The organism is Saccharopolyspora sp. CA-218241, from assembly GCF_050954615.1.
Lineage (GTDB): Bacteria > Actinomycetota > Actinomycetes > Mycobacteriales > Pseudonocardiaceae > Saccharopolyspora > Saccharopolyspora cebuensis.
Genome location: NZ_CP191860.1, coordinates 3,109,051 through 3,334,924, shown reverse-complemented (window position 1 = coordinate 3,334,924; position 225,874 = coordinate 3,109,051). Strand labels below are relative to the sequence as shown.

At 73.5% G+C, this 225,874-nt stretch carries 206 protein-coding genes, 1 tRNA gene and 2 pseudogenes (2 of these 209 running past the window's edge); 117 read left to right on the top strand and 92 right to left on the bottom strand.

All coding sequences use genetic code 11. From position 1 onward, the window contains the following. The 9 genes from ACQP0T_RS15865 to ACQP0T_RS15825 all read left to right on the top strand — a co-directional run. Window positions 1-528, top strand: the 3' portion of a protein-coding gene (locus tag ACQP0T_RS15865) for a CoA transferase subunit A (RefSeq protein ID WP_345365557.1). 237 nt of this gene lie to the left of the window's left edge; 528 of the gene's 765 nt are visible here — the last part of the coding sequence; its start codon lies off the left edge, out of view; it ends in the stop codon at window positions 526-528. Then, a complete protein-coding gene (locus ACQP0T_RS15860) occupies window positions 525-1,169 on the top strand; it encodes a CoA transferase subunit B (protein WP_345365559.1) in 645 nt (214 codons plus the stop codon). Before ACQP0T_RS15865 ends, ACQP0T_RS15860 begins: the two co-directional genes overlap by 4 nt. Window positions 1,170-1,424: 255 nt before the next feature. Then, a complete protein-coding gene (locus ACQP0T_RS15855; protein ID WP_345365561.1) occupies window positions 1,425-1,550 on the top strand; it encodes a hypothetical protein in 126 nt (41 codons plus the stop codon). Between the two features lie 68 nt (window positions 1,551-1,618). Continuing rightward, the gene (gene folP / locus ACQP0T_RS15850) at window positions 1,619-2,431 is read left to right on the top strand and encodes a dihydropteroate synthase (RefSeq protein WP_345366833.1); all 813 of its coding nucleotides are present in this window, start codon (window positions 1,619-1,621) and stop codon (window positions 2,429-2,431) included. A 68-nt stretch (window positions 2,432-2,499) separates the two neighbouring features. Further along, window positions 2,500-2,853, top strand: a complete 354-nt coding sequence (locus tag ACQP0T_RS15845) for a DUF488 domain-containing protein (RefSeq protein ID WP_433868763.1) — start codon at window positions 2,500-2,502, stop codon at window positions 2,851-2,853. 106 nt (window positions 2,854-2,959) lie between these two features. Then, window positions 2,960-3,469: a DUF5709 domain-containing protein gene (locus ACQP0T_RS15840; RefSeq protein WP_433868762.1), complete on the top strand. Its 510-nt coding sequence runs from the start codon at window positions 2,960-2,962 to the stop codon at window positions 3,467-3,469. A 270-nt stretch (window positions 3,470-3,739) separates the two neighbouring features. Next, window positions 3,740-4,156, top strand: a complete 417-nt coding sequence (locus tag ACQP0T_RS15835; RefSeq protein WP_345365567.1) for an FHA domain-containing protein — start codon at window positions 3,740-3,742, stop codon at window positions 4,154-4,156. Window positions 4,157-4,269: 113 nt separating this feature from the next. After that, on the top strand, window positions 4,270-4,404 hold the full coding sequence (locus ACQP0T_RS15830; RefSeq protein WP_433868761.1) for an anti-sigma factor domain-containing protein: 135 nt from the start codon (window positions 4,270-4,272) through the stop codon (window positions 4,402-4,404). Window positions 4,405-4,435: 31 nt separating this feature from the next. Further along, window positions 4,436-4,942 carry a TspO/MBR family protein gene (locus ACQP0T_RS15825; protein WP_433868760.1) on the top strand — a complete coding sequence of 169 codons (507 nt, stop codon included), beginning with the start codon at window positions 4,436-4,438 and terminating at the stop codon, window positions 4,940-4,942. Window positions 4,943-4,999: 57 nt separating this feature from the next. On the opposite strand, the gene ACQP0T_RS15820 is transcribed toward ACQP0T_RS15825, so the two are convergent. Both ACQP0T_RS15820 and ACQP0T_RS15815 read right to left on the bottom strand, forming a co-directional pair. Further along, window positions 5,000-5,335, bottom strand: coding sequence for a hypothetical protein (locus tag ACQP0T_RS15820; protein WP_433868759.1), 336 nt, complete (start codon window positions 5,333-5,335; stop codon window positions 5,000-5,002). A gap of 82 nt (window positions 5,336-5,417) precedes the next feature. Continuing rightward, window positions 5,418-6,635, bottom strand: a complete 1,218-nt coding sequence (locus tag ACQP0T_RS15815; RefSeq protein WP_433868758.1) for a DUF1015 family protein — start codon at window positions 6,633-6,635, stop codon at window positions 5,418-5,420. Between the two features lie 247 nt (window positions 6,636-6,882). Here ACQP0T_RS15815 and ACQP0T_RS15810 point away from each other — a divergent pair, with 247 nt between their 5' ends. Next, window positions 6,883-7,770 carry an SDR family NAD(P)-dependent oxidoreductase gene (locus ACQP0T_RS15810; protein ID WP_433868757.1) on the top strand — a complete coding sequence of 296 codons (888 nt, stop codon included), beginning with the start codon at window positions 6,883-6,885 and terminating at the stop codon, window positions 7,768-7,770. 4 nt (window positions 7,771-7,774) lie between these two features. Here ACQP0T_RS15810 and ACQP0T_RS15805 read toward each other — a convergent pair whose 3' ends face one another. Further along, the gene (locus ACQP0T_RS15805; protein ID WP_433868756.1) at window positions 7,775-8,806 is read right to left on the bottom strand and encodes an Lrp/AsnC family transcriptional regulator; all 1,032 of its coding nucleotides are present in this window, start codon (window positions 8,804-8,806) and stop codon (window positions 7,775-7,777) included. Between the two features lie 189 nt (window positions 8,807-8,995). Here ACQP0T_RS15805 and ACQP0T_RS15800 point away from each other — a divergent pair, with 189 nt between their 5' ends. Both ACQP0T_RS15800 and ACQP0T_RS15795 read left to right on the top strand, forming a co-directional pair. Then, the gene (locus ACQP0T_RS15800) at window positions 8,996-10,504 is read left to right on the top strand and encodes an AbgT family transporter (protein WP_433873742.1); all 1,509 of its coding nucleotides are present in this window, start codon (window positions 8,996-8,998) and stop codon (window positions 10,502-10,504) included. A gap of 32 nt (window positions 10,505-10,536) precedes the next feature. Beyond that, on the top strand, window positions 10,537-11,685 hold the full coding sequence (locus tag ACQP0T_RS15795) for a M20 family metallopeptidase (RefSeq protein WP_433868755.1): 1,149 nt from the start codon (window positions 10,537-10,539) through the stop codon (window positions 11,683-11,685). 18 nt (window positions 11,686-11,703) lie between these two features. Here the strand turns inward: ACQP0T_RS15795 and ACQP0T_RS15790 are convergent, their stop codons facing one another. The 3 genes from ACQP0T_RS15790 to ACQP0T_RS15780 form a co-directional block, all read right to left on the bottom strand. Beyond that, complete coding sequence (locus ACQP0T_RS15790) at window positions 11,704-11,982, bottom strand: DUF6343 family protein (RefSeq protein ID WP_433868754.1); 279 nt, start codon at window positions 11,980-11,982, stop codon at window positions 11,704-11,706. A 71-nt stretch (window positions 11,983-12,053) separates the two neighbouring features. Next, on the bottom strand, window positions 12,054-12,572 hold the full coding sequence (locus ACQP0T_RS15785; RefSeq protein WP_433868753.1) for a lytic polysaccharide monooxygenase auxiliary activity family 9 protein: 519 nt from the start codon (window positions 12,570-12,572) through the stop codon (window positions 12,054-12,056). Window positions 12,573-12,870: 298 nt separating this feature from the next. Next, on the bottom strand, window positions 12,871-14,106 hold the full coding sequence (locus ACQP0T_RS15780; protein WP_433868752.1) for an SLC13 family permease: 1,236 nt from the start codon (window positions 14,104-14,106) through the stop codon (window positions 12,871-12,873). A gap of 168 nt (window positions 14,107-14,274) precedes the next feature. Here ACQP0T_RS15780 and ACQP0T_RS15775 point away from each other — a divergent pair, with 168 nt between their 5' ends. Continuing rightward, entirely contained in the window at window positions 14,275-15,273 is a 999-nt protein-coding gene (locus ACQP0T_RS15775; protein WP_433868751.1) for an alcohol dehydrogenase catalytic domain-containing protein, read from the top strand. Window positions 15,274-15,311: 38 nt separating this feature from the next. Here ACQP0T_RS15775 and ACQP0T_RS15770 read toward each other — a convergent pair whose 3' ends face one another. Next, window positions 15,312-16,499, bottom strand: coding sequence for a CaiB/BaiF CoA transferase family protein (locus ACQP0T_RS15770; RefSeq protein ID WP_433868750.1), 1,188 nt, complete (start codon window positions 16,497-16,499; stop codon window positions 15,312-15,314). Between the two features lie 15 nt (window positions 16,500-16,514). Beyond that, window positions 16,515-17,681 (bottom strand): acyl-CoA dehydrogenase family protein, encoded by a 1,167-nt coding sequence (locus ACQP0T_RS15765; RefSeq protein WP_433868749.1) that lies wholly within the window; start codon window positions 17,679-17,681, stop codon window positions 16,515-16,517. Window positions 17,682-17,856: 175 nt separating this feature from the next. On the opposite strand from ACQP0T_RS15765, the gene ACQP0T_RS15760 reads away from it, so the two are divergent. After that, complete coding sequence (locus ACQP0T_RS15760; protein WP_433868748.1) at window positions 17,857-19,197, top strand: MFS transporter; 1,341 nt, start codon at window positions 17,857-17,859, stop codon at window positions 19,195-19,197. Window positions 19,198-19,203: 6 nt separating this feature from the next. Here the strand turns inward: ACQP0T_RS15760 and ACQP0T_RS15755 are convergent, their stop codons facing one another. Continuing rightward, window positions 19,204-19,617 (bottom strand): VOC family protein, encoded by a 414-nt coding sequence (locus ACQP0T_RS15755; protein ID WP_345365625.1) that lies wholly within the window; start codon window positions 19,615-19,617, stop codon window positions 19,204-19,206. Window positions 19,618-19,863: 246 nt separating this feature from the next. On the opposite strand from ACQP0T_RS15755, the gene ACQP0T_RS15750 reads away from it, so the two are divergent. Then, on the top strand, window positions 19,864-22,245 hold the full coding sequence (locus ACQP0T_RS15750) for an ATP-binding cassette domain-containing protein (protein WP_433868747.1): 2,382 nt from the start codon (window positions 19,864-19,866) through the stop codon (window positions 22,243-22,245). Here ACQP0T_RS15750 and ACQP0T_RS15745 read toward each other — a convergent pair. Then, window positions 22,242-22,994: an enoyl-CoA hydratase-related protein gene (locus ACQP0T_RS15745; RefSeq protein WP_433868746.1), complete on the bottom strand. Its 753-nt coding sequence runs from the start codon at window positions 22,992-22,994 to the stop codon at window positions 22,242-22,244. The two genes, ACQP0T_RS15750 and ACQP0T_RS15745, sit on opposite strands and share 4 nt — an antisense overlap. Window positions 22,995-23,010: 16 nt before the next feature. Further along, a complete protein-coding gene (locus ACQP0T_RS15740) occupies window positions 23,011-23,832 on the bottom strand; it encodes an acyl-CoA thioesterase (protein ID WP_433868745.1) in 822 nt (273 codons plus the stop codon). A 266-nt stretch (window positions 23,833-24,098) separates the two neighbouring features. Between ACQP0T_RS15740 and ACQP0T_RS15735 the strand changes: the two genes are divergently transcribed. Next, window positions 24,099-24,890, top strand: coding sequence for an SGNH/GDSL hydrolase family protein (locus ACQP0T_RS15735; RefSeq protein WP_433868744.1), 792 nt, complete (start codon window positions 24,099-24,101; stop codon window positions 24,888-24,890). 67 nt (window positions 24,891-24,957) lie between these two features. Here ACQP0T_RS15735 and ACQP0T_RS15730 read toward each other — a convergent pair whose 3' ends face one another. Further along, window positions 24,958-25,680, bottom strand: a complete 723-nt coding sequence (locus tag ACQP0T_RS15730; RefSeq protein ID WP_433868743.1) for a Mut7-C RNAse domain-containing protein — start codon at window positions 25,678-25,680, stop codon at window positions 24,958-24,960. A gap of 29 nt (window positions 25,681-25,709) precedes the next feature. Next, window positions 25,710-26,789 carry an LLM class flavin-dependent oxidoreductase gene (locus tag ACQP0T_RS15725; RefSeq protein WP_345365638.1) on the bottom strand — a complete coding sequence of 360 codons (1,080 nt, stop codon included), beginning with the start codon at window positions 26,787-26,789 and terminating at the stop codon, window positions 25,710-25,712. 482 nt (window positions 26,790-27,271) lie between these two features. Here ACQP0T_RS15725 and ACQP0T_RS15720 point away from each other — a divergent pair, with 482 nt between their 5' ends. From ACQP0T_RS15720 to ACQP0T_RS15710, 3 genes are all read left to right on the top strand, one after another. Then, on the top strand, window positions 27,272-28,378 hold the full coding sequence (locus ACQP0T_RS15720; protein WP_433868742.1) for a J domain-containing protein: 1,107 nt from the start codon (window positions 27,272-27,274) through the stop codon (window positions 28,376-28,378). A gap of 597 nt (window positions 28,379-28,975) precedes the next feature. Next, window positions 28,976-30,013, top strand: a complete 1,038-nt coding sequence (locus tag ACQP0T_RS15715) for a tryptophan dimethylallyltransferase family protein (protein WP_433868741.1) — start codon at window positions 28,976-28,978, stop codon at window positions 30,011-30,013. Window positions 30,014-30,102: 89 nt separating this feature from the next. Next, complete coding sequence (locus ACQP0T_RS15710) at window positions 30,103-31,482, top strand: tryptophanase (RefSeq protein WP_433868740.1); 1,380 nt, start codon at window positions 30,103-30,105, stop codon at window positions 31,480-31,482. Window positions 31,483-31,546: 64 nt separating this feature from the next. Here ACQP0T_RS15710 and ACQP0T_RS15705 read toward each other — a convergent pair whose 3' ends face one another. From ACQP0T_RS15705 to ACQP0T_RS15655, 11 genes are all read right to left on the bottom strand, one after another. After that, complete coding sequence (locus ACQP0T_RS15705) at window positions 31,547-32,149, bottom strand: GTP-binding protein (RefSeq protein ID WP_345365646.1); 603 nt, start codon at window positions 32,147-32,149, stop codon at window positions 31,547-31,549. Then, the gene (locus tag ACQP0T_RS15700; RefSeq protein WP_345365648.1) at window positions 32,130-32,489 is read right to left on the bottom strand and encodes a DUF742 domain-containing protein; all 360 of its coding nucleotides are present in this window, start codon (window positions 32,487-32,489) and stop codon (window positions 32,130-32,132) included. Before ACQP0T_RS15700 ends, ACQP0T_RS15705 begins: the two co-directional genes overlap by 20 nt. Window positions 32,490-32,491: 2 nt before the next feature. Next, window positions 32,492-32,902, bottom strand: coding sequence for a roadblock/LC7 domain-containing protein (locus tag ACQP0T_RS15695; RefSeq protein WP_345365650.1), 411 nt, complete (start codon window positions 32,900-32,902; stop codon window positions 32,492-32,494). Window positions 32,903-32,920: 18 nt separating this feature from the next. Further along, window positions 32,921-35,143: a sensor histidine kinase gene (locus ACQP0T_RS15690; protein WP_433868739.1), complete on the bottom strand. Its 2,223-nt coding sequence runs from the start codon at window positions 35,141-35,143 to the stop codon at window positions 32,921-32,923. 767 nt (window positions 35,144-35,910) lie between these two features. Then, complete coding sequence (locus ACQP0T_RS15685) at window positions 35,911-36,693, bottom strand: SAM-dependent methyltransferase (protein ID WP_433868738.1); 783 nt, start codon at window positions 36,691-36,693, stop codon at window positions 35,911-35,913. Between the two features lie 206 nt (window positions 36,694-36,899). Continuing rightward, window positions 36,900-37,631, bottom strand: coding sequence for a 3-oxoacyl-ACP reductase FabG (fabG, locus tag ACQP0T_RS15680; RefSeq protein ID WP_345365656.1), 732 nt, complete (start codon window positions 37,629-37,631; stop codon window positions 36,900-36,902). A 42-nt stretch (window positions 37,632-37,673) separates the two neighbouring features. Then, entirely contained in the window at window positions 37,674-38,822 is a 1,149-nt protein-coding gene (locus tag ACQP0T_RS15675; protein WP_433868737.1) for a thiolase, read from the bottom strand. Beyond that, entirely contained in the window at window positions 38,819-39,196 is a 378-nt protein-coding gene (locus ACQP0T_RS15670; RefSeq protein ID WP_433868736.1) for a Zn-ribbon domain-containing OB-fold protein, read from the bottom strand. The genes ACQP0T_RS15675 and ACQP0T_RS15670 overlap by 4 nt, the downstream gene beginning before the upstream one ends. Beyond that, window positions 39,193-41,310, bottom strand: coding sequence for an acetate--CoA ligase family protein (locus ACQP0T_RS15665; RefSeq protein ID WP_433868735.1), 2,118 nt, complete (start codon window positions 41,308-41,310; stop codon window positions 39,193-39,195). Before ACQP0T_RS15665 ends, ACQP0T_RS15670 begins: the two co-directional genes overlap by 4 nt. 88 nt (window positions 41,311-41,398) lie before the next feature. Continuing rightward, window positions 41,399-42,541, bottom strand: coding sequence for an acyl-CoA dehydrogenase family protein (locus tag ACQP0T_RS15660; protein WP_433868734.1), 1,143 nt, complete (start codon window positions 42,539-42,541; stop codon window positions 41,399-41,401). An 8-nt stretch (window positions 42,542-42,549) separates the two neighbouring features. Continuing rightward, window positions 42,550-43,869, bottom strand: coding sequence for an MFS transporter (locus tag ACQP0T_RS15655; RefSeq protein WP_433868733.1), 1,320 nt, complete (start codon window positions 43,867-43,869; stop codon window positions 42,550-42,552). A 218-nt stretch (window positions 43,870-44,087) separates the two neighbouring features. Here ACQP0T_RS15655 and ACQP0T_RS15650 point away from each other — a divergent pair, with 218 nt between their 5' ends. From ACQP0T_RS15650 to ACQP0T_RS15630, 5 genes are all read left to right on the top strand, one after another. Further along, a complete protein-coding gene (locus ACQP0T_RS15650; RefSeq protein WP_433868732.1) occupies window positions 44,088-44,975 on the top strand; it encodes a LysR substrate-binding domain-containing protein in 888 nt (295 codons plus the stop codon). Between the two features lie 459 nt (window positions 44,976-45,434). Further along, on the top strand, window positions 45,435-46,760 hold the full coding sequence (locus ACQP0T_RS15645; protein ID WP_433868731.1) for an MFS transporter: 1,326 nt from the start codon (window positions 45,435-45,437) through the stop codon (window positions 46,758-46,760). A 243-nt stretch (window positions 46,761-47,003) separates the two neighbouring features. Next, entirely contained in the window at window positions 47,004-48,326 is a 1,323-nt protein-coding gene (locus ACQP0T_RS15640; RefSeq protein ID WP_433868730.1) for an MFS transporter, read from the top strand. Further along, on the top strand, window positions 48,323-49,276 hold the full coding sequence (locus ACQP0T_RS15635) for a ribonucleotide-diphosphate reductase subunit beta (protein ID WP_433868729.1): 954 nt from the start codon (window positions 48,323-48,325) through the stop codon (window positions 49,274-49,276). Before ACQP0T_RS15640 ends, ACQP0T_RS15635 begins: the two co-directional genes overlap by 4 nt. A 2-nt stretch (window positions 49,277-49,278) precedes the next feature. After that, window positions 49,279-49,743 carry a hypothetical protein gene (locus ACQP0T_RS15630; RefSeq protein WP_433868728.1) on the top strand — a complete coding sequence of 155 codons (465 nt, stop codon included), beginning with the start codon at window positions 49,279-49,281 and terminating at the stop codon, window positions 49,741-49,743. 94 nt (window positions 49,744-49,837) lie between these two features. Here ACQP0T_RS15630 and ACQP0T_RS15625 read toward each other — a convergent pair whose 3' ends face one another. After that, window positions 49,838-50,329, bottom strand: a complete 492-nt coding sequence (locus ACQP0T_RS15625) for a hypothetical protein (RefSeq protein WP_433868727.1) — start codon at window positions 50,327-50,329, stop codon at window positions 49,838-49,840. Window positions 50,330-50,392: 63 nt separating this feature from the next. Next, a complete protein-coding gene (locus ACQP0T_RS15620) occupies window positions 50,393-50,578 on the bottom strand; it encodes a hypothetical protein (protein ID WP_345365690.1) in 186 nt (61 codons plus the stop codon). Between the two features lie 260 nt (window positions 50,579-50,838). Here ACQP0T_RS15620 and ACQP0T_RS15615 point away from each other — a divergent pair, with 260 nt between their 5' ends. The 4 genes from ACQP0T_RS15615 (at window position 50,839) to ACQP0T_RS15600 (ending at window position 52,793) form a co-directional block, all read left to right on the top strand. Then, window positions 50,839-51,645 (top strand): helix-turn-helix domain-containing protein, encoded by an 807-nt coding sequence (locus tag ACQP0T_RS15615; protein ID WP_433868726.1) that lies wholly within the window; start codon window positions 50,839-50,841, stop codon window positions 51,643-51,645. 27 nt (window positions 51,646-51,672) lie between these two features. After that, on the top strand, window positions 51,673-51,879 hold the full coding sequence (locus ACQP0T_RS15610; protein WP_433868725.1) for a DUF397 domain-containing protein: 207 nt from the start codon (window positions 51,673-51,675) through the stop codon (window positions 51,877-51,879). 261 nt (window positions 51,880-52,140) lie between these two features. Beyond that, window positions 52,141-52,518, top strand: coding sequence for a peptidoglycan-binding domain-containing protein (locus ACQP0T_RS15605; RefSeq protein WP_433868724.1), 378 nt, complete (start codon window positions 52,141-52,143; stop codon window positions 52,516-52,518). A 158-nt stretch (window positions 52,519-52,676) separates the two neighbouring features. Continuing rightward, entirely contained in the window at window positions 52,677-52,793 is a 117-nt protein-coding gene (locus ACQP0T_RS15600; protein WP_433868723.1) for a lasso RiPP family leader peptide-containing protein, read from the top strand. A 37-nt stretch (window positions 52,794-52,830) separates the two neighbouring features. Here ACQP0T_RS15600 and ACQP0T_RS15595 read toward each other — a convergent pair whose 3' ends face one another. Beyond that, complete coding sequence (locus tag ACQP0T_RS15595) at window positions 52,831-53,631, bottom strand: acyl-CoA thioesterase domain-containing protein (protein ID WP_433868722.1); 801 nt, start codon at window positions 53,629-53,631, stop codon at window positions 52,831-52,833. A 64-nt stretch (window positions 53,632-53,695) separates the two neighbouring features. Then, complete coding sequence (locus ACQP0T_RS15590; protein ID WP_433868721.1) at window positions 53,696-54,184, bottom strand: SixA phosphatase family protein; 489 nt, start codon at window positions 54,182-54,184, stop codon at window positions 53,696-53,698. Between the two features lie 183 nt (window positions 54,185-54,367). Here ACQP0T_RS15590 and ACQP0T_RS15585 point away from each other — a divergent pair, with 183 nt between their 5' ends. Continuing rightward, window positions 54,368-56,029, top strand: a complete 1,662-nt coding sequence (locus ACQP0T_RS15585) for an acyl-CoA dehydrogenase family protein (protein ID WP_433868720.1) — start codon at window positions 54,368-54,370, stop codon at window positions 56,027-56,029. Window positions 56,030-56,263: 234 nt separating this feature from the next. Here ACQP0T_RS15585 and ACQP0T_RS15580 read toward each other — a convergent pair whose 3' ends face one another. From ACQP0T_RS15580 to ACQP0T_RS15570, 3 genes are all read right to left on the bottom strand, one after another. Continuing rightward, a complete protein-coding gene (locus ACQP0T_RS15580; protein WP_433868719.1) occupies window positions 56,264-57,145 on the bottom strand; it encodes an oxygenase MpaB family protein in 882 nt (293 codons plus the stop codon). Between the two features lie 24 nt (window positions 57,146-57,169). After that, window positions 57,170-57,979 (bottom strand): oxygenase MpaB family protein, encoded by an 810-nt coding sequence (locus ACQP0T_RS15575; protein ID WP_433868718.1) that lies wholly within the window; start codon window positions 57,977-57,979, stop codon window positions 57,170-57,172. Window positions 57,980-58,116: 137 nt separating this feature from the next. Then, on the bottom strand, window positions 58,117-59,307 hold the full coding sequence (locus ACQP0T_RS15570) for a TetR/AcrR family transcriptional regulator (protein WP_433868717.1): 1,191 nt from the start codon (window positions 59,305-59,307) through the stop codon (window positions 58,117-58,119). A gap of 129 nt (window positions 59,308-59,436) precedes the next feature. On the opposite strand from ACQP0T_RS15570, the gene ACQP0T_RS15565 reads away from it, so the two are divergent. Then, window positions 59,437-60,330, top strand: a complete 894-nt coding sequence (locus ACQP0T_RS15565) for an oxygenase MpaB family protein (protein ID WP_433868716.1) — start codon at window positions 59,437-59,439, stop codon at window positions 60,328-60,330. On the opposite strand, the gene ACQP0T_RS15560 is transcribed toward ACQP0T_RS15565, so the two are convergent. Beyond that, entirely contained in the window at window positions 60,294-60,785 is a 492-nt protein-coding gene (locus ACQP0T_RS15560) for a GNAT family N-acetyltransferase (RefSeq protein ID WP_433868715.1), read from the bottom strand. The genes ACQP0T_RS15565 and ACQP0T_RS15560 overlap by 37 nt on opposite strands. A 145-nt stretch (window positions 60,786-60,930) precedes the next feature. On the opposite strand from ACQP0T_RS15560, the gene ACQP0T_RS15555 reads away from it, so the two are divergent. Further along, window positions 60,931-61,695 carry an SDR family NAD(P)-dependent oxidoreductase gene (locus ACQP0T_RS15555; protein WP_433868714.1) on the top strand — a complete coding sequence of 255 codons (765 nt, stop codon included), beginning with the start codon at window positions 60,931-60,933 and terminating at the stop codon, window positions 61,693-61,695. A gap of 47 nt (window positions 61,696-61,742) precedes the next feature. Here the strand turns inward: ACQP0T_RS15555 and ACQP0T_RS15550 are convergent, their stop codons facing one another. After that, complete coding sequence (locus ACQP0T_RS15550) at window positions 61,743-63,143, bottom strand: Nramp family divalent metal transporter (RefSeq protein ID WP_345365739.1); 1,401 nt, start codon at window positions 63,141-63,143, stop codon at window positions 61,743-61,745. Window positions 63,144-63,455: 312 nt separating this feature from the next. On the opposite strand from ACQP0T_RS15550, the gene ACQP0T_RS15545 reads away from it, so the two are divergent. Continuing rightward, complete coding sequence (locus ACQP0T_RS15545) at window positions 63,456-65,828, top strand: xanthine dehydrogenase family protein molybdopterin-binding subunit (protein ID WP_433868713.1); 2,373 nt, start codon at window positions 63,456-63,458, stop codon at window positions 65,826-65,828. A gap of 194 nt (window positions 65,829-66,022) precedes the next feature. Here ACQP0T_RS15545 and ACQP0T_RS15540 read toward each other — a convergent pair whose 3' ends face one another. After that, on the bottom strand, window positions 66,023-66,550 hold the full coding sequence (locus ACQP0T_RS15540; RefSeq protein WP_433868712.1) for a CGNR zinc finger domain-containing protein: 528 nt from the start codon (window positions 66,548-66,550) through the stop codon (window positions 66,023-66,025). 86 nt (window positions 66,551-66,636) lie between these two features. Here ACQP0T_RS15540 and ACQP0T_RS15535 point away from each other — a divergent pair, with 86 nt between their 5' ends. Both ACQP0T_RS15535 and ACQP0T_RS15530 read left to right on the top strand, forming a co-directional pair. After that, a complete protein-coding gene (locus ACQP0T_RS15535) occupies window positions 66,637-67,455 on the top strand; it encodes an alpha/beta fold hydrolase (protein ID WP_433868711.1) in 819 nt (272 codons plus the stop codon). A gap of 92 nt (window positions 67,456-67,547) precedes the next feature. Next, on the top strand, window positions 67,548-68,876 hold the full coding sequence (locus ACQP0T_RS15530) for an MFS transporter (protein WP_433868710.1): 1,329 nt from the start codon (window positions 67,548-67,550) through the stop codon (window positions 68,874-68,876). A 308-nt stretch (window positions 68,877-69,184) separates the two neighbouring features. Here the strand turns inward: ACQP0T_RS15530 and ACQP0T_RS15525 are convergent, their stop codons facing one another. Beyond that, complete coding sequence (locus ACQP0T_RS15525) at window positions 69,185-69,667, bottom strand: NUDIX domain-containing protein (protein WP_433868709.1); 483 nt, start codon at window positions 69,665-69,667, stop codon at window positions 69,185-69,187. A 79-nt stretch (window positions 69,668-69,746) separates the two neighbouring features. On the opposite strand from ACQP0T_RS15525, the gene ACQP0T_RS15520 reads away from it, so the two are divergent. Continuing rightward, window positions 69,747-70,769, top strand: a complete 1,023-nt coding sequence (locus ACQP0T_RS15520) for a DNA polymerase IV (protein WP_433873740.1) — start codon at window positions 69,747-69,749, stop codon at window positions 70,767-70,769. Here ACQP0T_RS15520 and ACQP0T_RS15515 read toward each other — a convergent pair. Beyond that, the gene (locus ACQP0T_RS15515; protein WP_433868708.1) at window positions 70,696-71,229 is read right to left on the bottom strand and encodes an Lrp/AsnC family transcriptional regulator; all 534 of its coding nucleotides are present in this window, start codon (window positions 71,227-71,229) and stop codon (window positions 70,696-70,698) included. The two genes, ACQP0T_RS15520 and ACQP0T_RS15515, sit on opposite strands and share 74 nt — an antisense overlap. Window positions 71,230-71,358: 129 nt before the next feature. Here ACQP0T_RS15515 and ACQP0T_RS15510 point away from each other — a divergent pair, with 129 nt between their 5' ends. After that, window positions 71,359-73,656, top strand: a complete 2,298-nt coding sequence (locus ACQP0T_RS15510; RefSeq protein WP_433868707.1) for a transketolase-like TK C-terminal-containing protein — start codon at window positions 71,359-71,361, stop codon at window positions 73,654-73,656. A 225-nt stretch (window positions 73,657-73,881) separates the two neighbouring features. Here the strand turns inward: ACQP0T_RS15510 and ACQP0T_RS15505 are convergent, their stop codons facing one another. Continuing rightward, complete coding sequence (locus tag ACQP0T_RS15505) at window positions 73,882-74,655, bottom strand: SDR family NAD(P)-dependent oxidoreductase (protein ID WP_433868706.1); 774 nt, start codon at window positions 74,653-74,655, stop codon at window positions 73,882-73,884. A 102-nt stretch (window positions 74,656-74,757) separates the two neighbouring features. Further along, window positions 74,758-75,411, bottom strand: a complete 654-nt coding sequence (locus tag ACQP0T_RS15500) for an HAD family hydrolase (RefSeq protein WP_433873738.1) — start codon at window positions 75,409-75,411, stop codon at window positions 74,758-74,760. 130 nt (window positions 75,412-75,541) lie between these two features. On the opposite strand from ACQP0T_RS15500, the gene ACQP0T_RS15495 reads away from it, so the two are divergent. The 7 genes from ACQP0T_RS15495 to ACQP0T_RS15465 all read left to right on the top strand — a co-directional run bounded on the left by ACQP0T_RS15495 (window position 75,542) and on the right by ACQP0T_RS15465 (window position 84,341). Beyond that, window positions 75,542-76,552 carry a LacI family DNA-binding transcriptional regulator gene (locus tag ACQP0T_RS15495; RefSeq protein ID WP_345365759.1) on the top strand — a complete coding sequence of 337 codons (1,011 nt, stop codon included), beginning with the start codon at window positions 75,542-75,544 and terminating at the stop codon, window positions 76,550-76,552. 134 nt (window positions 76,553-76,686) lie between these two features. Further along, entirely contained in the window at window positions 76,687-78,003 is a 1,317-nt protein-coding gene (locus ACQP0T_RS15490; RefSeq protein WP_433868705.1) for an ABC transporter substrate-binding protein, read from the top strand. Then, on the top strand, window positions 78,000-78,965 hold the full coding sequence (locus ACQP0T_RS15485; protein WP_433868704.1) for a carbohydrate ABC transporter permease: 966 nt from the start codon (window positions 78,000-78,002) through the stop codon (window positions 78,963-78,965). The genes ACQP0T_RS15490 and ACQP0T_RS15485 overlap by 4 nt, the downstream gene beginning before the upstream one ends. After that, window positions 78,958-79,797 (top strand): carbohydrate ABC transporter permease, encoded by an 840-nt coding sequence (locus ACQP0T_RS15480; RefSeq protein ID WP_345365765.1) that lies wholly within the window; start codon window positions 78,958-78,960, stop codon window positions 79,795-79,797. Before ACQP0T_RS15485 ends, ACQP0T_RS15480 begins: the two co-directional genes overlap by 8 nt. Window positions 79,798-79,856: 59 nt before the next feature. Beyond that, window positions 79,857-81,803, top strand: a complete 1,947-nt coding sequence (locus ACQP0T_RS15475) for a cellulase family glycosylhydrolase (RefSeq protein ID WP_433868703.1) — start codon at window positions 79,857-79,859, stop codon at window positions 81,801-81,803. Between the two features lies 1 nt (window position 81,804). Further along, window positions 81,805-83,193 (top strand): GH1 family beta-glucosidase, encoded by a 1,389-nt coding sequence (locus tag ACQP0T_RS15470; RefSeq protein ID WP_433868702.1) that lies wholly within the window; start codon window positions 81,805-81,807, stop codon window positions 83,191-83,193. A gap of 224 nt (window positions 83,194-83,417) precedes the next feature. Then, window positions 83,418-84,341 (top strand): AEC family transporter, encoded by a 924-nt coding sequence (locus ACQP0T_RS15465; protein ID WP_345365771.1) that lies wholly within the window; start codon window positions 83,418-83,420, stop codon window positions 84,339-84,341. A gap of 32 nt (window positions 84,342-84,373) precedes the next feature. On the opposite strand, the gene ACQP0T_RS15460 is transcribed toward ACQP0T_RS15465, so the two are convergent. Next, entirely contained in the window at window positions 84,374-85,978 is a 1,605-nt protein-coding gene (locus ACQP0T_RS15460) for a flavin-containing monooxygenase (RefSeq protein WP_433868701.1), read from the bottom strand. A 177-nt stretch (window positions 85,979-86,155) separates the two neighbouring features. Continuing rightward, on the bottom strand, window positions 86,156-87,079 hold the full coding sequence (locus tag ACQP0T_RS15455) for a U32 family peptidase (RefSeq protein WP_433873736.1): 924 nt from the start codon (window positions 87,077-87,079) through the stop codon (window positions 86,156-86,158). A gap of 172 nt (window positions 87,080-87,251) precedes the next feature. Between ACQP0T_RS15455 and ACQP0T_RS15450 the strand changes: the two genes are divergently transcribed. The 3 genes from ACQP0T_RS15450 (at window position 87,252) to ACQP0T_RS15440 (ending at window position 89,964) form a co-directional block, all read left to right on the top strand. Further along, window positions 87,252-88,424: a CaiB/BaiF CoA transferase family protein gene (locus ACQP0T_RS15450; RefSeq protein WP_433868700.1), complete on the top strand. Its 1,173-nt coding sequence runs from the start codon at window positions 87,252-87,254 to the stop codon at window positions 88,422-88,424. Window positions 88,425-88,493: 69 nt separating this feature from the next. Further along, entirely contained in the window at window positions 88,494-88,967 is a 474-nt protein-coding gene (locus tag ACQP0T_RS15445; RefSeq protein ID WP_433868699.1) for a DUF1772 domain-containing protein, read from the top strand. Between the two features lie 70 nt (window positions 88,968-89,037). After that, on the top strand, window positions 89,038-89,964 hold the full coding sequence (locus ACQP0T_RS15440; protein WP_433868698.1) for an NADP-dependent oxidoreductase: 927 nt from the start codon (window positions 89,038-89,040) through the stop codon (window positions 89,962-89,964). Window positions 89,965-90,678: 714 nt separating this feature from the next. Here the strand turns inward: ACQP0T_RS15440 and ACQP0T_RS15435 are convergent. Further along, the gene (locus ACQP0T_RS15435; protein WP_433873734.1) at window positions 90,679-91,650 is read right to left on the bottom strand and encodes a TIGR03557 family F420-dependent LLM class oxidoreductase; all 972 of its coding nucleotides are present in this window, start codon (window positions 91,648-91,650) and stop codon (window positions 90,679-90,681) included. A 120-nt stretch (window positions 91,651-91,770) separates the two neighbouring features. Between ACQP0T_RS15435 and ACQP0T_RS15430 the strand changes: the two genes are divergently transcribed. Continuing rightward, the gene (locus tag ACQP0T_RS15430) at window positions 91,771-92,115 is read left to right on the top strand and encodes a hypothetical protein (protein WP_433868697.1); all 345 of its coding nucleotides are present in this window, start codon (window positions 91,771-91,773) and stop codon (window positions 92,113-92,115) included. A gap of 167 nt (window positions 92,116-92,282) precedes the next feature. On the opposite strand, the gene ACQP0T_RS15425 is transcribed toward ACQP0T_RS15430, so the two are convergent. Next, window positions 92,283-93,785, bottom strand: a complete 1,503-nt coding sequence (locus ACQP0T_RS15425) for an SLC13 family permease (protein ID WP_433868696.1) — start codon at window positions 93,783-93,785, stop codon at window positions 92,283-92,285. Window positions 93,786-94,053: 268 nt separating this feature from the next. On the opposite strand from ACQP0T_RS15425, the gene ACQP0T_RS15420 reads away from it, so the two are divergent. The 3 genes from ACQP0T_RS15420 (at window position 94,054) to ACQP0T_RS15410 (ending at window position 96,178) form a co-directional block, all read left to right on the top strand. Continuing rightward, window positions 94,054-94,464: a carboxymuconolactone decarboxylase family protein gene (locus ACQP0T_RS15420; RefSeq protein WP_433868695.1), complete on the top strand. Its 411-nt coding sequence runs from the start codon at window positions 94,054-94,056 to the stop codon at window positions 94,462-94,464. Between the two features lie 54 nt (window positions 94,465-94,518). Further along, window positions 94,519-95,430 (top strand): NAD(P)-dependent oxidoreductase, encoded by a 912-nt coding sequence (locus tag ACQP0T_RS15415; RefSeq protein ID WP_433868694.1) that lies wholly within the window; start codon window positions 94,519-94,521, stop codon window positions 95,428-95,430. Between the two features lie 64 nt (window positions 95,431-95,494). Next, window positions 95,495-96,178: a GntR family transcriptional regulator gene (locus tag ACQP0T_RS15410; RefSeq protein WP_345365790.1), complete on the top strand. Its 684-nt coding sequence runs from the start codon at window positions 95,495-95,497 to the stop codon at window positions 96,176-96,178. Between the two features lie 12 nt (window positions 96,179-96,190). Here the strand turns inward: ACQP0T_RS15410 and selD are convergent, their stop codons facing one another. The 3 genes from selD to ACQP0T_RS15395 all read right to left on the bottom strand — a co-directional run bounded on the left by selD (window position 96,191) and on the right by ACQP0T_RS15395 (window position 98,555). Next, complete coding sequence (selD, locus tag ACQP0T_RS15405) at window positions 96,191-97,186, bottom strand: selenide, water dikinase SelD (RefSeq protein ID WP_433868693.1); 996 nt, start codon at window positions 97,184-97,186, stop codon at window positions 96,191-96,193. Window positions 97,187-97,242: 56 nt separating this feature from the next. Continuing rightward, window positions 97,243-97,337, bottom strand: a tRNA-Sec gene (locus ACQP0T_RS15400). A 78-nt stretch (window positions 97,338-97,415) separates the two neighbouring features. Next, window positions 97,416-98,555, bottom strand: coding sequence for a M20/M25/M40 family metallo-hydrolase (locus ACQP0T_RS15395; protein ID WP_433868692.1), 1,140 nt, complete (start codon window positions 98,553-98,555; stop codon window positions 97,416-97,418). A gap of 125 nt (window positions 98,556-98,680) precedes the next feature. Between ACQP0T_RS15395 and ACQP0T_RS15390 the strand changes: the two genes are divergently transcribed. The 7 genes from ACQP0T_RS15390 (at window position 98,681) to ACQP0T_RS15360 (ending at window position 105,759) form a co-directional block, all read left to right on the top strand. Next, window positions 98,681-99,439: a hypothetical protein gene (locus tag ACQP0T_RS15390; RefSeq protein ID WP_433868691.1), complete on the top strand. Its 759-nt coding sequence runs from the start codon at window positions 98,681-98,683 to the stop codon at window positions 99,437-99,439. Next, window positions 99,436-100,104 (top strand): MurR/RpiR family transcriptional regulator, encoded by a 669-nt coding sequence (locus tag ACQP0T_RS15385; protein ID WP_433868690.1) that lies wholly within the window; start codon window positions 99,436-99,438, stop codon window positions 100,102-100,104. The genes ACQP0T_RS15390 and ACQP0T_RS15385 overlap by 4 nt, the downstream gene beginning before the upstream one ends. Continuing rightward, entirely contained in the window at window positions 100,101-101,219 is a 1,119-nt protein-coding gene (gene menC, locus ACQP0T_RS15380; RefSeq protein WP_433868689.1) for an o-succinylbenzoate synthase, read from the top strand. The genes ACQP0T_RS15385 and menC overlap by 4 nt, the downstream gene beginning before the upstream one ends. A 54-nt stretch (window positions 101,220-101,273) precedes the next feature. Further along, window positions 101,274-102,845 carry an N-acyl-D-amino-acid deacylase family protein gene (locus ACQP0T_RS15375; RefSeq protein WP_433868688.1) on the top strand — a complete coding sequence of 524 codons (1,572 nt, stop codon included), beginning with the start codon at window positions 101,274-101,276 and terminating at the stop codon, window positions 102,843-102,845. Window positions 102,846-102,945: 100 nt separating this feature from the next. Continuing rightward, window positions 102,946-104,058, top strand: coding sequence for an NAD(P)-dependent alcohol dehydrogenase (locus ACQP0T_RS15370; protein ID WP_433868687.1), 1,113 nt, complete (start codon window positions 102,946-102,948; stop codon window positions 104,056-104,058). Window positions 104,059-104,220: 162 nt separating this feature from the next. Beyond that, a complete protein-coding gene (locus ACQP0T_RS15365) occupies window positions 104,221-105,168 on the top strand; it encodes a sporulation protein (protein WP_433868686.1) in 948 nt (315 codons plus the stop codon). 120 nt (window positions 105,169-105,288) lie between these two features. Continuing rightward, window positions 105,289-105,759, top strand: coding sequence for a hypothetical protein (locus ACQP0T_RS15360; protein ID WP_433868685.1), 471 nt, complete (start codon window positions 105,289-105,291; stop codon window positions 105,757-105,759). Between the two features lie 93 nt (window positions 105,760-105,852). Here ACQP0T_RS15360 and ACQP0T_RS15355 read toward each other — a convergent pair whose 3' ends face one another. Both ACQP0T_RS15355 and ACQP0T_RS15350 read right to left on the bottom strand, forming a co-directional pair. Continuing rightward, on the bottom strand, window positions 105,853-107,190 hold the full coding sequence (locus ACQP0T_RS15355) for an MFS transporter (RefSeq protein ID WP_433868684.1): 1,338 nt from the start codon (window positions 107,188-107,190) through the stop codon (window positions 105,853-105,855). 141 nt (window positions 107,191-107,331) lie between these two features. After that, window positions 107,332-107,982, bottom strand: coding sequence for a TetR/AcrR family transcriptional regulator (locus ACQP0T_RS15350; RefSeq protein WP_433868683.1), 651 nt, complete (start codon window positions 107,980-107,982; stop codon window positions 107,332-107,334). A 118-nt stretch (window positions 107,983-108,100) separates the two neighbouring features. On the opposite strand from ACQP0T_RS15350, the gene ACQP0T_RS15345 reads away from it, so the two are divergent. Further along, complete coding sequence (locus ACQP0T_RS15345) at window positions 108,101-108,985, top strand: shikimate dehydrogenase (RefSeq protein WP_433868682.1); 885 nt, start codon at window positions 108,101-108,103, stop codon at window positions 108,983-108,985. Further along, complete coding sequence (locus ACQP0T_RS15340) at window positions 108,972-110,771, top strand: TIM barrel protein (protein ID WP_433868681.1); 1,800 nt, start codon at window positions 108,972-108,974, stop codon at window positions 110,769-110,771. The genes ACQP0T_RS15345 and ACQP0T_RS15340 overlap by 14 nt, the downstream gene beginning before the upstream one ends. Window positions 110,772-110,877: 106 nt before the next feature. On the opposite strand, the gene ACQP0T_RS15335 is transcribed toward ACQP0T_RS15340, so the two are convergent. Both ACQP0T_RS15335 and ACQP0T_RS15330 read right to left on the bottom strand, forming a co-directional pair. Continuing rightward, on the bottom strand, window positions 110,878-111,243 hold the full coding sequence (locus ACQP0T_RS15335) for a VOC family protein (RefSeq protein ID WP_433868680.1): 366 nt from the start codon (window positions 111,241-111,243) through the stop codon (window positions 110,878-110,880). An 85-nt stretch (window positions 111,244-111,328) separates the two neighbouring features. Then, window positions 111,329-112,225 (bottom strand): LysR family transcriptional regulator, encoded by an 897-nt coding sequence (locus tag ACQP0T_RS15330; RefSeq protein ID WP_433868679.1) that lies wholly within the window; start codon window positions 112,223-112,225, stop codon window positions 111,329-111,331. Between the two features lie 117 nt (window positions 112,226-112,342). On the opposite strand from ACQP0T_RS15330, the gene mdlC reads away from it, so the two are divergent. From mdlC to ACQP0T_RS15275, 11 genes are all read left to right on the top strand, one after another. Then, entirely contained in the window at window positions 112,343-113,935 is a 1,593-nt protein-coding gene (gene mdlC / locus ACQP0T_RS15325) for a benzoylformate decarboxylase (protein ID WP_433868678.1), read from the top strand. 24 nt (window positions 113,936-113,959) lie between these two features. Beyond that, on the top strand, window positions 113,960-115,294 hold the full coding sequence (locus ACQP0T_RS15320; RefSeq protein WP_433868677.1) for an MFS transporter: 1,335 nt from the start codon (window positions 113,960-113,962) through the stop codon (window positions 115,292-115,294). 83 nt (window positions 115,295-115,377) lie between these two features. Further along, entirely contained in the window at window positions 115,378-116,838 is a 1,461-nt protein-coding gene (locus ACQP0T_RS15315; RefSeq protein ID WP_433868676.1) for a benzaldehyde dehydrogenase, read from the top strand. Window positions 116,839-117,456: 618 nt separating this feature from the next. Next, window positions 117,457-118,161 (top strand): response regulator, encoded by a 705-nt coding sequence (locus tag ACQP0T_RS15310; protein WP_433868675.1) that lies wholly within the window; start codon window positions 117,457-117,459, stop codon window positions 118,159-118,161. Window positions 118,162-118,241: 80 nt separating this feature from the next. Further along, on the top strand, window positions 118,242-120,293 hold the full coding sequence (locus tag ACQP0T_RS15305) for a sensor histidine kinase (protein ID WP_433868674.1): 2,052 nt from the start codon (window positions 118,242-118,244) through the stop codon (window positions 120,291-120,293). Window positions 120,294-120,363: 70 nt separating this feature from the next. Continuing rightward, complete coding sequence (locus ACQP0T_RS15300) at window positions 120,364-120,531, top strand: hypothetical protein (RefSeq protein ID WP_345365834.1); 168 nt, start codon at window positions 120,364-120,366, stop codon at window positions 120,529-120,531. 125 nt (window positions 120,532-120,656) lie between these two features. Continuing rightward, window positions 120,657-120,824, top strand: a complete 168-nt coding sequence (locus ACQP0T_RS15295; RefSeq protein ID WP_345365836.1) for a hypothetical protein — start codon at window positions 120,657-120,659, stop codon at window positions 120,822-120,824. Between the two features lie 87 nt (window positions 120,825-120,911). Then, window positions 120,912-121,841, top strand: coding sequence for an LLM class flavin-dependent oxidoreductase (locus ACQP0T_RS15290; protein ID WP_433868673.1), 930 nt, complete (start codon window positions 120,912-120,914; stop codon window positions 121,839-121,841). Further along, window positions 121,838-124,798 (top strand): thiopeptide-type bacteriocin biosynthesis protein, encoded by a 2,961-nt coding sequence (locus ACQP0T_RS15285; protein ID WP_433868672.1) that lies wholly within the window; start codon window positions 121,838-121,840, stop codon window positions 124,796-124,798. The genes ACQP0T_RS15290 and ACQP0T_RS15285 overlap by 4 nt, the downstream gene beginning before the upstream one ends. Continuing rightward, window positions 124,795-125,955, top strand: coding sequence for a lanthionine synthetase LanC family protein (locus ACQP0T_RS15280; protein ID WP_433868671.1), 1,161 nt, complete (start codon window positions 124,795-124,797; stop codon window positions 125,953-125,955). The genes ACQP0T_RS15285 and ACQP0T_RS15280 overlap by 4 nt, the downstream gene beginning before the upstream one ends. A gap of 473 nt (window positions 125,956-126,428) precedes the next feature. After that, window positions 126,429-126,803, top strand: a complete 375-nt coding sequence (locus tag ACQP0T_RS15275) for a hypothetical protein (RefSeq protein WP_433868670.1) — start codon at window positions 126,429-126,431, stop codon at window positions 126,801-126,803. On the opposite strand, the gene ACQP0T_RS15270 is transcribed toward ACQP0T_RS15275, so the two are convergent. Continuing rightward, the gene (locus ACQP0T_RS15270; protein WP_433868669.1) at window positions 126,736-127,914 is read right to left on the bottom strand and encodes a cytochrome P450; all 1,179 of its coding nucleotides are present in this window, start codon (window positions 127,912-127,914) and stop codon (window positions 126,736-126,738) included. The genes ACQP0T_RS15275 and ACQP0T_RS15270 overlap by 68 nt on opposite strands. Continuing rightward, on the bottom strand, window positions 127,911-128,855 hold the full coding sequence (locus ACQP0T_RS15265) for a DUF6895 family protein (protein WP_433868668.1): 945 nt from the start codon (window positions 128,853-128,855) through the stop codon (window positions 127,911-127,913). Before ACQP0T_RS15265 ends, ACQP0T_RS15270 begins: the two co-directional genes overlap by 4 nt. Before the next feature lie 197 nt (window positions 128,856-129,052). Here ACQP0T_RS15265 and ACQP0T_RS15260 point away from each other — a divergent pair, with 197 nt between their 5' ends. The 3 genes from ACQP0T_RS15260 (at window position 129,053) to ACQP0T_RS15250 (ending at window position 132,860) form a co-directional block, all read left to right on the top strand. After that, entirely contained in the window at window positions 129,053-129,844 is a 792-nt protein-coding gene (locus ACQP0T_RS15260) for an N-acyl homoserine lactonase family protein (protein ID WP_345365850.1), read from the top strand. Between the two features lie 63 nt (window positions 129,845-129,907). Next, window positions 129,908-131,350, top strand: coding sequence for a family 1 glycosylhydrolase (locus ACQP0T_RS15255; RefSeq protein WP_433868667.1), 1,443 nt, complete (start codon window positions 129,908-129,910; stop codon window positions 131,348-131,350). Continuing rightward, window positions 131,274-132,860 carry an FAD-binding protein gene (locus tag ACQP0T_RS15250; RefSeq protein WP_433873732.1) on the top strand — a complete coding sequence of 529 codons (1,587 nt, stop codon included), beginning with the start codon at window positions 131,274-131,276 and terminating at the stop codon, window positions 132,858-132,860. Before ACQP0T_RS15255 ends, ACQP0T_RS15250 begins: the two co-directional genes overlap by 77 nt. Window positions 132,861-132,870: 10 nt before the next feature. On the opposite strand, the gene ACQP0T_RS15245 is transcribed toward ACQP0T_RS15250, so the two are convergent. From ACQP0T_RS15245 to ACQP0T_RS15225, 5 genes and pseudogenes are all read right to left on the bottom strand, one after another. Continuing rightward, on the bottom strand, window positions 132,871-133,353 hold the full coding sequence (locus ACQP0T_RS15245; protein ID WP_433868666.1) for a DUF1992 domain-containing protein: 483 nt from the start codon (window positions 133,351-133,353) through the stop codon (window positions 132,871-132,873). A 51-nt stretch (window positions 133,354-133,404) separates the two neighbouring features. Continuing rightward, window positions 133,405-134,321: pseudogene (locus ACQP0T_RS15240) on the bottom strand (ribonuclease Z). 41 nt (window positions 134,322-134,362) lie between these two features. Further along, window positions 134,363-134,863, bottom strand: a complete 501-nt coding sequence (locus ACQP0T_RS15235; RefSeq protein ID WP_433868665.1) for a mycothiol transferase — start codon at window positions 134,861-134,863, stop codon at window positions 134,363-134,365. A 60-nt stretch (window positions 134,864-134,923) separates the two neighbouring features. After that, window positions 134,924-135,205, bottom strand: coding sequence for a metal-sensitive transcriptional regulator (locus ACQP0T_RS15230; RefSeq protein WP_345365863.1), 282 nt, complete (start codon window positions 135,203-135,205; stop codon window positions 134,924-134,926). A 99-nt stretch (window positions 135,206-135,304) separates the two neighbouring features. Next, the gene (locus ACQP0T_RS15225; protein ID WP_433868664.1) at window positions 135,305-135,550 is read right to left on the bottom strand and encodes a DUF2630 family protein; all 246 of its coding nucleotides are present in this window, start codon (window positions 135,548-135,550) and stop codon (window positions 135,305-135,307) included. Window positions 135,551-135,722: 172 nt separating this feature from the next. Between ACQP0T_RS15225 and ACQP0T_RS15220 the strand changes: the two genes are divergently transcribed. Genes ACQP0T_RS15220 through ACQP0T_RS15210 form a run of 3 tightly spaced genes read left to right on the top strand, consistent with a single transcriptional unit; the run spans window position 135,723 to window position 138,780 of the window. Beyond that, complete coding sequence (locus ACQP0T_RS15220; RefSeq protein WP_433868663.1) at window positions 135,723-137,090, top strand: ABC transporter substrate-binding protein; 1,368 nt, start codon at window positions 135,723-135,725, stop codon at window positions 137,088-137,090. Next, the gene (locus ACQP0T_RS15215) at window positions 137,087-137,956 is read left to right on the top strand and encodes a carbohydrate ABC transporter permease (protein ID WP_345365869.1); all 870 of its coding nucleotides are present in this window, start codon (window positions 137,087-137,089) and stop codon (window positions 137,954-137,956) included. Before ACQP0T_RS15220 ends, ACQP0T_RS15215 begins: the two co-directional genes overlap by 4 nt. After that, window positions 137,953-138,780 carry a carbohydrate ABC transporter permease gene (locus ACQP0T_RS15210; RefSeq protein WP_433868662.1) on the top strand — a complete coding sequence of 276 codons (828 nt, stop codon included), beginning with the start codon at window positions 137,953-137,955 and terminating at the stop codon, window positions 138,778-138,780. The genes ACQP0T_RS15215 and ACQP0T_RS15210 overlap by 4 nt, the downstream gene beginning before the upstream one ends. A gap of 3 nt (window positions 138,781-138,783) precedes the next feature. Here the strand turns inward: ACQP0T_RS15210 and ACQP0T_RS15205 are convergent, their stop codons facing one another. Beyond that, on the bottom strand, window positions 138,784-138,981 hold the full coding sequence (locus ACQP0T_RS15205) for a hypothetical protein (protein WP_433868661.1): 198 nt from the start codon (window positions 138,979-138,981) through the stop codon (window positions 138,784-138,786). 89 nt (window positions 138,982-139,070) lie between these two features. Here ACQP0T_RS15205 and ACQP0T_RS15200 point away from each other — a divergent pair, with 89 nt between their 5' ends. From ACQP0T_RS15200 to ACQP0T_RS15155, 10 genes are all read left to right on the top strand, one after another. Beyond that, the gene (locus ACQP0T_RS15200) at window positions 139,071-140,267 is read left to right on the top strand and encodes a dipeptidase (RefSeq protein WP_433868660.1); all 1,197 of its coding nucleotides are present in this window, start codon (window positions 139,071-139,073) and stop codon (window positions 140,265-140,267) included. Between the two features lie 77 nt (window positions 140,268-140,344). After that, on the top strand, window positions 140,345-141,262 hold the full coding sequence (locus ACQP0T_RS15195; RefSeq protein ID WP_433868659.1) for an oxygenase MpaB family protein: 918 nt from the start codon (window positions 140,345-140,347) through the stop codon (window positions 141,260-141,262). A 139-nt stretch (window positions 141,263-141,401) separates the two neighbouring features. After that, the gene (hpnC, locus tag ACQP0T_RS15190) at window positions 141,402-142,301 is read left to right on the top strand and encodes a squalene synthase HpnC (protein WP_433868658.1); all 900 of its coding nucleotides are present in this window, start codon (window positions 141,402-141,404) and stop codon (window positions 142,299-142,301) included. Then, window positions 142,298-143,161 (top strand): presqualene diphosphate synthase HpnD, encoded by an 864-nt coding sequence (hpnD, locus tag ACQP0T_RS15185; protein WP_433868657.1) that lies wholly within the window; start codon window positions 142,298-142,300, stop codon window positions 143,159-143,161. Before hpnC ends, hpnD begins: the two co-directional genes overlap by 4 nt. Next, window positions 143,158-144,519: a hydroxysqualene dehydroxylase HpnE gene (gene hpnE, locus ACQP0T_RS15180; protein WP_433868656.1), complete on the top strand. Its 1,362-nt coding sequence runs from the start codon at window positions 143,158-143,160 to the stop codon at window positions 144,517-144,519. The genes hpnD and hpnE overlap by 4 nt, the downstream gene beginning before the upstream one ends. Beyond that, entirely contained in the window at window positions 144,516-145,523 is a 1,008-nt protein-coding gene (locus ACQP0T_RS15175) for a polyprenyl synthetase family protein (protein ID WP_433868655.1), read from the top strand. Before hpnE ends, ACQP0T_RS15175 begins: the two co-directional genes overlap by 4 nt. Further along, the gene (shc, locus tag ACQP0T_RS15170) at window positions 145,520-147,433 is read left to right on the top strand and encodes a squalene--hopene cyclase (RefSeq protein ID WP_433868654.1); all 1,914 of its coding nucleotides are present in this window, start codon (window positions 145,520-145,522) and stop codon (window positions 147,431-147,433) included. Before ACQP0T_RS15175 ends, shc begins: the two co-directional genes overlap by 4 nt. Next, window positions 147,430-148,029, top strand: a complete 600-nt coding sequence (locus tag ACQP0T_RS15165; protein ID WP_433868653.1) for a hypothetical protein — start codon at window positions 147,430-147,432, stop codon at window positions 148,027-148,029. The genes shc and ACQP0T_RS15165 overlap by 4 nt, the downstream gene beginning before the upstream one ends. Further along, window positions 148,029-149,030, top strand: a complete 1,002-nt coding sequence (gene hpnH, locus ACQP0T_RS15160) for an adenosyl-hopene transferase HpnH (protein ID WP_345365891.1) — start codon at window positions 148,029-148,031, stop codon at window positions 149,028-149,030. The genes ACQP0T_RS15165 and hpnH overlap by 1 nt, the downstream gene beginning before the upstream one ends. A 67-nt stretch (window positions 149,031-149,097) precedes the next feature. Beyond that, window positions 149,098-149,760 (top strand): VC0807 family protein, encoded by a 663-nt coding sequence (locus ACQP0T_RS15155; RefSeq protein ID WP_433868652.1) that lies wholly within the window; start codon window positions 149,098-149,100, stop codon window positions 149,758-149,760. Window positions 149,761-149,814: 54 nt separating this feature from the next. On the opposite strand, the gene ACQP0T_RS15150 is transcribed toward ACQP0T_RS15155, so the two are convergent. The 3 genes from ACQP0T_RS15150 to ACQP0T_RS15140 are packed head-to-tail and all read right to left on the bottom strand — an operon-like array spanning window position 149,815 to window position 153,838. Beyond that, a complete protein-coding gene (locus ACQP0T_RS15150; protein ID WP_433868651.1) occupies window positions 149,815-150,543 on the bottom strand; it encodes an SDR family NAD(P)-dependent oxidoreductase in 729 nt (242 codons plus the stop codon). Beyond that, window positions 150,534-151,448, bottom strand: coding sequence for a DMT family transporter (locus ACQP0T_RS15145; RefSeq protein WP_433868650.1), 915 nt, complete (start codon window positions 151,446-151,448; stop codon window positions 150,534-150,536). The genes ACQP0T_RS15150 and ACQP0T_RS15145 overlap by 10 nt, the downstream gene beginning before the upstream one ends. Further along, window positions 151,445-153,838: an MGDG synthase family glycosyltransferase gene (locus tag ACQP0T_RS15140; RefSeq protein ID WP_433868649.1), complete on the bottom strand. Its 2,394-nt coding sequence runs from the start codon at window positions 153,836-153,838 to the stop codon at window positions 151,445-151,447. Before ACQP0T_RS15140 ends, ACQP0T_RS15145 begins: the two co-directional genes overlap by 4 nt. 236 nt (window positions 153,839-154,074) lie before the next feature. Here ACQP0T_RS15140 and ACQP0T_RS15135 point away from each other — a divergent pair, with 236 nt between their 5' ends. After that, complete coding sequence (locus ACQP0T_RS15135) at window positions 154,075-154,812, top strand: GntR family transcriptional regulator (protein WP_433868648.1); 738 nt, start codon at window positions 154,075-154,077, stop codon at window positions 154,810-154,812. Between the two features lie 191 nt (window positions 154,813-155,003). Here the strand turns inward: ACQP0T_RS15135 and ACQP0T_RS15130 are convergent, their stop codons facing one another. Together ACQP0T_RS15130 and ACQP0T_RS15125 are read right to left on the bottom strand one after the other, a co-directional pair. Further along, the gene (locus tag ACQP0T_RS15130) at window positions 155,004-156,503 is read right to left on the bottom strand and encodes an LCP family protein (protein WP_433868647.1); all 1,500 of its coding nucleotides are present in this window, start codon (window positions 156,501-156,503) and stop codon (window positions 155,004-155,006) included. Between the two features lie 273 nt (window positions 156,504-156,776). Then, the gene (locus ACQP0T_RS15125) at window positions 156,777-157,340 is read right to left on the bottom strand and encodes a GNAT family N-acetyltransferase (protein WP_433868646.1); all 564 of its coding nucleotides are present in this window, start codon (window positions 157,338-157,340) and stop codon (window positions 156,777-156,779) included. A 152-nt stretch (window positions 157,341-157,492) separates the two neighbouring features. Here ACQP0T_RS15125 and ACQP0T_RS15120 point away from each other — a divergent pair, with 152 nt between their 5' ends. After that, window positions 157,493-158,248, top strand: a complete 756-nt coding sequence (locus ACQP0T_RS15120) for an SDR family NAD(P)-dependent oxidoreductase (RefSeq protein WP_433868645.1) — start codon at window positions 157,493-157,495, stop codon at window positions 158,246-158,248. A gap of 61 nt (window positions 158,249-158,309) precedes the next feature. Here the strand turns inward: ACQP0T_RS15120 and ACQP0T_RS15115 are convergent, their stop codons facing one another. After that, entirely contained in the window at window positions 158,310-159,593 is a 1,284-nt protein-coding gene (locus tag ACQP0T_RS15115; RefSeq protein ID WP_433868644.1) for a lactate racemase domain-containing protein, read from the bottom strand. A 137-nt stretch (window positions 159,594-159,730) separates the two neighbouring features. On the opposite strand from ACQP0T_RS15115, the gene ACQP0T_RS15110 reads away from it, so the two are divergent. From ACQP0T_RS15110 to ACQP0T_RS15080, 7 genes and pseudogenes are all read left to right on the top strand, one after another. Next, window positions 159,731-160,339, top strand: coding sequence for a TetR/AcrR family transcriptional regulator (locus tag ACQP0T_RS15110; RefSeq protein WP_433868643.1), 609 nt, complete (start codon window positions 159,731-159,733; stop codon window positions 160,337-160,339). A gap of 127 nt (window positions 160,340-160,466) precedes the next feature. Beyond that, a pseudogene (locus ACQP0T_RS15105) lies at window positions 160,467-161,027 on the top strand (carboxylesterase family protein); the annotation flags it as partial. Between the two features lie 89 nt (window positions 161,028-161,116). Beyond that, entirely contained in the window at window positions 161,117-161,953 is an 837-nt protein-coding gene (locus ACQP0T_RS15100; RefSeq protein WP_433868642.1) for a carboxylesterase family protein, read from the top strand. Window positions 161,954-162,102: 149 nt separating this feature from the next. Beyond that, window positions 162,103-163,158, top strand: a complete 1,056-nt coding sequence (locus ACQP0T_RS15095) for a LacI family DNA-binding transcriptional regulator (RefSeq protein WP_433868641.1) — start codon at window positions 162,103-162,105, stop codon at window positions 163,156-163,158. A gap of 40 nt (window positions 163,159-163,198) precedes the next feature. Then, window positions 163,199-164,512 (top strand): MFS transporter, encoded by a 1,314-nt coding sequence (locus tag ACQP0T_RS15090; RefSeq protein ID WP_433868640.1) that lies wholly within the window; start codon window positions 163,199-163,201, stop codon window positions 164,510-164,512. A 2-nt stretch (window positions 164,513-164,514) separates the two neighbouring features. Further along, window positions 164,515-165,279 carry an SDR family oxidoreductase gene (locus tag ACQP0T_RS15085; RefSeq protein WP_433868639.1) on the top strand — a complete coding sequence of 255 codons (765 nt, stop codon included), beginning with the start codon at window positions 164,515-164,517 and terminating at the stop codon, window positions 165,277-165,279. A 9-nt stretch (window positions 165,280-165,288) separates the two neighbouring features. Further along, window positions 165,289-166,221, top strand: a complete 933-nt coding sequence (locus tag ACQP0T_RS15080) for a 3-keto-5-aminohexanoate cleavage protein (protein WP_433868638.1) — start codon at window positions 165,289-165,291, stop codon at window positions 166,219-166,221. Window positions 166,222-166,243: 22 nt separating this feature from the next. On the opposite strand, the gene ACQP0T_RS15075 is transcribed toward ACQP0T_RS15080, so the two are convergent. Together ACQP0T_RS15075 and ACQP0T_RS15070 are read right to left on the bottom strand one after the other, a co-directional pair. Beyond that, the gene (locus ACQP0T_RS15075) at window positions 166,244-167,236 is read right to left on the bottom strand and encodes a sigma-70 family RNA polymerase sigma factor (RefSeq protein WP_433868637.1); all 993 of its coding nucleotides are present in this window, start codon (window positions 167,234-167,236) and stop codon (window positions 166,244-166,246) included. Window positions 167,237-167,340: 104 nt separating this feature from the next. Then, window positions 167,341-168,270 (bottom strand): siderophore-interacting protein, encoded by a 930-nt coding sequence (locus ACQP0T_RS15070; protein ID WP_433868636.1) that lies wholly within the window; start codon window positions 168,268-168,270, stop codon window positions 167,341-167,343. A gap of 64 nt (window positions 168,271-168,334) precedes the next feature. Between ACQP0T_RS15070 and ACQP0T_RS15065 the strand changes: the two genes are divergently transcribed. Beyond that, on the top strand, window positions 168,335-169,339 hold the full coding sequence (locus ACQP0T_RS15065) for an ABC transporter substrate-binding protein (RefSeq protein ID WP_433868635.1): 1,005 nt from the start codon (window positions 168,335-168,337) through the stop codon (window positions 169,337-169,339). Window positions 169,340-169,366: 27 nt separating this feature from the next. Here ACQP0T_RS15065 and ACQP0T_RS15060 read toward each other — a convergent pair whose 3' ends face one another. Genes ACQP0T_RS15060 through ACQP0T_RS15050 form a run of 3 tightly spaced genes read right to left on the bottom strand, consistent with a single transcriptional unit; the run spans window position 169,367 to window position 172,191 of the window. Further along, complete coding sequence (locus ACQP0T_RS15060; RefSeq protein WP_433868634.1) at window positions 169,367-170,020, bottom strand: IclR family transcriptional regulator; 654 nt, start codon at window positions 170,018-170,020, stop codon at window positions 169,367-169,369. Window positions 170,021-170,066: 46 nt separating this feature from the next. Beyond that, window positions 170,067-170,978 (bottom strand): hydroxymethylglutaryl-CoA lyase, encoded by a 912-nt coding sequence (locus ACQP0T_RS15055; RefSeq protein ID WP_433868633.1) that lies wholly within the window; start codon window positions 170,976-170,978, stop codon window positions 170,067-170,069. A gap of 1 nt (window position 170,979) precedes the next feature. Beyond that, the gene (locus tag ACQP0T_RS15050) at window positions 170,980-172,191 is read right to left on the bottom strand and encodes a CaiB/BaiF CoA transferase family protein (RefSeq protein WP_433868632.1); all 1,212 of its coding nucleotides are present in this window, start codon (window positions 172,189-172,191) and stop codon (window positions 170,980-170,982) included. 411 nt (window positions 172,192-172,602) lie between these two features. Here ACQP0T_RS15050 and ACQP0T_RS15045 point away from each other — a divergent pair, with 411 nt between their 5' ends. Continuing rightward, a complete protein-coding gene (locus ACQP0T_RS15045; protein WP_345365934.1) occupies window positions 172,603-173,946 on the top strand; it encodes a GntP family permease in 1,344 nt (447 codons plus the stop codon). Between the two features lie 105 nt (window positions 173,947-174,051). Further along, entirely contained in the window at window positions 174,052-174,516 is a 465-nt protein-coding gene (locus ACQP0T_RS15040) for a PPOX class F420-dependent oxidoreductase (protein ID WP_433868631.1), read from the top strand. Between the two features lie 11 nt (window positions 174,517-174,527). Here the strand turns inward: ACQP0T_RS15040 and ACQP0T_RS15035 are convergent, their stop codons facing one another. From ACQP0T_RS15035 to benA, 11 genes are all read right to left on the bottom strand, one after another. Further along, complete coding sequence (locus tag ACQP0T_RS15035; RefSeq protein WP_345365947.1) at window positions 174,528-175,577, bottom strand: ABC transporter ATP-binding protein; 1,050 nt, start codon at window positions 175,575-175,577, stop codon at window positions 174,528-174,530. Continuing rightward, window positions 175,574-176,560 (bottom strand): ABC transporter ATP-binding protein, encoded by a 987-nt coding sequence (locus ACQP0T_RS15030; protein WP_433868630.1) that lies wholly within the window; start codon window positions 176,558-176,560, stop codon window positions 175,574-175,576. The genes ACQP0T_RS15035 and ACQP0T_RS15030 overlap by 4 nt, the downstream gene beginning before the upstream one ends. Then, window positions 176,557-177,486: an ABC transporter permease gene (locus ACQP0T_RS15025; RefSeq protein WP_369774444.1), complete on the bottom strand. Its 930-nt coding sequence runs from the start codon at window positions 177,484-177,486 to the stop codon at window positions 176,557-176,559. Before ACQP0T_RS15025 ends, ACQP0T_RS15030 begins: the two co-directional genes overlap by 4 nt. 22 nt (window positions 177,487-177,508) lie before the next feature. After that, entirely contained in the window at window positions 177,509-178,453 is a 945-nt protein-coding gene (locus ACQP0T_RS15020) for an ABC transporter permease (protein ID WP_433868629.1), read from the bottom strand. A gap of 4 nt (window positions 178,454-178,457) precedes the next feature. Then, window positions 178,458-179,948, bottom strand: a complete 1,491-nt coding sequence (locus tag ACQP0T_RS15015) for an ABC transporter substrate-binding protein (RefSeq protein ID WP_433868628.1) — start codon at window positions 179,946-179,948, stop codon at window positions 178,458-178,460. 472 nt (window positions 179,949-180,420) lie between these two features. Then, on the bottom strand, window positions 180,421-180,810 hold the full coding sequence (locus ACQP0T_RS15010) for a VOC family protein (protein WP_433868627.1): 390 nt from the start codon (window positions 180,808-180,810) through the stop codon (window positions 180,421-180,423). 73 nt (window positions 180,811-180,883) lie between these two features. After that, the gene (locus ACQP0T_RS15005; protein WP_433868626.1) at window positions 180,884-183,607 is read right to left on the bottom strand and encodes a LuxR C-terminal-related transcriptional regulator; all 2,724 of its coding nucleotides are present in this window, start codon (window positions 183,605-183,607) and stop codon (window positions 180,884-180,886) included. Between the two features lie 30 nt (window positions 183,608-183,637). Further along, a complete protein-coding gene (locus ACQP0T_RS15000) occupies window positions 183,638-184,417 on the bottom strand; it encodes a 1,6-dihydroxycyclohexa-2,4-diene-1-carboxylate dehydrogenase (protein ID WP_433868625.1) in 780 nt (259 codons plus the stop codon). Continuing rightward, a complete protein-coding gene (gene benC, locus ACQP0T_RS14995; RefSeq protein WP_433868624.1) occupies window positions 184,414-185,439 on the bottom strand; it encodes a benzoate 1,2-dioxygenase electron transfer component BenC in 1,026 nt (341 codons plus the stop codon). Before benC ends, ACQP0T_RS15000 begins: the two co-directional genes overlap by 4 nt. Before the next feature lie 17 nt (window positions 185,440-185,456). Beyond that, window positions 185,457-185,966: a benzoate 1,2-dioxygenase small subunit gene (benB, locus tag ACQP0T_RS14990; RefSeq protein ID WP_433868623.1), complete on the bottom strand. Its 510-nt coding sequence runs from the start codon at window positions 185,964-185,966 to the stop codon at window positions 185,457-185,459. Window positions 185,967-185,977: 11 nt separating this feature from the next. Next, on the bottom strand, window positions 185,978-187,333 hold the full coding sequence (gene benA / locus ACQP0T_RS14985; protein WP_433868622.1) for a benzoate 1,2-dioxygenase large subunit: 1,356 nt from the start codon (window positions 187,331-187,333) through the stop codon (window positions 185,978-185,980). A gap of 237 nt (window positions 187,334-187,570) precedes the next feature. On the opposite strand from benA, the gene ACQP0T_RS14980 reads away from it, so the two are divergent. Genes ACQP0T_RS14980 through catC form a run of 4 tightly spaced genes read left to right on the top strand, consistent with a single transcriptional unit; the run spans window position 187,571 to window position 190,821 of the window. After that, complete coding sequence (locus ACQP0T_RS14980; RefSeq protein WP_433868621.1) at window positions 187,571-188,497, top strand: LysR substrate-binding domain-containing protein; 927 nt, start codon at window positions 187,571-187,573, stop codon at window positions 188,495-188,497. Beyond that, the gene (locus tag ACQP0T_RS14975; RefSeq protein ID WP_433868620.1) at window positions 188,478-189,581 is read left to right on the top strand and encodes a mandelate racemase/muconate lactonizing enzyme family protein; all 1,104 of its coding nucleotides are present in this window, start codon (window positions 188,478-188,480) and stop codon (window positions 189,579-189,581) included. Before ACQP0T_RS14980 ends, ACQP0T_RS14975 begins: the two co-directional genes overlap by 20 nt. A 39-nt stretch (window positions 189,582-189,620) precedes the next feature. Continuing rightward, entirely contained in the window at window positions 189,621-190,478 is an 858-nt protein-coding gene (gene catA / locus ACQP0T_RS14970; RefSeq protein ID WP_433868619.1) for a catechol 1,2-dioxygenase, read from the top strand. Window positions 190,479-190,533: 55 nt separating this feature from the next. Next, window positions 190,534-190,821, top strand: a complete 288-nt coding sequence (gene catC, locus ACQP0T_RS14965; protein ID WP_433873730.1) for a muconolactone Delta-isomerase — start codon at window positions 190,534-190,536, stop codon at window positions 190,819-190,821. Window positions 190,822-190,845: 24 nt separating this feature from the next. Here the strand turns inward: catC and ACQP0T_RS14960 are convergent, their stop codons facing one another. Beyond that, a complete protein-coding gene (locus tag ACQP0T_RS14960; protein ID WP_433868618.1) occupies window positions 190,846-191,061 on the bottom strand; it encodes a DUF2277 domain-containing protein in 216 nt (71 codons plus the stop codon). 49 nt (window positions 191,062-191,110) lie between these two features. Next, window positions 191,111-192,700 (bottom strand): PucR family transcriptional regulator, encoded by a 1,590-nt coding sequence (locus tag ACQP0T_RS14955; protein WP_433873728.1) that lies wholly within the window; start codon window positions 192,698-192,700, stop codon window positions 191,111-191,113. A gap of 157 nt (window positions 192,701-192,857) precedes the next feature. Between ACQP0T_RS14955 and ACQP0T_RS14950 the strand changes: the two genes are divergently transcribed. The 6 genes from ACQP0T_RS14950 to ACQP0T_RS14925 are packed head-to-tail and all read left to right on the top strand — an operon-like array spanning window position 192,858 to window position 200,938. Further along, a complete protein-coding gene (locus ACQP0T_RS14950; RefSeq protein ID WP_433868617.1) occupies window positions 192,858-194,162 on the top strand; it encodes an aspartate aminotransferase family protein in 1,305 nt (434 codons plus the stop codon). Next, window positions 194,159-195,646: a CoA-acylating methylmalonate-semialdehyde dehydrogenase gene (locus tag ACQP0T_RS14945; protein WP_433868616.1), complete on the top strand. Its 1,488-nt coding sequence runs from the start codon at window positions 194,159-194,161 to the stop codon at window positions 195,644-195,646. The genes ACQP0T_RS14950 and ACQP0T_RS14945 overlap by 4 nt, the downstream gene beginning before the upstream one ends. A gap of 44 nt (window positions 195,647-195,690) precedes the next feature. Then, on the top strand, window positions 195,691-196,455 hold the full coding sequence (locus tag ACQP0T_RS14940; protein WP_433868615.1) for a sulfite exporter TauE/SafE family protein: 765 nt from the start codon (window positions 195,691-195,693) through the stop codon (window positions 196,453-196,455). Between the two features lie 46 nt (window positions 196,456-196,501). Next, a complete protein-coding gene (locus ACQP0T_RS14935) occupies window positions 196,502-196,738 on the top strand; it encodes a hypothetical protein (RefSeq protein WP_345365983.1) in 237 nt (78 codons plus the stop codon). A gap of 49 nt (window positions 196,739-196,787) precedes the next feature. Next, the gene (locus tag ACQP0T_RS14930; protein WP_345365985.1) at window positions 196,788-197,441 is read left to right on the top strand and encodes a response regulator transcription factor; all 654 of its coding nucleotides are present in this window, start codon (window positions 196,788-196,790) and stop codon (window positions 197,439-197,441) included. Window positions 197,442-197,476: 35 nt separating this feature from the next. Then, on the top strand, window positions 197,477-200,938 hold the full coding sequence (locus ACQP0T_RS14925; protein ID WP_433868614.1) for a HAMP domain-containing protein: 3,462 nt from the start codon (window positions 197,477-197,479) through the stop codon (window positions 200,936-200,938). A gap of 13 nt (window positions 200,939-200,951) precedes the next feature. Here ACQP0T_RS14925 and ACQP0T_RS14920 read toward each other — a convergent pair whose 3' ends face one another. Continuing rightward, window positions 200,952-202,505: a BCCT family transporter gene (locus ACQP0T_RS14920; RefSeq protein WP_433868613.1), complete on the bottom strand. Its 1,554-nt coding sequence runs from the start codon at window positions 202,503-202,505 to the stop codon at window positions 200,952-200,954. 405 nt (window positions 202,506-202,910) lie between these two features. Between ACQP0T_RS14920 and ACQP0T_RS14915 the strand changes: the two genes are divergently transcribed. Then, window positions 202,911-204,089 (top strand): four-carbon acid sugar kinase family protein, encoded by a 1,179-nt coding sequence (locus tag ACQP0T_RS14915; protein WP_433868612.1) that lies wholly within the window; start codon window positions 202,911-202,913, stop codon window positions 204,087-204,089. 106 nt (window positions 204,090-204,195) lie between these two features. On the opposite strand, the gene ACQP0T_RS14910 is transcribed toward ACQP0T_RS14915, so the two are convergent. After that, window positions 204,196-205,572, bottom strand: a complete 1,377-nt coding sequence (locus ACQP0T_RS14910; RefSeq protein ID WP_433868611.1) for an MFS transporter — start codon at window positions 205,570-205,572, stop codon at window positions 204,196-204,198. Window positions 205,573-205,668: 96 nt separating this feature from the next. On the opposite strand from ACQP0T_RS14910, the gene ACQP0T_RS14905 reads away from it, so the two are divergent. Beyond that, a complete protein-coding gene (locus ACQP0T_RS14905; RefSeq protein ID WP_345365996.1) occupies window positions 205,669-205,836 on the top strand; it encodes a hypothetical protein in 168 nt (55 codons plus the stop codon). 10 nt (window positions 205,837-205,846) lie between these two features. On the opposite strand, the gene ACQP0T_RS14900 is transcribed toward ACQP0T_RS14905, so the two are convergent. The 5 genes from ACQP0T_RS14900 to ACQP0T_RS14880 form a co-directional block, all read right to left on the bottom strand. After that, entirely contained in the window at window positions 205,847-206,287 is a 441-nt protein-coding gene (locus ACQP0T_RS14900) for a hypothetical protein (protein WP_345365998.1), read from the bottom strand. Between the two features lies 1 nt (window position 206,288). Further along, complete coding sequence (locus ACQP0T_RS14895; RefSeq protein ID WP_433868610.1) at window positions 206,289-207,695, bottom strand: Nramp family divalent metal transporter; 1,407 nt, start codon at window positions 207,693-207,695, stop codon at window positions 206,289-206,291. A 255-nt stretch (window positions 207,696-207,950) separates the two neighbouring features. Then, complete coding sequence (locus ACQP0T_RS14890; protein WP_433868609.1) at window positions 207,951-210,080, bottom strand: acetate--CoA ligase family protein; 2,130 nt, start codon at window positions 210,078-210,080, stop codon at window positions 207,951-207,953. Beyond that, window positions 210,081-211,307, bottom strand: coding sequence for a formyl-CoA transferase (frc, locus tag ACQP0T_RS14885; RefSeq protein ID WP_433868608.1), 1,227 nt, complete (start codon window positions 211,305-211,307; stop codon window positions 210,081-210,083). A 49-nt stretch (window positions 211,308-211,356) separates the two neighbouring features. Beyond that, window positions 211,357-213,000, bottom strand: a complete 1,644-nt coding sequence (locus ACQP0T_RS14880) for a thiamine pyrophosphate-binding protein (RefSeq protein ID WP_433873726.1) — start codon at window positions 212,998-213,000, stop codon at window positions 211,357-211,359. 460 nt (window positions 213,001-213,460) lie between these two features. Between ACQP0T_RS14880 and ACQP0T_RS14875 the strand changes: the two genes are divergently transcribed. From ACQP0T_RS14875 to ACQP0T_RS14860, 4 genes are all read left to right on the top strand, one after another. After that, complete coding sequence (locus ACQP0T_RS14875) at window positions 213,461-215,371, top strand: molybdopterin oxidoreductase family protein (protein WP_433868607.1); 1,911 nt, start codon at window positions 213,461-213,463, stop codon at window positions 215,369-215,371. Between the two features lie 79 nt (window positions 215,372-215,450). Continuing rightward, window positions 215,451-217,274, top strand: a complete 1,824-nt coding sequence (locus ACQP0T_RS14870; RefSeq protein WP_433868606.1) for an NAD(P)H-dependent oxidoreductase subunit E — start codon at window positions 215,451-215,453, stop codon at window positions 217,272-217,274. Beyond that, complete coding sequence (locus ACQP0T_RS14865) at window positions 217,271-218,206, top strand: 2Fe-2S iron-sulfur cluster-binding protein (protein WP_433868605.1); 936 nt, start codon at window positions 217,271-217,273, stop codon at window positions 218,204-218,206. Before ACQP0T_RS14870 ends, ACQP0T_RS14865 begins: the two co-directional genes overlap by 4 nt. Continuing rightward, window positions 218,203-219,336, top strand: a complete 1,134-nt coding sequence (locus ACQP0T_RS14860; RefSeq protein ID WP_433868604.1) for an acyl-CoA dehydrogenase family protein — start codon at window positions 218,203-218,205, stop codon at window positions 219,334-219,336. Before ACQP0T_RS14865 ends, ACQP0T_RS14860 begins: the two co-directional genes overlap by 4 nt. 51 nt (window positions 219,337-219,387) lie before the next feature. Here the strand turns inward: ACQP0T_RS14860 and ACQP0T_RS14855 are convergent, their stop codons facing one another. Beyond that, on the bottom strand, window positions 219,388-220,071 hold the full coding sequence (locus ACQP0T_RS14855) for a GntR family transcriptional regulator (RefSeq protein ID WP_433868603.1): 684 nt from the start codon (window positions 220,069-220,071) through the stop codon (window positions 219,388-219,390). A gap of 266 nt (window positions 220,072-220,337) precedes the next feature. On the opposite strand from ACQP0T_RS14855, the gene ACQP0T_RS14850 reads away from it, so the two are divergent. Then, window positions 220,338-221,174: a hypothetical protein gene (locus tag ACQP0T_RS14850; RefSeq protein WP_433868602.1), complete on the top strand. Its 837-nt coding sequence runs from the start codon at window positions 220,338-220,340 to the stop codon at window positions 221,172-221,174. A gap of 198 nt (window positions 221,175-221,372) precedes the next feature. Here ACQP0T_RS14850 and ACQP0T_RS14845 read toward each other — a convergent pair whose 3' ends face one another. Next, complete coding sequence (locus ACQP0T_RS14845; protein ID WP_433868601.1) at window positions 221,373-221,486, bottom strand: lasso RiPP family leader peptide-containing protein; 114 nt, start codon at window positions 221,484-221,486, stop codon at window positions 221,373-221,375. Window positions 221,487-221,637: 151 nt separating this feature from the next. Then, a complete protein-coding gene (locus tag ACQP0T_RS14840; RefSeq protein ID WP_433868600.1) occupies window positions 221,638-222,714 on the bottom strand; it encodes a tartrate dehydrogenase in 1,077 nt (358 codons plus the stop codon). A gap of 95 nt (window positions 222,715-222,809) precedes the next feature. Here ACQP0T_RS14840 and ACQP0T_RS14835 point away from each other — a divergent pair, with 95 nt between their 5' ends. Together ACQP0T_RS14835 and ACQP0T_RS14830 are read left to right on the top strand one after the other, a co-directional pair. After that, complete coding sequence (locus ACQP0T_RS14835) at window positions 222,810-223,808, top strand: PHP domain-containing protein (RefSeq protein ID WP_433868599.1); 999 nt, start codon at window positions 222,810-222,812, stop codon at window positions 223,806-223,808. Window positions 223,809-223,985: 177 nt separating this feature from the next. After that, window positions 223,986-224,471, top strand: a complete 486-nt coding sequence (locus tag ACQP0T_RS14830) for a MarR family winged helix-turn-helix transcriptional regulator (protein WP_433868598.1) — start codon at window positions 223,986-223,988, stop codon at window positions 224,469-224,471. A 12-nt stretch (window positions 224,472-224,483) separates the two neighbouring features. Here the strand turns inward: ACQP0T_RS14830 and ACQP0T_RS14825 are convergent, their stop codons facing one another. Continuing rightward, window positions 224,484-225,874, bottom strand: the 3' portion of a protein-coding gene (locus ACQP0T_RS14825; protein ID WP_345366025.1) for an ABC transporter ATP-binding protein. Its footprint extends 487 nt past the window's final position; only the last 1,391 of its 1,878 coding nucleotides appear in the window; the start codon falls outside the window, past its right edge; its stop codon occupies window positions 224,484-224,486.

Sequence of the window (225,874 nt, the reverse complement as noted above, 5' to 3'; positions counted from 1 at the left end):
GAGAACAAGGAGTTCGCGCGGCAGTACCTCTCCGGTGAGCTGGAGGTGGAGCTGGCCCCGCAGGGCACGTTGTCCGAGCGGCTGCGCGCGGGCGGCGTCGGCATCCCGGCGTTCTACACCCCGGCCGGGGTGGGCACCCCGATCGGGGACGGCGGGCTCCCGTGGCGCTACCGCGCCGACGGCTCGGTGGAGGTCAGCTCCCCGCCCAAGGAGGTCCGCGTCTTCGACGGCCGCCGCTACCTGATGGAGCGGGCGATCAACGCCGACTTCTCGCTGGTGCACGCCGAGATCGGTGACACCGACGGCAACCTGGTGTTCAACAAGACCGCGATGAACTTCAACCCGCTCGCCGCGATGGCGGGCCGGATCGCGATCGCCGAGGTGGAGCGCCTGGTGGAGCCCGGGGAGATCGATCCGGCGCAGGTGCACCTGCCCGGCGTGTTCGTGCAGCGCGTGGTGCACACCGGTGAGCAGGACAAGGTGATCGAGAAGCGCACCGTGCGCGCAGCTGAGGAGGGTCGGGCATGAGCGAGAACGCGGGCTGGTCCCGGACCGGCATGGCGGCGCGGGCCGCGCAGGAGCTGCGGGCCGGGGAGTACGTCAACCTGGGCATCGGGCTGCCGACGCTGATCCCGGGCCACCTGCCGGAGGGCGTCGACGTCATCCTGCACAGCGAGAACGGCATCCTGGGCACCGGGCCGTACCCGCTGGAGGAGGAGATCGACCCGGACCTGATCAACGCGGGCAAGGAGACGGTCACCGTCCGGGCCGGGGCGTCGTTCTTCGACTCGGCGCTGTCGTTCGGGATGATCCGCGGCGGGCACATCGACACCGCCGTGCTCGGCGGGATGCAGGTCGGCGCCAACGGCGACCTGGCCAACTGGATGGTCCCGGGCAAGATGGTCAAGGGCATGGGCGGCGCCATGGACCTGGTCCACGGCGCGCGCCGGGTGATCGTGCTGATGGAGCACACCACCCGAGACGGCGGCCCCAAGCTGCTGGAGCGGTGCACGCTGCCGCTGACCGGTGCGGGCGTGGTCAACCGGGTCATCACCGACCTGGCCGTGATCGACGTGGTGGGCGGCGCCCTGGTGCTGCGCGAGACCGCCCCCGGGGTCTCCGAGGACGAGGTCCGCGCGGCCACCGGCACCGACCTCCGGGTGGCCTGACTCCACAACCCGCTCAGGTGACCTTTTCCAGGTGAGGGGCACCTTCATCCGACTATGCCGGATGAAGGTGCCCCTCACTCACGGCGCGAACGGGTGAACGGGGTCCGGCGGGGTGCGTCGGGCTGGCCCTGGGGGTCGGGCGTCGGTGCTGGTCGGGGCTGTGCTGTCCTGGTCTGGTCGCTGCGGCTATGCTCGGCGGCATCCGATCATGACCAGGACGCGGCCGGACGCGCCGCGAGGACCGGAGGCGCGTGCGTGCTCCGCGGGCACCGGTGCGCCGCGCCCGGTCGGCGGGCCAGGGAGCTGACCATGAACACCACGCCCACCGGGGAGTTCCCGGACGTCGACGCGACCGCGCGGCGCGGTGCGGGCCGGTGGTGAGCGCGGAGGTCCCCGGTCCGGTGCCGCGCTTCCGGGGCAGGCGGGTGCGCCAGGACCGCCCGCTGATCATGGCGATCCTCAACCGCACCCCCGATTCGTTCTACGACCGGGGCCGCACCTACGCCTTCGACGCGGCGGTGGCCGCGGTGGACCGGAAGGTCGCCGACGGGGCCGACATCATCGACATCGGTGGGGTGAAGGCCGCCCCGGGCGCCGAGGTCGACGTCGCGGAGGAGATCGAGCGCACCGCGCCCTTCGTCGCCGCCGTCCGCGCCGCGCACCCCGACCTGGTGATCAGCGTGGACACCTGGCGCCACGAGGTCGGCCGGGCGGTGTGCCAGGAGGGCGCCGACCTGCTCAACGACACCTGGGCGGGCGCCGACCCGGCGCTGGTCGAGGTGGCCGCCGAGTTCGGCACCGGGTACGTCTGCTCGCACACGGGTGGCGCGGTGCCGCGCACCCGCTCGTTCCGGGTGCACTACCCCGACGTGGTGGCCTCGGTGGTCGAGGAGACGACCGCGCGGGCCGAGCGGGCGGTCGCCGCCGGGGTCCCGCGCGAGGGGGTCCTGATCGACCCGACGCACGACTTCGGCAAGAACACCTGGCACGGCCTCGAACTGCTGCGCCGCACCGGGACCCTGGTGGCGACCGGGTGGCCGGTGCTCATGGCGCTGTCCAACAAGGATTTCGTCGGGGAGACCCTCGGTGCCGACGTGCCCGACCGGCTCCCGGGCACGCTGGCCGCCACCGCGCTGGCCGCGCACGCCGGCGCCGCGGTGTTCCGGGCGCACGACGTGCCGGAGACGCGGCAGGTGCTGGAGATGGTCGCGACCGTGGACGGCCGGCGCCCCCCGACCTCCTGCGTGCGCGGCCTGGCCTGACCCGGCGCTCGGGTGCCGCGCGTGCGGTCCGCCGCCACACTGGTCGGTGCCCCACGAGAGGAGGTCCGATGGGACAGGTCCGGGTGCGCCGCGTGCAGGAGGAGGCCGACGCCGCCGACGGCAGCCGGGTGCTGGTCGACCGGGTGTGGCCGCGCGGGATCAGCAAGTCCGCCGCCCGGCTGGACCGGTGGTGCAAGGAGGTGGCGCCGTCCACCGAGCTGCGGCACTGGTACGGCCACGACGCCGAGCGCTTCGACGAGTTCCGCCGCCGCTACCGCGCCGAACTGGACGATCCGGAGCGCTCGGCGGCGTTGGAGGAGCTGCGCGGCTACGCCGCGGACGGCGACCTCACGCTGCTCACCGCCACCAAGGAACCCGGGATCAGCCACGCCAGGGTGCTCGCCGACCTGCTCGGCGGCTGAGCGCCGTCGGGCACCCGGCGGCGCGCCGGGGGATAGTGGCACTCGCGTCGCGGGGCGGTGCGGCCGCAGCCGCGCGAGGACGCCGACCGCGCGAGGGAGGTGCCGCATGACGGGACCGGACGAAGGCCCCCGGGAGACGATCGGGGAGGACGACGGGGTGCTCGACCCCGCCGACTCGCTGGAGACCGACGACCTCGATGCCGACCCGCTGGACACCGGCATCGAAGCGGCCGACCGCTGGTCCTCCTTCGAGACCAAGGGCACCACGGCCGACGAGACGCGGCGCGGCGAGTCGCTCGACGAACTGCTGTCCGAGGAGGAAGCGGACGCCGCGGACGAGTCGGTGGACGACCGCTGGGCGGGTGGTCCGGGACCCCGCTCCGGGCGGCTGGTGGCCGACGACGAGCGGGCCGACGCCGACGAGCTGCTGGCCTCGGACACCGGTGTGGACAGCGGCGCGTCCGGGGCCGAGGAGGCCGCCGTGCACGTCACCGACCAGGACGCCGACCGCCGCGCGGTGCGCGCCGATCCGGACAAGGAATCCCTCGACGAGGCCATCGCCAACATGGAGGCCGACGACCTCGGCGACGTCGAGCGCCGCGACCGCCGCCGCTGATTCACCCGAACGGGGGTAGTCGGCGGTGCCGATCGCCGCCCGGGTTGCACCCGGAACGGGGACTGCCGAACCTGGGCGTGGGACGACGTTTTCCCGAGCGCGGCAGCCGCCCCGGCCCGCGCGGTGGCGCCGCGCCCGCGCGGCGCGCGGGCGGCAACCCGGGACGTAGGTCCTGTGCGCGATCGCGTCACCGTGTGCATGCTGGGAGTAATCGCGGAACCGCGAGGTCCACCGCGATGGCGTGACCCCTGCTGGTGAGGGAGAACGATCATGACACAGCCCGGACCCGGCGCGGTCGCCCCCCGCGGCGCCGCGCGCACCGAGGAGCTGTCCGGACCCCGGCAGGAGACCCGGTCAGCGGCCGCCGTCCCCGCCCCCCGCGCCCCCGCCGAGACCACGACGGCCGCCCTGGTGATCAGCCGGGGCGATGCCGCGGGCACCGAGTTCGCGCTCACCCGCGACCGCACCGTCGTCGGCCGCAACCGCGAGTGCGATGTCGTCGTGGACGATCCGACCGTGTCCCGCGCGCACGCCGCGGTGGTGCGGGAGGACGGGAACTTCGTGCTCGTCGACGGTGGTTCCCTCAACGGCACCTACCTGAACCGGCGCCCGGTGGACAGCGCCGTGCTGGTGGACGGCGACGAGATCTGGATCGGCAAGATCAGGTTCACCTACCGCGCGCCCTGACCGGTCGCCGTGCAGAACACCGAGTGCCACCCGGTCGCACCGTCCGGCACGGTCGGCGCGCGCCGGGGGGTCTGCACGTCACCGGTCCGGTCGGTGGCGCGGCACTCCAGCCGGTGACCGCCCGGCGGCAGGTCCAGTTCGATCCTGCGCCGCTGCCACCGGGTGCCCAGGCGTTGGCGGTCACCGTCGAACCCGCGGGCGGTTCGGCGCAGCCGATCGCGGACCCGGTGCTGACGTTGTCGCTGTGATCGCCGAGCGCGGCGGAGGAGGGGAGGTGGGATGCCGACCGCGACCACCCGGAACCGACCACCGGTGCGCTCCGCCGTCGCCGCGGCGGTGCTGTTCGCCGCGGCCGTCGCGCTGGTGGCCGCCGTCGGTTCGTGGGCGGCGGCCACCTCGGCCGAGCAGTACGCGGCGCTGCGGTTGCCCGGGTGGGCACCGCCCGCCGCGCTGTTCGGTCCGGTGTGGACGGTGCTGTACGTGCTGCTGGCCTTCGCCGGGTGGCGGCTCTGGTACCGCGCGGCCGACGGACGCGAGCTGCGCCGATCGCTGACCTGGTACGGCGTCGGGCTGGTGCTCAACGCGCTGTGGACGCCGCTGTTCTTCGCCGCGCAGGCGCGGGCTTGGGCGCTGCTGGACATCGCGCTGCTGGACGTCGCGGTCGTCGGCCTGCTGGTGCTGGCCGCGCGCCGCGACCGGCTCGCCGCCGCGGCCCTCGTGCCGTACCTGCTCTGGGTGCTCTACGCCACCGCACTCACCACCGCGATCCTCACCCTGAACGGGTGAGCCACACCAGGTGAGGGGCACCTTCATCCGACTATGCCGGATGAAGGTGCCCTTCACTCAATGCCCTTCCGGGTGGTCCCGGCGTGTTCGGCGCTGGGGTGGGATCTCGGCGGGGCGCCGGGCGCGGTGGTGGCGCACCCGCGGTGCGGCGGCCAGCACCCGGTCCGGGTCGAGCCGGTCGCGGAGCTGGTGCCGGACGAGCTCGGCATCGGCGACCGTCCAGGTCACCACGACCTCCTCGCCCTGCACCCGCCCCCGCTGCTCCAGCCACCGGGCCGCGTGCCGGACGACCAGCGCGGGCCGGTCCCGTTCGGCGGCCAGCCGGGCGGCGACCGAGCAGAGGTCCTGCCACCGGTCGTGCTCGTCCACCCGGTTCCTGCTCCGCGTGGTCATCGGCCACCTCCGCGGTCGGCGTCGGCCTCCAGTGAACCGCGGCGCCGGACCGCGGCGGTACCGGCGAACGGGGCGCGGTGGGTCAGCCGTCGACCGCGCGCAGCACCAGACCGGGGTGCGGCACCGGGCGGAACGCCGTGGACTTGCAGGGCAGCCGCAGCCCCGCCGAGAACGCGCTGCGCAGCTCGGCTTGGCGGGGCGGGGTGACCAGCACCGCGATCCCGCCGTCGCGCTGCACCCGGCGCACCGCGCGGCCGGGGCTGGATTCGTAGCCGATCGCGCCCGGCGCGGCCGGGACCCGCCACAACCAGTCGATCAGCGCCGCGTGCAGCACCGCCAGCTGCATCCGGTGCAGCGGGGCGGGAACCGAGGCGAGCGCCTCGGCCAGCAGCGGCTCCACCGGGTCGGTCAGCAGGAACGTCCCGTGCCCGGTGACCACGGCGAAGGCGGTGGTGTGCTCGGCGGTGTGCCGCAGCACCCGCAGCCATTCCCCCAGATCTCCGCGCAGCCGCGTCATCCGGAAGGCCCCGGCCGCGCTGTCCAGCGCCGTCCACGGGTCCGCGGCGGGCAGCACCCGGTGCACCGGGGCCACCAGCAGGGGGCTGCGCCGGGTGTCCACCAGCAGCGCCGAGGCGTAGTCCCACGGCCCGGTGCCGCTGCCCCTGGCGTGCCGGAGGCGCCGGAGCTGCCGGGCGGCGATCCAGCGGTGGTGGCCGTCGGCGAGCAGCGCGGGGGAGCGGGCCAGCTCGGCGGCGATCTCCTCGTGCACGGCGGGCTGGGTGATGCGCCAGAGCTGGTGGCGCTGGCCGTCCGGGCCGAGCACCTCCGCGGTCGGCGGGCGCTGGCCGAGCGCGTCCAGGTGCCCGGCGGTGGTCCCGGTCCCGGAGTAGCCCAGCAGCAGCGGCCCGAGGTCGAGCCCGCCGGTCGCCATCATCCGGGACAGCGCCTCGGCGCGTTCGGGCAGCACGTCCTGGTGCGGCAGCAACCTGCTGTCCAGGTGCACCGCGCCGAGCACGCCGCGCTGGTCGCCGTGCGGCCCGGACTGCCGGTAGGCGTAGAGGGCGTCGCGCGGCTCCCGCAGCACGGTGCCGCTGCGCTGCCACGAGCGCAGCACCGCCGCCGCCTCCTGCGCCGCGCCGTCGGAGAGGTCGGTGAGCTGGCCCCACGGGGTCGCGTACCGCCCGGCCAGCTCGCGCATCCGTTCCGGGGCGATCCGCCACCCGCGGAACGGTTCGACCACGACGCCGCGCTCGGTCCCGGCGCGCCGCGACGCGACCCGGTGCGGACTGGACTCGGGCACCTGAGGACTCCCGGCGTTGATCGAACTCGCCGCGCCACGGTATCGGGTCCACCGGTGGCGGCCCGCCGGGGAGGTGGTCTGCCGCTGCCGGGCGGTTGGTACATCGGCACTAGTCAGCGGCCCGGCGTTCGGCGCAGCGTGCGCACCGCTCGGCGCGGCACCGGGGGCGCGGTGCAGGCGGCTCCGAGATGCTGACCGCGCGGTGCGACGGCGCGGTGTGCGCGCGACCCGGTGCGAGAGGACGGCGATGCAGGAGCTGCTGGCGGACAAGGCGGTGGTGGTGACCGGCGCGGGGCGCGGGCTGGGCGAGGCGTTCGCCCTGCACGCCGCGCACGCGGGCGCCTCGGTCGTGGTCAACGACGTGGACGGCCCGCTGGCCGAAGCGACCGCGGCCACCATCCGCGCGCACGGCGGCCGGGCCGTGCCCAGCGCGGGGTCGGTGGCCGACGCCGAGCAGGCGAACGGGATCGTCGAGACCTGCGTGCGGGAGTTCGGCCGGATCGACGGCCTGGTCAACAACGCGGGCCTGAACTACGAGGCGCTGCCGTGGCAGGACGACGCGGCGCGGGCCCGGGAGCTGATCGAGGTCAACGTGCTCGGCGTGCTGCACACCGGGCTCGCCGCGCTGCGCGAGATGCACCGGACCGGTGCCGGCGGGGCGATCGTGAACATCTCCTCGGGTGCTTCGCTGGGCCAGCGCGCGCTCGGCACGTACGCGGCGAGCAAGGGCGCGGTGGCCTCGCTGACCTACTCGTGGGCGCTGGACGCCGAGCAGATCGGGGTGCGGGTGAACGCGGTGTGCCCGCTGGCGCACACCCGGATGGTGTGGAACTCCGAGCGCTCGCTGCGCAACTGCCCGCCGGAGCGGACGCCGTCCCGGATCGCCCCGCTGGTGCTCTACCTGCTCAGCGACGCGGCGGCGGGGATCACCGGGCAGCTCGTCCGGTGCAACGGACCGCAGCTGCACCTGATCGGCCAGCCCCACCTCAAGGAACCGATCCTGGAGCGCGAGGTGTGGGACACCGAGGCGGTGCGCGAGGCGTTCGACGAGGTCTTCGGCGCGCACCTCGAACCCTACGGGCTGGAGAAGCGGGTGCCGCCCCGGCTGCGGAAGTGGACCGCCCGCAGCGCGTGACCGCTCAGCCGGGGGCGGTGCCGCGCAGCGGGATCCGGGCCTCGCCCAGCCGGACGCCGTCCCGGTCGATCCAGTACCGGCGCAGCACGTCGAGCACCACCGAGACCTCCGTCGACCGGATGCCCGGCAGACCGGCGAGATCGTCGGAGAGGAAGTCGGCGAGCGCGTCCTCGTCGCCGAACACGCCCTGGTGGATGACGGTCGCACTGCCCGCCACCACCGAGACGTAGCGGGCCGACGGGTGGTTCCCGAGCGCCCGGCCGACCTCGGCGGTGGTGCCGGGCTCGGTGGCCAGCGCGACCACCGCTTCGACCTGGAAGCCGAGCACGGCAGGCTCCACCTCCACGCGGGGGCGCACGACGCGGCGCTCCAGCAGGCCGCCGAGCAGCCGGTGCGCGCTGGACTGGCTCACGCCGAGCTCGCGCGCCAGGTCGCTGGAGGTCAGCCGGGCGTTGCCGTGCAGCAGCGCGGCGGCGCGCCGTTCCGGTTCCGACAGCGACTCGAAAGCGACGGCGGGGGACGGGGGATCGGCGCGCCGGTGCGCGGCCAGCGCGGCGCGCACCGGGTCGGGCACGGGGGCGCCGCACCAGGCGTCAGCCCGGCCGACGGCGCGCAGCACCAGGTCGGACCGGGTGTCCCGCACCCCGCCGACCGCCGGGATGCGCCGGGTGAGCAGGTCCCGGGCCGCGGCGCGGTTCCCGGGGTGCGCGGTGCAGTAGACGTCGGCGCGGCCGGAGGTCAGCGCGACGTACTGCACCTCGGGTAGCGCGGCCACCCGGCGAGCGACCTCGGGCGAGCGCCCCGGCGCGGTGGTGATCCAGACGTGCCGGGGCCGGGTCTCGGAGACCAGGTTCCAGTCGAGCTGGCCGATCACCCGCAGCAGCCGGTCGTCGTGCAGCCGCTGCCACCGCCGGCCGATGGTGCTCGCCGAGCTGCCGAGCGCGTCGGCCAGCGCGCGCAGCGGCGCGCGGGGCGCCTGCTGGAGGGCGCCGATCAGGGCCAGGTCCAGTTCGTCGACGAGCGCTGCGCCGGTCACGGGCGAATAGTATCCCCGCCGCGAGCCGGTTTACCGAATGGATACACCGCCGACTTCCCCGTTCTTGACAGGAACTGCCGCGCCGGATTTGAATCGCACGCCAGTGCCCGGCGCAGCGCCGAGCGCCCCCGATCGTCGAGCCGAGGAGTCGCGGTGGGTCCCAGAACGAGCGCAGACGGCTCCCGGTCGATGGGCGCGGTGCTGCGGTTGCTGCAGCTCGTCGAACGCGTCGGCAACCGGTTGCCGCACCCGTTCTGGCTGTTCACGATCATGGCCGGGCTGGTCGTCGTGCTCAGCGCGGTGCTCAGCGCCCTCGGCGTCTCCGCGGTGTCCCCGGTGGACGGCGAGACGATCCGGGTCCGGAGCCTGCTCTCCGCCGAGGGCGTCGGGGTGATCGTCGGCGACGCGGTGGACAACTTCGCCGCGTTCCCGCCGCTGGCGCTGATCATCGTGGTGATGCTGGGCGTGTCGGTGGCCGAGCGCAGCGGGCTGCTCGGCGCGCTGCTGCGCGGCAGCGTGAGCCGGGTACCGCCGAAGTACCTGACCTTCGCCCTGGCGCTGACCGGGATCAGCGGCAGCGTGGCCTCCGACGCGGCGTACGTGGTGCTCATCCCGTTGGGAGCCCTGGTCTTCAAGGCCGCCGGGCGCAGCCCCGTGCTGGGGCTCGTCGTGGCGTTCGGCTCGATCTCGGCGGGCTACAACGCCTCGCTGCTGCTCACCCCGACCGACGCGATCCTGGCCGGCCTGACCACCGGCGCCGCGCAGTTCATCGAACCCGGCCGGGTCGTCACCCCGCTGGCCAACTACTACTTCTCGATCGGCTCCGCGCTGTTCCTCGCCGTGGTGATCACCCTGGTGACCGAGTTCCTGCTGTCCCGGCGCACCCAGGGGATGCCCGCCGACGGCGAGGGCGCGGACGAGGATCTCGGCGCGATGCGGCTGGGCCCGGACGAGCGCCGGGGGCTGCGCAACGCGGGCCTGGTGCTGTTCGGCTTCCTGCTCGTGGTGGTGCTGGCGATGCTGCCCGCCGGTTCGCCGTTGCGGGGCGAGGACGGCGGCATCCTCGACTCGCCGGTGATCACCGGGGTGGCCTACGTGCTCGGACTGGTGTTCCTGCTGACCGGCGCGGTGTACGGGCGGACCACCGGCAGCATCCCGAAGGCGCGCGACATCCCGCCCGCGATGACCGGCGGGGTGGTGGACCTGGCGCCGGTGGTGGTGCTGTTCTTCGCCGCCTCGCAGTTCCTGGCGTACTTCAAGTGGACCGGGCTGGGGGAGGTCGTCGCGATCCGCGGTGCGGCGGTGCTCGGTTCGGCCGACGTGCACCCGCTGGTGCTGTTCGCCGGGCTGATCGGCGTGGTCACGGTGATCAACCTGCTGATCACCAGCGGTTCGGCGCAGTGGGCGCTGGTCGGCCCGGTCTTCGTGCCGATGCTGATGCTGCTGGACGTGGCGCCGGAGACGACCCAGGCGGTGTTCCGGATCGCCGACTCGGCCACGAACCTGATCAGCCCGATGAGCCCGTACTTCGCGATGGCCCTCGGGTTGCTGCAGCGCTACCGCAAGGACGCGGGCATCGGCACGCTGATGTCGCTGACGCTCCCGATCGCCTTCGCGGTGCTGGTGATGTGGTCGCTGCTGTTCGCGGCGTGGTGGGCGCTGGGCATCCCGCTCGGCCCCGGCGCGCCGGTGCGGTGACGCGTGGGATCGACGACGGGAAAGGCGGCGATGTGGTGAGCAGGGCACTGGCGGACGCGGCGCGGCGGCGGCAGGAGGATGTGCTGGGCGACCTGCGGCGGCTCGTGGAGAGCGAAACGCCGAGCGGCGACAAGGCCGCGCTGGACGCCGGATTGGCGGACCTGGAGGTGTGGCTGGGCGAGCGGCTCGGCGAACCCGCCGCGCGGGTCCGGTACGACGGCGGGGCGCGCGGCGACGTGCTGGACGTGACCTACCGGGGGACCGCGCCGGGCACGGTGCTGCTGCTGTGCCACTACGACACGGTGTGGCCGGTCGGCACCTTGGCCGAGATGCCCTTCGCGGTGGACGGCGACCGGATCACCGGACCGGGGTGCCTGGACATGAAGCTGGGCATCGTGCACGGCGTCTGGGCGCTGCGGTTGCTGCGCGAGCTCGGGATCGCGCACCCGTCGGTGCGGTTCGTGCTCACCGGCGACGAGGAGATCGGCAGCCGCGCCTCGCAGCACCACATCGAACGCGCTTGCGCGGAGGTCGCCGCCACGCTGGTGCTGGAACCCGGCCGCGACGGCATGGTGAAGGTCCGCCGCAAGGGGATGGGCCTGTTCGACGTGACCGCGCACGGCCTCGAAGCGCACGCCGGGCTGGACCCCTTCGCCGGGGCCAGCGCCGTGCACGCGCTGGCCGAGCTGGTCCCGCGGATCACCGGCCTGGCCGACCCGGAGCGCGGCACCACGATCAACGTGGGGTTGTTCAGCGGGGGCACCGGGCGCAACGTGATCGCCGGCCGGGCGTCCTGCGAGGTCGACGTCCGCATCCAGGACCCGGCCGAGATGCCGCGCATCGACGCCGGTCTCGCGGCGCTGGGGCATGCCGACGAGCGCATCCGGATCGAGGTCTCCGGCGGGTGGAACCGCCCGCCGATGAACCCGGGGCCGCCGTCGGAAGCGCTGTTCGCCAGTGCCCGGGAGGTGGCGCGGGAGCTGGGGATGGACCTGGCGGGCACTTCGGTCGGCGGGGTCAGCGACGCGAACTTCGTGTCCGCGCTGGGTTTCCCGGTGCTCGACGGGCTCGGCGCGGTCGGCGCCGGACCGCACTCCCGGGACGAGCACGTCGTGCCGAGCGCCTCGCCGGGGCAGATCGGCTTGGTCGGGGGACTGCTGCACCGGCTGGCCGGGAACTGAGCAGCGCCGCCGGCTCGGTCAGCCGGGTTCGCCGCGGAGCTTGCGGTAGAGCACCCAGCCGAAGTCGACCGCGGCGATGACGGCCAGCACGACGAGCACCCACGCCAGCCAGCTCAGCTCGGGCAGGTTCAGGAAGATCAGGACCGCGGCGACCGCGCAGAACACGAGGCCGAATCCGGCCAGCCACAACCGCAGGGTGAGCGCGCTGCGGGCGTACGGCGCGCCGGCCACCCCGGCCATCGGGTCGTGGTAGCCGGGCAGACCGCGTTCGTAGTCCTCTCGCTTGCGCTTGGGCATGTCCCGGGAGTACCCGGTGCGGCGGGCGGCCATGCCGGTGGCGGGCCCCGACCGGGCCCGCCACCGGTGCCTCAGCCGCCGATGTTGAGATCGATGCAGGCGTAGAAGGCGTTGGCGGTGTCGGCGACGTTCCACCGCGCCAGCACCGTCTGCTCCCCGCTGTAGCCGCTGAGGTCGACGGTGTGCGACAGCTGTCGCGGCGGCTGCTGACCGCCCTGGTCGAAGGTGGCGACCTTGTTGCCGCCGACGAAGTACTCCCAGGTCGAGGTGCGGTGCGGCGCCGTGAGGATCCAGTCGAAGTTGACCGTGGTGCCGACCGGGGTGTGCACCCAGCCCTTGCTCTCGTCGTCCAGCTCGGCGAACCGGGAGTTGCCGCCGCTGCAGCTCATCAGGCCCTTCGGGCCCTCCACGCTGTGCGGCTCCCACTTGATCGCGCCGCACTCGATGGTGCCCTCGGCGCACTGCGCCTGCCTGCTCGGCGGCGAGTTGACGTAGCCGTGCGCGCTCGCGGTGCCCGCGGGGATGCCTACCAGGAGAGGTGCGATCGCCGCGCCGACCGCGGCAGCCGTCACCTTGCGCTTCTTGCTCATCTCAGCTCCTTGTCGTGCGGACGCGCGGCGAGGGGTTCCCGCGCGGCCGGGGATCCACAACGGCGACGGGGGAGTGATTGCGGTGCCGGTGGGCGGAACCGCGAACGGCCGTTGTGTGGTCTGGACCATATTCGGGTATGTCAGCGCAGGTCAAGCGCCCGCAAATCCGTCACCGACTTGGCGTAAACCAGTTTGTCGGGTGGTCCGGACGGCAATTGATGATGTCAGAGGAATTGTTCCCGCGATAACAATTGCGGACTATCGCCGCCTTAACGGCGCTTCAGCTCGTGACATCGATTCAGAGCAGTCCCGGCACCACCAGGACCGCCCACGCCAGCGCCGGGCCGAGCAGCACCACGGCCCCGCTGTAGGCGAGCATCCGCCGGTACAACGCTTCCCGGGCGTCGTCGGCGGCGTTGGCCAGCACCAGCGCGCCGTTGGTGGAGAACGGGCTGACGTCCACCACGGTCGCCGCCACCGCCAGCGCCGCGACCATGCCGACCGCGCCGATCTCGCCCTGGGCCAGGAACGGCACCGACAGCGGGATCAGCACCCCCAGGATCGCCACCGAGGAGGCGAAGGCGCTGGCGATCCCGCCGATCAGGCACAGCAGCAGCGCCGCCACCAGCGGCATCCCCATCCCGGCGACCGCCCGGCTGACGTAGTCGACGGTCCCGGCCCGCTCCAGCACGCCGACGTAGGTCAGCACCCCGCCGATGAGCAGCACGGTCGACCAACTGATCCGCTCCACCGCCCCGGTGCGGGCGGCCGGGGAGACCAGCACGAGCACCACCGACAGGGTCAGCGCGAGGAACCCGACGTCGAGGTCGAACAGCACGGTGCCCAGGGCCAGCACCAGCACGGCGGCGCCGGTGAGCACCTGGTCGAGGCGCACCCGCTGCGCCCGCGGCCCCGCGTCGTCCTCGACCCGCAGCCGCACCAGCCGGCGTCCGCCGCGCAGCGCGAACACCACCGCGCCGGCCGCGATGTTGAACAGCAGCGGGGCCAGCGCCAGCACGACCGGATCGCCGGGCAGCCCCGCGCCGCCCACCACCCCGTTGACGAAGCTGCCGTACACGCTGGTCGGGGCGAACGCGCCGCCGAGCGCGCCGTGCACGACCAGCATCCCCATCAGCAGCGGGTCGATCCCGTACCGGCGGGCGCAGCCCAGCGCCAGCGGCGCCACGATCGCCACCGCGAACAGCGCGCCGATCGACATCAGCAGGGCGGCGACCGCGAAGAAGATCCACGGCACCAGGGCGGCCCGGCCGCGCACCGAGCGCACCGCCGCGCCCACGAGCAGGTCGACGGTGCCGTTGCGCTCGGCGATCCCGAACAGGTAGGTGACGCCGACCAGCGTGAGGAACAGGTCGCCCGGGAACCCGGCGATGATGTCCTCGGTGCTCATGCCGACCGCCAGGGTGCCGACGCCGAACGCGGCCACGAAGCCAAGCACGCCCAGGTTCACCGGCAGCGTCGTCCCCGCGGCGAAGATCAGGACCAGCACGACCAGCGACACGACCTGCGGTCCCATCCGCCACCTCCACGTCGAGCGCGGTCAGCCTCCACGGGCCCCGCGCGGGTCGTCAAGATCACCCGATCGGCTGGACAGTCCCGCGAACGGCCCCTAGCGTCGAGTCGGGCGTCGAATCGGGCGCCGGAAGGAATCGGGCGCCGGAGCGAACCGGGCGGGAGGGATGCGATGCGCGCGCTCACCACCCGGGGGTCGGTCGTCGACCTGCCCGAGCCGTCCCCGGCCGAGGGTGAACTGCTGGTCGAGGCGGTGGCGCTGGGCGTCTGCGGGACCGACCGCGAGATCCTGGCGGGCCGCATCGGCAGGCCGCCGCCGGACCGGAACTGGTTCGTGCTCGGTCACGAATCGCTGGGCAAGGTGGTGCGGGCCCCGGAGGGCTCCGGTTTCGCGCCCGGGGACCTGGTCACCGGCATCGTCCGCCGCCCCGATCCGCTGCCCTGCCCGCTGTGCGCCGTCGGCCGGTTCGACCTGTGCGAGAACGGGCGGTACGCCGAGCGCGGCATCCAGGGCCTCGACGGCTACGGCGCGCAGCGCTTCCCCCTGGAACCGGAGTACGCCGTCGGCGTCGCCGCCGCCCTCGGCGGGCTCGGCGTGCTCGTCGAACCCACCAGCGTGGTCGCCAAGGCCTGGCAGCGCATCGACCACGTCGTCCAGCGCCCGCTGCGGCGCGCGCTGGTGCTGGGCGCGGGACCGATCGGCCTGCTGGCCGCGCTGCTCGGCGTGCAGCGCGGGCTGGAGGTGCACGTGGTCGACCGGGTGGTGGGCGGCCCGAAGCAGCGGCAGGCCCGCGCGCTCGGCGCCGAGTACCACGCCTCGCCGGAGGGGCTGGGCCGCTTCGACGCGGTGCTGGAGTGCACCGGCGTGCTCGTGCCGGAAGCGGTCGAGCACACCGCCGCGGCAGGCGGTGCGGTGCTGATCGGCCACGGCGGCGGGAGCCGCACGCTCGACCTGGCGGCGTTCAACGACGACCTGCTGAGCGGGAACAAGGCGGTGCTCGGCTCGGTCAACTCGCGCCGCGAGCACTTCGCGGCGGCCCACGACGCCTTGTGCGCCGCCGACCCGGACTGGCTGGCGGGCCTGGTGACCTGCACGGTCCCGCTGGAGCAGTGGGGCGTCGCGTTCGAGACCGGCCCGGACGACATCAAGTCGATCATCACCTTCGGCTAGCGGGTCGCTCGTTGGTGAGACCCCGTCGAGGCCGCCCCTCAGCACGGCGGTTCGACGGCGGCGCCCGCGGCGACCAGCTCGTCGATCTCGGCGTTGGAGTAACCCAGCGAGGCCAGCACGCCGCGGGTGTCGGCGCCGTGCCCGCGCGGTGCGCTGCGCACCGCGCCCGGCGTCCGCTCCAGCGTGATCGGGATGCCGGTGGCGCGGTAGCCGCCGTCGGTCACCACCATCCCGCGGTGCAGGACGTGCGGGTCGGTGAGCGCCTCGCCGACGTCGTGCACCGGGGTGGCCGGGACGCCGCGCGCGAGCAGCGCGGTGGCCAGCTCCCGCCGCGGGTGCCGGGCGATCCGCTCGGCCAGCAGCGGGCGCAGCGCCGCCACGTTGCCGACCCGGTCGGCGTTGGTGCGGAACCTCGGGTCGTCGGCGAGTTCGGGAATTCCCAGCAGCTCGGTGAACCCGCCGAACTGGCGGTCGTTGCCGACGCCGATGAAGACCAGGCCGTCGGCGGCCTCGAAGGTGTCGTAGGGGGCGATCGACGGGTGCGCCGACCCGGTCCGGCGGGCCGGCTCGCCGTCGGCCAGCCAGGACGGGGAATGCGGGTGCAGCAACGAGATCGCGGTGTCGATCAGCGCGCAGTCCACCAGCTGACCCCGCCCGCTGCGCCGCCGCTCGTGCAGCGCGAGCAGGATGCCGGAGAACGCGTAGATCCCGGTGACCATGTCCACCACGGGCACGCCGACCCGCAGCGGCGGACCGGTGGGTTCGCCGTTGATGCTCATCAGCCCGCCGTAGGCCTGCGCCACCGCGTCGTAGCCGGGCATCCCGCCCATCGGCCCGTCGGTGCCGAAGCCGGTGATCCGGCACTGGACCAGCCGCGGGTAGCGCTCGCGCAGCACCTCGTCGGGCAGCCCCCACCCGGCCAGCGTCCCGGCCTTGAAGTTCTCCACCAGCACGTCGCTGGCGGCCAGCAGCTCGGCGAGCACCCGCTGCCCGGACTCGGTGCGCAGGTCCAGTCCGATGTTGGCCTTGTTGCGGTTGACCCCGGTGTAGTAGGCGCTCGTGGTCGCGTCCACGAACGGCGGTCCCCACGTCCGGGTCTCGTCCCCGGCCGGTGCTTCGACCTTGACGACCTCGGCGCCGTGGTCGGCGAGCATCTGGGTGCACAGCGGTCCGGCGAGCACCCGCGAGAGGTCCAGCACGCGCAGCCCGTCGAGGCTTCCGGTCATGGCATCTCCTGGCGTTCAGTACGACTTGGGCAGGCCGAGCACGTGCTGGGCGACGTAGTTGAGCACCATCTCCTGGCTGACCGGGGCCAGGCGCAGGATCCGGGACTCCCGGAAGTAGCGCTCGACGTGGTACTCCCGGGCGTAACCCATGCCGCCGTGGGTCTGCACGGCCTGGTCGGCGGCCTGGAAACCGGCCTCGGCGCACAGCCACTTGGCCATGTTCGCCTCCCGGCCGCAGGGCAGTCCCCGGTCGTAGCGCCAGGCGGCGTTGCGCGCCATGAGCTCGGCGGCGTCGAGGCGGGTCGCGGCTTCGGCCAGCGGGAAGGCGACGCCCTGGTTCTGCCCGATGGGGCGGTCGAACACCACCCGCTCCCCGGCGTAGCGCACCGCGCGCTCCAGCGCGGCCCGGCCGATGCCCAGCGCTTCGTGGGCGAGCAGGATGCGTTCGGGGTTCAGCCCGTCGAGCAGGTGGCGGAACCCCTCGCCCTCCTCGCCGACCCGGGCGGAGTCCGGCACGAACAGGTCGTCGAGGAGCACCTCGTAGGATGCCACCGCGTTGCGGCCGAGCTTGGGGATCGGGTTCAGGTGGACGTGCGCCGGGTCGAGGTCGACGAGGAACAGGCTCATCCCGTCGGTGGGGCGCGCGACTTCCTCGCGCCGGGTGGTGCGGGCGATGAGCACCATCTTCTGGGAGTCGCCCGCCTTGGTGATCCACACCTTGCGCCCGTTGACCCGGTAGCCGCCGGGCACGCGTTCGGCGAAGGTGGTGATCCGGGTGGTGTCGGTGCCGGCGTCGGGTTCGGTGACGCCGAAGCACACGTGCAGCGAGCCGTCGGCCGCGGCGGGCAGCACCTCCCGGCGCAGCCGCTCGCTGCCGTGCTTGACGATGGTGTTGAGCCCGAAGATGGTCAGGTGCATCGTGCTGCACCCGTTCATCCCGGCTCCGGCGGCGGCGACCTCCTCCAGCAGCAGCGCCGCTTCGCTGATCCCGAGCCCGCCGCCGCCGTACCGCTCGGGGATGGCGATGCCGAGCCAGCCGCCGGCGGCGAAGGCGTCGTAGAACTCCCACGGGAATTCGCCCGCGTGGTCGCGCTCGGCCCAGTACTCGTCGGAGAACGTCCGGGCGAGGGCGCGCGCCCCTTCCCGCAGCGCCTGCTGGTCCTCGGTCGGTGCGAAGTCCATCGAATCCTCTCGCGTTCCCAAATACGGACGCGGAGCGTAGGTCCGCGAACGTAGCGCAGTGTTGTCCGCGGTCTGCCCGGCTGTCAACGGCAGAGCCAATAAAGGAAAGGCGGACAGTTGACGTGATCGAGGCCGCTCCCTAGCATCGCCGCTCAACAGCCGTTCGGATATGCGGATGAGGGCGAGGACGATGACCGAGCAGCCGACTGCGCCGTCGAGGACGCCCCGGGCCGTGGGGCCCGCCGTGGTGATCGGCTCGGCCCTGGAGTGGTTCGACTTCTACCTCTACGCCTCGATGGCGGCGCTGGTGTTCGGACCGGTGTTCTTCCCGTCGGCGAGCCCGGCCGCGGGCACGCTGGCCTCCGTCGCGACCTTCGCGGTCGGCTTCCTGGCCCGGCCCTTCGGCGGCATCGTGTTCGGGATGCTCGGCGACCGGGTGGGGCGCAAAGCGGTGCTCACCCTGACCTTCCTGCTGATGGGGGTCTCCTCGGGCCTGATCGGGCTGCTGCCCACCTACGAGACGGCGGGCATCCTCGCCCCGGTGCTGCTGGTCGTGCTGCGGGTGTTCCAGGGCCTCGGGGCCGGTGCGGAACTGGGCAGCGCCATCGCCGTGTCCTACGAGCACGCCGCGCCCGGATCGCGCGGCCGGATCGCCTCGTTGCCCGCGCTCGGCGTGAACATCGGCCTGCTGGTGTCCTCGCTGACCGTCACCGTGCTGACCAGCGCCAGCGAGGAATTCCTGCACGGCTGGGGCTGGCGGCTGCCCTACCTGGCCAGCTTCGCCCTGGTCGGGCTGGGGATCTGGGTGCGCACCCGGCTGCCGGAGACCCCGGAGTTCGAGCGGGTCTCGCGCGCCGAGCGCTCCGGGCGGCGCCCGCTGCGGGACCTGCTGCGCTCGGACTGGCGCGGCCTGGCGGTGGTCATGGCGATCACCATCGGCTACAACGGTGTCAGCTACATCTTCAAGACGTTCTCGCTGTCCTACCTGACCCAGTTCCAGGGCGTGGCGGCCAATGTCGGGGCGTTCGGCGTCACCCTGGCCAGCGCGGTGGCCATCGCCACCGTGCCGATCGCCGGTCGGATCTGCGACGTGGTGGGCGCCCGGCGGCTCGTGCTCCTCGGCGCCGTCGGCACCGCGGCGCTGGCGTTCCCGTTCTTCTGGCTGCTCGACTCCGGGCACGACCTGGCGATCTGGGCGGCGCTGGTGCTGGCCACCGGCATCGTGGTGCCCATGATGCTCGCGGCGCAGGGCGCCTTCCTGGCCTCGCAGTTCCCGGCCGGGGTGCGGGCGTCGGGGCTCGGCACCGGGCGGGAGGTCGGCGGCGCGTTCTCCGGTGGCCTGGCGCCGTTGGCGGCGCTGGCGCTGGTGACCGCCTCCCCGACGCACGCGACGTGGGGCGTCTCGATGCTGTTCCTGGCGGGCGCGCTGTTCATCGGCGTCGGAGCGCTGTGCGACCAGAGCCGCCGCGTGGCGACCGCCGAAGCCGCCGAGGCCGAGCGCGCGGTGCGCGGGTGAGCCGGGTCAGCCGGTGGCGGGCGGATCGGCGTAGCGGCCCTCCAGGATCCCGGTCGCCTGGCCGATCTCGATCAGGTAGCCGTCGGGGTCGCGGAGGTAGCAGCGGATCTCGGCGGTGCGGTCCAGCGGTTCGGTGACGAACTCGGCACCTTTGGCGCGGGCGTCGGCGTAGAAGGCCGCGATGTCGGCCACCCGCACGTTGAGGAACGCGGAGGCGGTGTCGGTGCGCTCCGGTGGTGCCAGGGTGATGCCCGGCTTGTCCGGGGTTGGGCCGCCGCCCGGGTTCATGATGAGCCAGGAGTTGGCGATCCTGATCGTGCACGGGTTCTCCGGCAGCACCACCTCGCCGTCGAAGACGTCGGTGTAGAAGGCGCGGGAGCGGGCGACGTCGGACACGGTGAGGAAGTGCGTGACGAGCATCCCCCGCTCCGGCGCGGGAAAGCGGTGCGGGTCCATGGTGCCTGCCCCCTCCGTGACGGGGCCGGGAGCGCGGCGTCCCGGCGCAGCTACCGATGGTGGGCCACCCCGTCCCGGCCCGCCACCGCCGCGGCCGGGCGCACGGCCCCTGTCCGCCACCGGCGGTAGCCTGTCGCGGCCCGCGCTCGCCGGTGGCGGGGCCTGCATCCCGAGCGAGCCGAGGGCCGCCGTCCAGCAGAGGGGGACACGATGAGCACGGACGCGCATCCGCCTGCCGCCGACAGCCACGACCTGATCCGCGTGCACGGCGCGCGCGAGAACAACCTCGCCGACGTCAGCATCGAGCTGCCGAAGCGCAGGCTGACGGTGTTCACCGGCGTCTCCGGCTCGGGCAAGAGCTCGCTGGTGTTCGGCACGATCGCCGCGGAGTCGCAGCGGCTGATCAACGAGACCTACACCGCGTTCGTGCAGGGCTTCATGCCGACCCTGGCCCGGCCCGAGGTCGACGTGCTCGACGGCCTGACCACCGCGATCATCGTCGACCAGCAGCGGATGGGCGCCGATCCGCGCTCCACGGTCGGCACCGCCACCGATGCCAACGCGATGCTGCGCATCCTCTTCAGCCGGCTCGGGCAGCCGCACCTCGGCCCGCCCACCGCCTTCGCCTTCAACCTCCCCACGGTCCGGGCCAGCGGTGCGATCACCGCCGAACGCGGCGACCGCAAGACGGTCAAGCAGACCTTCACCCGGGCCGGTGGCATGTGCCCGCACTGCGACGGCCGGGGCGCGGTCACCGACATCGACCTCGCCCAGCTCTACGACGACACCAAGTCGCTGTCCGAAGGGGCCTTCACCATCCCGGGCTGGAAGTCGGACAGCTTCTGGACGGTGCGGCTCTACGCGGAGTCGGGTTTCCTCGACCCGCACAAGCCGATCCGCGAGTTCACCGAGCAGGAGATGCGGGACTTCCTGCACCGGGAGCCGACCAAGGTGAAGGTCGACGGCGTGAACCTCACCTACGAAGGGCTGCTGCCCAAGATCCGCAAGTCGTTCCTGGCCAAGGACCGGGAGGCGATGCAGCCGCACATCCGGGAGTTCGTGGACCGGGCGGTCACCTTCACCGCGTGCCCCGAGTGCGGCGGGACCCGGCTCAGCGAGGCGGCCCGGTCGTCGAAGATCGGCGGGACCAGCATCGCCGACGCCTGCGCGATGCAGATCAGCGACCTGGCCGAGTGGGTGCGCGGCCTCGACGAGCCCTCGGTGGCACCGCTGCTCACCGCGCTGCGGCGGACCCTCGACTCGTTCGTGGAGATCGGCCTCGGCTACCTCTCGCTGGACCGGCCGTCGGGTTCGTTGTCGGGCGGCGAGGCCCAGCGCACCAAGATGATCCGCCACCTCGGTTCCTCGCTCACCGACGTCACCTACGTCTTCGACGAGCCCACCGCCGGCCTGCACCCGCACGACGTCCGGCGGATGAACGACCTGCTCCTGCTGCTGCGGGACAAGGGCAACACGGTGCTGGTCGTGGAGCACGAGCCGGAGGTGATCGAGATCGCCGACCACGTGGTCGACCTCGGTCCCGGCGCCGGTGCGGCGGGCGGCACCGTCTGCTTCGAGGGCACCGTCGACGGGCTGCGCGCCAGCGGTACCCGCACCGGCCGCCACCTCGACGACCGCGCCACCCTCAAGGAGCAGGTGCGCACGCCCACCGGCGCGCTGGAGATCCGCGGTGCCTCGACGCACAACCTGCGCGACGTCGACGTCGACATCCCGCTCGGGGTGCTCGTCGTCGTCACCGGCGTCGCCGGGTCCGGCAAGAGCTCGCTGGTGCACGGGTCGATCCCGGCGGGCGCGGGCGTGGTGTCGATCGACCAGGACCCGATCCGCGGTTCGCGGCGCAGCAACCCGGCGACCTACACCGGCGCGCTCGACCCGATCCGCAAGGCGTTCGCGAAGGCCAACGGCGTGAAGCCCGCGCTGTTCAGCTCGAACTCGGAGGGCGCCTGCCCGCAGTGCGGCGGCGCGGGCGTCCTGCACACCGACCTGGCGATGATGGCCGAGGTCGCCGTCACCTGCGAGGAGTGCGAGGGCAAGCGGTTCCAGCCGTCGGTGCTGCGGTACCGGCTCGGCGGCAAGGACATCAGCGAGGTGCTCGCGCTGTCGGTGGGCGAGGCGGCGGAGTTCTTCCGCGCCGGGGAGGCGCGCACCCCGGCCGCGCACGCCGTCCTGCGCCGGCTCGTCGACGTCGGGCTCGGCTACCTCACTCTCGGCCAGCCGCTCACGACGCTGTCCGGCGGCGAGCGGCAGCGGCTCAAGCTGGCCTCCCGGATGGCCGAGGAGGGCGGCGTCTACGTCCTCGACGAGCCGACCACCGGCCTGCACCTCGCCGACGTCGAGCACCTGCTCGGCCTGCTCGACCGGCTCGTCGACGGGGGCACCTCGGTGATCGTCGTCGAACACCACCAGGCGGTGATGGCGCACGCCGACTGGATCGTCGACCTCGGGCCCGGCGCCGGGCACGACGGTGGCCGGATCGTCTTCGAAGGCACCCCCGCCGATCTCGTCGCCGCCCGCTCCACCCTCACCGGCGACCACCTCGCGGCCGCCGTCGGGCGAGGCGCCTCGTCCTAGCGGCCGCTCCAGCGCGGCGGGCGCTTCTCCAGGAACGCCTGGACGCCCTCCCGCTGGTCCGCGGTGTCGTGCACGGCGGCGATGGCCTCCTCGGTGGCCCGCCAGCCCTCCGCCTCCGAGGCCGCGGCCCAGCGCCGCATCGCCGCCAGGCTGGCCCGGACCGCGGTGGGGGAGTTGCGGCAGATGCGCTCGGCCAGCGCCAGGGCGGCGGGCTCCGCCGCGCCGTCCTCGGTCACCTCGTTGACGAGTCCGGCGGCGTGGGCCCGCGCGGCGTCGAAGGGATCGCCGGTGAGTGCGAGCTCGTGGGCCAGGTTCAGCGGCAGCGCGCGCGGACCGCGGAACAGCCCGGCGCAGGTCGGCACCACGCCGCGGGCGACCTCGGGCAGCCCGAACCGGGCCGACCGCCCGGCCACCACCAGATCGCAGGCGAGCACCATTTCGAGGCCGCCGCCCAGCGCCGGGCCTTCCACGGCGGCGATCAGCGGGGTGCGCCGGTCGCGGCGGATCAGCCCGTACTCACCGCCCCGCTCGGTGGAGTAGTCGCCGAGGGCCGTCAGGTCGCTGCCCGCCGAGAAGACCGCCGGTGTCCCGGTGAGCACCCCGGCCCGCAGGCCGGGGTCGTCGTCGAGGAGGTTGAACGCCTCGTCCAGCGCGTCGGCCAGCGCCCGGTCGACCGCGTTGCGCTTGTGCTCCCGGTTCATCCGGATCAGCAGGACGTGGTCGCGGCGTTCGATGATCGTCAGGGTCATGCGGGCCTCCCGGTGGTCATCGCCGCTTGTTCCGGAACAGCGTCTCCTGGGCCAGGCTCGCGAGCAGGAGCCCGTCGGCGCCGAACAGCGACCCGGTGTACCAGCCGCGACCGGCCGCGGCCGCGTGCGGGAGCAGGTCGGTGAGCACCCAGTCGTCCATCCGGGCCGGGTGGTGGAACCAGACGGCGTGGTCGAGGCTCGACCCGGGCTTGGCGTCGTCGGTGCGCAGCGGTCCCAGCCCGGTGGAGATGTCCGACAGGTAGGTCAGCACCGAGGCGTGCAGCAGCGGATCCGCCGGCAGCTCGCTGGTGCAGCGCGCCCAGAACCGCGTCGGGTAGCCCGGGTCCTCGTGCGGCTGCGGTACCGCGCGGCCCTCCATCGAGAACAGCCGGGGGATCGGGTAGGGCTCCGACCCGGCCGGGTCGGGCACCTCGGGCATCGTCGAGAGCTGCGCCTCCACGCCTTCCTGGCGCAGGTGGAACGAGGACGACATGTTGAAGATGACCTCGCCGCGTTGGGTGGCCACCACCCGCCGCGCCGAGAAGGACCGGCCGTCCCGGTCCCGGTACACCCGGAACACGGTGGGCAGGGTGGCGTCGCCGGCGCGCAGGAAGTAGCCGTGCAGGGAGTGCGGCAGCCGGTCGGCTTCGACCGTGCGCCCGGCCGCCAGCAGCGCCTGGGCGGCGACCTGGCCGCCGTAGAGCGCGTAGGGCTCGGCGAAGACCATGCCCGCGCGGAAGATGTCGCTCTCGATCCGTTCCAGGTCGAGCATGGTCAGCAGCGGATCGTGGCCGGGCGCGGCCGGCCCGCCGGGCGCGGTGTCGAGCGTCGGTTCCATGCCGACATGATGGCAGCCCGGCGCCGGGTCCGGATGTGACGCACGGCTCGCCCGGCCGGGACCGCGTCGCGCCGTGTTTCGTCCACTATGGACCGACGCCGCCGAACGGCGCAGCGGAATTGGCGCATCTGGCGGTTTTTCCGTTTCGTGCGGTCCGTGCCTAGTCTTCCGCTACTGGCGGGTATACGACAATTCTGACGGTATATCGGGAATCCGACCTTGAATGAACGTCGTCCGCACTCCGCTCCCCGTTACCGGAGGAAGCAATGCGCCACGTTCCTCGGGTCGCCGCCCTCGGTGCGCTCGCCTTGGCGGGTACGCTGCTGGCCGCTCCCGCCCACGCCCGGTCCGCCGCCGAGAACTACGTCGCCTTGGGCGATTCCTACTCCTCCGGGGTGGGCACCCGCGAGTACTTCGAGGACAGCGGCGACTGCCGGCGCAGTCCGCACGCCTACCCGCAGCTGTGGGCCGACGCCAACGGCGTGGCCAGCTTCGCCTTCGACGCCTGCGGCGGGGCCACCACCGACGACGTCAACGCCGAACAGCTCGGCTCGCTCGGCGCGGACACCACCCTGGTCACCGTCTCGGTCGGCGGCAACGACGTCGGGTTCGCCGACGTCGTGCAGTCCTGCCTGCTGGGCACCGACTCCAGCTGCGACGACGCGGTGACCGAGGCCGTGCAGGAGGCCACCTCGGTGCTGCCCGGCAAGCTCGACACGACCTACGCCAACATCAGCGAGGCCGCGCCCAACGCCGAGGTCGTGGTGCTCGGCTACCCGCGCCTCAACGATCTCGGGGACTGCGGCATCCCCGGCTTCACCGTGGCCAAGCGGGAGCGGCTCAACGCGGGCGCCGACGAGCTGGCCGCGGTGATCTCCGAGCGCGCGCAGGCGGCCGGGTTCACCTTCGCCGATCCGCGCGAGCGGTTCGACGGCCACGGCGTGTGCAGCGACGCGGAGTGGATCAACGGACCCAGCCTGCCGCTGGTGGAGTCGTTCCACCCGAACGTCATCGGCCAGGCCGAGGGCTACCTGCCCACCCTCGAAGCGGCGCTGTGACGCCTGACCCCCGCGCCCCGGGCGGCGGTGCCACCCGCACCGCCGCCCGGGGCCGTCGAGGTGGGTCTCACGCGCCCGGAGCCGCACCGCCGCCCCCGGCCCGGCGGATCATCTCCTCGATGCGGCGGGAGTGCGCACCCCGCCAGTAGACCTGGCCGCAGTCCCGGCAGCGGGCGAACTCGTCGTGCTCGCGCAGGGTTCCGGGTTGGAGCCGGTGGGCGACCTCCTGCTTGGCCACCGGCTCCAGCAGCCCACCGCAGGCCGCGCAGCGGGTCCACGGGGCCAGCGGTGGGCGGAACCGGTCCAGGACGTCGGCGAGCTGCTCGTCGGTGGTCCGGCCCCGGACGTAGGCGCCGGTGGCGACCGCGCGCCGGCGCAGCAGCCCCCGGTCCTGGGTGAGCAGCACCCGATCTTCCCGGTGCGCCTGCTCGGCGAGCTCGTCGTCGGTGGCGTCGTTGCGGTAGGACGCGTCCAGCCCGAGCAGCCGCATCCGGCGGGCCAGCGCGCCGAAGTGGACGTCCAGCAGGAAGCGGGCCGGGGCCGGCTGCGGGCGTCGCACCGGCCGGACCTCGACGGTCGACCCGGCGGCGGCCCGCGCGCCGGGCGCGGTCGCGGTGCCGTCCAGCAGCAGCGCCCCGACCTCGGGCAGCGGGACGCCGAGCGATTCGACGACGTGGCCGATCGTGGCGGTCGGGTCGTGGCGCACCGCGGCCTGCCCGCCCCGGTACCGCCGGGGCAGGAAGAACCGCAGTTCGGGGGCGATCAGCACCCGCACCGCTCGATCGGCCATGCGCGGTCCTCAGCCCGGGAGCCCGCCGCTCATCGCGCGGCCTCCCGCGCCGCGCGCAGCGAGGCGTGGGTGGGCGCGTCGGGCACGTGGGCGGGCCGGTCCTTGGCGAACTCCGCGCGCAGCACCGCGACCACCTCGCCGAGGTGGTCGAGCTGCTCCAGGACGGTCTTGAGCGGCAGCCCGGCGTGGTCGACGAGGAACAGCTGGCGCTGGTAGTCCCCGACGTAGTCGCGGAAGCCGAGGGTCCGGTCGATGACCTGCTGCGGACTGCCCACGGTCAGCGGGGTCTGGGTGGAGAAGTCCTCCAACGACGGTCCGCCGCCGTAGACCGGGGCGTGGTCGAAGTAGGGGCGGAACTCCCGGACCGCGTCCTGCGAGTTCGGCCGGATGAACACCTGGCCGCCCAGCCCGACGATGGCCTGGTCGGCGCGTCCGTGCCCGTGGTGCTCGAACCGCCTGCGGTACACCTCGATCATGCGGCGGGTGTGCTCGGCGGGCCAGAAGATGTGGTTGTGGAAGAAGCCGTCGCCGTAGTAGGCGGCCTGCTCGGCGATCTCCGGGCTGCGGATCGAGCCGTGCCAGACGAAGGGCGGCACGCCGTCGAGCGGACGCGGCGTCGAGGTGAAGCCCTGCAGCGGGGTGCGGAACCGGCCTTCCCAGTCCACCACGTCCTCCCGCCACAGCCGGTGCAGCAGCGCGTAGTTCTCGATCGCCAGCGGGATGCCCTGCCGGATGTCCTGGCCGAACCACGGGTACACCGGCGGGGTGTTGCCCCGGCCCAGCATCAGGTCGGCGCGGCCGTCGGCGAGGTGCTGCAGCATCGCGAAGTCCTCGGCGATCTTCACCGGGTCGTTGGTGGTGATCAGCGTCGTGGACGTCGACAGCACGAGCCGCTCGGTGCTCGCGGCGAGGTAGCCGAGCATCGTGGTGGGGGAGGAGGGCACGAACGGCGGGTTGTGGTGCTCGCCGGTGGCGAACACGTCGAGGCCGACCTCCTCGGCCTTCTGCGCGATCCGCACCATCGCCTTGATCCGCTCGGCCTCCGTCGGCGTCCGACCCGTCGTCGGGTCGGTGGTGACATCACCGACGGTGAAGACCCCGAACTGCATGGCGCATCCTCCCGGAAAGTTCAACGTTCAACTAAACGGCCCAACGGCGCCCTTCCGGGAGATATTCCCCGGTCGCGCGGTGTGACGCACGGCACGGGTCAACCGCGCTTCGGGGGTGAATCGGCGCTGAACGGTCGGAAACGATCGCCCGAGGGGCTGACCCGGGGTGCGGGCAGCGGCTAGGATCGGCGACCAGCGGCGCGCGGGATCCGCCCGCCGCGCCCGGGAACCACCTCGTACCCGGGTCGTGCGGTCGTCGGCGCCAACCACGGCAGGCACGGCCGGTGGAGGCGACCAGAAGGGAGGAGCGGCGCTGCCGCTCCGGTCGCCGTGTGGAGAGCCCGCTGGCCGAACGGTCAGCGGGTTTTTCGCGTCCGGATCCCGTTCCGCCGTCGCGCCCCGGCGCCGGTGGTCGTGCCGCCGATGTCCGGTCGGTGGATTTCGCCGGAGTCGATGATCTTGTGCCGGATCCACGTCCTATCATGGCCGCGCAGTCCTGGGAGGTGGGCGGAGTCGTGCGCGAGGTCGACTACTACGAGTTGCTCGGTATCGGCCGCGATGCCGGTGCGGCGGAGATCAAGTCCGCCTACCGCACGCTCGCCCGCAGCATGCATCCCGACGTCGGCGGGACGCCGGGCACCTTCCGGCTGCTGCAGCAGGCCTACGAGACGCTGAGCGATCCCGCGCGGCGCGCCGAGTACGACCGGCCCGTGCCCGATCCGCCGGCCCGGCCCGCCGCCCGCAAGCGGCCCCGGGGCTTCGGCGACGATCCGCACTTCGAGCCGAGGCTGCCGAAGCTGGGCCCGCACGACGTGCCGTGGTGGTACGGCGTCGACCCGGACGCGCGGATCCGCTACCTGCCGCAGACCGGTCCGGACCGGGCGCCCGCGCTGGCCATGCTCGGCGGCTGGAGCCTGCTGCTGGTGTCCGGGCTCGCGGTGCCGCTGCCGCCGCTGCTGCTCATGGTGTGGCTGGGCGTGCTGGTGGGCAGCGGCGCGGTGCTGGTGCTGCTGCTGCGCAAGCACCTCCGGGCCCGCCGCACCGACCGCGAGTTCACCGCCGAGTTCGGCGGTCGCAAGGTCTTCGGGTTGCCCGACGGGCAGGACGAGCGGGCGCGGTTGCTCACCGCGGAGCTCTGCGCCAAGTACCTCACCCGGTTGCCGGGAGTGCGCATCTTCCACGGGCTGGCGTGGCCGGATTCGGTCTTCGAGGACGTCGACCACGCGGTGCTGTGCGGGCGTCGCCTGGTGCTGGTGGAGTCGAAGTCGTGGCTGCCCGGGCACTACGCCGCCGACGAGGGCGGTGAGCTGTGGCGCAACGGCCACGTCTTCCGGGGCGGCAGCACCCGGCTGGACCGCAGCGTGGCCGCGTTCGAGGAGCTGCTGCCCGGCGTCGAGGTGTGCGCCGCGGTGCTCATCTACCCGAGCCGGGCCGGTGAAGTGACCACAGTGGACCAGCCCGAGGTCCCGGTCGCCCCGATGACCCCCGCCCAGTTCGTCCGCGACATCGGCCGCTGGCTGGCCGAGGACCCGGTGGGCGTGGACCGCGACGCCTTCGTCACCGTGCTCGACCAGGTCGTCTCGGCCTGACGCGCGCCCTTTCCTCCCAATTTCCTCCGGTGCGCCGTGGTGGTGGAAAGCGGTGCGCACCTGCGTTCCCGGCCGCCCGCTCGGATTTCGCGAGGGCAGCGGGGGATTTCCGTTCCCACCGCCTCGCCCGGCTTCGGTGCGGCGGATTAGCGGCGCATTATCCGGCGCGCCGTGCAGGGAAAACAATGCCGGACGTCCTGCCCTGCAGGGCCGCCGCAGGCGCCGCCTCGGCGGGGAGGCGGGAATCCGTTCCCGGGAGGCGTTTCCACGCCCGTGGCGGAGATTCAGGCGCCGCGGCCGCGCCCGGAGGTGGCCACCGGGAGTCGCCGGACCGGCATTCGGTGCGGGAATTAACCGGAACTTAAACCCATTCCCCGCACGGGGCGGATCCGGTTCGCCGGTCGGCACCGCGCGGAATGGGCCTGCCGGGGGTTCCGCCGCGTCTTCAAGATCACTCCGGATGGATCTGGCGGGCATTGTACTCGGCCGCTAAGGTGACCGCTCGTTACTCGGCCTCGCACCACGGGATGAGGCCGAAAGGCAATCCACCAGATCGGGGGTCACATGCGCCTCACCGATGTCACGTTAGGTAGACACGTGACAGGTCAAATGCGCAACCTGTGCACGCTCCTCGGAATCGAGGAAGAGGTGCCGTCGCGGCTGCTGGCGGACCTGCTCGGCGTGCATGCCGAACGACCGCTGACGGACCCGCCTCCGTTCCCGTCCGACGTGGCCGACGACGGCACGCCGGTCGAGTTCTCGATCCAGTTCGACGCCGACGGGCGCCGCCACCTGCGGACGCTCTGCGAAGCCCTCGCCCCGGAACCCACCGCGGCGAAAAACCTGACCGCCGCCCAGGACCTGCTGTCGGTGCTCGCCGAGCGCCACCACCTCGACCTCGGCAAGCTGGACGCGGTCCGCGACCTGCTGACACCGGAACACCCCCAGGGCGACTTCTCCTGGTGGTGGTCGTTCATCTTCCCCCAGGGCGCCGCCGCGCCGAAGATCAAGGTCTACGTCAACCCCGCGATGCACGGCGAGGAGGAGGCACCCAAGCTGGTCGAGGAGGCGTTCCAGCGGCTCGGTCTGCACGGCGCCTTCGCCACCGCGACCAAGTTCGGGATGCAGCGGCACGGCCAGGACAGGTTCGCCTTCTTCGCCCTGGACCTCGACGATTCGCCCACCGCCCGGGTCAAGCTCTACCTCGCCCACCGCGACGCCGACGTCGCGGTCGCCGAGCGGGCCGCGGCCGCGGTGCCGGGCATCGAGGCCGGGCGGATCCGCGAGTTCTGCGACGTGCTGGCCCCCGGCACCGCGGAATTCACCCGGCGGCCGTTGATCTCCAGCTACTCCTTCGTCGAAGGCGACGACTCCACCCCGAGCAACTACAGCCTCTACCTCCCGCTGCGGGACTACGTCGAGCACGACGGGATCGCCCTGGAGCGGGTCCAGGAGCTGTTCCGCGGCCAGGACCTCGCCCCCGAGTCGATCACCGAGGTGCTGCGCGCGGTCACCGACCGACCGCTGGCGGACAACACCGGGCTGATCGCGCACGTGTCACTGCGGCTGAGCCCCGGTACGAGCGGCAACTCCGTCTACGTCTCCTCGGAGGCCTACGGCGGTACCCGCCGCTGACCGGCGGCGTTCCCCTCGGGCGCGGAGCCGCATCCCGGGCACCGGCCCCGCTCCCTCACCCCACCCCACGCGAGGACACCGAACACCCCATGCCGCATCTGCGACCCTTCGTCTCCGCCGTCGTGCGCCCCATCCCGGTCACCACGCGCGAGCAGCGCATCCAGGAACTCGACCGGGCGGGCCACAACCCGTTCAACCTGCCCTCCGACAAGGTCAGCATCGACCTGCTCTCCGACTCCGGGACCGGCGCCCTGTCCACCGACCAACAGGCGTGGGCGCAGCGCGCCGACGAGCGCTACGCCGGCGCGGATTCCTTCTTCCGCTTCCAGGAGGCGGTGCGCGACGTCGTGCCCTACCGGCACATCCTGCCGGTGCACCAGGGCCGCGCCGCCGAACGCGTGCTGTTCACCGCCCTGCTCGGTCCCGGGCGGATCAGCGTGAGCAACACCCACTTCGACACCACGCGGGCCAACGTCGAACTCCTCGGCGCCCACGCGATCGACCTGCCCTGCCCGCAGGCGCAGGACCTCGACAGCGAGGAACCGTTCAAGGGCGACATCGACCTCGACGCGCTCAAGGACGTGCTCACCGGCCCGGACGGTCCCCGCGTCGGGCAGATCCTGATCACCATCACCAACAACGGCGGCGGCGGCCAGCCGGTGTCGATGGGCAACCTGGAGGCGGCGAGCGCGCTGGCCCGCGAGCACGGCGTGCCGCTGATCCTCGACGCCGCCCGGTTCGCCGAGAACGCCTGGCTGGTGACCCGGCGCGACCCTGCCTACGCCGGGTGGAGCCCGCGCGACGTGGCGCGCCGCGCCTTCGAGCTCGCCGACGGCTGCGTGGCCAGCCTGAAGAAGGACGGGCTGTCGCACGAGGGCGGGCTGATCGCGCTGCACGACGGCAAGGTCGCCGACGAGTGCGAGGTCAACGTCATCGCCACCGAGGGGTTCCGCACCTACGGCGGCCTGACCGGGCACACCCTGGAGACCTTGGCCCAGGGGCTCCGCGAGGTGCTGGACCCGAACTACCTGGCCGACCGGGAGCGGGAGGCGGCGTTCCTGGCCGACCGGGCGCACGCCGCCGGGGTCGCCACCGTGCGGCCCTCCGGGCTGCACGGCGTGTACCTCAACGCCGGGCGCCTGCTGCCGCACCTGCAGCCGTGGCAGTTCCCGGGGCACGCGCTGGCCTGCGCGCTGTACCGCGAGGGCGGTATCCGCTGCTCCGAGCTGGGTTCGCTGTACCTGGGCGAGCTGGACGAGAACCACGCGCTGGTCACCCCGGCACCGTTCGAGCTGGTCCGGCTTGCGCTGCCGCGCCGGGTCTACGACCACGGGCACCTAGAGTACGTCGCCGAGGTGCTGGCCGACATCGCCAAGCACCCCGAGCAGGTCCCGGGCTACCGGTTCGTGTCGGCGCCCCCGCTGCTGCGGCACTTCCGGTGCGTCACCGCACCGATCACCGCGAGCTGATCCACCGCGGACGCGAACGGGCCGGGTGGGCGCTCGCCACCCGGCCCGTTGCCGTCCGCTTCCGTCAGGCGGTCTCGACCGGCTTGGCAACCCGGTCCAGCGCGTGCCGCGCCAGCGTGATCAGGGTCTGCTTGCACGACTCGCGGTCGCGCGCGTCGCAGTAGACCACCGGCACCTCGGGCGGGATCACGCACGCCTCCCGCAGCTCCTCGGCCTCGTAGTCGTAGGCGTCGGTGAACTTGTTCACCGCCACCACGAAGGGGATCCGGCGCTTCTCGAAGAAGTCGACCGCGGCGAATCCCTCCTGGAGCTTGCGGGTGTCCAGCAGCACGACGGCACCGATGGCGCCGAAGGCCAGATCCGGCCACAACCGCACGAAGCGGTTCTGCCCGGGGGCGCCGAACAGGTAGAGCACGATCTCCTCGTCGAAGGTGATCCGCCCGAAGTCCAGCGCGACCGTGGTGGTGCGCTTGCGCTCCACGCCGGAGAGGTCGTCCTTGCCCTCGCTGGCAACGGTCATCTCCTCCTCGGTGCTCAGCGGAGGGATCTCGCTGACCGCGCCGACGAAGGTCGTCTTCCCCACGCCGAAGCCGCCGGCGACGACGATCTTGACCGGCATCGGCGCTGCCACGCGGTCTTCCTTCGGGCTAGAGCCTGCAGAGACCATCAAGCACCTTCTTCAAGACATCGTGACTGACTGTTGCGGTTGGGGAGTGGACGTGCACCACTCCGTGGTCGAGCAGATCGCTGCACAACACCCGGACCACGCCCAGCGGCTGCGCCAGCCGGGCGCCGAGTTCGGCCACCGATGCCGGACGGCGGCACACATCGAGGATGGTGCGGTGCTCCGGGGTCAGTTCCAGACGCGGCGCCGGCGGGCGCGGTTGCACGGTCACGACCTGGGTGGCGCGGTCGAGCCTGCTGTGCTTGCTGGGGATCCGCCCGCCTGTGATCGTGTACGGGCGGACGAGAGTGCCTGCATCGTCGTCGTACCACGCCTCGTCCATGCTCAGGTCCTCTCGCCGGCCAGGTCGGGACGGGGGGCCGCGGTCAGGAAGCTGCCGACCCGGGTGACCAGGCGGCCCATCTCGTAGGCCACCGAGGGGATGTCCGCGTCGGCACCGGTGAGCACGGCGAGGCAGGCCCCGCTGCCCGCGGCGCAGACGAAGAGGAAGCCCCGCTCCATCTCGACGTGGGTCTGGGCGACCGAGCCGCGGTCGAAGTCCCGGCTGACGGTGTGGGCGATGCTGCGCAGGCTCGACGAGGCGGCGGCCAGGATGTCGGCCTTGTCCCGGTCGAGGCTCTCCGAGTGGGCCAGCGCGAGTCCGTCGTTGGAGATCACCAACGCGTGCTCGGCGCCGACGACGCCGTTGACGAAGTCGTCCAGCAACCAACTCAGCTTCGAAGCGTTTTCGATCATCTCATGCCTCACTTGCGGTTATTTCGAGCGGTCGTCGGGGTTGTCGGAGAACGCACCGCGGAAGGCCTGGTGGAAACCGGCCAACCTGCCCGGGTCGGCGACGACGTTCTGCGTCGGTGTCTCCTCCTGGAGGTCTTCCAGGTGGGTGCCTGGGTCGCGGCGGGGCAGCGGGGGGCGTTCCCGCTTGTCCGCCGAGGACTGCCGCCGCTCGGGGATCGAGGTGGTGGCGGTGGCGGGCAACTGGCCGCTGAGCTCGTGGTCGGGCCACGCGGGCTGCTCGCCGGTGGTTTCCACAGTGGACAGCAGCGCGGTGGCCTCGTCCTGGATGGCCCCGTCCCAACCGGTGGTCGAGTCGGTCAGCGCGGGAGCGCTCGTCGGCTCGTCGAGGTTGTTCAGGATGCGGTCCGGCAGCAGCACGGTGGCGCGGGTGCCGCCGTAGGCGCTGGTGCCAAACTCGACGCCGATGTCCCGGCGCTGGGCCAGCCGCGCCGCGGTGAACAGCCCGAGCTGCTCGGCCTTGCTGCTCTCCAGCACCAGGCGGTCGAACTCGGGCGGATCGGACATCATCACGTTGGCCCGCACCCGGATGTTCTCGTCCATCCCGAGGCCCTGGTCGTCGATGGTGATGGCGACCCCGCGGGCGACCGCGACGGCGGTGATGTGCACCTGGGTGTTCGGCGGCGAGAACGCGGTGGCGTTGTCGATCAGCTCCGAGGCCAGGTGGATGGTGTCGCCGACGGCCAGGCCGGAGACGGCCACGTTGGGCACGTGGCCGAGCATGACGCGCTTGTACTGGCCGATCTCCGAGGTCGCCGAGCGGAGCACGTCGTAGAGCGGGACGGGCTTGCTCCACCGCCGGCCCGGGGTCTGGTCACCGAGCACGAGCAGGTTCTCCACCTTCCGCCGCGCGCGGGTGAGCAGGTTGTCCAGGTTCCACAGCCGGGCGAGCTGCTGGGAGTTCTCCTCGTTGCGCTCGAGCTGGTCGATCTCGTTGTAGGCGCTGCGCAGCAGCTGCTGGAGCCGGTGCGCCATGCCGACGAACACCGCGCGGGCGCCCTGCCGCGCCCGGGTCTCGCCGACCGCCGCGTCCATGGCCTCGCGCTGGAAGAGCTGGATCGCGTTGGCGACCTGCCCCACCTCGTCGTTGCCGTAGCGGCGCAGCGCGGACATGCTGTCGTCGACGTCGACCGACTCGCCCTCGCGCAGCTTCTCCACCACCTCGGGAAGGTGCTGGGCCAGGTGCAGCGATTCGGTGCGCAGGTTCTGCAGCCGGGTCAGCAGCGCGTGGTCGACCACGTGCGTGTAGACCCGCCGGGTGCCGATGAAGAACGCCGCCGCGACGACCAGCACCGCCAGGGCGGACCACAGCACGGTGGTCATCGCGCTGGTGCCGTCGGCGACCGCCTGCTGGGACACCAGGTCGGCCTGCTTGGCGACCAGGCCGGAGACCTGGCCGAGCACCTGCTCGGAAACCCGGCGCCAGTCGGCCGCCGAGACCGGCGGCGTTTCGCCGCTGTCCCACGGGCCGTTGACGATCAGCGCGTTCTCCAGCGCCACGAGCTGCTGCCACTCGGGCGTGGTGGTCAGCGCCTCGTAGTCGGCCTGCACCGAGGGGCGCAGGAACTCGAGGTTGTTGTCCAGGCTGGCGTGCAGCCCGCCGTTGAGCCGGGCGAACTCCTGGTGCTGCTCGGGCTGGAGCTCGCCGGTGGCCAGCGCGGTCGAGACCAGGGAGCTCTGCCGCGCCAGCATGTCCGAGGCGCGGAACAGCTCGGCCGCCGCCGTACCGCCTTGCAGCGTGTCGGCCGAGGGCACGATCCGGGCCTGGGTCTCGAACAGCTCGGTCGCGGTCTCGAACGTGCCGTTGAAGTAGGCGTTGAGCTCGTTGATCGAGATCGTTCCGGAGGTGATCCGGGAGCGGATCTCGGGCAGCCGGTCGAACTGCCCGGTGAGCTCGGTCATCGGCTCCTTGAGCTCGTCCGGGGCGGAGGCCATCATCGGTTCGGCGGCCGAGGACATCTCGCGCAGCATCTGGTCGGTCTCGGCCTGCTGCGCGAGCAGCTCCGGCGGGGACGACGCCCCCCGGCTGACCGCGTCCAGGCTGACCTGTCGTTCCCGCTGGAGCGATTCGAGCGCCTTCACCGCGGGCAGCGACATCTCGCGGACGCCCTGACCGACCTGCTGGGTGTAGACCGCTTCCGAGACGAACACAGCGCTGCCGCCGACGAACACGACCAGCAACACGATCCAGGGAATGGTGACGAGCCAGGTCAACCGCGTCTTGATCGACCGCTCGCCCCGCTGGTCCGATCGGTCTCCCGATGGAGCAGCGAGTTGCTCACTTTCGTTTGCCACGTCCATGCACTTTCTCTCGCGTCTGCTCGCCCGGTACCGGCGAGCTGATCCTTGTGTGCGGACACATGCCGAGGTGCACCGGCGTGCCGAAATCGGGCGCGCGTCATCGAGAACTGGCGGTCAACCGGTGCGCGCACACGACGTCGAGTGGTCGGTGCAGCCGCGCCGTTCCGCGCAGCGACGACGTTCCGCAGCCTGGCAAGGCACGCTCATCGTCCGAGTACTTCTGGAAAGAGCCGCTCCCTTCCGCTATGACCGCTGTTGGTGCTCTCCCCTGAACTCGCACCTCTCGGTGCCCCCGTGACGCGACGCACTGTAGCTGATCATGTCGCCCGGACGGGACTTGAGTCCGCTTTTGATGAGGCGATCCGGTGGGCGGCGACCGAGCTCGGCGGCAGCGCGCGCGGTCGCCGCTTTCCGCGCGCGGCGGCGGAATCGGCGTGCCGCGGCGGACGCGCGGGACGTGCGGTCCCGCGGTGGGCGGCGCGCGGAGCGCCGGCGGGGGAGGCGTTACGCCCCGGGCCGGTGATCAAGATCAAAAATGGGTGCCACCCGATGGGGGCCGTCCCGGGGCGGTTCCGGGCGCGTCGCGGGCCGGTCGGAGGTCGTTCCGCGACGCGATGCGGCCACCTTGGCCCGCACGGGCTCGCGGGTGCTCAGGCGCGGCGGCCCACGCCCGCCCAGCTCCGGCTCAGCTCGGGCGGGACGGTGGCGGGGCGGCCGGGCGCCGGTCGCCACTGCGCCGGTCGCACCACGCCCGGCGGGACCAGCGCGAAGCCGTCGAACAGCGCGCGCACCTCGGCGCGGGAGCGCGGTCCCGCGGCGTCGTCCCAGGGCGCCGGTCCGGTCGGGGGCACCTCGTCGTCGGTGCGGTGCGTCAGCGCCAGCAGGCTGCCCGGCGCCAACGCCTCGCGGTACCCGGCCACCACCGAGGGCGCCGGGACGTCGATGTGGTGCAGCACCGCGACCGCGAACACGGCCACCGGGCGGTCGAGGTCGAGCAGCTCCGCCGCGGCGCCGAGCACCGCGACGGGATCGCGCAGGTCGGCGGCCAGCGCGTCGGCACCCGCGGTGCCGGACAGCAGCGCGCGGGCCGCCTCGGCGGTGTCCGGGTCGTGGTCGACGCAGAGCACCCGCGCCCGCGGGTCGGCGGCCTGCGCGGTCGGCACGACCCCGCCCGCGGTGGGGAGGCCGGAGCCGAGGTCGAGGAACTGGTCCACGCCCTCGTCGAGGCAGAACCGCACGGCGCGGCGCAGGAACTCCCGGTCGGCCACCGCGCCGAGCGCGGCGTCCGGGTCGGCGCGCAGCGCCCGGTCCACCGCGTCCCGGTCCGCGTCCCGGTGCCGCGTCCCGCCGAGCACGTAGTCGTACATCCGGGCGGGGTCGGCGACCGCGCCGGTCGAGGCGGCGGTGCCGGGGAGCTTCGCGGGCGTGGTCATGTCGCACCCCTCTCTGCGCGGACGGCCGGGTCGAGCGTAAGTCGACCGCCGGGGCCGGGACATCGCCGCGCGGGGTGAATTTCGGCGGTTTTTCACGTCCCGGACGATCGCTCGCGGCTTGCCCCGCCGGAAAATCCGCCTTCTTCACGCACGCCGAACTCGCCCGGTGGTGCGGTCGCGCCCGACCGCACCACCCGCGCCGCCGGTCAGATGTGCCTGCCGCCGGTGATCTCCAGGACGCAGCCCGTCATGTAGGACGACAGGTCCGAGGCCAGGAACAGCACGACGTTGCCGACCTCCTCGGGTTCGCCGGCGCGCTGCATCGGGATCTCGGCGAGCTTGGCGGTCCAGACGTCCTCGCGCAGCGCCGCGGTCATGTCGGTGCGGATCAGCCCGGGCTGCACCGCGTTGACCCGCACGCCCTTGTGCGCGACCTCCTTGGCGGCGGCCTTGGTGAGACCCACGATGCCCGCCTTGGCGGCGCTGTAGTTGGTCTGGCCGATCATGCCGACCTTGCCCGAGATGGACGAGACGTTGATGATCGAGCCGCTGCCCTGCTCGCGCATCACCGCACTGGCCGCCTGGGTGCCCAGCCACGCGCCCTTGAGGTGCACGTCGAGCACGGCCTCGAAATCGGCGACGCCCATCCGGCGCATCGTCGCGTCCCGGGTGATCCCGGCGTTGTTCACCATGACGTCCAGCGAACCGAACCGGTCGACCGCCGCGCGGGTCGCGGCGGCCACCGCGTCGGGATCGGTGACGTCGCAGGTGACGCCGAGCGCGGTGTCCTCGCCGAGCTTCTCGGCCGAGGCCCGCGCGCTGTCCCCGTCGACGTCGGCCAGCACCACGCGGGCGCCCCGGTCGTGGAAGGTCCGCGCGATGGCGAACCCGATCCCCTTCGCGCCGCCGGTGATGACGGCGACCTTGTCCTCCAGCATTCGAGCACTCCGTTCCCGCGTGTTCTCGTCAGGGCTCTGCGGTCAGCGCACGTCCTCGGTTCCGAACAGCGCGGTGACCTGGCTGGACAGCACGCCGCCGTTGCCGTGCGCGAGGGCGGTCCGGGCGCCGGCGACCTGCCGGGCGCCGCACTCGCCGCGCAGCTGCCGGACCGCCTCGATGATGGTGAAGATGCCGTACATGCCGGGGTGGCAGTACGACAGCCCCCCGCCGTTGGTGTTCACCGGCAGCGTCCCGCCGGGCGCCAGCGCGCCGTCGGCGACGAACGCCCCGCCCTCGCCCTTCGCGCAGAACCCGAGGTCCTCCAGGAACAGGACCGGGTTGATGGTGAAGGCGTCGTAGAGCTCCACCACGTCGACGTCCGAGGGTCGCAGCCCGGCCATCGCGAAGGCCCGGCGGCCGGAGTCGGTGGCGGCGGTGGTGGTCAGGTCGGGCATCGCCGAGATGGCGCGGTGCCAGGTCGCCTCGCCCGCACCGAGCAGGTACGCCGGGGTGACGTCGAGCTGCCGGGCGCGGTCGGCGCCGGTGAGCACCACGGCCCCGCCGCCGTCGGTGACCAGGCAGCAGTCCAGCTTCGTCAGCGGATCGCTGACCATCCGGGAGGACAGCACGTCCTCGCGGGTCAGCGGGTCGCGGGCGAAGGCGGCCGGGTTCAGCCGGGCCCATTCCCGGGCGGCGACCGCCACGTCGGCGAGCTGTTCCCGGGTGGTGCCGTACTCGTGCATGTGCCGCGCGGCGGCCAGCGCGTACATGCTGATCGGGTGGCGGGCCCGGTACGGCGCCTCGTAGGGGTTGGCCTTGGACGGCGAGAGCAGCCGCCCGCCGTCGGAGCGCTGGGTGCTGCCGTAGACGATCAGCGCGGTCCCGATCACCCCGGCGTGGATCGCCGAGGCCGCGTGCAGCAGGTGCGACACGAAGGAGCTGCCGCCGATGGTGGAGCCGTCGACGTAGCTCGGCCGGATGCCCAGGTACTCGGCGGTGTCCATGCCCGACATCGGGAAGTACGAGGAGGCGGTGAACAGCCCGTCCACCTCCGACTTGGCCAGCCCCGCGTCGGCCAGCGCCCGCGCGGTGGCCTGGCCGACCAGGTCCAGCGGGGTCAGCCCGGGTGCCACCTCGCCCAGGTCGGACTCGGCGACGCCGACGACCGCGGTGGTCGCGCGCAACGTCATGACCGCACCTCCCGGAACACCGCGACCGGCTCACCGGCCTCCTCGACGACGGCGAAGTCCAGCCGACCGCCGATGGTCACCGCGTCCGGCTCGACGCCGTCGACCCGCGACATCATCCGGAAGCCCTCGTCCAGGTCGACCAGCACGACGTTGTGCGCCCCGGCGCGGGAGCGCACCGCGGTGGTGGAGTAGGTGGTGCCGCGCCCGGCGCTGCGGTGCCAGGCCAGCTCCTCGCCACCGCAGCCCGGGCACAGCACTCGCGGCGGGAACACCGCGGTGGTGCAGCCCCGGCAGCGCTGGTAGCGCAGCTCCCCGGCGGACAGACCTTCCCGGTACACCACCTCCGGTGCACCGCTGGTGGGCAGTTCGGTCATGCTCGGCTCCCTTCCTCGGTCAGCAGGGCCAGGCAGTCCACCGCGACGGCGCCCGCGCCCTCGGCGCCGAGCAGCAGCGGGTTCACGTCCAGCTCGGCCACGTCGTCGGCCAGGTCGGCGGCCAGCCAGGACAGCCGCACCACGACGTCGGCCGCGGCGGCAAGGTCGCGGGCCGGTTCCCCGCGCAGGCCGTCGAACACCCGGCTGCCGCGCAACGACCGCAGCAGCCGCTCGGCCGCGGCGTGGTCCAGCGGGGCGATCGCCGCGCGGCTGTCGGCCAGCACCTCCACCAGCACCCCGCCGAGCCCGACGACCACCACCGGGCCGAACGCGGGGTCGCGCTTGATCCCGGCGATCAGCTCGGTTCCGCCCCCGGCCATCCGCTGCACCAGCACTCGGGCGTCCCCGGCGATCCGCAGCAGGTCCTCGGCCGCCGCCCGGACCTCGGACTCCTCGGTGAGCCCGAGCCGCACGCCGCCGACGTCGCTCTTGTGCGCGATCCGGTGCGACAGCAGCTTCACCGCGACCGGGCCGCCGAGCTCGCGGGCCGCCGCGACCGCGGCGTCCGGGTCGGCGGCCGGGAAGGCGCCCGCGCAGCGCACCCCGTAGGCGGCGATCAACCGGGTCGACTCGTGCTCGTCGAGCTGGGTGCGGCCCTGCTCGCGGACCTCGGTGAGCACCGCCCGGACCACCCGGTCGTCGATGTCGGCCGGGCGCACCGGGGCGCTCAGCGGTGGGCGGAGGCTGTGGTCGGCCAGCGCGCCCATCGCCGCCGCCGCGCGGCCCGGATCGGTGTAGCAGGGGATGCCGAGCTCCTGGAGCCGCTGCCGGGGACGTCCGCTGCCGCCGGTCCACACCACGACCACCGGCCGGTCGGACGCCCGGTGCGCCTGCTCGATGGCGTCGATGAGCTGCTCCGAGCCCTTGTCGGCGTTGCCCAGCAGCACGGCGATCATGTCGGTGCCGGGGTGCTCGGTGGCCACCGCGAGCGCCCGCCGCAGCAGGTCCGGCTCGCTGATCAGGGTGGCGGTCAGGTCCACCGGGTTGCGCGGCGAGCCGAACGCCGGGATCACCTCGGCCATCCGCCGCTGCCACTCGGCGTCCCACGGCTCCACCCGCAGCCCGTGCTCGGCGGCCACGTCGGCCATCAGCACCCCGGCGCCGCCGGACAGCGACAGCGTGGTGATCCGCCGGCCCCGGGTCCGGCGCCCACCGGCGAACAGCTGCGCGGCGTCCAGCAGCGGTTCGAGCCCGTCGAGCCGGATGATGCCGTGCTGGGCCGCGACGCCGTCGAAGACCGCGTCGGCACCGGCCAGCGAGGCGGTGTGCGAGGCCGCCGCACGCGCGCCCGCCTCGGACCGGCCGACCTTGACCGCCAGGATCGGCTTGTCCAGCTCGTGCGCCCGCCGGGCCACCTCGACCAGCCGGTCGCCGCCGCTGACGCCTTCCAGGTAGGCCATCAGCACCGACACGTCCTCGGTCTCCACCAGCCCGCCGAGGATCTCGGCCACCGACAGGTCGGCTTCGTTGCCGGTGTTGAGGAAGTGCGAGATGCCGAGCCCCGCGCGCTGGGCCGCGCTGAAGATGAAGGTGCCGAAGGCGCCGCTCTGGCTGACGAACGCCACCGGCCCCTCGTGCAGGTCGACGTCCTCGTCCATCGCCGAGGTGAAGGTCGGCATCGCCCGGTCCCGCAGGCTGATCATGCCCAGGCAGTTCGGCCCGAGCACCCGGATGCCGGTCTCGGCGATGGCGCCTTCGAGCCGCCGTTGCAGCTCCGCGCCGCGCTCGCCGGTCTCGGCGAACCCGGCGGCGGCCACGATCGCGGCCGGGATGCCCCGGCGGGCGCAGTCCCGGAGGCCCTCGACGGCCTGCTCGGCGGGCAGCATCACCATCGCCAGGTCGATGTCGCCGTCGATGTCGTCCAGGCTCCGGTAGGCGGGCAGGCCCTGGACCTCGGAGCGGCGCTCGTTGACCGGCAGCACGCGGCCGGTGTAGCCGAACCGCTTGAGCAGGTCGACGGGGCGCCCGGAGAGCTTGATCGGGTTGTCCGAGGCGCCGAGGACGGCGATGGAGCGGGGGTGCAGGAGCTTCTGGATCGCCTCGTCGGCGGCCACGGGCCCTCCTTCGTCGCGGTGGGTGCGCTCAGCGCCGGTCGGTGGACTCGCCCTGCGCGGCGGTGGGCCGGTCGACGGCCCCGCCGCGTCAGACCCGGCGCAGGAGCTGCTTGGCGATGATCAGCTTCTGGATCTCGCTGGTGCCCTCGTAGATCCGGAACACGCGCGCGTCGCGGTAGAACCGCTCCACGGCGACCCCGCGCATGTAGCCCGCCCCGCCGTGCACCTGCACCGCCCGGTCGGCGACCCGGGAGACCATCTCGCTGCAGAACAGCTTCGCGCTGGACGGGGCCAGCCGGGTGTCGGCGCCGGAGTCGTACTCGCGGGCGGCTTCGAGCACCATCGCCCGGCCCGCGTAGAGCTCGGCCTGCGATTCGGCCAGCATGGCCTGCACGAGCTGGAACCGGCCGATCGGCGCGCCGCCCTGCTCGGCCTCGGCGGCGAAGCGCACCGACTCCTCGACGATGCGGGTCGCCAGCCCGACGCAGATCGCCGCGATGTGCAAACGCCCCCGGGTGAGCGAGGACATCGCCGCGCCGAAGCCGGTGCCCTCCTGCCCGCCGACCAGCGCGCTCGCCGGCACCCGGGCGTCCTGGAAGTGCACCTCGGCGGTGTGCGCCCCGGCCTGGCCCATCTTGGCGTCGGGCGGACCGATCACCACGCCGGGCGTGCCGGTCTCCACCAGGAACACCGAGATGCCCCGGTGCGGTTCGGCGTCCGGGTCGGTGCGGGCGAACACGACGAGCACGTCGGCGTGCGGGGCGTTGGTGATGAACCGCTTGCTGCCGGAGAGCACGAAGTGATCGCCGTCGCGCACCGCGGTGGTGCGCACGCTGCTCGGGTCCGATCCGGCGCCGTCCTCGGTCAGCGCGAAGGACGCGATCGCGTCCCCGGCGGCCAGCCGGGGCAGCCAGGTGCGCTGCTGCTCCTCGGTGCCGGACTTGACGATCACCTGCCCGGCGATGCCGTTGTTGGTGCCGAACAGGGACCGGAAGGACGGCACGGTGTAGCCCAGCTCCATCGCCAGCCGGACGTCCTCGCTCGTGGTCAGCCCCAGCCCGCCGTGCTCCTCGGGCAGCGCGAAGCCGAACAGCCCCATCTCCGCGGCGGTGTCGCGCAGCCGCCGCGGGATGGCGTCGGTGCGCTCGATCTCGTCCTCGGCCGGGACGACCTCGCCGCGGACGAAGTCGCGGACGGTGCGCAGCACGTCCTCGAATTCGGTGGGTTCCATGGTGGTCCTCATTTCTGCTCCGGAACGGGTTCGGGCGCGGGCTGCTCGACCTCGCGCCGAGCGGTGTAGGCCAGCAGGGCGCGGGTGCCGAACAGCGAGATCAGCACGGTGAGCAGCGCGTAGCCGACGACCGGCACGATCGAGCCGCTGGCGGTCAGCAACGCCTGGCCGACCATCGGCGCGGTGCCGCCGAGCACCGTGCCGCACAGCGCGTAGGACAGCGAGATGCCGGTGTAGCGGACCCGGGCGGGGAAGGAGGCGGCGAGGATGCCGGCGAGCGTGGAGTAGAACATCACATGCGGGACCGTGGCCAGCACCATGCCCAGCACCGAAAGCCCCCAGCTCCCGGTGCTGATCAGCACGAACATCAGCGGCATCACCGGCAGCTCGGCGATCAGCAGCACGGTCACCACCCGCCGCACGCCGTAGCGGTTGGCCAGCAGCGCGCCGAAGGGCTGCACCAGGAACTGCGAGATCGCGGCGATGAGCACCACGGTGAGGAAGTCCTCGCGTTCGAAGCCGAGCTCGGCGGTGGCCCAGGAGACCGCGAAGGTCGTCTTGAAGTAGGTCGCGGAGAAGGCGATCGTGCACGCCAGCATGCCGAGGACCACCAGCGCGGTGTGGTTGCGGAACACCTCCACCACGGGGAAGCGGGCGGTCGCGCCGCGCTCCCGCAGCCGGGCGACCTCGGGGGATTCCTCGATCCGCAGCCGGATCACCAGGCCGACCACCACCAGCAGCGCGGAGACCAGGAACGGCACCCGCCAACCCCAGGAGAAGAACTGCTCGTCGGGCAGCCCGGAGGCCAGGGCGAACGACAGGGTCGCCAGGATCTTCCCGGCGGGGGAGCCCTGCTGGGCGAAGGCGCCGAACAGGATGCCCCGGCTCTTGTGCGCGTGCTCGGTGGCGATGAGCACCGCGCCGCCCCACTCGCCGCCGACCGCCAACCCCTGCACCACCCGGAACAGCACCAGCAGCACCGGCGCGGCCATCCCGATGGCGGAGTAGGTCGGCAGCAGGCCGATGCCCACGGTGGTGACGCCCATCAGCAGCAGCGTGGTGATCAGGGCGTTCTTCCGGCCCACCCGGTCGCCGAGGTGGCCGAAGATGACGCCGCCCACCGGCCGGGCCACGAACCCGACCCAGAACGTCGCGAACGAGACGAGCACGCCCATCGCGGGGCTGACGGCGGGGAAGAACAGCGGTCCGAACACCAGCGCGGACGCCGTGCCGTAGATGTAGAAGTCGTACCACTCGACGGTGGTGCCGACGAACGATGCCATGCCCGCCTTGCGGCCCATGCGTTCGTCCGGTCGAAGACGGCTCATCCAGGAGAACCTTTCCGGTGGCGGGCGGCGGTGCCCACGTGCGGATCTGCCGGTCGGGGCGGGATTCCCGTCCGGCGCAACGCGTTTCGCGGCTGGGTCGACGCTAGGTCAGGCAGTGTGTTCCGTCTAACACCAAATTCGTGTACGTTTGATTCGGCCGCGCGACAGAATCCGCGCTGAGCAGGGCGAAGGTGCTCTCGGGCCGGGAGGTGGGGCGCGTGGAACTGCGCCATCTGCGGGCTTTCATCGCCGTCGCGGAGGAGTTGAACTTCCGCCGTGCGGCGGTCCGGCTGCACATGTCCCAACCGCCGCTGTCCCAGCAGATCAAGCGCCTGGAGCACGAGGTCGGCGTGGCGCTGCTGCACCGCACCACGCGGCAGGTGGCGCTCACCGCGGCGGGAGAGGCGTTCCTGGTCGAAGCGCGCAAGACGCTCAAGGCGGCGCAGGCCGCGCCGCGGGTGGCCCGGCAGGCGGCGGCGGGGGAGATCGGCTCGATCCGGCTCGGGTTCAGCGGGCCGACGTCGTACCAGGTGCTGCTGCTCATCGTGCGCAAGTTCCGGGAGCGCTTCCCGCAGGTGCGCTTCGACATCGTCAGCCCGCTGCTCGGCGGAGAACTCGTCGGGCTGCTCAACCGGCAGGACGTGGACGCGGGACTGCTCCGGCTGCCGATCTCGGCCAGCGGGCTGCGGGTGCGCGAGTTGCAGCGCCATCCGCTCGCGGCGGCGCTGCCCGCCGGGCACCCGCTGGCCGGCGACGCCGAGGTGGTGCTGCCCGACCTGCGCGAGGAGGGCTTCATCAGCTATCCCGCCGACCGCGGTTCGGTCGTCAACCAGGTCGTCCAGGCCGCCTGCCTGCAGCACGGATTCCGGCCCGAGTTCGTGCAGGAGGCCCCGGACACGCACACCATCCTGTCGCTGGTCGGCGCCGGTGCCGGTGTCGGCCTGGTGCCGCTGTCGGCCGGACACCTGGAGGTGCCCGGCGTCGTGCTGCTGCCGGTGCGCGACGCCCCGGTGGTGCCGCTGGCGCTGGCCTGGCGGGAGGACGACCCGAATCCCGCGCTGCGTGGGCTCGTCGGGCTGCTCGACGAGGTCGTCGCCGAACTCTGAGGGTGCGTCGGCGTGCTCGCCCTGCGCGGCGGTGCCGGTGGCGGAACCTCAGCGGCCTTCTCGCTGCGGGAGCCGTTCCTGATGTGCCCACTAGTACACGGCGTCGCGGCTGTCCTCGCGAGAAGGCCGCTGAGAACCCGCGGCGGTGCCGGTTGCGTGCTCGGTGGGAAGCGGCTTCGCCGCTTCGCCCTGCGCGGCGGTGCCGCGGGGTGTCCACTGGGGACGATGTGGCGGAATGCACGTCGTGGCGGGGTAACCGCGCGCCCGCGTCCGGCGACGTAGTGGGTGGAGCCGGACGCGCGATCCGGGCTCCGCCGACGCGGACCGCGCCGGAGAACGGGTTCGCGCGAACCCCGGGCCGTGTCGCGCTGTGAGGCCGGGGTCCGCGCGCGGGACACCGGAGCTCCCGCGATCGCCGCCCGCGCGGTGCGGTCCCACAGCTGAACAAGGAGGATTCTGGTGGCTGCCGACCGACCGGGGAGTCGGGCTTGGTGGATCTGGGGCGCGGCGGTGGTCGCCTACCTCGCCGCGGTGTTTCACAGGGGCAGCTTGGGGGTCGCGGGCCCGACGGCGCTGGAGCGCTTCGACGTCGGGCCCGCCGCGCTGAGCGCGTTCACGGTGCTGCAGGTGGGGATCTACGCGGCGATGCAGATCCCCACCGGTCTGCTGGTGGACCGCTTCGGCTCCCGCAAGGTGATCACGGCGGCGGTGCTGCTGCTGGGCACCGGTCAGGTGCTCTTCGCCGTCGCGGCGACCTACCCGATGGGGTTGCTGGCGCGCGCGGTGCTGGGCACCGGCGACGCGCTGATGTGGGTGAGCATCCTGCGGCTGGTCGCGACGCACTTCTCACCCCGCCGGTACGCGCTGGTCGCCACGATCTCCAGCGGACTGGGGGCGCTGGGCGGCGTGGCGGCGACGTTCCCGCTGGCGGCGGCGTTGCGCAGCATGGGGTGGACCGCCACCTTCCTGCTGGTCGGGGCGCTGACCCTCGGCTACGCCGCGATCACCGGTGCGGTGGTGCGCGACCGCGCGATGAGCGTGCCGGTCGGGGACCGGGGCGCGGCGGCGCTGCTGGGCCAGGTGACCGCGGCGTGGTCGGTGCCGGGCACCCGGCTGGCGTTCTGGGTGCACTTCGCGACCCTGTTCGCCTCGGGCGCGCTGACCCTGCTGTGGGGGTTCCCGTACCTCGTGGCGGGGCTGGGGGTGCCCGCCGCGACGGCGAGCGTGCTGCTCAGCGTGCTCATCGTCGGTCAGGTGGTGGGCGGCCCGGTGGTCGGCGCGCTGATCGGCAGCCGCCCGCAGTGCCGGATGTGGATCGTGGTCGGCTACCTCGCGACGAACGCGCTGAGCTGGTCGGTGCTGCTGGCCTGGCCGGGCGGGCGCCCGCCGCTGGGCGTGATCGGGGTGGCCTTCCTGGTCTTCGCGCTCGGCGGTCCGGTGTCGGCGGTGGCTTTCGCGCTGGTGCGCGACTTCAACCCGGTGCAGCAGGTCGGCACCGCGACCGGGGTGGCCAACGCGGGCGGGCACACCGCCACCGCGCTGGGCGTGCTGTCGGTCGGCGTGGTGCTGGAACTGGCCTCCGGGCTGCCCGCGGGGCAGGCGTACCGGGTGGCGATGCTGGTGCTGGTGGCGATGCTGCTGTTCGCCGCGCACCGCACGCTGGTGTGGTGGCGGCGGGCCCGCGCGGTCGTCTTCGACGCCGCGGCCCGCGGTGACGAGGTGCCGGTGGTGCTGCGCAGGCACCGGTGGGATCTCACCCCGGCCCGCGAACCCGCCCGGGTCTGAGGGGCTGCGCCACTCAACCTGCGGGGCGGAACGGGCGGCCTGAGGCCGTCGCGGTTCCGCCCCGTTCGCCGCGCTTCCGATGGCCACAGTGGACACTGCGGCGCCCGCGTTCGGGTGCATCGCAGGGCCGGGGCTTGACAGCCGGTCGATGCGGTGGTGACTCTGGCTGGAGATCGTCGGTCCCAGGAGGAGGTCCGCAGGCGACGACCCGGCGCTACCGAGGATTCGCGGAAGGCGGGAGCGATGGTGCTTCCCCACCGGCGTGAACTCGCCGAATACCCCACCGGCTCGCGACGGCTGCGCATCCTCGCGATGGCCGTGCTGGCGAGCCTGATCGGCTCCTACGAGGGCCAGATCGCCCCCGTCGTGCCGCTGCTGCTCGACGACCTCGACATGAGCCTGGTGACCTACGGTTCGGTGTCGGCGATCGCCCTGATCGCCGGGGCGGTCGCCGCGATGGCCGGGGGGAGGCTCACCGACATCGTGGGCCGGGTGCGGCTGCTGGTGCCGCTGCTGCTGGTCACCGCCCTGATGTGCTACGGCATGACGCTGGTGACCACCCCGGGGCAGCTGCTGTTCGCGCGGGCCGCGCTGTCGGTGGTCGACGGCATGGTGATGGCCGCGTCCGCCCCGCTGGTCCGGGACTTCTCGCCCCGCCTCGGCCGCGCCCAGGCGTTCGCGTTCTGGACCTGGGGGCCGGTGGGGGCGAACTTCCTCGCGGCGGCCATCGCGGGTGCCACGCTGCCGCTGTTCGACGGGCAGTGGCGCTCGCAGTTCATCATCATGGGCACCGTCTCGCTGATCGTCTCGCTGGTCATCGCCGGCAACATCGTCGACCTGTCCCCGCAGCTCCGGGCGCGGATCCAGCAGACCGAGCAGCGCGCGGTGGGCCAGGTCCGCACCGACCGGGCGCCGCGGTCGCGGGACCTGTTCGGGCATCCGGTGATGTGGGCGCACGTCGTCGGCATCTCGGTGTGGCTGGTGCTGTACCTGACCCTGTCGCTGTTCGGCCAGACCATGCTGGCCGAGACCTTCGGGCTCAGCGCCGCCGCGGCGTCGTCGGTGATGAGCGGCTTCTGGGTGCTCAACCTGGGCACCCTGATCGCGGTGGGCCGGTTCTCCGACCGGTTGCAGCTGCGCAAACCGTTCATCGCGATCGGCACGGTGATCGCGGTGCTGATGACGGCCTACTTCGGCGTCCTGATGGCGCGGGACGACGTCGGCGTGGTGCACCTGCTGGTGGCCGGTGCGCTGCTCGGCGCCGGGATGGGCACCGCCTACGCGCCGTGGATGGCGAACTTCTCCGAGAACACCGAGGACCTCGATCCGCGCTTGCAGGGCACCGCGTGGGGCGTGTTCTCGCTGCTGACCCGCGTGGTGGCGGTGCTGGTGCTGTTCGCGCTGCCGCGCGTGGTGGCGGCGACCGACTGGTCGACCTGGATGCTGGTGGCGCTGCTGTGCCTGGTGGCGTTCCTGCCGATCACGCTGCTGTTCCGCGGGCCGTGGCGCCGGACGACGCCGCCCGACGCCGTCGCGGTCCCGGAACGGGAAGGGGAACCGAGATGACGACCTCGCCGGACGCGCTGGTGGAGGGCACCGACCTGGCAGGCATCGGTGCCGTCGACATCGACGACGTCCTCGACTACGTGCACCGCGACCTCAAGCGGCTGCCCGGCTACCTGGACCTCTACCGCCGCTACCTGCGCCAGCGCTGGGACGTCTACGAGCTGGACTTCACCCGCGACCGCGAGGACTGGACCGAGCGGATGACCGAGCAGGAGCGGCAGGCGTTCGTGTCGATCTCCTCGGGCTTCCACCACGGCGAGCGGCAGGTGGAGGTCGAGCTGCCGGTGTTCATGCTCGGCGGCAGCGAGGAATCCCGGATCTACATGTCCAGCCAGATCGAGGACGAGGCGCGGCACACGCTGTTCTTCGACCGGTTCTACCGGGAGGTCGTGGGACTGCCCGGCGAGTCGATCCAGGAGGTGCTGGACGCCTCGTTCCACCACGTCGCGGAGACCTTCGTGGGACCGTTCGGGCTGCTGGCCTACCAGGCCGACGAGCTGCGCGCCGATCCGGAGAACCCGGTGCTGCGGGTCCGCTACGGCACCACCTACTTCCTCTGGATCGAGGGGGTGCTGGCGCTGTCGGTCATGAAGATCACCCTGTCCTACTGCCGCGACCGGGGTTTGCTGCCCGCCTACTACGCGGGTTTCACCGCGACCTGCCGGGACGAGGCCCGGCACGTGCAGGGCGGGATGCGGTTCCTGCGCGACGCGGTGGACGAGGACCCGGCGCTGCTGCTGGAGATCCACGAGACGCTGCGGACCATCCTGGCGATCAACGGGGCCACCAGCAGGCGGGTGGCGCTGGAGGCGCTGGGCTGGACGCCGGAGGAAGTGCGGGGGCTGATGATCCGGCAGCTCCGGATGAAGCTCAACGACGTGGGCATCGACCTGGCCCCGGACGTGGAGAAGATGGTCGCGCGGATCGAACCCGAACTCGCGGGAGGGTGAACGTGGTTGCTCGGCTGTTCAGCCCCGAGTGGGCGCGGCGGGCCAGGGAGGTCGCCGACGCCGGTGCCGACGAGTCGCTGCGGGCCACCAAGCTCGCCTCCTACTGGGAGTGGATCGACCGGGTGCGCGCCGAGCACACGGCGTCCTGGGCGCTGGGCTGGGACGAACCCGGTGCGTCCCGCTACCTCGTGCTGTGCTGGGAGGAAGGTCGTTGCGTCGCGGAGTCGGTGCGCGGCCCGGAGCGGCCCGAGGCCGACTACGTGCTCACCGCCGGACCGCAGGTGTGGGCGGACCTGCTCGCGGGAGAGGACACCGGTCGGCTCGTGATGTACCGCAGGCTGCGGCTGGTGCGCGGCGACGTGCTGCACTTCTTCCGCGCCGTGTACTTCGTGGTGGAGACCGTCGCCGCCATCGGCCGCATCCCGGCCAGCCTCCCGACCGACCCCACCCCGACCACCCCCGGCTGAGCGCGGGCCGTGGTACCCGTCGGCGTTGGTCGTCTTGTCCCTGACACCGACAGGTTCTCCGGGCCGTGGTGACCGGGGCGCGGACGGGTGCCGGTCACGTCCGCGCCCCGGTGATCGGGACGCACCCGTCGCACAGCGGCCATCCCGGGGGAGGGGCCATCGGGCCCCAGCCGAGTTCGCCGCAGCGCGCGAGCACGACCGGGCGGCCGTAGAGGGTGGATCGCGGAGCGCCCGGTTCGACGGCGTGCGTCGCGCGGATCGACCAGGACGCCGCCCACTCCGCGCCGGGGGCGGGATCGGGTGCCGCGACCGGTTCGGGCGCTGCGGCCGGTTCGGGGACCGCGCGGGCGAACTCGTCCCGGCCGACCGGGGCCGCGTCGCTGCCGAGGGCGACGAGCAGCCAGCACCGGTCGCACGGCGCACCGGCGAAGCGCGGCACGAGCTCGGCGTTCTCCGGCGTGATCTTGGCGCCGCACGGCGCCCACCACGCCGCCGTGGAGGTGTCGTCGTCGGGGCGCCAGTAGGCGTGGACCTCCGGAGGACCACCGCGTTCCGCACCGCGGCGGCGCGCCAGCACTACCCGCATACCGGCCGCCCCTGACCAGCGGTGGGACGGGACGTAGCGCCGAGCACCCTCGCGAGCAGCGCGCTACCCACGGCGACCACCCCGCAGGAGGCGGCGGAGCTGAGCCCGCTTCCCGGCGGCGATGCCCCGGAGCAGCACCCACCAATCCGGGTCGCGGGGGATCGACAGGGTGGCGGTCAGGCTCAGCGCGAGCGCGACGACGAGCACCGTCGCGCACCACACCATGACGCCGGTAGCCGGGTCGGTCATGGGACCACATCCCTCGTGCGGTAGTCGGCGGGTAGCCGATGGGATACCAACCGTCGACAACATCAGGCAGCGAGATTCACACAGGACATGTCTTGCAAACAAGGCGCGAAAGAGTGGACCAGTGCTTGTGCACCCGTTCGATGGAACGATCACGGCCATGTCGCGTACATGGGAGACTGGCGAGCGCCCTTGATCACCCGGTGGAGGTTCGCGTGAGTAAACGACCTGGTCCGAGCGTGCGGCGACGTCAGCTCGGCGCGATGCTGCGCCAGTTACGGCACCAGTCCGGGAAGACGCTTCGGGACGCGGCTGAGTGGCTCAACGTGGGTGATCCCGGCGTCTCCAAGATGGAGCTCGGGAAGTCGGCCATCAAAGTGCAGACGGTCCGCGCACTCGGCCAGCTCTACGATGTGGACGCCGCGCGCCTCGACTACCTGCTCCGCCTCGCCGGTGAAGCGAACCAACGCGGATGGTGGACGGCGTACCGCGACACCGTGCCCGACTGGTTCCGGCAGTTCGTCGGGCTTGAAGCCGACGCACTCGACCTCTGGAATTACGAAGCTGAGTACGTTCCCGGGCTGCTTCAGACTCCTGATTACGTCCGCGCACTTCTGCGGGCCACGCGGCCGGACATGACGGATGACGATATCGAGAGCAGCGTGCAGCTACGGCGCGAGCGTCAAGAACGGATCGACGGTGACCACCCGCCCCGCCTTCACTTTTACATCAATGAAGCGGTGATCAGGCGACCGGTAGGAACCCCGGCTGTGGTGGGTGGGCAACTGGAAAAGCTCATTGAATCGTCGAAGCTCGACCATGTCGCCCTGCGGATCCTCCCGTTTTCGGCTGGACCTCATCCAGCGATGTTCGGTTCGTTCGTGATGATGCAATTTCCCGACGAGGGAGCACCTGCATTCGTCTACGTCGAGCACGAACGCGGCGCCATCTACCAGGAAGATCCCGGAGATGTTGACCGGTTTACGGTCATCGTGGACACACTCGATCAACTTTCGTTGAGCCCGGAGGACTCGCGCGGGATGATGGTCGAGGCGTCCAACGCCCAGTGAAGCGAGCAGACAGGAAAGGGGCACACGATGCCCGAACAGCACTACAGTCGTTGGCGCAAGTCCAGCCGGTCGGGCAACAACAACGGCAACTGCGTCGAAGTCGGGTTCGCCACGACGGGCGCGGCCATCCGTGACACGAAGGAAGCGGCCGACCTGAACCGCCCCATGCTTGAGTTCAGCGGTGCCGCGTTCGCGGCGTTCCTGGGTCGGGTGAAGTCGGGCGAGCTCGGCTGAGCATACCGCGATCCAGCGCCCCCGCTTCCGTCGTGGAGGTGGGGGCGCTCGTGCGTCTGCTCCCGGCCGCGCGGTGACGTCGCGGGCGCGCGATCCCGGCGGCTGGGCCGTTCCGGTGAAGCGGGGCCGTTCTGGTAAGTCCTGTTCGCGAAGTTCGGCAAGGTCCGTTCCCGAGCCGAACAGGCGGCTCCACCGGAACGGGCCGCAAGGTTCTCCGGTGCACTAGCGAAGGGTGTTCGCATGCATCGAGCAGTACGGGCGTTGGCTGCCACCGCCGGGGCCGCCCTCTTCTCCGCCACGCTCGTGACGGGCGCCGCTGCGGCTACCGAGAGCGGAACCGCAGCGGCTTTGCCGTCGTGCACCAGCAATTACATGTACCTCCCCTCGACGGCGAGCGGTTCCTGGGAATGCGTCCTCGGAGTGGGCAATGCCGGTCTCGCGGTGGAGGTCCTGCAGCGGTCGCTCAACCAGTGCAACGGTCAGAACATCGTGCGGGACGGGATCTACGGCTCGGCGACCCGATCGGCCGTCGTGAATGTCCAGCGCAAGGCCGGTATCGCCGATGACGGCGTGTACGGCCCCGACACGCGCCGGAACATGCTTTGGCTGACGGCCACCGGCTGCAATCCGCGGCGCTAGCGCGGGACTCGATCGTGCGCGGGGGCGACCGCGCGGGTGGCGGAACTGCGGTGGGCGAGTGGTTCCGTGCCGTTGCCGGTGGTGGTGCCCGCGTCCGGGTCGATCATGGGTGCGGTGCCCGGATCGCGGGCACCGCACCCATCGCAGGGAGGCGCACGATGCGGCAGGAGAACAGGTACACGGCTCCGGAGTTGATCGAGGTCGGTGCGTTCCGCACCGACACCCTCGGCTTCGGGACTGGGTTCTACGACGGGACTTCGTTGTTCTTCGCCTGACCGGCACCGCGGCCCGGTTCCGGGAGGGACCGGGCCGTCACGGTGTCCGGTTGGCGACCGCGGTGACCGTGCAGTGGCCGAGGGGACCGCTGGTGTCGTGCACGGTGCAGTCGCCGACCGCCACGCCGTCCTCGCTGATGTGCCCGGCCGCCTCCAGGCCGATCGCCTCGCCCTGCGGCGACCGGCCGAGCACCAGCGTGTAGTCGGCGTTGATGAACTCCAGCCCGCGGTCGCCGAAGTGGGCCAGCGGGCTGGCGAAGTCGGCAGCCAGCGCGGCCCGGACGAACGGGGACGTCGGTTCGCCGTCGACCAGCGGGTGCCGCTCGCGGAGCCAGGCGCGGCGGACCCGCCCGCCGTCCCAGGTCGACGGAACGCCCGCGTCGTCGAGCAACCACGCGTCGAACGGCGGCGGCCATTCCCCGTGGCGCCGCGGCGCCGGGCCCAGCTCGTCCGGGGTGGGGGCGTCCCACGCCGGGGTGGCCCGCACCGCGCCGGCGGGTTGTCCGGTGCGGCGCAGCAGGACCGCGCTGGCGCGGGCGACGGGCTTGTCCCCGGCGTAGGCGGTGGCGTCGGCGACCCGGATGCGCCTGCCGTCGCGGATCCGCTCGCTGTCCACCCGCACCGGCACCATCCCGGTGTTGCGGAACAGGTCCACGGTCAACCGGGTGAAGTGCAGCTCCGGGTCGCCGTGCGCGCGTTCCAGCTCGCGGGCCAGCAACCCGCCGAGCAGGCGGCCGTGCAGCATCTCCGGCGCCCACGGGCTGTTCGCGTGCGCGGCGGGCACCAGGTGCTCCGCCTCGGCGGTGAAGAACGCCACCGCGTCGTCGGTTCCGGCCATCGGTCCTCCTCCTGCGCCCGTCGCCTGGACGATAGGCCGTGGGACCGGGAAGATCCAGAGCCGGTCAGCCCCGCGGGGTCACCGTCGTCTCCGGGTCGGCCTGCTCCGGCCCGGCCTCGGCCCAGCCGTCGCGCATCAGCAGCACCGCGATCCCGGCGGTCCGGAGCTCGGTCGGTTCGCCGGTGAGCAGCCCGGCCAGGTCCTCCAGCCCGGGGTTGTGGCCGATGAGCAGCGCGGTCATCGCGGTGCTCGGCAGCGCGCGGACCACCTGGAGGAGCTGTTCGGGCGAGGCGGCGTAGATCCGCTCGTCGTGGTCCACCTGCGGTGCGGCCGGGATCTCCGGGTGGGCCAGCCGCCAGGTCTGCCGGGCGCGCACCGCCGTGGAGCAGCGCACCACCTCGATCGCCGGGTCGTGCTGCGCCAGCCAGCGGCCGGCCGCCGCGGCGTCGGTCCGGCCGCGGTCGGTCAGCGGCCGGTCGACGTCGGCCACGTCGCGCGGCCACGCGGCCTTCGCGTGGCGGAGGAGCACCAGCCTGCGCTGCGGATCGGTCATCGCGGGTCACCCCGGGTCGTGCGGACGGCGTCGTCCCCCACCGTACGGCGTCCACCGCTGCCGGGCGCGTCCGGTCGATTGAGTCGGCGAAGCTCTCACCCCGGCCCCGATTCCGTATTGGACAGCCCGCGTCCCGCGGTGGAAGCGTGCGTTCCCGGAACGACGCGGGAAAGGGCTGCCACCATGAACTTCGCCGATCCGGACCCGGCGCTGCGACCGCTGCTGGCCCGCTACACCGACGTGGCGCGGGTGGAACCGGTGCTGCGCGACGTCGGCGCGGTGGCCGGCGGGGAACTCGACGAGCTGGCCGCGGTGGCCGAGGCGAACCCGCCGGAGCTGCGGCAGTACGACCCGCGCGGCGAGCGCATCGACGAGGTGCGGTACCACCCCGCCTACGCCGAGATGTCCCGGCTGGCCTTCGAGCGCTTCGGGTTCGCCGCGATGTCGCACCGCGGCGGCGTGCACGGCTGGCCGATGCCGGTGCCGCACGTGGTGAAGTACGCCCTGTCCTACGTGTTCGTGCAGGCCGAGTTCGGCCTGTTCTGCCCGGTGTCGATGACCGATTCGGCGGCCCGGGTGCTGCGCCGCTTCGGGGGTGGCGAGTTCGGCGCCGAGATCGACGGGCTCACCGCCACCCGGTACGCGGACCTGCGCACCGGGGCGATGTTCATGACCGAGCAGCAGGGCGGCAGCGATGTCGGGCGCACCGCAACCGAAGCGGTGCGCCGGGACGGGCGCTGGGTGCTGCGCGGCCGGAAGTGGTTCGCCTCCAACGTCGACGCCGACGTCGTGCTCACCCTGGCGCGCGTCCCCGGGGGCGCGTCCGGAACGCGCGGTCTCGGCATGTTCCTGGTCCCGAAGCGGCGACCGGGCGGTGGCCGCAACGGCATCCGCATCGACCGGCTCAAGGACAAGATGGGCAGCCGGTCGATGGCCAGCGGCGAGGTGACCCTGGAGGACGCCGTCGCGACGCCGGTCGGCGAGCTCTCCCGCGGGTTCCTCCAGATGGCCGAGATGGTCAACGTCTCCCGGCTGTCCAACGCGATGCGCGCCGTGGCGCTGATGCGGCGGGCGGTGCACGAATCCACCGCCCACACCCGGGAGCGGGTGGCCTTCGGCGCCCCGCTGTTCGACCAGCCGCTGATGCGCGCCACCCTGCTGCCGATGCTGCTGGTCGCCGAAGCCGGCCTGGGCCTGGTGCTGGAGGCCGCCGCGGAGCTCGACCGCGCCGACGCCGGGGACGAGCGGGCGCGTCGGCTGATCCGGGTGCTCACCCCGATCGCCAAGCACCACCTGTGCAAGGCGGCGCGCACGGTGACCGGCGAGGCGATGGAGGTGCGCGGCGGCAACGGCTACATCGAGGACTGGATCAACCCGAGGCTGGTGCGCGACGCCCACCTCGGCTCGATCTGGGAGGGTTCCAGCAACGTCATCGCGCTGGACGTGCTGCGCTGCGTGCGCAAGGACGCCGCGCACGAACTGCTGGCCGACACCGCCCGGGACAAGCTGGCCGGGCTCGCCGATCCGCACGTGGCCGCGGCCGCCGAGCGGCTGCTGCCCGCGGTGGCGCGGTTGCGCGCCGAGGGCGCGGCCCTGCTGTCCGGCGGCGACGAGCACGCCCAGGCTGCCTGCGGCGGGTTCACCACCCGCGCGGCGACCACGCTGATGGCCGCGCTGCTGCTGGAGCAGGCCGACCACGAGGCCCGCACCGGGCTGGGCTACCGCAAGCTGCTGGTCGCCACCGCCTACCTCCGCCACCTCGACGGGGACCCGGCCCCGGAGGTGCTGCCGCTGCTGGAGGTCCTCGTCGACGGCGGGCCGGTCGCCGCCGAGGACCTCGCCTGATTACGGTGCCGGGGCCATCGCGGTGAGCGCGGTGAAGTGGTCGTCGAGCAATCGCTTGCCCCGGCGGGACGGCCCCTGCCGGGACGTGCGCGCGGTGCCGTAGACCAGGCCGATCCCGGCGATCAGGGTGCCGATCCGCTCCGCCCAACCTGAACAGCCCCGAACCCCGCATCGACCGGACCCGGATGCGGATGATCTTGCAGCGGGAGGGGGACCGCTGGCTGGTCGACGACATCAGGCTGGTGTGACCGCGTGCTCCCGCCCGGAACGGCCGCGCCGCACCGCGCTCGGGCCGAGCTCGTCGATCCGGTAGCCGTCGGGGTAGGAGGGCGGTTCGGGCCGCACCGGGCGCTGCGCGGACCGGGGCGGGCCCAGCCGCACCAGCCCGGCGCGCAGCCGCAGCGCCGCCCGGGCCAGCGCCCGCGGCCGAGGCGCCGGGACCGGCAGTCCCAGCGCCTCCAGCAGGTGCGGGTCCATCAGCAGTTGCGGCACCCGCCGGGCCAGCGGTGCCAGCGGTCGCGGGTACCAGGAGGCGAGCAGGTCGAGCGTCGCGTCGGCGACCCGCCGCCCGCCGGGGTCGAACCCGAACCGGTCGCGCTCGTAGTCGTCGAGCAGCCGCTCGAACTCCGCGTAGTCGGCGGGGATGTCGTGCAGGCCCATGCCGTCGCCGAGCCGGCGCATCGTGTTGGTCATCGCGCGCACCTCGCGCGGGTGCAGCTCCCGCCAGCCGAACTCGGCCAGCCAGCGCACCGGCACCACGACGAAGGTCGCCAGGGTGTAGAGGTAGTCGTCGTTGCTGATCCGGTAGGCGCCGTGGATGGTGTTGAGCTGCGCCAGCGCCGCCGCGCCGCGCTCGCTGCCCGCGCCGCCGTGGAAGATCTCGTAGAGCACCAGCACCGTGTCGTCGTACCGGCGCTGCGGGCAGCCGGTGAACTGCCCGGTGCGGTCGAGCAGCCGGCCGATGCTGGGCACCGCGTAGGTGCGGAACAGCGCCAGTTCGAGCGCCCTGGTGATGTCCCAGGGGAATTCGAGCTCGGCGAGCAGCCGGTAGATCGTCTCGCAGTCGTCGTCCGGGTCGAGGCTGAGGATGTGCTCCAGCCGGTCGAAGCGCTTCATCGTCGTCCTCCGCGGGTCCGGGGCTCACGCGGCGGAGATCGGTTCCCGTCCCCGCGCGATCAGGCGGCGCATCTGCCGCAGGTAGTGCTCCTTGGGCGCCTCCCGCAGCGCCGGCGGCAGCTTCGGGTAGATCCGGGCGGCGACCGCGAACAGCGCGTCGTAGCGGCGCTGCCTGCGCCGGTCCCACGTCAGCCCGAACTCGGCGCGCAGCCGGGGCGGGAGCATGCCCGCGGTGAGGAACCGCAGCAGCGGCATCGAGAGCCGCACCCACCGCGGCGCCACCGACGGGTGCAGCAGGTCGTGCGCGACCGCGCGGGCGTCGTCGGTGACCTCGGTGGTGGCCACCACGTCGTCCCAGTACGCGCGGAACGCGGCACGATCGGCGGGCCACAGCTCGGGCGGCACCTGCAGCGCGGTCCCGAGCACCGCGTACTCCTGGTAGACGCGGTCCGCGGTCTCCTCGTCGAGGGGGCCGAAGAGGCGTTCGTGGAGCAGCGTCGCGGTGTCGTAGAGGGTCGCGGCGACCCAGAGCTGCAACTCGGGGTCGATCGCCCGGTAGCCGGGTCCCCGCACCTTGCCGTGCACCCGGTTGACCAGCCGGGTGACGGTGCGGACCTCCTCGTCGGTGCCGTAGGTCATGCAGTAGACGTAGGTCAGCGTGGTGCGCAGCCGTTCCACCGGCCGGTAGGCGAAGTCGCTGTGCTCGTGGACGCCCCGCCCGATCCCCGGTACGGCGATCTGGAGCAGGATCGCCCGCGCCCCGCCGGCCAGGATGGCTCCCTCGCGCACGACCCGGTGCATCGCGGCGCTCTCGGCACGCGGTCTGGAAGGCATGGGACCACTGTAAATCCGGATTAACTTGAGGGGAAGGCAATGGTGGCTGAACAGCGCGGACAACACCGGAATGGCCCAAGGTCCCGTCGGGAGCGGTGCGATGCCGGGTTCACCACCGGCGGAGGCGGCCCGGTCCGTCAGTCGGCGCACCGGAGGATCCGCAGCGCCAGGTGCGCCGCGTGCTCGGGCCCGGCCGCGCGGGTGCCCGCCATCGCCAGGTCGTTGATGACGTTGACCGCCGCGTACGCGGCGAGCTGCGTGCGCCCGGCGTGCCGGTCCCGCCGGACCTCGGCGGCGAGCGCGACCCAGCGCCGCAGGTGGTCGCGTTGCGCCCGGCGCAGCGCGTGCCGGTCCGGGGTGGGCAGGTTGCGGTACTCGGAGAGGTAGACCGCGGCGAGGTCGCGGTGCTCGAAGGCGAAGGAGGTGTAGGCCGAGGCCAGCCGCTCCACGGCCAGGTCCGGGTCCGCGACGTCGCGCAGGGCGTGCTCGGTCAACGCCGCGAGCCGTTCGGTCGCGCGGTAGTACACCGCCGCCAGCAGGTCGCCCTTGCCGCTGAAGTGCCGGTAGACGCTGGATCCGTTGATCCCGGCCGCCGCGCCGATCTCCTCCATGCTCACGTCGTGGAAGCCGCGGGTGCGCAGCAGCGGCACCGCCGCGGCGAGCAGCTTCTCCCGGCGCGAGGCGTGCACCGCGACCGATCCCGCTGCGACCGGTTCGGGCCCGGGTACCGGAGGGGAGGCGGGCAGCGGGGTGGTGAGCGCGGTCCAGGCCACCGCCAGCAGACCTCGCTCGGCCGCCCGGTCGGTGGCCGCGGCGCGGTGCGTCGACCAGCTCGCGATCCCGCTCAGCGCCACGGACGCCAGCAGCGCCGCCGCCCCGTCGTCCAGTTCCGGCCGGACCTGGCGCAGCGACCGGGCCACGGCGCCGATCAACGACCGGATGGCGCGCCTGACCTCGGTGCGGTGCTCGGCGGCGAGGTGGCGGTACTCCCACTGGTAGAGCCGGACGCCGCCCCGGCGCCGGACCACCAGCCGCACCACCGATTCCAGCGCTGCGGTGAGCCGTTCCCGGGAATCGCCCGGATGCTCGGCGGCGCGTTCGACGCAGTCGGTCAGCGCGAGCGCGAAGTCCTGCGCGGCGTGCGCGAGGATCGCCTGCTTGTTGGGGAAGTGCCGGTAGATCGCCGGGCCGCTGATGCCCGCGCTCGCCGCGATCTCACCGAGCCCGACGCCGTGGTAGCCCCGCTCGCAGAACAGCTCCGCCGCGATGGCGGCGAGCTGGGCGCGCCGGTCGGCGGAGCGCCGCCGGGTCGCTGCCGAGGACGTCATGGTGATCCCTCCGTCGCGAGCGCAGGTCCTGCTCGTGGGGACTCTACTCGCTCCGAGCGGGGCTCCGGCGTGCGCGAACGCACTTGACAGGCCGGACGCGCCCTCGCATTGTTAATCAGGATTCGCGCGGTGCGGACCGAGGTGGTGGCGATCGTGGACGATCCGGAACGCGCGGGCCTGCCCGGCCCGGAGTCGGAGACCTGGCGGCGGTTCGCCGCACTGCCCGGCGTCTTCGTCGCGGGCACCGGGCTGCTCCTGCAGGTGGCCCACCCGGTCGTGGGGGCCGGGGTCCGGCAGCACTCCGACTTCCGCAACACGCCCTGGTCGCGCGCGTTCCGCACGCACCTGTCCACGATGCGCTTCGTCTACGGACTGGGCCACGGCGCCGAGGTCGAGGGCGACCGGCTGCGGCGGGTGCACCGCACCATCCGGGGCGTGGACGAGCAGGGGCGCGAGTACCACGCGCTGGACCCGGCGGCCTACGCCTGGGTGCACCTGACCCTGGCCCGCTTCATGGTCGACACCGCCGCCTGGTTCGGCACACCGATGACCGAGGACGAGACCGAGCGGATGTGGCAGGAGTTCCGCGCGGTCGGGCGGGCGCTGCACGTGCGCGACCGGCACATGCCGCCGGACTGGGCCGGTGCCTCGCGGTGGTTCGACGAGGTCGTGCACGAGGTGCTGGAGTCCAACCAGTCCACCCGCGACGTGCTGGACAGCCTGGCCCACCCGGCCCCGCCGCACCCGCTGGTCCCGCGCCGCGCCTGGGACCTCGTCATGCGACCCGCCGGACGGGTGGTCACCCTGACCAGCGTCGGAATCCTGCCCGAGGAGCTGCGGGACCGGTTGGGGCTGGTGTGGACCTCGGCCGACGAGCGGCGGCTGCGGCGGTTCGCCGGGGTGGTCCGGGCGGTGATGCGGGTGCTGCCGGAACCGCTGCGCTACCCGCCGCTGGCCTACGCCGTGGTCCTGCGCGCCCGGTGGCGTCAGCGCACCGGGCGGGCCAACCAGTGCTCGGCGTAGCGGCCGGCGTTGAACGCGGGCACCTCGCGGAAGCCGTGCTTGGCGTAGAGCCCGCGCGCCTCCACCAGGTCGCCGCGGGTGTCCAACCGCAGCGTGCGCACCCCGAGCCGCTCCGCCCGCCGCGCGCAATCGGCCAGCAGCGCCCCGCCGAGCCCGCGCCCGCGCAGACCCGGCCGCACGTACATCCGCTTCACCTCGCCGATCGCCTCCGGGCACAGCCGCAGGCCGACGCACCCGGCGAGTCCGTCGGGATGCCGGGCGACCAGCAGGAACCCGGTCGGGGCGACCAGGTCGTCCGAACCGTCCTCGGCGAGCGCGGCGTCCACCTCGGCCTCGGTGGCGGGCCGGCCGTAGTAGCGGCCGGCCATCTCGCCGGTGTACTCCCGCAGCAGCAGGGCGCGGTCCGGGTCGGCGCGCTCGACCGCCTCGATCGTCCAGTCCTCCACGCGGTGCATTCTGCCCGTGATCGGCTCCCGGGGAAGCCGCACCGCCTTCCGGCATAGGCGCGGCCTACGGGACCGTTCGCCGAGCCGACTTTGACCCCCGCGCGCGGCGGCTCGTTGAATTGCCGGAAAGCATCGTTGCGGGAGGGAACTGCTCATGCGTCTGGACGGCATGTCGGCGGCGGTGACCGGTGGGGCCTCGGGCCTCGGGTTGGCGACCGCGGAGAAGATGGTCGAGGCCGGGGCCAAGGTGACGCTCATCGACCTGCCCTCCTCGCCGGGCGCGGAGCAGGCGCGGCGGCTCGGCGGGAGCGCGCGGTTCGCCGCGGCCGACATCACCGACGCCGAGCAGTTCGCCGTCGCGCTCGACGCCGCCGACGAGTTCGGCCCGCTGCGCTCGGTGGTGCACTGCGCGGGCCGCGGCGCCCGGATCAGGCTGGTGGAGAAGGATGGCTCGCCCGGCGCGCTGGAGCCCTTCGAGGACGTCGTCCAGCTCAACCTGATCGGCTCCTACAACGCGCTGCGGCTCGGGGCCGCCCGCATCGCCCGGCACGACCCGATCGACGGGGAGGGCGGTGCCATCGTGCTCACCGCCTCGGTCGCGGCGTTCGACGGCCAGATCGGGCAGATCGCCTACACCGCGTCGAAGGCGGGCATCGTCGGGATGACGCTGTGCGCGGCCCGGGACCTGGCGAGCAAGGGGATCCGGGTCTGCACCATCGCCCCCGGCATCATGGACACCCCGCTGCTGGGCAGGCTCCGCGAGGACGTGCGGACCTCGCTGGAGGAATCGGTGCCGAACCCCAAGCGGCTGGGCCGGCCCGCCGAGTTCGGCGCGCTGGCCTGCGGGATCGTGGAGAACCCGTACCTCAACGGCGAGACCATCCGGCTCGACGGTGCGATCCGGATGGCGCCGCGCTGACCGGGCGTGGTGGGGCGCCCCGCCCGGGCGCCCCACCGGCCGGTGCCTCAACCCAGGCTGAACCCGAACACGTTGAGCAGGCTGTAGATCCCGACCAGGGTGATGGCCACGCTGCTGACCACCAGCAGCGCGTTGAACGCCTTCGACCCGTGCAGCCGCTTGTCGACCTGGGTGTTGCGCAGGTACCAGGTGGCGACCACGACGGCGGGCAGGAAGATCCCGGTCATCACGCCGCCGATCTGGACCATCACCACCGGCGAGTTGATGAACAGGAACGCCGCGCCCCACAGGATCGGCAGCAGCACGGTGAACAACCGGATCGACCGGGCGCGGGCCTTGGCGTCGGTCCAGTCCAGCAGCCCCATCGTGGCCATCAGGTTGGCGTACATCCGCGACCAGCTCGGGATCGAGGCCCACAGCGTCGAGCCGAGCACCGCGATGGCGCCGATCAGGAACGCGGTGCCGAACCAGTCGCCGATGACGTCGGTGTACATCTGCGAGAGGGTCACGATCATGTCGTTGCCCTCGAGCACCAGGCCCTGCGGGTTGAGCACCGCCGCGCCCATGATGAAGAAGGCCAGGGTGCCGACGGTGTAGACGACCCAGGACAGGAAGACGTCCTTGTACATCACCTTGATCCAGCCCTGCGCGCGGCGCGCCCACTCCTCGCTGCCGTCCGGCGGGCCGACCCAGCGGGCGTAGCCCTTCTCCACGCACCAGTAGGTGTAGAAGGTGATCTCGTCGGCCCCGACGCCGGTGATGCCGAACATCGCCACCGCGGCGCCGAGCGCGCCGACCGGGATGCTGAAGGTCAGGCCGGTCAGCACGTCCTCGCCGCCGTAGTTGAACGGCGTGAACGGCAGGCCCAGCGCGATCGCCACGGTGGCCACCGAGAACACCGCCACCAGGGCGAAGGCGCCGCGTTCGATGACGGTGTAGCCGCTGGAGATCAGCAGCGCGATGCTGCCCGCGACGACGATCGCGGTCCACACCGCCAGGGAGGTGAAGCTCAGCGGTTCACCGCCGACCGGGACGAGCACGCTCAGGGCCGCCGCGGTGCCGCCGACGATCCCGCCGACCTGGAGCAGCTTGGACAGCGCCATCAGCGCCCACAGGACGTTGATCCAGCTCAGCCGCCCGATCTTCGGCGGCACGTCGTTGAACCCGGTGAGCGCGGGCTTGCCGGTGATAATTGTCCAGCGCGCGAGTTCGGCCTGCACCGCCACCTTCACGGCGGTGGACAGGATCACCATCCACAGCAGGACGAAGCCGACCTGGGCACCGAGCGCGGTGGTGGCGATGAGCTCCCCGGACCCGACGATGGAGGCGCTGACGATCAGGCCGGGGCCCAGGTAGCGCAGGCTGGCGCGCCAGCCCTTGGGAGGTTCCTTGATCCCGTCCGCGGTGAGCACGTACGGGTCGTCACTGGTAGCGACGGGTGTCCCCATCGAGCACTCCTTCGTGCTTGTCGGGCTGGGCCCGCGGTCACGCATTCGAGCAAAGTTTTCACATGTGTGAAATCGTGGGCTCGTATGTGAAAACTACAGCGGTACTCCGGGTGGGTCAACGGACGATGCGCAGTCGAAACCCGCTCGTCGCGGGCCGGATGCCGAGGCCGGGCGATGCGGCCGACCAGCGCGATTCCGGGCGCGCCGCGCCCGGAACGGCGCGAACGTCCGCAGTGGACGGTCCGGGACCCGGTCGGGGGTGATCGCGCGAGGACGCTGACCGCGGACGCCGGTGGCGATAGGCTGCCGATCATGGTGGGTTCATTGCTCGGAACCGAAGTCCAGCGGGTCGAGGACCCCGAACTGCTGCGCGGCGGCGGGACCTACGTCCCCAACTTCGCGGTCGACGGGTTGCTGCACATCGGCTTCGTCCGATCGCCGCTCGCGCACGCGACGATCAACGACATCGACACCTCGGCCGCGCGCGAGGCGCCCGGCGTGGTCGCCGTCTTCACCGCCGCGGACCTGGAACTGCCGGTTCCGCCCCCGTTCCTGGAGCTCAACCCCGCGTGCTCGCGCACGCCGCTGGCCACCGACCGGGTCCGCTTCGCCGGCGAGGCGGTGGCGGTCGTGGTCGGGCGGAGCGCGGCGGCGGTCGAGGACGCCGTGGAGCTGGTGGACGTCGACCTGGCGGAACTCCCGGTCGCCGTGGATCCGGAGCAGGCCCTGGACCCCGACGCGCCCCGGCAGTTCCCGGAGCTGGGCACCAACGTCGCCGCCGGGTTCCGCGATCCGGCCGGGGCCGACGTGCTCGACGGTTCCGACGTGGTGGTGCGGGCCCGGATCGAGAACCAGCGCGTCGCGGTGGTGCCCATGGAGGGCAACGCCATCGCGGTGGTGCCCGGTGGTCCGGGGGCCGAGCACGAGGTCGTCGTGCACGTCTCCACCCAGATGCCGCACGGCCTGCGCGCCGGGCTCGCCGCCGCGTTCGGCTGGCCGATCGAGCGGGTGCGGGTGATCGCCCCGCACGTGGGCGGCGGTTTCGGCGGCAAGGCCGGGGCGATCCCGGAGCACGTGGTCGCCGTCGCGGTGGCCCGCGAGCTCGGGCGCCCGGTGCGCTGGGTGGAGGGCCGCTCCGAGAACCTCCAGGCGATGCCGCACGGCCGGGCCCAGGTGCAGTACGCCGAGCTCGGGCTGCGCTCCGACGGCACCATCGTCGGCCTGCGCTGCCGGGTGGTCGGGGACTGCGGCGCCTACGCGGGTTTCGGCGGCGCGCTGGCGCTGGGACCGACCCGGATGATGGCCCAGGGCGTCTACCGGATCCCGCGGATCAGCTACGACGGCGTGGCGGTGCTGACCAACACCACCCCCGTCGGTGCCTTCCGCGGTGCCGGGCGCCCCGAGGCGGCGGCGATGCTGGAGCGGATGATCGACCTCGCCGCCGCGGAGCTGACGATGGACCCGGCGGCGCTGCGGCGGAAGAACTTCCTGGCGCCGGAGGACTTCCCGTACCGCACCGTGGTCGGCGCCAACTACGACAGCGGGGACTTCGACCTGCCCCTGACCGAGGCGCTCCGGCAGGCCGACTACGAGGCGCTGCGGGCCGAGCAGGCCCGGCGCGTCGAGGCCGGGGAGACCGTGCTGCTCGGCATCGGGATGAGCAGCTACGTCGAGATCACCGGTGGCGGCGACGGGGAGTACGCCGAGGTCGAGGTGCTCCCGGACGGCGCCCGCATCAAGGTGGGCACCTCCTCGCACGGGCAGGGCCACGCGACGTCGTTCGCGATGCTGGTCTCCGACGTGCTGGGCATCCCGATGGAGTCGATCGCCTTCGTCCAGTCCGACACCGCCGAGGTGCCGCGCGGATCGGGCACCGGTGGCTCGCGTTCGTTGCAGCTCGGCGGCAGCGCCGTGCGGCGGGCCGGTGAAGCGGTGCTCCAGCGGGCCAAGGAGCTGGCGGCCACCCGGCTGGAGGCCGCCGTCGACGACATCGAGGTCACCGAGGACGGCGCGCTCGGCGTCGCCGGGGTGCCCACCGCGACGCTGAGCTGGTCCGAGGTGGTCACCGCGGCGGCCGAGAACGACGAGCGCCTCGCCGCGCAGGTGGACTTCACGCCCGAGGGCGCCACCTTCCCCTTCGGCGCGCACGTGTCGGTGGTCGAGGTCGACGTCGAGACCGGGCTGGTCCGGCCGGTGCGGCACATCGCCGTCGACGACTGCGGCCGGGTGCTCAACCCGCTCATCGTGCGCGGGCAGCAGCACGGCGGGGCGATCCAGGGCATCGCCCAGGCGCTGTGGGAGCAGGTCACCTTCGACGCCGACGGCAACCCGGGCAACGCGACCCTCGCCGACTACGCGATGCCTTCGGCGGCGGACGTGCCGTCCCTGGAGGCCCACAACACCGAGACCGACACGCCGCGCAACCCGCTGGGGGCCAAGGGGATCGGGGAGTCCGCGACCGTGGGATCCACCCCGGCGGTGCAGAACGCCGTGGTCGACGCGCTGCGCCACCTCGGGGTCCGGCACGTCGACATGCCCGCCACGCCGGAGCGGGTGTGGAGCACGATCAGCGCCGCGCGCGAGGGCACGCTGCCCGACCCGTGGCAGGAGCCGCCCGCCGCGTTCGCCGTGCTGCCCGAGCGCGGCGCGGACACCCCGGACGACCCGGACGAGGCCGTCGTCTGAGCACGTCCCGCATCCTGCCGCGAGCGCCCAACGGCTCGCGGCGGGACCGCGTCGGCCGCGACTTTCCTGAGTGAGGGGCACCTTCATCCGGCTATGTCGGGTGGAGGTGCCCCTCACTCGTGTCCGCGAGCGCCTGGTCGGTCGGGCTCCGCCCGTGGCTCGGGAGCGGAGCGGGTGGGCTTCCGCCGCTGGGCTCAGCCGGTGCTGCGGCGGGAGCGGTAGGTCCGCATCTTGTGCCGCGCGCCGCAGATGTCCATGCTGCACCAGGTCGCGTTGCCCGCCGGGGAGCGGTCGTAGAACACCCACCGGCAGTCCTCGGCGCGGCATACCTTGAGCCGGTCGGCGCCGGCCAGTTCCGCCTCCGCCAGGGAGCGAACCACCTCGCCGAGCACCCGCCGCACCGGATCGGCGGCGAGCACCGCGATCCGGGGTCCGCCGTCCCGCCACTGCGGGGCGCCCAGCAGCCGCCGGGAAGCCGCGTCGAGTTCGGCCGCCGATTGCCCGCCGAGGTGCGCGCGCAACGCCTCCCGGAGTCCCACCATCTCCTGCCGCCCGGTTTCGTCGAGGGCCGCGGCCGCCTCCTCGCATCCCCGGCCGCGCAGCCACGCCACCGCGCCGCCGAGGTCGGCGAGCTGGTCCTCCTGGCGCAGCAAGCGGGCCGTGTTGGCGAAGGACTCGACCGCTTCGAGCGGTCCGGGGGCGGCGGGGCGGTCGTAGCTCATCGTCGACCAGATTACCGCTTGGGTCTTGTTGACGGTAACGGCGGTTGTTACCGTCATCTCGCCTAAGACGGTAACTGGAGGTGTCCATGGCCTGGGAGCTGCCGGAGCGGCACGAGACCGAGGGCGGCACGGTCCGCTGGGCCCGGTCGGGGCGGGGGAGTCCGGTGGTGCTGCTGCACGGCACGCCGTTCTCCTCGGTCGTGTGGCGGGAGGTCGCCACCGCGCTCAGCCGGGACCACGAGGTGTTCGTCTACGACCTGCTCGGCTACGGCAGGTCCACCATGCGGGACGGCCAGGACGTCTCGCTGGTCGGGCAGCAGCGGATCTTCGCCGAGCTGCTGGAGCGCTGGGGCCTGGCCGAACCGGCGGTGGTCGCCCACGACATCGGGGGTGCGGTGGCGCTCCGCACCGCGCTGCTGGGCGGTGCGCGCTACGGGCGGCTGGCGCTGCTCGACGCGGTGGCCATCCGGCCGTGGGGGTCGCCGTTCTTCCGGCTGGTCCGGGAGCACGCGGCGGTGTTCGGCGCCCTCCCCGCGCACCTGCACGAGGCGCTGGTGCGCCGCTACGTGCGCAGCGCCGCGCACCGCGAGCCGGCTCCCGCCGTGCTCGACGAGCTGGTCGGACCGTGGCTCGGGGCGGCCGGCCAGCAGGCCTTCTACCGGCAGATCGCCCAGGCCGACGAGCGGTGGACCCGCGAGTTCGAGGACCGGCTCGGTGAGCTGGGCTGCCGGGTGCTGGTCGGGTGGGGCGAGCACGACGACTGGCTGCCGCCGGAGCGGGGCGCGCGGCTCGCGGCGGCGATCCCGGGGGCGCGCCACGAGCGGCTCCCCGGTGCGGGCCACCTGGTGCAGCACGACGCTCCCGCCGAGCTCGCCGTGCTGCTGGCGCGGTTCCTGCGGCCGTGACCTCGTCCACCATCCGGGAACCCGGTCCCGGAGATTGGTAGCTGTCGGGTTAGAGTCCTCTAGTCCGTTCGTATGAATGAGGAGGCTCGGCCATGTCTGTCGGCCACGCTCCGCCAGCAGGGGTGGAGGGGAGTCCCGGTGGGGCCCCGCGGAACTCGACCAAGAAGGTCGTGGTGGCGAGCCTCGTCGGGACCTCGATCGAGTTCTACGACTTCTACGTCTACGCCACCGCGGCGGTGCTGGTCTTCCCGCACCTGTTCTTCCCGGCGGGCGACGACGTCGCCGCCACCCTGCAATCGCTGGCGACCTTCGCGATCGCCTTCGTCGCCCGGCCGGTCGGCTCCGCGCTCTTCGGCCACTTCGGGGACCGCATCGGCCGCAAGTCCACGCTGGTGGCCTCGCTGCTGACGATGGGCATCTCCACGGTGCTGATCGGGTTGCTGCCCGGCTACGCCCAGATCGGCGTGCTGGCCCCGCTGCTGCTGGCGCTGTGCCGCTTCGGCCAGGGCCTCGGGCTCGGCGGCGAGTGGGGCGGCGCCGCGCTGCTGGCCACCGAGAACGCCCCGCCGGGACGCCGCGCCTTCTTCGGCACCTTCCCGCAGCTCGGAGCGCCGATCGGCTTCTTCATGGCCAACGGGCTGTTCCTGATCCTGTCCGGGACGATGAGCGACCAGGCGTTCCTGTCCTGGGGCTGGCGGATCCCGTTCCTGGTCTCGGCGGTGCTGGTGCTCGTCGGGCTGTGGGTGCGGCTGAGCCTGCACGAGTCGCCGGCCTTCGCCGGGGTGGTGGAGCGCAACGAGCGCGCCAAGGTGCCGTTCGTGCAGGTCTTCCGCACCGACTTCACCGCGCTGGTGCTGGGCACCTTCATCATGCTGGCGACCTACGTGCTGTTCTACCTGATGACGGTGTTCTCGCTGTCCTACGGCACCGCCGACACCGGCCTGGGCTTCGAGCGCTCCGAATTCCTGGTGCTGCTGCTGGTCGGCGTGGTGTTCTTCGGGCTGACCGTGCCGATCGCGGGACTGCTGGCCGACCGGTACGGACGCCGCCCCACCTTGATCGTGACCACGGTGGCGATCATCGTCTTCGGCGTGCTGCTCGGCCCCTGGTTCGGCGCCGGTTCCACCGCGTCCTCGCTGAGCTTCCTGATCGTCGGGCTCGGCCTGATGGGGCTGACCTTCGGTCCGATGGGTGCGGTGCTGCCGGAGCTGTTCCCGACGGCGGTCCGCTACACCGGTGCCTCGGTGTCCTACAACGTGGCCAGCCTGCTCGGCGCCTCGGTGGCGCCCTACATCGCCACCTGGCTGGCCAGCTCGCACGGGCTGGGCTGGGTCGGCATCTACCTGGCCGCGATGGGCGCGCTGACGCTGATCGCGCTGCTGGTCAGCAAGGAGACCAGGGAACGAGCCCTGGAGGACTGAGCGCCTCCCACCACCCGGCAGTGTGCTGAGTGAGGGGCACCCTTGCCCAAGCAAGGACTGCTTTCGCCAATGGCCTGCTTGGCGGTGCGGGTGGCGGAACCTCAGCGGCCTTCTCGCTCCGGGCGCCCTTCCTCGTGTACAAGCGCGTACACGGCGTCAGGGCGTCCTCGCGAGAAGACCGCTGAGAACCCGCCGCGGTGCCGGTTGACGGCCTCACCGCATGCGGCTCCGCCGCATTCTGAAAAGACCCCTAACCGGGACAAGGGTGCGCCTCACCTGAGAGCGGACCACCCGGTCGGGGGTGGGGTTCAGCGGTCGATCCGGTGGGCTTCGGCGAGCAGGTCGGACAGGCGGTCGAGGAACGCCACCTGGGCCGGTAGCAGCTTGTCGCGGGCGGTCTCCGGGGTGCACCACAGCGCGCGATCGACCTCCGGGAACCGCTGGACCCGGCCGGAGCGCGGTGGCCACGCCAGCTCGAACTCGTTGCTGCGCAGCGCGGTGACGTCGAAGTCGCCCTCGGCGGCGAAGGCGGTGACGACCTTGCCGCCGCGCTGGCGGACCTCGCCCAGACCGGTCAGCTCCGCCGCGTCGAGCACCAGCCCGGTCTCCTCGGCGAACTCCCGGACCGCCGCCGCCTCCGGGCGCTCCTCGGGGTCGTGCTCGCCCTTGGGGATCGACCAGGCCCCGGCGTCCTTGTTCCGCCAGAACGGCCCGCCGGGGTGCACCAGGAGCACCTCCGGCGCCCGGTCGGCGATGCGGAACAGCATGATCCCCGCGCTGCGCGTGCCCATCCCGCCAGTCTGGCGCATCCGCCCGGTTGCCCGCCCCGCCCGGTTGCCCGTCCCGCCCGGTGCCGACGATGCTGGAGCGGTGGAGCGGGTGGTGCTGCATGCCGACCTCGACCAGTTCATCGTGGCCGTCGAGCTGCTGCGCCGTCCCGAGCTGCGCGGACGTCCGGTGCTCGTCGGCGGCTCCGGCGACCCCACCGAACGCGGCGTCGTGGCCGGGGCGTCTTACGAGGCCCGCGCGCACGGGGTGAGCTCCGGGACGCCGCTGCGCACGGCCGCCGCCCGCTGCCCGGACGCGGTGTTCCTGCCGACCGACCGGGAGACCTACCTGGCCGCGTCGGCGGAGGTGATGGCGGTGCTGGGCGGGACCGGCGGCGTGCTGGAGGTCGCCGGGTGGGACGAGGCGTTCCTGCTGGTGGACACCGACGACCCCGAGCGCACCGCCGAGTCGCTGCGGGCCCGGGTGCTGGCGGCCACCGGGCTGGTCTGCTCGGTCGGCATCGGCGACAACAAGCTGCGCGCCAAGCTCGCCTCCGGCTTCGCCAAACCCGCCGGGGTGTTCCGGCTGGAGCGGGCGAACTGGGTCGAGGTGATGGCCGACCGGCCGCCGGAGGCGCTGCCGGGCATCGGCGCCAAGACGGCGAAGAAGCTCGTCGCCCGGGGCATCACGACCGTCCGGGCGCTGGCCGCGACGCCGATGGCCGAGCTGGCCGGGGAGTTCGGGCCGAACATCGGTCCGTGGCTGGTGGCGCTGGCCCACGGCTACGACTCCAGCCCGGTGACCGATGCGCCGCACCAGGCCCGCTCGCACGGCCGCGAGGTCACCTTCCAGCGCGACGTGCGGGACGCCGAGCTGATCCGCGCCGAGGTGCTGCGGCTGTGCCAGGTGGTCGCCGCGGACCTCCGGGAGGCCGACGAGCTGGCCCGCAGGATCGTGGTCACCGTCCGCGACTCCCGGTTCGCCACCCGCACCCGTGGCGCCGGGCTGGACGCGGCGACCCGCGATCAGGACGCGATCGAGCGCGCGGCGCTCACCGCGCTGGAGCGCTTCGAGCTGGCCCGGCCGGTGCGGTTGGTCGGCGTGCGGGCCGAACTCGCTCGGTGAGCACCTTCTCCAGCAGCGGGGTGAGCCGGAAGTCGACCAGCCGGCGCATCGCCAGCGCGGTGCTGGTGCGTTCGACGCCCGGCGCGTCCAGGATCTGCCCGGCGATCCGGTAGAGGTCGTCGGTGTCGGTGGCGACCACCCGCACGTGCAGGTCGGTCTCCCCGGCGACGCCGACCACCTCCACCACCTCGGGGATGGTGCGCAGCGCCGAGGCGAGCTGGTCCAGCAGCCGCTGGGTGGCCTGGACCGTGATGAACGCCGTCAGCGGGTAGCCCAGCGCCGCCGGGTCGATGCGGTTCTCGAAGGAGGCGAGGACCGCTTCCAGCTTGGCCAGCCGCGCCTGCACGGTGTTGCGGGACAGCCCGACGCGCTCGGCCAACGCCACGGCCGTGGCGCGGGGTTCCTCGGTGAGGGCGCGCAGCAGCCGGATGTCCAGCTCGTCGAGCGCATCGCTGGGCACAATGCTCACCTCCGGGCGCGCACCCCGCGCCGCGGGGTGCATCCTGCGCGATTTCAGGCCGTCGTCTTGTGCGGTGATTGTGCTCTTGGTCTGCTCTCGGGAGCAATGTGGCGGCGGCGAGGAGGAACGATGACCAGCGCGGTGGTCCGCACCGGCACCGAGGTGCTGCGCGAGGTCGAGCAACGGGTGCTGTGGTTGTCGACGGCGATCGTCGACCACGCCAACCGGGTGCGGCCCAACCCCTCCGGGATGAAGGTGGGCGGCCACCAGGCCTCCAGCGCCTCCATGGTGTCGATCATGACCGAGCTGTGGTTCCGCCACCTCACCCCGGCCGACCGGGTGTCGGTCAAGCCGCACGCCTCGCCGGTGCTGCACGCGATCAACTACCTGCTGGGCGCGCTCGACGAGTCGTCCCTGACCACCTTGCGCGAGTTCGGCGGGCTGCAGAGCTACCCGAGCCGCACCAAGGACCCGGTCCCCGCCGACTACTCCACCGGTTCGGTCGGCATCGGTGCCACCGCCCCGATCTGGGGCGCGGTGGCCCGCCGCTACGTGGACAGCCACTTCCCAGGCAGCGGTCCCGCGGGCAGGCAGTTCTCGCTGCTCGGCGACGCGGAGCTCGACGAGGGCGCCTGCTGGGAAGCGATCCTGGACCCGACCGTCGCCGGGCTCGGCGAGGTGGTCTGGGTGGTCGACCTCAACCGCCAGTCGCTGGACCGCGTGGTGCCCGACATCGCCGCGAACCGGTTGCAGGGCATGTTCGCCGCGGCGGGCTGGCAGGTGCTCGCGGTGAAGTACGGCCGGGAGTTGGAGGAGCTGTTCGCCCGGCCCGGCGGCGCGGCGTTGCGGGACCGCATCGACGGCATGAGCAACCCGGAGTACCAGCGGCTGCTGCGCTGCTCCGCGGCCGAGCTGCGGGAACGGTTGCCCGGCGCGGACGGCACCGGCATCGCCCGGGTGCTGTCCGACGTGGACGACGACGCGCTGCTCGCCGCGATCCGCAACCTCGGCGGCCACGACCTCGACGCGCTCGACGGGGCGTTCCGCGCCATCGACGACACCCGGCCGACGGTGATCTTCGCCTACACCGTCAAGGGTTACGGCCTGGCCTCGCAGGGCCACCCGCAGAACCACGCGTCGCTGCTCACCGCCGACCAGCTCGCCGAGCTCGCCGACCGGGTCGGCATCGACCCGGACGCGCCGTGGCAGCGCTTCGCCGAAGGCAGCCCGGCCGGTCTGCTGTGCCGGGACACCGCGCGGCGGCTGCACCGCGAACCCGCCCCGGTGGCGGCCCCGCCGGAGCTGCCCACCGACATCGGGCGCACGCCCACCGGCACCACCACCACGCAGGCCGCGCTCGGCCGGGCGCTGCTGGACCTGACCCGCAGCGCGCCGGAGGCGGCGGAGCGGGTGGTGACCCTGGCGCCGGACGTCAGCTCCTCGACGAACCTCGGCGGCTGGCTGAACAAGGTGGGGGTGTGGTCGCCCGCCGAGCGGGTGGACTGGTTCGCCGACGACGCCGACACCATCCTGCACTGGCGGGAACGCCCGGCGGGCCAGCACGTCGAGCTGGGCATCGCCGAGACCAACCTGGTGGGGCTGCTCGGCGAGCTGGGCAGCACCTGGAGCCGGTGGGGCCGGCCGCTGCTGCCGATCGGCGTGGTCTACGACTGCTTCGTGGGACGCGCCTTGGAGCCGTGGGCGTTCGGCCTCTACGGCGGCGGCCAGTCCATCCTGGTCGGCACCCCGTCCGGGGTGAGCCTGGCGCCGGAGGGTGGCGCGCACCAGTCGGTGACCACCCCCTCGATCACCCTGGAACAGCCCGGCTGCGTGTCCTACGAACCGGCGTTCGCGGTGGACGTCGAGTGGTGCCTGCTGGCCTCGCTGGCGCGGCTCGGCAGGCCGGACGGCACGTCCTCCTACCTGCGGTTGTCCACCCGGCCGGTGGACCAGGCGCTGGCCGCGGTACCGGCCGACCCCGCGGCGCGGGAACGGCGCAGGCGGCAGGTGGTGGCCGGGGCCTACGCGCTGCGCCGCCCGGACGCCCCGCAGGTCACCCTAGTCGGGATGGGCGCGGTGCTGCCCGAGGTGCTGGCCGCCGCGGACCGCCTCGACGACCTCGGCGTGCGCGCCGACGTGGTGTGCGCGACCAGTCCCGGACTGCTGTTCGAGGCGCTGCGCACCGGGTCCGATCGCGGCGTCCTGGACCAGGTCTTCCCGGCCCACCGCGCCGCCCCGATGGTCACCGTGCTCGACGGGCACCCGCACACGCTGGCCTTCCTGGCCGGGATCAACCAGGTCCGCGCCGCGCACCTCGGCGTCACCGGCTTCGGGCAGTCCGGTGCGCTGCCCGACGTCTACCGGCACCACGGCATCGACGCCGACAGCGTGCTGCGCGCCGCCCTCGACCTGCTGGGCAGCCCGTGATCGGTGCGGGGCGTTCCCGGACTCGTCTTGCTTGGCGGTGCGGGTGGCGGAACCTCAGCGACCTTCTCGCTGCGGGAGCCGCTCCCGATGTACCAGGCACGTACACGGCGTCGCGGCTGTCCTCGCGAGAAGGCCGCTGAGAACCCGCGGCGGTGCGAGTTGCGTGCGTGGGGCGAGGCGGAAGCGGCTTCGCCGCTTGCCTGCGGGACGGTGCGGGTGGGTGGCTCAGAAGGAGATGTAGCCGCCGTCGACGGTGAGCGCGTCGGCGGTGTGGAAGGCGCTGGCCGGGCTGGCCAGGTACACCGCCAGCGACCCGAAGTCCGAGGGATGGCCCCAGCGGCCCACCGGCATCCGGGGCAGCACCTTGCGCTGGAACCCCTCGGAGTTCAGCGCCGGATCGGCCAGCGGGGTGCTGACCCAGCCCGGCAGCACCGCGTTGGCCCGCACGTGGTGGCGGCCCAGCTCGACCGCGATCGACTTGATCATCGAGATCAGTGCGCCCTTGCTCGCCGCGTAGGCCTCGCCGCGCGGCTGGCCCTGCCGGGCGGCCAGGCTGGACGTGCCGACGAGGCTGCCGCCCTCGCCCTGTTCGACCAGCACCCGCGCCGCCGCGCGCAGCGTCAGGAACGCGCCCTCCAGGTTGGTCCGGGTGACCCGGCGGAACTCGGCCAGGTCGGTGTCGACGAAGCGGGTGCCACCGCCGCCCACCCCGGCGTTGGCGAAGCAGGAGTCCAGCCGCCCGAACCGCTCCGCGGTGCGGGCCATCGCCGCCTCCACCTGATCCTCGTCGCCGACGTCGCAGCGCAGCGCGAGGACGCCGGGCCCGTGCCGCTCCAGTTCGGCGGCGGCCGCGGTGTTGCGCTGCTCGTTGGTGCCCCAGATGCAGACGTCGGCGCCCGCCGCGGCCAGCGCGTTGGCCATCGCCAGGCCGATCCCGGAGTTGCCGCCGGTGATCACGCTGACGTGCCCGGTGAGGTCGAACGGGTTGCCGACCACCATGGGAACCTCCTCGCCGCCCGCGCGAACGCGCGCGATCACCAGTCCTACCCGAATTCCCGGGCACCGGGCAAGGGCCGGACGGTGGAGGTCCGCAGTGGACGGTCAGCTCGCGGCGAGGGCGCGCACGGCGTCGGGCACCTCGCGCACCTCGCCGAGCACCCGGTGGCTGCGGTCCAGCGCGTCCTGGGCCGGCGGGAAGTGCGGGTTCGGGATCGCGAACACGGTCGCGCCCGCCGCCGCGGCGGCCCGGATGCCGTTGGCCGAGTCCTCCACGGCGGCGCACTCGGCGGCGGGCACCTCGATCCGCCGGGCCGCCTCCAGGTAGACGTCCGGGGCGGGTTTGCCCGCGCCCACCTGCTCGCTGGAGACCGTCCCGCGCACCACGTCGACGAGGCCGGTGACCTCCAGGAACGCCAGGATGATCCGGGGCGGGGCGGAACTGGCGATCGCCGTCGGGTAGTCCGCGGCGACCGCGCGCACCGCCTCCTCGGCGTGCGGCAGCACCGGCGGATCGGTCGCGTACCGCTCGGCCATCCGGTCGATGACGGTGTCGGCGGCCTGCTCCGGGGTGAGGTCCGCGCCGAGCTCCTCGACGAGGTAGCGCGACCACTCCGGGGTGCTCATGCCGATCATCGCCTCGGTGGCGCCTTCGGCCCAGTGGCCGCCGGAACCGGTCGTCACCTCGCGCCGGATCCGGTCCCAGAGCTGCTCGGAGTCGGCCAGCACGCCGTCGAGGTCGAAGATCACTCCTGCCAGTCGCACGGTCCCACCGTAGAACGCGGTCCGCCCCGGCGCTGAGCGCCCCGGGGCGCGCGGCCTTCTGGGCCGGGCCCGCCACGCGCTACATTCCTCCTCGCGCAGCGCACGGGCGGGCCGAGGAGCAGGGGTGAAACGACCGACGATCATCGACATCGCGCGGGAGGTCGGGGTGTCGAAGGCCGCGGTCTCCTACGCGCTCAACGGCAAGGGCGGGGTGTCGCCGGAGACCCGGGAGCGCATCCTCGACGTGGCCGCCGCGCTCGGCTGGCGGGCCAGCACCGCCGCCCGCGCCCTGTCCAGCGACCGGGCGGCCAGCGTGGGTGTCGTGCTGGCCCGGCCGCCCGAACTGCTCGGCACCGAGCCGTTCCTGATGCGGCTGGTGGCCGGGCTGGAGCGGACCCTGTCCGCCTACGGCGTCTCGTTGCAGCTCGCGCTGACCTCCGACACCGAGACCGAGCTGGCCACCTACCGGCAGTGGTGGGCGGAGCGGCGGATCGACGGCGTGGTGCTCACCGATCTGCGCACCGCCGATCCCCGGCCCGGCCTGGTGCGCGAGCTCGGCGTGCCCGCGGTGCTGTTCGGCACCGCCGGACCGGTGCCCGGGATCACCGCGCTGCGCTCCGACGACGAGCGGACCGCGCGCAGCGCCGTGGCGCACTTGGTCGAGCTGGGGCACCGGCGAATCGCGCACGTGCAGGGGCCGGACAACCTGCGGCACACGCTGCGCCGGGCGGCGGTGCTCGGCGACACCGCCCACGAGCTCGCCGGGATCGAGCTGCACCGGGAGGTCGGCGGCTACACCGAGGACGGCGGGCTGCGGGCGACCCGGCGGCTGCTGGCGGCGCGGCCGAGGCCGACCGCGGTCATCTACGACAACGACGTGATGGCGGTGGCCGCGGTGGCCCACGCCGACGAGCTCGGCGTCCGCATCCCGGCGGAGCTGTCCGTGCTGGCCTGGGAGGACTCCATGCTGTGCCGGGTGGTCCGGCCCGCGGTCACCGCGTTCGACCACGACGTCACCGCCGACGGGGCGCAGGCGGCGCGGGTGCTGCTCGAACTGATCGAGACCGGTGTGGGCGTGGACGGCGACCTCGGCGACCGCACCCTCGTCGTGCGGTCGAGCACCGGCCCCGCGTAGCGCCGATCCGGACGCACCGCCCGTAACGACCCGGTAACCCACGCCCGCGCGCTCTTCTGGTTAACCGGTTAAGTCCCTAGCTTGGGACCCCACGGACCCAACGGAGGGTCCGGCGGCATACGAGGAGTTCTGTCGTGTTCAAGCGGCCTCTCGTGCTATCACTCATCGCGGTGCTGCTCGCAGGCGCGTTGGCCGGCTGCGCGAGCAGCGAGCCGGCGGACGGGTCCGGTGGCACCCTGACCTACTGGGCGAGCAACCAGGGCAAGAGCGCCCAGCAAGACCTGGAGATCCTCGGCGTGGAACTGGCCGAGTTCACCGAACGCACCGGCATCGAGGTCGATGTCGAGGTGATCTCCTGGGCCGACCTGCTCAACCGCATCCTGGCGGCGGCGACCTCCGGCGTCGGCCCGGACGTGGTCAACCTCGGCAACACCTGGGCGGCCTCGTTGCAGGCGACCGGGGCCTTCGTCGAGTTCGACGACCGGCTCATGCAGCGCTTCGGCGGCCGGGACCGGTTCCTGGCCAGCAGCATGACCTCGGCGGGAATGGCCGGTCGGCCGCCGAGCTCGCTGCCGCTCTACGGCCTGGCCTACGGGCTCTTCTACCACAAGGAGCGCTTCGCCAAGGCCGGGCTGGAACCGCCGCGCACCTGGGCGGAGTTCGTCGAGACCGGTCGGCGGCTCACCGATCCGGAACGGGACCGGTGGGGCCTGACCATCGCCGGGGCCAGCTACACCGAGAACGCGCACTTCGCGTTCATGTTCGGCCGCCAGAACGGCGTGCACCTCATCGACGAGCACGGCCGGGCCACCTTTACCTCCCCGGGCGCGGTGTCGGCGGTGCAGCGCTACCTCGACCTGATGGGCCCGGGCGGGATGGTCAGCCCGGAGGACGCCGAGGAGGGCAACGCCTCGGCCGCCGCGGCCAACTTCACCGACGGCAGCGCGGCGATGCTCATCGCGCAGAACAGCATCATCCCCACGCTGGAGAGCAGCGGGATGTCCGCCGAGGAGTGGGGCGTGGTGCCGATGCCGGTGCCCGAGCCGCTCCCGCCGGGCGGCGCGGTGGTGCGCAGCCACGTCGCGGGCTCCAACATCGCGGTGTTCGAGGACAGCCCGCGCCGCGAGGAAGCGCTCCGGCTGGTCGAGTTCCTGACCAGCGCCGAGACCCAGGCCGACCTCAACATCGCCTACGGCACGCTGCCCGTGGTCACCGACGCCTACCGCGATCCGGCCTTCGACAACCCGGTGGACCACGTGTTCCGGCAGGTGCTGGAGCAGGATTCCGAGACGGTGCCGATGATCCCCAACGAAGCCCACTTCGAGACCACGGTCGGCGCCGCGATGCGCGACCTGTTCGCCCGGATCGCCACGGGCCAGGACGTCACCCGCGACGACGTGCGCGCCGCCCTGGACGACGCCGAGCAGAAGATGCGGGGGATCGGAGGATGACCGACACCGCCGCGGTGCGCACCGCGCCCGCCGAACCCGCGAGCACCCCGCCGCGCGGCCGGTGGCGGCCCGGCCGCCGCTGGTTGCCCTACCTGCTGGTGCTGCCCGCGCTGCTGTTCGAGCTGCTGGTGCACCTGGTCCCGATGATCGGCGGGCTCTGGATGAGCCTGCTGGAGCTGACCCAGTTCTGGTTGCGGGACTGGCTCAACGCCCCCTTCGCCGGACTCGCCAACTTCCGGTTCGCGCTGGACTTCGACAGCGCGGTCGGCACCCAACTGCTCACCTCCTTCGGCATCACCCTGGCCTTCGCGGTGCTCACCGTGGGGATCTCCTGGGCGCTGGGCATGTTCGCGGCCACCCTGCTGCAACGCTCGTTCCCCGGCCGGGCGGTGCTGCGGGCGCTGTTCCTGGTGCCCTACGCGCTGCCGGTCTACACCGCCGTGATGATCTGGAAGTTCATGCTGGACCAGGGCGATGGCATGGTGAACTCCGTGCTCGCGTCGCTGGGCGGCAGCGGTGAGACGTTCTGGCTGCTCGGCGACAACGCGTTCCTGAGCCTGGTGGTGACCGCGGTGTGGCGGCTGTGGCCGTTCGCGTTCCTGGCGCTGATGGCGGGGATGCAGTCCATCCCGACCGACGTCTACGAAGCCGCGACGGTCGACGGGGCCGGCGTGTGGCAGCAGTTCCGGTCGATCACGCTGCCGATGATGCGGCCGGTCACCCAGGTCCTGCTGCTGGTGCTGTTCCTGTGGACCTTCAACGACTTCAACGTCGCCTACATCCTGTTCGACAAGTCGGTGCCCAGCGCGGCGAACCTGCTGTCCATCCACATCTACAACAGCTCGTTCCTGACCTGGAACTTCGGCCTCGGGTCGGCGATGTCGGCGCTGCTGCTGCTGTTCCTGCTGCTGGTCACCGCGGGCTACCTCGCGGTCACGTCCCGGAGGTCGAGCGATGTCTGAGCCGAACTGGTACCGCGTGCTGCGGGTGGTCGGTCTGGTGCTGCTCGGGCTGTTCACCACGCTGCCGCTGGTGACGATGGTGACCACGGCGGTCAAGCCGCTCTCCGACGTGCAGGACCGGTTCCAGTGGATCCCCTCGGAGATCACCTTCCAGCCCTTCGTCGACATGTGGTCGACCATCCCGCTGGCGGACTACTTCATCAACAGCGCGGTGGTCTCGCTCGGCGCGGCGGCGCTGTCGCTGCTCGTCGCGATCTTCGCGGCCTACGCGATCAGCCGGTACCGGTTCCGCGGCCGGGACTCGTTCCGGATGGTCGTGCTGTCCACCCAGATGTTCCCGGGCATCCTGTTCCTGCTGCCGCTGTACCTGCTCTACGCCACCATCGGCCAGGCCACCGGGATCGTGCTCTACGGCAGCCACCTCGGGTTGATCATCACCTACCTGACGTTCTCGCTGCCGTTCTCGATCTGGATGCTCGTCGGCTACTTCGACACCATCCCGCGCGAGCTGGACGAGGCGGCGCTGATCGACGGGGCGGGGCCGGTGCGGGCACTGGTCCGGGTGGTGCTGCCCGCGGCGCGGCCGGGCATCGCGGCGGTCGGGGTCTACGCCTTCATGACGGCGTGGGGCGAGACGCTGTTCGCCTCGATCATGACCACCTCGGACACCCGGACGCTCGCCGTCGGCCTGCGGGAGTACTCCACCCAGACCTCGGTGTACTGGAACGAGGTGATGGCGGCCTCGCTGGTGGTGAGCATCCCGGTGGTCATCGGGTTCCTGATGATGCAGAAGTACCTGGCGCAAGGGCTCACCGCGGGCGCGGTGAAGTGATCGGGCACCGCCGGGCGGGGCGCCGCCCGGCGGGAACCTTTTCGAGGAGGGCACTACCGATGCGACGCGACTCGGCCAAGCTGGTGGTGGGCGGCCGACCGGCCGTCTGGCTCGGGGCCAACTTCTGGTCCCGCACCGGCGGGCCGCTGATGTGGCGGAACTACGACCCGGAGGTGGTGCGCGAGGAGCTCCGGGTGCTGCACGAGCACGGTCTGCGGCAGACCCGCTCGTTCTTCTACTGGCCGGACTTCATGCCGACGCCCGAGACGATCGACGAGGACGGGTGCGCGCACTTCGCGGACTTCCTCGACGCGCACCGCGAGCTGGGCATGGCCTCGATCCCGACCTTCCTGGTCGGGCACATGTCCGGGGACAACTGGGACCCGGCGTGGCGCGGCGACCGCGATCTCTACGCCGACGTGTGGCTGGTGTCCCGGCAGGCCTGGTTCATCCGCGAGATGACCCGGCGCTTCGCCGCGCACCCCGCGGTGGCGGCGTGGCTGATCAGCAACGAGATGCCGATCTACGGGCGGTTGCGGCACCAGCCGGCGGCGCCCACCGAGCAGGTCACCGCCTGGGCCGAGCTCGTGGTGCAGGCGGTGCGCGCCGGCGGCGGGCACCAGCCGGTGTCGCTCGGGGACGGCGCCTGGGGCATCGAGGTGACCGGCGTGGACAACGGCTTCTCGGTGCGCGAGACCGGTGCGCTGGTGGACTTCGTCGGCCCGCACGTCTACCGGACCGACAGCGATCCGGTCCGCCAGCACCTCGGCGCCGCCTTCGTCTGCGAGCTGGCGGCGGTGGCGGGCAAGCCCGTGGTGCTGGAGGAGTTCGGCCTGTCCAGCGACCAGGTCGGCGAGGAGGGCGCCGCGCACTACTACCGGCAGACCCTGCACACCTCGCTGCTGGCCGGGGCGACCGGCTGGCTTGCCTGGAACAACACCGACTACGACGACCTGATCGAGCAGCCGCCCTACTCGCACCACCCGTTCGAGATGCACTTCGGCATCACCGACCACCGGGGACGGCCGAAGCCGCCGCTGCACGAGCTCGCCGCGTTCGCCGAGGTGCTCGACGCGGTGGACTTCGCCCGCTGCGAGCGGGTCCCGGCGGAGGCGGCGCTGGTGGTCAGCGAGTACCTGGAGCGCGGCTACCCCTTCGCCCAGGACGACGACCGGCCGCTGATCTTCGGCTCGCTGCACCAGGCCTACGTCGCGGCCCGGGAGGCAGACCTGGCCCTCGGGTTCAGCCGGGAGCGCGACGGCGTGGCCGAGGACTGCGCGCTGTACCTGCTGCCCTGCGTCAAGCAGCTCCAGGGCCCCACGTGGCAGCGGCTGCGGCAGCGGGTCGCCGACGGCGCGGTGCTGTACCTGTCCTACACCTCCGGCGAGGTCGGCCACCACCGGCAACCGTGGCTGCCGTACCTCGACGAGACCTTCGGGGTGCGCAAGCAGCTCACCTACGGCGTGGTCGACGAGGTCGGCGACGAGGTCGTGGAGCTGACCTTCGGCACCGACTTCGGCGGCATCGCCGCGGGCGAGGTGCTGCGGTTCCGCGCGGGCGGCAACGCGCACAGCCGGACCCACCTGCCGGTGGTGCCCGACGGCGCCGAGGTGATCGCCACCGACGCCCACGGCAGGCCCGCGCTGCTGCGGCACCGGGTCGGCGCGGGGCAGGCGGTGCTGTGCACCTACCCGCTGGAGCACTTCGCCGCGGTCACCCCGCGGGTCAACCCGGAGGACACCCACCGGCTCTACGCCGCGTTGGCCGAGGTCGCCGGGGTGCGCCGCCCGGTCGCGGTCGACGACCCGCGAGTGCTCGTCGACGTCCTGGCGCACGAGGACGGCAGGCGGTTCTGCTGGCTGGTCAGCCAGCACGAGCAGGAGCGCGCGGTTCGCCCGGAGGTCACCGGGGGAGCGCTGCACGAGCTGGGCACCGGAGCGGACGCGTCGACGATCGTGCTGCCCCCGTTCGGGGTGCGGGTGGTCGAGTGGAAGGAGCAGGGCTGACATGGACGGACTCGCCGGATTCCCGGTCTTCCCGCCCGATTTCCGGTTCGGGGTGGCCACCGCGGCCTACCAGGTCGAGGGCGCCGTGGCGGCAGGCGGCCGGGGGCGGTCGATCTGGGACACCTTCGCCGCCACCCCGGGCCGGGTGCACGGCGGGGACACCGGGGAGGTCGCCTGCGACCACTACCACCGGTACCCCGAGGACATCGGGCTGATGCGCGCCCTCGGCGTGGACGCCTACCGGTTCTCGATCGCCTGGCCGCGGATCCAGCCGGAGGGCAGCGGGCCCGGGCTGGCCGCCGGGTTGGACTTCTACTCCCGGCTGGTCGACGAGCTGCTCGCGGCGGACATCGAGCCGTTCCCGACGCTGTACCACTGGGACCTGCCGCAGGCCCTGGAGGACCGCGGCGGCTGGCGGGAGCGCGACACCGCGCAGCGCTTCGCCGACTACGCCGCGCTGGTGCACCGGCGGCTCGGCGACCGCGTCGGGCACTGGACGACCCTCAACGAGCCGTACTGCACCGCGTTCGTCGGCCACGCCGAGGGCAGGCACGCACCCGGCACCCGGGAGGGCGCCGGGGCGCTGCGGGCCGCGCACCACCTGCTGGTGGCGCACGGCCTCGCGGTGACGGCCATGCGCGAACAGCGGCACGGCGACGAGCGCTTCGGCATCACGCTGAACCTCAACTCGGTGCGGCCGGCCGGTGACGACCCGGCCGACCTCGCCGCCGCCCGGCGCCAGGAGTGCCTGTCCAACCGGGTGTTCACCGACCCGGTGCTGGCCGGCCGCCACCCGGAGGCCGAGCACGAGACCTGGGGGGAGCTGACCGACTTCGGGTTCCGCCGGGACGGCGACTTGGCGCTGGCGAGCACCCCGCTGGACTTCCTCGGCGTGAACAACTACTTCCCGGAGTACGTGCGGGCCGCGCCGCACGAACAGCCCGATCCGGCGCGCCGCGACGCCGCCGACATCGGGGCGGCGAAGGTGCACCCGGAGTGGGCGGGCGCGACCACGATGGGCTGGCCGGTGGAACCGGCCGGGCTGGGCCGGGTGCTGCGGTGGCTGCGCGCCGAGTACCCGGGACTGCCGCCGATCCACGTCACCGAGAACGGCACCTCGGGCTTCGACGAACCGGACGAAGCGGGCCGGGTGGCCGACCCGCACCGGATCGGCTACCTCGACGGGCACCTGCGGGCGGTGCGCGAGGCGATCGCCGACGGGGTGGACGTGCGCGGCTACTTCTGCTGGTCGCTGCTGGACAACTTCGAGTGGGCGCACGGCTACCGGCAGCGCTTCGGCCTGGTGCACGTCGACTACGCCGACCAGCGGCGCACGCCGAAGGACAGCTTCGACTGGTACCGCCGGGCGATCCGGACCGCCCGGGGCTGATGCGCCCGGCCGCGGGCGGGGTGGGGCCCGCCCGCGGCCGGGGATGACCACAGTGGACGGACGGCGGCGGGTGTGCTCCTGGTCGCACTTCCGCCCCGTCCGGGCCGCCGTGCCCTAGGATTCGGGGGCAGCGGAACTCTTCTTCGGAGTCGGCGGAACATGTCCACTTCCCGGAACCCGGTACCCGGCGCCACCGTCCACGGTGGACTCACCGGCGCGACGTCGTGAGCGGGGTGCTCACCGGCTTCGGCGTCATCGCGGTCATCATCGTCGTCGGTTACGCGCTGGGCAGGCTCGGCACGCTCGGCGATTCCGGCCGCGAGGTCCTGACCAGGCTTTCCTTCTTCGTCGCCACCCCGGCGCTGCTGTTCGCGATGCTGGCCGAGTCGGACCTGTCGGTGCTCATCTCGGCGCCGCTGGTGGTCTCGGCGCTGAGCACCTTCCTGGTGGCCGGGCTGTTCGTGCTGGTCGCCGCCCTGCGGCGGTGGAACATCCGGCGCGCCACCATCGGGGCGCTGTGCTCCAGCTACGTCAACGCGGGCAACCTGGGCATCCCGATCGCGGTCTACGTGCTCGGCGACGCCTCGCTGATCGCACCGGTGATGCTCTTCCAGCTCCTGGTGCTCACCCCGATCGCGCTCACCGTGATGGACGCCGCCCGCGAGGGGCCGCCCCCGCCCTGGTGGCGCCGGGTGCTCGCGCCGTTCAGCAACCCCATCGTGATCGCCTCGCTGGCCGGGGTCGGGACGGCCGCCCTGGGCTGGCGCGTCCCGACCGCGCTCGCCGAGCCGCTCACCCTCATCGGCCAGCTCGCGGTGCCCTCGGTGCTGCTGGCGTTCGGCATCTCGCTGCACGGCAGCCCGCTGCCCGGCGTCGGCGAGGAGCGCGGCCCGGTCTTGGTGTCGGTGGTGCTCAAGTCGTTCGGGCACCCGGTGGCCGCGTGGGCCATCGGGGCCGGGCTGTTCGGCCTCACCGGCGCTTCGCTGTTCGCGGTGGTGGTGATCTCGGCGCTGCCCGCCGCGCAGAACCTGTTCACCTACGCCTCCCGGTACCAGGCGGGGGTGCGCCTGGCCCGGGAGTCCATCCTGCTGTCCACCGTCCTGTCGGTGCCGGTGATCTTCACCGTCTCGGCCCTGCTCGGCGTCTGAAGGCCGGTCCCGCGCCGCCGGGCGGGGTCGGGCTACCCGGCCGCAGTCAGGTGGAAGCCCCGGTAGCCCTGCCGCGCGACCTCGTCGCACAGCTCCCGGTACACCCCGACGCCGCCGATGTAGGGCATGAACACGCGCGGTTTGCCGGGCACGTTGGCCCCCATGTACCAGGAGGCCGCCCGCGGGAACAGCGTCTCGTCGGCGACCTCGTTGACGTGCTCGGCCCACTCCCGCTCGGCGGCCGGGTCGGCCTCGCAGCGCCGGGTTCCCGTCGCGCGCAGGTGCTCCAGGTGCTCGGCGATCCACTCCACGTGCTGCTCGATGGACACGATCATGTTGCTCAGCACCGACGGGCTGCCCGGCCCGGTGATGGTGAACATGTTCGGGAACCCGGCGTTGGCCACGCCGAGGTAGCTGCGCGGCCCGTCCCGCCACTTGTCCCGCAACCGCAGGCCGTCCACGCCCCGGATGTCGATCCGGGTCAGCGGTCCGGTCAGCGCGTCGTAGCCGGTGGCGAACACCAGCACGTCGAACTCGTGCTCGCGGTCGCCGACCCGCACCCCGCGCGGGGTGATCTCCGAGATCGGCCGCTCCCGGATGCTGACCAGCTCGACGTGCTCGCGGTTGTAGGTGGCGTAGTAGTCGGTGTCCACGCAGATCCGCTTGGTGCCGATCGGGTGGTCGTAGGGGCACAGCAGCTCGGCGGTCTCCGGGTCGTCGACGGTGGCCCGGATCTTGTCCCGGACGAACTCCGCGGACAGGGCGTTGGCGTCGGGATCGCGCAGCGTGGCCTCGTAGGTGGCGGTGAACGTGGTCCCGCCGATGGCCCAGCGCCGTTCGAGCTCGGCGCGCACCTGCTCGGCGGGCAGCTCCAGCGGGTCCTCCGCGCGCTGCTCGGACAGGATGCCCGAGTGCGACGTCCGGGCCTCCGCGCGGAGCCTGCCGTAGTCGGCCTTCACCCGCCGCTGCTCCTCGTCGGAGAGCGGGTGGTTGTGCGCCGGGATGCTGAACTGCGCGGTGCGCTGGAAGACGGTGACCGACGCGGCCTGCTCGGCGATCACCGGGATGGCTTGGATCGCCGAGGAACCGGTGCCGATCACGCCGACCCGCTTGCCGCGGAAGTCGACGGGCTCGTGCGGCCAGCGGCCGGTGTGGTAGGCCTCGCCCGCGAAGGAGTCGCGGCCCGGCAGGTCGGGCAGCTGCGTCGCCGACAGGCACCCCACGGCGGTGATCAGGAAGCGGGCCCGGGTCCGCGCGCCGTCCTCGGTCGTGATCACCCACTCGTCGGCGTCCTCGTCGTAGGCCGCCGACCGCGCGGTGGTGCCGAAGCTGATGTCGCGCCGCAGGTCGAACCGGTCGGCGACGTGCCGGGCGTAGCGCAGGATCTCCGGCTGGGAGGGGTAGCGCTCGGTCCACCGCCACTCCTGCTGGAGCTCCTCGGAGAAGGAGTAGCAGTAGTACAGGCTCTCCACGTCGCAGCGGGCGCCCGGGTACCGGTTCCAGTACCAGGTCCCGCCGACGTCGTCGCCCTTCTCGTACACGTGCGCCCGGAAACCGCGCTCCCGCAGGGTGTGGAGCATGTACATGCCGGCGAACCCGGCTCCGATGATGATCGCGTCGTGGCTGTCGTCGGTCATCCGGCTGACTCCTCATCGTCGTCGGCGAGGTGCGTGACCGCGGAGCGAACTGATCGTTCGCTCAATTGAGCGTGCCGCGCTTTTCCCCGTACGACAAGGGAGACCACCGGTCGGAGCAGCGCCCGCGCCGCCGCGGGGTCCCGGTGGCGTCCGTCCAGCGGAAGGCCGCGAGCCGGATCAGGCGGCGGGCACCGCGAGCCCCTTGGCGCCGAGTGCGGAGGTGGTGGCCGCCGGGGCGTGGCGGGCGAGCAGGTCCAGGCCGATCCGGGCCCGGCGCACCCGCTCCCGGCCCAGCGCGATCGCGGTGGGCGTGAGGTGGGTGCCCGCCGGGTAGATGTTCGGGGCGTTGCGCAGCCCGAACTTGACGTGGACCGGGGCGGCGACCCGCACGATCTCGGCGATCTCGAAGTGCCGCACGAAACCGCCCATGTCGTCGGGGGCTTCGACGTAGACGTCGAGCGGCAGGTCGGTGGCCTGCCGGATGGCGGCGAGCTGCCCGATGCTGAGGTCGGTGGGCACGTTGTAGGTGTCGGCCCCGAGGTCCTCGGCGATGCGCACCGAGGCGGGGTTCGCCAGCCCCATCTGCACGCTGATCTTGAACTGCAGATCGGGCGGCAGGTCGCCCGCGGTGCGCATCCGCGCGGCGGTCGCCAGGACGCCGAGATCGGTGATGAGCACGCTGCGGATGCCGGCCTCGGCGGTGCGGCGGATGTCCTCCAGCACGTGCACGACCTGTTCGGTGCCGCGCGCCTGGGCGGCGACCGAGCCGCCCGCGGGGGCGGTGGCCATCGCCCCGGTGTCCCAGCCCGCTACCGGGCGGGCGAACAGGCTCAGCTCGACGTCGTGCGCCGCGCCGGTGGCGGCCATCCGGGCCAGCTCGTCGTCGGTGAGCAGCATGCCGCCGCTGCCCTGGGAGATCCGGTGCACCACGACCTGCCGGGCGGCGATCTCGTCGAGCACCGCCTCCAGCACCTCGGGGCCCTCGGTGCTGGGGATCTCGACCCGGTACTGGGCGCCGTCGGGGAAGCGCTTCGCGCTGGTCACCGGGCTGTCGTCGGCGGGGAGTCCTTGCGAGCGCAGGAATTCGCGGGTCTGGTGCACGATGGCTCCGTTCGAGATGCCGAACAACGTTCGGACAATACTACGATCATCGGAAATCACCGGTCAAGGTGCTCGGCGCCTGTCTCACGAAGCCCTTCCCGGTGGCGCCGCGGATTGCGACGGTGGCGCGGCGGCCCGGAGGTCCCGGGGCGCGGAGAGGAGTGCGCCGAGCATGGAGCACACAGCACCGCACCGACCGCTGCCGCTGGTGGGCATCACCGTCGTCTCGCTCGAACAGGCGGTGGCCGCCCCGCTGGCCACCCGGCACCTGGCCGACCTCGGCGCGCGGGTGATCAAGGTGGAGCGGCCGGGCGCGGGGGACTTCGCCCGGGCCTACGACACCACCGTGCACGGCCAGTCCAGCCACTTCATCTGGCTCAACCGCAACAAGGAGAGCGTCGCCCTCGACCTCAAGGACGACGCTGACCTGGCGGTGCTGCGGCGGTTGCTCGCCGAGGCCGACGTGCTGGTGCAGAACCTCGCGCCCGGGGCGCTGGAACGGCTCGGGCTGGTCCCCGACGAGCTCCGCGAGCAGCACCCCGGCCTGATCGTGGCGGGCATCTCCGGGTACGGAGTCGACGGCCCCTACCGCGACAAGAAGGCCTACGACCTGCTGGTGCAGTGCGAGGCGGGCGTCGTGTCGATCACCGGGACCCCGGAGGTGCCGAGCAAGGCCGGTCTCCCCGTCGCCGACATCGCCGCGGGCATGTACGCCTACTCGACGATCCTCGCCGCGCTGTTCGAGCGGACCCGCACCGGGACCGGTCAGGTGCTGGAGATCTCCATGCTGGAGGCGCTGTGCGAGTGGATGGGCTACCCGCTGCACTTCGCCGCCTACGGCGGTGAACCGCCGCGGCGCACCGGCGCCAGCCACGCGGCGATCGCGCCCTACGGCCCGTTCCGCACCGGCGACGGCGAGCGGGTCTTCCTCGGCGTGCAGAACCACCGGGAGTGGGAATCCTTCTGCGGGCTCGTGCTCGGTCGGCCCGAGCTGGTCGCCGACGCGCGCTTCGCCGACAACAGCAGCCGGGTCGCCGCCCGCGACGAGCTGACCGCCGTGGTCGAGGAGGCGTTCGCCGCGCTGTCGGCGGACGAGGTGGTCGAGCGGCTGGAGCGGGCCCGGGTGGCCAACGCCCGGCTGCGGTCGGTCCCGGACGTCGTCGACCACCCGCAGCTCGCCGCCCGGGACCGGTGGCGGGAGGTGGGCACGCCGCGCGGTGCCGTCCGCGCGCTGCGGCCGCCGGGCCTGGCCGCCGACCGGGAGCCGCGGATGGACCCGGTCCCGTCGGTGGGGGAGCACACGGAGTCGGTGAAGGCCTGGCTGGCGGAGCTGGACCGGCGCTGACCGTTCGGAACACCTCCTCGGTGCACTAGGTTCTCCGGCAGCGACGGCCGGTGCCCGAGGAGGAACCCGATGACGGCGGTGCAGAGCGCGGTGCTGGTGCTGGCGACCCTCGCCCACGGCCTCGTGGCGGGCCTGTTCTTCGGCTTCGCCTGCGCGGTGATGCCCGGGCTCCGCGGCGTCGACGACCGGACCTTCGTGCGGGTGATGCGGCGGATCAACGCCGCGATCCTCAACGCCTGGTTCGGCGCGGCGTTCGCCGGGGCGCCGGTGCTCACCGCCGTGGCGCTGCTGCTCGCGCTGGTCTCCGGCGACGCCACGGCGCTGCCGCTGGTGCTCGGCCTGCTGGGCTCGCTGGTGGTGCTCGTGGTGACCTTCCGGGTCAACGTCCCGCTGAACGACGGGCTGGACGCCGCGGGCGAACCGGCCACCGCGGCGCGCGCCCGGTTCGAGCGGCCGTGGGTGCGGTGGAACGCGGTGCGGGCAGTCGCGGGCACCGCGGCGATCGGGTGCGCTTGCTGGGCCTGCATGCTCCAGTTCGCCTGACGGTCCCGGCCCGCGGACCCGCTCGGCACCGGGCGGAATACGGCGGGCGCCGCCGGGAGTTGCTGCCGACATGAAGGCGATGACGTACGAGCGCTACGGCGCACCGGGTGACGTGCTGGAGCTGCGGGATCGGCCCAAGCCGAAGGTGGCACCGGGCGAGGTGCTCGTCCGGGTCAGCACGGCGGCGGTGAACCCGGTCGACTGGAAGCTGATGGCCGGGTACCTCGACGAGATGATGCCGACGTTCTTCCCGGTGACCCCGGGCTGGGACGTGGCCGGGGTGGTCGAGGAGGTCGGCCTGGACACCCCCGAGTTCCGACCCGGGGACGAGGTCCTCGCCTACGCCCGCAAGGACTTCCTGCACGACGGCTCCTTCGCCGAGTACCTGTCGGTGCCGGTCCGCGCCGTCGCGGGCAAGCCCGCCTCGGTGGACTGGAACCAGGCCGCGGGACTGCCGCTGGCCGGGCTCACCGCCTACCAGCTCCTCACCCGGCTGGGGCTCAGCGGGGCCGACACCGTGCTGGTGCACGCGGCCTCCGGCGGGGTGGGCGTGCTCGCCGCCCAGCTCGCGCGGGCCGAGGGCGCGCGGGTGATCGGCACCGCGTCGCCGGCCAACCACGAGTTCCTGCGCGGCTTCGGGGTGGAGCCGGTCAGCTACGGCGAAGGGCTGCCCGAGCGGGTTCGCGAGCTGGCGCCCGACGGGGTGGACCTGGTCGCCGACTTCGTCGGCGGCGTCGTCGACGACACGCTCGCGGTGCTGCGCGAAGGCGGCAGGCACGGATCGGTGGCCGACCCCTCGGTCGCCGAGCGCGGCGGGCGCTACGCGTGGGTGCGGCCCAGCGGCGCGGACCTGTCGGTGCTGGCCGGGCTGGTCGCCGAGGAGTCGGTGGTGGTGCCCATCGCGGAGACCTTCCCGCTCGACCGCGCGGCCGAGGCGCTGGAGCTCAACCAGGGCGGGCACGTCCGGGGCAAGGTGACCATCCGGGTCGCCGCCTGAGCAGGCGCATGCGGCACGCCCGGGTGTGCGGCAGGCCTTGCGAAGCGGGAATCGGCTTGCCCGGGACGGGTATCCGGCGGTGGTGGGACGGCTCGGTCGCCTCGCGATGATCTGTGACTCAGGTCACGAAATGATCTCGATAGCGCCGGGTTTCCGCCTGATTACCCTCGGGAATTCCGCCAGGTGAGCCGGGAGCACCGGTGAACTGGAGCAGTACGAGGGGGTATGGCGATGCGCGGCGGAAACGCCAATCGCCGGTGGGCGACGACCCGCCGGGCGAGCACCGAGCAGGTCGAAGTGCCCGCCGAAGTGGACGTACCGGTGCAACGCGGCCCGCAGGACCGCTTGCTGCGGTGCGGGCCGGGGGCTCCGGACACGTTGCGCGCGTTCGTCACCAGGCGGCGCGTGTACGTGGGGAGCCCGGACCGTTAGCGGTTCTCCCGCAGCGCTGGGGCGGCCGGAGCGATCCGGCCGCCCCACGTGCGTCAGCGCCTGGTGAGACGGGCGCTCGCCCGCTTCGTCCGGTGCCGCATCCGCCAGGACCAGGGCCCGACGCGCACCGACCACGAACGCGCGCCGCCCGGCCCGCGCCGCCAGCGCAGCGGTCCGAGCCGCTTGGTCCGATAGCTCCGCAGCGGTGAGCCCAGCACGACAGTCCTCCTTCGGCGTTCGGCAGCGGTTCCCGCCGGAGTGGGTTCCCCGTCGCGGCGGATCTCAACCCGCGGCGGCGCGCAGTGCGGGCAGCAGCTCCTCCTCGGCGAAGGCGAAGAAGCCTTCCCGGTCGTCGTCGACCCCCGCCTGCACCAGGCAGATGTCGGTGAACCCGGCCTCCCAGTAGGACTGGAAGGCGGCCACGATCGGCTCCACGTCCGGACCGCAGGGGATGGCCGCCTTGACGTCCTCCACCCGCACGTACTGGTTCGCCGCGGCGAAGGCCGCGGTGCCCGGCAGCTCGGCGTTGGCCTTCCAGCCGGCGGCGAACCAGCGCATCAGCTCCCACACCCGCTGCGCCGCCCGATCGCGGTCGCGGCCCCAGGAGATCGGGAGCTGGCCGATCTTGCGCCCCGCGTCGCCGCGCGCGGCGTCCCAGCCGGAGCCCAGCTCGGCGTTCGGCTCGGTGGCGATCATCGCGTCGGCCGACCCGGCGAACCGGCGGACCGACTGCTGGCCGGACACGGCCACGCCGATCGGGACCCGACGCTCCGGCAGGTCCCAGAGCTTCGCGGAATCGACCCGGTAGTGGTCGCCGACGTAGTTGACGTAGCCGCCGTCGAACAGCGCCGAGATGATCTCCAGCGCCTCGGAGAACATCTCGTGCCGCACGTTCACCGGCGGCCAGCCCTCCCCGATGACGTGCTCGTTGAGGTTCTCGCCCGCGCCCAACCCGAGCAGGAACCGGTCGTCGGAGAGCAGCCCGATGGTCGCGGCCTTCTGCGCCACGACCGCCGGGTGGTAGCGCATGATCGGCGCGGTCACGTAGGTCATCAGTTCGACGCGCTCGGTGACCTGGGCGACGGCGCCCAGCACGCTCCAGGCGTACGGCGCGTGCCCCTGCTCGTCCAGCCACGGGAAGTAGTGGTCGCTCATCACCTCGAAGTCGAAGCCGGCCGCTTCGGCCGCCGTCGCCTGAGCCACCAGTTCCTTCGGTCCGGACTGCTCGGTCATCAGCGTGTACCCGAATCGCACCATGCGTACCAGGCTGGCACGTTCCTCGTGCCGTCGCCGCCTGAGCGGGCGGCGGTTTCGCCCGAGCGCGAGCGGGGAACACGAGGTGATGCCCGGATGAGCTCGACCGAGGAGGCGGACGTGTCCGCAGAGAACCTGCCGCTGCCCGACTACGACCACCTGCCGATGGGCTCGTTGCAGCACCGCATCCGCTCGCTGACCCGCGACGAGCTGGCGCAGGTCCTCGACTACGAGCGCGGCCACAACGACCGCCCGCAGGTGGTGGAGCTGCTCAACCGGCGGATGGCGGAGCTGGAGGCCGGTGCCGAACCCGCCCCCGGGGCGCAGGACGATGAGGACCCGGTGGAACTCGGCCGGTCCTCCGGCGGCTCCCCGGTCGACCCCGGCGGATCACCGGAGCCGATCCACCCGCCGCGCCACGGCGTCCAGGGCCCCGGCAAGCCGAAGGGCAACCGCGCCCGCTGACGGGCGCCCGCTGATGAACGGGTTCCAGCCCCCGGCCCCCATGACCGGTCCCACCGGTCCCGGGGACTGGACCCGGGTGCCTCGGCACCGGTACGACCATAGGACGGGCGGGCCCGCTCCGCCCGTCGTCCGCTGTGGACCCCGCGAGGCGGGGTCATCGGTGCGCCTCACAGCATCAGCGGCACGACGGTGTGCGCGGCGGCCACCACCAGCAGCAGCCCCACCAGGTCGAGCGCGCCGCCCGCCTTGGCCATCTGCCCGGTGGTGACGTGCCCGCTGGCGAAGGCGATCGCGTTCGGCGGAGTGGCCACCGGCAGCACGAAACCCACGCTGGCGGCCATCGTGATCGCCACCGGCAGGATCACCGGGTCCGCGCCCAGGGCGATCGCGACCCCGCCGGCGATCGGCAGGAACAGCGCGGTGGCGGCGGTGTTGCTCATCAGCTCGCCGACCAGCACGACCACCACGGCCATCGCCGCCACGACCGCCACCAGCGGCAGCGCCGAGAGCGAGCCGAAGAACTCCGCCACCCAGTCACCCAGGTCGGTGGCGCTGAATTGGGCGGACAGCGACAGCCCGCCGCCGAACAGCAGCAGCACGCCCCACGGCACCTCGCGGGTGTCCGACCAGGTCATCAGCCGCTGGCCGGGCCGCTGCCCGCTGGGTACCAGGAACAACGCCACGATCACCGCGATCGCCACGGTGGCGTCGGACATGCGGGACAGCCACGGCACCACCTCGACCAGCGGTGTCCGCGCCAGCAGCGGGAACACCACCCAGGACAGCGCCCCGGCGGCGAACACCGCGAGCAACCGCGCCTCACCGCGCGACATCCGGCCCAGCGTCGCGCGCTGCTCGGCGATCAGCTCGGCGCCGCCGGGCAGTTCCGGCGTCCGGATCCGGAAGATCACCCGGGTCAGCAGGAACCAGGCCACCACCAGGAACACCAGCACCACCGGCAGCATGGTCAGGAACCAGTCGAGGAAGGTGACCTCGATGCCGTGCGCCTCGCCGAGATAGGCGGCCAGCATCGCGTTCGGCGCCGCGCCGATGGTGCTGGCCATGCCGCCGATCGTGGCCGCGTAGGCGATGCCCAGCACCACGCAGGTCGCGAAGTTGCGGTCGGGTTCGCCGCCGCGCGCGCTCAGGTGCACCAGCGACAGTCCGATCGGGACCATCATCATGGTGCTCGCGCTGTTGCTCACCCACATCGTGATGAACGTCGTGGCGATCATGAACCCGGCGATGATCCGGGTGGTGCTGGTGCCCATCACCGCCACGATGGCCAGTGCGATGCGGGTGTGCAGGTTCCACCGCTGCATCCCGGCGGCGAGCATGAACCCGCCCATGAACAGGAAGATCGTGTCGTTGGCGTAGGGCGTGGCCGCGGTGTCGAACTCGGTCACGCCCAGCAGCGGGAACAGCAGCAACGGGAGCAGGGCGGTGGCCGCGAAGGGCAGCGCCTCGGTCATCCACCACACCGCCATCAGCGCGGCCACGGAGGCCACCAGGCGCCCGTCGGCGGACAGGCCCGGCTGCCCGATGGCCAGCAGCAGGTGGACGGCCGCGGCCGCGACCGGTCCGGCGACGAGGCCGATCCGCTTCGCCCGGGACGGTGGTGGCTCTTGGTCGTCCACGTCGACGGAGGCCGACTGCGGTGCGGTGGTCATGCGGGCTCCTCGATCGACGCTGATGGGAGTTCCGGGGACTTCCGCCGGTGCGGGCGGTGGAGTTCGGCGGCGCGCTGCGCGGCGCGGCAGTGCCGGAGTGATCGGACGGTATTACCGGTCCCCGAGGACGTCAATACTCGATCGTTCTCGAAACCCCTTGGCGTGGACCGGGATTGACTGGGTCGTATTACTGTCATACGTTCCGTCGCGTTCGCAGCGGCGACGAGCGGTCCCGCGGCGCCGCGCTCGACGGAAGGCGGAGACCCCGATGGACGAAGCCCAGCAGTACATCGACGACATGGCCCGCGCTCGCGGTTACGTGCTCGATTACCACAAGGTGATGGCCAAGCACGATTTCGACGTGCTGCGCGCCGCCAACGGCATGGTCGCCGCGGCCTACCTGGACCAGCGCACGTTGGACCGCCGCACCAAGGAACTGATCTTCATCGTCAGCCTCACCGTGATGCGCGCGTCGAAGGGCCACATCCAGAGCCACATCCGGGTCGCGCTGGACCAGGGCGTGTCGCCCCGCGAGATCCTGGAGGCCATCGAGATCGCGCTGCCCGAAGCGGGGATCGTGGCGTTCCAGACCGGGTTCGACGCGTGGCGCGAGGTCGTCGGGGCGGAGGGGATCGAGCCGAGCGTGCAGGTCCACGAAGGCGGTGGCGGCGCGAGCTGACCCGGCCAGCAGAACGGGCCAGCGGAACGAGCCAGCAGAACGGAAGGTGCAGCCGTGGAAACCACGTTCATCGGCCTCGGCACGATGGGACGGCCGATGGTGGCCAACCTGGTCCGCGCCGGCGTCGCCGAGGTGTCCGTCCACGACGCCGATCCGGCCGCCCTCGCCGAGGTGGCCGCGGCAACCGGTGCCCGGCCGCTGGCGGAGGCGGCCCGCGCCGCCGATTCCGACGTCGTGATCCTGATGCTGCCCGACGCCGGGGTGGTCCGCGCGGTGCTCGGCGATCCGGCCGACCCCGGGAGCCTGGCGGCCCGGCTGGCGCCGGGCGCGCTGGTGGTCGACATGGGTTCGTCGGCGCCGCGGTCCACCGCGGCCCTGGCCGCCGCGCTCCGGGAGCGCGGCGTCGGCTTGGTCGACGCGCCGGTCTCCGGCGGCCCGCGCAAGGCGGCCACCGCCGAGCTGACCATCATGCTCGGCGGTGCCGACGAGGACTGCGCGCGGATCGAGCCGCTGCTGCTGGCGATGGGCGGCCCGCCGACCCGGACCGGTCCGGTGGGCTCGGCGCACGCGCTCAAGGCGCTCAACAACCTGCTGTCGGCCATCGGCCTGGTGGGGGCGTTGGAGGTGCTCACCGTCGGCAAGGACTTCGGGCTCGACCCGGCGGTGATGCTCGACGTGATCAACCGCTCCACCGGGCGCAACCAGTCGACCGAGGTCAAGATCGGTCCGCAGGTGCTCGGCGGCGGCTTCGACGTCGGCTTCTCGCTGGCGCTGACGGTCAAGGACATCGGCACCGCGCTCGACCTGGCCCGCGCCCAGGGCATCGACAGCCCGCTGGCCGAGACCTGCGTGCGGGTCTGCCGCGAGGCCCTGGACTCGTTGGGCGGGACCGAACCCGACCAGTCCGAGGTGGTCCGCCACCTCGAACGGCGCTCCGGGGTCCGGCTGACCCCGGAACCGGGATGAGCCGCCCCGGTGGCCGCGGGCCTGCACTACGATCTGCGCTCGGCGGACGTGATCGGGAGGCGGGATGCCGGGGCAGGTGAGGCGGGTGGCCGCGCCGCTGCGCGAACAGGTCCTGGAGCTGCTCCGGGCCGACATCCTGGCCGCCGAGTTCGCTCCGGGGCAGCGCCTGGTGGAATCGCGGCTGTGCGAGCGCTTCGAGGTCTCGCGCACCGTGATCCGCGAGGTGCTGCGGCAGCTGGAATCCGAGGGCCTGGTCGCCCTGGTGCCGCACCGGGGCCCGGTGGTCGCCGAGCTGACCCGGGCCGACGCCAAGGCGCTCTACGAGGTGCGGGGCGCGCTGGAGGGCCTGGCCGGGGCGCTGTTCGCCGAACGCGCGGACACCGGGCAGCGCAACCGGTTGCGCGCGGCGATGCGGGTGGTGCGGCGCGACTTCACCGGCGCCGACCTGACCCGGAGGCTCGCGATCAAGGACGAGTTCTACGGCGCGCTGATCGACGGCGCCGACAACGAGATCGTCCGCTCGACGCTGCGCGGCATCCACGCCCGGGTCCAGCTCCTGCGCGGGATGACGGTGCAGGCCGAGGGCCGGGCCCGGCGCAGCGTCCGGGAACTCGCCCAGATCACCGATGCGGCGGCGGTGCGGCGCGACGTCGACGCGGCGCGGGAGGCGTGCGAGCGGCACGTGCGCAACGCCGCCGTGGTGGCGCTGGCGGAACTGGACGCCCGCGCCACCGACCCCGCGCCGTGACCGTCCCGGCGCTCAGCCCAGCGCGATCGAGGGCGTGCCGGGGCGGGCGCTGATCACCTCGCCGATCACCGGCGCGCCGGGGACCTCGCCCGCCACCAGCAGGCCGCCGGAGGTCTGGGCGTCGGCCAGCAGCAGCACCTCCTCCTCCGGCACCGCGCCCCGGTCCAGGTGGGCGTCCACCCAGTCCAGGTTGCGCCGGGTGCCGCCGCTGACGAACCCGTCGCGCACCGCCTCGCGGGCGCCGTCGAGGTAGGGCACCGCCGCGTGGTCGATCCGGGCGGCGGTCCCGGAGGCGCGCATCATCTTGTGGAGGTGGCCGAGCAGCCCGAACCCGGTGACGTCCGTGGCCGCCGCCGCACCGGCGGCCACCGCCGCGGCCGACGCCTCGCGGTTGAGCGTGGTCATCGTCGTAATCGCCTGCTCGAAGCGCTCGCCGGTGGCCTTGTGCCGGGTGTTGAGCACCCCGACGCCCAGCGGCTTGGTCAGCGACAGTGGCGTGCCGGGGCGCGCGGTGTCGTTGCGCAGCATCCGCTCCGGATCGACCAGCCCGGTGACCGCCATGCCGTACTTCGGCTCGCTGTCGTCGACGCTGTGCCCACCGCCGACGTGGCACCCGGCCGCCCCGGCCACCTCGCAGCCGCCGCGCAGCACCTCGGCGGCCAGGTCGAACGGCAGCACCTCGCGGGGCCAGCACAGCAGGTTCACCGCGACCAGCGGGGTGCCGCCCATCGCGTACACATCGGACAGCGCGTTGGTCGCCGCGATGCGCCCCCAGTCGTAGGGATCGTCGACCACGGGGGTGAAGAAGTCGGTGGTGACCACGATGCCGGAGCCGCCGTCGACGCGGACCACGGCGGCGTCGTCGCCGGTCTCCAGGCCGACGACGAGGTCGGCGCGCGGGTCGACGACCTGCGGCGAGAGCCCCGCGACGACGGTTTCGAGCTCACCCGGCGGGATCTTGCAGGCGCAGCCGCCGCCGTGCGCGTACTGGGTCAGTCGAACGGTCATACCCGCATTGAAGCAGAGAACCGGGGCGGCGGTCCGCGCCCGGCGGCGGGGGAGGTTGGCGGAGACGGACGGGAATCGAACCCGCCGCGCCGAGGTGCTCGGCGCCATCGGCTTTGAAGGCCGTGGGGCCACCAGGCACCCTGACGTCTCCGCCGAACACCCTAGCGAACCCCGCGGCGTCCCGCTCGTCCCGGGGCGGGTCCACAGTGGCCGCTCGGGCCGCCGGTGCTCAGAGCCGGGACAGCAGCGCGGCGGTGAGCACGGCCCGCTCGGGCAGGCTCGCGGCCACGATCCGCTCGTCGGGCGCGTGCGCCCCGCGCCCGACCGGGCCGAGCCCGTCCAGGCTGGGCACGCCGAGCGAGCCGGTGAGGTTGGTGTCGGCGGCCCCGGACGCCGGGCGGCCGGTGGCCCGCTGCCCGGCGTGCTCGCCCGCTTCCGCCAGCACCCCGGTCAGCGCGCGCTCGGCGCCCGGTTCCGGCCACACCGGCCTGCTGGTGAGTACCTCGGTGGTCACCTCGGCCCCGCTCCGCTGCGCGGTGAGCCCGTCGAGCGCGGCGAGCACCGCCCGCTCGGTGCCGGTGTCGGTGAACCGCAGGCCGATCTCGCACCAGGCCCGGCCGGCGACCACGTTGGTCCGGCCCCCGCCGCCGATGGTGCCCACGTTGCACAGCACGTCCGGGTGCCGCTCGGCCAGCCGCCGGACCGCCAGGACCTGGTCGACCAGCTCCTCGATCGCCGAGGTGCCGTCCTCCGGGGCCAGCGCGGCGTGCGCTTCCCGGCCGGTGACGTCGATGCGCACCCGGGTGCTGCCCCAGCGCGCGGTCTTCACCGCACCGTCGGGGTGCGGCGGTTCGAACCCGAGGGCGGCGACGGCCCCCGCGCAGTGCTCGGCCACCAGGTCGCGGGCCGACGCGGACCCGACCTCCTCGTCGGCCACCACGATCGCGGTGATCGGCCGGTGCGGCAGACCGCGCTCGGCGAGCAGTTCGAGCGCGGTTTCCAGCACGACCAGGCCGCCCTTCATGTCGTAGACGCCGGGTCCGCGGATGAAGCCGTCCTGCTCGACCCAGGGCACCGCCCCGGTGAGGGTGCCGGTCGGCCACACGGTGTCGTGGTGGCCGAGGCACAGCACCGGTTCCCGGTCGTGCCCGCCGTCGGAGCCGGGGAAGCGGGCGACGAGGTGCGCGCCGGTGTCGCGGGCGTGCCGCTCGACCGCCGCGCCGAGGCCGGCGTAGCGGTCCTGGATCAGGTCGAGCAGCGCATCGAGGGCGTCGGCGTGACCGCTGGGCGTCTCCAGGTCGACGTAGCACTTCAGCCGGTCGCGCATCCGGGCCGCGTCCACGTCGCGCTGAGCATCGAGGGTGTCCACGGATAAGGAACGTATCCTTACCTGATCTGCGCGGCAAGCTGGTTGACTTTCAGGTCGGATGCGCTCATCGTGTTCGACATACGTTACGCAAATTCGTCTCCGGCGGGCCGGGGAAGGAGCAGGTGGTGTCTCGCGGACAGGGTGACGGTTTCGTCCTGCGGAACCTGGACACGGTGGAGCTGCAGCGGCAGGCCGCCGCGCTGTACCGCCGGGTCTTCGGCTACGGCGATCCGGACTTCGGCCTCAGCCCGCGGCTGCTGACCGGCCTGCTGCGCAACGGCGGATCGGTGGTCGGCGCCGTCGACCGCGACGGCGCGCTGCTCGCCTTCGCCTACGGCATGTGCGCCGCCGACAGCACCGGCGGCTACCACTACTCGCAGGCCGCCGTGGTCGCCCCGGGCAACCAGGGGCGCGGGCTCGGCCGGCTGCTCAAGCAGGCGCAGGCCGAGGTCGCCCGGGGCACCGGGACCCGCCGGATGCGCTGGTCCTACGACCCGCTGGTCGCCCGCAACGCGCACTTCAACCTCGACGTGCTCGGCGCCGTCGGCCGCTGGTACGTGGCGGACTTCTACCTCGACGGCGACTCCGACCGGGTCGTCGTGGAGTGGGACCTCGACGGCCGCGCCGAACCCGTCGCCGCCCGGAGCCCGGAACGGGGGCCGGACCGCTGGGCGTGGGGGCGGACCTGGCGCGAGGGCGACGACGGCTGGCTGGCGGTGCCCGCCGACCTCGACGGGCTGGGCGAAGCGGACCGGATCGAGCTGCGCGACCGCGTGCGGGACGGGTTCCACGGGTTCCTCGGCGACGGCCTGGTGGCCCGCTCCTGCACCCGCGCGGACCCGGGGACCGCGGTCTACCGGTTCACCGGGCAGGGCGCGGCATGAGCGGGACCGAGGAGGCCAACAACTCGCTGCAGAGCCCCCGGCAGCGGTTCGACGCGCGGGTGCGGCGCCGGTCCGCGGCGGCGCTGCAGGACCGGGTCGTCGCGCAGGAGGTCCGCTCGCTGGACGCGGCGATGGGCTCGATCGTGGGCGACGGCTCGGTGGAACGGGCCGCCGCGCTGGTCGTCGGCGCCCGGCGGCGGTTCATCCTGGGCATGGGCAAGTCCTTCGCCTACGCCTGCCTGCTGGCCGCCGACCTCGGTGCGTCGCTGTCCAACGTGACCACCATCGACGGGCGCATCGTGCAGGCCATCGACGTGCTCACCGAGGTGCGGTCCAGCGACGTGCTCGTGGTGTTCTCGTTGCGGCGCTACCGGCGGGACACCGTCGAGGCCGCCCGCCAGTTCGCCGCCGGCGGTGGCGCGCTCGTCGTGATCACCGACTCCGAGCAGGCCCCGCTGGCCGCGGCGGCCGACGTGCTCATCGTGGTGCAGACCGAGAGCGCCTCCTATTCGGATTCGCCGACCGCCATCGCCGCCGTGGCCCACGTGCTCGCCACCCTGACCACCGCCAGCGCCAAAGGCGCGCAGCGCCGCCTCGGCGAGCGCGACCGGTTCTCCCGGGCGCTGGGCACCTACCTCGACGACGCCGGAACGGAGCTCCCGTGAAGATCGACCAGGCCACCCTGCACCGCGTCCGGCTGCCGCTCAAGCACAGCTTCCAGACCAGCTCGCACCGCAAGGCCCACCTGGAGCACGTGCTGGTGCGGCTGGTCGACGCCGACGGCGTCGAGGGCTGGGGCGAGATCGCCTCCGGCAGCGATCCCTACTACGCGCCGGACACCACCGACACGAGCTGGTTGATCGCCACCCGCTACCTGCTGCCCGCCGTCCTCGGCCACGAGGTCGACCACCCCTCGGAGGTCGCCGCGCTGCACGGCAAGGTCCGCGGCCACCGGTTCGCCGCGGCCGGGGTCGACATGGCCGCGTGGGCGCTGTGGACCCGGCGCCGGGGCGAACCGCTGGCCCGCGCGCTGGGCGGGGTCCGGGACACCGTCGTCGCCGGGGTGTCGCTGGGCATCGAGCCCACCATCGACGACCTGCTGGCGCAGGTCCAGCGGCACGTCGACGCGGGCTACCCGCGGGTGAAGCTCAAGATCGCCCCGGGCTGGGACGTCGAGCCGGTCGAGCAGGTGCGCGCCGCGTTCCCGGAACTCGACCTGCACGTCGACGCCAACGGGGCCTACCTCGACGACCCGGACCACCTGGCCGTGCTGCGCGCGCTGGACCGCTTCGGGCTGACCATGATCGAGCAGCCCTTCGCGCCCCGCGCGCTGCTGCCCTCGGCCGCGCTGCAGGCTGCCATCGACACCCCGGTGTGCCTGGACGAATCGGTGGACACCCTCGACGACCTGCGCACCGCGATCGCCCTCGGGGCGGGCCGGGTGCTCAACATCAAGGTCTCCCGGATGGGCGGCCTGACCACCGCCGTGGCCGCCCACGACCTCGCCCGGGATGCGGGCTGGCCGGTGTGGTGCGGCGGGATGCACGAGTTCGGCGTCGGCCGGATCGCCAACGTGGCGCTGTCCAGCCTGCCCGGGTTCACCCTGCCCTCGGACGTCTCCGCGTCGGACAAGTACTACGAGCGCGACGTCGTCGTCCCCCCGCTGACCGCGGACCGGGGCGTCGTCACCGTGCCCACCGCCCCGGGGCTCGGCGTCGAGGTCGACACCGACTTCGTCCTCGCCGCCGGCGAGCAGACCTTCCGCACGCGCGCCGGCTGAACCTCGCGCGGTCGGACGCCCGTCCGGTCCCCGAAACCCGCGAGGACGTGAGGCATGGACCGCTTCGACACCGTGATCACCGGCGGCGAGGTCGTCGACGGCACCGGCGCGCCGCGGCGGCGGCGGGACGTCGGCATCACCGGCGGCCGGATCGCCGAGATCAGCCCCGGACCGCTCACCGGCGGGACGGTCGTGGACGCCGCCGGGCAGGTGGTGGCGCCCGGCTTCATCGACCTGCACTCGCACGCCGACTACACCCTGCAGGCAGCCCCGGCGGCCACCACCCAGATCCGGCAGGGGGTGACCACGCTGATCACCGGGAACTGCGGGCACTCGCCGTTCCCGGTGCGCGACGTGGAGCTGCTGCGCCGGGCGAGCATCCTCGGCGACGCCGGGATGTCCTGGAACTGGCGGGACGCCGCGGGGTTCCGCCGGGCCCTCGACGGCACCGCTCCGGCGGTCAACGTCGGCCTCCAGGTCGGGCACCACGCGGTCCGGCTCGCGGTGCTGGGCGACGCCGACCGGGCGCCCGACGCCGACGAGCTCGCCGCGATGTGCGCGCTGGTCGCCGAGGCGGGCAGGCAGGGCGCGGTCGGGTTCTCCACCGGGCTGATCTACGCGCCCGGGGTGTTCGCCGACGCCGCCGAGGTAGGGGCGCTGGTGGCGACCGCGGCCCGGGCCGGGCTGCTCTACTCCACGCACGTGCGCGACGAGTCCTCGGGGCTGCTCGACGCGGTGCGCGAGGCGATCGAGGCGGCCGAGGCTGGCGGCGCCCGGCTGGAGATCTCGCACCTCAAGGCGACGGGCCCGGGCAACCACGGGGCCGTCGTCGAGGCGCTGGCCCTGATCGACGCGGCGCGGGGGCGCGGCCTCGACGTCGCCGCCGACGTCTACCCGTACGCCGCGTCGAGCACCGCGCTGGTCTCCCGGTTGCCGTCCTGGGCGCTCGCCGGCGGGCGGGCGGCGCTGCTCGCCCGGCTGGCCGACCCGGCGGCCCGGGACCGGATCGCGCGGGAGGTGCGGGCGAGCTTCGGCCACGACGCCGACCCGGAGGGCATCGTGCTGGCCGACCTGCCCGCCGGGCCCTACCGGGGCAGCACCGGCCGCTCGATCGCCGACATCGGGCGCGCGGAGGGCACCGACCCGGCGGAGGCGGCGCTGCGCGTGCTGGCCGCGCACGACGCCGAGGTGACCATCGTCCACCACGGCATGAGCGAGGCGGACGTGGACACCGTGCTGCGGCACCCGGAGGTCTCCGTGGCCAGCGACGGCTGGACGCTCACCGAGCGCGGTGCGGGGCGACCGCACCCGCGCAGCTTCGGCACGTTCGCCCGGGTGCTCGGCCGCTACGTGCGCGAGCGCGGGGTGCTGGAGCTGGAGGAGGCGGTGCGCAAGATGACCTCGCTGCCCGCCTCCCGCCTCCGGCTCGCCGACCGGGGCGTGCTGGCGCCCGGCGCGGTCGCCGACGTCGTGGTGTTCGACCCGGCCACGATCGTCGACCGCGCCACCTACGAACAGCCGTGGCAGCTCGCCACCGGGTGCACCGCGGTGCTGGTCGGCGGGGTGCCCGCGCTGCTGGCGGGGGAGCCCACCGGCCGCACCGCGGGACGGGTGCTGACCGGGTGAGCGCGGGCGAGGGCCGCGCCTCGTCGTGGGCGGGGCGGTCGCGGCGCCGCCCGGGCGGGCGCACCCTGGACGGGCCCGGACGTCGCAGCAGGGGGTCACCGTGATCGAGACGCAGGCGGCGGTCGCCCGGCCCGGAGCCGGGACCTTCACCTGGGAGACCGTCCAGGTCGAGCCGCCCAGGGTCGACGAGGTGCTGGTCCGAATCGTCGCCGTCGGCATCTGCCACACCGACCTCGCCACCCGCGACGGGCTGCTGCACACCCGGCTGCCCGCCGTGCTCGGGCACGAGGGCGCCGGGGTGGTGGAGTCCGTCGGTGCCGAGGTCACCCGAGTCCGGGAGGGCGACGCAGTGCTGCTGACGTTCAGCTCGTGCGGGCGCTGCCGGTGGTGCCGGTCCGGCCATCCCGCCTACTGCGCCACGTTCATCCCGCGCAACTTCGACGCCGCCCGGCCGGACGGCAGCACCCCGTTCCGCGACGCCGGGGGCCAGCCCTTGGGTGGGCGCTTCTTCGGCCAGTCCTCGTTCGCCCGCCGCACGGTCGTCGACGAGCGCAGCGTCGTCCCGGTCGACGTGCGCGACGACGAGGAGCTCGCCCTGCTGGCGCCGCTGGGCTGCGGGATCCAGACCGGGGTCGGGGCGATCCTCAACGAGCTGCGGCCCGGCGGCGGTGCCGTGGTCGCGGTCTTCGGCGCCGGGGCGGTCGGGCTCTCGGCGGTGCTCGGCGCGGCGCTGACCCAGGCGGGGGAGATCGTGGCGATCGACCAGCACGCCGCCCGGCTCGACCTCGCCCGCCGGATGGGCGCCACCGAGACCATCGACACCGGTGAGCAGGACCCGCTGGCGCGGCTGGGGGAGCTCACCGGCGGCCGGGGCGTGGACCGCGCGGTGGAGTGCAGCGGGGTGCCCGCGCTGCTGCGCTGGGCGGTCGACTCCCTCGCGGTCGGGGGAGAGGTCGGGGTGGTGGGCGCCCCGCCGGTCGGCACCGACGGGACCTTCGACGTGAACTTCCTGCTCAACGGGCGGCGGATCCGCGGCATCACGGAAGGCGACAGCGACCCGGAGGCGTTCTTGCCCGCGCTGGTGCGCCAGCACCGCAGCGGTCGGCTGCCCTACGACGGGATGGTCCGGACCTACTCCGCCGACCGGATAGACGCGGCGGCCGAGGACGCCGCCACCGGGCAGGTGCTCAAACCCGTGCTGCGGCTCGGCTGATCGGCGGGTGTTGCGTCGATCACCCGGTCGGATGTTCCGGGGCCGGAACCGAACGAACCGCTCTTCCGTTGACGAAATGCACACGGGTGATCATCCGCTGCGGTGGTCACCGCGACCCCGGCGCCGCGCGGCGCCACCACGGCGGAAGGAAACGGACCGGCCATGGTCTTCAAGAAACTCCTCGGCGCGTTCGGCATCGGCGGGCCCTCGGTGGACACCGTGCTGCACCAGGACCACGTCCGGCCGGGTGGGACGGTGACCGGTGAGGTGCGGATCGAGGGCGGCAGCCAGGACGTCGTCATCGAGCGGGTCGCGCTGGGACTGGTGACCTGCGTCGAGACCGAGCACGGCGACCGCGAGGGTTCGGCGGGCGTGGAGTTCCACCAGGTCGACGTCTCCGGGCGGCTGGAGCTGGCCGCCTCGGAATCGCGGGTGCTGCCGTTCGAGCTGGCGGTGCCGTGGGAGACGCCGGTGACCGCGGTGTTCGGCCAGCCGATGCCCGGCATGGCGCTGGGCGTGCGCACCGAGCTCGCGGTGGCCAAGGCGGTGGACAAGGGTGATCTGGACCCGCTGCTGGTCGAGCCGCTGCCCGCCCAGCAGCGGGTGCTGGACGCCTTCGGCGAGCTCGGCTTCCAGTTCAAGGGCGCCGACCTGGAGCACGGCGTGCTGCACGGCGTCGCCCAGCGGCTCCCGTTCTTCCAGGAGATCGAGTTCTTCCCGCCCGAGCAGTACGCCGGGCGGATCAACGAGGTGGAGCTGACCTTCGTGGCGGGGGCCGAGGGGCTCACCGTCGTGCTGGAGGCGGACAAGCGCGGCGGGTTCCTCAGCTCCGGGCAGGACGTGTTCGGCCGCTACGAGTTCAGCCACCAGGACGCGCTGGAGGCCGACTGGACCCGACTGGTCGCCGACTGGCTCGAGCAGGTCGCGCAGCGCCGGGGCGGGATGTTCGGCGACCACCACGGCCACCACGGCCACGACGGGCACCGCGGCCCCGGCATGGGCGGGATGGTCGCGGGCGCCGCGCTCGGTGCCGGCGCGGGCATCGTCGGTGGGATGCTCATCGGCGAGGCCGTCGAGGAGGTCTTCGAAGGCGAGGAGGAAGAGGGCTGACGCGGGCCGGGACCGTGCCGCGCGGTGCGGCGAGGCGGGTGGCGGATACCGCCGTCATCCGTTCCGGTTAGGTTGTGTCGCGTCAACCCGCCTCTGGACAGAGTGGAAGCGAGTATCGCGATGGCACGTGACGCGGACCGGCGAAATCCCGTTGCTGCGTTCTTCACCCGGATCGACCGGTTCTGCTGGGTTCCCTCGGGGCTGATGCTGGTGCTCGGGTTGCTCTCGCTCATCGGCGGGGTGCCGGTGCTGAGCGTTCTGCTGATCGGTGCCGCCGTCGTGCTGCTGGCCTTCGACGGCGTGCTGAACAGCCGCACGCCGCGCAAGCGCCGCCGGGGCGGCCAGCGGTCGCGCGACGAGGACGACGAGTTCGACCTCGACCTCGACGGACCGCCGCGCCGGGTGGAGCGGGACCCGGCGCGCGAGAGCCGGTCCCGCCCGGCCCAGGCCCCGCCGACGCGCCAGCAGCGCCAGCCGGGCGCGCCGCAGCGCCCGCAGCCGGGGGCGCCCCGGCGGGCCTCCGGGCCTCCGGCGGGCGGCCAGCGCCCGCCGCGCGGTGGCGGGCAGCGCCCGGGCACGCGCGCCCGCTGACCCGACGAACGAGGGGCACCTTCCGCGCGGAAGGTGCCCCTCGTCCGTTCCGGGCCCCAGCGGCTCACCGCCGGGTGCTCCCGGCCGGTCGGCTCAGGTCGCGGCCGGGGTCTGCGCCGGTGCGTCCGAGCGGGTCCGGCCGAGGTCGGCGGTGGGCACCCGGGCGGTTTCCCGGCCCGAGGCCACCGCGATCATGTTCAGCGCGCAGAGCACGGCGGTGAACACCGCGACGTTGATCCAGCCGCCGGCGCCGGAGCCGAGCGCGGCGGCGATGCTCGGCGCGAACCCGGCCAGGGCGAACCCGATCTGGGTGCCGATCGCCATGCCGGACAGCCGGACCCGGGTGCTGAACATCTCGCCGTAGAAGGCGGGCCAGATCCCGTTCGTCGCGCTGTAGACGATGCCGAACAGCAGGATGCCGATGCTGAAGATCAGCGCGTACTGCCCGGCCGAGACGGCCCACAGGTACGCGAACATGAGCACCGCGCAGCCCGCCGAGCCGCCGAGGAACACCGGCTTGCGGCCGATCCGGTCGGCCAGCGACGCCCACAGCGGGATGGCGGCCAGCGCGACCGCGTTGGCCAGCACCCCGACCCACAGGATCGGGGTCCGCTCCAGCCCGACTTCGTTCACCGCGAAGCTCAGCGCGTAGACCGTGAAGATCGTCTGCACGCCGGAGATCAGCGAGGCCACCACGATGCGCAGCACGTCGGCCCAGTGGTCCCGGAACAGGGCGGCCAGCGGGATCCCGGACCGCTCGGTGGAGGTGGCGGCGACCTCGCGCTCGAACACCGGGGTCTCGTCCAGTGTGCGCCGGATGACCAGCCCGGCGATGACCACGAAGGCGCTGAGCCAGAACGGGACCCGCCAGCCCCAGGTCATCAGGTGCTCCTCCGGCAGCGCCGCCACCGGCAGGAACACGGCGGTGGCCAGGATCTGCCCGGCCTGGGTGCCGCTGAGCGTGAAGCTCGTGTAGTAGGCGCGGCGGCGCTCCGGGGCGTGCTCCAGCGACATCGAGTTCGCCCCCGCCTGCTCGCCCGCCGCCGAGAATCCCTGGAGCAGCCGGAGCACCACCAGCAGCACCGGTGCCAGCACCCCCACCTGGTCGTAGGTGGGCAGGCAGCCGACGAGCACCGTGGACAGGCCCATCAGCAGCACGGTGAACACCAGCACCCGTTTGCGGCCCAGGGTGTCGCCGACGTGGCCCAGCACGAAGGCGCCCACCGGCCGCGCCAGGTAGCCGACGCCGAAGCTGGCCAGCGCCAGCAGGGTTCCGGTGGCGGGGGAGGCCTCCGGGAAGAAGAGGTCGTTGAAGACCAGCGCGGCAGCCGTCCCGTAGATGAAGAAGTCGTAGTACTCCAGGGCGCTGCCGACCCACGCCGCCAGCGCCGTGCGGCGCGGCTGCGCGGTGGCGTTCGATCGCTGCGTCACCGATGTGCCTCCAGGAAATCGTGCACCTTCGCCCGACCCGGTGCTAATGAACCACCTAGTTAGTCCTCTAGAGGCTGCGGGTGGGAACCCCCGCTGTCAACACTCATTTCGCAGGCGCTTCGCCGGCCGCGCGGTCGCGGGTCAACGCGCGGTCAAGTGCGCGACGACCAGATCGCCCAGCATGGTTCGGTAGTGCTCGCGGTCCCGGGCGGCGAGCATGTCGCGGCCGAAGATCGCCAGGAAGGTGTGCCGGTTGGCCGTGCGGAACACGCAGAACGCGCTGATCACCATGTGCACGTCCAGGGCGTCGACGTCGGCGCGGAACAGCCCCGCCGTCCGGCCGCGTTCGAGCACGCCGCTGAGCACCTCCAGGGCGGGACCGGCCAGGCCCGGGAGCGCTTCGGACTTCGCCAGGTGTTCGGCGTGGTGGATGTTCTCGATGCTCACCAGGCGCAGGAAGTCGGGGTGCGACTCGTGGTGGTCGAAGGTGGCCTCGGCCAGCCGCCGGATCGCGGCCACCGGCTCCAGCTCGTCGAGGTCCAGGCCGCGCTCGACCTCTCGGATCACCGCGTAGGCGTTCTCCAGCGCGGCGAGGTAGAGCTGCTCCTTGCCGCCGAAGTAGTAGTAGATCATCCGCTTGGTGGTGCTGGTGCGGGCGGCGATCTCGTCCACCCGCGCCCCGGCGTAGCCCTTGTCCGCGAATTCCCGGATGGCCACGTCCAGGATCTCCGCCCGGGTGCGTTCGGCGTCGCGCTTGCGGTCGGGACCTGCGTCGGAGGTCGGTGCGGCCACGGTGGTCTCCCTGTGCTCGGCTCCGCGGTGGGGACACTGTAGTGCAGCGGCTCCTTGCGGATCCGCGACTGCGGCCTACAATTAACTCACCGTTTCGTACATTACCCCCGGGAGAGACGTGGACGCTGCGGACAGCTACCTCATCGGGCTGGTGGGATCGGGCATCGGTCCCTCGCTGAGCCCGCCGCTGCACGAGCGCGAAGCCGCCGAGCTCGGCCTGGCCTACCGCTACACCCGGTGGGACCTCGACGAGCTGGGCAGCGCGCCGGATGAGGTCGGGGACCTGCTCGCCGAAGCGCGGGCCGCCGGGTACCGCGGGCTCAACATCACGCACCCGTGCAAACAGCTCGTGGTCGAGCACCTCGACGAGCTGTCCCCGGACGCCGCCGCCCTCGGTTCGGTGAACACGGTCGTGTTCGAACCGGGACGCGCGATCGGGCACAACACCGACTGGTCCGGCTTCTCCCGCAGCCTCACGCGCGGCCTGCCCGGCGCGCCGTTGGACCGGCTCGTGCTCCTCGGCGCGGGCGGTGCCGGATCGGCGGTCGCCCACGCGTTGCTGTCCCTCGGCGCCGCCGAGCTGACCGTCGTCGACGTCGACGCGGACCGGTCCGCCGCGCTGGCCGACGGGCTGCGCTCCCGGTTCGGCGACGACCGGGTCACCGCCGGGACCGAGCTGACCGCCGCGGTCGCCGCCGCGGACGGGCTGGTGCACGCCACCCCCACCGGGATGGCCGAGCACCCCGGCCTGCCGCTGCCCGCCGAGCTGCTGCGCCCGGACCTGTGGGTCGCCGACGTCGTCTACCGCCCGCTGCGTACCGAGCTGGTCGAGGCCGCGCACGAGCGCGGCTGCCGGGTGCTGCCCGGCGGGGGCATGGCGGTGTTCCAGGCGGCGGACGCGCTGGAGCTGTTCACCGGGGTCCGTCCCGACGCCGAGCGGATGCTGCGGCACTTCGCCGAGCTCGTCGACCCGGTCGCGGGAGGTGCCGGTGCGCGCGCATGACCACCGCAGGGTGATCGCCACCGTCTGCCTGTCCGGCACGCTGGAGGACAAGCTGACCGCCGCCGCGGCGGCCGGGTTCGACGGGGTGGAGCTGTTCGAGAACGACCTGATCGCCTCGGCGATGTTCCCGGAGCAGGTGCGCGAGCGGTGCGCCGAGCTGGGCCTGGGGATCGACCTCTACCAGCCGTTCCGCGACTTCGAAGCGGTCCCGCCGGACGTGCTGGCCGACAACCTGCGCCGCGCCGAGCGCAAGTTCGACGTGATGGAACGCCTCGGCGCGACGACCGTGCTGGTGTGCTCGACGGTCTCGCCGGACGCCGTGGACGACGACGAACTCGCCGCCGAACAGCTCCGAGCCCTGGCCGAGCGCGCCGCCGCGCGCGGGATGCGCGTCGCCTACGAAGCCCTGGCCTGGGGGCGCTTCGTCAACGCCTACGAGCACTCCTGGCGGATCGTGCGCCGCGCCGACCACCCGGCGCTGGGTCTGTGCCTGGACAGCTTCCACGTGCTGTCCCGGGGCGGTGATCCGGCGCTGATCCGCACCATCCCGGCCGACAAGCTGTTCTTCCTCCAGCTCGCCGACGCCCCCGAGCTGGACATGGACGTGCTCCAGTGGAGCAGGCACCACCGGCTGTTCCCCGGGCAGGGCTCGTTCGACCTGCCCGCCTTCACCGCCGCCGTGCTCGACACCGGGTACACCGGTCCGCTGTCGCTGGAGGTGTTCAACGACGTCTTCCGGCAGGCCGACCCCGGTCCGGCGGCGATCGACGCGCGGCGGTCCCTGCACCTGCTGGAGGAGCAACTCGGCGGGACCGGGATCGCCCCCGCACCGGAGCTCACCGGCTACGCCTTCGCCGAGCTGGCCACGGCGGGCGCCCCGGAGTTCGCCGAGGCGCTGGCCGCGCTGGGCTTCGCCAGGACCGGTCGGCACCGGAGCAAACCCGTCGAGCTGTGGCAGCAGGGCGAGGCGCGGGTGCTGCTCAACGCCGCCCCCGCGGCGGAGGCGGCCATCGCCGCGCTGGGCGTGGACACCGCCGACCCCGCGCGCTCGGCCGAGCGCGCCGGGTCCATGCTGGCGCCGATCCTGCCCCGCGAACGGGGCGCCGACGAGGCGGGCCTGTCCTCGGTGGCCGCCCCGGACGGCACCGCGGTGTTCTTCTGCCGCACCGAGGACGGCGGCGGCTGGACGCAGGACTTCCAGGCGGCGGCGGAGGAGGGCGAGGGCATCGGGATCAGCGGCATCGACCACGTCGCCCTGACCCAGCCGTTCGATCACTTCGACGAGGCGGCGCTGTTCTACCGCTCCGTGCTCGGGCTCCGGCCGGGCGCGCTGGTGGAGTACGCCGCGCCGTTCGGCATGGTGCGCAGCCGCAGCGTGCAGGACCGGAGCGGAGCCGTCCGGCTCACCCTCGACGGCGCGCTGGTCCGCCGGGGCCGGTGGGCGCCCGCGGTGCCGCACCCGCAGCACGTGGCCTTCGCCGTGGACGACGCGGTGGCCGCCGCGCGGGCCCTGCGCCGCCGCGGAGCCCCGGTGCTGCCGATCCCGGACAACTACTACGACGACCTCGACGCCCGGTTCGGGCTGGCCCCGGAGCTCCTCGCCGAGCTGCGCGAGAACTCGGTGCTCTACGACCGCGACGACGCCGGTGCCCTGCTGCACGTGTTCACCCGGCTGCTCGGTGGCCGGGTGTACTTCGAGCTGGTCCAGCGCGTCGACGGCTACCGCGGATTCGGCGTGGCCAACGCGCCGGTGCGGATGGCGGCCCACCGCAGGCACCGGGGCTGAACGCCCGGCCGACGTCGCCACCACCCGAACGTGCCGTGAACGAGGGCCACCCTCGCCCGAGCAAGGACCGCTTTCGCCAATGGCCTGCGTGGCGGTGCGGGTGGCGTCACACCCGGACTACGCCGACCTGGTGACCTTCCGGGTCGGCGAACATGCCGATCTCGATCTCGTCGCTGACCTGTTCGGGGCCCATCGTCCGACGGCCGCCGAGCTCTTCGGCGCGGGCCAGCGCGGCTTCTACGTCGGGGACGCCGACGTAGAAGGTGACGTGGCCGGGGTAGTCGGACGGGCCCGCGGCGATGCCGCCGCCGATCCCGGTCCCGTCCTCGGCGGTGTTGCCCTCGCGGGGCACGATGCCGTAGTTCATCGGGTTGTCGGCGTCGACGTCCCAGCCGAACAGCCGCGAGTAGTAGTCGGTCAGCCGCTGCTGGTCCTGGCCGACGATCTCGAAGTGGACCACTGGTCGTCCCATGATGGCTCCTCGATGCGCGGGGTGTCCTCGTCCCCACCGTGCGTCGGCGGCGGTCGGTGCGCCCGGGCCGATGGTCCCGGTCCGCTCACCGGTCCCGCAGCGCTTCCCGGATCCGCTCGCGAAACCAGTCCACCCCGGGTGCGGGCAGCGCGCGCCGGTAGGTGTAGAGGGCCACCTCCACGTCCGGGATGCCCAGCGGCAGGGCGAAGGTCCGCACCGCGGAGGAGCGGGTGAACAGGCCCGCGACCCGGCTGGGCACCGCGGACAGGTGGTGGGTCCGGGCCAGCAGTTCCGGCAGCACCGAGAAGTGCGGCACCCGCACCGCCACGTCGCGGTGGTGGCCGCGCCGCCGCAGCTCCTCGTCGGCGTCGACGTGCCCGGCCGCGGCGTGCACCGCGATGTGCCGCTCGGCGAGGTAGTCGGCCAGCGCCGGGCGGTCGCCGATCCGCGGGTGCCCGGTGGCGCACAGCCCGACGTAGTGCTCCTGGAACAGCGGGTCGCGGCGCAGGTCCGGTGCGTCGATGCGCGGCGTGCAGATCACCGCGTCGGCGGCGCCTTCGCGCAGCGCCCGCGCCGCCCCCGCCACGTCGAGCTGCTGGACCTCGACCGAGCAGCCCGGCGCCCGGCGCTCCAGCTGGGACAGGATCGCGGGCAGCAGGCTGATCTCGCCGAGGTCGGTGGCGCGGATCCGGAACGTCCGGTCCGAGGTCGCCGGGTCGAATTCGGCGACGTCGGCCACGGTCTCGGCGATGACCTCGAGCGCCTGGTGCAGCCGCGGGTACATCCGGTCGGCCGTCCCGGTCGGTTCCAGGCCGCGCGGCGAGCGGACGAACAGCTCGTCGTGGAACTGCCGCCGCAGCCGGCGCAGCGCATGGCTGACCGACGGCTGGGTGAGCACCAGCGCCTCCGCGGTGCGGGTGACGCTGCGGGTCTCGTAGAGCAGCACGAAGGTCTTCAGCAGGTTCAGGTCCACCTCCGCCACGCAGCGAGGATAAGCCCGGTCTATGGGCGGATCAACAGCATTCATTAGGACCATGCGGCCGCCCTACCTAGGGTGACAGGCACCACTCCACCGACGACGCTGACGGAGGCGGGCCTGATGGCCGATGTGCGGGACGTGACCTACGAGCTGTTGCGGGCGCGCGGGCTGACCACCCTGTTCGGCAACCCCGGTTCGAACGAGCTGCCGTTCCTGGCCGGGATGCCCGCGGACTTCCGGTACGTGCTCGGTCTGCACGAGGGCGCCGTGCTGGCGATGGCCGACGGCTACGCCCAGGCCTCCGGGCGTCCGGCGCTGGTCAACCTGCACGCGGCGGCGGGCACCGGCAACGCGCTGGGCGCGCTGACCAACTCGGTGTACTCGCACAGCCCGCTGGTGATCACGGCCGGTCAGCAGGTCAGGTCCACGATCGGCCAGGAGGTCATGCTGGCCAACGTGGAGGCGGCGACGCTGCCCCGACCGCTGGTGAAGTGGAGCTGCGAGCCCGCCAGCGCCCAGGACGTCCCGCGCGCCCTCAGCCAGGCGCTGCACCTCGCCGAACTGCCCGCCAAGGGCCCCGTCTACGTCTCCGTGCCCTACGACGACTGGGCGCACGAGGCGCCGCCGGAGGCCCGGCACCTGCTCGCCCGCCGCACCGCGGCAGCGGGTGCGCTGACCGCCGAGCAGTGCGAGGAGCTGCTCGCCGACCTCGACGGCGCGGCGAACCCGGTGCTGGTGCTGGGCCCCGAGGTGGACGCCGAACGCGCCAACGACGACGCGGTGCGGCTGGCCGAACGGCTGGGCGCCCCGGTCTGGATCGCCCCGTCGCCGTCGCGCTGCCCGTTCCCGACCCGCCACCCGGCCTTCCGGGGCGTGCTGCCCGCCGCCGTGCGGGGCGTCACCGAGGCCCTGCGCGGGCACGACCTGATCCTGGTGGTCGGGGCGCCGGTGTTCCGCTACCACCAGTTCGTGCCCGGCGAGCACCTCCCGGACGGTGCCCGGCTGCTGCACCTGACCGGGGATCCGGGGGAGGCGGCGCGGGCGCCGATGGGGGAGGCGCTGGTGTGCTCGGTCGCCGACGCGCTGGCCCGGCTCGGCGCCGCACCGGGCGGCGCCCGCCGCGCTCCCGACCCGTTGCCGGAACCGCCGCCGGTGCGCGACGGCTCGCCGGTGGACCCGGCCGCGCTGTTCGCGGCGCTGCGCGAGCACGCCCCGCACGACGCCGTCTACGTCAAGGAGTCGACCGCGACGACCGGCGACTTCTGGCGGCAGGTGGACCTGCGGCTGCCGGGCAGCTACTTCTTCCCCGCCTCCGGCGGGCTGGGCTTCGGGCTGCCCGCGGCGGTCGGCGCGCAGCTCGCGCACGACGAGCTGGGCACCGGTCGGCGGGTGATCGGGCTGATCGGCGACGGCTCGGCGAACTACGGGATCACCGCGCTGTGGACGGCCGCGCAGCAGCAGGTGCCGGTGATCTTCGTGGTGCTGAAGAACGGCACCTACGGTGCGCTGCGCTGGTTCGCCGGGGTGCTCGACGCGGTCGGCACCCCGGGGATGGACGTGCCCGGCATCGACTTCGCCGGGATCGCCCGCGGCTACGGCGTGGACGCGACCTCGGTGCGCACCACCGCGGACTTCACCGCCGCGTTCACCCGCGCCCTCGACCAGCGGCGACCGGTGCTCATCGAGGTCGAGACCGAACTCACCGAACCCTGATCCCCCCACGGCAGCGGAGGAACCATGTCCCAGCGGACCGTCACGTCCGTGGTCGGCGGCGCCCGGCTCAACGGATTCCACTTCCGGGTGCTCGGCCTGTGCTCCCTGCTCATGATCGTCGACGGCTACGACATGGTGTCCTACGGCACCGTCATCGCGCACCTGATGGACGAGTGGGGCATGGACCCGGTGACCGCCGGGACGCTCGGCTCGATGGCGCTGGTCGGGATGCTCGTCGGCGGCATGGGCGTGGCGCCGCTGGCCGACCGGTTCGGCAGGCGGCCGGTGATGATCAGCTGCGTCGCGGTGGCCAGCCTGGCGGCGCTGGGCTGCGCGTTCACCACCGGACCGGGGCAGCTCGGGGCGCTGCGGTTCGTCGTCGGCGTCGCGCTCGGCGCCCTGGTGCCGAACTTCAACGCGATGGCGGGCGAGTTCGCGCCCAAGAACTCGCGGGCGCTGTTCGTGACGCTGGTCTCGTCGTTCTACTCGGTCGGCGGCATCGGCGCGGCCGTGTTCGCGATCTACGCGGAACCGGTGTGGACCTGGCGCGGCGTGTTCGTCCTGGCGGGACTGCCGCTGCTGCTGGTCCCGGTGCTGCTGCGCTACCTGCCGGAATCGCCCGAGCACCTGGCGGCCCGCGGCGACCGGGCCCGGCTGCTGGCGGTGCTGCGCCGCATCGATCCGCACGGCGACCACACCGATGTCGTGGTCGAGCCGAAGGCCGCCGCGGGCAAGGCGCCGCTGCGCCGGTTGTTCGCCAGGGGCAACGTGCTCAACAACGCGCTGATCTGGGTCTTCTTCGCGATGTGCATGCTGCTCAGCTACGGGCTCAACACCTGGCTGCCGGAGCTGATGCAGACCGCGGGCTACCCGCTGGGCTCGGCGCTGTGGAACCTCGTGGTGCTCAACCTCGGCGGCATGGTCGGGGCGGTGTTCGGCGGCTGGCTGGCGGACCGGTGGAACTATCGCGGCACCCTGGTGATGTACTTCGGGGCGGCGGCGGTGTCGCTGGTCGGGCTCTCGTTCGAACCGAACGCCGCGGTGCTCAACGCGCTGCTGTTCGTGGCGGGTGCGGCGACCGTCGGCGCGCTGGCGATCATCCACGCCTTCGCCGTGGAATTCTACCCCGCCGGGGTCCGCTCCACCGGCGTGGGTTGGGCCGCGGGCGTGGGTCGCATCGGTGCGATCGGCGGTCCGACGCTGGGCGGCGCGCTGCTCGCCTTGGAGCTGCCCTTCCAGCAGAACTTCATCGCGGTCGCGGTGCCCGGGGTGGTCGGCGCCATCGCGGTGGCCGTCGTGGCCCGGCGGAAGTTCCGGCTCCCGGCGTCCCCGCCCGCCGCCGAGGTGGCGGCGAACTGAAAGCCTGCGCGGGAATCCGCCGCGCCGCTTCGCGGAGCGGGTCGCGGGCAGGCGCTGAGGACGAAGCGAGGGGAAAGCTCGACATGGCATTGCTCGATCCCGCCATCTGGGAGAAGAAGGTGTTCACCGGCCGGTGGAGCGAAGCCGGGGGCGCACCCGTGGAGGTGACCGAACCGGCCACCGGGCGGTCGCTGGGCACTGTGGGCGCCGCGACGTCCGAGGACGTCGCGGCCGCGTGCGCGAGCGCCGCCGCGGCGCAGCGGGAGTGGGCGGCCGCGCCCTTCGACGAACGCGCGGCGGTGCTGCGCCGCGCGGGGCGGCTCTTCGAGGAGCACGCCGAGGAGATCCGCGACTGGCTGGTGCGGGAGGCCGGGTCGATCCGGCCCAAGGCCGAGCTGGAGGTGCGCACGGCGGCCGGGGAGTGCTACGAGGCCGCCGCGCTGCCCTCGCACGGCAGCGGTGACCTGCTGCCCTCGGCCGAGGGCAAGCTGAGCTTCAGCCGCCGGGTCCCGGCCGGCGTGGTCGGGGTGATCGCGCCGTTCAACTTCCCCCTGATCCTGTCGATCCGCGCGGTCGCTCCGGCGCTGGCGCTGGGCAACTCCGTGGTGCTCAAGCCCGATTCCCGCACGGCCGTGTGCGGCGGCGCGGTGCTGGCCGCGATCTTCGAGGCGGCGGGGGTGCCCAGCGGTGCCTTCCAGGTGCTGCCCGGTGGCGCCGACGCGGGCGCGGCGCTGGTGGCCGACCGGCACACCCGGGTCATCGCGTTCACCGGTTCCACCGGCGCGGGCCGCAAGGTCGGCGAAGCCGCCGCGACCCACCTCAAGCGCGCCCACCTGGAGCTGGGCGGCAACAACGCGGTGATCGTGCTGCCCGACGCCGACCTCGACGCCGCCGTCTCGGCCGCTGCCTGGGGCGCTTTCCTGCACCAGGGCCAGATCTGCATGGCGGCGGGCAGGCACCTGGTGCACGAGTCGATCGCTGACGAGTACGTGGCCAAGCTGGCGGCGAAGGCCGAGGGCATGGCCGTCGGCGACCCGCACACCGAGCAGGTCGCCCTCGGGCCGATCATCGACGCCAAGCAGCGCGACAACGTCCACCGGCTGGTCACCGAGAGCGTCGAGTCCGGCGCCCGGGTGGCGGCCGGGGGCGGCTTCGAGGACCTGTTCTACCGGCCCACCGTCCTCGACGGCGTCACCCGGCAGACCCCGGCGTTCCGCGAGGAGGTGTTCGGCCCGGTGGCGCCGGTGATCCGGTACTCCACGGTGGACGAAGCCGTCGAGATCGCCGCCGACACCGAGTACGGGCTGTCGCTGAGCGTGCTCGGCGCCGACGCGATGCGGGCCTGGGCAGTCGCTCAGCGGATCCCCAGCGGACTGGTGCACATCAACGACCAGACCGTCGGGGACATGCCGCACATCCCGTTCGGCGGGGTGAAGGACTCCGGCAACGGCGGCCGGATCGGCACCGCGGCGGCCAACCTCGAGTCGTTCACCGAGACGCAGTGGGTGACCCTCCAAGGATCGATCGAGCGCTACCCGTTCTGAGCTCCTCGGTCCCGTCCCGCTCAGCCCCCGCCTCGCCGCGGGTGCCCACCGGCTCGACGACCGGGCGGCCCGGCCCTCCCGGGGAGGGCCGGGCCGCGACGGATCACAAGTTGAAGAGGATGCTGTTGTCGTAATGCGCGCCGAAGGCGCCGAGCGTGTCGGTGAAGAACCCGCCGGCCTCGGTCAGCTCCGGCGCGGTGTAAGGGGTGGTCTCGTCCACGGTCCTGCCTCCTCGGCGTAGGCGGTGCCGCTCCTGGTTCGCGGCACCTGCCCTGGCCGTCGGCACGATCCCCCGGTGCCTTGACGGCCCGGAGGCGGCCTCACCCGTGTTCCGCGGCTGATCACCCGGCCGGCCCCGGCTCGCGATCCGACGGGGTGGTCGGACCGTGCCCGGAAACGGGACCGCGCGTCCGGCGAGCGTCACTCCACAGGGCGAAAATCACGCACGCACGTCGCGGAACAGCAGGTCCGCGGGCCGTTCGCCCGTCCGGAACCTTGTCGTCGCGCTCCGCGGATCGCTAGCCTCCTCGGTTGTTCCGATCTTGTCGATCGGCTTCGCCGAGCGGTGGGGGAACAGCTCCGGCGCGGGTCCTGCGGCGATCGGGACGGAGCGCGGCGGTGGGGGGAACCAGAGTGGCCATCCGGGTGTTGATCGTCGACGACCAGGTCGTGGTGCGCCGCGGCCTGCGCGCGGTGCTCGACGCCGCACCGGACGTCGTCGTGGTCGGGGAGGCGGGCGACGGCGCCGCAGCGGTGCGGGAGGCGCAGCGGTTGCGCCCCGACGTGATGCTGATGGACGTGCGGATGCCCGGCCTCGGCGGCATCGAGGCGGTCCGCCGGCTGGTGGAGCTGTTCGGCGATGCGGTGCGGATCCTGGTGGTCACCACCTTCGACCTCGACGAGTACGTCTTCGAGAGCCTCCGCGCCGGGGCCCGCGGCTTCGTGCTCAAGGACATCGAACCCGAGGCGCTGGTCACGGCGGTGCGGGCGCTGCACGCGGGGAAGACGGTGCTGGACCCCAGCATCACCGGCCGGGTGACCGAGGAGTTCGTCCGGCTGGCGGCCGGCCAGGGCGTCCCGGTGCCGACTGCCCGTCCCGATCCGCCCGTCGACGAGCTCTCCGCCCGGCAGCGCGAGGTGGTCGCGCTGGTGGCCCGCGGGCGCAGCAACGCCGAGATCGCCGCGCAGCTGCACCTGTCGGAGACCACGGTCAAGACCCACGTCTCCACGGTGCTGGCCAAGTGGGGCCTGCGGGACCGGGTGCAGCTCGTGGTCCGGGCCTTCGAGACGGGCGTGGTGCTGCTCGACCGCGGCGAGGTCTGAGTGCGTCCCGGCGGTGCGGGGACCGCGGCCCACGACGTGCGGGCCGCCTCCGGACCGGGGCGCACCGGTGGTGATGCCGGTTGACGAGCGGGGCCGCCGCGTCGCGGGAGCGGAGCACCACGGCCGGGGTGCGGCGGTGGCCCCCGGGAGCGCTCCGGTTCGCCCCGAGGCACTGGCTGGTGGTCGGGCTGCTCGCCCACGCCGGGCTGGTCGGCGTGCTGCTCGTCCCGCGCGGGATGTGGGGTGCCGCGGCGGTGCTCGCGCTGGCCGAAGCGCTGCCGGTGCTGTGGGCGCGGCGGTACCCGGTGCTCGCGCTGAGCGCCCACCTCGCCGTCAAACCGCTCACCTACCTGTGGCGGATGCCCGTGGGCGAGCTCGCCTGGCTGGTCCTGATCCACTCGGTCGGCCGCTACCGCGGGCCGCGCGTCGCGCTGCCGGTGCTGGCGGGCACCGCACTGCTGGTGCCGGTGCTGCTCGCGGCGTGCTTCCCGGCGCACGCCATCACCACCGGGGTGCTCGTCGGGCTGGTCCAGCTGGTGGCGGCGTGGGCGCTGGGCTTCGGCACCCGGCTCGCCGACGAGCGGGAGCAGCGCGCGCGGCGCGACGGCGAGCGGGAACGGCTGCACCGGTCGCTGGCCGCCGAACGCGCCACCATCGGCGCCGAACTGCACGAGATCGTCGAGAAGCAGGTCCGCCGGATCCTCGCCGGTACGACGGAGCTGCGCCGGGGCCGCCCGCCCGGCGCGGAGCCGCTGCGCGGGTTGCACCAGGAGTGCGGCGCGGCGCTGAGCTCGCTGCGGTGCATGCTCGGCCTGCTGCGCACCGACGTCCCGGACGCACCGGCCCCTCGACCGGAGCGCCGCCGCGTCGAGCGACCGCCGGGCTCGCCGCACGACGACGTGCTGGTGATGCTCGGCGCGGTGGTCACCGCGGTCGTGCTGCACCTGTCGGCCCCGCCGGGCCTGGCCGCCGACGCGCTGGTGATCAGCACCCTGTTCGCGCTGCCGTCCACCCCGCACCTGCCGGACACGGCGATCGGTCTCGCGCTGGTGCTGCTGCAGATCCTCCCGCTGGGCTGGCGAAACCGGTTCCCCGTGACGGCGCTGCTGGTCACCACCGCCGGGGTGGCGCTGGGCCCGGCCGCGGCGGCGAACTCCGTGGTGGGGCACCTCTGCTGGTTCGCGCTGGCCTATTCGGTGGGCGCGCGGGGGCTCCCGAGGTCGGTGCCCGCCGTCGGTGCGGCGGTGCTGGCCTGGATGGCGGGCAGCGCCTTCCTGGCCGGTGCCGCGGACGAGGCCGGCGCGGGCAGCCAGCTCTACGGCGCGCTGCTGGTCGGCGGGCTCGCCGTCGCCGGGAACGTGCACCGGCGGATCCGGGCGGCGCGGCACAGCGCCGAACGCGCCGAGCAGGACCACCGGATCCACGAGGAGCTGCGGCGGGAGCGCAGCCGGCTGGCCTGCGAGGTGCACGACCAGGTCTCGCACCACGTGTCCGGCATGGTGGTGCAGGCCGGGGCGGCGCGGGCGCTGGCCGGGTCCCGGCCGGAAGGCGTCGACGAGGCGCTGCGCGAGATCGAGGACAGCGCGGAGCTGGCGCTGCGGGCGCTGCCGCGCCTGCTCGACGTCCTGGGGCCGGAGCCGACCGGACCGACGCGCCTCGACGGGATCGAGCTCGAACACCTGGTGCGTCCGCTGCGCGACCTCGGGGCGCGGGTCCGCGCGGAACTGGCCGGGGACCCGCGCCGGACCGCGGGCGACCGCGCCGAACTGGGCTGCCGGGTGGTCCAGGAGGCGGTGCGCAACGTGATCCGGCACGCCGGTCCCACCGCCACCCGGGTCCGCGTCGAGCACCACCCGGCGCACCTGCTGGTGGAGGTCGCCGACGCGGGGGCGGTAGCCGGGCACCACCGGGCCGACCCGGGCTGCGGGCAGGGCCTGGCCGGGCTGGGGGAGCGGGTCGAGCTGGTCGGCGGGCGGTTGCGGGCCGGGCCGCGCGGCTCGGGGTGGCGGGTGACCGCACTGCTGCCCCTCCGTTCCGGCTCCTCCGCAGGGAGGAAGCCGGAACCGATCACCGCCGCCGCGGAGCCGGAAATGGTCCTCGGGGACGAGGTTTCCGGCCGCCGTCGTCCCTAATCTGGGAATTGCTTGACGCACAAGGCCTTTCGCTGAGAGGCCGGGTTCATCCGACCGTGGAGGTACCGCCATGTCCGCTCCGGTTCAGGACTTCGATCTCGACGTCGACACCACCTCGTTCGCCGCGCCCGGCGGCGGCGCGTTGTCCGAGGACGGCATCGAGGCCAGGGGCCCGATCACCTTCGGCACCACCTGCTGGGGCACCCCCTGCCCGAGCGCCAACACCGTCTCCTGCTGAGCCGGGCCCGTGCGCGGCGGCCCGGTGATCGCCGCGCGCGGGCCCACCCGCCCCGCCGCCGGTGGGGCGCTCGTCGCACCGGCCCTCCGAGCCGAGGGCCGCTCCTCGATCGTGGAGGTACCGCCATGTCCGCTCCGGTTCAGGACTTCGATCTCGACGTCGACACCACCTCGTTCGCCGCGCCCGGCGGCGGCGCGCTGTCGGCCGACGGCATCGAGGCCAAGGGTGTGCTGACGTTCGGCACCACCTGCTGGGGGACGACCTGCCCGAGCAACAACACCATCTCCTGCTGATCAGCTCGTCCGGCGCTGCAAGCGCGAACCGGCGTGCGGTGGCTCGGGAGGCCGCCGCACGACCGCCGTCCCAGGAGGTGTGCCGTGGTGTTCGGAGGCAGGACCGCGGTGTCGGCGGATCCCACCGGGTGGTGGGCGGCGGCCCCGCCGCTGGGGGTGCTGGAGTACCTCGACCTCGACGACGACCGGCCGGTGCGGCTCAAACGCCGCGCCGCCTTCGCCAGCACGCTGCTGGCCGAGGACCTCGGCTACCGCAGGCTCTGGATCCCGGAGCACCACGGGACCGGGGTGCCGAGCACCAATCCCGCCCTGCTGGCCGCCGTGCTGGCCAGCCACACCACGCGGATCAGGGTCGGCACGGCGGTGAACCTGGCGCGGGTCCGCGACCCGCACCTGGTCGCCGAGGACCTGGTCACCGCCGGGTCCTTCGCCGGGGACCGGCTCGACGTCGGCTTCGGCCGAGGTGACGTGTCCGGTCCGGCCGCCATCGCGCTGGCCGGGCAGCGCAAGGACGACGCCGCGACCGAGGCGGCGATCGGCACCGCGGTGGCCGCGCTGCGCGGCGGTTGCGACTGGATCGACCCGCTGGAGGTGCCCTGCCAGATGTGGATGCACGGCGCCGGGACCCGCTCCGCGGAACTGGCCGCGCGGTGGGAGTTCCACTACTGCCACGCGATGTTCTTCAACCCCGACCTGGACGCGTGCGCCGGCACCCTGGCGCGGTACCGCGCCGGATTCCCCGGCGGCCGCACCGCGGTCGCGGTCGCGGTGGTCGCCAACGACGACGCCCGCACCGCCCGCACCGACGGCCTGCGCGCCGGGATCTCGGTCGGCTGCGCCGGAACCGCGCGGCAGTGCGCCGCGACGATCGAGGCGTTGCTCGACGGCAGCGGCGCCGACGAAGTGGTGCTCACCGAGCTCTCCCGCGACGCCGGGGACCACCACCGCGCGCTGCGGGACATCCACGCCCACGTCGCCGGAGCACGGCGGTCCGCGTGCGGGGGAGGTCCGCGATGAGCCCGCATACCGGCCTGCTGCGGATCGCCGCGCTCAGCGTCGAGGACGCGGCCCGGTTGATCGCCGAGGACCGCATTGACGCCCCGGAGGTGGCCGACGCGATCGCGCTGGCCGCCGGACCGCAGTTGCTCGGCGACGCCGCGCACCGGCCGCGCGCCCGCACCAGCGCGCTGCGCTACATCGCCAGGATGGGCGGCCGGGCGACCCCGTTCGGGCTGTTCGCCGGGACCGCGCCGGTGCGCATCGGGCAGCGCAGGCACCTGGTGCTCGGCGACCGGCACCGGGTGCGCGTGCGGATCGACGTCGCGGCGCTGGAGGCGCTGGTCGGTCGCGCGCTGGCCGAGGCCGACCCGGCGCGGACGCCGTTGCGGGTCAACCCCAGCGCGCGGATCGCCGGGCCGTCCCTGCGCTTCGCCCGCCCCGGCGACGCCACCGCCGAGGTGGTGGAGATGCGGGCCACCCCGCTGCTGCTGGAGGTCCTGGAGCTGCTGGACTGCGGTGCCGCGCCGGGGGAGGAACTCGTCGCCCGGTTGCGGGGCCGCCACCCCGGCCTGCCCACCGCGAAGCTGACCGGGTTCCTCGACGCGGTCGTGGCGGGCGGGCTGCTGGTCCCGGCGGCCGACCTGATCGAACCCGGCGTCGAACCGGCGCGGCGGGCGCTCGACCTGCTGGAGCGGATCGGGGACGCGCCGCGGGCGGCGCTGCTGCGCTCGCTGCTCGCCGAGACCGGTGAGCGTCCCGCGGCGCCCGGGCTGGTCGCGCGCCTCGGCACGGCGTGGCGCACCGCGACCGCGACCGAGCCCGCGCTCGCCGGCATCGCCGCCAACGCCCGGTTCGACGTGCAGTTGCGGACCTGCGCCCCGGCGGCCGAGCTGGACGATGCCACCGCCGAGGACCTGCGCGGTGCCGCACTGCGGCTGGAGGCTGTGGGCGCCGAACCGGGGGCCCGTCGGCCGGTTCCCGGCGCGCTGGACCCCGCCGCCTTCCGCGCCGCGTTCCGGGCCCGCTACGAGGACGCGGAGGTGCCGCTGCTGGAGGCCGTCGACCTCGAATCCGGGGTGCTGCGGACGTGGCAGCGCGGGACCTCGGAGCTGGCCAACGAGGCGGGGGTGGTGGCCGAAGCAGCACCTGAGGCGCCGGACCTGCCCGCGACCCCGTTGCGGGTGCTGGAGCGCTGGATGCGCGACGGTGGGGACGTCGACATCGCCGATCTCCCGCCGGTCGAGCGCCCCCGGTCCCGCGCGGTGCTCGCACTGCTGCTCGACGACGCGCGCGGCCCGTTCCACAGCGTGCTGGTCGGCGCGGTCGGCCGGTCCCCGCACGCGCTGTCGGCCCGCTTCGCGATGGACCGCCCCGAGCTCGCCGACGCCCTGCGACGCGAAATCCCGGGCAGCGAAGACCCGGGCGGCGAAGTCCCGGGTGCCGCGAGCGAACCGATCCGCGCCGAACTGGTGCACCACGGCGGTGGCCGGATCGGCAACGTGCTGATCCGGCCCAGGCTGCTGGCCGACGCGATCGCGCTGGGCGGGGCCGCGGGCGGCACCCTCCGGCCGGACCGGCTGCTGCTGCGGTTGCGCGGGGACGAGTTCCTGCTGCGCGACTCGGTCACCGGGCGGCCGGTCGTGGTGGAGCTCAACAGCGCGCACAACGTGGACCTCCACGGGCTCGACCCGCTCTACGCCGTGCTCGGCCACCTGGCCTCCGACGGCGGCGCGGGGTGGTCGTGGGGACCGCTGGCCCGGCTGCCGCACCTGCCGCGGGTGGTGTGCGGGCGGGTGATCGTCGCCCCCGAGCAGTGGCGGCTGCGCGGCGAGGAGATCCGGGAGGTGCTCACCGCGGGCGATCCGGCCGGGCGGCTGCGCAAGCTGCTGCGCGGGGCGGAGGACCGGCGCTGGGTCGGTACCGGCAGCCACGACCACGTGTTGCCGATCGACCTGGACTCCTCCCGCTCGGTGCTCGCCGCGCTGAGCCGGGACGGCGCCGCCGAACACCTCCGGCTCGTCGAACTGCCGCAGGTCGAGACGCCCGCCGTCACCGGCCCGACCGGCGGGCACGTCGCGGAGGCGGTGGTGCCGCTGGGGCCCGTCCACCGCACCGCCCGGTCCGAAGTGGACATCGCCGCGCCGGCGGCCGCGCGCGCGGCGAACTGGGTGTACTTCCAGTACTTCGCCGGGCAGGCCGCCTCGGACGAGATCGTCGACCGCGCCGCCGCGCTCGCCGAGGAGCTGCGCGGGCAGGGCCTGGTCGGGAACTGGTTCTTCCTGCGGTACCAGGACGACGGCTACCACGTCCGGGTCCGGATGCGGGCGACCTCGCCAGCCGCCCGGCCGAGCGTGCTCACCGCGATGGACGCGTTCGGGCGGCGGCTGCGCGCCACCGGACTCGCCACCCGGGCGGTGCTGCGCGACTACGTCCCGGAGATCGCCCGCTACGGCGGGGAGACCGGGCTCCCGCTCGCCGAATCGCTGTTCACCGCCTCCAGCGAACGGGCGGTGGCGCTGCTGGCCCGGGGCCGCGACGAGGAGGGCCGGTTGTTCCGCACCGTCGCCGACGTCCTGCACTGGACCGGCGCGTTGTTCCCCGACCCGGACCGGCGGCTGGAGTTCCTGCGCCGCTGCCAGGGCGGGCTCGGGGTGGCGTTCACCCCCACCGGAAATCGGCACGGCAAGTTCGCCCGCGCGCACGGCGCCCGGCTCGAGGAGCTGCTCGCCGGAACCTGCCCCGACGAACGGGTCGACGCGGCGCTGTCCCGGCTGGCCGACTCGGTGCGCGAGCGGTTGCCCGAACGGCGCGCGTGGTCGGTGTTCGGCTCGGCGCTGCACCTGCACTGCAACCGGATGTTCGCCTTCGACGCGGTCCGGCTCGAATACCTGGCCCACGAGCTGGCGATCCGCGCGGTGCGCCGGCGCAACGCCTTGGACGGCAACACATCCGGAGAGCGAGGCGCGGCGGTATGACGGCGGTCGTGGTGGCGGAACAGGTGCGGTTGGCGCGGCGGTTGCACGCCGACGCCGCAGCGCAGGTGGCGGAGCGGCCCACGTTCCCGCTGCTGCTCGACCAGGCGCTGACGGCGATGGAGTTCACCGCGGCGCTGGGCGAGGACGTCGACGCGCGCACCCCGTTCCGGGAGGCGATGGCCGCGCTGCGCGCCGGGACCGACGTGGGGCCGTGGCTTTACCGGGGCGCCGCGCAGGCCGGCTGGGTCGCGATCCAGCTCGCCCGGTCCCGGGGTGCCACCGCCACCGGGCTCGGGCCGATCGACGACGCGGTGCTGGGCTGGCTGGAGGCGTTCCCCGCCGAGCACGATCTCGACCTGCCGATGGGCGCCCTCGGGCTCGGCGTCTACGGGCTCGTGCACCCCGATCCGGCGGTCCGCGACCGGATCACCGCCGGGGTGCTGGACGTGGTCGAGGACCGCACCGAACGGGACGACGCCGGTCGGTACTTCCGGCTGTCCGACTCCCCGGCGCGCCGCGCCGACGGCTCCGCCGGATCGCGCATCCTCGGCGCGGCGCACGGGGCGGCCGGGCTGGTGTCCTACCTCGCTTCGGCCGCGCTGACCGGAGGCGCCCCCGGTCCCCGGGCCCGGTGGCTGCTCGACGAGGCGCGGAGGTGGCTGGTGGGCCACCGCGCCGATGTCGGCGGCACGGTCTTCCCGCACCGCGTCGAGACCCGCTACGTCCCGTCCCGGGCGACTTGGTGCACCGGCGACCCGGGCATCGGGCTGGCGTTGTCGGTGGCCGCCGAGGCGACCGGGGACGCCGGGACCGCGGCGCTGGCCGAGGAAGTCGGCCGCCGGACGCTGGCCCGCGCCCCGCAGGACTGCGGCGTGCTCGACGGCTGCCTGTGCCACGGTGCCGCCGCGCTGTGCTGGTACGGGCGGCGGCTCCGCGACGACCACGGCGCCGACGCGGAGAGGTTCACCGCCCGCTGGGCCGGTTGGCTCGCCGAGGCGCGCGCCGAGGGGCCGCTGACCTACTTCAGCCCGGACGGCATGGTGCGCAACGCCTCGTTCCTGGAGGGCGACGCGGGCGTGGCGCTGGCCCTGCTGCACGCCGCCACCGGTGGTTCCCCGAGCTGGCAGCAACTGCTGCTGGCCGCGCCGGTCCGGTAGCCGGGTGCGCACGACCCGGGCGGCCCGGCTGGCCGCGCGCGCTCCGGTGACGGCGGTGCTCCCACCGCGTGCCGGGCCGGTGCCGCGGCTGCGCGCACCGGGGTTCCGATCACCGGGGTTCGGATCACCGGGCGCGACCGGGTACGCGCCATCCGCTGTGGACCTGCGCGCGCGTGCCGACCCGCGCGCCGGTGGGGAGCACCGGCTCGGGAGAGCCCACGCGATCGACCCGATCGCGAGGTTCCACGACGCGACCACCGGGCAGGTCCCGTTGGAGGCGTCGACGTGCGCGAGCCCGGGTGCTGCGGCGGGATCGGCCCGGTGCCGCAGGAATGCCACCTGCGTACCGGCACGGTCGCGGACGACGTCCGCCGCGGACGCCCGGAGGCCGACCGCGCGGAGGTGCAGGCGGCGGTGCGCGCGATCGGCGCGCTACCGACCCTCGCCGCACCGCCCGGCGGTTCGGCTACGAGGTGGGGGAGCGGGGGCGACGGCTGGCCGCGGGGCAACGGCAGCTCGTCGCACCGGCGCGGGTCGAGCTCGTCGATCCGGGCGTGCTGCTGGACGAGCCGACGGCCGCGCCGGACCCGCTGAGCGAGGCGGTGGTGCTGGCCGCCGCCGAGCGGGTGTCCCGCTCCCGCACCACCTTCGTCGTCGCGCACCGGCCGGGCGCGGCGGAGCGCATCGCGGTGCTCGACGGGGGCCGACCCGTCGCGCACCGGGAGCTCGGCGCGGCCGGGCACGCCGTGCGGCGGTGGCACCACGCCCGGGGCAACCAGGTCACCACGCGACCGGCAGGCGGTACACGCCGTAGATCGACATGCCGTGCCGCATCGGCAGCGCGGTGACCGGTTCGGCCAGGCGCAGCTCCGGGAACCGGCGCAGCAGCGCGGTGTAGCCGATCCGCAGCTCCAGGCGGGCCAGCTGGTGCCCGAGGCAGTGGTGCGCCCCGTGGCCGAAGGCGAAGTGCCCGCCGGACGGCGTCCGCAGGTCGAGCGCCTCGGGATTCCGGAACCGGGCCGGGTCGCGGTTGGCGGCGGGCAGCGACAGCACCACCGCCTCGCCCGCGGCGATCCGCGCGCCGCCGAAGTCGAAGTCCTCCAGCGCCACCCGCATCGCGCCGAACTGCATGATCGTCAGGTAGCGCAGCAGCTCCTCGACCGCGTCGTCGGCCAGCGCCGGTTCGGCGCGCAGCGCCGCGAGCTGGTCGGGGTGGGCCAGCAGCGCCAGCACGCCCAGCGCGAGCATGTTCGCCGTGGTCTCGTGACCGGCCACGAGCAGCAGGAAGGCCATCGCGGTGAGCTCGGCGTCGGTGAGGTCGCCGTCCCGGACCAGGTCGCCGAGCAGGTGGTCCCCGGGTTCGCGGCGGGTGCGCGCGACGAGCTCGCCGAGGTAGGCGTTGAGCTCGGACAGCGCGGCACCGACCTGGTCGGGCCCGGCGGTGAGGTCCAGCGCGGTGGCCGTGCTCCGCTGGAAGAGCTCCCGGTCGGGGTAGGGCACGCCGAGCAGTTCGCAGATCACCAGCGACGGGACCGGCACCGCGAAGCCCGGCACCAGGTCGGCGGGCGGGCCGTGGTCGGCCACGGCGTCGAGGTGCTCCTGGGTGATGCGCTCGATCCGCGGTGCCAGCAGCTCCATCCGGCGCGGGGTGAACTGCGCCTGCAGCATCCGGCGGTACCGGGTGTGCTCCGGCGGGTCCATCCGGACGAAGAAGCCCGGCGCGGCGGCCGGGGGTGCGGGCTGTCCCGGCGGCATGGTCCGGATGTCCTGGCGCGCACTGAACCGCGGGTCCAGCAGCGCCGCGCGCACCTGCTCGTGCCCGGTGACCAACCAACCCGCGGTGCCGTCGGGGAACGACAGCGGGGCCACCGGGGTGCGGGCGCGCAGCGCGCCCAGCTCCGCCGGCGGGTCGAACGGGCCGCTGCGGGTGGTGGGCAGCGGCACTCGGGAGGTGGTCACGGCCGGATCTCCTCGCCATCGCGGGCGGCCGCGGCCAGCGCGGACACCACCGTCGTGTGGTAGCAGGTGCGGAACACGTAGGAGGTGGCGCCGAGGCCGGAGCGCTCGGTCAGCACCGCCTCGCTGAACGGGGGCCCGGGCAGCGTCCCGCGCTCGTGCTGGGCCGCGAGCAACCAGCGCCAGCCCTCGGCGGTCGCCGCGGCACCGCCCGCTTCCGTCAGCGCGGCGCACAGCAGCAGCTCGGCGAGCAGGTCGACGTGGCCCTCGCGCCGGTAGCGCTCCACCAGCGCGAGGACGAGCTGCCCGGTGCGGCGGCGGGCGCCCTCGTCGGCGAGCGGGACCGGGGCGCGGCCGAAATCCGTGGCGTAGAACAGCACGTGGGTGATCTCGTAGGCGGTCTCGTCGTCGACCAGCGCGGGGTCGCGGTCGGCGATCCCGCAGCGCGCGAACAGGTCCGGGACCGCGGGCAACCGGCAGTCCACCGCGCAGAGGTCGAGGGCGTAGCGCAGTTCGAGCTGCCATGCCGGGAAGTCGCGCCACGGCGCCCGCGCGTCCCACGGCTCGCCGCGCCGGAGCACCCGGGTGATCTCCGCGCGCCACCAGGGCACCGGCCGACCCAGCCGGTGCAGCAGGCCGACGAGCCACGCGTGGTAGGTGAACTGCTCGTCCGCGGCGCGCAGGCCGTCGAGGAAGGCCGGGTCGGCGACCACCTCCTCGGCCAGATCCGCCGCCGCCGCGGTGAAGTCCCGGTGCCGCGGCCCCAGCGACCGGCACAGCAGCAGCAGTTCCAGCGCGGTGGTGCCGGGGAAGTCGCGCGGCGGGAAGTGGGCGTCCCAGGTGGCGGGCCGGAACCAGTCGAGGTGCTCGGTCAGCCAGCCGATCGAGCGGTCCAGCAGTGCGGTCGTCCCGCTGCCCGGCGATGTCGTCCCCCGCACCAGCATCCCCCTTCCCCCTTGTTTTTTCGGCACTTCCCCGGCGGAACTTGATCGATCCGCGCCGACGCCGTGCGCCGAGATGGCGTTAGGTCAAACTGTGGCTTCAGTGCAGGTCGAAATCAATCCTCCATCGACCACCGACGAACCCCGCTGCGACAGCCGGGGGATTGCCGCGATCCGCCGCCGACCGGTACGACGGAGCGATGGCCGGACAGCACGAGGTGACGATCGTCCGCTGCGGAACCCGCGAGGTCACGCGCGGCGAGGTGTTCCTCAACCACCACCTCTACGGCGAACCGGACGGGCCGTTCACCGTCGACTACTTCTTCTGGGTCGTGCGGGGTGGGGAGCGGACCATCCTGGTCGACACCGGGTTCGACGCGGCGGTCGCCGCGGCGCGCGGGCGGACCGCGCTGGTCGATCCGGTGGCCGCGCTGCGGGAGCTGGGCATCGACCCGGCCGGGCGGCACGACGTGATCGTCACGCACGCGCACTGGGACCACATCGGGAACCTGCCCGCCCTGTCCGGCAGCCGCATCCTGATGTCGCGCAACGAGTACCGGTTCTGGAACTCCGCGATGGCCCGCCGCCCGCTGTTCGCGCACTTCGCCGAGGAGTCGGAGATCGCCCACCTGGCCGAGGCGCGCCGGGCGGGCCGGTTGGAGTTCGTGCCCAGCGGGTACTCGCCGGCGCCCGGGGTGACCGTGCTGGAGGTCGGCGGGCACACGCCGGGGCAGCTCGTGGTCCTGGTCGACACCGCCGAGGGCACCGTGCTGCTGGCCTCCGACGCGGTGCACTTCCACGAGGAGCTGGAGCGGGACATGCCCTTCCTCGCGGTGTCCGACCTGCCCGGGACCTACGCCGGCTACGACACCGTGCGCGAGCTGCTGGGGCAGCGGGCCCGCCACCTCGTCACCGGGCACGATCCCACGACCCTGGAGCGGTTCGGCGCCCGGCCGGAGCTGCTGGGCGGCAACGCCGCCCGGATCGGTTGACCTGCCCGACGCGCCGCGCCTCGGTCCCGCCGGTGCGGTCGCGGATGCGTAGCGTCCGGTCGCGTGACGGAATCGGTTGACGCGGACGCCGGATCGGCGCCGCTGCGTTTCGCGGTCGGCATCGAGGACACCTTCGTGCCGCACGAGTCCCCCGGGCATCGGCGGCTCGACGAGTACGAGCTGACCCAGCACTACCAGTTCTGGGAGCACGACCTGGAGCTGGTGGCCGAGTCCGGCGCGGGATCGCTGCGCTGGGGCGTGCCCTGGTACCGCGTGGAGCCGGAACCGGGCCGGTTCGAGTGGGACTGGGTGGACCGGGTGGTGGCCCGGCTGGCCGAGCTCGGCGTGGGCTGCATCGTCGACCTCGTGCACTACGGCACGCCGCTGTGGCTGGACAACGCCTTCCTGCACCCGGACTACCCGAAGCGGGTCGCCGAGTACGCGGTCGCCCTCGCCGAGCGGCACGGCGACGTGCTGCACGAGTGGACGCCGCTCAACGAGCCGGTGGTCAACGCCGAGCGCTGCGGGCAGGAGGGCGCCTGGCCGCCGTACCTGCGCGGCGACACCGGTTTCGCCGCGGTGCTGCTGCGGCTGGCCGAGGGGATCTGCCGAACCCAGGAGGCGCTGGCCGAGGTCCGCCCCGGTGCGTCGTTCGTGCACGTGGACGCGGGGTTGCGCTACACCGGGGAGCACGGTCGGCGGGAGTTCCTGGAGCACCGCCGGTTCCTCGGCCTGGACCTGGTGACCGGGGCGGTGCGCGACGGCCACCCGCTCGCCGCGTGGCTGTCGGCCGCGACCGGGGACGACGCCCGGCTGGCGTGGGTGCGCGACCACGCGGTCATCCCCGACGTGGTGGGCGTCAACTACTACCCGGCCTTCAGCACCACCGGGTTCGACGAGCACGGCGGCACCCACCCGGTCGAAGCCGGGACGGCGGGGCTGGCGGAGCTGCTGCGGCTGTACTGGGAGCGCTACCGGCTGCCCGTGATGGTGACCGAGACCAGCCGGGACGACACCGTCTCCGCGCGGCGGGAGTGGCTGGCCGACAGCGTCGCCTGCGTGCGGGAGCTGCGCGCCCAGGACGTGCCGGTGGTGGGTTACACCTGGTTCCCGTTCCTGGACATGGTCGCGTGGCGCTACCGGGAGTCCTCCGCGCCGCTGGAGGACTTCATGAACCGGATGGGGCTGGCCGGGCTGCACCGGGAGCCCGGCGGGGGAGCTTGCTGCGGCGGGCCACCGAGGCGCTCGACGACTTCCGCCGCCTCTCCGGCGGGTAGCGGACCGCCCGCCCCGCTGCTACTTTCCCGAGAGGAATTCACGTTCGCTCGCCGCGCGTGGAGGGCGGGCAGCCGTCGGCGGAGCGGAGCTGGCCATGCCCGGGTGGGACCACGAAGTCGACTTCCTGGTGGTGGGCAGCGGTGGCGGTGGGATGGCCGCCGCGCTGACCGCGGTCGACGCCGGGATGAGCGCCCTGATCGTCGAGAAGGCCCCGCACTTCGGCGGTAGCACCGCGCTGTCCGGCGGCGGGATCTGGATCCCGAACAACCCGACGCTGCGGGCGGCCGGGCTGCACGACAGCCGCGACTCGATCCGGGCCTACCTGCGCCGGCTCACCGAGGGCCGGGTGCCCGAAGCCCGCATCGACGCCTACGTCGACCGGGGCCCGGAACTGATGGCGCTGCTGGAGCGCAGCCGGTGGCTGGAATTCACCTGGGTCGAGGGCTACTCCGACTACCACCCGGAGTACGAGGGCGGTCGCCCGCGCGGGCGGTCGGTGGAGGCGCTGCCGCTGGACACCCGGGTGCTCGGCGAGCTGGAGGGCGACCAGCAGCCGCACGCCCTGACCGGGCCCCTCGGGCTGTGGGTGACCGCCGCCGACTACCACGACCTGGCGATGGCCACCCGCACCTGGCGCGGCCGTCGGGCCGTGGCGGTGGCGGCGTGGCGGGTCGCCTCCAACCTGGTGCGGCGGCGGCACATGGCCACCGGCGGGCGCGCCCTGTCCGCGCGGCTGCGGTTGGCGCTGCGCGATGCCGGGGTGCCGCTGCGGCTGCGCACGCCGATGCGCGGGCTGATCACCGAGGGCGGTGCGGTGACCGGGATCGAGGCCGAATCCGGCGGGCGACCGGTGCGGCTGCGCGGGCGCCGCGGCGTGCTGCTGGCCACCGGCGGCTTCGAGCACGATCCCGCGATGCGCGCCGAGCACCTGCCCGAAGGGGGCCGGGAGGACCGCAGCGCCGGAGCGGGGGAGAACACCGGCGACGGCATCCGGGCGGGGGCGGCGCACGGGGGCGCGCTGGACCTGATGGACGACGCGTGGTGGATGCCGTCGGTGCGCGAGCCGAGCGGTTCGCTGTTCCCGCTGGTGTCCGAGCGCGCGATGCCGCGGTCGCTGATCGTCTCGTCGGCGGGGTGCCGCTTCACCAACGAATCCGCGCCCTACGTCAACTTCGTGCACGACCAGCTCGCCGACGGCAACCTGCCCGCCTGGTTCGTGATGGACGCGACCGCCCGCGCCCGCTACCCGTTCGCCGGGGTGCTGCCCGGACGTCCCTTCCCGGCCGGGTACCACCGCGACGGCGTGGTGCACCGCGCCGCCGACCTCGGGGCGCTGGCCAGGTCGATCGGGGTGCCCGCCGAGGAACTGGTCCGCACCGTGGCGCGGTTCAACGGCATGGTCCGCGCCGGGCGGGACACCGATTTCGGGCGCGGCGAGAGCGCATACGACCACTACTACGGCGATCCCACGCTGCCGAACCCGAACCTGGACGTGCTCGACCGGCCGCCGTACTACGCGGTCCGCATCGAGGTCGGCGACCTCGGCACCAAAGGCGGGCTGGTCTGCGACGAGCACGGCCGGGTGCTGGATGCCGAGGGCGCGGCCCTGCCCGGCCTGTACGCCACCGGGAACACCTCGGCGTCGGTGATGGGGCGCGAGTACGCCGGGCCGGGCGCGACGATCGGCCCGGCGATGGTGTTCGGCCACCTGGCGGCCCGGCACGCGGCGGGCCGCTGATCCGCCGCGGTCAGCGGCGCCCGAGCACGCGCCGCCACCACGGCGCGCGGGTCGGGGCGGGCTCGGTGCCGGGTGCGGCGGCCGGGGCGGTCGGGACCGGCCGGGCGTCGCGCCAGCCGCGCACGACCTCCTCGGCGTCGACGGGGCCGATCACCACCGGCGGGCCGGACGGCGCCCGCAGGTGCTCGGCGATCCGGCGGTTGAGTTCGGCGACCGCGTCGCGGACGGCCCGTTCGGTGGGCAGCCCGGAGACCGTCTCGGGCAACCGCTGGACCTCCTTGCGCAGCCGCAGCGACGGCGGCAGCAGCGCCTCCCCGGAGAGACCTTCCCGCCGCAGGTAGCCCTTGATCCACCAGGCCTCGCCCTCGTCGCCGCGGGGCAGCGGCTTGCCCGCGCCGGGCAGGTCCTCGAAGTCGCCGCGCTCCTGCGCCTCCCGGATCTGCTTGTCGATCCAGGACTCGAAGCTGACCTCGGGCGGCTTGCGTTCGGTCATGCCCCCATCATCCAGGTCCGGGGCCCGGAGGGCGAGCATCCGGCGGGGACGTCAGCGCTCGCGGGCGGGCACCGGGATCCGCATCAGGTCCTCGGCGACCACGATCGCGCCGCCGAACACCGCCGCCGCTTCGTCGTGGAACCGGGCGGTGTCGGGGTAGCGCTGCGAGAAGTGGGTGAGCACGAGCGTGCGGACCCCGGACTCGGCGGCGATCCGCCCGGCCTGGGCGGCGGTGAGGTGCCGGTACTGCTCGGCGAGGCGGGCGTCCTCGGCCAGGAACGTCGCCTCGACCACCAGCAGGTCGGCGCCCTCGGCCAGGGCGAACGCGGCATCGCAGAGCCGGGTGTCCATGACGAAGGCGAACCGCTGGCCCGGGCGCGGCGCGCTCACCTCCGCCAGCGCGACGCGCTCGCCGTCGACCACGAGCTCCCCGGCGCGCCGCAGCTCGCCGACCCGGGGCCGGTGATGCCGCGGCTGCGCAAGCGGTCCGGCAGCATCCGGACCCCGTCCGGTTCCACCAGCCGGTAGCCGAAGGTCTCGATCCGGTGGTCCAGGCGGGCGGCGTGCAGCTCGCCGAAGCTCCCGGTGGCGATCAGCCCGTCCTCGCGCACCGGGCACTGCTCGAGCACCGCCGCGTCCTGGAACGGCGTGGCGTGCCGCAGCCGTTCGAAGTAGTGCTCGCCATCGGCCGGGTAGTGCGCCCGCACCGGATGGTCGACCTGGTCCAGGGACATCCGCTGGATCACGCCGGGGACGCCGAGGCAGTGGTCGCCGTGGAAGTGCGTCAGGCACAGGTGGTGGACGTCCTGGGCGCTGACCCCGGCGAACCGCATCTGGCGCTGGGTGCCCTCGCCCGGGTCGAACAGCAGTCCCACGCCGTCCCAGCGCAGCAGGTACCCGTTGTGGTTGCGCCGCCGGGTCGGCACCTGGCTCGCCGTCCCCAGCACCACGAGTTCGCGACCCGACACGCCCGCCACCCTAGCCGGTCACCAGCGGTGCTCGGCGTCGGTCAGTGGCCGCGCTCCAGCACGCCGCGCACGAACGCGGCTTGGCCGACGTGCTGCATGTCGTCGCCGACCACGCTGACCAACCGCACCCCGGCGGTCACCGGCGGGTCCCACGCGGGGTCGACGACCTCGTCCAGGTCGTCATCGGTGATCCCGGCGAGGTACTCGGCGGTGCGCTGGTGCACCGCGTCGTGGTACTCGGTGAGCAGCGCCACCCGGTCCACCCGCACGGCGGCGACGTCCTCCGGGGAGTCGCCGAACCCGGTGGCGTCCGCGGGCAGGCCGAAGCGCTCGTGGAACCGCGCCCAGGCCTGCTCCTGCTCGGCGAGTTCGGCGACGTGGTCGTCCTGCACCCGGGTCAGGTGCCACACCAGCCAGGCGATCGTGTTCGCCTCCGGGTCCACCCGGAACACCACGTCCTGCGGGGACAGCCCGTCGACGACCTCGTGCACGGTCTCGCGGATCCGGCTGAACGCGTCGAGGAGCACTTCGGGACCGGTCATCGCCCCACGATAGGACGCGGGGCGATCCTCAGCAGCGCGCCGCCGTGCAGGCGGGGGCCCTCACGACTTGACCAGCCGGGCGATGGCGTCGCTGGCTTCGCGGATCTTGGCCTCGGCGTCCTCGCCGCCCTCGCTCATCGCCTCGGCGACGCAGTGCTTGAGGTGCTCGTCGAGCAGGCCGAGCGCGACCGCCTGCAACGCCCGCGTGGTGGCCGAGACCTGGGTGAGCACGTCGATGCAGTACTCGTCGTTGTCGATCATCCTGGCCAGGCCGCGCACCTGCCCTTCGATGCGCCGCAGCCGCTTGGCGTAGTCGTCCTTGTCATGGGTGTAGCCGTGCATGGTCCCCTCCGCCCGGAGGCCGGGTCATCGCGTCGCCGGTCCACCTCCTTTGTACCCCAAGGGGGTATCAGACCGGTCTCGGCCACGTCCCGGGGGCGCTCACTGGCGGTAGTTCTGCACCTCGTGGGCCGGTCGGGGCTGCGCGGCGTCCGGGTCCGCGCCGAACTCCTGGCGGGCCCGGCGCTGCCGGAGCAGGTCCCAGCACTGGTCGAGCCGGCGTTCGATGGTCGCCAGCCGGTCCTGCTCGGTGGCGGGGTCCACCTGCCCGCGCTCGGTGCCCTCGCGCAGCCGGTGCTCCTCGTCGACCAGCGCGCCGATTCGTTCGAAGATGTCGTCCTCGGCCATGCGAATGCACTCCTCGCCCCGCGTCGGTCAGCGACCCGGCCAGTGTCCCCGCCCCGGTGGTGGCCCGCACGTGCACGGCCGGTGCCCGTTCGGGCCGTGCCACGGGTGCGCGCGGGGCGCTACTGCCGGATGGCGGTTGACGCCATGATCGTTGCGGCCTTGAATGCTCGCCATGCGAGGGAGCGGAGACGTGCGAGGCCGTCGTGCCGGGCTTGCGGTGGCCGTGGTGTCGCTGCTGCTCGCGCTGAGCGGATGTGCCGGAGCCGGGGCGCTCGGGGCGTCCGGGCGCACCCTGGTGATCGCCATCGTGTCGAACCCGCAGATGGAGGACGCGATCGCGCTGGCCGACCGGTTCGAGGAAGCGAACCCGGGCATCCGCCTGAAGTTCGTGTCGTTGCCGGAGAACCAGGCCCGCGCCAAGATCACCGCCTCCACCGCCACCCAGGGCGGGGAGTTCGACGTGGTGATGATCAGCAACTACGAGACGCGGGACTGGGCGGCCAACGGCTGGCTGGAGAACCTGCAGCCCTACGTCGACGGCGATCCCGCCTACGGCGGCGGCGACTTCATCCCGAGCATCCGCGAATCGCTGTCCTACCAGGGCTCGATGTACGCGGTGCCGTTCTACGGCGAATCGTCCTTCCTGGCCTACCGCAAGGACCTGTTCGCCGAAGCCGGGCTGACCATGCCCGAGCGGCCCACCTGGCCGCAGATCGCCGAGTTCGCCGCCCGCCTCGACGACCCCGAGTCCGGGGTCTCCGGGATCTGCCTGCGCGGCAAGCCCGGCTGGGGCGAGAACATGGCGCCGTTCACCACCGTGGCGCACACCTTCGGCGCCCGCTGGTTCGACGAGAACTGGAACGCGCGGCTGACCTCACCGGAGTTCCGGGCCGCGGCGCGGTTCTACGTCGACCTGGTCCGCGAGCACGGCCAGCCCGGGGCCTCCAGCGCGGGTTTCGCCGAGTGCGGCACGCGCTACGCGCAGGGCCAAGCCGCGATGTGGTACGACGCGACCTCGATGGTCAGCACCACCGAGGACCCGAGCAGCAGCGAGGTCGTCGGCAAGTCCGGCTACGCCCCGGCGCCGGTGCTGCGCACGCCCAACAGCGGGTGGCTCTACACCTGGTCGCTGGCCATCCCGAAGGTCACCGAGGACAAGGACGCCGCGTGGCGGTTCGTCCGCTGGATGACCAGCAAGGAGTTCGTGCACCAGGTCGGCGAGACCTTCGGCTGGAACCGGGTGCCGCCGGGGTGCCGACTGTCCACCTACGAGATCCCGGAGTACCGGCGCGCCGCCGAGGCCTACGCCGAACCCACGCTGCGGGGCATCGACCAGGCGTCCCAGCACAACAACATCAGCGCGCCGGTGCCCTACCGGGGCATCCAGTTCGTCGGCATCCCCGAGTTCCAGGACCTCGGCACCCGGGTCGGCCAGCAGCTCTCGGCCGCCATCGCGGGGCGGATCACCGTGGACGAGGCGTTGCGCCAGTCCCAGGAGTACGCCCGCACGGTCGGCGAGGCCTACCAGGAGGACCGATGAGCGCGATCGCGTGGCGCCGCCGCGCTCCGCTGCTGCCCGCGCTGGTGTTCACCATCGCGGTCACCCAGATCCCGTTCCTGCTCACCATCGTCTACTCGTTGCAGTCGTGGAACCTGGTCCGCCCCGGCTCGCAGCACTTCGTGGGCCTGGCCAACTACGTCGACGTCTTCGCCGACAGCCAGTTCCGCGGCGCGCTGTTCAACACGGTGGTGCTCACGGTCGGCTGCGTGTTCCTGTCGATGCTGCTGGGGCTCGGGTTCGCGCTGCTGCTCGACCGGGCGTTCCTCGGGCGCGGCGTGGTGCGCACCCTGCTGATCACGCCGTTCCTCATCCTGCCCGCCGCGGGCGCGCTGCTGTGGAAGACGACCATGTTCGACCCCACCTACGGGCTGCTCAACTTCGTGCTGGGCACCGAGGTCGACTGGCTGTCCCAGTTCCCGCTGGCCGCGGTGATGACCCAGATCATCTGGCAGTGGACGCCGTTCATGATGCTGCTGATCCTGGCCGGGTTGCAGGCCCAGTCCGCCGAAGTGCTGGAGGCCGCCCAGGTCGACGGGGCCGGGCGGTGGCGGGTGTTCATCGCGATCACGCTGCCGCAGCTCGCCCGCTACCTCCAGCTCGCCGCGCTGCTCGGCGCGATCTACATCGTCAACAGCTTCGACGCGGTGTACCTGATGACCCAGGGCGGGCCGGGCACGGCGAGCACGAACATGCCGTACTACATCTACCAACGCGCTTTCGAGGGCTTCGACGTCGGGCAGTCCTCGGCGATGGGAGTGGTGGTCGTGGTCCTGACGCTGATCGTGGCGACCTTCGCGCTGCGGTTGATGTTCCGCTCCTTCGGGGTCAGCGGGGCGACGCGGTGAGCCGCCGGAGCGGAACGCCGCTGGGCCGGGCCGCGCTGACCGGGGCGACCTGGCTGCTCGCGCTGGTGTTCGTCTTCCCGCTGATCTGGATGGTGCTCACGGCCTTCAAGCAGGAGTCCGAGGCCTCCACCGACCCGCCCACGCTGCTGTTCACCCCGACCCTGGACCAGTTCACCGCGATCGTCGACCGCGGGTTCCTGCCGTACCTGCTCAACTCCGCGTTCGTCTCGGTGACCTCGACGGCGTTCGTGCTGCTGCTGGGCGTGCCCGCGGCCTACGCGCTGTCGCTGGCGCCGATCCCGAACACCCGGGGCGCGCTCGGGTTCTTCCTGTCCACCAAGATGCTGCCGATCGTGGCGGCCATCATCCCGCTGTACGTGATCTCGCAGAACGTGCGGCTGCTGGACCACGTCTGGGCGCTGGTGGTGCTCTACACCGCGATGAACCTGCCGCTGGCGGTGTGGATGATGCGGTCGTTCTTCCTGGAGGTGCCCGGCGAGATGATCGAGGCGGGCCGGGTGGACGGCGCCGGCCTGCCGACCCTGCTGCGCCGGGTGATCCTGCCGGTGGTCGCACCGGGCATCGCCGCGACGGCGCTGGTGTGCCTGATCTTCTCGTGGACCGAGTTCTTCTACGCGGTCAACCTCACCGCGGCCCGCGCGGGCACCGTCCCGGTGTTCCTGGTCGGCTTCATCACCGGTGAGGGCCTGTTCTGGGCGCAGCTGTCGGCGGCGGCGGTGCTCGCCTCGCTGCCGGTGGTGGTGGTCGGTTGGATCGCGCAGAACCACCTGGTGCGGGGACTGTCGATGGGCGCGGTCAAGTGAGGCTCACCGCTCCACCGCGGGCCGGTCGCCGGGCAGCTCGCTGATCCGCCGGTCGATGTGCCGGTCGAGCTCGGCCAGCCGGGCCTGCAACGCGGCCTCGTGCCGCCGCGAGGCGCCCGGGAGCTGCGCGGCGAGGTGCCCGTACTCGGCGAGCAGCGTCGGCAGGTCGTTGTCGCCGGGTGGGCGCGGGATGACGTCCATCCCGCAATGGTGCGGTCCGGCCGGTGGTTCGTCGACTTGATCAGCGCGGACCCGCGGCGCGGTGATCGTTCCCGGCTATGCTCGGCGCGATGAACGGCACCACGACCAGCGCCCGGCGGGCGCGCGAGCTGCTGACCGACCACCCGGTGTTCGACGGCCACAACGACCTGCCGTGGGCGCTGCGGCAGCACTGCGGCTACGACCTCGACCGGTGCGACATCGCCGAGGACCGCTCGGCGGTGCTGCACACCGATCTGCCGCGGCTGCGGGCCGGCGGGGTCGGCGCCCAGTTCTGGTCCGTGTACGTGCCCGCCGAGCTGCGGGGCGACCGCGCGGTCAGCGCGACCCTGGAGCAGATCGACTGCGTCCGCGCCCTGCTGGACCGCTACCCGGGGACGCTGCGGCGGGCGTTGACCGCCGACGACGTGGTGGCCGCCCGCGCCGAGGGCCGCATCGCCTCGCTGATGGGCGCCGAGGGCGGTCACTCGATCGACTGCTCGTTGGCGACGCTGCGCGCGCTGCACGCGCTGGGCGTCCGCTACCTCACCCTCACCCACAACGACAACGTGCCGTGGGCCGACTCGGCCACCGACGTCCCCGCCGCCGGTGGGCTGACCCGCTTCGGCGTCGAGGTCGTCCGGGAGATGAACCGCACCGGGATGCTGGTCGACCTCTCGCACGTCGCGCCCGCCACCATGCGCGACGCGCTGGCGGCCACCCGCGCCCCGGTGCTCTTCTCGCACTCCTCGGCCCGCGCGGTCTGCGACCACCCGCGCAACGTGCCCGACGACGTGCTGGCGGAGCTGGCCACCAACGGGGGCGTGGCGATGGCGACGTTCGTGCCGCAGTTCGTGCTGCCGGCCGCGGTCGAGTGGTCGGCAGCGGCCGAAGCGCACCTGCGCGAGCGGGGCCTCGACCCCGCCGCCGAGAGCCCGGAGGTCGACGCCGCCCGTCGCGCCTACGCCGCGGCGCACCCGCGCCCGGTGGCGACCCCCGCCACCGTCGCCGACCACCTCGACCACATGCGCGAGGTCGCCGGGATCGACCACGTCGGCATCGGCGGCGACTACGACGGCGTCGCGTTCACCCCGGCCGGTCTCGACGACGTCTCCGGCTACCCGAACCTGCTCGCCGAACTGCTGGACCGGCGCTGGTCGGAAACCGACCTGGCGAAGCTGACCTGGCACAACGCCCTGCGGGTGCTGGGCGAGGCGGAGCGCACCGCCGCCGCGCTGGGCGAACGCGAACAGCCCTCGACGGCGACGATCGAGGAGCTCGACGGCTGACCCGGGGCGTCAGCCTGCCGGGCGATCGCGGGCCGTGATCGTTGCCGGGGCGCGGGCGCGCTGGCACCCTTCACCGGGTGGGCGAGAGCGAACGCTTCGCGCGGCTGCGCCGCATCCTGGCACTGGACGCCGATCGCGACTGCGAGGAGATCTTCCGGCTGCTCGCCGAGCACGAGTTCCCGTGGGACATCGGCAAGGCGCTGGAGTTCGCGCTGTTCCGCACCTACGCCGTCCCGGCCGTCGGCAGGCTGCTCGACCGCACCGGCGAGTTCGTCCGCTGCCCGCAGCGCCGCTACGACGACACCACGCTGCTGCTCTACGAGATCTTCCACTCCGGACCCAGCGGCGCGCGCGGCCGGGAGGCGCTGGCGCGGCTCAACGCCATCCACGGGCGCTACCGGATCAGCAACGCCGACCACCTCTACACGCTGTCCACCTTCGTGGTGACGCCGACGCGCTGGCTCGACCGCTACGGCTGGCGGCGCCTGCACCCGCACGAGGTCCGCGCGCTGACCAACACCATGCGGCGGATGGGCGAGGGGATGGGCATCACCGGCATCCCGGAGGACCACGCCGGGTTCGTCCGGCTGTTCGACGACTACGAGCGCGACCACTTCGGCTTCCACCCCGGCGGGCGCCGGGTCGCCGAGGCCACCCTGGCGCTGTTCGCCTCCTGGTACCCGCGCCCGCTGCGCCCGGCCGTCGTCCGGGCCGCGCGGTGCGCGATGGAACCGCACCTGCTGGCCGCGTTCGGCTTCCCGGAACCCGCCCCGCTCGGCCGCGCGCTCGTCGACCGCGCGCTGCGCACCCGGGCCGCCCTGGTGCGCCTCGGCCCGGTGCGGCCGGACTCCCGCCCGGCCGCGCCCGTGCCGCTGTCCTACCCGGACGGGTACCGGATCGGCGACCTCGGTCCGGCGTCCTCGCGCCGAACCCGCCGGGAGGGCGGTCGTACCGGGCGCGAGCACCCGGACCAGTGCCGGGCGGGTCCACAGTGATCGTCCGAAAGGGACGCCGCTGATCGAACGTCCGCGCGAGGGACCCGAATCCTGACCTTCTCGGCCTGCGACCGCACTGCCGTGCTCATACGATGCCGGTTGCGCCTCCTGGTCGTCGGATGGAGGAGGGTCCATGGTCATGTCGCTGCCCGAACACGCGCTGTCGGGCGACGATCCCGAGCCCCCGGATGCGCCGCGGTCGGCGGACCTGCCCCGCGGTGAGGCGGTGCTCGCCCGGATGCGGACGGAGAACTTCCCGGTCGCCTCGCGGATGCTGCCGCAGGGGGTGCGGGAGCACCTGCACGCCCTCTACGGCTACTTCCGCCTCATCGACTACGCGGGCGACGAGGCGCCCGGGCCGCGCGCCGAACTCCTGGACCTGCTGGAGAACGACCTCAAACGGGTGTACCAGGGGACCGCGCGGGTGCCGGTGCTCCAGGCGTTGACGCCCACCGTGGCGGAGTGCGGCATCCCCTTCGAGGTGCTGGTGAAGCTGATCGAGGCGAACCGGCGGGACCAGCGGGTGCTGCGCTGCGAGACCTTCGACGAGCTGATGGACTACTGCGCGCTGTCGGCGGATCCGGTCGGCGAATCGGTGCTGCACGTCTTCGGCCGGGCCGAGCCCGCGCTGGTGGCCATGTCCAACCGGATCTGCAGCGCGCTGCAGGTCTTGGAGCACTGCCAGGACATCGGGGAGGACCTCCGGCAGGGGCGGGTCTACCTGCCCGCCGAGGACCTGCGGCGCTTCGGGTGCACCGACGAGGACCTGGCCGCCGACCGCGCGAGCACCCGGCTGCGCGGGCTGGTGCGCTTCGAGGTGCGCCGGGCCCGCCGGATGCTCGACTCCGGCGCGCCGCTGATCAGCCAACTGCCCAACCTGGGGCGGATCGCGGTCTCCGGCTACGTGGCAGGGGGACGGGCCACCGCCGCGGCCTTCGCCCGCGCGGATTTCGACCCGCTGGGCGTCGACGTCCGCCCGAGCAAGTCGCGGACCTTCGCCGAGTGGGCTCGGCTCTACGTGTTGGGGGGTTCACGGTGAGGACGACGGACAGGCTCCGCGCCGCGTACGCGGAGTGCGAGCGGATCACCCGCGCCCAGGCGCGCAACTTCTCCTACGGGATCCGGCTGCTGCCGGGGCCGAAGCGGCGCGCGTTGTCGGCGGTCTACGCCTTCGCCCGCCGGGTCGACGACATCGGCGACGGCGACCTGCCGACCGAGGACAAGCTCCGCGAGCTCAAGCAGGCCCGGTCGGCGGTGCACGCGGCCGGTTCCGACCCGCACGACCCGGTGCTGCTCGCGCTGGCCGACTCCGCCGAGTCGATGCCGCTGCCGATGGTGGCCTTCGACGAGCTCATCGACGGCTGCGAGGCCGATGGGCGCGGCGTGACCTACCGGACCTTCGACGAACTGGTGCACTACTGCCGGTGCGTCGCCGGGTCGATCGGGCGGCTGTCGCTGGGCGTGTTCGGCGCCACCGACCACGCCATCGCGCAACCGAGGGCCGACGCGCTGGGCGTGGCGTTGCAGCTCACCAACATCCTGCGCGACGTCCGGGAGGACCAGCTCGCCGGCCGCGTGTACCTGCCCACCGAGGACCTGGCCACCTTCGGCGTCCGGCTGGAGCCCGGCGGCGGCGACGTCGGCGACCCGGACCAGTGGGACGCCCTGATCCGGTTCCAGGCGCACCGGGCGGAGTACTGGTACACCGAGGGGCTCCGGCTGCTGCCCATGCTGGACCGCCGCAGCCGCGCCTGCTGTGCCTCGATGGCCGGGATCTATCGCGAAATGCTCGGTCGCATCGTCGCCGACCCGCACCAGGCGCTGCACCGGCGCACCTCGCTGCCGACCTGGACCAAGGTCGAGGTCGCGGCGCGGTCGCTGGCCGGGATCGCCCCGTGAACCGGGGCAGCGTGCTGGTGGTCGGCGGTGGTCTGGCCGGCATCACCGCCGCGCTGGACTGCGCGTCCGCCGGGTTCCGGGTCTCGCTGCTGGAGGCGCGTCCGCGGCTGGGCGGTGCCACCTACTCGTTCCGGCGCGGCGAACTGGTCGTCGACACCGGACAGCACGTGCTGCTGCGGTGCTACACCGAGTACCTCGGGTTGCTGGACCGGCTCGGCGTCGGCGACGCGGTGCCGGTCCAGCACCGGCTGCACGTCCCGGTGCTCGCGCCGCAGCGACGGCCGACCGCGCTGCGCCGCTGGGCGCTGCCCGCACCGGCGCACCTGCTGCCCGCGCTGCTGGGTTACCGGGCGCTGCCCGCGGCCGAGCGCGCCGGGGTCGCCCGCACCGCGCTGCTGCTGCGCCACCTCGACCCGGACGACCGGGCCCTCGACGCGCTGAGCCTGGGGGAGTGGCTGCGCGCTCGGGGCGAGTCGCACCGCACCATCGAGGCGCTGTGGGGGCTGCTCGCGGTGGCCGCGCTCAACGCCGAACCGGACGAGGCGTCGATGATGCTGGCCGCCAAGGTGTTCCGCACCGGCGTGCTGGACCGCGCGGCCAGCGCCGACATCGGCGTCCCGCGCCGGTCCCTCGGGGAGCTGCACGGCGAGGCCGGGCTGCGCGCGCTGGAAGCGGCGGGCGTGGCGGTGCGCACCCGGTGCAAGGCGCGCGGAATCCGCCGCTGGGGTGAGGGGTTCCGCGTCGCGGTGCAGGACTCCGGCGGTGCGTCCACCGTGGACGTCGACTCGGTGGTGCTGGCCGTCCCGCACCCCGCGGCCGCCGCCCTGGTGGCCGATCTGCCGGTCCCGGAAGCCGCCTCGTGGTCCCGGCTGTCCTCGGCGCCGATCCTCAACGTCCACGTGCACTACGACCGGAAGGTCACCGGGCGGGCGATGGCCGCGGCGCTGGACTCGCCGGTGCAGTGGGTCTTCGATCGCACCTCGATCTCCGGGGTGGAGCGGGGCCAGTACCTCGCGCTGTCGCAGTCCGCGGCGCACGACCACATCCACCTGCGCACCGAACGGCTCCGGGAGCTCTTCCTGCCCGCCTTGGTCGAGCTGTTCCCCGCGGCGCGGCGGGCCGAGGTGCTGGACTTCTTCGTCACCCGCGAACCGCGCGCAACCTTCCGCCAGGCACCGGGCACGGCGGCGCTGCGGCCGCCGACCCGGACCCGGGTGCCCGGGCTGGTGCTGGCCGGGGCGTGGACGGCGACCGGTTGGCCGGACACCACCGAAGGCGCGGTGCGCAGCGGGGCGCGCGCCGCCGAGGTCGTCGACCTGGACCAGCGAGCACGACACGGCGTGGAGGTGACGGCATGACCTCAGTCCTGCCACCCGCCCTGGAGGCGGGCCGCGAGCTCGTCGAACCCGCGCTGCGCAAGGCCGTGGCGCGGCTGGACGCCGACACCAGGCAGGTGTGCGAGTACCACTTCGGCTGGAGCAACGCCGACGGTTCCCCGGCGGGCGGGGGCGGCAAGGCGCTGCGCCCGGCGCTGGTCCTGCTGTCCGGTCGCGTCGTCGCGGGCGACCCCGACGACGTGCTCGCCCCGGCCGCGGCCGTGGAGCTGGTGCACAACTTCTCGCTGCTGCACGACGACGTGATGGACGGCGACACCGAGCGGCGGCACCGGCCGACCGCCTGGACGGTCTTCGGGCGCTCCCCCGCACTGCTGGCGGGCGACGCGCTGCTGGCGCTGTCCACCGACGTGCTGCTGGATCCCGCCACCGCGCACGCCGCCGCCGCGGTGCGCGCGCTGTCCGGCGCGACCCGCGAGCTCATCGCCGGGCAGGCCGCCGACCTGGATTTCGAGGAGCGCACCGAGGTCGCGCTCGCCGAGTGCCTGCGGATGGTCCACGACAAGACGGCGTCGCTGCTGGGCTGCTCGACCGCCCTCGGGGCCTGCTTCCTCGGCGCGCCGGGGGAGACCGTGCGGCGGCTGCACGCCTTCGGCACCGAGCTCGGGATGGCCTTCCAGCTCGTCGACGACCTGCTCGGGCTGTGGGGCGACCCGCAGGTCACCGGCAAACCGGTGCTCGCCGACCTGCGCGCCCGCAAGAAGTCGGTCCCGGTGGTGCACGCGCTGGTCTCCGGCGGCGCGGCGGCGCGGCGGCTGCGCGAGCTCTACGCCCAGCCGGAGGCGCTCACCGAGGACCAGCTCGAGGAGGCGGCCGAGGCCGTGCGGGAGTCGGGCTCCGAGGAGTGGACCCGCGCCGAATGCGCCCGGCGGCTCGACCGCGCGCACCAGCAGCTCCCCGAAGGCGATCCCGACGCCGTCCGATCGCTCACCGAACTCGCCGAGTTCATCGTACGGAGGCAACATTGACCGATCAGCTACAGCAGCCGGCGACCACGACCACCGAGGTCACCGACGTCCACCAGGCGGTGATGGCCGCTCGCGAGCACTTCCTGTCCCTCCAGCACCCGGAGGGCTGGTGGAAGGGCGAGCTGGAGACCAACGTGACGATGGACGTGGAGGACCTGCTGCTGCGGCAGTTCCTCGGCATCCGCACGGACACCGAGACCGAGGAGGCCGCGCGGTGGATCCGGTCCCAGCAGCGCGCCGACGGCACCTGGGCCAATTTCCGCGGCGGACCCGGCGACCTGTCGACCACCGTCGAGGCCTACGCGGCGCTCAAGCTCGCCGGTGACGACGTCGAGGCCGACCACATGGTCACCGCCCGGCGTTGGATCCTGGCCAACGGCGGGCTGGAGGGCACCCGGGTGTTCACCCGGATCTGGCTGGCGCTGTTCGGCGAGTGGTCGTGGGACGAACTTCCCGCGATGCCACCGGAAATGACCCTGCTGCCCGCGTGGTTCCCGTTCAACGTCGCGGACTGGGGGTGCTGGGCGCGGCAGACCGTGGTGCCGCTGACCGTGGTGTGCACGCTGCGGCCACGCCGCCGCCTGGGCATCACCGTTCGGGAGCTGCGCACCGGCCGGGCGCGGCCGAAGCTCCGTCCGCAGTGGAGCACCGGATACGCCTTCCAGGTGCTCGACAAGGGCCTGCACGTCTACCACCGGCGAGCGCTGCGCGGGCTGCGCCGCTACGCGATGCGCCACGCCGCCGAGTGGATCGTGGCCCGGCAGGAGGCCGACGGGTCGTGGGGCGGGATCCAGCCGCCGTGGGTGTACTCGCTGCTGGCGCTGCACCTGCTCGGCTACCCGCTGGACCACCCGGTGCTGCGCGAAGGGCTGGCCGGGCTCGACCGGTTCCTGGTCCGCGAGCAGACCGCGCAGGGCCCGGTGCGGCGGATGGAGGCCTGCCAGTCCCCGGTGTGGGACACCGTGCTGGGGATGCTCGCGCTGCGCGACGCCGACCTGCCCGCCGACCACCCCGCGCTGCGCCGCGCCACCGACTACGTGCTCGGCGAGGAGATCCGGGTCAAGGGCGACTGGTCGGTGCGGCGCCCGGACCTGCCCGCCGGTGGCGCGTGGGCGTTCGAGTTCGACAACGACAACTACCCGGACATCGACGACACCGCCGAGGTGCTGCTCGCGCTCGACCGGGTGGTGCACCCCGACCGCGCGGCGGTGCGCAGCGCGATCCGCCGGGGCACCCGCTGGCTGCGGGGGATGCAGTCGCGCGACGGCGGCTGGGCCGCCTTCGACGCCGACAACACCCGCACGACGCTGCGGAAGCTGCCGTTCTGCGACTTCGGCGAGGTGATCGACCCGCCGTCCGCGGACGTCACCGCGCACGTGGTGGAGGCGCTGGCGGTGCTGGGGCGAACCGAGGACCAGGCGGTGCGCCGGGGAGTGCGGTGGCTGCTGGACAACCAGGAGGAAGCCGGTTCCTGGTTCGGCCGCTGGGGTGCCAACCACCTCTACGGCACCGGCGCGGTGGTCCCCGCCCTGGTGCGCGCCGGGCTGCCCACCGACCACCCGGCGCTGTGCCGCGCGGTGCGGTGGGTCGAGGAGCACCAGAACGCCGACGGCGGCTGGGGCGAGGACCTGCGGTCCTATCGGGACCCGGCCTGGATCGGCCGGGGCGACTCCACCCCGTCCCAGACCGGCTGGGCGCTGATGGCGCTGCTGGCCGTCGGCAGGCACGACACCGACGCGGTCCGCCGCGGCGTGGAGTTCCTGGCCGCGTCCCAGCGGCCCGACGGCGGCTGGGACGAACCGCAGTTCACCGGCACCGGTTTCCCCGGCGACTTCTACATCAACTACCACCTGTACCGGGTGATCTTCCCGCTCACCGCGCTCGGCCGGTACCAGCGGGCGGCGGGATGAGCGGCGCCGACCTGCTGGTGTGCGCGCCGCTGCGGCTGGAGGCGCGGGCGCTGCGCGCGGGGTTCGGGCCTCGGGTGCGGCGTACCGGCTGCGGCCCGCGGCGCAGCGCCGAGTGGGCCACCGCGCACGCCGCGGACGACTTCGACGCGTTGCTGATCGCCGGCCTGGCGGGCGGCACCGCGCGCTGGGTCCACCCCGGCGACGTCGTGGTCGCCGACGAGATCCGGGGGCCGCGCGGCACCACGACCTGCTCCCGGGCCCCGGCGCTGGCCGAGGCGCTGCGTTGGTCCGGGCTGCGGGTGCACCTGGGGCCGGTGCGCTCGGCGGCCCGCCTGGCGGTCGGGGCGCGGCGAACCGCGCTCGCCCGGGAAGGGGTGCTGGCCGCCGACCTGGAGTCGGCGTGGCTCGCCGAGGCGGCGGGCGACCGGCCGGTGGCCGCGGTGCGGGTCGTGGTCGATGCCGTCCGACGGCCGCTGCCGAGCCCGGGCACGCCCGTCCGCGCGCTGCGCGCGCTGTCCCGGCTGCGCGAGCTCGCGCCGGGCCTGCACGCGTGGCGCCTGCAGCTCAACGTCCAGTCGAACGAGGAGGTGTCCTGATGGGCATTCCGGTGCGCCAGGCGATGCGCGTGGGCGCGTACCTGCTCAAGCAGAAGATCGCCAGGAGGGAGAAGTACGCCCTCACCCTCGAGCTCGAACCGCTGTTCGCCTGCAACCTGGCCTGCGCCGGCTGCGGCAAGATCCAGCACCCGGCCAGCGAGCTCAAGAAGCGGATGCCGGTCGAGCAGGCCGTCGCCGCGGTCGAGGAGTGCGGCGCCCCCGTGGTCTCCATCGCGGGCGGCGAGCCGCTGATGCACCCCGAGATCGAGGTCATCGTCGAGGAGCTGATCAAGCGCAAGAAGTTCGTCTACCTGTGCACCAACGCGCTGCTCATCCCGCGCAAGCTGGACAAGTTCCGGCCGTCGCCGTTCTTCTCCTGGGCCGTGCACATCGACGGACTCGAGGAGCGCCACGACGAGTCGGTCTGCAAGGAGGGCGTGTTCGCCGAAGCGGTGGCCAACATCAAGGAAGTGCAGCGGCGCGGGTTCCGGGTGACCACGAACAGCACTTTCTTCACGCACGACACACCCACCTCGGTGGTCGAGGTGCTCGACTTCCTCAACAACGACCTCAAGGTCGACCGGATGATGCTCTCGCCCGCCTACGCCTACGACAAGGCGCCGGACCAGGACCACTTCATGGGGGTGACCGAGACCCGCGAGCTGTTCCGCAAGGTCTTCGCCGACGGCCGCCGCCGCAAGTGGCGATTCAATCACTCACCCCTCTTCCTGGACTTCCTGGAAGGTAAGGTGGACTACGAGTGCACGGCGTGGGCAATCCCGTCCTACTCGCTGTACGGGTGGCAGCGACCCTGCTACCTCATGTCGGACGGGTACGCGCAGAGCTACCGCGAGCTCGTCGAGGACACCGATTGGGAGTCCTACGGTCGCGGACGGGACTCCCGCTGCGCCAATTGCATGGCACACTGTGGATACGAGCCGACCGCGGTCCTGGCGACGCTGGGCTCCCTGAAGGAGTCGATCCGTGCGATGCGCGGGTAGTGCTGAAGGTCGTGCCGCCGGAGAACCCGACCCACGGTCGCGGCGAGAGCCGGACCGCGAGGAATCGATGGACACGAATCAGCTGACCGTGCAGTTGCACGGCCTGCCGACCCACCTGTGGCACGCGGCCAAGCACTTGGTCGAGACGGTGCTGGCGCCGCTGCTGCTGTTCTACGCGCTGTTCCAGGTCACGGACTTCACCGGCGGCCTGCTGGCGGCGCTGGGCTGGGTGGTCGCCGCCCTGGTGTTCCGCTTCTCCATCGGGGCGAAGATCCCGATGGTCCTGTGGCTGACGGCCGCGGTGCTCGTGGTGCGGACGGGACTCGGGTTCGCCACCGGGAGCACGTTCGTCTACTTCCTGGAACCGAGCGTGCAGAACTTCCTGCTGGCGGCGGCGCTGCTGGTGTCGGTGCCGTTCGAACGGACGTTCCTCGCGAAGCTGGCCGCCGATTTCTGCGTGCTCCCGCCCGAGCTGACCGGGCACGTCCGGGTCCAGCGCTTCTTCCGCCGCGTCTCGCTGCTGTGGGCGCTGGTGTTCACCGTCAACGGGCTGACGACGCTGTGGGTGCTGGGCCAGGCCACCCTGGAGCACTTCATGCTGGTCAGCACCGTGGGCTCGTTCGCGCTGGTGGCGCTAGCCGCCGTGGCCTCGCTGGTGTGGTTCCGCCGGGAGCTGCGCGGCGAGGGCATCCGGCTCAGCTTCGGCAAGCCCGCCGCCGCGGCGGCCTGAGCCCGCCCGGCCCGGTGCGCGGGCGCACCGGGCCGGTTCAGCCGAAGGGCCGGTTCAGCCGAACCGCTGGGACAGCCGTTCGAAGGTGCCGGGCAGCGCGCCGCCGACCCGCGCGGCGGCGGCCAGCCAGCCCGGCACGAAGACCTCGCGCCTGCCGCGGCGCACCGCCCGCAGGACCGCGCGCGCGACCGCCTCGGGCTCGACCAGCCGGGGGAAGCCGCGCTCGTAGCGGCCCCGGGTGTCGAAGAACGGGGTGCGGACCGCCCCGGGGAGCACGGTGCTCACCCGGACCGGCCCCGCCGCGCAGCGCAGGCTCGCGGCGAAGGCCCGCACCCCCGCCTTGGTCGCCGCGTAGACCTCCTCGTCGCGCACGCCCACCGCGGCGATCGAGGCGACGAACACCAGGTGACCACCGCCGCGCCGGCGCATCCCGTCCAGCGCCGCGGTGCTCAGCAGCACCGGCGCGGTGAGATTCAGCGCGATCATCGCCCCCGCCGTGCCCGGCGGCATCGCCGTGACCGGACCGGCCCAGCCGACCCCGGCGCTGTGCACCAGCAGGTCGGCCCCGCGCGCGTGTTCGACGGCCGCCGCCAGCCCGTCCGGCGCGGTCAGGTCGGTCGGCTCCGCCCGGCCCCCGGTGGTGGCGGCGACCTCGGCCAACCGCTGCTCGTCCCGGCCCAGCAGCACCAGCTCGCAGCCCGCACCGGCCAGCGCCCGCGCGGTGGCCGCGCCGATGCCCGACGACGCACCGGTGACCACCGCGCGGCTGCCCGTCAACCCCACGAGGACTCCGTCGGGTCGCGCCGCTCGGCGGCCTTGCGGAGCTGCTCGCTGCGGCGGGACAGCACCACGATGCCGCCGACCAGCACCACCGCGGCCAGCACCTCGCCGAGGACGACGCCGGGGGTGGTCTCGATGCGCTCGCCGAGCCAGCTCACCCCGATCGCCGCCGACACCAGCGGGTCGACGGTGGTGATGACCGCCAGCGCCGGTGAGATCACCAGACCGCGCTGGAAGGTCTGCTGGCTGAGCAGGAACCCGATCGGGCCGATCAGGCACACCAGGTAGAGCGACCAGTGCTGGAACGGAGCGGCGATCCCGCCCGCCCGCGCCTCCCCGGCGACCACCTTGATCAGGCCGGCTGTGATGCCGTAGAGCACGCCGGTGGCCAGCGCCCACGCCACCACCCCGACCTCGCCCGCGGAGAACCGCCCCAGCAGCAGCGCGGCGATCACCAGCAGGGCCAGCACCGAGGCCAGCGGCGCCACCGGGTCGCCGGTGAACCCGGTGCCCTCGCCGGAGGGCCGGGCCAGCACCAGGAAGGCCGACAGCCCGGCGATGCAGGCCAGCCCGCCCAGCAGGAGCACGACGTCCAGCCTGCGGTGCGCCATCCAGGCCGCGAACGAGGCGCCGAACAGCACCGAGGTCACCAGCAGCGGCTGCACCAGCACCAGCGGCCCGAACGCCAGCGCGATGACCTGCAACGACAGCCCGACCACGACGGTGCCGATGCTGAGCACCCAGATCGGCTTGCGCACGAGCTGCCACAGCAGCCGCGGGTTCAGCGCGTTGACCCGCGGCACCTGCTTGGTGACGCGGTGCTGGATGGCGCTGGCCAGCCCGAAGCTGGCGGCGCCCAGCACCGCGGCGGGCACGGCGATGGCCAGCTCGGTGCTGTCCGCGCTCATCCGTGCGCTCCGAGCCGCCGCAGGTCGCCGAAGGCACCGCGGACGTGCTCGGCGAGGGCATCGGCGTGCGGGGCCAGGCCGGGGTCGGTGGTGATGCCGAAGCCGACGCCCTCGCCCCAGTTGATGGCCCCGATGCCGATGCCGACCCCGTCGGCCAGCGAGAGCACCGGCAGCACCTGCTCGATCAGCGCACCGGCCACGTGCGCCGGGCTGCGGCGCCCGGGCATCACCGACACCACCGCGTGGAAGAACCGCTTCCGGTAGATCGTGCGCACCACGAGGGCGTGCAGCGGGGCGGGCAGCGCGCCGAGCGCCCGGAGCACCGCGACCGCCGCCGCGGGGTGGCCGCCGCGCTCCGCGGCGGCCAGCCGGGCGGTGACCTCGGCGAGCCGCCGCCGCACCGGCATCGGCCCGACCGGCAGGTCCACCGCGAACGACGCGGTGTGGTTGCCCGGCGCGTCCAGGCCCGCACCGCCCCGGGCGGTGCGCATCGTCTTGGGCACCATCACCCGCACCCGCTGCTCCGGGGCCGCCCCACCGGCGTCGTCCAGCAGCCGGTGCAGCCCCTCGGCCACCGCGGCCAGCAGCAGCGCCGAGCTGCTCACCCCGCGTTCCCGGGCGGTGGCCCGCACCTCCCGGGCGGACAGCTCCAGCCAGCCGAAGGTGCGGTCCGGGGTGCTGCGCCCGGTGAACCCGCCCGCCGGCGCCGCGCCGACCCGGGCCAGGCTCACCAGACCGCGAAGAACGGCCCCGGCGCGGCGGTACCAGGGTGGGGCGTCGCCGGGTCGGCGGGCGTGCGGCGGCGGCACGTCGCAGAGCAGCCGCACCAGCGTCCCGTTGACCGCGATGCCGTCGCCGAGCGCGTGGTGCATCTTGGCCAGCAGGGTGGCCTCCTCGTCCCCTTCCTCCTGGATCAGCAGCAGCTCCCACGGCGGCCGGTCGGTGCGCACCGGCGTGCGGAAGAACTCCTCGACCAGATCGGCGTGCTGGCGGCCCGAGCGGGGTTCCCGGCAGCGCAGGTGGTCGGCGGGGTCGATCGAGGCGTCGTGCACCCACTCCGGCCGGCGGCCGCGGCGCCGCACCAAGCGCCGGTTGAGCATCGGCAGCCCGGCGGCGTGGGTGCGGATGCGCTCGGTCAGGTGTTCGCCCCACTCGTGCGTGGACAGCTCGCTGCCGGTCAGCCGCAGCACGGTGCCGATCTGCTGCGGCACGGTCGGGGTGGTGGCGTGCACGAAGAACGCGTCCTGCGGGCGCAGCGGCCGCCTGCCGTGGTGGCGGGGCACCTCGGCCAGCGCCGCGACCTGCTCGGCGAAGTCCCCGGCCTGGGCGTGCTTGAGCGCCCGCTGTTCGAGCTGGGTCAGCGCGTCGGGCTGCTCGGTCCACCGCCGCAGCAGCGCGGTGAGCTGGTCGGCGTCCCAGCACAGCTCGGCGAGCTCGGCCTCGGCCATCAGCTCCGCGTTGGCCTTGCCGTGGCCCGCGATCGGTTCGAACATGACCACCGCCCGGCCGCAGGCCAGCGCCTCCAGCGCGGTCGCGCCCCCGGCGTTCGTGATCACCGCGTCCGCCGCGGCCATCAGCCCCGGCATGTCCTCGACCCAGCCCAGCGGGACCACGCGCGGATCGGCCAGGTCGGTGAGCCGCTGGCGCAGCGCGGCGTTGCGGCCGCAGACGACGACCACCCGGTCCACCCCGTCGGCGCGCCGGGCGGCCCGCACGGCGCGTTCGACGGACCCGAAGCCGAGCGATCCGCAGGTGATCACCACCGCGAACCCGTCGGCGGGCAGTCCGGCGGCGGTCCGGGCCGCCGTGCGGTCGGCGGGGTGGAACGCGCCGACCGCGGGCGGGACACTCACCGCCCCCACCGCGTCGGGCTCGGCGCGCCGCATCTCCCGCAGGCTCACCTCGCTCATCACGTGGTGCAGGTCGACCTCCGGGTAGACCCAGAACGGGTGCGGCGAGAAGTCGGAGATCACCGCCGCGATCGGGACCTCGCGCAGCTCGCCCCGCCGGCGCAACCAGTCCAGCCCGGCGGTGCCCAGCGGATACGTCGACACGATCAGGTCGGGCCGGTGCGCGGCGACCGGCGCCCGCAACCGGCGTCCGGACCAGGCGCCCACGAAGCGCCGCGAGGAGTCGGCGAACCACCGCCACCGCCACAGCGCCGAGTAGAACAGGTCGTAGAGCCACGGCGTGGATTCGACGTTGGTCGCGTAGATCCAGTTGAAGGTCCGCGGCACCCAACCGCCCATCTCCGCCAGCGCGTCCACCCAGGACACCTCGCACCCCGGCCAGCGCTGTTCGGCGGCCTCCGCCACGGCGCGCGCGGTCGCGTTGTGGCCTTCACCGATGGTGGCGCTGATCAGCAGCACTCGTCGCGGCTGGAGACTCACCACAGGAGGAATCCTTTCGCCCGGGCAGTGCTCCCGCAGGCTAACGCCGTGCGCGGTTGTCGGCTGGCCGAACGATCGCCGGGTCCGCCACAGTGGACTCCGCCGACCGGACCGCATCACCCGGCCAGGGCAGCGCTGGTCGTTTCGGGTGACCGGGCGCGGGTGCGGCCGCCGACCTGGTGGCATCGGGGTGATTCCGGGGATGCCGGATGCAGGACCCTGGCAGTATCACGCGCATGATCAAGCCCGTCGCACATCCTCCTCGACGGCGGCTCAGCGATGAGGTCCGGGATTGGATGCTGGCGGAGTTGGTGCTCTCCGGCGATCTCGAACCGGGGGACCGGCTGCCCAGCGAGGCGGAGCTGTGCGCCCGCTACAACGTTTCCCGGATCACCGTCCGGGCGGCGCTGCGCAGCCTCCAGGACGCCGGATACATCGCGGTCCGGCACGGTCGCGGATCGATGCTGCTGCCCCGCGCCGACAGCATCGCCGCCGGACTGGACCGGCTGTGCCCGCTCGAAACGTTCGCCGCCGAGAGCGGCAACCGGATCTCCAGCACCGATCAGCACGTCGAAGCGGTGTCCTTCGACGACCGCACCGCCCGGCTGCTGGGCGTCCGGGCCGGGAGCCCGGGCGTCGTGGTGCGCCGGACCGAGCTCTACGGCGGGACGCCGGTGGGCCGGGTCGTGGAGCACGTGCCGGACGGGGTGCTGCCGCCGTCCCGGCTGCGCGAACCCGGTGCGGTGCTCGACCGGCTGCTGACCGACGTGGGGGTGGAGTACACCGACTGCGATCTGACCCCCGTGGTGCTGGACCGGGAGCTGGCCGAGGCCCTGTCGGTCGACGCCGGGAGCCCGGCGCTGCACCTCGACGAGCTCGCCCGGGTCGGCGACGGCCGGATCGTCGCTCGGAGCCAGGCGTGGTTGCTGCCCGAGCACTTCCGGTTCGCCCTCCGGCGGCGCAGGCAGGAGTGAGCCCGGCCGCGTCGCGCGGGGCGCAGGGCCGCGACGTAGTCTGGGGCGGCGAATCGCCTCGCGGCGATGTCGCGTCCCGGCTGGCGGTTCAGCGCTGGGGGTAGCCACCAGTCGCGCCGGTGGTGGGCCGCGAGGGGGTCGGCTCACCACCGGCCCGGGCGCCACGTCCGGTCCGGCTCACCCGGATCAATTCACGCAGGGCACGCCGTCGGCGGTGATCGCCTCGTCGAGCCCTTCGCCCTCCTGCTGCGCGGGTCGCGTCCCGTCCAGCGCCAGCGGCTGCGCGGCGCCCATCTTGGTCGGCCCCGGTAGTCCTCGCCGAGGACCACCTCGACCTGGCCCGGTGCCAGTGCGTCATCCTGCTCGGCGGACAGCTCGCCGAGCGCTGAGGCCACCCGCTCGCCCGCATCGGCCAGCCCCGGCGCGTAGCGCACCGACGACGTCTCGGTGCGTTCGGTGCCGCTCACCTCCGTGACGGTGATGCCCTGCGCGCTCAGCCGCTCCCGCACGCGCTCGGCGAGGCCGTCGTCGCCGGTGCCGTCGAGCACGGTGACGGCCGGGGCCGTCGCGGCGGGGGACTGCCCGGTGGCGCGGGCGATCGCGCCGCGCACCTCCTGCGGGTCGACCTGGACGGCCATGCCGTCGCTGGTCGGGTAGGCGGCGTCCTCGATCGGGATCGTGGTGAACCGGACCGCGCCACCGGCCAGCCCGCGCATCCGCTCGGCGAAGGCGAAGATGTCCCAGTCGTCGTCGAGCACCAGGGACTGCTGCACCGAGTCGATCAGCGCGCGCAGCCGGGCGGGGTTGGCCAGCACGTCACCGGAGAGCACGGTGCCGGCCAGCCCGGCGAGGAACGCCTGCTGGCGCACCACGCGGTCGAGGTCGCCCCGCGGCAGGCCGTGGCGCTGCCGGACGAAGGCCAGCGCTTCGGCGCCCACGACGGTCTGCCGCCCGGCGGCGAAGTCGGCACCGGAGTACGGGTCGTGGGCGGCGGACTTGAGGCAGACCGGCACGCCGCCCACGGCTTCGGTGATCCGGGCGAACCCGAGCAGGTTGACCTCGGCGTAGTGGTCGACCGAGGTGCCGGTGAGCTGCTCCACCGTGCGCACCAGCAGCTTGCGCCCCGCCTCCGCGCTGCGGCGCTCCAGCTCCGGCGAGGGCGCGAGGCCACCGGCCACCAGTTCGGCGCGGGCGGTGTCCGAGCCGCGCACGAACGCCGAATTGATCTTGTGCTGGCCGTGGCCCGGGATCTCCACGAAGGAGTCCCGAGGGAAGGAGAAGCCCACCGCGCTGGAACCGTCGTTGGGCACGTGCAGCAGGATCACGGTGTCGGTCAGGCTGGCCTCGTTGGAGGTCGCGTGCAGCTCGCGCAGCACCTCCTCGGGCAGCGGGTTGCCGTGCGCGTCGGTGCGGCTGTCCATGCCCACCAGCAGGATGTCGGTCGCGCCGTCGGTGTGCTGCTCGCTGGTCACGTCGCTGGTGGCCAGGCCGGTCTGCAACTGGCGGTAGTTCGTCCAGCCGTACCCGGTGACCAGCAGCACCACCAGCGAGGCCGCGGCGGTGGCGGCGCGGAACCGGGCCAGCCGCCGGTTCCGGCGCACGGCGGTCGCGGTGCGCCGGGGCGGTCGGCCCGGACGCGGTCGCGGGCGGCGGTCGGCCGGGCCGGTGCGGCGGCGCTGCTGAGATCCCACGATGCCCCTCCCCGTTCGCGGCAACCCCCAGCATCGCACCGGGTCGCAGGCTCGGCAGAGCGCGGAAACGGCCGTGCCGAGCGACATCCGGCGGCCCTCGGCGATCACTTGGGATCCATCGAGGACCGACCGGCCGGGGAGCGGAACTCGGCCCGGGAGCGCGGAAGCGGTGCGCCGCCGGCCGGGCCGGCGGCGGGTTCCGGCGGGAGCGGCGGAGGCCGGACGGTGATCGTCGGCAGCGCTCCGGCATCACCGGACCGGGTGGGCCGGGGATCAGTCGGCGGCTTCGTCCGGATCGCCGGGGTCCAGGTCGGCCGGCCGGACGCGGTAGACCTGCAGCGTGGTGGCGTGGTACTTGTCCGTTTCGCCCACCCACTCCATGCCGATCCGCTCCGCGGTGGCGATGGCCCGCTGGTTCTCCGGCAGGGCCAGCGCGCTGACCTCCTCGATGTCGAAGCTGAACGCCCACCGCAGCAGCGCCCGGGCGGCCTCGGTGGCGTAGCCGTGGCCCCAGTCCTCCGGGCGGAGCTGCCAGGTCAGTTCGAGATCGTGGTCGTAGGGCGGCAGCAGCCGCAGCACCAGCCCGCCGATCACCACGCCGTCGGAGCGGCGCTGCATCGCGAACCGGCCCGTCGGCGGCACCAGGTTCGGCTGCGCCTCGATCCAGGAGTGCACGACGGCGCGCATGGCGGCCAGGTCGGCGACGCTGGACACGGCCGGGGTGAGCCACTCGGTCACCTCCGGGCGTCCGTAGAGGTCCAGCGCCGCCTGCACGTCCGCATCGGCGCTGGTCCAGTCGCGCACCACGAGCCGTCTCGTCGCCAGCGCCGGATCCATCGCGACCACCCCTCCCGCATCCCCGGGGAACGGTCCATCCTACGCCGATCCGGCGCGGGCCGGAACGTCGTGCGCACGGATCCGCACGGCTCGTTGACACCCGTCGGCCGGTCGTGGACGATCACCTCGGTTCCGGCACCGGGAGGACGCGCGTGGGCACGGCATTCGACCTGACCGGGCGGACCGCCGTGGTCACCGGCGGTGGTCGCGGGCTCGGGCGCGGCCTGACCACCGGACTGCTTCGCGCGGGCGCCGACGTGGTGGTGCTCCAGCGCAGCCCGCTGGACCCGGACCTGGTCGACTCGGCGGCCGGGCTGGGGCGGGAGCTGGAGTGCGTGCCCGCCGACCTGGCCGACCCCGCGAGCACCGATGCCGCCGTCGCCGAGGTCCTGGACCGCCGCGCGGTGGACGTGCTGGTGAACAACGCCGGGGTGCAGGCCAGGCACGCGGCCGAGGACTTCCCGGACGCCGACTTCGACCACGTCCTCGACGTGAACCTGCGCTCGGTGTTCCGGTTGTGCAAGGCTTTCGGCCGTCCGATGCTGGAGCGCGGCCGCGGCAAGATCGTCAACATCGCCTCGCTGCTGAGCTTCCAGGGCGGCATCCGGGTGCCCGCCTACGCCGCGAGCAAGGGCGGCGTGGTGCAGTTGACGATGGCGCTGTGCAACGAGTGGGCCGGGCGGGGCGTCAACGTCAACGCCATCGCACCCGGGTACATGAGCACCGACCTGAACACCGCGCTGCGCGCGGATCCGGTCCGGCACCAGGAGATCTCCGAACGCATCCCGGCCGGGCGGTGGGGTGCGGCCGACGACCTCGCCGGGGCGGTGGTGTTCCTGTCCTCGGCGGCGGCCGACTACGTGCACGGTGCGGTGCTGCCGGTGGACGGCGGCTGGCTGGCCCGCTGAACCTCCCGGGGCACGTGCGGCGGTCCGGCGGGCCCGGTGCGGGCGCCGCCGGACCGGCGGGTCACGGGCGGGGCAGCATCCCCCGCTCGTCGAACGCCCAGTCGCGGGGTTCGCCGAGGACCTCGATGTCCGGGTGCGCGCCGACCTCCTCGGCGTAGGCCTCCGAGACCTCGATGTGCGGCATCGACAAGGTGTTGCGGATGCGCACGATCCGCGCCGTCGCGTTGGTGGTGTCCAGCGAGCTGTGCACCGCCGCGACGATCGCGTCCCGGTCGCTGCCCAGCGCCATCGGGATCCGCGCCCCGTCGGGTACGCCCGAGGTCAGCGAGTTGGTGTAGAACGAGGCGAAGTCGATCCCGTCGACGCAGCGCTGGGTGGTGAAGTCGGCCATCCCCAGTCCGCAGGCGTTGCCGTGGGTCTTCTCGGTCAGCCCCAGCACGACGATGCGCTGCAACGGCGGCGCGACGAAGCCGTCGGCGTCGACCGGGGTCCGCCCGGTGATGTTGGGATCCATGCCCGCGCCGCTGATGTCCTTGCCGATCTCGTCGACGACGAGCACGTCGATCCGGGACAGCAGCAGGCGGGGCATCAGCGACTTCGCCCGGGTGAGCAGTTCGGTCTCCCGGTCGAGCATTTCCGCGGGCTCGACCAGCTCCACCGCCGCGATGTGCTCGTAGCCGTTCTCCACCACCGCCAGGCCGAATTCGATCGGCACCGCGTCGAGCACGGCCTCGGCGACGGCCGGGATGAGCTCGCCGAACCGGCCGAACCCGTGCTTGTGCAGGGTGGCCGCGCCCCGGTGCTTGCCCAGCCCGATGGCCAGCATCTTGGCCAGCCCGCTCTCCACCCCGGCCTTGAAGTCGGTGTGCGGCTTGACCCGGTTGACCACCACCACACCGTCGGCCTGGGCGGCCTCGGCGTCGAAGTGCACGGGCGTGCCGTCGGGCAGCTCGGCGACGATCGCGGTGTCCATCGAGGCGATGATCGGCGCGCCGATCGCGTCCTCGGTGATGCCGTACTCGGCGAGCACCCCGCGCTGGCCTTCGGCGGTGGCCCCGCCGTGGCTGCCCATCGCGGGCACCACGAAGGGTTTGGCCCCGCAGCGCGCCAGCGCGTCCACGACGACGGTGATGATGCGCCCGATTTCGGCGACGCCCCGGCTGCCCGCCGCCACGGCGATCCGCTTGCCGTTGAGCGGTCGCCGCCGGTCGTGCTGGGCGACCTGCTCCCGGATGGCGGCGTCGAGGTCCTCGACGGTGTCGTCGGGGAACCGCTGCTCGACCGGGATCATGCGGGGAAGTGCGAGGTCGGCCCCGGCTAACCGGACCTGTTCGACGTTGAACATGCGTCAGATCCTCTTCCGTGCGCTGCCCTTGTGGTCAGACCATGTGACCGGGATCCTTCCACGCGGGGCCGCCGCGGCGGAAGGGGCGCGTGCGACCGGTGCGGTCCCGGGTAGCAGTACGGCTGTATGGTAATCGGATGCCCCGGGTCGCCGATCACGATCAGCGCCGCGCCCAGATCGCGCGGGCGTTCCGCCGCCTGCTCGCCGCCGAAGGCTTCGCCGGTGTCTCGTTCTCCCGGCTGGCGGCCGAGGCCGGGATCTCGGTCGGGCTCATCCAGCACTACTTCGCGAGCAAGGACGTGCTGCTGCGCTTCGCCTACGACGACGCGGTGCGCCGGCTGGGGGAGCGGGTGCGGGACCGGGTCCAGGAGGGTGCCGCCGCCGGCCTCCCGGTCGCCGAGGTGCTGCTGAACAGCCTGGTGGAGCTGCTGCCGCTGGACGCCGAACGCGACGCGGAGTACCGCGTCCGGCAGGGCTTGCAGGCCCGCGCGCTGCACGACGAGGGGCTGGCCGAGGTCGCCCGGCGGTCGGGCGGTGACCTCCTCGGGTACGTCACGGCGGTGGTGGACGACGGCGTCGCGCGCGGCGAGGTCGAACCCGGGGTGGACGCGGTGCTCGCCGCCCGCGCGATCCTCGCGGCGGTGCAGGGCCTGGCCGATCAGGTGGTGCTCTCCGGCGCGGACGCGTTCCCGGCGCGGGACGTGCTGGGCCGCGTGGTCGCCTCGGTGTTCACCGGTGGGCGCTGAGGCGGGTCGGCGGAAATCCCGAGGCGGCAATAGGGTCGTACGGTTATCATAATCGTATGATCATATTGTTATTCCACCCCGAGGGGCTGACCGCCGGGCGGCACGGCCGACGCGGGGAGCGGTCCCGGTGACCCCCACCGTGGAGCTGAGCAGCGGTGCCGTGCGCGGTCGGCAGCTCGACGGCCACCTCGCGTTCCGGGGCATCCCCTACGCCGCGCCCCCGGTCGGCGAACGGCGCTGGCGGGCGCCCGCACCCGTCGAACCCTGGTCCGGGACCCGGGACGCGACCGCGCCCGGCAATCCCGCCCCGCAGCGGGCCCGCTCGTTCGCCGAGATCACCGCCCTCGACGAGGACTGCCTGACGCTGGACGTCGTGGTCCCGGAAGGCCCGCGCACCGGCCGGCCGGTGGTGGTGTGGCTGCACGGCGGTGGCGGGACGAACGGCAGCGCCGCCACCCGCGATCCGCACCGCTTCGCGGTCACCGGCGACGTCGTCGTCGTGATGCCGAACTTCCGGCTCGGCGTGCTCGGGTGCTTCGGCCACCCCGGCCTGGCCGGTGGCGGGACCTTCGGGTTGCAGGACCAGCAGGCCGTGCTGCGCTGGGTGCGTCGCGAGATCGCGCGGTTCGGCGGCGACCCGGCGAACGTGACCCTGGCCGGGGAGTCCTACGGGGCGCTGATGGTCGCCGCGCACCTGGTGGCACCGGGCTCGGCCGGGCTGTTCCACCGGGCGGTCCTGCAGAGCGCGTTCTCGGTGCTGGGCCCGACCCCGCGCACTTGTTCATCCCCGGTGTTCCGGCGCTGCCGCCGAGGTGGTCCCCGGCCGCCGAACTGGACCGGCTCGGCGCCGCCGTCGCGGCCGAGCACGGGTGGGTCGCGCCGGGCAGCGACCCCGAATCGGCGCTCGCCCGGCTCCGCCGGGTGCCGGTGGCCGACCTGCTCCAGGCCACGGACGCCTTCATCCGGCCCGCGTTCGGCGGTCCCGCGCTGCCCGAATCCCCAGCGGTGGCCCTGCCCGCGGGGCGGTTCCACCGGGTGCCGGTGCTGCTGGGCACCACCCGCGACGAGGCGCGCTTCTTCGTCGAGCTCTTCGGCGCCGACCACCCGGTCACCGCCGAGAACTTCTCTCGGTTGCTGGCCGAGGCGTTCGGCGACGGGGCCGACGAGGTCGCCGCCCGCTACCCGCCGGACCGGTTCCCGACGCCGGGCCTGGCCTGGTCGCGGCTGAGCACCGACCGGGCCTGGGCCCGGCCGACCTGGGACCTGGCCCGCTGCCTGGCCGCGCACACCGGGACCTGGTGCTACGAGTTCGCCGACCCGGACGCGCCGGCGATCCTGCCGGGAACGCCCTCCGGTGCCCAGCACGGCAGCGAACTCGGATACCAGTTCGACCTCCCCGGAGCCGGCCCGCTCGGGGCCGACCAGCGCGCCCTCGGCGAGGCGATGAACCGGTACTGGACGGCCTTCGCCGCGCACGGCGACCCGGCTCGCGCCGACCTGCCCGCCTGGCCCGGATTCGGCACCGGGCACGTCCAGTCGCTGATCCCGGGCCGGATCGACGGCGTCGACTACCGGGGCGAGCACGCACTGGACTTCTGGTCCGCCCTGCCGTGAACCCCCGCCCCGCTCCCGGCACCGGGCCGGTGCGCAGGGCGGACGGGCTGCCGCGGACCGGTCGCCGCTTATTGTTGCTTAACGTTTTCAGCCCGCTCTAGTGTCTCCGGGCAGCCGGGTGATCCGGGGCACACGACAGGAGGTCGGGCGTGGAGGAGACGACGCGCGTGCGGCGCACGGTGGCGGGCCGGGTGTCGGCCGCCGCGGTGGCCCGTGCCGCCGGGGTCTCGCCCGCCGCGGTGTCCTACGTGATGAACGGCAAGGGGGGCGTCGCCCCGGACACCCGGCGCCGGGTGCTCTCGGTGGCCCGGGACCTCGGTTTCCAGCCGAGGCGCCCGGCTCCCGCCGTCGACCCGGACCGCAGCCGGGTCATCGGGCTGGTGATGCCCAACATCATCAACCCGGTGTACCCGTGCTTCGCCCAGGGGATCGTCAGCGCGGGCGCCGCGGCCGGGTACGAGGTCTTCGTCGCCACCACCCAGGACGATCCGGACGTGCTGCGCCAGGTGACCGCCACGCTGATCGAGCGCAACGCCGACGGCGTGATCCTGGCCGGAGCGCTGCGCGAGGACGCCACGGCGCTGCGGCTGCTGCGCGCGGCGAAGATCCCGTTCGCCTGCCTGTCCCGCAGATCCCCGTACCTGGAAGCCGATTTCGTCGGGATCGACGACGATGCCGCCGCCGAGGCGATGATGCGGCACGTGCTCTCCCACGGGCACACCGAGATCGCCACCGTGATCGGCCCCCGGCTGTCGAGCTCGTCGCTGACCCGCGAGCAGGCGTTCATCCGGACCGCGGCGACCGCCGGGGTGGAGATCGGCGGCGACCGCAAGATCAGCACCGCGCTCAGCAGCGCGGGAGGCCGGATCGCCGCGGAGCGGTTGTTCGCCGCCGACCGGCCCCCGCGGGCCGTCGTCTGCGGTTCCGACGAGATCGCGATCGGCATCATGGAGCACGCCGTGGCGCGCGGTCTCCGGGTGCCCGAGGACGTCGCGGTCACCGGCGGCGACGGCCACCCGCACAGCATCTCGGCGCTGATCGACCTGACCACCGTCGTGCAGCCGCAGCAGGAGATGGCGGTCGAAGCGCTGGGCCTGGTGCTCAAGCGGATCGAGCGCCCCTCGACGGTGCACCAATCCCTCATCTGCGCCCACCGGCTGCACATCGGGCGCACCTGCGGCTGCGATCCGGCCGCGCGTCGCTGATCCGGCGACCGAGCAACGACCCACCGCCCAGAGGAAACCCATGTCCACATCACCCGGTGCCGCGACGATGCGGCCACCCGCCGAGCTGAACAAGGTCATCCTGCGCAAGCTCATGCCGCTGCTGGTGGCGGCCTACGTGATGAGCTTCCTGGATCGCACCAACATCGGCATCGCCAAGGAACGCCTGGAGATCGACCTCGGCATCTCCGCGACGGCCTACGGCATCGGCGCCGGGCTGTTCTTCATCACCTACGCGCTGTTCGAGGTGCCCTCCAACCTCATCATGCACCGCGTCGGCGCCCGCTTCTGGATCACCCGGATCATGATCAGCTGGGGCTTGATCTCGGCGGGCATGGCCTTCGTGCAGGGCGAGTGGTCGTTCTACGTGATGCGGCTGCTGCTCGGCGCCGCCGAGGCCGGGCTCTACCCCGGCGTGATGTTCTACCTGACCCGCTGGTTCACCCGCCCCGACCGCGCCAAGGCCAACGGCTTGTTCCTGCTCGGGGTCTCCTTCGCCAACATCGTCGGCGCCCCGCTGGGCGGTCTGCTGCTGGGCATGGACGGCATCGGCGGCTGGCACGGCTGGCAGTGGATGTTCGTCCTCGAAGGACTGCCCGCCTGCCTGCTCGCCGTCCTGGTGTGGAAGCTGCTGCCCGACCGGCCGACCGACGCGCGCTTCCTCAACCGCGCCGAGGCCGAGGCGCTGGAACGGCGGATCGCCGAGGAGGACGCCGCGGGCGAAGCCGCCTCCGGCACCCGCAGCATGCGGTTGGTCTGGCGGGACCGGCAGATCCTGCTCGTGGTCGGGGTGTACCTGGCGCACCAGATCGCGGTGTACGCGCTGTCCTATTTCCTGCCGTCGATCATCGGCGGTTACGGGGAGCTGAGCTCGGTGCAGATCGGGCTGCTGACCGCGCTGCCGTGGGTTTTCGCCGCGATCGGCGCGGCCGTGGTGCCCCGGTTCGCCTCCTCCGGGCGGGCGTCGCGGAAGCTGATCAACGCCACGATGATCGGCATCGCCGCCGGGTTCGCGCTCGGCGCCGCCTCCGGTGCGGTGTTCGGCCTGATCGGGTTCTGCCTGGCCGCGTTCTGCTTCTTCGCGCTGCAGTCCGTGCTGTTCACCTTCCCGGCGTCCCGGCTCAGCGGCGCGACCCTGGCCGGCGGCATCGCGTTCGTCAACACCATCGGCCTGTTCGGCGGGTTCATCGGCCCGTACGTGATGGGCGCGGTGGAGGGCGCCACCGGGGAGTCCTCCGGCGGGCTGTGGTTCGTCGTCGGTGTCGTGCTGGTGGGCGCGGTGCTGTCGTTCTTCCTGCGCTACGGCGCCGACAAACCGGGATCGACCGAGGAGTGAGCATGGATCTGACCGGGAAGCGGGTGCTGGTCACCGCCGGGGCTGCGGGCATCGGCCGGGCCATCGCCGAGCGGTTCGCCGGGTTCGGGGCCGAGGTGCTGGTCAGCGACCTGGATCCGGCGGCGGTGCGGGACGCCGAAGGCGCCGGGCTGCGCGCCGAGGTCTCCGACGCCGCCGACGAGGAGGCCGTCGAGGCCCTGGTGGACGCCGCCGAGCGGCGCCTCGGGGGCTTGGACGTGCTGGTCAACAACGCCGGCGTCGCCGGTCCCACCGGCCCGGTGGAGACGCTGGACGGCGCGGCGTGGGCGCGGACCTTCGAGGTCAACGTGCACAGCCAGTTCTATTGCGTCAAGCACGCGCTGCGGCTGCTGCGCGCCGGGACCGAGCCGGCCATCGTGAACCTGTCCTCGGCGGCCGGCCGGCTCGGGATGGCCGGGCGCAGCGCCTACTCCGCGTCGAAGTGGGCCGTCGTCGGGTTCACCCGCACGCTGGCCATCGAACTCGGCCCCGAGGGCATCCGGGCCAACGCGATCTGCCCCGGCGCGGTGGACGGACCGCGCATCCAGGCGGTGATCGACGCCAAGGCGCGGATGCTCGACGCGCCCCGGGAGCAGATCGAGGCGCTGTACCGGGACCAGTCCTCGATGCGCCGGATGGTGACCGCCGGCGACATCGCCGACATGGCCGCCTTCCTGGCCGGTCCGATGGCCCGCAGCATCAACGGTCAGGCGATGGCCGTCGACGGCAACACCGAGAAGCTGTACTGAGGAGGGGACGTGGCAGTCCAACGCAAGGTCGTCATCACCTGCGCGGTGACCGGGGCGATCCACACGCCGTCGATGTCGGAGCACCTGCCGGTCTCGGCGGCCGAGATCACCGAGGCGGCGCTCGGCGCGGCGGAGGCGGGCGCGGCCATCGTGCACCTGCACGCCCGCGATCCCGAGGACGGCAGGCCGTCGCAGAACCCCGACCACTTCGCGCCCATCCTCGCCGGGCTCAAGCCGCACACCGACGCGGTCCTCAACATCACCACCGGCGGCTCGCCGCACATGGCGGTGGCCGAGCGGATGCGCCCGGCGGCGGAGTTCCAGCCCGAGCTCGCCTCGCTGAACATGGGATCGATGAACTTCGGCCTCTACCCGATGCTGGAGCGCTTCACCGAGTTCCGGCACGAATGGGAGCGGGCGGCGCTGGAGGGCAGCCGGGACCTGGTCTTCAAGAACACCTTCGCCGACATCGAGGCGATCCTGGAGATCGGGGCGCGCGGCGGCACCCGGTTCGAGTTCGAGTGCTACGACATCGCGCACCTGAACAACCTGGCGCACTTCCGCTCCCGGGGGCTGGTGACCGGGCCGGTGTTCGTGCAGTCGGTCTTCGGCCTGCTCGGCGGCATCGGGGCGCACCCGGAGGACCTGATGCACATGCGCCGCACCGCCGACCGGTTGCTCGGCGCGGACTACCACTGGTCGGTGCTCGGCGCCGGGCGCAACCAGATCCCGCTGGCCACCATCGGCGCCGCGCAGGGCGCGCACGTGCGGGTCGGACTGGAGGACTCGCTGTGGGTCGGACCCGGTCAGCTCGCCCGCAGCAACGCCGAGCAGGTCGCGCGGATCCGCACCGTCCTGGAGGCGCTGAACCTGGAGGTGGCCACCCCGGACGAGGCGCGCGCCATGCTCGGGCTCAAGGGACGTGACGCCGTGGGTTTCTGACCGCGCCGCCGTGCGCGCCGAATCACCGGTCGGCGCCGCGTTCCGCGGGCAGCGCGTCGGGGAGGCCGAAGCGCGGGAACAGCGCCACGTCGAAGAACGCCACCACGTGCCCGATCCGGCCGTCCTGCGGGGCGAGCACGTGGAGCTGGAAGGGGACGTACCCGCCGGCCGGATCGCGGCGGTACATGCCGAACGCCGGTTGCCCGTTGGCCGAGGTGGGGACCAGCCGCAGCTCCCCCCGGTCCGCCGGGCACCACCGGTCGACCAGCTCACCGATGGCCTCGGCGCCGCGGATCCAGTTGGCGTACGGCGGCATCTCCCACACCGCGTCCTCGGTGAACAGCTCGACGATCGCCGGGATGTCCTTGTCCTCGAAGGCGGTGACGTAGCGGTCCAGCAGCCGGCGCAGTTCCGGGCTGCTCGGTTCCGCGGTCCCGTCGCGCTGCGGGGCGATCTGCTGGAGCTGCGCCCGGGCCCGCTGCAACGCGCTGTTGGCCGCCGCGATGCTGGTCCCCATCGCGGCGGCCACCTCGGAGGCCTTCCATCGCAGCACGTCGCGCAGCAGCAGGGCCGCGCGCTGGCGGGGCGGCAGGTGCTGGAGCGCGGCGATGAACGCCAGCCGGGTGCTCTCCCGGGCGGCGACGATCGCCGCCGGGTCGTCGGAGTCGTCGACCAGGGCGTCCGGGATCGGTTCCAGCCAGCCGATCTCGGGCAGCTCGGTCAGCGGTTCGCCGGGATCGTGGCTCGGCGCGCCGAGGCCGGTCGGCAGCGGGCGGCGGCGCCTGCTCTCCAGCGCGGTCAGGCAGGCGGTGGTCGCGATCCGGTACAGCCAGGTGCGCAGCGAAGACCGCCCCTCGAACCGGGGGTAGCCGCGCCAGGCCCGCAGGTAGGTCTCCTGCACGAGGTCTTCGGCGTCCTGCACGGAACCGAGCATCCGGTAGCAGTGCGCGAGCAGTTCGCGGCGGTACGGGTCCGCCAGCCGGACGAAGTCGTCGCTGACCGGTGGGGCTGACATGACTGCGTCCTTCCTCCCGGCGGACCGCGCGCCGGGCGGTCCTGCTCCGAGGGTAGGTCAGCCGACCGACAGCGCACGGCTCCGCGCGGACCGCCGGCGGGCGCTCAGCTCCGGCCTTCGCGCCAGTAGCCCATGAACGCGACCGAACCGCGCGGGATGCCGTAGTCGTTGACCAGCAGCCTGCGCAGCCGCTTGATCACCGCAGCCTCCCCGGCCAGCCAGCCGTACAGGTCATCGGCGCCGGGTTCGCCGCGCTCCGGGACCTCCCACAGCGCGGTGGTGTCCACGTCGACGTCGTCGAGCACCGCGGTACCGGTGCCGCGGGTCCGCAGCTCGTCCAGCGCACCGCCCACCGCGGGTTCCAGCAGGGCGCCGTGCGGGGCGCCGCCGCGGGCCAGCCAGCGCACGTCCACGCCCGCCGGGACCGCCCACTCCTGCCGGTCCGCCGGGCTGGGCACTTCCAGGCAGGCGATGCCGCGGGCGTCGGCGGGCAGCGCTTCGAGGATGGACCCGATCGCCGGGACGGCGGTCTCGTCCCCGGCCAGCACCAGCCGCGACGCCTCGCTCGGCGGCGCCCATTCGCAGCCCCACGGACGTCCGCTGCCGGGCCGGTCCGGGCCCAGCAGCGCGATGACGTCACCGGGCCGGGCGCCGGCGGCGAAGGTGGAGGCCGGGCCGCCGTGCCCGCTGTCGAGCCCGTGCAGCACGAAGTCGACGTCGAGTTCGCGGTGCTCGGGGCGGAACGCCCGGACCGTGTAGGTGCGCAGCACCGGTCTGATCGGATCCGGCATCGCCAGCCAGCGCTGGTACCAGTCCTCGCCGTCGGGCACGTCGGCGACGGTGCGGCCGGGCTGGGGGAGCGCGAGCTTGATCCGCTGGTCGGCGCCGCCCGCCCCGAAGGTGTCGAGGTGTTCGCCGGTGAAGGTCAGCCGCACGAAGTTCGGGCACAGCCGCTGCACGCGCGCCACCTCGACGGTGAACATGCGCCAGAGCGGCCGGTGCTCGGTGCCGCCTCGGACTGCGGTGCTCGTCATGGCCGGAGGACCTCCCGCGGATCAGGTGCTAGGTTAGCCTAGCCTAAACATAGAGGAGGTCGTCGTGCGTCACAAGATCGGCCCGGCCGCGGCACTGGTGGCGGTGACCGCGGTGCTGTCGGCGTGCTCGCCCGCCGGAGGTGACCGGGCCGGGGGAACCGGCTGGTCCTACACCGATGACCGCGGGGTGACCATCACCGCCGAGCAGCGCCCCGAGCGGATCATCGCGCAGGTGTCCTCGGCCGCCGCGCTGAAGGACTTCGGCGTCGACGTGGTGGGCACCTTCGGCCCGCTGGTGCGCGACGACGGCACGGTCGAACCCGAAGCGCGCGGCCTCGACCCCCGCGCGGTCACCGACGTCACCGGGCCGGGGTACGGCGAGGTCGCCATGGAGCGGGTCGCCTCGCTGGAACCCGACCTGCTGGTCAGCGGCAAGTACGCGGAGTTCCCCGGCCTGTGGCACCTGACCGCCGAGCAGGAGGAGCAGGTCAAGTCCCTGGTCCCGACGGCGGGCGTGCAGCACGCCGGGGTGCCGCTGCCGGAGACCATCGCCTCCTACCGGGACCTGGCCGCCGCGCTCGGCGGCGACGTCGACGCGGCCCGCGTCCGGGCCGACGAGGCGGCCTTCCACGCCGCGGCCGACCGGCTGCGCGGGATCGGGGAGCGGATGAAGGCGTCGGGTCGCACCATCCTCGCCGTCGGCGGGACCGAGCAGGAGTTCTTCGCCGTCGTGCCGGGGCGCAACCCGGACCTGGACTTCTACGTCCGGGAACTGGGGCTGCCGATCATCGTCCCGGACCACCCCGACACGGCGGGCGGCGGCTACTTCGAGCGGCTGTCCTGGGAGCACGCCGCGGCGTACCCGGCCGACATCCTGCTGTGGGACACCCGGGCGGCCTCGCTGCCGCCGGAGCGGATGATGGAGAACCCGGTGTTCGCCGCGCGTCCGTCCGCCGCCGCGGGCCGGTTCGTCGAGTGGGACGCGGTCGCACCGATGAGCTATGCGAGCTACGCCGGGATCATGACCGAGCTCGCCGACCAGCTCGAGGCGAAGCTCGGCGGGCGGTGACCACCGCGCACCGGCCGCCCGGGGCGCTCAGCCGGGTTCGGGCGGCCGGGCCAGCGCGTCCTCGACGCGCCGGGCGGCGGTGAGCACCGCGGTGCCGAAGCGCCGACCGGGGCTCGGCCGCAGCCGCTGCAGCGGCGCGGCCAGCGAGACCGCCGCCACCACCTGACCGTGCAGGTGCACCGGAGCGCTCACCGAGCCGACCCCCGGAGCCCGGGCCTGGACGCTCTCCACCCAGCCGTGGCCGTCGGGGTTGCGCTCGCCCAGCAGCGCCTGGGCCGCCGAGCCCAGCGGGAGCGGCAGCAGGCTGCCGACCGGCTGGCTGGCCCGCAGCTCCTCGGTCGACTCCACGCAGACCACGCACAACCGGTGGTCGGCTCGGCGCACCCAGAGCTGCACCGATTCGCCCACCTCGGCGCCGAGCTCGGTGAGCACCGGGCGCGCGGTCTCGGCCAGCGCCGAGGTGGCGAACCGGGGGCCGAGGTGGAAGCAGCCGCTGGGATCGCGCCGCAGCAACCCGTGCGCGACCAGCGCGGTGGCCAGCCGGTGCGCGGTGGAGATCGTGAGGCCCAGGGTCCTGGCCAGCTCGGTGGTACCCATCGGGTTGCTCTCGACGCAGTCGAGGATGGCCACCGAGCGGTCCAGGACGCCGACGCCGGTGGCGAACGGCGGAGGAGTCGTCATGGTCGTTTCCGGGGGTCGGTGCTCGCGGTGCGGCCGTCGCCGCCGGTCAGGCCGCCTGCCGGGGGGCGGCGGGTGCGGCCGGGATCTGCGCCAGCGCGGAGGGCAGGGCGTGGCCCACCAGCTCCGCGAGGCGGTCGCGCAGCGCCGCCAGCCGGGAGGTGTCGATCCCGGTGCGGACGCCTTCGCGGTGGAACAGGTGGATCAGGTCGTCCGCGGCGATGTTGCCGGTGGCGCCCGGGGCGAACGGGCAGCCGCCGAGCCCGCCCAGCGCGGCGTCGAAGCGCCGGATCCCGCAGCGGAAGGCCTCCCAGGCGTTGGCCGAGGCCATCCCGTAGGTGGCGTGCAGGTGCAACCCGGTGCGCTCCACCGGGAAGTCCTCGCCCACCGCGGTGACCGCGCGCCGGATGTCGCCGGGGGAGGCCGCACCGATGGTGTCGGCCAGGTGCAGCACCTCCACGCCCAGCTCGGCGTAGTGCCGGGCGACGCGGACGACGCGGTCGACCGGGGTGTCGCCGTCGAACGGGCAGACGAACGCGGTGGCGATGCAGCCTTCCAGGCCCACCCCGCCGTCGCGCAGGATCTCGGCGGCGCGGCCGATCCGGGCCATCGCCTCCTCGGTGGGCACCCCGGCGTTGGACCGGCTGTGCCCGTCGCTGGCCGACAGCACCAGCCGGACGTGCCGGGCCCCGGCGGCCACCGCGCGCTGGGCGCCGCGCTCGTTGAGCACCAGCGCGTGCGAGGTGGCCCCGGCGTCGGCCAGCCCGGCCACGACCTCGGCCGAGTCGGCCATCGTCGGCACCCGCCTCGGGTCCACGAAGGAACCCACCTCCAGGTGGCGGAACCCGGCCGCGACCAGCATCCGGCCGAAGTCGATCTTGTCCGCGGTCGGTACGACGACGGGTTCGATCTGCAGTCCGTCGCGCAACGAGACCTCGGTGATGAGGACGTCGGCGGTCATCTCAGATCACTCCTTCGGCACGCAGTCGGGTGATGTCGGCGGGGGAGCGGTGCAGTTCGGCGAGGACCTCGTCGGTGTGCGCCCCGAGTTCGGGCCCCAGCCAGCGGGTGCCGCCGGGTTCCTCGGCCAGCTTGGGCACCACGCCGGGGAAGGCGACCTCGCGGGGCTCGTCGTCGATGCGCACCGGGTGGCGCTCCAGCATCCCCCGGGCGGCGAAGTGCGGATCGGCGGCGATGTCGGCGACGTCGTAGATCGGTCCGCTGGGCACGGACGCGGCGGCCAGCCGGTCCAGCGCCGCGGCGCTGTCCAGCCCCGCGGTCCAGGCGCCGATCGCCTCGTCGATGTCGGCGGCGCGCGCGACCCGCCCGGCGTTGTCGGCCAGCTCCGGGTCGGTGGCCAGGTCGGGGCGTCCGACGGCGGTCATCAGCCGGGCGAAGATGGCGTTGTTGTTGCCGCCCACCACGACGTACTTGCCGTCGGCGCAGCGGTAGGTGTTGGACGGCACCACGCCGGGGATCACCGCACCGGTGGCCTCGCGGGTGACGCCGAAGGCGTCGTAGTCGGGCAGCGAGGACTCCATCAGCGAGTACACCGCTTCGTAGAGCGCGACGTCCACGGTTTCGCCGGGCGCCCCGGTGCGGGTGCGCAGCAGGCCCAGCAGCGCGCCGATGACCGCGTAGAGCCCGGCCACCGAATCGGCCAGCGACACCCCGGTGCGCACCGGGGGCAGCCCCGGGTAGCCGGTCAGGTGCCGGACCCCGCCCAGCGCTTCGGCGACGCCGCCGAACCCCGGCCGGTTCCGGTACGGGCCGGTCTGGCCGTACCCGGAGATCCGGACCAGCACCACCGACGGGTGCAGCTCCCGGATCTCCTCCGGACCGAGCCCCCACTTCTCCAGCGTGCCCGGGCGGAAGTTCTCCAGCACGACGTCGGCGGTGCCGATCAGGTCGCGGGCGATCCGCTGGCCCTCGGCCGCGCGCAGGTCCAGCGTCAGCGAGCGCTTGTTGCGCGCCATGGTGCGGAACAGCAGCGAGGTGTCGCCGCGGTGCAGCCGCCAGGTGCGCAGCTCGTCGCCGGTGCTGGGGCGTTCGACCTTGATGACGTCGGCGCCGAACTCGGCGAGCACCCGCCCCGCGGTGGGGGCGGCGATGAAGTTGCCGAGCTCGACGACGCGGACTCCGGTGAGCGGGCCGTGGCGGCCACTGGGCGTCATCGGTGTGGTTCTCCTGTTGTGCCGGTGCGTGCCCTGCTCCTCGGCGCCGTGGTGCGGGCGAGGGGCGGGGGCGGGCGGTGCTGCCGCTGGTGCGCAGGTCGATGCGGTGTCCGTCCTCAACTTCCTGCAATTTCCCGTTATTCGGGAAACGGGTGCCTGCATTCGGCAATGCAGGACGGTAATCGGCGGCCGTCGGCGAAGCAATACCCCGGGCCCGCCGTCCGCGGCCGGGTTCCGCCGGGGCGGTCGGTGTGTACACTGCGCCGGTCCGTCCCACCGCCGCCGGCGAGCACCCCGTCGCCCGGCGGTCGCCGCTCCACGACTCCTGCTGCCAGGCGGTCCCCCGCACGGGGGACCGGAGCTTCGCGCTGCCCGCTGCGGCGGACGGCTTGACGGATACGGACGTGACGGATGTCAGACATCGCTGTCCTGGCGAACGCCGTGATCACCATCGTGGGCGTCGTCGTGCTCATCCTGAAGTTGCGGATCACCCCCGCCATCGCCCTCGTGCTCGGGGCGCTGTACCTGGGGCTGGTCACGGGGCTCGGGGTTCCGGGCACGCTGGAGTCGATCACCACCGGCTTCGGCGAGCTGATGACCGAGGTGGGACTGCTCATCGCCTTCGGCGTGCTGCTGGGCGCGGTGATGGCGCAGCTCGGCGCGATCGAGAAGCTGGTCGACGTGCTGGTGCGGGCCTGCGGCCCCCGCGCGCTGCCCTACGCCTTCGCCAGCACGATCGGCACCGTGCTGCAGTCGATCTTCGCCGACGTGCTGCTGGTGATCACCGCGCCGCTGGCGAGCAGGCTGTCCCGGCAGATCGGCCCCTGGGGGGCGGCCCGAATGACCGCCGCGATGGCGCTGGGCATCGAGGTCGGCCTGGTGTTCGTGGTGCCCGGGGTCGGCGCCGTCGCGCTGGCCGGGGTGCTCGGGTTGCCCTTCGGCAAGATGTTCCTGTTCGGCGCGGTGACGGCGGTGTTCACCATCGTCACGACGCTCGCGCTGTTCACCGCGCTGGCCAAGCGCGGGCTGTGGAAGCCGGAGCTCGACGAGCGGGACGACACCCTGGTCGACGAGGCGGAGCAGCCGGCGGCGGAGCGCGGCACCGACCACCTGCCCTCGCTCGGCGTGGCGCTCGCGCCGCTGGTGGTGGCCCTGGCGCTGATCGCGTTCGGCGCGATCGCCGAGATGGCCGGGTGGGCGCACCCCGTCGTCGCGCTGCTGGGCGATCCGGTCATCGCGCTGCTCATCGGCTTGATCGGAGCGCTGCTCATCGCCCGCTGGAAGCTGCCCGCCGAGCAGGTGGAGTCCTCGCTCAAGCGCGGTTTCCACGAGAGCGGGCAGATCCTGATCCTCACCGGCGTGGGCGGTTCGCTGGCGCAGACGGTCAAGGACGCCGGGCTCGGCGAGATCCTCAAGGGCTACTTCACCACCAGCACGGTGTTCCCGCTGCTGCTGGTGTGGCTGGTCGCCGCGGTGCTGCACATCGCGATCGGGTCGGTGACGCTGGCGTCGATCACCGCCGCGGGCGTGCTCGGCCCGGTGATGCCCGCGCTCGGCATCGACCCGGTCTTCGTCGCGCTCGCCGCGGGCGCCGGTTCGCTGTTCGCCATCCACGCCACCAGCAACACGTTCTGGCTGCTGCAGACCTTGCTCCCGCAGACCACCCGGGGAGCGCTGAAGTCCTGCACCTTCGCGGTCTCCTGCGCCTCCGTTCTGGCGATGCTGCCGATCCAGCTCATGGCGCTGGTCTTCTGAGGTCCGTCCACAGCGGACCGTGCCGCGGCGCGGGGAGGTGCGGGACGCCCGCGAAGGCCGCTACTGTGGACCCCGTCGCTTCGTCGTGTCGTGGAGGTTGTCCTGATGGCCCCGAAGATCGCCACCGCCGACCGGGTCGACCGGGCGGCGCTGCTGGAGTTCCTGCGGCCCCGGCACCGGGGCGTGCTGGTCACCGGTCGCGCCGACGGGCGGCCGCAGATGTCGCCGGTGTCCTGCGGGGTCGACGCGGCGGGCCGGATCGTGGTGGCGACCTACCCGCAGCGGGCCAAGGTGCGCAACCTGCGGCGCGACCCGGCGGTGTCGATGTGCGTGCTCTCCGACGACTGGAACGGGCCGTACGTCCAGGTCGGCGGCACCGCCGAAGTGCTGGACCTGCCCGAGGCGCTGGACCCGCTGGTGGAGTACTTCCGGTCCATCTCCGGCGAGCACCCCGACTGGGACGAGTACCGGGCGGCGATGCAGCGCCAGGGCAAATCGCTGGTCCGGATCACCGTCGAGGACTGGGGGCCGATCGCCACCGGCGGGTTCCCGCCCGAGCTCGCCGACTGACCCCGGAGCGGTCAGTCCGCGCCGCGGGCCTCCCGCCGCGCCGCGGGCCGCAGCTCCAAGACGCTGCCGCCGGCCAGCACCGGACCCGCCGTGTGCAGGTGGCAGCGCACCCGGCCGCCGCCGTCGACCGGTGTCGGCGCGGGCGTCTCCTCCCGGCACACGTCCATCGCGTACGGGCAGCGCGGGTGGAACGGGCAGCCGCGCGGCGGATCGGTGGGGTCGGGCGGGTCGCCCGGCAGCACGATGCGCTCCCGCCGGCGCTGCGCCACCGGGTCGGGCACCGGCACCGCCGACAGCAGCGCCTCGGTGTAGGGGTGCGCGGGCCGCGAGTACAGCCGCTCCGACGGGCCGTCCTCCACCAGCCGCCCCAGGTACATCACCGCGACGCGCTGGGCGAGCCGGCGCACCACCGACAGGTCGTGCGAGATGAACAGGTACGACGTGCCCAGTTCGCCGCGCAGCCGTTCCAGCAGGTTGATGATCTGGTTCTGGGTGGAGACGTCCAGCGCCGACACCGCCTCGTCGCACACCACCACCGCCGGGTCCACCGCCAGGGCGCGGGCGATCGCCAGCCGCTGCCGCTGCCCGCCGGAGAACTCGTACGGGTAGCGCTCCAGGTGCCGGGCGGACAGGCCGACGCGCACCAGCAGCTCGCGGACCCGCTCGTCCCGCTGCCTGCCGCGCAGTCCTTCGTGGACCTCCAGCGGCTCGCCGACGCTCTCGGCGATCACCATCGACGGGTCCAGCGACGAGTACGGGTCCTGGAACACCATCTGGATGTGCCTGCGGTGCCTGCGCATCTGCTCGCCGGAGAGCTCGGTGAGCTCGACCTCGCGCAGCCGCACGCTGCCCGCGTCCGGTTCGACCAGCCGCATCAGGGCGCGTCCGGTGGTGGACTTGCCGGACCCGGATTCGCCGACCAGGCCGAGGACCTCCCCGGGGGCCAGCTCGAAGGAGACGTCGTCCACGGCGCGCAGCCGGTCCGGACGCCGGAACAGCCCCCGCTTGACCGGGAAGCTGACCGACAGCGCGTCGACGGCGAGTACGGGCGGAGTGCTCACGCGGGACCTCGCAACTCGATCTCGTCGGTGCGCACGCACCGGGTGGCCCGCCCGGCGCCGAGGTCCCGCAGCGGGACCGCCGACGCGGTGCAGTCGTCGGTGGCGTACGGGCAGCGGGGGTGGAACCGGCAGCCGTCCGGCAGCGCGCCGGGGGCGGGGGCGTGCCCGGGGATGGTGGCCAGCGGCCCGGCGTCGCCGAGCTGCGGCATCGCGGCGAGCAGGCCCTCGGCGTAGGGGTGCGGTGGCTGCCGGAACAGGTGCCCGACGTCGTCGGCGGCCACCACCTGCCCGGCGTACATCACGACCACCTGGTCGCAGATGTCGGCCACCACCCCGAGGTCGTGGGTGATGAACACCATGCCCATGCCCAGCGCGTCGCGCATGTCCCGCAGCAGGTCGAGCACCTGCGCCTGGATGGTGACGTCGAGCGCGGTCGTCGGTTCGTCGGCCACGAGCACCTTCGGCTCGCAGCAGATCGCCATCGCGATCATCGCCCGCTGCCGCATCCCGCCGGAGAACTCGTGCGGGTAGCCGCGGGCCCGCCGCGCCGCGTTCGGGATGCCGACCTGCTCCAGCGCGGCGACCGCCCGCGCGGCGGCCTGCTTGCGGGACAGGCCGCGGTGCCTGCGCACCGTCTCGGCGATCTGGTCGCCGATGGTGAACGCCGGGTTCAGCGACGACATCGGCTCCTGGAAGATCATCGCGATGTCGTTGCCGCGCACGTCCTCCAGTGTCCGGCGCGGCATCCCGATCAGCTCGGTGCCCCCCAGCCGGATGCTCCCGGAGCTGATCCGGCTGGTGCGGGCGGGCAGCAACCCCAGCAGCGCGAGGCTGGTCACGGTCTTGCCGGAGCCCGATTCGCCGACCAGGCCGAGCGTCGAACCGGGTTCGACGGCGAACGACACGTCCTCGACGACGGTCACCCAGCCCCGGTCGGTGGCGAACCGCACCGACAGCTCGGAGACCTCCAGCACGGCGGTCACGAGCCCCTCCTGATCTCGCGACCCAGCGAGTCGCGCAGTCCGTCGCCGAGCACGTTGAACGCCAGCACGGTCACCGCGATGGCCACGCCGGGGAAGATCACCAGGTGCGGGGCCAGCGAGACGAACCGCGCGCCCTCCTGGAGCATCGACCCCCAGCTCGCCTGCGGCGGGACCACGCCGAGGCCGAGGAAGCTCAGCGTCGCCTCGGCCAGCATCGCGAACGCCGCGACCAGCGAGAGCTGCACCAGCAGCGGGGACAGCACGTTGGGCAGCACGTGCCGCCGGATGATCCGGCCGGTCGGGGTGCCGATGCTGCGCGCGGCTTCGATGAACGTCTCCTCCCGCACCGCCAGCACCGAGCTGCGCACCAGCCGCAGCAGCCGGGGCGCGGTGACCAGCCCGACGGCGAACATCGCGTTGGTCAGGCCCGGTCCGCGCGCCGCGACGATGGCCACCGCCAGGATCAGCGGCGGGAAGCTCATGAAGGCGTCCGACAACCGCACCACCCACCGGTCCACCCGGCCGCCGAGGTACGCGCCGACCAGGCCCAGCGGCACGCCCAGCACGACCGCGACGCCCACCGCCTCCGCCGCCGCCAGCAGCGAGATCCGCCCGGCCACCAGCATCCGGCTGAGCACGTCCCGGCCGAACTGGTCGGAGCCCAGCGGGAACCCGGCGCTGCCGGGCGCGGCCAGCACCTCCCGGAGGTTCTGGTCGTCGGGGTCGGCCGGGGCGAGCAGCGGGGCGGCCACCGCGACCAGGGTCAGCAGCACCAGGAACACCGCGGCCACCACCGCGGGGCGCTGGGCGCGGAAGCGCCGCCAGAACCGCTGCCGCGGGGACCGCGGCGGCCCGAGGTCCTCGTCGGCGTCGTCGGCGACCACGTGCCCGGTCCAGCGCTCGGCAGGGGGCGGAACCGCCGTCATCTCAGGTCCTCCTTCGCCGGCCTCACTGCGCGCGCACCTTCGGGTTCAGGTAGCCGTAGGAGAGGTCCACCAGCAGGTTCGCCACCATCACCAGCACGGCCGTGACGACCACGACGCCCTGGATCATCGGCAGGTCGCGTTGCAGGACGGCGGTGATGGCGAGCTGGCCGAGCCCCGGGATGCCGAAGATCTGCTCCACCACCACGGTGCCGCCGAGCAGCACCGAGATCCGCATCCCGAGCACCGTGACCACCGGGGTCGCGGCGTTCTTCATGGCGTGCTTGACCACCACGGTGCCGCCGCGCAGGCCCTTGGCCCGGGCGGTGCGCAGGTAGTCCTGGTCGAACACGTCGATCAGCGAGCTGCGCAACTGCCTGGTCAGCTCGGCGGCGGCGGCGAGGCCCAGGGTGAACCCGGGCAGCAGCAGGTGCGCCAGCCACGACACCGGATCGTCGTCCAGCGGCACGTACCCGGTGGCGGGCAGCAGCCCCAGGTGCAGCGCGACGCCGGTGGCCAGCAGCAGGCCCAGCCAGAAGTTCGGCATCGCCACGCCGAGCGCGGTGCCCAGCGTCGCGGTGCGGTCGATCCAGCCGCCCCGGCGGGTGGCGGCGGCGACGGCCGCGGGCACGGCGATCAGCAGCGCCATCACGATCGCCACGGCGGTCAGCGACGCCGTCGCCGGGAAGCGTTCGGCGATGGCGTCCGACACGCCGCGGTTGCTGAACATCGAGGTGCCCAGATCGCCCTGGACCGCGCTGCTGGCCCAGCGCCAGTACTGCACCAGCAGCGGATCGTCGAGGCCGAGCCGGTCCCGGGTGGCGGCGATCTCCTCCTCGGTGGCGTTCTCGCCCGCGATGGTGATCGCCGGATCGCCGGGCACCAGCAGCACCAGGCCGAACACGATCAGCGAGACCAGCACCAGCAGCGGGACCATCGCGGCGAGCCGCCGCGCGACCAGGGTCAGCACCGGATCACCTCCCGGTCCCGGACACGCCCACGCCCCGGAACTCCGGTTTGTTGGACAGCCAGCTGCGCAGGTCGGTCACCCGCCGGGCGTGGCCGAACGTCGTCTCGGCGAAGGTCAGCGGCACGTCCAGCGCCTGCTCGACGACGATGCCGTTGACGCGGTGGAGCAGCTCGGCGCGGGCCGCCCGGTCGATCGTGGTGCGCGCCTGCCGGATGAGCTCGGTGACCTCGGGCAGCGTGTGCCCGCCGGGGTTGGAGAAGCCCGTCGAGCCGTAGAGCAGCCCGAGGGTCTGCAGCGGATCGGCCCGCCCGCCCCACGGCGCCACCAGTGCGTCGCCCTCCTCGCGGCCGTAGAACAGGTCGGCGGTCTCGGCCGGGGCCGCTTCCCGGATGCGCATCCGCACGCCCACGTCGGCGAACTGCTCCTGGATCGCGATGGCCAGCCCGGGGTCGGTGTTGGGCACGATCGCCTCGAACTCGAAGCCGTTCGGCAGGCCCGCCTCGGCGAGCAGCTGCCGCGCCCGCCGCGGGTCGTACGGGTAGGGATCGGGCAGCTCCGGGTCGTGCGCGAGGTAGCCGGGCGGGAACGGTTGCACCGCGGTTTCGCCGTTGCCGAACAGCACGCCCTCGATGAGCGCGTCCTGGTCGATGGCGAGGTTGAGGGCGCGGCGCACCCGCGGGTCGCCGAACTCCGAGCGGGTCCGGTTGAGCTGCATGTGGTAGAAGGCCAGCGTGGTGTCGCCGACGACGCCGAGCTCGTACTGCCGGGCCTCGACGACCTGGTTGCCGCCGATCAGCGCCGCGTCGATCTCCCCGGCCCGCAGGGCGTTCATCCGCGTCGTCGGGTCGGACTGGAACACGATCACCAGCGAGTCCACCCGCACGGCGGCCGGGTCCCAGTAGCCGGGGTGGGCGCGCAGCACCACCCGGTCGTTCGGGCTGTAGCGGACCACGGAGAACGGGCCGGCGCCGACCGGGTGCTGGTCGAGCTGCGGATCGTCGAACGCCGCCGGGCTGATCATCATCCCGGCGCGGTCGGACAGCACCCGCACCAGCGAGCTGTCCGGGGCGCTGAGCACGAGCTCGATCGTCATCGGTCCGCGCACCTCGACGCGCTCCACGGACGCCAGTTCGGCGGCCACCGTGGAACCTTCCAGCCCGATCGCCCGGTCCAGGTTGGCCTTCGCCGCCGCCGCGTCGAACGGGGTGCCGTCGTGGAAGGTGACGCCGGGCCGCAGCCGGAACACCAGACCGCGACCGCCGTCGACGTACTCCCACCCGGTCGCCAGCCCCGGCACCGGTTCGGCCTCCGGCGTCAGGTGGACCAGCCGGTCGTAGACGGGGAAGAGGCTGACGTTGTCGAAGCTGGACGAGGCGCGGTGCGGGTCGTAGCGGCTGGGGCCGACCGAGTAGGCGAACCGGAACACGTCACCGGACCCACCGGAGGTCGAGCCCGCGGCTTCGGTGTTGATCCCGCCGCAGCCTGCGACGAGCACGAGCAGCAGGGGCAGGAGGAGAGCGAGGGGACCTGTGCGTCGGGCGGACACGCGCACCTCCGGCGTCCGGTGGCGGGGGAGACGGGCTTCGTTGCTGCGTCGACGAGCCCGCGGGTGTCGCGGCCCGTGACCGGAACCAGTGATCGGTCGCCCCATTCAAAGAGAGGTGGATCACAGAATCAAATAGCCGTCGGTGAACGGACGAATAGGGCGCACCGATGCCAGCCGACCGGACCCGCACCGCCGCGCCCGCACGAGGGCCGTCCTCGCGGTACCGGCGCGATGCCCCGCCCGCGCCCACCGCAGCCCCGCGCGGCAGGCGGCGACCCCACGATCGAGTGCTTCTCACCAGGTGAGGGGCCCCCTCGTCCCAGTTGCTCGGACAAGGGGGCCCCTCACTCATGACCCTTCCGGGTGCGGATCGCTGATCCGGTCCCGGTCGCGCGTCAGGGTCGGGATCCGGGACGGGCGCTCAGCGGCCGATGATCATGATCAGGTTCCCGCAGGTGTCGTCGAAGACGGCGCTGATCAGCGAGCCGGAGTCCTGCGGTGCCTCCACGAAGCGCACCCCGAGCGCGGCCAGCCGCTCGTGCTCGGCGCGGACGTCGTCGACCGCGAAGCTGATCGCGGGTACCTCCGCGTCGAACATGGCGCGCTGGTACTCGGCGGCGGGGATGGCGGGGTTGTCGGTGGACTCCAGCAGCAGCTCGGTGCCGTCCGGCTCCTCCGGGGAAACGACGGTGAGCCACTTCGCCCCGCCGATGGCCACGTCGTGCTTGGTGCGGAACCCGAGCGTCTCGGTGTAGAAGCGGTGGGCCTTGGCCTGGTCGTCCACCATGATGCTCGCGATGTTGATGCGCATGTGCGATCCCCGTTCGCCGTCGACGCTGCTGGCTCGTTGATACGACACCCGGGCCGGTCCCGCAGCGCGTCGGTCAGGGCGCGGTGGTCTCGGGGCGGAACTGCGCGGCCAGCTCGCTGCGGGAGCGCACGCCCAGCTTGGCGTAGATGCGGGTCAGGTGGAACTGGACCGTCTTGACCGAGACGAACAGCTCCACCGCCACCTGCTTGTTGCTGCGGCCCTCGGCCACCAGCCCGGCCACCGCCTGCTCCTGCGGGGTCAACTCGGCCAGGTCCACGCCGCGCTTGGGGTGCAGCCCGCCCGCCTTGAGCTCGCGGTCGCAGCGCTCCACGTAGGTCGTCGCGCCGAACGCGGCGTAGCCGTCGCGGGCCCGGCGCAGCACCACCTCCGCCTCCTTGCGCTTGCCCGCCCGGCGCAGCGTCTGGCCGTAGGCGAACCGGATCCGGGTGCGCTCGTAGGGCAGCGGGAGGCTCTTGATCCGCTCCAGCGCGCCCTCGAAGGACTCCCGGGCGGCGTCGACGTCGCCGAGCGCGCCGTGGATCCGCCCCCGCACGTAACCCAGCCGGGCGAGGGTGGAGCGGTGCCCGCGCTCGGCGGCGAGCCGCTCGTGCGGGGTCAGGAACGCGTCGGCCTCCTCGATCCGGTTGGTCATCACCAGCGCGTTGCCGTACACGTCGTGCCACGGCCAGAACCCCGGCTCGTCGATGCCGTCCCGGGGCCGCAGCTGCACCAGCGGCTCCAGCGCGCGCAGCACGCCGTCGTAGTCCGACCGCGCTTCGGCGCACTGCGCGGCGGCCAGGCAGGACGGCAGGAACATGACCTCGTAGTTGTGGACCGAGGCCGAGGCGTGCTTGAGGTGCTCCTCGGCGCGGGGCAGGTCCCCGCGCAGGGCGTGGACCTGGGCACCGGTCCAGTGCACCAGCGGCCGGACCAGCTCCAGTCCGGTGTTGTCGAGCTGGACGGCGGCTCGGTTCACCGTCTGCACCGCCTCGTCCCAGGAGCCGAGCGCGAACTCGGTGCGGGCCAGCCACGCCTGCGCCCACAGCGAGATCCGCACCGAGCCGCGCCGGTACTCGGTGGGCACCGCCGTGGCCAGCTCCCGGCGCGCGGCCTGCGGATCGTCCATCGCCAGGTCCAGCCAGCCCTTGCCCATCTGCGCGCGCTGCGACTGGGCGCCCAGGCTGATCCGCGACACCACCTCGTCGTAGGTCCGGCGGGCCCGCTCGCTCTGCCCGGTGGCGGCCAGGCCCAGACCCATGATCACCTGGGTCTCGACGGCCGACGGATCGTGCGGATCGGCCAGCTCCACCGCCCGCCGCCCCCACGCCACCAGGTCCGGACCGTGCCAGCGGCTCAGCGAGTGCAGCACCCGGCGCTGGCAGATCAGCGCCGCGGTCTCCGGTTCCCGCTCCGGGTGGCAGCGCTCCCACGCCTGGCTGAGCAGCAGCTCGGCTTCGGCGGGCCGGCCGCGCAGGATCGCGAGGTAGCCCAGCACCTCGTCGCGCAGCGGGCTCGGCGGGAAGCTCTCGATCTCGGCGGCGAACGAGCCCGCCTGCGCCAGGTCCCCGGCGCCGACCAGCGCGTCCACCGCGCGCAGCAGCCGCCGCTGTCGCTCGCCGCGGTCCGGGCTGAGCCGACCGGCGCTGACCAGCGCCGCGCCGACCGCCGACCACACGCCCAGCGCCGCCTGCACGCCCGCGTACTCCTCCAGCTCGGCGGCCAGCGCGGCGTCGTGGAACGGGGTGACGGCGATCCGGTGCAGCAGCGCGGTCCCGGTGTCCTGCGCCAGCCGGGCCGCCTCCCGGTGCCGCTCGTAGCGGTCGAGCGGGCTCAGCCCGTGGTAGACGGCGGCGTGCGCCAGCGGGTCGCGGAAGGTCAGGGTCACCGGGCCGCGGCCGGGCACCGTGTCGATCAGGCCCGCCCGTCCCGCTTCGTCGAGCGCCGAGACCGGGTCGTCCAGCCCGGCCAGCTCGGCGGCGTCGGCCAGCGCGACGGTGCGTCCGAGCACCGCGGCGCACTCCACCAGCGCGCGGGCGCCCGGCCCGCACCCGGCCAGCGCCCGCGCGACCTCGGCGGCCAGCGCGCGCGGTGCGGGCAGCGCGGCCTGCCACCGCGACCAGCTCTCGGCGGGCAGTTCCCGCAGCAGGTCCCGGACGTGCCGGGGGTTGCCCGCGGTGTGCTCGGCGAGGCGGTAGGCCGTCGGTGCCGACAGGTCCTGACCGGCGTGCAGCATCGCCAGGGTGCGGACCTCGGACGGGCCCAGCGGCCGCACCCGCACCACGGGGCCGGGGCAGCGGTCCAGGAAGCGGCTGATCTCCGAGGTCGGGTCGTCCCGGGCCAGCAACAGCACCAGCACCCGCTCGGCGCTCAGCCGGTGGTGCGCCGAGAGCAGGGCGCGCAGCGAGTCGACGTCGGCCCACTGCGCGTCGTCGACGACCACGGCGATCGTCGGCTCCGGATCGCCGTCGGCCCAGTCGGTCAGCAGGCGGGTGGCGGCCAGCAGGCGGGTGGCGGCGGCCGGGGCGGTGGTGCGGCCGGATCCGCCCGGTCCGACCAGCCGGTCCAGCAGGCCGAACGGGATCTGCTGCTCCCACGGCAGCGCGGTGACCCGGTCGACGCGCAGCTCGGGGTGCCGGTCCAGGAACAGCTCCGCGAGCGTGGTCCGGCCGATGCCCGCGGGCCCGGCGACCACCGCGAAGCGCGGATGACCGGCGCGCACGTCGGCGAGGACCTGGTCCAGCTCGGCCAGCTCCTGCTGCCTGCCGACCGCTTCCTGGCCACGTCGCCCGCCGGTCATCCGCCCACTGTAACCCGATCAGCGCAACGGTCAGCCCACGTCGCCGCCCGCCACCGGGAGCACCGACCCGGTGATGTAGGAGGCCTCGTCGGAGGCCAGGAAGGCGATCGCGGCCGCCTGCTCCTCCAGCGTGCCGTAGCGCTTGAGCAGCGACGATCCGACGGTCTGGTCCACCACCTGCTGGTACCAGGCCCGTTCCTGGTCGTCCTGGGCGCCGGGCCCGCGCGGCACCCGGCGGGGCGGGGCGTCGGTGCCGCCCGGGGCGGTGGCCACCACCCGGACGCCGTGCGGCGCGGCTTCCAGGGCCAGCGCCGTGGTGATCGCGTTGACCCCGCCCTTGGCCGCGGCGTAGGGCACCCGGTTGATGCCCCGGGTGGCCACCGAGGAGATGTTGACGATGGTGCCGCCGCCCTGCCCGATGAGGTGCGGCAGCGCGGCCCGGCAGCTCCACAGCGTCGGGAACAGCGAGCGCCGCACCTCCGCTTCGATCTGCTCCGGCGGGTAGTGCTGGTACGGCTTGGCCCAGATGGTGCCGCCCACGCCGTTGACCACCACGTCGATGCCGCCGTGCCGTTCCAGGGCCTCGGTCATCGCCTCCTCGGCCCCGGCGTGGTGCTCCAGGTCCGCGGTCACGCCGTGGGCCTTGCGGCCGCCGGAGATCAGGCCGGTGGAGACCTCGTGCACCAGTTCGGCGCGGTCCACCAGCACGACCTCGGCGCCCTCCGCGAACAGCCGTTCGGCCACGGTCCGCCCGATGCCCTGCGCCGCACCGGTCACCACGGCGATCTTCCCGCCGAACCGCCCGGTCACCGGTCCTCCCCGGTGGCGGCGACGGTGAACTTCTCGGTGTAGAAGTTCACCGGGTTGACGCCCCGCTCGGCCAGGTGCCCGCGCACCGCCTCCACCATCGGCGGCGGCCCGCACAGGTAGACGTCGAGGTCCCCGCCGCGCAGGTTCTCCGGGGTGAACAGGCTGGTGACGTAGCCCTTGTGCACCGCGGTGCTGGCCTCGTCGGCCACGCACCAGTCGAAGGTGAACCCGGGGATCCGCGCGGCGAGGTCGTGCAGCCGGTCCAGCTCGACGAGGTCCTGGTCGGTGGTGACCCCGTAGATCAGGTGGACCGGGTGCGCCGGCTCGGTGTCGGCGAGTCCGTCCAGCATGGACAGGAGCGGTGCCAGCCCGGTGCCGCCGGCCAGCAGCAGCGCCGGACGCGCCAGCGAGCGCAGGTAGAAGGTGCCCATCGGGCCGGTGAACTCCAGCCGGTCGCCCACCTCGACGCGGTCGGCGAGGTAGCCGGACATGGCGCCGCCCTCGGTGATCCGCACCAGGAAGGACACCGACTTCTCGGCCGGTCCGCTGCTGAACGAGTACGACCGGGTCACCCCGTCCAGGCCCGGGACCGCGACGTTGACGTACTGCCCGGGCAGGAACGCGAGCTGGTCCCGGTCGTCCAGCTCGACGGTGAAGGCCACGGTGCTCGGCGAAAGCCGCCGGACCTCGGTGAGCGCGCCACCGTGGGACGCGGCGGCGGTCTTGGCCGACTCCGAGGTCGCCGCGATCTCCAGCACCAGGTCCGATTCCGGCATCATCTGGCACGGCAGCGCGAACCCGGCGGCGGCTTCCTCGCCGCTGAGCGCGTCCTCGATGTAGTCCCCGCCGTCGTAGTCGCCGGAGACGCACATCGCCTTGCAGGTGCCGCAGGCGCCGTCCCGGCAGTCCAGCGGGATGTTGATCCGCGAGCGGTACGAGGCCTCGGCGACCGTTTCGCCCGGACCGCAGGGGACGAAGCGGGTCACCCCGTCCTCGAAGTTCAGCGCGACCTGGAAGGTCATCGTCGATCCACCTCCGCTCAGACGTGGTAGATGTCGACCACGTGGTGCACGTAGTCGTTCTTGAGCACGATCTTCTTGCTGGTGATCAGCGGCTGGTCGCCGGAGAAGTCCACCGTGTAGAACGAGGTGCCGAAGTAGGTGTCCACGGTCTGGTACCGGTAGTACAGCGTGAACCAGTTGAACCGCAGGTCCACGTGATCCCCGCGCTGCTCCAGGATCTCCACGTTGGTGATGTTGTGGCCGGTGCGCGGTTCCGGGATGCTGGTCGCCGCCGAGCGGTCGGTGCGGATCCGGAACACCCGGTCCTCCAGCCCGCCCCGGTTGGCGTAGTAGATCAGCGAGATCTCGGTGCGCGGGTCGGTGGTGAGCTCGTCGTCGTCATCCCACGCGGGCATCCAGAACTCGACGTCCGGGTGGTAGCACTCCAGCCACCGCTCGAACTCGCGGTCGTCGAGGTACCGGGCCTCGCGGTGGAGGAACTCCCGGACCTCCTCGAGGGTCACGGTGCGTGCGTCGGTCGCGGTCATCGTCCGGCTCCTCACTGGTCCTGCTGGGCGGCTTCGGCGGCGACCGCGGCACGCATGGTGTCCAGCCAGTAGCCGTGCTGGATGGGGTAGAGGCCCTCGTCCTCGGTGCGCACCCCGCTGGCGATGGGTTCGATGCCGAGCCTGGCGGCGTCCTCGTCCGGACCGTCGATCCGGTGCACCGCGCCGCGGCTGAGGTCGTTGCCGCCGCCCGCGACGTAGGTGTTCTGGCAGGCCCGGAACTCCTCCAGGTCGTCGGGGGTGGCCATGCCGGTGGCGTTGAAGAAGTCCTCGTACTGCCGGATCCGGTTCTGCCGGGCCTCGGCGCTCTCGCCCTTCGGCGCGATGCAGTAGATGGTGACCTCGGTCTTGTCCACCGAGATCGGCCGGAAGTGCCGGATCTGCGAGCTGAACTGGTCCATCAGGTAGACGTTGGGGTACAGGCAGAGGTTGCGGGAGAACCCGATCATCCAGTTCGCCTTGTCCTCGCCGAACCGCTCGACGAGCTCGTCGCGCCGCTCGTTGAGCGAGCGATTGCTCGGGTCGGCCCACTCGGTCCACAGCAGCAGGTGGCCGTGCTCGAAGGAGTAGAAGCCGCCCTTCTGCTTCGACCAGCCGCCGGCGTCCATGTTCTTGGTGCTGTTGGCGGATTCGCCGGAGGTGCGGCGGGCGGTGGTGGCCGCGTAGTTCCAGTGCGTCGCCGAAACGTGGTAGCCGTCGGCGCCGTTCTCGGCCTGGAGCTTCCAGTTGCCGTCGTAGACGTAGCTGGACGCGCCGCGCAGCACCTCCAGGCCCTCGGGCGACTGGTCGACGACCATGTCGATGATCTTGGTCGTCTCGCCCAGATGCTCGGTCAGCGGCTTGACGTCCGGGTTGAGACTGCCGAACAGGAATCCCCGGTAGTTGTCGAAGCGCGCCACCCGCGTCAGGTCGTGCGAGCCCTCGGTGTTGAACTGCTCCGGGTAGCCGGCCCCGCGCGGGTCCTTGACCTTGAGCAGCTTGCCGTTGTTGCTGAACGTCCAGCCGTGGAACGGGCAGGTGAGGGTGGTCCGGTTGTCCCGCTTGCGGCGGCAGAGCATCGCACCCCGGTGGGTGCAGGCGTTGACCAGCAGGTTGAGCTCGCCCTGCTTGTCCCGCGTGATCACCACCGGCGTCCGGCCGATGTGGGTGGTGAAGTAGTCCCCGATCTCCGGGATCTGGCTCTCGTGCGCCAGGTACACCCAGTTGCCCTCGAAGATGTACTTCATCTCCAGCTCGAACAGCTCCGCGTCGGTGAAGATGCGGCGCTTCGCGCGGTAGATCCCCCGCTCCGGGTCCTCGACCACGGCATCGGTGAGCGTGCTGCTGATGCGCTCCAGCGTCTGCGACATCGGTGCCTCCCTTCCTGCTGCGGACCTCGGCGTCCGCGGCGTGCCGACGACGCTGGCACGGAGGTGGCGTGCGTCACGCCGGGCATTTGCCCAGTCCTCACCTAGGACCCCACTGAGACGTGCCGCGTCTCAATCCATCCCCGATGGGTATTTGTCGGAGCTGAATGGCTGACCTACTCTCGGATTCCGGAAGTCACCGCGTGGTCGGGGACACAGCTCGACGGGGAGGAGGCCGGGATGGAACTGCGCCACCTGCGCTACTTCGCGGCCGTGGCCGAGACCCGCCACTTCGGCCGGGCGGCGCAGCGCCTGAACATGGCGCAACCGCCGCTGTCCCAAGCGATCCGGCAGCTCGAGGCCGAGCTCGGGACCCCGCTGCTCACCCGCACCACCCGCCAGGTGCAGCTCACCCCGGCGGGCGCGGTCTTCTTCGACGACGCGCTGCGCATCCTGGCCTCCGTCGACGACGCCACCCGGCGGGTCAAGCGGCTCGCCGACGGCTCGCACGGCGTGCTGCGCCTCGGCCTGACCGGGTTGGCCTCGTACCGGCAGCTGCCCCGCATCGCCCAGGTCCTGCGGCGCGCGCTGCCCGAGGTGGCGCTGGAGATCCACCCCGACATGCTCACCGCGGCCCAGGAGCGGGCGCTGCTGCGCAGCGAGGTCGACCTGGGCGTGCTGCGACCGCCCACCCGCGACGAAGCCGTCGTGCACCGCGCCATCGAGCGCGAGCCGCTGGTCCTGGTGCTGCCGAAGAACCACCGGCTCGCCGGGGAACCCGAGGTCGGCATGGCCGAGCTGCGCCACGAGCAGTTCATCGTGTACGCGGCGACCTCGCGATCGGTGGTCAACGACGCGGTGCTGCGGAGCTGCCTGGCGGCGGGCTTCTACCCGCAGATCGGGCACGAGGCGAGCGAGGCCGCCATCCAGGTCGCCTTGGTCGCCGCCGGGCTCGGCGTCGCGCTGGCGCCCGCCTCGGTGCGCGCGCTGCCGCTGGACGGCGTGGTGTTCGTCCCGGTGCCCGATGCCGAAGCCGTCGAACTCGCCTTGGCCTGGCGCGCCGAGGACACCTCACCGCTGCTGCGCTCCGTGCTGGCGACGCTCTCGGAACACGACGTGTTCACCGCCCCCGACATCGAGGACACCCGTGAAGATCACGCAGGTTGACGCCATCCCGTTCGCGATCCCGTACCGCAAGCCGCTGAAGTTCGCCAGTGGTGAGGCGCGCACCGCCGATCACGTTCTGGTGCGGGTGCACACCGACGAGGGCCTGGTCGGGGTGGCCGAGGCGCCACCGCGCCCCTACACCTACGGCGAGACCCAGCGGTCCATCGTGGCGGTGCTGGATTCCCTCTTCGCCCCCGCGGTCGTCGGGCTCTCCCCGCTGCGCCGAGAGGTGGTCCACGAGCGCCTGGACCGCACCATCGGCAACCCGGCGGCCAAGGCGGCGCTGGACATGGCGCTGTGGGACGTCGTCGGCCAGGCGGCCGGCCGGTCGGTGACCGAGCTGCTCGGCGGCTGGACCGACCGGATGCGGGTGGCGCACATGGTCGGGTTCGCCCCGCCGGAGCAGATGGTCGCCGAGGCGCAGCGGGTGCGCGAGGAGCACGGCATCACCACGTTCAAGGTCAAGGTCGGCCGCCGGCCGCACACCCTGGACGTGCGGGCGTGCCGGGCGCTGCGCGAGGGGCTGGGCGAGGAGGTCGAGCTCTACGTCGACGGCAACCGGGGCTGGACCGCCTCCGAATCGGCCCGCGCGCTGCGCGAGATGGACGACCTCGGCCTGACCCTGGCCGAGGAGCTCTGCCCGGCCGACGACGTCCTCAGCAGGCGGTGGCTCGTGGAGCGCAGCCCGATCCCGTTCGTCGCCGACGAGAGCGCCACCCGCCCCGGCGAGGTCACCCGCGAACTGCTCTCCGGGGCGGCCAACGCCATCAGCATCAAGACCGCCCGCACCGGCTTCAGCACCTCGCAACGGGTGCTGCACCAGTGCGAGGGGCTCGGAGTCGAGGTCGTGCTGGGAAACCAGATCGACGGCCAGATCGGCACGGTATGCAGCGCCGCGTTCGGCGCCGCGCACCGGCACACCGCCCGGCGTGCCGGTGAGCTGTCGAACTTCCTCGACATGAGCGATGACCTGCTGGCCGAACCCGTCCGGATCACCGGCGGGACCGTGGCCGTGCGGCAGGTCCCGGGACTCGGGATCGAGATCGACCCCGACAAGCTGGCGCGCTACCGGCAGGACACCTGAGCGCGCCGCAACCGCCGTCGGAGAACAGGAAGTACGACGATGACCCAGCACAACCCCGAGCAGACCGCCACCGCCGCCGCGTCGGGCGCCTCGGCGACCGAGCGGTTCCGCCAGCGCCGGTCCGGTGCCGCCGCGAGCACCAGCCAGGAACGGGTGCACACCCTGGCCACCGAGGTCATCACCGCGGTGCACCAGGTGATCCGCGAGCACAAGGTGACCTACGACGAGTACGACGCCCTCAAGTCGTGGCTGATCTCGGTCGGCCAGGACGGCGAGTGGCCGCTGTTCCTCGACGTGTGGATCGAGCACGTCGTCGAGGAGGTCGCCAACGAGGACCGCCAGGGTTCCAAGGGCACCATCGAGGGCCCGTACTACGTGCCGGACTCCCCGGAGCTGCCCGCCGAGGCGACGTTGCCGATGCGGCCCGACGAGAACGGCACCCCGCTGCTGTTCCAGGGCCAGGTCACCGCGGTCGGCGGCGCACCGCTGGCCGGGGCGAAGGTCGAGATCTGGCACGCCGACGACGAGGGCTTCTACTCGCAGTTCGCGCCGGGCCTGCCGGAGTGGAACCTGCGCGGCACGATCATCGCCGACGAGCAGGGCCACTTCGGGATCCGCACCATGCAGCCGGCCCCGTACCAGATCCCGCAGGACGGCTCGTGCGGCAAGCTGATCGCCGCCGCGGGCTGGCACGCCTGGCGGCCCGCCCACCTGCACCTGAAGGTCTCCGCACCGGGGCACCAGCTGCTCACCGTGCAGCTCTACTTCCGGGGCGGCGAGCACGTCGAGGACGACGTCGCCCAGGCGGTGAAGCCGGAGCTGATCCTCGACCCGAAGCCCGCCGCCGACGGGAAGGGCAACGAGGTCACGTACGACTTCGTGCTCGACCCCGAATGACCTCGTGGCGGCAGCCGCCGCCGCACCCGACGCCGAGGAGAGGAGGAGCACGCCCGTGCTCTACGCGGTGAAGATGGACGTCAACCTGCCGGTCGGCATGAACCCCGAGGAGAAGTCCGACGCGCTGGCCCGGGAGAAGGCCTATTCGCAGGAGGTCCAGCGCGGCGGGGAGTGGGTGCGCATCTGGCGCTGCGCGGGGCAGTACTCGAACCTGAGCATCTTCGACGTGTCCGGCCACGACCGGTTGCACGAGATCCTCTGGAACCTGCCGCTGTTCCCGTACATGGACATCGAGATTACCCCGCTGACCACGCACCCGTCGGACATCGCGCTGGAGTCCTGAGCGTCCGGCGCGGGTGGCGGGACCTCAGCGGGAGCGCCCCCGCACCTCGAGGGAGTCGAGCAGCGCGGCGGTCGCGCGCTCGACCTCCTCGACGGCGCGGTCGAACGCGGCGGCGTTGTGCGGGGCCGGGGCGCGGAAACCCGAGATCTTGCGGACGTACTGCAGGGCGGCGGCCCGCACGTCGTCGTCGGTGACCCGCTCGGCGTAGGGCGGGCGGAGGGTCTTGATGCTGCGGCACATACCCGCATTGTGCGCCTCGGCGCACCGGCGCTGCCCGGGAACGCCGTGATCAGCTCGGGTCGGCCAGGTCCCGGGCAAGCAGGGCGACGTGCAACGACACCACCGACTCCGGCGAGCCGAGCGACACCCCCAGGAGCTGCTCCACGCGGGCGAGCTGGGCGTAGTAGGCGGTGCGGGACAGGTGCGCCGCCGCCGCGGCGGCGGACTTGTTGCCGCCGTGGTCGCAGAAGTGCCGCAGCGCGTCGAGCAGCCGCCGGTCGTCGAGCAGGGCGCCGAGCTCCCGCTCGACGAACGCGGTGACCCGCTCGTCGTCGCGCAGCAGGTGCAGCAGCCCGCGCAGCCGGACGTCGTCGAGCCGGTGGACGTCGCGGTCGTCGGCCAGGTGCAGCGCCGCGGCGGCGACCTGCGCGGCCTCCGAGAGGGTGCGGCGGGCGCCGCCGGGGGAGCGGGCCGCGCTGCCCACCGCGATCACCACCGGCAGCGCGGGAGCCGACCGCCGCACCTCCGCGGCGACCTGGCCGAGGACGGCGTCGGCTCCGGTCTCGGGCAGCACCACCAGCGCCCGCACCGTGATGTCGTCGACGACCCCGACCAGGGCGGGCAGCTTCGCCTTGCGCGCCGCCGAGGCGATGGCCTCGGACAGGTCGCGCAGCGCCTGCTGGCTCTCCAGCGCCGGTGCGGCGGCGGAGGTGGTCCGGGGCCGCACCGCCACCCCGGCCAGCGGGCCGGTCAACGCCACCCCGAGCCCCGCCGCGCGGGCGGCCAGGTCCGCCGGGTCGGCGTCCCCGCCGAGCAGTTCGGTGAGCAGCGTGCGGTGCGTCTGGCGCTCCAGGCTCTCCCGGTCGCGGGCGGCCAGCCGGTTCACCGCCAGCGCGGAGGCGGCCCGCTCGGCGACCACCACGTGCCGGTGCGGCGGCGCCGTCGGGCTCACCAGCACCAGGCGCCCCCAGTCGTCGCCCCGGGCGCCCACGACGGTGGTCAGCCAGCGCTGCTCCGGGTGGTAGCGGGTGCGGCCGGACTGCACCGCGGCGCGGGAGCGCTCGGCCCAGTCCGACAGCAGCGACACCGGGTCCGCACCGGCGGAGTCGTAGGCGAGGACCTGGTGGGCCATCGTCTCCAGCACCACCGGGCGCTCGGTGAGCCGGGCCGCCTCGCGCAGCACCTCGGCGGGTTCGGCGCCCGCGGTGGTCAGGTCGGTGAAGATCTCGTGGATCACCTGGGTGGTGCGCAGCTCGGCGAGCTGCGCGTCCCGGATCCGGGCCACCACGGCCTCGGTCACCCGGACGAACCGGGTCTCCACGTCGAGCGCCACCAGCGGCAGGTCGTGCCGGTGCGCGGCGTCGACCAGGGCCGAGGGCAGCCGGTCCCGCCACCGGCGGCCGAGCTCGACGATCAGCCCGGCGGCGCCCACCGCGGCGAGCTCGTCGACGTAGCGGGCCAGCGCCTCCGGCGCGTCGGACAGCGCGATGCCGGTGGTCAGCACCAGTTCCCCGCCGTTGAGCAGGGCGGCGATGTCGGCGAGTTCGGCGACGTGCGCCCAGCGGACCCGCCCGTCGAGCCCGGTCGCCCCGGCCACCACGCGGGGCTTGCCCTGGCGCAGTTCCGGCAGGTCGAGCACCTCCGCCACGGTGGGCAGCAGCAGGACGTCGGGCGAGGTCGGGTGCATCGAACCTCCTCGGCAGCGCACACACCGTCACGCGGCGATCATTAGAACAGGACAGGTTGTCGATGGTGGAGCGGGGCCGGGCCGACGAGACTGCCGGGTGCAGCCGTGCGCGGAGGGGAGAGCACCACCGATGAGCCGATCCGATCTGCTGGCCAGGCACCGCGAGGTGATGCCGGGCTGGATGTCGCTGTACTACGAGGAACCCGTCGAGATCGTCAGCGGTCGCGGCAGGCACGTCACCGACGCCGACGGCAACACCTACCTGGACTTCTTCGCGGGCATCCTGACCAACGCGGTGGGCTACGACATCCCCGAGATCAGCGATGCGATCCGCGCGCGGGTCGACAGCGGGGTGCTGCACACCTCGACGCTGTACCTGATCCGGCAGCAGGTCGAGCTCGCCGAGCGGATCGCCGAGCTCTCCGGCATGTCCCGGCCCAAGGTGTTCTTCACCAACTCCGGCACCGAGGCCAACGAGACCGCGCTGATGCTGGCCACCCAGCACCGGCGCAGCAACCAGGTGCTCGCGCTGCGCAACTCCTACCACGGCCGCGCGTTCGCCACGGTCGGCATCACCGGCAACCGGAGCTGGTCGGCCAGCGCGCTGTCCCCGGTCAAGGTCAGCTACGTGCACGGCGGCTACCGCTACCGCAGCCCGTTCCGGCACCTGTCCGACGCCGACTACGTCCGCGCCTGCGTCGAGGACCTGCGCGAGGTGATCGAGACGACCACCGCCGGGGACGTCGCCTGCATGATCGTGGAGCCGATCCAGGGCGTCGGCGGGTTCGCCACGCCGCCGGACGGCCTGTTCGGCGCCTTCGCCGAGGTGCTCGACGAGTACGGCATCCTGCTCGTCTCCGACGAGGTGCAGACCGGGTGGGGACGCACCGGGGAGCACTTCTGGGGCATCCAGGCGCACGACGTGGTGCCCTCGGCGATGACCTTCGCCAAGGGGCTGGCCAACGGCATGGCGATCGGCGGCCTCGTCGCCGAAGCGGAGCTGATGGACTGCCTCACCGCGAACTCGCTGTCCACCTTCGGCGGGAACCCGGTATCGACCGCCGCGGCGACGGCGACGCTGGAGTACCTGCTCGACCACGACCTGCAGGGCAACGCCGCCCGGCTCGGCGCGAGGCTGCTCGCCGGTCTGCGCACCCACGCCGAGAGCAGTGCGCTGGTCGGCGATGTACGGGGCAAGGGCTTGATGATCGGCGTGGAGCTGGTCCGCCCCGGCTCCGCCGAACCGGCCCCGGAGGCCGCCGGGCGCGTCCTGGAACTGGCCAGGCAGCGCGGGCTGCTGGTGGGCAAGGGCGGCCTGCACGGCAACGTGCTGCGGCTGGCCCCGCCGATGACGCTGACCGAGGAGGAGGCCGCCGAGGCCCTGGCCGTCCTCACCGACGTCCTGACCACCGCTGAGAAGGAGCTGCGCGCATGACCATCGGGCACTGGATCGGCGGCCGGGTCACCGGCACCGACCCCGAGCGCAGCGGTCCGGTCTTCGACCCCGCCACCGGTGCGGAGACCGCGCGGGTCGCCTTCGCCGATCAGGAGGCGGTGGACGCCGCCGTCGCCTCGGCGTCGGAGGCGGCGCGGACCTGGCGCCGGACTTCGCTGGCCCGCCGCTCCGCCGTGCTGTTCGCCTTCCGCGAGCTGCTGCACCGGCACGCCGACGAGCTGGCCCGGATCATCACCGCCGAGCACGGCAAGGTGGTCTCCGACGCCGCGGGCGAGGTCCAGCGCGGGCTGGAGAACGTCGAGTACGCCTGCGGCATCCCGGCGCTGCTCCAGGGCGGTTTCTCGGAGAACGCCTCGACGGCCGTGGACGTGCACTCGGTCCGGCAGCCGCTCGGCGTGGTCGGGGTGATCTCGCCGTTCAACTTCCCGGCGATGGTGCCGCTGTGGTTCGTCCCGGGCGCGATCGCCTGCGGCAACGCCGTGGTGCTCAAGCCCAGCGAGAAGGACCCGTCGGCGGCGATGTTCCTGGCCCGGCTGTGGCAGGAGGCCGGGCTGCCGGACGGGGTGTTCACCGTGCTCCACGGCGACAAGGCGGCCGTCGACGGCCTGCTGGACCACCCCGGGATCAAGGCGATCTCCTTCGTCGGGTCCACGCCGGTGGCCCGCTACGTCTACGAGCGGGGCACCGCGCGGGGCAAGCGGGTGCAGGCCCTCGGCGGGGCGAAGAACCACATGGTGGTGCTGCCCGACGCCGATCTGGACCTCGCCGCCGACGCCGCGGTGTCGGCCGGGTTCGGCTCCGCGGGCGAGCGCTGCATGGCGGTCTCGGCGGTCGTCGCGGTGGACCCGGTCGGCGACGAGCTGGTCGCCCGGATCGCCGAGCGGATGGCCGGGCTGCGGGTCGGCGACGGGCGGCGCGGCTGCGACATGGGCCCGCTGGTCACCGCCGCGCACCGGGACCGCGTCGCCTCCTACGTGGCGGCGGGGCAGCGGGCCGGGGCGGACCTCGTGGTCGACGGCCGCGACGTCGCCGCCGACGGTGCCGACGCGGGGTTCTGGCTCGGCCCGACCCTGTTCGACCACGTCACCACCGACATGTCGATCTACACCGACGAGATCTTCGGCCCGGTGCTGTCGGTGCTGCGGGTGCCGGGCTACGACGCCGCGCTGGAGGTGCTCGACGCCAACCCCTACGGCAACGGCACCGCGATCTTCACCGCCAGCGGCGGCGCGGCGCGGGCCTTCAGCGAGGAGGTGGAGGTCGGCATGGTGGGCGTGAACGTGCCCATCCCGGTCCCGGTGGCGCACCAGTCCTTCGGCGGCTGGAAGGACTCGCTGTTCGGCGATGCGCACGCCTACGGCCCGGACGGCATCCGCTTCTTCACCCGCACCAAGGTCGTGACCACCCGCTGGCCCGATCCCTCGCAGGGCGGGGTGGACCTCGGCTTCCCGCGCAACGGCTGAGCGGTGCCGGTGAGCGGGAACGGGCAGCGGCCGGGGGCGCGCTGATGGCCGACCTGTCGCTGCCGGTGCTGGTGGTGCTGGCGCTGATCGGTTTCGCCGGGGGCGTCGGCATCACCGCCGTGGGCCCGGGCGGGGTGCTGCCCACCATCGGCCTGTTCGCGCTGACCGGGCTGGCCCCGGCCGAGGTGGCGGGCACCGCCATCGTCACCCACGTGGCCACCGGGGCGCTGGCCACCGCCGCCTACACCCGCTCCGGGCACCTGCGGGAACCGCGCACCCGGCGGGACGCGCTGGTGCTGGCCGGCACCGCCGTGCTCGGCACCCCGCTGGGCGTGCTGCTCAACTCGGCGGTCTCAGCCAGGGCGTTCGGACTGGTGCTCGCGGTGTTCCTGGTGCTGGTCGCCGCTCTGGTGTGGTACCGGGATCGCCGCGCGCCCGCCGCCCCGGCGGTCCGGCCGCCCGAGCCGGCGGTGGCGGCGCTGGGGCTGGCGGTGTCGGCGGCCAGCGGCGTCGTCGGCATCGGCGGACCCATGCTCACCGTGCCGCTGCTGGTCGCGCTCGGCGTTCCGGTGCTGTCCGCGCTGGCCGCGGCGCAGGTGCAGTCCATCGTGATCGCCGGGGTCGGCACCCTCGGCTACCTCGCCCACGGGGCGATCGACTGGCCGCTGGCCGCCCTGGTCGGCGTGCCCGAGCTCGCCGGGGTGCTGCTGGGCTGGAAGCTCGCCCGCGCGCTGCCGACCCGCGGGCTGAAGTACGCCCTGATCGGCGCGCTGGTCGCGCTCGCGCCCTACCTCGCCCTGCACGGCTGAGCACCGCTGACCGGCGATCAGCGCCGCGATGGGCTACAACCGGGAGATGGCCGATTTCGACACCTCCGCGTTGACGCCGGGGCAGAGCCGCAGCGCCCCCGACGGGGAACGTATCGGGTGCTCGGCGGGGGGCCGGTTGGTCCAGCTCCGCAAGCGGGTCTCCGAACCCGGCTTCGTCGTCACCGTCGACGCCGAGCCGCGCCCCGAGGTGCCCGCCGAGCTGATGACCCACGAGTGGGCCGCGGCCAACAGCGAGTTCGCCCGGCTGATGCGGGAGTACTAGCGCGTGCCCCGGTCCAGGGTGCCTTCCCGGAACGAGGGAGGAGAGCGCGATGGCACGTGTGTTCGTCGTCGATGACCACGAGATCATCCGGCGGGGGATCGCCGCTCTGGTGCAGGCGGAGGCCGACCTCGAGATCGCGGGCGAATCCTCGTCGGTGGGGGAGGCGCTGGCCTGGGTGCCGAAGGTCCAGCCCGACGTGGCCGTGCTGGACGTGCGGTTGCCCGACGGCAACGGCGTCGAGCTCTGCCGGGAGCTGCAGTCCCAGCTCCCGGGCCTGCGCTGCCTCATCCTGACCTCCTACGACGACCACGACGCCCTGATGGACGCGATCATGGCCGGTGCGGCGGGTTTCGTGCTCAAGGAGGCGGTCAGCGACGAGATCGTGCGGGCCATCCGGATCGCCGGACGCGGCGAGTCCCTGCTGAGCCCGCAGAAGTCCGAGGCCATGCTGCGGTGGCTGCGCAAGGAGCAGGAGCAGGCCGACCCGCTGCGCGAGCTCACCGACCGCGAGCGGCAGGTGCTCGAGCTCGTCGGCGAAGGGCTGACCAACCGGGAGATCGCCAAGCGGATGTACCTGGCGGAGAAGACCGTCAAGAACTACGTCTCCCAGATGCTGGCCAAGCTGTCGATGCGGCACCGCAGCGAGGCCGCCGTGCTGGCCACCGAGCTGCGCCTGGACCGGGGGTCCCGCGACCGGCGGTAGCGCGGGCACGGAGCAGCGGGGGAGCGGGAGGCGCGATGGCACCGCAGGACCGGCCGGACACCGAACCGGTGGTGCTGACCCGCCTGCTGCTGGGGTTGCGCGACCTCCGCGACGGCAACTTCCGGCGGCGGCTGGCGTTCACCGGCGGCGGGCTGCCCACTGAGATCGCCGCGGTGTTCAACGAGCTCGCCGAGCGCAACCAGCGCCTCGTCGCCGAGCTGGAGCGGGTCAGCGCCGCGGCAGCGGAAGGCAGCCGACCGATCGCCCCGGTGCGGGTGGACGGCGCGCCCGGAGGCTGGGCCCGGGCGGCGTCGGCGGCGGACGCGCTGGTGCGGGAGCTGCCCGGCCCGCCGGCCGAGCCCGAACGGGTGCTCGGCGCGCTGGCGCGCGGCGACCTGGCCGCACGGCTTCCCCGCCGCGCCGACGTCGCGCTGCCCGGCGGCTCGGCCGCCGACGCGAACCGGTCGCTGGACCGGGTGGCGCGTGCGGTCGAGGGGATCGTCCGGGTGGTGCGCGAGCTGGGCGTCGAGGGGCGCTTCGGCGGCCGGGTCGACCCCACCGGGTTGGCGGGCACCTGGTTGGAGCTGGCCGAGGCGGTCAACGGCACCTCGGCGGCGCTGGCCGCGCAGGTGCGCGACGTGGCCGGGGTGACCGGTGCGGTCGCGGCGGGCGACCTGTCCCGGGAGGTCACCGCCGAGGCCCGCGGGGAGATGGGTGAGCTGGCCGGGACGATCAACGCGATGGTCCGGCGGCTGGCGGTGTTCGACGAGGAGGTCTCCCGCGTCGCCCGCGAGGTCGCCGAGGAGGGCAGGCTCGGGGCGCGCGCCGAGGTGCCGGGCGCGCGCGGCCGCTGGCGGGAGCTGACCGCGGCGGTGAACCTGCTGGCCGACGACCTCACCGCGCAGGTTCGCGACATCGCCGTGGTGGCGACCGCGGTCGCGCGCGGCGACCTCACCCGCAAGGTCGACGTGGCCGCCCGCGGCGAGGTGCTCCAGCTCAAGAACACGCTCAACGCCATGGTCGACCGGCTCTCCGCGTTCGCCGACGAGGTGATCCGGGTGGCGCGGGAGGTCGGCACCGAGGGGCGGCTGGGCGGCCAGGCGCGGGTGCCGGGGGTGGCCGGGACGTGGCAGGAGCTCACCGACGGGGTGAACACCATGGCCGACAACCTGACCGGCCAGGTGCGCGGCATCGCCCAGGTGACCACGGCGGTGGCCGGCGGCGACCTGTCCAAGCGGATCGACGTGGCCGCCCGCGGCGAGATCCTGGAGCTCAAGACGACCATCAACACGATGGTCGACCGGCTCTCCGCCTTCGCCGACGAGGTGACGCGAGTGGCCCGCGAGGTCGGCACCGAGGGGCGGCTCGGCGGTCAGGCCGAGGTCGCCGACGTCTCCGGGACGTGGCGGCGGCTCACCGAGAGCGTCAACCGGCTCGCGGGAAACCTCACCACCCAGGTCCGCGCCATCGCCGAGGTCGCCACCGCGGTCGCCGAGGGCGACCTGAGCCGGGAGATCACCGTGGCCGCGGCCGGGGAGGTCGCCGAGCTCAAGGACGACATCAACGCGATGATCGGCAACCTGCGGGAGACCACCCGGGCCAACCGGGAGCAGGACTGGCTCAAGAGCAACCTGGCCCGGCTCTCGGCGGTGGTGCAGGGCGGCCACGAGCTCGACGTGCTGGCCCGGTCGGTGCTCGACGAACTGGTCCCGCTGGTCGGCGCCCAGTACGGCGCCTTCTTCCTGCGCCGCAGCGATCCCGACGGGCGGGCGGTGCTGGAGCGGACCGCGGGCTACGGCGTGCCGCCCGGGGCCGGGGCTTCCCGGGTGCGGCCCGGCGAGTCGCTGGTCGGCCAGGTCGCGTCGAGCGGGCGCACCGTGCTCGTCACCGACGCGCCGCCGGAGCACGTGCGGATCGGCTCCGGGCTCGTCGAGGCCGACGCGGTGAACCTGGTGGTGCTGCCGGTGCGGTTCGAGGACGAGGTCCTCGCGGTGCTGGAGCTGGCCGCGGTGCGCCGCTTCGCGCCGGTGCACCTCGACCTGCTGGAGCGGGTGACCGGCACGATCGGCGTCGAGGTCAACACCATCGTCTCCAACTCCCGCACCGAGGAGCTGCTCGCCGGGTCCCAGCACCTCGCGCAGCAGTTGCGGGAGCGTTCCGAGCAGCTCCAGACCCAGCAGGACGAGCTGCGCCGCTCGAACACCGAACTCGCCGAGAAGGCGACCCTGCTGGCCAGCCGCAACCGGGACATCGAGCTGAAGAACCTGGAGATCGAACAGGCCCGGCAGGACCTGGAGGACCGGGCGCGGGAGCTCTCCCGGGCCTCGGCCTACAAATCGGAGTTCCTGGCCAACATGTCGCACGAGCTGCGCACCCCGCTCAACAGCGTGCTGATCATGGCCAAGCTGCTCGCCGAGGACCGGGAGGGCACGCTCACCCCGCAGCAGGTGGATCTGGCGCGCACCATCCACCAGGCGGGCACCGACCTGCTGCGGCTGATCAACGACGTGCTGGACCTGGCCAAGGTGGAGGCGGGCCGGATGAACCTGCTCACCGCGGAGGTGGAGCTCGCCGAGCTGGCCGCGGACCTCGACGCGCTGTACCGGCCGGTGGCCGAGGACGCGGGGCTCGGCTTCGACGTGGTGGTCGACCCCTCGGTCCCGCCGACCCTGCGGACCGACCGGGACCGGCTGGAGCAGGTGCTGCGCAACCTGCTGTCCAACGCGGTGAAGTTCACCGACCGCGGCCGGGTCGAGCTGCGCGTCCGGCCCGCCTCGCCGACCGAGGTGGGGGCCGCCGAGCTGCGGTGCGCGCCGCAGCGGGTGGCCCTCGAGGTGCGCGACACCGGACGGGGCATCCCGGAGGACCAGCTCTCGCGCGTGTTCGAGGCCTTCCAGCAGGTCGACGCGACCGCCGTGCGGGAGCACGGGGGCACCGGGCTCGGGCTGTCGATCAGCCAGGAGCTCACCGCGCTGCTCGGCGGCGAGCTCGCGGTGCGCAGCGAACCCGGCCGGGGCAGCACCTTCGCGGTGTTCCTGCCCACCGCGCCGCCCGAGGAGGAACCGGCGGACGAAGCGGTCGTCCCGCTGCGGGCTGAGCCGGAGACCGGGGTGCGCCCGCGGTTCGACGGCGAGCGGGTGCTGCTGGTCGACGACGACGAACGCGGGGCGCGGGCGCTGGCGATGCTGCTGGAGCAGCACGGGCTCGAGGTGGTGACCGCCGGGGACGCCTTCGCCGGGATCAGCGCGCTGCGCGAGCACGAGGACGTCCGCGCCGTGCTCATGGACGTGATGATGCCGGAGCTCGACGGTGACGCGGCGATCCGGTTGATCCGGGAGATGCCGCGCTACCGCGAGCTGCCGATCATCGCGGTGACGGCCAAGGCCATGCCCGCCGACCGGGAACGCAGCCTGGAAGCCGGGGCCACCGACTGCGTGGCCAAACCCGTGGACGCCGACGCGCTGCTCGGCCTGCTGGCCGAGCAGCTGCGCCGGTGAGGTCCGCCCCCGCTCACACCAGTTCGACGTCCTCGCGCGTGCGGGGACCGGCGCGGACCAAGGGGTCCTCCCGGACCTCGCGCCACAGCGAGTAGGCCAGGCCGATCATGAGCACCACGAACGGCGCGGCGCTGATGATCACCGCCTGCTGCAACGCCTCCAAGCCGCCGGCGAGCAGCAGCACCACGGAGGTGAGGCCGGTCAGGCCGCCCCACACCGCGAGCACCGCCGCGCTCGGACGCGGGTGCCCGTCGGAGGAGAGCATGCTCAGCACGTAGGTGTTCGCATCGGCACCGGAGACGAAGAACATCAGCACCAGCACCGTCGCGATCAGCGAGGTGAGCGTGGACAGCGGGTAGGCCGAGAGCATCGCGAAGATCGAGCCCGCGGCGTCGGCCTGCGCGGCCTCGGCGACCCGGCCGCCCTGGAAGGCGTCCTGGAAGATCGCCGAACCGCCCATCGTGGCGAACCAGAGGAAGAACACCGCGCTCGGCACGCCGAGCACCGCCAGGACGAACTCGCGGATGGTGCGGCCGCGGGAGATCCGGGCCAGGAAGACGCCGACGAAGGCGCCCCAGGAGATCCACCAGGCGAGCATGAAGTACGTCCAGCTCTGCATCCAGTCGAGCTGCCCGAAGATCCCGGTGCGCAGGCTCATCGGGACGAAGTCGCCGATGTAGAGGCCGAGCGATTCCACCAGCAGGTTGAGCACGAACCCGCCGGGACCGACCAGCAGCACGAACCCGAACAGCAGCGCCGCCAGCGCCGTGCTGGATTCGCTGAGGAAGCGGATTCCCTTGTGCAGCCCGGTGATCGCCGAGATGGTGAACAGCACCGTGACCACCGCGATGATCGCGATCTCGGTGCCCACCCCGCCGGGCAGCCCGAGCACGTGGCTGAGTCCGCCGCTGATCTGCATGGCGCCGAGGCCGAGCGAGGTCGTGGTGCCGAACAGCGTCGCGAAGATCGCCAGCACGTCCACCGCCTTGCCCACCGGTCCGTCCACAGCGGACCCGAGGAGCGGGCGCAGCATCGGGCTGATCAGTCCCTTGCGGCCCTTGCGGTGCATCGAGTAGCCCAGTGCGATGCCGAACACCGCGAAGATCCCCCAGGCGTGCAGGCCCCAGTCGAAGAAGGAGTGCTGGAGCGCGACCACCGCGGCGTGCTTGCTGCCGGGTTCGGCGAGGTCGTGCGGCGGTTCGGCGAAGTGCGTGATCGGCTCGGTGACGCCGTAGGTGATCAGACCGGAACCCATCACGGCGGCCAGGATCATGGCCAGCCAGCTGATGGTGCGGAACTCGGGGCGGTCGTCGTCGGCGCCGAGCCGGATGCGGCCGCAGCGGCTCGCGGCGAGCCAGGCGAGGAAGCCGAGGATGCCCAGCGCCGAAACCAGGTAGACCCAGCCGAAATTGCCGGTGACCCAGTCCAGGACGGTGCCGGTGACGGCGTTGAGGCTTTCGGTGGACAGCACGGCCCACAGCACGAACACGGCGCACAGCGCCACCGAGGAGAAGAAGACGGCGCCCGGTTTCGCGGGCGCGGTATGTCGGTCGGGTGCGTCGGACACGGAGAACTCCCGGTGGATGTGCTGGAGCGGAGCACGCGGACGCGCGGCGGCCGGTGCGGAATCGGAGAGGCAGGTGGATGCGGACGTGCGAGCCCGATCGATTCACGAGTGGTGGGGAGTGGGGCTCTTCCTGCCGGGGACGGTGCGCGCCGGGGCTGACCCGCGGGCGCGAATGCTCCGATCGACCGTACCGGACCGCGGGAGGGCCACCAACCCGCGTGGTGGCCCGACGCGGTGTTCCGGGGCCGCCGCGGCCCGGTGACCAGCACGGACCGGGCGACGGGCCGAGGTGTGACGACCGCCTCGCCGCCGGTGCGCCCGTCGGGCTCGTTGCGCGTTGTGCGCATAGGTGGATAGTTTCGGTGCGTTTCTTGCGCGAAGTGCGCAAGGGTGAGGAGTGCGGCGGTGGGGACCGAGGTTCTGGTCGTGGCGGACGACCTCTCCGGGGCGGGTGATTCCGGGGTGCCGTTCGCGGTGCGGGAGCTGCGCACGCTGGTGTCGTTGCGCGCCGCCGGGACCGCCGAGGTCGTCGTGGTGGACACCGACAGCCGGGGCGCGCCCGCGCCCGAGGCGGCCCGCCGGGTCACCGGTGCGCTGCGCGCGCACGGCACCGGGCGGCTGGTGCTCAAGAAGGTCGACTCCACGTTGCGCGGCAACCTCGCGGCCGAGGTCGGCGCCCTGGCCGAGCACGCCGCGGGCGCCGGGGTGCTGCTCTGCCCGGCCTCGCCGGCGACCGGCCGCACCGTGCTCGGCGGCGTGGTGCACCTAGGCGGCACCGCGCTGCACCGGACCGACGCGTGGCGCGCCGAGATCGCGCCCCCGCCGCCTGCCGTGGCCGCCGCCCTGGAACCGCTGCGGGCGCACCACCTGGCGCTGCCGACCGTGCGCGGCGAGCCGGAGCGGCTGCGGGCGCGGCTCGCCGCGCTGCTGGCCGCGGGGGACGTGGTGATCGCCGACGCGGTCACCGGTGCGGACCTGCGTGCCCTGGTCGGGGCGGGCGTCGCGCTGCCCCGACCGCCGCACTGGGCCGGTGCCGCCGGGCTCGCCGAGGCGCTGGCCGACCGGGTGCGCCCCGGGCGCACCACCGCCGCGCTGCCCGCGGTGTCCGGCCCGGTGCTCACCGTCGTCGGCAGCGCCAGCGCTGCCTCCCGGGCGCAGGCGGAGGTGCTCGCCGCGCGGGGCGCGCGGCACGTCGACCTGCCGGTGCGGCGGCTGCTGGCCGATCCGGCGGGTTCCGCGGGGCCGGTGCGCCGCGCGCTCGACGCGGGGGACGCGGTGGTCACCCTCGGCGGACCGGTGGACCCGGCCGCCGCGTCCCGGATCGGCGCCGCGCTGGCCGAGGCCTGCGCCGGAGCGGGCGACGGCGCGGCGCTGCTGGTGCTCACCGGGGGCGAGACCGCGCGGGCCGTGCTGGCCCGGCGCGGCACCACCGCGCTGCGGCTGATCGCCGAACTCGAACCGGGCGTCGTGCTCGCCCGCGCCGACCCCGGCGACCAGCTCGTCATCACCAAGGCCGGTGGCTTCGGCGCACCGGAAGCGCTGCACCGGGCCATCGCCGCGGTGCGACCGGGAGGAGGAACATGACGCTGCCCACCATCGCCGTCACCCCGGGCGACGCCGCCGGGGAGCAGCTCGCGGCTTTCCGCGCCGTGCCCGGCGCCATCGTCGTCGTGGTCCGAGCACCCGGGCCTCAGGTGGGGATCGGGGGTCTGCCCGCGGCGCGCTCCGGTGCCGACGCGGTGGGCAGCGTGCGGGGCAGGCCGGGGCGGTGCAGCGCGGAGACGAGCAGCGCCGCGCACCCGGACAGCGCGGCGGCGACCACCGGCGCCGCGGGGGAGCCACCCGCGGCCGCCACCGCGAGGCCGATGCCGAGCAGGCCGCTGACCGCCTTGGCGCTGTAGACCAGGCCGTGCACCTCGGCGCTGCGCCGGTCCCCGAAGCACTCCCGGGCCAGCGCGGCGAACAGCGGGTAGAAGGCGCCGCCGCCGATCCCGGCGACCAGCGCCGCCACCAGCAGCGGCCCCGGGCCGGCGGCGGGCAACGCCAGCAGCAGGAGCACCTGGCCGAACGCCTGGGCGGCCATCACCAGGCGCAGCGCGCGGCGACCGCCGAGCCGGTCGGCGACCGGGATCGCCAGCGCCCGCCCGGCTCCGCCGGTGGCGGCGAAGGCGGCGACGGCGAGGGCGCCGACCGCGGGGCCGTGCCCGAGCCGCACCGCCAGCACCGCCAGGACGGCGGCGTTGAACAGCGACACCGTCGCCGCGCAGCACAGCGCACCGGCCATGACCGGCAGCACCGGCGTGCGCAGCGCCTCCACCGCCGAGAACTGGCGCACGGCGGGAGGGGCGCGGAACCGCCCGGGGTGCGCGGCCAGCGCCCACCGCCGGGGGTCGACGTGCTCGGGCCACCAGTGCGGCGGCGGGTCCGACAGCAGCAGCCCGCAGCCCAGCACCACGGCCGCGACCACCCCGGCCAGCACCGGCAGCGCGGCGACCGAAGCCGCGCCGTCGAGGGCCAGCGCCACCGCGAACGGCGCGGAACCCCAGGCGAACGCCCCGGTGACCGAGGCGACCCGGGCGGCGGACCGCTCCGGGAACCACCGGCCCGCGGTGGCGGTGCACGCCGCGTAGACCAGTCCGGCGCCGGTCCCGCCCAGCGCGGAGTAGCCGATCAGCAGCACCGCGAGGTGCTCGGCGCGCGCCAGCGCCAGCAGTCCGAGGCCGGACAGCAGCGCTCCGGCCACCAGGACCGCCCTCGGGTCCTTCCCGGGGCGTCGGCGGGCGACCGGGTAGGCGGCCCCGGCCTGGAACACCGTCCACAGCGCCAGCGCCCAGAGGAGCTCCGGCGCGGTCCGGCCGGTGCTCGCGGTCAGCGCCGGGACCGCGGCGCCGAAGGCGTACTGGCCGGTGCCGACCACCAGCACCGGAACCCGGCAGGCCCACAGCAGCGCGGTGCGGGAGCGGCCGGCGAGCTGCCGGGGGCTCTCGCCCACCCGGTAGGGCCTGCCGAGGTGGTCGCGCAGCACCCGGTGCGCGGGCGGGAGGAAACCGCTGCTCGCTCGGTCCATCGGTCACCCTCCCGTGGTGTCGGGGCTCACACGGCGAACCCGGTCGATTTTCGGCATACTGTATGCAGGAGAACACGACGAGGAGGTGAACACACCATGCGACGACTGCGTTCCGCCCTGCGCCACTTCGCCCGGCTGCCGCGCGGCTACGCGGCCGACGGGCGGCTGCTCGGTCTCGGTCTGGCGACCGCGATGGAGTCCAGCAGGCGCTCCGCGGGCGGGGACCGGCCGGTCGCCGTCCCCGCGCAGCGGACCCCGCGCTGATCGCCGCGCATCAGCTCGACCGCCGGGCCGACCAGGCGTGGCCGACCCCGGTGAGCCGTTCGTGCACCCACACGAAGCCGATGGCGAACCCGATGCTGAGCATCGCCTGGTAGGCCAGGAAACCCAGCGGGCTCGGCGGCAGCGCGAAGCCGCCGTCGAGCACCAGCCGGGTGCCGACGTCCTGGACCAGCCGGGCCAGCGGGAACCCGATCACCCAGAACAGGGCCACCGGGGCGAACGCGCCGCCGCGCAGCACCCCGTGCGCCCGCAGCGCCCCGTAGCCGATCCCGAGCAGCGCCAAGGGCAGCGCCAGCAGCACCCCGGTGGTCACCGCCCACGCCACCGGAGCCCCGGCGACCAGGGGCAGCACGCCGGCGAACAGCCCGGCGCAGCACGCGATCAGCAGCCCCGGCGCGACCCGGTCCGGGGACAGGGCGACGACTCGACCCATCTCAGCTCACCACCACTCCGAAGCGGAACAGGCTGAAGAACAGCATGCCCAGGTAGAACACCGCTCCCGCGCCGATCACCAGGTTGGTGAACACGTTCGGCCGGATCGGCTTGGGCAGCATCAGGTTGTTCACCAGCAGCAGGACCACGCAGTAGGCGCCCATCGCGAACGTGGACAGGAAGGCCAGGATGTCCAGGATCGCGCTGGGGCCGTCGGCCGGGCCGAACAGCAGGATCAGGATGCCGAAGCCGATCACGGCCCACAGGAACCCGGCGTAGAGGTGCGACATCTTCAGCCGCCGCGCCCCCGGCACGAAGTGGTAGGTCATGTCCGCCTGGCCCCGGGAGAACGAGTCGAACAGGCCCAGCGTCGCGTTCAGCCCGATCAGCGCGAGGAAGCCGAGGAACACCGACCCCAGCACCGGGCTGCCCGCGGAGGCGAAGGCGCTGGCCATCGCGTTGAGCGCGGCGTCCCGGTCGCCCTGCTCGATGAGCGTGCGGACGTTGGGGTTCTCCCGCGCCGCGGACTGGGCGAGCACCGTGAACGACACCGTCACCAACATCGTCACGCCCCAGAACAGCAGCAGCGCGTCGAAGGTGACCCAGCGCCGCCAGCCCTTCCACTTGCGCATCTCCTCGGGGTCGTTCGTGTCGAACATGAACCCCCGGCTGGGCATCACCTCCTCCTCGCCGGCGTGCCGCAGCCCCCGGATGCGCGGGATGTGCGCCCCCATCCCGGCGCCCTTGTCCCGCAGGTGCAGCGTGTACCACATCTGCTGCATCCCGGAGGGCCCGGCGAAGGCGATCGAGCCGACCACGATGGGGAACCAGGTGGCCGACATCGCCTCCTCCGGGAAGTAGCCGAAGTGGAACATCCCGGTGAGGGTGCTGACCAGGTCGTTGAAGTTGCCGACCATCGCGGCGATCACCGTCGCCCCGACCACGAGGAGCCCGATCAGGAACGACAGCACGTTCTCCAGCAGGCTGTAGATCACCTTGGCCAGGCTGAACAGCACCCCGACCAGCAGCAGGCCGAGGCAGGCGGTGACCACCCACGGGATGCCGGTGATCTCCTCGAACGCCGCCGCGCCCGCCGACAGGTGCCCCGGCCAGATGTAGACCACGATCGCCGTGACGAAGAAGAACCACATCACCGGTTTGGCGATCCGCGCCGCACCGGAGAAGATGCTCTCGCCGGTGGCCATCGCGTAGCGCGCCATCTCCAGCATCACGAACGCCTGCAGCGTGACGCCGATCAGGAACAACCACCGGATCTCCGGGCCGAACACCAGCACCAGGCGCGGCCACATGTAGGACTCGCCCATGCCCACGCCCAGCGCCACCAGGAAAACGGTGGGACCGAGCAGGTGCACCGACGGCGGGGACTCGGGCAGCTCGCGGATCGGCATCGGTTCGAGCCGGCCCGCCTTCCACACTCTCGATTCGCCTAACGCGGGCTCCGCGTCTTGGTTTCCAGGTGCCTTCTCAGCGTCCACTCCGGACCTCCTAGTCCGCGATCGATCGAACCGGACGGTGCGGAGCGCGGCAGGGCGCGGGTCGCCCCGGGGCCGGGCCGCCCAGCGCGTTCCTCACCGGTCGCGGCGGGCGAGGGACGGGCTGGTGCGGTCCCGGAGCCGGGGTCGGCGCACGCGGTGTCGGCTCCGCTACCCGAGCAAGCCCGCCGCCCGGGCCCACCGGTACTTGGCCCCGAGCACCGCGACGGGCTTCTCGGTCGTGTAGGGATAGGCGACGATGCCGTGGTCGAACAGGTACTCCGCGGCCTTCTCGACCTCGGTGTCCCCGGCCAGCGAGGCGACGATCGGCTTGTCGATGCCCTGCTCGCGGGCCTCCTCGGCGACCCGCGCGGCGAGTTCGGCGAACACCATTGGCGGGGTGACGATGGTGTGCCAGTAGCCGAGCACGAGGGAGTGGATGCGGGGATCGCGCAGTCCGAGCCGGAGGGTGGCCTCGTAGGTGCTGGGCGGCTCGCCGCCGGTGATGTCGATCGGGTTGCCCGCGGCCCCGAACGGCGGGATGTGCCGCCGGAATTCGGCGTCGAGGTCGTCGGGCACCTCCATCAGCCGCAGGTCGTTGGCCACGCAGGCGTCGGACAGCAGCACGCCGGATCCGCCCGCACCGGTGATGATGACGACGTTCTCGCCCTGCGGGGTGGGCAGCAGCGGCACGCCCCGGGCGTACTCCAGCATCTCGTTGAGCCCGGGCGCCCGGATGACGCCGGACTGGCGCAGCACGTCGTCGTAGACCTTGTCGTCACCGGCCAGCGCTCCGGTGTGCGAGCTGGCCGCGCGGGCGCCGAGCGCGGTGCGGCCCGCCTTGAGCACCACCACCGGCTTGCGCCGGGTGACCCGCTGCGCGGCCTCGACGAAGGCGCGGCCGTCCTTGAGGTCCTCCAGGTGCATCGCCACGCAGCGGGTGTTGTCGTCCTGCTCGAAGTAGGTCAGCAGGTCGTCCTCGTCCACATCGGACTTGTTACCCAGGCCGACGATCGCGGACACGCCCATCCGGGTGGTCCGGCTGAAGCCGAGGATCGCCATCCCGATCCCGCCGCTCTGCGAGGTCAGGGCCACGCCGCCGCGCACGTCGTAGGGGGTGCAGAACGTCGCGCACAGGTTGTGCCAGGTGGAGTAGTAGCCGTAGATGTTGGGGCCGAGCAGCCGGATGCCGTGCTCCCGGGCCACCGCCACGACCTCCTCCTGGAGCTCGACGTTGCCGGTCTCGGCGAAGCCGGAGGGGATGAGCACCGCGGCGGCGACGTTCTTCGCCCCGCACTCCTCCAGCGCGGCGGCGACGAACTTGGCCGGGACGGTGAACACCGCCACGTCCACGTCGCCGGGCACCTCGCCGATGCTGCGGTAGGCGCGGCGCCCCATGATCTCGTCGGCCTTCGGGTTGACCGGGTGGATGTCCCCGGCGTAGCCGCCGTTGATCAGGTTCTTCATCACCGAGTTGCCGATCTTGCCGTCCTCGTTGGACGCGCCGATGACGGCGATCGACGACGGGTTCATCAGCCGCCGCATCGCCCGCAGCACGTCCTGCTCGGAGTGCCGCACGGGCTCGGCCGGTTCCTCCTCGGCCAGCACCACCCGGACGTCGGCGGCCACCGCGCCCGCGGCCGTGGCGAACACCGGGTTGAGGTCCAGCTCGCTGATCCGGGGGAAGTCGTGGACCAGGTCCGAGACCCGCCGCAGGACCTCGGCCAGCGCCTCGGCGTCCACCGGCTCAGCGCCGCGGGCGCCGCGCAGCACCTCGGCGGCGGCGATGTCGTCGAGCATCCCGCGCGCCTGCTCGGCGGTCAGCGGCGCCAGCCGGAAGGTGACGTCCTGGAGCACCTCCACCAGCACGCCGCCGAGGCCGAAGGCGACCACCTTGCCGAAGGTCGGGTCGGTGGTGGCGCCGACGATCACCTCCTGGCCGCCGACGACCTGCTGCACCTGGACCCCGGTGAGGCGCGCCTGCGCGTCGTGCGCCCGCGCGTTGGCCAGGATCGCGCGGTAGCCGTCGCGCACCGCCTCCGCGCCCTCGACGCCGACGAGCACGCCGCCCGCCTCGGTCTTGTGCAGGATGTCCGGGGACACGATCTTCAGCGCCACCGGACCGCCGAACCCGGCCGCCAGCGCCACCGCCTCGTCCTCGGTCGTGGCCAGCCCTTCGCCGGCCGCGGGAATGCCGTAGGCGTCGCACAGCGCTTTGGCCTCGGGAGCGGTCAGCGCGGTGCGGCCGTCGGCGAGCGCGCCGTCGAGCACCGCGCGCGCCGCGGTCTGGTCGTAGGCCATCTAGATCACTCCGTTCGCCTTGAGCGCGGTCAGCCGGTCCGCGTCGATGCCCAGCCGCTCCTGGTACACCTCGCCGTTGTGCTCCCCGAGCAGCGGCGAGCGGCGCACCGCGACCGGCGATTCGGAGAGCTTGATCGGGCAGCCCACGGTGGTGAACGCGCCCCGCTCCGGGTGGTCCACGGTGACGATCATGCCGTTGTCCGCCAGCGAGGCGTCCTCGATCAGCTCGCGGGTGGACAGGATCGGACCGCAGGGGATGCCGTGGGCGTTGAGGCTGGCCAGCACGTCCCACTTGCCATGGTGGGCCGACCACTCCTCGATCATCCCGAACATCTTGTCCAGCTTGGACAGCCGCGCTTCCGGGGTGGCCCAGTCCGGGTCCTCGGCCAGCTCCGGCCGCCCGATCAACCGCGCGATCGGGGCCCAGCCCTGCGGTTGCACGATGACGTAGATGTAGTCGTTCGGACCGCCCGGGCTGCACCGCAGCGCCCAGCCGGGCTGGCCGCCGCCGGAGGCGTTGCCCGAGCGCGGCACCTCCGCGCCGAAGGAGTCGTTCGGGTACTCGTCGAGCGGGCCGTGCGCCAGCCGCTGCTGGTCGCGCAGCTTGACCCGGCAGAGGTTGAGCACCGCGTGCTGCATCGCCACCGAGACCCGCTGCCCGCGGTCGGTGCGCTCCCGCTGGAACAGCGCCGCCAGGATGCCCGCGACGGTGTGGATGCCGGTCCCCGAGTCGCCGATCTGGGCCCCGGTGGCCAGCGGCGGCCCTTCCTCGAACCCGGTGGTGCTCATCGAACCGCCCATCGCCTGGGCGACCACCTCGTAGGCCTTGTAGTGCGTGTAGGGGCCGTCGCCGAAGCCCTTGATCGAGGCGTAGATCAGCCGGGGGTTCAGCTCGCGCAACCGGTCCCAGGTGAAGCCCATCCGGTCCACCGTGCCCGGCCCGAAGTTCTCCACCAGCACGTCCGAGGAGGCCACCAGCTCGGTGAACATCTCCTTGCCCTCGTCGGACTTCATGTTCAGCGTGATGCTGCGCTTGTTGCAGTTGAGCATCGTGAAGTACAGGCTGTCGGCGTCGTCGAGGTCCCGAAGCTGGCGCCGGGTGATGTCCCCGGTGGGGGCTTCGAGCTTGACCACGTCGGCGCCCAGCCAGGCCAGGATCTGCGTCGCGGACGGTCCGGACTGGACGTGCGTCATGTCCAGCACCCGGACACCTTCTAGAGCGCTCATGCCGAGCTCCTTCGGGCGGTGTGATCGGTCGGTGGCCGGCAGCGGGGAGCTACTTGTACATGGTCTGGTTCATCGTTCCGGGCGCGTAGACGTCCGGATCGACCCAGACGTTGATCAGCGACGGCTTGCCCGACTCGCGGGCCCGGCGCAGCGCGGGGCCGATCTCGGCCGGGTCCCGGACCTCCTCGCCGTAGCCGCCGAGCATCCGGGCGAATCGGCTGTACTCGACGTCGCCCAGGGTGTTGCCGACCCGGCCGCGGTCGTCGCCGTACTTGGCCATCTGGCCGTAGCGGATCTGGTTCATCGACGAGTTGTTGCCGACGATGCCGACGAAGGGCAGTCCGAAGCGGACCATCGTCTCGAAGTCCCACCCGGTGAGGCTGAGCGCGCCATCGCCGAACAGGCAGACGACCTCCTTGTCCGGGCGGGCGTGCTTGGCGGCCATCGCGAACGGCACGCCGACGCCGAGGGTGCCCAGCGGACCCGGGTCCATCCAGTGCCCCGGCGACTTCGGCTGCACCACCTGACCGGAGAAGGTGACGATGTCGCCGCCGTCGCCGATGTAGATCGAGTCCTCGGTGAGGAACTCGTTGATCTCGTGCACCAGCCGGTACGGGTCGATGGGGGAGGCGTCGGAGTGCTGCCGCGGCAACCGCTTCTGGTACGCGGCGTCCTCGACCTCGCGCAGCTCGCGCACCCAGGCGCCGCGGCCGGCGGCGCCGTTGTCCAGCCGCCCGGAGGTGGCCTGGGCCAGCGCGGTGAGCACCGCGTCGGCGTCGCCGACGATGCCCAGGTCGATGTCGCGGTTCTTGCCGACGGTGCGGTAGTCGAGGTCGATCTGCACCACGGTCGCCGCGCTGGACAACCGCTTGCCGTAGCCCATCCGGAAGTCGAAGGGGGTGCCCACGATGATGATCAGGTCGGCGTTGTCGAAGGCGTAGCGGCGGGCGAGCTGGAAGTGCAGCGGGTCGGCGGGGGACAGGGTGCCGCGTCCCGCGCCGTTCATGAAGGCGGGCACGTTGAGCTCGCGGACCAGCTTGACCGCCGAGTCGGTGGCCCGGCACCCCCACACCTGGCTGCCCAGCAGGATGCACGGCTTCTCGGCCTTGGTGAGCAGGTCGGCGAGCCGTTCGATGCCGGCCGGGTCGCCGGCCGAGCGGGTCGAGGAGCGGTACCGGCCGCCGACCGGCACCCGGGCCCGGTCCACCGGGACCCGCGCGTCCAGCACGTCGCGCGGGATCTCCAGGAACGACGGGCCGGGCGCGCCGTGGTAGCACTCCCGGAAGGCCATCGACACCAGGTCTGCGACCCGTTCGGTGTGCGGCACGGTCGCGGCGAACTTGGTGATCGGGCCCATCATGTCGACGTGCGGGAGGTCCTGCAACGAGCCCATCTTGTGCTGGGAGAGCGCGCCCTGGCCGCCGATCAGCAGCAGCGGGCTCTCGGCCCGCAGCGCGTTGGCGACGCCGGTCACCGCGTCGGTGGTGCCGGGGCCCGCGGTGACCACGGCGCAGCCGGGGCGTCCGGTGATCCGCGCGTAGCCGTCGGCGGCGTGCGCGGCGACCTGCTCGTGCCGGACGTCGATGACCTCGATGCCCTCGTCGACGCACCCGTCGTAGATGTCGATGATGTGCCCGCCGCACAGGGTGAAGATGGTGTCGACGCCCTCCGCGCGGAGTGCCTTGGCGACCAGATGACCCCGGAGATCAGCGGGGCGTCGGCGGCGTGGTCGGTGGAGGTGTGGGCCATGGCGGAGTCCTCATCCCCTCGGCGATCGGCATACTGCATACCGTATGAACTTCAGGGATACCGCAGTCGGCCGTGGGTGTCCACCGCCCAGCCACCGGGTTGCGACGTCCAGGTGAACCCCACTCGATCGTCCATTGTGAACGGTAGGTCCGGATGATTCCGGCCGCGTCGCACCGCGTTCCTCCGACAGGACGATCGGCGCGGTGCGCGGAACGGACGCTTGTCGGATGGGAGCCATACAGTATACTGCATTCACGAATGCCGGTCCCCGTCGTCGCGCCCTGTCGTCGTACCCCGGTGTCGGGTCACGGGACGCCCGCGGCGGCGAACCCGGTTCGGCGTCGGGGTCGGGGACGCGCTCGGCGACCGGCCGGACCGGCGCGTCCGGCTCGAGAGGAGGCACGATGGCCTACACCCGGCTGACCACGCCGCTGGTGCGCGACGGCGGTGAGCTGCGCCCGGCGTCGTGGGACGAGGCGCTGGACCGGGCGGCCGAGGGCATCGCCGAGACCGTGCGGGAGCGCGGCGCCGATGCCTTCGGCATGTTCTCCTGCGCCCGCTCGACCAACGAGATGAACTACGTGGCGCAGAAGTTCGCCCGGGCCGTGATCGGCACCAACAACGTCGACTCCTGCAACCGCACCTGCCACGCGCCGAGCGTGGCGGGGCTCGCGCAGGTCTTCGGCAGCGGTGGCGGGACCTCCTCGTACCAGGAGATCGAGGACGCCGACCTGATCGTGATGTGGGGGTCCAACGCCCGCGAGGCGCACCCGATCTTCTTCCACCACGTGCTCAAGGCGGTGCGGCGCGGCGCCCGGCTGTTCGTGGTGGACCCGCGGCGCACCAGCACCGCGCAGTGGGCCGACCGGTGGCTCCAGCTCGACGTCGGCACCGACATCGCGCTCGCGCACGCCGTGGCGCGGCAGATCATCGCCTCCGGACTGGTCAACCGCACCTTCATCGACCGCGCCACCGAGGGCTTCGACGACTACGCCGCCGACGTCGCGAAGTGGACGCCGGAGGTCGCCGCGCTGGAGACGGGGGTGCCCGCCGAGCTGATCGAGGAGCTCGCCCACGCCTACGCCAACGCCGACCGGGCGCAGCTCTGCTGGACGCTGGGCATCACCGAGCACCACAACGGCACCGACAACGTGCTGGCGCTGATCAACCTGGCCCTGCTGACCGGTCACGTCGGCCGCTACGGCAGCGGCCTCAACCCGCTGCGCGGGCAGAACAACGTGCAGGGCGGCGGCGACATGGGCGCCATCCCGAACCGGCTGCCGGGCTTCCAGGACATCCTGCTGCCCGAGGTGCGGGAGAAGTTCGACCGGAGCTGGGGTTCGGCCATCCCGCCGCGCTACGGCTGGCACCTGACCCAGATGTTCGAGGCGATGGACCGCGGCGAGCTCACCGCCGTCTACGCCATCGGGGAGAACCCGGTGCAGTCCGAGGCCGATTCCGGGCGCACCCGCAAGCGGATGGAGAACCTGCGGCACCTGGTGGTCCAGGACATCTTCCTGACCAAGACCGCCGAACTGGCGCACGTGGTGCTGCCCGCGACGGCGGCCTGGTGCGAGAGCGAGGGCACCTTCACCAACAGCGAGCGGCGGGTGCAGCGGGTCCGCAAGGCGCTGGACGCACCGGAAGGCGCCCGCGACGACATCGACATCCTCTGCGAACTCGCCCGCAGGCTCGGCCACGACTGGCACTACGACCGGGCCGAAGCCGTGTGGGACGAGATGCGCGCGCTCTCGCCGATGCACGCGGGCATGACCTACCAGCGGCTGGCCGACCTCGGCGGCATCCAGTGGCCGTGCCCCACCGAGGACGGGCTGGAACCCAGCTACCTGCACTCCCGGTTGTGGGCCGACGATCCGGCCGAGCGGGGCGACCCGGCCCCGTTCGTGGTCGTCGAGCACCGGCGACCGGTCGACGAGCTCACCGCGGAGTTCCCGCTGCGGCTGACCACCGGGCGCCGGCTGGACTCCTACAACACCGGCGTGCAGTCCGGCGGGTTCAGCTCGCCGATGCGCCGGGGCGAGACGCTGGACCTCAACCCCGCCGACGCCGAGGCGCTCGGCCTGGCGGCGGGGGAGCGGGCCCGGATCACCTCGCGGCGCGGCTCGATCGTCGCGCCGGTGCGGCTGGATCCCGGCCTGCGGCCCGGATTGGCGTTCATGACGTTCCACTTCCCGGACGAGGTGGACGTCAACTCGATCACCATCGAGGCCACCGACCCGGTGGCCGGGACGGCCGAGTACAAGGCCTCGGCGATCCGGGTGGACCGGATCGGCGACGCCGAACCCGCCGCCTGACTGCTCGGACCCGCGGCGCGCGGTGGTGCGGACCGCGCGCCGGCAGCCTCCCGCCACCCGCACGACCCAAGGAGGCCCCGTGGACCTGCACCTGCTCAGCTCCGCGCCGACCGCCGTCGAGCAGGCGGCGATCGACGACCTGCTCGGACCCGGTGACGGCAACGGCCACGGGCCCGCGCCCGGGCGCGACCAGCTGCTGCCCTGCCTGCACGCGGTCAACGACCGGGTCGGCTGGATCAGCCCCGGTGCGCTCAACCACATCTGCCGCCGGTTGTCCGTGCCGCCCGCCGACGCCTACGGGGTGGCCAGCTTCTACGCCCTGTTCGCGCTGCGCCCCCGGGCGCCCCGGGTGCTGCACGTCTGCGACGACCTGGCGTGCCGCACCGGCGGATCGGCGGAGCTGGTCGACGCGCTGCACCGCGAACTGGGACCGCCGGGGGAGGACCGCGGCGGTGTCACCTGGACGACCAGCCCCTGCCTCGGGGTGTGCGAGCGGGCGCCCGCCGCGCTGTCCCTGGCGGCGGGCGACCCGGCCGAGGCGCGGCTGGTGGCGCCCGCCGACGACGCCGCGGTGGCGGCGCTGGCCCGGGCCGAGGAGCCCGGCGAGGAGCCCGAGCCGGTGGTTCCGCAGGCGGGCTCGCCCGGGTTGGCGCTGCTGCGCCGGATCGGCGTGGTGGACCCGGAGAGCCTCGACGACTACCGGGCGCACGGCGGCTACACCGCGCTGCGCACCGCGCTGCGGCTGGGGCCCGCCGGGGTGATCCGCGAGGTGACCGAGGCGAACCTCACCGGCCGGGGCGGCGCGGCGTTCCCCACCGGCCGGAAGTGGGAGGCCACCGCCGGGCAGCCGGTGCGCCCGCACTACCTGATCTGCAACGCCGACGAGAGCGAACCCGGCACGTTCAAGGACCGGGTGCTCATGGAGGGCGATCCGTTCGCGGTGGTGGAGGCGATGACCATCGCCGCGTTCGCCACCGGCTGCTCGCGGGGCTACCTGTACCTGCGCGGCGAGTACCCGCGAGCGCTGCGCCGGATGCGCGGGGCGATCGACCGGGCCCGGGAGCGCGGCCTGCTCGGGCGCGACATCCTGGGCGAGCCCGGGTTCGACTTCGACATCGAGATCCGCCGCGGTGCCGGGGCCTACATCTGCGGGGAGGAGACCGCGATCTTCAACTCGATCGAGGGCTACCGCGGCGAACCCCGGACGAAACCGCCGTTCCCGGTGGAGCGCGGCCTGTTCGGCAAGCCCACCGCGGTGAACAACGTCGAGACCCTGCTCAACGTGCCGCTGATCCTCACCGGCGGCGCCTCGGCCTACGCGGGCACCGGCACCGGCGGTTCCACCGGCACCCGGCTGTTCTGCCTGTCCGGGCAGGTCCGCCGTCCCGGCGTCTACGAGGTCCCGTTCGGCACCACGCTGCGCGCGCTGCTGGACCTGGCGGGCGGGACGACCGGCGAACTGCGCGCGGTGCTGCTGGGCGGGGCGGCGGGCGGTTTCGTCGGACCCGACCGGCTGGACCTGCCGCTGTCGCTGGAAGGAGCGCGCGAGGCGGGCACCACGCTCGGTTCGGGGGTGGTGCTGGTCTTCGACGAGACCGCCGACCTGCCGGACCTGCTGCTGCGCATCGCCGCGTTCTTCCGCGACGAGTCCTGCGGCCAGTGCGTGCCCTGCCGGGTCGGCACGGTCCGCCAGGAGGAGGCGTTGCAGCGCCTGGTCGGGCAGCGGGCCAACAGCAGCGGCGAGGACGATCTGGCGCTGCTGCGCGAGGTGGGCCGCGCGATGCGCGACTCGTCGATCTGCGGACTCGGCCAGACCGCGTGGAACGCGGTCGAATCGGCCATCGATTCCCTGGGCGCGCTGTCCGGAGGCGCGCCCGGGACCACGACGGAGGAGCGGGTATGACCATCGTCGATCTCGGACTGCCCCGCCGGCTGGTGGACATCACCCTGGACGGCGAGCAGGTCAGCGTCGCGGAGGGCAGCACCGTCCTGGACGCCTGCGCCGCGGTCGGCACCGAGGTGCCGACCCTCTGCTACGGCGACACCCTGCGACCGCGCAACGCCTGCCGCGTCTGCGTCGTCGAGGTGGAGGGCTCCCGGACCCTGGTGCCGTCCTGCTCCCGCGAGGTCACCCCCGGCATGGTGGTGCGCACCGACACCGAACGCACCCGGCACAGCCGCAAGCTGGTGCTGGAACTGCTGGCGTCCTCGGTGGACCTGTCCACCACGCCGGGGGTGGACGGCTGGATCGAGGACTACCAGGCCCGGCCGGAGCGGTTCGGACCTCCGGAGCCGTCCGCCGACGACCGCGACCAGCGGCCCCCGGGCGAGCACGAGCCGCCGGACGGCTCGGTCGCCGCGACCGTCGCCCAGCCCGCCGCGGTGGACAACGACCTCTACGTGCGCGACTACGGCAAGTGCATCCTGTGCTACAAGTGCGTCGACGCCTGCGGCGAGCAGTGGCAGAACTCGTTCGCGATCACCGTGGCCGGGCGCGGGTTCGACGCCCGGATCTCCACCGAGTTCGCCGCGCCGCTGCCCGATTCGGCGTGCGTGTACTGCGGCAACTGCATCGAGGTGTGCCCGACCGGGGCGCTGAGCTTCAAGACCGAGTACGACATGCGCGCCGAGGGCAGCTGGGACGAGTCCCGGCAGCAGCGCACCACCACGGTGTGCACCTTCTGCGGGGTGGGCTGCAACCTGACGCTGCACACCCAGGACAACGAGATCGTGCGGGTCACCTCCCCGCACGAGAGCTCCGTCGGGCACGGGAACCTGTGCATCAAGGGGCGGTTCGGCTGGCAGCACGTCGGGCGGCGGAAGGATTCGCCGTGACCGGCGCGCCGGGGCTCGACCGCCTGCTGCGCGAGGTGGTCGGTCCCGGCGCGGCCGGGACCGATGCGCGCGGCCGGTTCCCCCGCGCGGCGGTGACCGCCTTCGGCGCCGCCGGGGTCCTCGGGCTGACGGTGCCGAAGTCCCGGGGCGGCGGGGGCGGTGGGCTCGCCGAGGCGGTGCGGGTGGTCTCCGAGGTGGCGCGGCACTGCGGGTCCACCGCCGCGGTGCTCCAGGCGCATTACGCGGCGGTGGCGGTGCTGGTGCGCTGCGGGCCGCCGGAGCTGCTGCGCGCGGTCGCGTCCGGAACGCACCTGTGCACCGCGGCGGTGGCCGAGGCCGGGCGTCCGGAGGTGCTGCCGACCGGTGCGCCGCCGGTCGTGCACGGCGGCGTGGTGGACCTGGTCGGGCGCAAGCGCGGGGTCGTCGCGGCGGGCGAGGCCGATGGCTACGTGTGGGCGTCGGCGGGGACGGGCGGGGCCGCGACCCTGTGGTGGGTGCCCGCCACCGCACCGGGTCTGCACGTGCCCGCGGTGGCCGACGGCGCCGCCGCGGTCGAGGGGATCGGGCTGCGGGGCAGCGCGATGGCCACCGTCACCGCCGACCCGCTGCGGGTTCCGGCCTCGGCCGTGCTCGGCGGCGACGGTGGTGGTGCGGAACTGGTGCTGACCGAGCTGCTGCCATGGTCGCTGGCGTTGGCCGCCGCGGTCGCCACCGGGCTGGTGGAGGCCGTGCTGGCGCGCGCGGTGGAGTGCGTGACCGGCCCGCAGCCGTCCTGGACCCGGTGGCAGGGCCCGCCCACCCGGCAACCGGAGGTCCGCGCCGACCTGGCCCGGATGGCCGGTCGGCTGGCGGCGGCGCGGTCGTCGCTGGACGACGCGGTGCAAGCCGCGACTTGGCGGCGGCCGGAGGCGCTGCGCCTGCTGCTGCAGGCGAGGGCGACGGCGGGGGAGACCGCCGTGCAGGTCGCCGAGCTGGGGATCAAGGTCTGCGGGCAATCGGCGTTCCGGGCCGATCTCGGCGTCGAGCGGTGCTTCCGGGACGCGCACGCGGCGGGATTCGGCCCGTTCGGCACCGACGACGCGCTCGACCTGCTGGGGCGGCTGCTCTGCGATGTGCCGCTGCTGACCTGAGCCCCTGCCGCCGCCCGCGCGGCGCCACCACCTGCGCCGCGGGCCGGTCTCTCAGTCCTCGGCGCGCTCCAGGTAGGACTCGCGGGTGTGCTCGGTGTGCTCCCGCATGAGGCGCGCGGCCAGGTCGGCGTCGCCCTTGGCGATCGCGTCGATCAGCGCGGCGTGCTCGTCCCAGGACTTCTTGCCGCGCGACTTGGCGACCGGCGTGTGGTACCAGCGGACCCGGCGCGCCACCTGCTCGGCCAGCTCGCCCAGGATCTTGTTCCCGGACATCGCGGTGATCTGCGTGTGCAGCTCGGCGTTGGCGCTGACCACGGTGTCGACGTCGTCGGCCTTGAGCGCCGCGACGCCGCGCTTGTAGGTCTGCTTGAGCGCGGCGACCCCCTCCTTGGTGGAGTGCAGCGCCGCCAGCCGCGCCGATTCGGCCTCCAGCAGCGTGCGCACGCCGAGGAGCTGGTCGGCCTCCTCCGGGGTGGGGCTGTGGACGAACGCGCCGTAGCCCGGTCGCAGGTCGACCCACTCGTCCTTCTTGAGCCACTGCAGCGCTTCGCGCACCGGCTGCCGCGACACGCCGAGCATTTCGGCGAGTTCCTTCTCCACCAGGTGCCTGCCGGGCGCCAGCTCACCGGTGATGATCATCTCCAGGATGGCGTCGTAGACGGTCTCGCGCAGCGGCACCGGGCGCGCGACCTGGCGGCCGGACGCGGCCTGCGGCACATTCGAGGGCAGCGACATGCGGAGGACTCCGAGGGGCGTTCGGGGCCGACCGGTGTTTCCGGCCGACTCGTCGGATTTAGCATACAGTATGCGGACGCGCGGTTTGCGGTGCCGCGCGCCGAATTCACCCGTTCGTCCACTGAGGACCACCGCTGGGCCGAACGGATGGAACGCGCCGGCATGCCTGGACACGCCGACCGGGGCGGGACTACAACGGCGGAACGGGACGGTGATCGGGCTCACCGCGCAGCACCGCAGTCGGCCGCCCCGCCTCGGAGGCGCTGATGGACGTGCCCGGCCACCTGTGGATCCCGATCGCCGTCGTCGCGGTCGCGCTGCTCCTCCGCGAGTCGTTCGCGGCGTGGCGCACCGACGGCGAACCCCCGCCCGGACGCGCCGTCGCCGCGCTGACCGGTCATCTCGCGCTCGGCGCGCTGCTGTGCCTCCTCGTGATGCTGGTCTCGGGCGGTGCGGCGGGAGGCGACTTCGGCGCCGCCTGGCTGCACTCGCTCGCCGTCAACGTCGACAGCGCCCTGGTGCTGCTGCTCCTGGTCGAGCTGGTCGACGTGCCCCGCGGCCTCCTGCTGGTGCTGGCGGTGCTCGGCACCGCCGCGGCGCGGGTGGTGCTGCTCGGCCTCGGTGCGCCCGGCGGGATGTCGTGGCTCTCCGCGGTGTTCGGCGGCGCGCTGCTGGGCGCGGTGTGGCTGCACCACAGGCGCGCGGAGCAGCCGCCGGGTGCGCTGCCGCGGATCGCCGCACGTCCGGTCGCCGCGGTGGCGTTCGGGGCGCTGGCCGCCGTGGTGTTCGCCGGTCACGCCACCGGGACCGGCGGTGCGCCCGGCGCGGTGCTCGCCGCGACCTTGCTGGCGCTGGCCGCGCTGCGCCCGCTGTGCGCACTGCTGCGGGCCCTGCTCGGCCGCGGCCCGGCGGCGGTCGGGCTGGCCGCCGTGCTGGTGTTCGTCGCGGCGAAGTCGCTGCTGGCGGTGCTGCCGGGACCGGACCCGGCGCACGACCCGCGGGTGGTGCTGCTCTGCCTCGGGATGCTCGCCGCGACCGCGGTCCTCACCGCGATCGGTGCCACCCGCGAACCCAACACCCCCACCCGCCCGAGTGATCCATGACCCGTGCGGGAATGCTCTGGCCCTGACCAGCACGAACAGTGCTCAGAAGTACCCGCGTGCGCCCGCGGACCGCCGGGGCCTGGTGCCGGGCTGAGCGGACCGCAGCGCTGTGCCCCGGGCTCCTCCAGGCGGCCCGCCAGGCCCGGAAGGGTGGTGGAGCTGAACTCCCCGGACGAGCTCAGCCGCCACACCGCTCGATCACCACGTCCTCGAGCTCATCAAACCGTCGAAGGTGTGCCCGTTGTCGCCGAGGGTGTCGGCGGCGAAGTCACCCACCTCGACCAGCGCGGGGACGGCGTAGGTTTCGTTCATGGTGGTTACCTCCGTGCCGTGGACGGTGCTGCCCGGTCGGGGCGCCTGCCTTGGGATCGGCCGTTCTCCGGGTGGGTTGAGGGGTTCGCGGCGTGGGTTCACCCGTGTTCCGCAGCGATGCCGCTCGATCGTGGATCACCACCCGTCCGCCTCAGAGCGCGTCGGCGATGGCCTTGCCCAGGTCTTCGGTGCCCGCCTCGCCCCCGAGGTCGGGGGTGCGCGGTGCGGACTCGTCGCCCAGCACCTGCTCGATCGCCCGCACCACGTCGGTCGCGGCCTCCGGCTGGCCGAGGTGGTCGAGCATCATCGCCGCCGACCAGATCTGGCCGACCGGGTTGGCGATCCCGCGCCCGGCGATGTCGGGTGCGGAGCCGTGCACCGGTTCGAAGGTCGACGGGTAGATCCGCTCCGGGTTGATGTTGCCGGACGGCGCGACGCCGATCGTCCCGGTCACGCCCGGGCCGAGGTCGGAGAGGATGTCGCCGAACAGGTTGCTGGCCACCACCACGTCGAAGCGCTCCGGGTTCATCACGAACCGGGCGCAGAGGATGTCGATGTGGTCCTGGTCGACCCGCACGTCGGGGTACTCCGCCGAGATCGCGGCGAACCGCTCGTCCCAGTAGGGCATCGAGTGGAAGATGCCGTTGGACTTCGTCGCCGAGGTGACGTGCGGCTTGTCCAGGTCGCGGGCCAGCTCGAAGGCGTAGCGCATGATCCGGTCGGTGCCCCGGCGGGTGAACGCGGCGGTCTGCAGCACCAGCTCGGTCTCGGTGCCCTCGCCCTGCCTGCCGCCGAGCTGGGAGTACTCGCCCTCGGTGTTCTCCCGGACGACCCAGAAGTCGATGTCGCCGGGCTGCTTGTCCCGCACCGGCGGGGTGACGCCGGGCAGCAGCCGGACCGGGCGCAGGTTGACGTACTGGTCGAACGCCCGCCGGATCGGCAGCAGCAACCCCCACAGCGAGAGGTGGTCGGGCACGCCCGGCCAGCCGACGGCGCCGAGCAGGATGGCGTGGTGGTCGCGGAGCCGGTCCAACCCGTCGTCGGGCATCATCGCCCCCGTGCTCAGGTAGGTCTGGCAGCTCCAGTCGAAGTGCCGGTAGCCGACCTCGAACCCGTACTTGTCGCTGACCACGTCGAGCACCCGCAGCGCCTCGGGCACGACCTCGTTGCCGATGCCGTCACCGGGCAACACGGCGATCTCGTACTGCTGCACACGCACCTCGCTCATTCCTGCGGTTCCGCTTGGCGCCATCCAACCCGTTCGGCGGCCGGGAGCCAAGGGGTGGGCTGGCGCGTGGCGCCGGCAGCGGCTACCAAGGACGGGTGGATGCCGCTGAAGCGCTGCGCGAGATCGCGTTCTGGCTGGAGCGCGCCTCCGCGCCGACCTACCGGGTCCGGGCGTTCCGCCGTGCCGCCGAGGCGGTGCGGGACCGCATCGAGCTCGACGACCTGATCGCCGCCGGCCGGCTGACCTCGGTGCCCGGCATCGGCAAGACCACCGCCGCGATCGCCGCGCAGGCCCGGCGCGGTGAGGTGCCGGACTACCTGCGCGCCCTGCGCGAGGAGGCGGAAGTGCCCGCCGAGGGCGCCGAGCTGCGCGCCCGGTTGCGCGGTGACTGCCACACCCACTCCGACTGGTCCGACGGCGGCTCGCCCATCGAGGAGATGGCGCGCACCGCCGCCGCGCTGGGTCACGAGTGGGTCGTGCTCACCGACCACTCGCCGCGGTTGACGGTGGCCCGCGGCCTCAGCGCCGAACGGCTGCGCGAGCAGCTCGACGTGGTCGCCGCGCTCAACGAGCGGCTGGCGCCGCTGCGCATCCTCACCGGCATCGAGGTCGACATCCTCGACGGCGGGGCGCTGGACCAGGACCCGGACCTGCTCGACGAGCTCGACGTGGTGGTCGCCAGCGTGCACTCCAAGCTGCGGATGGACGCCGCGGACATGACCCGGCGGATGTGCGCGGCGGTGGCCGATCCCCGCGTCGACGTCCTCGGGCACTGCACCGGGCGGATGCTCAGCGGGAACCGGCAGCGCCCGCCCTCCGCGTTCGACGCCGACGCGGTGTTCACCGCCTGCCGGGACCACGGCGTCGCGGTGGAAATCAACTCGCGCCCGGAACGCAGCGACCCGCCGGACGAGCTGATCGGTCGCGCCCTGGAGCTGGGGTGCGAGTTCAGCATCGACAGCGACGCGCACGCCCCGGGCCAGCTCGACTGGCTCGGCCTGGGCTGCGCGCGGGCCCAACGCTGCGGCGTTCCCGCCGAGCGCGTGCTCAACACCCGGTCCCGGGAGGAGCTGCTGCGCCGGACCCGGGGCTGAGGCGTCAGGCCACCTGGAACGAGCGCTTCCCGTTCAGGCGGGCTCGACGGATCGGTCGCGGCGCCGGGGATGACCAACCTCGGCGCGAAGTGCCCGGCGGTCGGTCGCCGAAGGCCGCCGGTTCACCTTTGCAGGTTCAAACAAATCCTACGCCCTCGCCGTCCGTATGCTGGCGATGTGCAGGAACCGCGATGGCTCACCGACGCCGAGCAGCGCGCCTGGCGGAAGTTCGCCGCGCTGATCACCGTGCTGCCCGCCGCCCTGGAGTCCCAGCTCCAGCGGGACGAGGAGCTCACCCACTTCGGCTACTGGGTGCTGGCGATGCTCTCGGAGGCCCCCGGCGAGGAGCTGCGGATGACCGAACTCGCCACCCGCGCCAACGCCTCCCCCTCGCGGGTGTCGCACGTGGTGGCCCGGCTGGAGCAGCGCGGCTGGGTGGTCCGCCACCGCGCGCCCGCCGACGGCCGGGGCAGCGTCGCCGAGCTCACCGGCGCGGGCCGGGACAAGCTCGTCGGCGCCGCGCCCGGGCACGTCGACAACGTCCGCTCGCTGATCTTCGACGGCCTCACCGAGCGCCAGGTCGCGCAGCTCGACGAGCTGTGCGGGGCGATCCTGCACCGCATCGACCCCGAGGGCGAGCTCTGCACCGAACCGCCGGGCTGAGCGGCCCCGGCCCTAGGCCGGCTCCACCGCCTCGTCGCGCTCGGCGAACTGGGTCCGGTGGAGCTCGGCGTAGAGCCCGTCGCGGGCCAGCAGCTCCTCGTGGGTGCCGCGTTCGGCGATCCGGCCCTCCGAGATCACCAGGATCCCGTCGGCCTCGCGGATGGTGGACAAGCGGTGCGCGATCACCAGCGCGGTCCGCCCGGAAAGCGCGGTGCGCAACGCCTGCTGCACCGCGGCCTCCGATTCCGAGTCCAGGTGCGCGGTGGCCTCGTCGAGCACCACGATCGGCGGTGCCTTGAGCAGCAGCCGGGCGATGGCCAGCCGCTGCTTCTCCCCGCCGGAGAGCCGGTAGCCGCGGTCGCCGACGAGCGTGTCCAGCCCTTCGGGCAGCTCGCCGAGGAGGTGGCCGAGCTGGGCGGTGCGCAGCGCGTCCAGCAGTTCGGCGTCGGTGGCCCCGGGGCGGGCGAGCAGCAGGTTGGCCCGGATGGTGTCGTGGAACAGGTGCGATTCCTGGGTGACCACGCCGACGTGCGCGTACAGCGAGTCCAGCCGGGTGTCCCGGACGTCGACCCCGCCGATGCGCACCGCGCCCGCGCTCACCTCGTAGAGCCGCCCGGCGAGCTGGGTGATCGTGGTCTTGCCCGCGCCGGAGTGGCCGACCAGCGCGATGGTCTGCCCGGGTTCGGCGCGGAACGACACCCCGCGCAGCACCTCGTGCGCCGGGGAGGTGTCGGTGCGGGCCACCGATTCCAGCGAGGCCAGCGAGACGTCGGCGGCGGCGGGGTAGCTGAACGAGACGTCGTCGAACTCGACGTCCGAGGCCCCGTCGGGCAGGGCGCGGGCGTCCGGCTTCTCCTGGATCATCGGTCGCAGGTCCAGCACCTCGAAGACCCGGTCGAAGCTCACCAGCGCGGTCATCACGTCGACGTGCACGTTGGACAGCGCGGTCAGCGGCCCGTACAGCCGGGACAGCAGCGTGGCCAGCGCGACCAGGGTCCCCAGCTCGAAGGCGCCCGCGAGCACCAGACCGCCGCCCAGCCCGTAGACCACCGCGGTGGCCAGCGAGGCCAGCAGGGTCAGGGCGACGAAGAACACCGTGCTGTAGACCGCCGAGGTCACCCCCATGTCCCGGACCCGGGCGGCCCGCTCGGAGAACCGGTCGGACTCCTCGTCGGTGCGGCCGTAGAGCTTGGTCAGCATCGCCCCGCCGACCCCGAAGCGCTCGGTCATCAGCGAGCTCATCTCGGCGTCGTAGCGCATCCGCTCGCGGGTGATCCGCTGCAGCCGGCGCCCGATCCAGCGCACCGGCAGCAGGAACAGCGGCAGCAGCGCCAGCGCGATCAGGGTGATCTGCCAGGACAGGGTGAACATGGTGGCCAGCACCAGCACCAGGCTCAGCACGT

Excerpts from the sequence above, each read along its gene's own strand:
- ACQP0T_RS15705 (WP_345365646.1), bottom strand. The coding sequence starts at position 32,149 with ATGGTCTCTGCAGGCTCTAGCCCGAAGGAAGACCGCGTGGCAGCGCCG.
- ACQP0T_RS15820 (WP_433868759.1), bottom strand. The coding sequence starts at position 5,335 with ATGACCACGCGGAGCAGGAACCGGGTGGACGAGCACGACCGGTGGCAG.
- ACQP0T_RS15540 (WP_433868712.1), bottom strand. The coding sequence starts at position 66,550 with ATGAGCTACGACCGCCCCGCCGCCCCCGGACCGCTCGAAGCGGTCGAG.
- ACQP0T_RS15785 (WP_433868753.1), bottom strand. The coding sequence starts at position 12,572 with ATGAGCAAGAAGCGCAAGGTGACGGCTGCCGCGGTCGGCGCGGCGATC.
- ACQP0T_RS14845 (WP_433868601.1), bottom strand. The coding sequence starts at position 221,486 with ATGAACGAAACCTACGCCGTCCCCGCGCTGGTCGAGGTGGGTGACTTC.
- ACQP0T_RS15335 (WP_433868680.1), bottom strand. The coding sequence starts at position 111,243 with ATGGGACGACCAGTGGTCCACTTCGAGATCGTCGGCCAGGACCAGCAG.
- ACQP0T_RS15765 (WP_433868749.1), bottom strand. The coding sequence starts at position 17,681 with ATGGACTTCGCACCGACCGAGGACCAGCAGGCGCTGCGGGAAGGGGCG.
- ACQP0T_RS15025 (WP_369774444.1), bottom strand. The coding sequence starts at position 177,486 with ATGACGGCGGTTCCGCCCCCTGCCGAGCGCTGGACCGGGCACGTGGTC.
- ACQP0T_RS15760 (WP_433868748.1), top strand. The coding sequence starts at position 17,857 with ATGAGGGCGAGGACGATGACCGAGCAGCCGACTGCGCCGTCGAGGACG.
- selD (WP_433868693.1), bottom strand. The coding sequence starts at position 97,186 with ATGACCGTTCGACTGACCCAGTACGCGCACGGCGGCGGCTGCGCCTGC.
- ACQP0T_RS15145 (WP_433868650.1), bottom strand. The coding sequence starts at position 151,448 with ATGAGCGCGGACAGCACCGAGCTGGCCATCGCCGTGCCCGCCGCGGTG.
- ACQP0T_RS15675 (WP_433868737.1), bottom strand. The coding sequence starts at position 38,822 with ATGACGTTGCGCGCGACCACCGCGGTCGTCGGCGTCGCCGAGTCCGAC.
- mdlC (WP_433868678.1), top strand. The coding sequence starts at position 112,343 with ATGGCCGATGTGCGGGACGTGACCTACGAGCTGTTGCGGGCGCGCGGG.
- ACQP0T_RS15075 (WP_433868637.1), bottom strand. The coding sequence starts at position 167,236 with ATGTCAGCCCCACCGGTCAGCGACGACTTCGTCCGGCTGGCGGACCCG.
- ACQP0T_RS15530 (WP_433868710.1), top strand. The coding sequence starts at position 67,548 with ATGTCTGTCGGCCACGCTCCGCCAGCAGGGGTGGAGGGGAGTCCCGGT.
- ACQP0T_RS14960 (WP_433868618.1), bottom strand. The coding sequence starts at position 191,061 with ATGTGCCGCAGCATCAAGACCCTCCGCCCGCCCTACGCCGAGCGGGTC.
- ACQP0T_RS15610 (WP_433868725.1), top strand. The coding sequence starts at position 51,673 with ATGCCCGAACAGCACTACAGTCGTTGGCGCAAGTCCAGCCGGTCGGGC.
- ACQP0T_RS15135 (WP_433868648.1), top strand. The coding sequence starts at position 154,075 with ATGATCAAGCCCGTCGCACATCCTCCTCGACGGCGGCTCAGCGATGAG.
- ACQP0T_RS14940 (WP_433868615.1), top strand. The coding sequence starts at position 195,691 with ATGGCCGACCTGTCGCTGCCGGTGCTGGTGGTGCTGGCGCTGATCGGT.
- ACQP0T_RS14980 (WP_433868621.1), top strand. The coding sequence starts at position 187,571 with ATGGAACTGCGCCACCTGCGCTACTTCGCGGCCGTGGCCGAGACCCGC.
- ACQP0T_RS15720 (WP_433868742.1), top strand. The coding sequence starts at position 27,272 with ATGGCCGCGCAGTCCTGGGAGGTGGGCGGAGTCGTGCGCGAGGTCGAC.
- benC (WP_433868624.1), bottom strand. The coding sequence starts at position 185,439 with ATGACCTTCCAGGTCGCGCTGAACTTCGAGGACGGGGTGACCCGCTTC.
- ACQP0T_RS14945 (WP_433868616.1), top strand. The coding sequence starts at position 194,159 with ATGACCATCGGGCACTGGATCGGCGGCCGGGTCACCGGCACCGACCCC.
- ACQP0T_RS15280 (WP_433868671.1), top strand. The coding sequence starts at position 124,795 with ATGACGGCGGTCGTGGTGGCGGAACAGGTGCGGTTGGCGCGGCGGTTG.
- ACQP0T_RS15585 (WP_433868720.1), top strand. The coding sequence starts at position 54,368 with ATGAACTTCGCCGATCCGGACCCGGCGCTGCGACCGCTGCTGGCCCGC.
- ACQP0T_RS14875 (WP_433868607.1), top strand. The coding sequence starts at position 213,461 with ATGGCCTACACCCGGCTGACCACGCCGCTGGTGCGCGACGGCGGTGAG.
- ACQP0T_RS14890 (WP_433868609.1), bottom strand. The coding sequence starts at position 210,080 with ATGGCCTACGACCAGACCGCGGCGCGCGCGGTGCTCGACGGCGCGCTC.
- ACQP0T_RS15505 (WP_433868706.1), bottom strand. The coding sequence starts at position 74,655 with ATGGTGGTCGGCAACCCGTTCGACCTCACCGGGCACGTCAGCGTGATC.
- ACQP0T_RS15225 (WP_433868664.1), bottom strand. The coding sequence starts at position 135,550 with ATGGCCGAGGACGACATCTTCGAACGAATCGGCGCGCTGGTCGACGAG.
- ACQP0T_RS15365 (WP_433868686.1), top strand. The coding sequence starts at position 104,221 with ATGGTCTTCAAGAAACTCCTCGGCGCGTTCGGCATCGGCGGGCCCTCG.
- ACQP0T_RS15570 (WP_433868717.1), bottom strand. The coding sequence starts at position 59,307 with ATGACGTCCTCGGCAGCGACCCGGCGGCGCTCCGCCGACCGGCGCGCC.
- ACQP0T_RS15205 (WP_433868661.1), bottom strand. The coding sequence starts at position 138,981 with ATGGACGTCATCCCGCGCCCACCCGGCGACAACGACCTGCCGACGCTG.
- ACQP0T_RS15860 (WP_345365559.1), top strand. The coding sequence starts at position 525 with ATGAGCGAGAACGCGGGCTGGTCCCGGACCGGCATGGCGGCGCGGGCC.
- ACQP0T_RS15235 (WP_433868665.1), bottom strand. The coding sequence starts at position 134,863 with ATGACCGGTCCCGAAGTGCTCCTCGACGCGTTCAGCCGGATCCGCGAG.
- ACQP0T_RS15835 (WP_345365567.1), top strand. The coding sequence starts at position 3,740 with ATGACACAGCCCGGACCCGGCGCGGTCGCCCCCCGCGGCGCCGCGCGC.
- ACQP0T_RS15125 (WP_433868646.1), bottom strand. The coding sequence starts at position 157,340 with ATGGATCCGGCGCTGGCGACGAGACGGCTCGTGGTGCGCGACTGGACC.
- ACQP0T_RS15285 (WP_433868672.1), top strand. The coding sequence starts at position 121,838 with ATGAGCCCGCATACCGGCCTGCTGCGGATCGCCGCGCTCAGCGTCGAG.
- fabG (WP_345365656.1), bottom strand. The coding sequence starts at position 37,631 with ATGCTGGAGGACAAGGTCGCCGTCATCACCGGCGGCGCGAAGGGGATC.
- ACQP0T_RS15590 (WP_433868721.1), bottom strand. The coding sequence starts at position 54,184 with ATGACCGATCCGCAGCGCAGGCTGGTGCTCCTCCGCCACGCGAAGGCC.
- ACQP0T_RS15045 (WP_345365934.1), top strand. The coding sequence starts at position 172,603 with ATGTCAGACATCGCTGTCCTGGCGAACGCCGTGATCACCATCGTGGGC.
- ACQP0T_RS15440 (WP_433868698.1), top strand. The coding sequence starts at position 89,038 with ATGAAGGCGATGACGTACGAGCGCTACGGCGCACCGGGTGACGTGCTG.
- ACQP0T_RS14935 (WP_345365983.1), top strand. The coding sequence starts at position 196,502 with ATGGCCGATTTCGACACCTCCGCGTTGACGCCGGGGCAGAGCCGCAGC.
- ACQP0T_RS14930 (WP_345365985.1), top strand. The coding sequence starts at position 196,788 with ATGGCACGTGTGTTCGTCGTCGATGACCACGAGATCATCCGGCGGGGG.
- ACQP0T_RS15535 (WP_433868711.1), top strand. The coding sequence starts at position 66,637 with ATGGCCTGGGAGCTGCCGGAGCGGCACGAGACCGAGGGCGGCACGGTC.
- ACQP0T_RS15320 (WP_433868677.1), top strand. The coding sequence starts at position 113,960 with ATGTCCCAGCGGACCGTCACGTCCGTGGTCGGCGGCGCCCGGCTCAAC.
- ACQP0T_RS15580 (WP_433868719.1), bottom strand. The coding sequence starts at position 57,145 with ATGAAGCGCTTCGACCGGCTGGAGCACATCCTCAGCCTCGACCCGGAC.
- benA (WP_433868622.1), bottom strand. The coding sequence starts at position 187,333 with ATGTCGCAGACGCTGGAGCGCATCAGCAGCACGCTCACCGATGCCGTG.
- ACQP0T_RS15710 (WP_433868740.1), top strand. The coding sequence starts at position 30,103 with ATGCCGCATCTGCGACCCTTCGTCTCCGCCGTCGTGCGCCCCATCCCG.
- folP (WP_345366833.1), top strand. The coding sequence starts at position 1,619 with ATGGCGATCCTCAACCGCACCCCCGATTCGTTCTACGACCGGGGCCGC.
- ACQP0T_RS15175 (WP_433868655.1), top strand. The coding sequence starts at position 144,516 with ATGACCTCAGTCCTGCCACCCGCCCTGGAGGCGGGCCGCGAGCTCGTC.
- ACQP0T_RS15295 (WP_345365836.1), top strand. The coding sequence starts at position 120,657 with ATGTCCGCTCCGGTTCAGGACTTCGATCTCGACGTCGACACCACCTCG.
- ACQP0T_RS15735 (WP_433868744.1), top strand. The coding sequence starts at position 24,099 with ATGCGCCACGTTCCTCGGGTCGCCGCCCTCGGTGCGCTCGCCTTGGCG.
- ACQP0T_RS15050 (WP_433868632.1), bottom strand. The coding sequence starts at position 172,191 with ATGACGCCCAGTGGCCGCCACGGCCCGCTCACCGGAGTCCGCGTCGTC.
- ACQP0T_RS15040 (WP_433868631.1), top strand. The coding sequence starts at position 174,052 with ATGGCCCCGAAGATCGCCACCGCCGACCGGGTCGACCGGGCGGCGCTG.
- ACQP0T_RS15485 (WP_433868704.1), top strand. The coding sequence starts at position 78,000 with ATGACCGACACCGCCGCGGTGCGCACCGCGCCCGCCGAACCCGCGAGC.
- ACQP0T_RS15730 (WP_433868743.1), bottom strand. The coding sequence starts at position 25,680 with ATGGCCGATCGAGCGGTGCGGGTGCTGATCGCCCCCGAACTGCGGTTC.
- ACQP0T_RS15070 (WP_433868636.1), bottom strand. The coding sequence starts at position 168,270 with ATGACGAGCACCGCAGTCCGAGGCGGCACCGAGCACCGGCCGCTCTGG.
- ACQP0T_RS15155 (WP_433868652.1), top strand. The coding sequence starts at position 149,098 with ATGGACACGAATCAGCTGACCGTGCAGTTGCACGGCCTGCCGACCCAC.
- hpnH (WP_345365891.1), top strand. The coding sequence starts at position 148,029 with ATGGGCATTCCGGTGCGCCAGGCGATGCGCGTGGGCGCGTACCTGCTC.
- ACQP0T_RS15085 (WP_433868639.1), top strand. The coding sequence starts at position 164,515 with ATGGATCTGACCGGGAAGCGGGTGCTGGTCACCGCCGGGGCTGCGGGC.
- ACQP0T_RS15655 (WP_433868733.1), bottom strand. The coding sequence starts at position 43,869 with ATGAGCCGTCTTCGACCGGACGAACGCATGGGCCGCAAGGCGGGCATG.
- catA (WP_433868619.1), top strand. The coding sequence starts at position 189,621 with ATGACCCAGCACAACCCCGAGCAGACCGCCACCGCCGCCGCGTCGGGC.
- ACQP0T_RS14910 (WP_433868611.1), bottom strand. The coding sequence starts at position 205,572 with ATGGACCGAGCGAGCAGCGGTTTCCTCCCGCCCGCGCACCGGGTGCTG.
- ACQP0T_RS15625 (WP_433868727.1), bottom strand. The coding sequence starts at position 50,329 with ATGCGGGTAGTGCTGGCGCGCCGCCGCGGTGCGGAACGCGGTGGTCCT.
- ACQP0T_RS15090 (WP_433868640.1), top strand. The coding sequence starts at position 163,199 with ATGTCCACATCACCCGGTGCCGCGACGATGCGGCCACCCGCCGAGCTG.
- ACQP0T_RS15595 (WP_433868722.1), bottom strand. The coding sequence starts at position 53,631 with ATGGCCGGAACCGACGACGCGGTGGCGTTCTTCACCGCCGAGGCGGAG.
- ACQP0T_RS15375 (WP_433868688.1), top strand. The coding sequence starts at position 101,274 with ATGGACCGCTTCGACACCGTGATCACCGGCGGCGAGGTCGTCGACGGC.
- ACQP0T_RS15445 (WP_433868699.1), top strand. The coding sequence starts at position 88,494 with ATGACGGCGGTGCAGAGCGCGGTGCTGGTGCTGGCGACCCTCGCCCAC.
- ACQP0T_RS15300 (WP_345365834.1), top strand. The coding sequence starts at position 120,364 with ATGTCCGCTCCGGTTCAGGACTTCGATCTCGACGTCGACACCACCTCG.
- ACQP0T_RS15600 (WP_433868723.1), top strand. The coding sequence starts at position 52,677 with ATGCGGCAGGAGAACAGGTACACGGCTCCGGAGTTGATCGAGGTCGGT.
- frc (WP_433868608.1), bottom strand. The coding sequence starts at position 211,307 with ATGAGCGCTCTAGAAGGTGTCCGGGTGCTGGACATGACGCACGTCCAG.
- ACQP0T_RS15560 (WP_433868715.1), bottom strand. The coding sequence starts at position 60,785 with ATGCACCGCGTGGAGGACTGGACGATCGAGGCGGTCGAGCGCGCCGAC.
- ACQP0T_RS15615 (WP_433868726.1), top strand. The coding sequence starts at position 50,839 with ATGCTGCGCCAGTTACGGCACCAGTCCGGGAAGACGCTTCGGGACGCG.
- ACQP0T_RS15770 (WP_433868750.1), bottom strand. The coding sequence starts at position 16,499 with ATGACCGGAAGCCTCGACGGGCTGCGCGTGCTGGACCTCTCGCGGGTG.
- ACQP0T_RS15695 (WP_345365650.1), bottom strand. The coding sequence starts at position 32,902 with ATGATCGAAAACGCTTCGAAGCTGAGTTGGTTGCTGGACGACTTCGTC.
- ACQP0T_RS15780 (WP_433868752.1), bottom strand. The coding sequence starts at position 14,106 with ATGGGACCGCAGGTCGTGTCGCTGGTCGTGCTGGTCCTGATCTTCGCC.
- hpnC (WP_433868658.1), top strand. The coding sequence starts at position 141,402 with ATGTCGCTGCCCGAACACGCGCTGTCGGGCGACGATCCCGAGCCCCCG.
- ACQP0T_RS15250 (WP_433873732.1), top strand. The coding sequence starts at position 131,274 with ATGGCCGCCGCGCTGACCGCGGTCGACGCCGGGATGAGCGCCCTGATC.
- ACQP0T_RS15635 (WP_433868729.1), top strand. The coding sequence starts at position 48,323 with ATGACGACCTCGCCGGACGCGCTGGTGGAGGGCACCGACCTGGCAGGC.
- ACQP0T_RS14865 (WP_433868605.1), top strand. The coding sequence starts at position 217,271 with ATGACCATCGTCGATCTCGGACTGCCCCGCCGGCTGGTGGACATCACC.
- ACQP0T_RS15825 (WP_433868760.1), top strand. The coding sequence starts at position 4,436 with ATGCCGACCGCGACCACCCGGAACCGACCACCGGTGCGCTCCGCCGTC.
- ACQP0T_RS15115 (WP_433868644.1), bottom strand. The coding sequence starts at position 159,593 with ATGTTCAACGTCGAACAGGTCCGGTTAGCCGGGGCCGACCTCGCACTT.
- ACQP0T_RS15700 (WP_345365648.1), bottom strand. The coding sequence starts at position 32,489 with ATGGACGAGGCGTGGTACGACGACGATGCAGGCACTCTCGTCCGCCCG.
- ACQP0T_RS15410 (WP_345365790.1), top strand. The coding sequence starts at position 95,495 with ATGCCGGGGCAGGTGAGGCGGGTGGCCGCGCCGCTGCGCGAACAGGTC.
- ACQP0T_RS15245 (WP_433868666.1), bottom strand. The coding sequence starts at position 133,353 with ATGACCGAACGCAAGCCGCCCGAGGTCAGCTTCGAGTCCTGGATCGAC.
- ACQP0T_RS15840 (WP_433868762.1), top strand. The coding sequence starts at position 2,960 with ATGACGGGACCGGACGAAGGCCCCCGGGAGACGATCGGGGAGGACGAC.
- ACQP0T_RS15230 (WP_345365863.1), bottom strand. The coding sequence starts at position 135,205 with ATGCACGGCTACACCCATGACAAGGACGACTACGCCAAGCGGCTGCGG.
- ACQP0T_RS14895 (WP_433868610.1), bottom strand. The coding sequence starts at position 207,695 with ATGCCGATCCGCGAGCTGCCCGAGTCCCCGCCGTCGGTGCACCTGCTC.
- ACQP0T_RS15360 (WP_433868685.1), top strand. The coding sequence starts at position 105,289 with ATGGCACGTGACGCGGACCGGCGAAATCCCGTTGCTGCGTTCTTCACC.
- ACQP0T_RS15265 (WP_433868668.1), bottom strand. The coding sequence starts at position 128,855 with ATGCTGGTGCGGGGGACGACATCGCCGGGCAGCGGGACGACCGCACTG.
- ACQP0T_RS15755 (WP_345365625.1), bottom strand. The coding sequence starts at position 19,617 with ATGCTCGTCACGCACTTCCTCACCGTGTCCGACGTCGCCCGCTCCCGC.
- ACQP0T_RS15005 (WP_433868626.1), bottom strand. The coding sequence starts at position 183,607 with ATGACCGGCGGGCGACGTGGCCAGGAAGCGGTCGGCAGGCAGCAGGAG.
- ACQP0T_RS15260 (WP_345365850.1), top strand. The coding sequence starts at position 129,053 with ATGGCCGGACAGCACGAGGTGACGATCGTCCGCTGCGGAACCCGCGAG.
- ACQP0T_RS15545 (WP_433868713.1), top strand. The coding sequence starts at position 63,456 with ATGGTGGGTTCATTGCTCGGAACCGAAGTCCAGCGGGTCGAGGACCCC.
- ACQP0T_RS14905 (WP_345365996.1), top strand. The coding sequence starts at position 205,669 with ATGCGACGACTGCGTTCCGCCCTGCGCCACTTCGCCCGGCTGCCGCGC.
- ACQP0T_RS15425 (WP_433868696.1), bottom strand. The coding sequence starts at position 93,785 with ATGACCACCGCACCGCAGTCGGCCTCCGTCGACGTGGACGACCAAGAG.
- ACQP0T_RS15790 (WP_433868754.1), bottom strand. The coding sequence starts at position 11,982 with ATGCCCAAGCGCAAGCGAGAGGACTACGAACGCGGTCTGCCCGGCTAC.
- ACQP0T_RS14925 (WP_433868614.1), top strand. The coding sequence starts at position 197,477 with ATGGCACCGCAGGACCGGCCGGACACCGAACCGGTGGTGCTGACCCGC.
- ACQP0T_RS15010 (WP_433868627.1), bottom strand. The coding sequence starts at position 180,810 with ATGCGCATCAACATCGCGAGCATCATGGTGGACGACCAGGCCAAGGCC.
- ACQP0T_RS15620 (WP_345365690.1), bottom strand. The coding sequence starts at position 50,578 with ATGACCGACCCGGCTACCGGCGTCATGGTGTGGTGCGCGACGGTGCTC.
- ACQP0T_RS15315 (WP_433868676.1), top strand. The coding sequence starts at position 115,378 with ATGGCATTGCTCGATCCCGCCATCTGGGAGAAGAAGGTGTTCACCGGC.
- ACQP0T_RS14850 (WP_433868602.1), top strand. The coding sequence starts at position 220,338 with ATGGACGTGCCCGGCCACCTGTGGATCCCGATCGCCGTCGTCGCGGTC.
- ACQP0T_RS15475 (WP_433868703.1), top strand. The coding sequence starts at position 79,857 with ATGCGACGCGACTCGGCCAAGCTGGTGGTGGGCGGCCGACCGGCCGTC.
- ACQP0T_RS15060 (WP_433868634.1), bottom strand. The coding sequence starts at position 170,020 with ATGACGACTCCTCCGCCGTTCGCCACCGGCGTCGGCGTCCTGGACCGC.
- ACQP0T_RS15555 (WP_433868714.1), top strand. The coding sequence starts at position 60,931 with ATGCGTCTGGACGGCATGTCGGCGGCGGTGACCGGTGGGGCCTCGGGC.
- ACQP0T_RS15385 (WP_433868690.1), top strand. The coding sequence starts at position 99,436 with ATGAGCGGGACCGAGGAGGCCAACAACTCGCTGCAGAGCCCCCGGCAG.
- ACQP0T_RS14855 (WP_433868603.1), bottom strand. The coding sequence starts at position 220,071 with ATGTCGCTGCCCTCGAATGTGCCGCAGGCCGCGTCCGGCCGCCAGGTC.
- ACQP0T_RS15745 (WP_433868746.1), bottom strand. The coding sequence starts at position 22,994 with ATGACCCTGACGATCATCGAACGCCGCGACCACGTCCTGCTGATCCGG.
- ACQP0T_RS15800 (WP_433873742.1), top strand. The coding sequence starts at position 8,996 with ATGGGCGCGGTGCTGCGGTTGCTGCAGCTCGTCGAACGCGTCGGCAAC.
- ACQP0T_RS15750 (WP_433868747.1), top strand. The coding sequence starts at position 19,864 with ATGAGCACGGACGCGCATCCGCCTGCCGCCGACAGCCACGACCTGATC.
- ACQP0T_RS14950 (WP_433868617.1), top strand. The coding sequence starts at position 192,858 with ATGAGCCGATCCGATCTGCTGGCCAGGCACCGCGAGGTGATGCCGGGC.
- ACQP0T_RS15525 (WP_433868709.1), bottom strand. The coding sequence starts at position 69,667 with ATGGGCACGCGCAGCGCGGGGATCATGCTGTTCCGCATCGCCGACCGG.
- ACQP0T_RS15660 (WP_433868734.1), bottom strand. The coding sequence starts at position 42,541 with ATGGAACCCACCGAATTCGAGGACGTGCTGCGCACCGTCCGCGACTTC.
- ACQP0T_RS14900 (WP_345365998.1), bottom strand. The coding sequence starts at position 206,287 with ATGGGTCGAGTCGTCGCCCTGTCCCCGGACCGGGTCGCGCCGGGGCTG.
- ACQP0T_RS15165 (WP_433868653.1), top strand. The coding sequence starts at position 147,430 with ATGAGCGGCGCCGACCTGCTGGTGTGCGCGCCGCTGCGGCTGGAGGCG.
- ACQP0T_RS15575 (WP_433868718.1), bottom strand. The coding sequence starts at position 57,979 with ATGCCTTCCAGACCGCGTGCCGAGAGCGCCGCGATGCACCGGGTCGTG.
- ACQP0T_RS15215 (WP_345365869.1), top strand. The coding sequence starts at position 137,087 with ATGAGCGCGATCGCGTGGCGCCGCCGCGCTCCGCTGCTGCCCGCGCTG.
- ACQP0T_RS15470 (WP_433868702.1), top strand. The coding sequence starts at position 81,805 with ATGGACGGACTCGCCGGATTCCCGGTCTTCCCGCCCGATTTCCGGTTC.
- ACQP0T_RS14840 (WP_433868600.1), bottom strand. The coding sequence starts at position 222,714 with ATGAGCGAGGTGCGTGTGCAGCAGTACGAGATCGCCGTGTTGCCCGGT.
- ACQP0T_RS15450 (WP_433868700.1), top strand. The coding sequence starts at position 87,252 with ATGGAGCACACAGCACCGCACCGACCGCTGCCGCTGGTGGGCATCACC.
- ACQP0T_RS15640 (WP_433868730.1), top strand. The coding sequence starts at position 47,004 with ATGGTGCTTCCCCACCGGCGTGAACTCGCCGAATACCCCACCGGCTCG.
- ACQP0T_RS15670 (WP_433868736.1), bottom strand. The coding sequence starts at position 39,196 with ATGACCGAACTGCCCACCAGCGGTGCACCGGAGGTGGTGTACCGGGAA.
- benB (WP_433868623.1), bottom strand. The coding sequence starts at position 185,966 with ATGACCGCGACCGACGCACGCACCGTGACCCTCGAGGAGGTCCGGGAG.
- ACQP0T_RS15740 (WP_433868745.1), bottom strand. The coding sequence starts at position 23,832 with ATGGAACCGACGCTCGACACCGCGCCCGGCGGGCCGGCCGCGCCCGGC.
- ACQP0T_RS15480 (WP_345365765.1), top strand. The coding sequence starts at position 78,958 with ATGTCTGAGCCGAACTGGTACCGCGTGCTGCGGGTGGTCGGTCTGGTG.
- ACQP0T_RS15200 (WP_433868660.1), top strand. The coding sequence starts at position 139,071 with ATGAACGGCACCACGACCAGCGCCCGGCGGGCGCGCGAGCTGCTGACC.
- ACQP0T_RS15685 (WP_433868738.1), bottom strand. The coding sequence starts at position 36,693 with ATGACCACGCCCGCGAAGCTCCCCGGCACCGCCGCCTCGACCGGCGCG.
- ACQP0T_RS15510 (WP_433868707.1), top strand. The coding sequence starts at position 71,359 with ATGACCAGCGCGGTGGTCCGCACCGGCACCGAGGTGCTGCGCGAGGTC.
- ACQP0T_RS15775 (WP_433868751.1), top strand. The coding sequence starts at position 14,275 with ATGCGCGCGCTCACCACCCGGGGGTCGGTCGTCGACCTGCCCGAGCCG.
- ACQP0T_RS15220 (WP_433868663.1), top strand. The coding sequence starts at position 135,723 with ATGCGAGGGAGCGGAGACGTGCGAGGCCGTCGTGCCGGGCTTGCGGTG.
- ACQP0T_RS15055 (WP_433868633.1), bottom strand. The coding sequence starts at position 170,978 with ATGACCGCCGACGTCCTCATCACCGAGGTCTCGTTGCGCGACGGACTG.
- ACQP0T_RS15110 (WP_433868643.1), top strand. The coding sequence starts at position 159,731 with ATGCCCCGGGTCGCCGATCACGATCAGCGCCGCGCCCAGATCGCGCGG.
- ACQP0T_RS15420 (WP_433868695.1), top strand. The coding sequence starts at position 94,054 with ATGGACGAAGCCCAGCAGTACATCGACGACATGGCCCGCGCTCGCGGT.
- ACQP0T_RS15550 (WP_345365739.1), bottom strand. The coding sequence starts at position 63,143 with ATGGGGACACCCGTCGCTACCAGTGACGACCCGTACGTGCTCACCGCG.
- ACQP0T_RS15460 (WP_433868701.1), bottom strand. The coding sequence starts at position 85,978 with ATGACCGACGACAGCCACGACGCGATCATCATCGGAGCCGGGTTCGCC.
- ACQP0T_RS15810 (WP_433868757.1), top strand. The coding sequence starts at position 6,883 with ATGCAGGAGCTGCTGGCGGACAAGGCGGTGGTGGTGACCGGCGCGGGG.
- ACQP0T_RS15845 (WP_433868763.1), top strand. The coding sequence starts at position 2,500 with ATGGGACAGGTCCGGGTGCGCCGCGTGCAGGAGGAGGCCGACGCCGCC.
- ACQP0T_RS15725 (WP_345365638.1), bottom strand. The coding sequence starts at position 26,789 with ATGCAGTTCGGGGTCTTCACCGTCGGTGATGTCACCACCGACCCGACG.